We start from the raw sequence: 226,971 nt of genomic DNA on the forward strand, positions 1-226,971 counted from the left end.
TCGCCACCCAGGCCCACCCCGAGCTGCGCTCCCGTCCGACCCGCCCGCACCCGCTCTTCGCCGGCCTGGTGAAGGCCGCCGTCGAGCGCCAGCAGGGCGAGCGCAAGCCGGGCGGCAAGTCCGGAAAGTAACACCGGAGCGATACGGTTGCCGGGGTGTGCGTCTCACGGGACGCGCACCCCGGTTTGCCGTTTGCACGTGTGGGAGGACAGGGCATGACGATCAAGGACACCGCCGAGGAGTGGCAGGTCACGGCGACGAAGACCCCCTTCGTCGGCAACAAGACCTCCGTCCGCACCGACGACGTGGTCATGCCCGACGGATCCGTCGTCCACCGCGACTACCAGGTCCACCCGGGCTCGGTCGCCGTCCTCGCGCTCGACGACGAGGGCCGCGTCCTGGTCATCCGCCAGTACCGCCACCCCGTACGCCACAAGCTCTGGGAGATCCCCGCCGGCCTCCTCGACATCCCCGGCGAGAACCCCCTGCACGCCGCCCAGCGCGAGCTGTACGAGGAGGCGCACGTCAAGGCCGAGGACTGGCGGGTCCTCACCGACGTCTACACCACCCCCGGCGGCTGCGACGAGGCCGTGCGCGTCTTCCTCGCCCGTGACCTCTCCGAGGCCGAGGGAGAGCGGTTCGAGGTCGAGGAGGAGGAGTCCGACATGGAGCTCGCCCGGGTGCCCCTCGACGAGCTCGTCCGCGGTGTGCTCGCCGGCGAGCTGCACAACAACTGCCTCGTCGTCGGCGCCCTGTCGCTGCAGGCGGTCCTGAACGGCGAGGGCGTGGACGCGCTGCGCCCCGCCGAGGCCCCCTGGCCCGCCCGCCCCTTCGAGGCCTGAGGGACCTGGCAGACCCGGCGGGACCGAGAGCCCCTCGGACCGCCCGGTGTGACGATCTGCTGATCCGATCGGGCGACTTGTGCGCGCTGCGTGCCCGGGAGGGGCGCGGGGCCTGAACTAGGCTCTGAAAGCGTCCCGCCCGGAGCCCCGGCGGGTTCGTGCGCAGGCGGACGGGAGCGTGGCCCGTGACGGATCAGGCGGTCGACACGGACGGTGCGACGGCGGGTGGCGCGGTGCCCTCACCCGCACGCGCCTCGCTGGAGTCGACACGGGCTCAGTTCGTCGGCAGACGCCGGGAGTTGAAAGAGCTCCGCGCCGACGTCGACCGCGCGGGCCTCGACACCCTCTCCGGCCGCAAGGCGCCCCGCGCACGTGTCCTGCTCGTCGCGGGCCGCCCCGGCTCCGGCCGCACCGCACTCGCCGAGGAACTCGTCCGGCAGCTCGCGGACGGCTACCCCGACGGGGTGCTGCGCGCCCACCTCGCCGACCCCGACGGCACCCCGGTGCCCACCGAGCGCACCGCCCGCGACCTGCTGGCCGCGCTGGCCGTGCCCGCCCCGCCCGGAGCCGCCGAGGACGACCTCGCCGAGGCGCTCCGCGCGGCCCTCGCCGACCGCAGGGCGCTGCTGCTCCTCGACGACGCGGCCGACGCCGAGCAGGTCGACGCGCTGCTCCCGGAGGCACCCGACTGCCTGGTCGTCGCGGTCTCCGACGGCCCGCTCACCGGCATCCCCGACGTACGGCCCTGCACCCTCGGCGGCCTGGACAAGGAGGCCGCCGTCGAGCTCCTCGCGCGCGCCGCCGGTCCCGTCCGCATCACCGTCGACCCGGGCTCCGCGGAGTCGCTGGTCGAGGTGTGCGCGGCCCATCCGGCGGCGCTGGTGCTGGCCGGGGGCTGGCTCGCGGTCCGGCCCAAGGCCGCCGTCGCCGACCTCGCCAAGCGGCTGCGCGCGCTGCCCGACGAGGGCTCGGCCCTCGCGCGTGTCTTCGCCCACACCTACGCCTCGCTGCCCTCGCCCGCCGCGCGGATACTGCGCCTGCTCTGCCTCGCCCCGGCCGGTCACGTCGACCCGCACACCGCCTCCGCGCTCGCGGGCTGCTCGGTCTCCGGGGCCAAGACCACGCTGGACGACTTCGTCGAGCTCGGGCTGGTCCGCGCCGTCCCGTCCGCCCTTCCGCAGTACGAGGTGCCCGGCTGCCTGGTGCCGCTGCTGCGGGCCCGCACCGAGAGCCAGGACAGGCCGGGCGAGATCCAGCTGGCCAGGGCCCGGATGCTGGAGCGGACCGTGCGGCTGCTCCAGTCCTGCCGGGCCGTCACCGAGCCCGAGAGCTCCGCCGCCCGCGGAAAGATCGCCGGACTGCCGCGCGCCCTGCGCTTTCCGAGCCGCCAGGCCGCCGCCGAGTGGCTTGCGGTCCGGCAGCCCGCGCTGCTCGCCGCCGCCCGGCTCGCGGTCGCCGACGGCGAGCTCGACACGCTCGCGCGCCGGCTGATGGCGGCCCTGACCCGGGCACTCGTCGCACACCACGGCACCGAGGCCGCCGCTCCCGAGCTGTACGGCATCCACCAGCTGGTCCTGGGCGTCGCCGAGCGGCGCGAGCTGCCGCGCGAACAGGCCGCCGCGCTGCTGAACCTCGCGGACCTGGACGCGCAGACGGGCCGCACACGCGACGCGCTGGCCCGCTACCGCGCGGCGCTCGACGCGGGAAGGGCCGCGGACGATCCGTACGCCACCGGCCGCGCGATGGAATCCGTAGGCGGCGCCTACCAGGAGCTCGGGGACTGGTCGCGGGCATCCGACTGGTTCGGCCGTGCGCTGGCCCACCGGCTCGCCCGCGACGAGCGTGTGGACGCGGCCCGCCTGTACGGCCGGATCGGCACCGTGCACACGTATGCGGGGCGGTACGGGGAGGCGCTGCGGAACTGGAGTTCGGCGGTGACCGGGCACCGCAGGAACGGCGATGTCACCGCCCAGGCGCGGGCGTTGAGCGAGATGGCCCGGGTGCAGGAGTACGCGGGCCGGCCCGAGGAGTCGCTGCGCACCTGCCAGGAGGCGGTCGAGTGGGCGCGGCAGGCCGAGGACACCCGGCTGCAGGCGGCGCTGCAGCTCCGGCTCGCGGACACCCTGGACCGGCTCGGCGACCCGGCCGCGGCCCGGCTGCACCGGAGCGCCGCCGAGCGCATGCTGGGAGAGGAGCTCCCGCAGGTCGCGCGGCTGGAAAGGAACGGTGGAGTGGCGCCTTCCGCCTACGAAATCCGTAGTGCATCCGCAGAAGATTGAAGCATTGGAAGGCTAGACAGCGAGAAATCCTTCATTAGACTGGCTCCGCCGCGTACCTCCGCGGTGTCTCCCGCTGCGCCCCCACGTGCACCGGTATGCAGTGCATTGCCCGAGAAATCCCCTGAGCCAAGGACCGTGATCGACGATGAAGGTCGGCATCCCCCGCGAGGTCAAGAACAACGAGTTCCGGGTGGCCATCACCCCCGCCGGTGTGCACGAGCTGGTGCGCCACGGCCACCAGGTCGTCATCGAGCGGAACGCCGGCGTCGGCTCCTCGATCACGGACGCCGAGTACGTCTCGGCGGGCGCGCAGATCCTGGACACCGCCGACGAGGTCTGGGCCACCGCCGACCTGCTCCTGAAGGTCAAGGAGCCCATCGCGGAGGAGTACCACCGCCTCCGCAAGGACCAGACGCTCTTCACCTACCTGCACCTGGCCGCCTCCAAGGAGTGCACGGACGCGCTCCTGGAGTCGGGCACGACCGCCATCGCGTACGAAACGGTCGAGACCGCGGGCCGCGCGCTGCCGCTGCTCGCCCCGATGTCCGAGGTCGCGGGCCGGCTCGCCCCGCAGGTCGGCGCCTACCACCTGATGGCCGCCAACGGCGGCCGCGGCGTCCTGCCCGGCGGTGTCCCGGGCGTGGCCGCGGGCAAGGCCGTCGTCATCGGCGGCGGCGTCTCCGGCTGGAACGCCGCGCAGATCGCCATCGGCATGGGCTTCCACGTGACCCTGCTCGACAAGGACATCAACAAGCTCAAGGAAGCCGACAAGATCTTCGGCACGAAGATCCAGACCGTCGTCTCCAACGCCTTCGAGCTGGAGAAGGCCTGCCTGGAGGCCGACCTCGTCATCGGTGCCGTGCTCATCCCCGGCGCCAAGGCCCCGAAGCTGGTCACCAACGAGCTCGTCTCCCGGATGAAGCCGGGAAGTGTCCTTGTCGACATCGCGATCGACCAGGGCGGCTGCTTCGAGGACTCGCACCCGACCACGCACGCCGAGCCGACCTTCCCGGTCCACAACTCGGTCTTCTACTGCGTCGCCAACATGCCGGGCGCGGTGCCGAACACCTCCACGTACGCGCTGACCAACGCGACCATGCCGTACATCGTCGAGCTGGCGAACCGCGGCTGGGTCGAGGCCCTGCGCCGCGACCCGGCGCTCGCCCTGGGCCTCAACACCCATGACGGCAAGGTCGTTTACAAGGAGGTCGCGGAGTCCCACGGCCTCGAGCACGTCGAGCTGGAGACGCTCCTCGGCTGAACCGGATGACCGACTCCGGTCGGTCTTACGACACTTTCGTCAACGAAAGTCGTCAATCTCACGCCAGCGGCCGGACCTTGAGAGGGGTCCGGCCGTATGCGTATCAGTGCGGACACGCTCAACTGGCCTTGAACGTAACCCTTTAACCGTTTCGCCCACCCTCGAAACGCGGCGATGACGAGCCGTACACCCTTGACACAAGGGTGTTCCGTTGCCGACACATCGGGCCGGGTCCGGTGGATTGTGTTGCTGTGGAGCGGTGACACGCCATAGAGTCGCCAACCGTCGGCATGGTGCCACGCTGACCTATCGAGAAATTTCCTGGTCACCAAGGAGGTAAGACGACTTGTGAATGAGTCGACATTTGCTCCCGGGGGTGGTCAACCAGGAACGTCTGTGCGGGACCAGGGTCCCGTGGGGCTCGAGGCCGTCGGCTCGGTCGCTGTCCGCACCTTCGAAGCCCGGCAGGGCCCCCAGCCGACACAGTCAGCACCCCAGAGCATGGATGGCCATCACGTGAACGCCATGGCCGGCGACCGGAGTGGCGATAACACCCACACCCACCTCGCCGACTACGAGGAACTGCCCCAGGGGCACTTCTACGACCCCGACGCCGAGTACGAGCCCGATCCGGAGTACGCGGCCACGCTCGCGCCGGACGCGGCCCGTCAGCGCCGCGAGCGCATCGGCCCCACGGGGCGCCCGCTGCCGTACTTCCCGATCCCGGGCCCGCTGACCGACCACGGTCCGGCCAAGATCATCGCGATGTGCAACCAGAAGGGCGGCGTCGGCAAGACCACGTCGACCATCAACCTGGGCGCGGCCCTCGCGGAGTACGGACGCCGGGTCCTGCTCGTCGACTTCGACCCGCAGGGCGCCCTCTCGGTGGGCCTCGGGGTCAACCCGATGGAGCTGGACCTGACGGTCTACAACCTCCTCATGGAGCGCGGCATGTCCGCGGACGAGGTGCTCCTGAAGACGGCGGTCCCCAACATGGACCTGCTGCCCAGCAACATCGACCTGTCCGCCGCCGAGGTGCAGTTGGTGAGCGAGGTCGCGCGCGAGTCCACCCTGCAGCGCGCCCTGAAGCCGCTCATGCAGGACTACGACTACATCGTGATCGACTGTCAGCCCTCGCTCGGCCTGCTCACCGTGAACGCCCTGACGGCGGCCCACAAGGTGATCGTGCCGCTCGAGTGCGAGTTCTTCGCGCTGCGCGGCGTGGCCCTGCTGACCGAGACCATCGAGAAGGTCCAGGAGCGGCTCAACCCCGACCTGGAGCTCGACGGCATCCTCGCGACCATGTACGACTCCCGCACGGTGCACAGCCGTGAGGTGCTCGCGCGCGTGGTCGAGGCCTTCGACGACCACGTCTACCACACGGTCATCGGGCGCACGGTCCGCTTCCCGGAGACCACGGTCGCCGGTGAGCCGATCACGACGTACGCGTCGAACTCGGTCGGCGCGGCCGCCTATCGCCAGCTCGCCAGGGAGGTGCTCGCCCGGTGTCACGCCGAGTGAGTCTGCCGGGGGCCGACGAACTGTTCCGTACGACCGGGGGGATGGCGCTGCAGTCGTCCTCGCCGCGGCGAGGGGCGAACGGCGAGGCGAGGGTGCCCGCTCCGGCGGGCGAGAGCGACGAGGCGGCGGCGTCCGCCGAGGAGACCGCGGCGCAGGGCGACGGCGGTGAGCCCGCCGAACACGCGGCCGCGGACGCGGAGTCCGGGGCCGAGTCGCGCAGCAGGGCGGCCGCCGCCGAGGGCGAGAAGAGCGCCGCACGGCGCGCCCCGGAACCGGCGCAGGAAGGTTCGGCCACCCAGGGCGGCAAGTCCGGCGGCTCCTCCACCGCGCAGGCGCGGCGCCGGGCCCGGGCGGCCAACCGGCGGCCCAGCGGGCGCGAGCGGCACGACGAGAAGATCACCGTGTACGTCTCCGCCGAGGAGCTGATGGACCTCGAGCACGCGCGCCTGGTGCTGCGCGGCGAGCACGGCCTCGCGGTCGACCGCGGGCGCATCGTGCGCGAGGCGGTCGCCGTCGTCCTCGCCGATCTGGAGTCGCGCGGGGACGCGAGCATTCTCGTACGACGGCTTCGCGGGCGGTAGGGGTAGCGTTCACCGGCGATGCGCCTGAACGAAGAATCTGCCCCGCCCGCCCGTCGGCGTGCCCTGGGGCGTGGACCGGGGGCCGCTCCCGCGGAGCCGGAGCCGGAGCCGCAGCTCTCGGCGGCCGTTGAGCCGGAGCCGGAGCCGCCCGCCGAGCCGGAGCCCGCGGCCTCCGCCGAGCCCGACGACGGGCGGTTCAAGGTCAGGCTCGCCAACTTCGAGGGCCCCTTCGACCTGCTGCTCCAGCTGATCTCCAAGCACAAGCTGGACGTCACCGAGGTCGCCCTGTCCAAGGTGACCGACGAGTTCATGGCGCACATCCGGGCCATGGGAGCCGACTGGGACCTGGACCAGACGACGGAGTTCCTGGTCGTCGCCGCCACCCTGCTCGACCTCAAGGCGGCGCGGCTGCTGCCCGCCGCCGAGGTGGAGGACGAGGCCGACCTCGCGCTGCTCGAGGCGCGTGACCTGCTCTTCGCCCGGCTCCTGCAGTACCGCGCGTACAAGCACGTCGCGGACATCTTCAGCGGACGGCTCGACGAGGAGTCCCGGCGTTATCCGCGCACCGTGGGGCTCGAACCGCACCACGCCGAGCTGCTCCCGGACGTCGTCATCAGCATCGGGGCGGAAGGATTCGCCAAGCTCGCCGTGAAGGCCATGCAGCCGCGCGCGAAGCCGCAGGTGTACGTCGAGCACATCCACGCCCCGCTGGTCTCCGTGCGGGAGCAGGCCGGACTGGTCGTCGCCCGGCTGCGGGAGCACGGCGAGACAAGTTTCCGGGTGCTCGTGGCGGACGCGGGGGACACCCTCACGGTCGTGGCGCGCTTCCTGGCGCTGCTGGAGCTCTACCGCGAGAAGGCCGTCGCCCTGGACCAGGAGGACCCCCTGGGGGAGCTGATGGTGCGCTGGACGGGCGGCGACGGCGACGGGGAGCCGGCCGTGACCGACGAGTTCGACCGGGCCCCCGAGCCGATGGAGGAGAAGGCGTGAGCGAGTACCCGGCGGGCGCGGACACGGTCGCGGACCTGGCGCTGCGGCCCGCCCTCGAGGCCGTCCTGATGGTCGTCGACGAGCCGGCCACCGAGGACCACCTGGCGAAGATCCTGCAGCGGCCCCGGCGCGAGGTCGCGGACGCGCTGCGTGAACTGGCCGACGAGTACACCGTGCAGCGGCGCGGCTTCGAGCTGCGGCTCGTCGCGGGCGGCTGGCGGTTCTACACCCGGCCCGAGTACGCCGCCGCCGTGGAGGGCTTCGTCCTCGACGGGCAGCAGGCCCGGCTCACCCAGGCGGCTCTGGAGACCCTCGCGGTCGTCGCGTACCGCCAGCCGGTCAGCCGCTCGCGGGTCTCCGCGGTGCGCGGGGTGAACTGCGACGGCGTGATGCGCACCCTCCTCCAGCGGGGTCTGGTGGAGGAGGCGGGCGCGGAACCCGAAACAGGTGCGATCCTGTACAGGACGACGAACTACTTTCTGGAGCGGATGGGCCTGCGCGGCCTGGACGAGCTCCCCGAGCTCGCGCCCTTCCTCCCCGAGGCGGACGCGATCGAGGGGGAGAGCCAGGAGGGCGTTCCGTCGTTCGACCCGGACGCACCCGATGCGCCGGGGTACGAGTACGCCCAGGACACAGCCGATTAGACGGAACCTTTGATGCGAAGCAGCAGCGGCAGGAACAGCAGCGGAAACAACGGCGGGAGCCGTGGTGGCAACAGCGGCGGCCGCGGCGGGAACGGCGGCGGCCGCGGCAATGTCCGCGGGGCCGGCAACAACCGCGATGACAAGCAAAGCGGCAGCGGCCGTCCGAAGAAGCCGCGTCCGGAGGAGCGGCGCTACGACGTCGGCCCCGACGGCACCCGGGAAGGCCCGAAGTCGGGCCGCGGCGCCTCGGCGCGCGGCGGCGCCAAGGGCGGCCCCAAGCGCGGGCAGCCGTCCGGCGGCCGGACGGCCCCCTCGCGCTCGCGTGAGTACGAGACGCGGGCCGAGGAGCGCAACCGCGAGCGGTACGCGGGCAAGCCGAAGGTGAGCCCGCCCAAGACCTTCCCGGGCGCCGAGCAGGAGGGCGAGCGGCTGCAGAAGATCCTCGCCCGCGCGGGCTACGGCTCGCGCCGCGCCTGCGAGGAGCTCGTCGACGAGGCCCGGGTCGAGGTCAACGGCGAGATCGTCCTGGAGCAGGGGCTGCGCGTGGACCCCGAGAAGGACGAGATCAAGGTCGACGGCCTGACCGTGGCCACTCAGTCGTACCAGTTCTTCTCGCTGAACAAGCCCGCCGGCGTCGTCTCCACCATGGAGGACACCGAGGGCCGGCAGTGCCTCGGCGACTACGTGACCAACCGCGAGACGCGGCTGTTCCACGTGGGGCGGCTCGACACCGAGACCGAGGGCGTCATCCTGCTCACCAACCACGGCGAGCTGGCGCACCGGCTGACCCACCCCAAGTACGGCGTGAAGAAGGTCTACCTCGCGCACATCGTGGGCCCGATCCCGCGTGACCTGGGCAAGCAGCTCAAGGACGGCATCCAGCTCGAGGACGGGTACGCCCGCGCGGACCACTTCCGCGTCGTCGAGCAGACCGGCAAGAACTACCTGGTCGAGGTGACCCTCCACGAGGGCCGCAAGCACATCGTGCGGCGGATGCTCGCCGAGGCCGGGTTCCCGGTCGACAAGCTGGTGCGGGTCGCCTTCGGGCCGATCACGCTCGGCGACCAGAAGTCCGGCTGGCTGCGGCGCCTGTCCAACACCGAGGTCGGGATGCTGATGCAGGAGGTCGACCTGTAGGAAACGCTTGCCCGAACCACCCCCTCTCTTTATAGTCAAGTGGACTGTTAAGAGAGGGGGTGGTCGTGCGTGCAGGACTACGACAAGCACGCCTTCGAGCCGTTCGCCGTCACCGTGGACCTGGCGGTGTTCACCATCCGGGACGGCGCGCTGCACGTGCTGCTCGTCGAGCGCGGCCAGGAGCCGTACGCGGGGCGCTGGGCGCTGCCCGGCGGATTCGTGCTGCCCGACGAGTCGGCCGAGGAGGCCGCGGGGCGGGAGCTCGCCGAGGAGACCGGCATCGCGGACGTCGCACGGCTGCACCTGGAGCAGGTGCGCACCTACAGCGCGCCGGACCGCGACCCGCGCATGCGCGTCGTCTCCGTCGCCTTCGCGGCGCTCGTGCCCGACCCGCCGCGGGTGACCGGGGGAGGCGACGCGGCCCGCGCGGCCTGGCTGCCGTACACCCCGGCGACGTACCGGCCGCTCGCCTTCGACCACGACCGGATCCTCGCCGACGCGCACGACCGGGTCGGCGCCAAGCTGGAGTACACCGGCCTCGCCACCGCCTTCTGCGCGCCCGAGTTCACCCTGGGCGAGCTGCGCCAGGTCTACGAGGCCGTGTGGGGCGCCGAGCTCGACCCGGCCAATTTCCGCCGCAAGGTGGTCGGCACCGCGGGCCTCGTCGAAGCCGTCCCCGGCGCCGCCCGGCTGACCGGCGGCCGCGGCAAGCCCGCGGCCCTCTTCCGGGCCGGTACCGCCACCGCCCTGCACCCGCCCCTGCTCCGCCCCGCCCCGGAAGGACAGCCCTCATGAAACGTGCCGCCACCGGGTCCCTCATGGGGCTCGCCCTCGGTGACGCCCTCGGCTTCCCGACCGAGTTCAACGACGTCCCCTCGATCCTCGCCAAGTGCGGGCCCTGGCGCGAGATGGAGCTGCCGCGGCCCGCGATCGTCACCGACGACACCCAGATGACGCTCGCGCTCGCCCGCGGCCTGCGCACCGCCATGGACCGCGGCACCCTCGGCCCGAAGCGGCTGGAGCGGCCGCTGCGCGAGGAGTTCGTGGACTGGTACCAGTCGCCGGAGAACAACCGCGCCCCCGGCAACACCTGCCTGAAGGCCTGCCACCTCCTCAAGAGCGGCAAGCCCTGGGAGGAGGCGAGCCAGCCGCACTCCAAGGGCTGCGGCGCCAACATGCGCGTCGCGCCCCTCGGCCTCGCACCCGGCCTGAGCGAGGAGGAGCGGGCGGGCGCCGCCCAGTTGCAGTCCGCGCTCACCCACGGCCACCCCACGGCCCTCGCCGCCGCCGACCTCACCGCGCACGCGGTGCGGCTGCTCGCCGAGGGCGCCGAGCCGACCGGACTCGTCGGACTGCTGCGCTCCTACGCGTACGACAACCGCGAGACCTACCACGAGCGCTGGCTCGGCGAGCTGTGGACGCGGAGCGGGGCGCCCACGCCGCGCGCCTTCATCACGCTCGGCTGGGACGAGTGCCTCGCCGTGCTCGAACGCCTGGAGGCCGCGCTCAGGCACGCCAACCCGGAGACCGACCCGTGCCTGGCCACCGGCGCCGGCTGGATCGCCGAGGAGGCCCTCGCCACCGCCCTGCTGTGCTTCCTGAGTTGCGTCGACGAGCCGGTCACCGTCCTGCGCCGGGCCGCCTGCACCTCCGGCGACTCCGACTCGATCGCCTGCCTCGCCGGCGCCTTCGCGGGCGCCCACGTCGGCGCGGACGCCTGGCCCGCCGAGTGGACCGGACGGATCGAGTACCGGGCCGAGCTCCTCGCCTTCGGGGCGCTCTGGGACGCTTGAGGGATGACCGTGGACCTGGGCCCCGACCTGGACATCGACCTCGCCTCCGTCGTCGCGGAGCAGCGCGACCCGCTGCTCTTCGCGACGGTCTCCGGGGCGCACCTGTACGGCTTCCCGTCCCGCGACTCGGACGTGGACCTGCGCGGGGTGCACCTGCTGCCGGTGGCCGACCTGGTGGGGCTCAGGGAACCCGACGAGACCCGCACGAAGATGTGGGAGCGCGACGGCGTCGAGATGGACCTCGTCACGCACGACCTGCGCAAGTTCGTCCGCCTGATGCTGCGGAACAACGGCTACGTCCTGGAGCAGCTGCTCTCCCCGCTCGTCGTGCACACCACCGACGCGCACGCCGAGCTCGTCGCGCTCGCCCCGGCCGTCCTCACCAGCAACCACGCGCACCACTACCGCGGGTTCGCCGGCACCCAGTGGCGGCTCTTCGAGAAGAACGGCGAGCTCAAGCCGCTGCTCTACACCTTCCGCGTGCTCCTCACCGGCATCCATCTGATGCGCGGCGGGCAGCTCGTCGCCGACCTGCCCACGCTCTTCGACGAGGTGGCCGAGGCGCCCGCCTGTCTGCCGTATCTGCCGGAACTCATCGCGGCCAAGAGGGCGGCCGAGCACGGGGGCGCGGACGTGGACCACGCGCGCGTGGCGGCCGACGTGGAGCGGCTGCACGCCGTCCTCGACGCGGCGCAGACCGGCTCAGCGCTGCCCGGCGTCCACCGCGCGCACGACGCCCTGCACGACTTCGTCGTCCGGGTGCGGCTCCAGGGGTCGCAGGGCTGACGCCCGGCGGGTTCGCACCAGGAAGTTCTCGACCCGCTCCCGGTCGGGACCGGCCGGCAACGGGCTGCGCGGCGCCGCCTCCTCGGCCTCGGCCGCCAGCCGGTTCATCCAGGTCTCGACCTCGGACCAGGTGCGCTCCCCGCGCTTGACCGCGAGCAGCGGCTCGCGCTGTTCGCCGACGTCGATCGTCAGCTCGCCGGTGCGCAGCAGGTCGCGGCAGGTGCCCAGCAGCCGCAGCAGGTGCATGGCGTGCTTCCAGCGCGGGGCGCCGTGCGTGCGGACGTCCGCCTCCAGCTTCCTGCGCTGGCCCAGCGCGTAGCGGGCGAACGTCTCGTGGGCCTGCCGGGAGAGGAACGCGCCGCGCAGGGCCAGCAGCTCGCGGCCGGTGTCCGTGACGTGCTCCACGAGCGGTGAGTGCAGGCACTCCAGGACGTTCGGGTTGGCCCGCAGCGCGAGCTCGCAGAAGCGCTCCAGCTCCCAGCTGAACTGCTCGTCGGCCGGCCCCTCCAGATGCGTCGGAGGCTTCTCGAACCGCCAGAACAGCGGGGTGGGGGCCAGGAAGATCCCCCTGCGGTCGGTGTCGCTCCCCTCGGTGGCCAGACCGAACGCGCGCGAACCCATCACGCAGGAGTAGACGGTGTGGTCGCGGACGAGGTCGAGCATCCCGGGGTGCATGGGGTGAGGGTACGGGCCCGCCGCGCCGGTGACCGGGCGGCATCGTCCGTCTCGGCAGCCGGGCGCCCCGCGCCGTCGTACGGGACGCTGGATAGGCTGGAGACCCCAGCTGTGGGACCACAGCCATGGCGTACGCCACCGTCGCACCCGACCGGCCGCGCTCCGAGCCCGCCCCCGTGCGCCTCGGCGCCCCGGCCGCACTCCGCAAGGACACCGCCCAGTGAGAACCGCCCTCGTCATCGGCACCGGTCTGATCGGCACCTCGGCAGCCCTGGCGCTCGCCTCCCGCGGCGTCGCCGTGCACCTCGCCGACCACGACCCGGCGCAGGCCCGCACCGCCGCCGCGCTCGGCGCCGGCACCGACGAGGAGCCCACGGGGCCCGTCGACCTGTGTGTCGTCGCCGTGCCGCCCTCGTACGTCGCCGCCACGCTGGCCGACGTCATGCGGCGCGGGGCCGCGCGCGGCTACCTCGACGTGGCGAGCGTCAAGGGCGGCCCGCGCCGCGAGCTGGAGGAGCTCGGCCTCGACCTGACCGCGTACATCGGCACGCACCCCATGTCCGGGCGCGAGCGCAGCGGCCCGCTGGCCGCCACCGCCGACCTCTTCGAGGGCCGGCCCTGGGTGCTGACCCCGACCCGGGACACCGACACCGAGGTGCTCAACCTCGCCCTGGAGCTGGTGGCGCTCTGCCGCGCGGTGCCCGTCGTCATGGAGGCCGACGCCCACGACCGCGCGGTCGCCCTCGTCTCGCACATGCCGCACCTCGTCTCCAGCATGGTCGCAGCCCGCCTGGAGAACGCCGAGGAGAGCGCCGTACGGCTCTGCGGCCAGGGCATCCGGGACGTCACCCGGATCGCGGCGTCCGACCCGCGGATGTGGATCGACATCCTCGCCGCCAACCCCGGGCCCGTCGCCGACCTGCTCGCCGCGGTCGCCGCCGACCTGGACGAGACGGTGACGGCGCTGCGCTCGCTGCAGTCCGCCGACGCCGCGAAGCGCTCCGAGGGCGCGGCCGGGGTGGAGAACGTGCTGCGGCGCGGCAACGCGGGCCGGACCCGGGTGCCCGGCAAGCACGGGGCGGCTCCGGCGGCGTACGAGATCGTCGCGGTGCTCATCGACGACAAGGCGGGCCAGCTGGCCCGGATCTTCGCCGACGCGGACCAGGCGGGCGTCAACATCGAGGACGTGCGCATCGAGCACGCGACCGGGCAGCAGGCGGGTCTGGTGCAGCTCATGGTCGAGCCGAGCGCGGCGCCGGTGCTGAGCGCGGCGCTGCGGGAGCGGGGCTGGTCGATCCGGCAGTAGCGGTCCGCGCCGGGGCGCCCCGGGACGGCCCGGGCAGGGGCTGTCGGGGCAGGGTGTGCGAGCCAGTAACCTTGTGCGGGGCGTCTTCGCGCCCCGCCTCCCCGCCCCGAGTACTGCGAAAGGTGCCCGCCCCCCGTGGAAACCGCAGCAACCGCCTCCCCGGCAGCCGTGATCGTCGCCATCGACGGTCCCTCCGGCACGGGCAAGTCGAGCACCTCGAAGGCCGTCGCCGCCCAGCTCGGACTCAGCTACCTGGACACCGGTGCCCAGTACCGGGCGATCACCTGGTGGATGGTGCACAACGGCATCGACCTCACCGACCCCACGGCGATCGCCGCCGTCGCGGGCAAGCCCGAGATCGTCTCCGGCACCGACCCGCTCGCCCCGACCATCACGGTCGACGGCACCGACGTCGCGGGCCCGATCCGCACCACCGAGGTCACCTCCAAGGTCAGCGCCGTCAGCGCCGTCCCCGAGGTGCGCACCCGCATCACCGAGCTGCAGCGCACGATCGCCGCGTCGACCGAGAAGGGCATCGTCGTCGAGGGCCGCGACATCGGCACCACCGTGCTGCCCGACGCCGACCTGAAGATCTTCCTCACCGCCTCGCCCGAGGCCCGTGCCGCCCGCCGCTCCGGCGAGCTCAAGGGCGCCGACGTCAAGGCGACCCAGGAGGCCCTGATCAAGCGGGACGCGGCCGACTCCAGCCGCAAGACGTCGCCGCTGGCCAAGGCCGGCGACGCCGTCGAGGTCGACACCACCGAGCTCACGCTCCAGCAGGTCATCGAGTGCGTCGTCACCCTCGTCGAGGAGAAGCGGGCGGCGAAGTGAGCGAGGCTCCCTCCGGCCGGGGCGCCGCCGAGGCGGGCGCCTCCGAGCGGGGCGCCGAGGTCGGCCGCCGCATCGGTGTCGGCCTCATGTACGGCCTGTTCAAGCCGCGGGTGCTGGGCTCCTGGCGGGTGCCGGCCACCGGCCCCGTGATCCTCGCCGTCAACCACGCGCACAACGTCGACGGCCCGATGGTCATGGGCGTCGCGCCCCGGCCCACGCACTTCCTGATCAAGAAGGAAGCGTTCGTGGGGCCGCTCGGCCCCTTCCTGGACGCCATCGGCCAGGTGAAGGTCGACCGCTCCGGCGCCGACCGCACGGCCATCACCCGGGCGCTCGGCGTCCTGGACCAGGGCGGCGTCCTCGGGATCTTCCCCGAGGGCACCCGGGGCGAGGGCGACTTCGCGTCGCTGCGCGCCGGGCTCGCCTACTTCGCGGTGCGCTCGGGCGCCCCGATCGTCCCGGTGGCGGTGCTGGGAAGCACCGACCGGCGCGGACGGCTGATAAAGCAGCTGCCCCCGCTGCGCAGCCGGGTCGACGTGGTCTTCGGTGACCCCTTCGACGCGGGCGACGGCACCGGGCGGCGCACGCGCAAGGCGCTCGACGAGGCGACCGTGCGCATCCAGGGGCGGCTCGCCGCCCACCTGGAAAACGCCAGGCGCCTGACCGGGCGCTGAGCGAGACTTATCCAGTAGTGCCCCGGTCCGACGCACGGGCCGCTGCACCGATCACCACGATGAACGACGAGGTACGGACTTCATGAACGACCAGATCCAGCCCGAGGGCGACGGCATTGCCGACCACGACCACGGGGCGCTCGGCGACGCCGAGTACGCACAGTTCATGGAGCTCGCCGCCGAGGAGGGCTTCGACGTCGAGGACGTCGAGGGCGCCATCGAGGAGGCGGGCCACGGCCCGCTGCCCGTCCTCGCCGTCATCGGCCGCCCCAATGTCGGCAAGTCGACCCTGGTGAACCGCATCATCGGCCGCCGTGAGGCCGTCGTGGAGGACCGCCCCGGCGTGACCCGCGACCGTGTCACCTACGAGGCCGAGTGGTCCGGCCGCCGCTTCAAGCTCGTCGACACCGGCGGCTGGGAGCAGGACGTCCTCGGCATCGACGCCTCCGTCGCCGCCCAGGCGGAGTACGCCATCGAGGCCGCCGACGCCGTGGTCTTCGTCGTCGACGCCACGGTCGGCGCCACCGACACCGACGAGGCCGTCGTGCGCCTGCTCCGCAAGGCCGGCAAGCCCGTCGTGCTCTGCGCCAACAAGGTCGACGGTCCCTCCGGCGAGGCCGACGCCACCGCCCTGTGGGCCCTCGGTCTCGGTGAGCCGCACCCCGTCTCCGCGCTGCACGGCCGCGGCACCGGCGACATGCTGGACGCCGTCCTGGAGGCGCTGCCCGAGGCGCCCGCGCAGACCTTCGGCGCGGCCATCGGCGGCCCCCGCCGCATCGCCCTCATCGGCCGCCCGAACGTGGGCAAGTCCTCGCTGCTCAACAAGGTGGCCAACGAGGACCGCGTGGTCGTCAACGAGCTGGCGGGCACCACCCGCGACCCGGTCGACGAGCTCATCGAGCTCGGCGGCATCACCTGGAAGTTCGTGGACACGGCGGGCATCCGCAAGCGCGTCCACCTCCAGCAGGGCGCCGACTACTACGCCTCGCTGCGCACCGCCGCCGCCGTCGAGAAGGCGGAGGTCGCGGTGATCCTCATCGACGCCTCCGAGACCATCTCGGTCCAGGACCAGCGCATCGTGACGATGGCCGTCGAGGCGGGCCGCGCGATCGTCGTCGCGTACAACAAGTGGGACACCCTCGACGAGGAGCGCCGCTACTACCTGGAGCGGGAGATCGAGACCGAGCTCGCGCAGGTCGCGTGGGCGCCGCGGGTCAACGTCTCGGCGACCACCGGGCGCCACATGGAGAAGCTCGTCCCGGCGATCGAGACGGCGCTGGACGGCTGGGAGACGCGCGTGCCCACCGGCCGTCTGAACGCCTTCCTCGGCGAGATCGTCGCCTCCCACCCGCACCCGGTCCGCGGCGGCAAGCAGCCCCGCATCCTCTTCGGCACCCAGGCGGGCACCAAGCCGCCGCGGTTCGTCTTCTTCGCCTCCGGCTTCATCGAGGCGGGCTACCGCCGCTTCCTGGAGCGCAGGCTGCGCGAGGAGTTCGGCTTCGAGGGGACGCCGATCCACATCTCGGTGCGGGTGCGCGAGAAGCGCGGCCGCAAGAAGTAATGCGGGCAGGCCCCCGCGCGAATGCCCGGCCCCCCCTCGCGGGGAGGCCGGGCATTCGGCTGTACGGGGTGCGGGCTCAGTGCTCCCGGCGCGGGCCCGGAGGCAGGGCCGCGGGGAACTGGTGGTGGCCCGTGTGGTGGTCGTGCTGGCCGTAGCGGGCGACGTGGAACTGGCCGTACTGGCCGTACTGGCCGTACTGGCCGTACGCGCTGCGCTGGTCGTGCCGCCCGTAGCCGTACGGCCCCGTCCCGAAGCCGACGAACCCCAGGTCCTCCTCGCCCGTCCGGTCGCCCGGCAGGGCCCTGAACGCCCTGAGGTACTCCGAGTACAGCGTGTCGTAGATGGGTGTGGCCGAGTGGCTGCCCGTCGGCTCCTGCGCCGTACGCATGGAAGGGATGGGGCTCTGGTACGCCGGCCGGGGGCGGGAGGGGTCGTATGTGTGCACGTCTGTGCCAACGAAACCGTCGCCCTGCGGATGCGGGGGCCGCGCCGCTTTCCCGGTCCGGCAAAAGTGTGACCGGCGCGTTCGGGTGTCGGGCGCGGCCCCCGGCCGCCGTGGGCTCAGGTGCCGGCGAGCGGCATGGAGGCCGCGACGAGCCGCCCGTGCGTGGCGGCCTTGTCGAGCGCGTCCCGCAGCATGTCCTCGCGCGGCTGGCGGCCGATGGAGCCCGCGGGGGCGGCGAAGAGCAGCACGGTCTGCGTCTTGTTGGCCGCCGTCCGCCAGTCCTCGGTGACCTGCAGCGGGTGGTGCGCCTGCCACCAGGCGACGGGGGAGCCGCCGCCGGTGCCGGGCTGCAGGACGGCGTGCAGCTGGCCCATGGCGAGCAGCACCGACCAGCCGGGCAGCGCGGGCGGCACCGAGTCGAGCGAGGGGACCGGCAGGAAGCCCTGCTCGATCAGGAGCGGCAGGAAGTCGTCGCCGCCGCCGGGCGCGGCGCCGGGGCGGGCGATGGCGCCGGTGGGCTCGACGACGAGGGCCGGGCGCAGCTCGCCGTCGATGAGGACGAGGCCGCTGGTGACGCCGAGCACGGCCTGGTTGGGCGTGGCGTCGTCGGGCGCCTCGCCGTCGTCGCCGGTGATCGACCGTACGGCGCCCTGCAACTGCTCCTCGGAGACCGTGACGATCTGGGAGGGCAGGCAGGTGGCGTGGGCGAAGGCGAGCACGGCCGTCTCGTCGCCGACGAACAGGACGGTGCTGGTGCGCTCCTGTTCGGCGTCGCCCGGGGTGCGGCACGACGTGCAGTCGTAGCTGCCCGGGGTGTTCTCTCCGGCGAGCAGCCGGTCGGCTTCTTCGTCGCCGATCTCGGCGCGTACGTCGTCGCTGACGTCGAGCATGCGCGGCACGGGTGGCTCCTCGGGATCGTCATCTGGGGTGCATGGGGAGGGTGTGACGAGCCGGGCCGTGCCCGGCTCATAAGGAGACAACGGTGGATCAGTGGTGCAGGTCACGCGCGAAGGGGAACGGAATCGAACCATCCGCTGCGGAGGGTGAGACGCCGGGCGGAATCTGTCACTCCGCGCCAACAGGTGGTGCGGGCACGGAAGTTGCGTCGGTGAGCTGAGTCACAGGGGGGCGGGGGGCTTGCCGGGTAAATCCGGTTATCCGCCGACTCAGTGGGTGTCCGGAAGTCGGCGATACCCCCGGTAACTCCCAACTGGCCTGCCGCGACGGGGACTTGGTTGATGGCAGGGCGCGAGGACTCCTAGATTCCACCGCCGTGTGCAGCGAGCACCGCTCGGGTACGTCCGCCGGCCGCAGATCAGTTCCAGCACCGACCCCGGCGGGCGGGGCCGACCGGACCCCGGACGCCGGATGCGCGAGGGGCCCGTACGGCCGGGGGAAGCCCGGGTCCTTCGAGAGGGATCTTCATGTCCGCACGTCCCAAGAGCACGCGCACCACGGCAGTGATCGGAGGGGCCGCACTGCTGGCCCCCCTGGGGCTGCTGGCCGCGACCGGCCAGGCCGGCGCGGCGGACAGCGGAGTCTGGGACCGCATCGCACGGTGCGAGAGCGGCGGCAACTGGCAGATCAACACGGGCAACGGCTACTACGGCGGGCTGCAGTTCTCCGCCGGTACGTGGCGTGCCTACGGCGGCGGGGCCTACGCGCCGACCGCCGACCGGGCGTCGAAGGCACAGCAGATCGCCGTCGCCGCCAAGGTCCAGCGCGCCCAGGGGTGGGGCGCGTGGCCCACCTGCGCGGCCCGGGCCGGAGCGTACGGCGGCGCGCCGTCCGCCGCGGCGCCGGTGCCCAAGAGCGCCAAGCCGGCGCCCGCGACCGCCGGGCAGCGGCCCGGCAAGGCCGCGGTCCGCTCCGACCGCGGGACCTCGCGCGGCGCTCCCGGGAACTGCACCGTCCGCCGGGGCGACACCCTCAGCCGCATCGCGGCGCGGTACGGGACCGGTTGGCAGCGGCTGTACGCCGCCAACCGGCAGACCATCGGCGACGACCCGGACGTGATCGTTCCGGGGCAGCGGCTCTCGGTGTGACCTACCGATAGTCCGACCGGGTGGGGTCGGCTCCGCGGCGGCGCGGCACGTCCAGGGCCCGTCGCGGAGCTGCCTAGCGTGACCCGATGCACCCGAAGTTGACGATGCGCGTTCAGTCCGTGTCCCTGGTCGTCGGCGCGATCCTGGCGGCGACGGCGCTGCCCGCGGCCGCCGCGCCCGCGGCCCCGCCGCCGAAGCCGGGCGCCCCGTCCGCGCCGTACGGCTGCTCCGTGAAGAAGGGGCCGTGGGACTGCCTCGCCCAGTGCGAGAGCAACGGCCGGTGGGACACCAACACCGGCAATGGCTTCTACGGCGGGCTGCAGTTCTACCAGCCCACCTGGGAGCAGTACGGCGGGCTCAAGTACGCGCCGCGCGCCGATCTCGCCACCAGGAAGGAGCAGATCAAGGTGGCGGAGAAGGTGCTGCGGGCCCAGGGCTGGGGAGCCTGGCCGTCCTGCTCCAAGAAGGTGCGGATCGAACGGTTCGACGGCCGCGTCCACCGCGTGACGGCGGGGGAGACGCTCAGCTCGATCGCCCGCCTGTACCAGGTGAAGGGCGGCTGGCAGGCCCTGTACAAGGCCAACCGCTCCGTGATCGGGAGCCGCCCCGACCGGATCCCGGTGGGCCTGGTCCTGGTCGTCCCGGGGCGTCCGGCGGCAGGCCAGGACGGAGCTCGCCCGGCTCCCCGCTGAACACCACCGCGCCCCGGCGCAGTTCGTGCACGACCGCCGCCCGGCCCGCGCCCTCGCGCAGAGCGGGCGGCAGCCGCTGTTCGGCGAGGACCACGCAGGCGCCCGTACCGGCGAGGAGTTCGTACGTGCGGGCCGCGACGGAGGGCGCCATGCCCTGGGTCGGCTCGTCGGCGAGGATCACGCGGGTGTCCGGGAGCAGCGTCCGGGACAGGGCCAGCATGCGCTGTTCGCCGCCGGAGAGGGTGCCCGCGCGGCGGGCGAGGAGCGGGCGCAGCTCGGGGTAGGCGTCCAGGGCGCGGGTGCGGCCGCCCGCGACGCCCGGCAGTTCGAGGTTCTCGGCGACGGTCAGGGAGGCGAACACCGCCTGCCGGTCCGGGACGAAGCACACGCCCTCGGCGGCTCGTGCGTGGGCCGGACTGGGGGTGACGTCCCGGCCGTCCAGGACGACCGCGCCCGCGGTCAGGGCGACCGTGCCGGCGAGGGCGCGCAGGGTCGTGGTGCGGCCGCTGCCGTTGCGGCCGAGGAGCACGGTGAGCGCGGCGGCGGGTGCGGCCAGGGTGAGACCGTGCAGGGCCTCCAGCGGGCCGTAGTGGACGCGGGCGTCGCGCAGTTCGATGCCGCGCATTCAGGGTGCCTCCGCGAGGACCTGGCCGGCGGGGCCCGAGGTGACGATGCGGCCCGCCGTCATCACGTGCACGGTGTCGGCGAGTCCCGCCACGAGGCCGAGGTCGTGCTCGACCACCAGCAGGGCCGTGCCGTCCGCCGCGAGGGCCCGTAACAGCACCGCCAGATCCCGTACTTCGGCCTCGTCCAGACCGGCGGCGGGCTCGTCGAGGAGCAGGGTGTGCGGGTCACCCGCGAGGGCCCTGGCCAGCTCGGTGCGGCGCAGGGCCCCGGTGGAGAGGCCGGCCGCGGGGCGGTCCCGCAGTCCGGTGAGGCCGAGGAGGCGCAGGGCCCGCGCGGTCGACCCGGGGGCGGGGCGTGGCGTCTGCTCCGCGCCCACCCGGACGTTCTCGGCGACGGTGAGCGAGGGGAAGACGGCCAACTGCTGGAAGGTACGGGCCGTGCCGGCCCGGGTGCGGGCGTGCGCGGGGAGGGCGGTGATGTCGCGGGGGCCGAGGGTGATGCGGCCCGAGGCGGGGCGCAGGGTGCCGGCCAGACAGTGGAAGAGGGTGCTCTTGCCCGCGCCGTTGGGGCCGACGACGGCGGTGACGCGGCCGGGCGGAACGGCGAGGCTGACGCCGTCGAGGGCGGTGAACCCGGCGTAGACGACGGTGAGGCGGTGGGCGGTCAGGGTGTGGTCGGGTGCGCGCCGGGTGGGGTGGGCGCCTGGTGGGCGGAGGGCTTGCGCGGGCGCCGGGGGCCCGTCGCTCCTGCCGGGCGCCGCCCCTGCGTCCCCCGGGGCGGCCCGGTCGCCGTGCCGTTCCCGCGGCGGCCCCCACGTCCACGGTGGCCCCCACGTCCCCCACGCCCCCTCCCGTCGGTCCGTCCGCAGGCCGGCGTCGGCGAGGCGGGCGCGGGCCGCTTCGCCCGCGTGGGTGAGGCGCGGGGCGCGGCGGAAGCGGTCGGTCGCCGCGCGCAGCGCCTCGTACGGGCCACCGGGGAAGCGGCCGGTCAGGACCGCCAGGAGGCCGATCAGGGCCGCCGCGACCCCGCCGCGCGTCCCCGCGTCCAGGCCGACCAGGAGGGCCGCCGCGGCCGTCGCCCCGAGCACGCTGTCCGAGCCGAGGACCACGACGGCCGCGAACCAGAGGAGGCCCCGCACGGGGTCGTACGCCCCGGCGTCGAAGGCCCGTTGGCCGAGCGCGAGCATGCCGCCGCCGAGCCCGGCGAGCGCCGCCCCGGTGACGAACGCGGCGAGCTTGAGGACCGGCACCGGCACCCCCGCGGCCGCCGCCCCCGCCTCGTGGTCCCGCATCGCCGCGAGCGCGCGGCCCGTACGCCCCCGGCGCAACGCGCCGACCAGGAGCACCGCCCCGCCCAGGAGGGCGAGTTCGAGGAGGTAGTACGCCCGGTCGTCCGCGAAGCCCGCGGGGCGCCCGACGGTCAGGCCCGCCGTGGCGTACGGCTGGGTGAAGACGAAGCGGCTGACGCCCACGCCGACCGCGAAGGTCGCCAGGGCGAGCGCCAGGCCGTGGCGGCCGATGGCGGGCCATCCGGTCAGCAGGCCGAGCGGTGCCACCAGGAGGACCGCCACCAGCAGGGCCGGCAACTGCGGGAGTCCGGGCAGGCCGGGAAAGCGGCCCGCCGCGAGGAGGGCCGTGAAGAGGGCGCCCAGGCCCGCGTACGCCGCCTGCCCGAGGGAGATCTGGCCGCCGCGCCCGGTGACGACGACGAGCGAGAGCAGGATCACCGCGAGCGCCGGGACCTGGACCGCCGTCGTCAGGTCGGAGCCCGCGAAACCGAGCGGGATGAGGAAGAGCACCGCCGCCACGATCCCCGCGCCGGGCGGCGTCGGAAGCCGGCCCTTCGCGGTGCGCGCAAGCGCGTCCCTCGGGCCGACCCCCGGCAGGATCAGCGCCGCGACCAGCAGGGCGAGCACGAAGAGGTTCGCGCCCGCGGTCTGCAGCAGCTGCTCCGGCAGCCCTCCCGGGTGCAGCCGCGTCAGCTGGCTCTGCGCCACCCCGAGGCCGAGCGCCACCGCCACCGCGACGGGCAGGCTGCGCATACCGGCCGCCACCGCGACGGCCACCACCTCCATGACCAGCAGGGGCATGCCGTAGGGGTCGAGGCGGACCAAGGGGGCGAGCAGGACACCGGTGAGGCCCGCCGTGAAGGAGCCGAACGCCCAGCCCGCGGCGGCCACCCGGTCCGCGTCGATGCCGGAGAGGACGGCGAGTCCGCGGTTGTCCACGACCGCGCGCAGCCGGCCGCCGAACCGGGTCCAGCGCATCGTCGCCCCCACCGCCGCGGCGAGGGCGACGGCCGCGCCGAGCTGGGCCCAGGGGTCGGCGGCCACGAGGGTGGGGGCGTCGTCGCGCGCGCCCGGCCCCCAGACGAGGGCCGCACCGCCGACCAGCAGGACGAAGACGCCGATCGAGGCGACCAGGGTCTGCGCGGGATCGCCGCCGAGCACCGCGAGCGGGCGGAAGACCGCGCGGTCCAGGAGGAGGCCGAGGCCGGGGGCGACCAGCAGCAGCGTCACCGCCGCGGCCACCGGGAGCGGCCAGTGCCACGCGGCCGTCAACTGGCGCAGCACGTAGGCGCAGAGCATCGCGATCGCCCCGTGCGCGAAGTTGAGGACGCCGGTCGCGCGGTAGGTGATGATCAGTCCGATGCCGGTGAGGGCGGCGGCGCCGCCGACCGAGAGCCCGGCCAGCGTGAGGTCGTAGCTCAGGGACGCCACCGGGTCAGTGCTCCGGGTCCGGTACGGGGGCGTCCGGCGGGGAGCCCGGCTCCGGCGGGCGCGGGGGGTCGCAGATCGGGCAGGGGGCGAGGGCGCCGGCGCCGAGGACCGCGGCGTCCGCGGGGACCGCAGCCGGTTTGCCGGCGGCCAGCGGGCAGTCCGCGCGGTGCCAGAGCGTGCCGCCCGGCACCGTCAGGAGCGCGTCACTGGAGGCCACCGGCGACGCGGGCCGCTCCTCCGGGGCCGCCGGCTCCGTCGCCACCAGGAGCCCGTACAACTCCTCGACGCGCGCCGCCGCCAGCGTGTTCCTGCCGTGCGTGAGCAGCACCGCGCCCGCGACGATCAGCGCGGCGCCCGGGATGGTGCAGGAGGCGAGGTAGGGAACCTGCCGCTCGGCGAAGCGCTCACCGGAGACGCCGTACCAGCCGAGCACGCAGAGCACCGCGCCCGCGGCCAGCGTCGCGAGCGCCGCCCACAGCAGGGGAGCGGCGCCGCGTGAGCGGGCCGGGCCTGACGCACCGTCCGTCCGAGCTGTCTGCACCGCCCGCATCGAGGCCCCCTGGGACACGTCGTCGGTCACATCGGTCACGTCGGTGGGCTGTCCATGTCAGCCGATGGCTTGCACTATGCCCTCTGGAAGCCGACGCTGAAAGCTCCGGGCCGTGCCGGTCCGGACCGACACCCGGTGGTGGGCCAGATGGTTCTCGGGAGCAGCCCCAGGCAAGGGACGTACCGCGGGCGGGGCAGAGTGCGGAGCGCGGCGCTGGCGGCCGCCGCGGTCCTGCTGATCGCCCCGGCCGCCGTGGCCTGCGGCGACGACAGCGGGGGCGGGGACGGCGGCAAGCCCCCCGAGCCCTCGGTGCAGAAGTCGTCGGAGCCGGGCGGGGACGGGGCGTCCGCGCCCGCCGACGCGGCGGCCGCCGAGAAGGAGGTCCGCGCCAACTGGGAGAAGTTCTTCGATCCCGGGGTGTCCCTGAAGGACAAGGAGAGCGTCCTGGAGAACGGCCCCGAGATGCGCGCCGTCCTGAAGGGCTTCAGCGGCGACAAGCGGGGCGAGCAGGTCGCGGCGAAGGTCGGGAAGGTCACCTTCTCCGCGGCCGACGAGGCCGACGTGACGTACGCGCTGACGCTGAAGGGCGCCACCGCGCTGCCCGACGCCTCCGGGACGGCCGTCGACGACGACGGCACCTGGAAGGTGTCCGTCAAGACCCTCTGCGCCCTGGTGAAGCTGAGCGGGAATGCGTCGCCAGGGCCGGGCTGCTGAGGCGCTGCTGGCCGTCGTCCTGCTGGTGGTGGGCACGGCCTGCGGGAGCAGGCTGCCCGCGAGCGACTTCGAGCGGCGCGGCACGGCGCCCGCCCCCGCGCGGGGAGCGCCGGTCCGGGTCGGCGTGATCACCAGCGCGACCAGCCCGGTCGGCGGCTCCGCGTTCACCGGACCGCGGGACGGAGCCCGGGCCTACTTCGACCGGCTGAACGCGCGCGGCGGCATCGAAGGGCGCCAGGTCGAGGTGCGCACCTGCGACGACGGCGGCAGCGGCGTCGGCAACAACGACTGCGTGCACAAGCTCGTCGAGGAGGAGAAGGTCGTCGCGCTGGTGGCCACCTCCGCCCTGGACTACGCCGGCGCCGCGCGGGTCTCCCGGGCGGGCGTGCCCGACATCGGCGGACAGCCCATCGGATCGGCGTACGAGACGTATCCGCACCTGTACGGGATCTACGGCAGCCTCGCCCCGCGGAACGGCACTCCGGGGTGGGGCGGCAAGCTGTACGGCGGGACCGAGGTCTACCGCTACCTCAAGCGGAAGCAGGGCGCGCGGACCGCCGCCGTCGTCTCCTACAACCAGGCCGCCTCCGCCGCGTACGCCCGGCTCGTCACCCGGGGGCTGCGGGCCGAGGGGTACGAGGTCGTCACCGAACAGCTCGACTTCGCGCTGCCCAACTTCCGTGCCGCGGCGGCCGACCTGAAGGAGCAGGGCGCCGACCTCGTCTTCGACGCGATGGACACGCACGGCAACGCCCGGCTGTGCGCGGCGATGGACGACGTCGGCGCGAAGGTCACCGCCAAGGTCACCAACGTGCAGAACTGGACCTCGGCCGTCGGCGACGACTACAAGGACGCGCCCCGCTGCCGCAACGCCCTGTGGGCCACCGGTTCGAGCCGCAACTACGCGGACACCGGGCATCCGGCGGTGCGGGCGTTCCGCGCCGCGATGAAGGGCAAGGAGCTCTCCCAGTGGCAGCTGGAGGGGTGGGCGGCCGCCATGTGGTTCGATGACGCCGCGCGGTCCTGCCCGGGCGGTGACATCACCCGCGCGTGTGTCGACCGGTACATGGAGCGCGCCGAGCCGTACTCCGCGCGGGGGCTGCTCGTACCCGTCGCCTTCGAGCACCGTTCGGAGCCACCCACGTCGCGTCGGACGTGTATGTCGGTGGCCCGCTGGCAAGATGGGCGCGGCTGGGTCACCCAAGGCGGCGAAATGACCACGAACTGCTTTGACGTCCCCCAGCTCTCCTACCAGCCTTGATGCGTCGTTTCGCTAAAAGGTTCCCATTTCTGGCTACCGATCAGGCATCTGTTCGGGAACAGGATGGTGAGGAAACCCAACCTTTGGCCAGGAATCCCCGTCTAACCCTTCGGTAGGCGGACGAGGGGGACTGTCCGCATGGAAGCGCGGAATACGGGGACGCATGCACATCTCTTTCCTGATTCACAACGCGTACGGAATCGGAGGGACGATCCGGACGACGTACAACTTGGCGAACACGCTGGCCCAACAGCATGACGTCGAAGTTGTCTCCGTCTTCCGGCACCGGGACGAACCCGTTTTCGAGCCGGATGCGCGTGTCCGGCTCAGCCACCTCGTCGACATCCGCAAGGACACCGCCGGCTACGAGGGCGACGACCCGGAGCACCTGACCCCTGCCCGGACGTTCCCCACCGCCGAAGGCCGCTACGACCAGTACAGCGCGCTCACCGACCGGCGCATCGCCGACCACCTCGCGCGCCTCGACGCGGACGTCGTCGTCGGCACCCGGCCCGGCCTCAACGTGCACATCGCGCGGCAGACCGCGCGCGGGCCGCTGCGGGTGGGCCAGGAGCACCTCACGCTCGACAGCCACTCCAAGGAGCTCCGCCGCCAACTGCGCAGCGTGTACCCGCGCCTGGACGTCCTGACCACGACGACCGAGGCCGACGCCCGCGCGTACACCCGCAAGATGCGGCTGCCCGGCGTGCACGTCCAGGCCGTGCCGAACCCGGTGCCCGCCCCCGGCATCGAGCCCGCCGACGGCTCCCACAAGTGGGTCGTCGCGGCCGGCCGTCTCGCCCCGGTGAAACGGTACGACCTGCTGATCAGGGCCTTCGACAAGGTGCGCCGCGAGCGCCCGGACTGGCGGCTGCGGATCTACGGCGGCGGCAAGCAGAAGGAGAAGCTGCGCGCCCTGATCGACGAACTGGGCCTGTACAACCACGTCTTCCTGATGGGCCCCGCCCACCCCATAGAGCCGGAGTGGGCCAAGGGCTCCATCGCCGCCGTCACCTCCAGCCTTGAGTCGTTCGGCATGACCATCGTCGAGGCGATGCGCTGCGGCCTCCCGGTGGTCGCCACCGACTGCCCGCACGGGCCGGGCGAGATCATCGACAACGGCGTCGACGGACGGCTCGTCGAGACCGGCAACGCCGACGCCATCGCCGGCGGACTGCTCGAACTGATCAACGACGACTCGCTGCGGCAGCGGATGGCGGGCGCGGCGCTCCAGGACTCGGAGCGCTTCGACCCGCAGCGCATCGCCGAGCGCTACGACGCGATGTTCTCCGGGATGCTCGCCCGCGGGGGCTCGCTGGGGGGCCGCGTGCGCGGCACCCTGCACCGCACCCGCGGCGCGCTGCTCGGGGGCGCGTACGCGGTGCGGGATCTCGGCCGGGTACAGACGAAGGGATCGACGGCATGACGGCCTTGGCCACCTCGCAGACGGCAACGCACGCCGGAGACAGGGAGGACGCGGCCACGGCGCCGCGCGCCGACTGCATCGCCGACTCCGCCGGCGGGCTGACCTTCGACGTCACCGACCCCGGCGGGCCCGACGCGGGGGCGGTGCACCTGCTGCTCCGCCGGCGCGACGCCGAGTCCGCCGAGGACTACGTGCGGCTGCCGCTCTCCCCGTCGGCGGACGGCCGGCTGCGGGCCGCGCTGCCCAGCAGCGTCGAGCTCGCCGAGGGCCGCTGGAACGCCTACGTCGAGGTCCCCGGCGGCGAGCCGCGCCGCCTGATGCCCGGCGTCAACGACCTGCGCTCGCTGGTCGACCGCGCCCCCAGCGGCAGCCGCGGCCACGTCGCGGTGCGCATCCCCTACGCGACGAAGCAGGGCAACCTCTCGGTGCGCAGCTGGCTGCGCGCGCCGCACGCAGAGTCCGGCGAGATCGAGATCACCGGGACAGCCGTGACCGTGCACGGCCGGGTGTACGGCACCGAACTCACCGCCGCCGCGCACGTCGAGGCCGTCCGGCGCGCTGAGCCCGGCCGCGTCCACCGCGCCGACGTCACCGCCGAGGGCCCCCGGTTCACCGTCGACCTGGCGTACGGCCCGCTCGTCGAGGGCGGCACCGGACCCTGGGACCTGTGGCTGCGCCCGGCCGGCGAGAGCGGTCCCCGGGTGCGGCTGGCCCGGCTCCTGGACGACGTCGCGGACAAGAAGGCGATCTTCACGTACCCGGGAGCGGCCGTGGAGTCGACGGCGGGCGGCAAGGCCGAGGTCGGCCTGTACTACACCGTCGACAACGACCTGTCGCTGCGCGTCCGGGCCGAGGAGGGGGGCGGGGCCGGCGGCTGAGACCGCGGACCGTCGCTGTCCTCGGTCACCGGCACCATCACGTACATGTTGGAGACCTCGGCACGACTGCTCCGCCTGCTGTCCCTGTTGCAGGCCCACAGGGAATGGTCGGGTCCCGATCTCGCCGACCGGCTCGGCGTCACCCCGCGCACCGTCCGGCGGGACGTGGACCGGCTGCGGGAGCTCGGCTATCCCGTCCACGCCAGCCCGGGCACCGGCGGCGGCTACCGGCTCGGCGCGGGCGCCGAGCTGCCGCCGCTGCTCCTGGACGACGACGAGGCGGTCGCGGTCGCCGTCGGCCTGCGCACCGCAGCGGGCCAGGGCGTCGAGGGCATCGGGGAGAGCTCGGTCCGCGCGCTCTCCAAGCTGGAACAGGTGCTGCCGGGCAGGCTGCGCCGCCGGGTGGGCGCGCTGACCGCGTACACCGTGCCGATGCTGCGCGCCCCGCTGCCGCGGGGCGTCGACCCGGCCGTCCTCACCGAACTCGCCGACCTCTGCCGGGACGGGGAGCGGCTGCGGTTCGCCTACCGCGACCACGACGGCAGCGCGACCCGCAGGACCGTCGAGCCGCACCGCCTCGTCTGCACCGAGCGGCGCTGGTACCTGGTGGCCTGGGACCTCGACCGCGACGACTGGCGCACGTTCCGCGCCGACCGCATCGAACCCCGGCCGCCGCACGGCCCCCGGTTCGCGCCGCGCACCCCGCCGGCCGAGGACCTCGCGGCCTACGTCTCGCGGGGCATCTCCACCCGCGCCTACGCGGTGCGCGGCGTGGTCCGCCTCCTCGTCCCGCTGGCGGAGGCGGCCCAGCGGATCGGCCCGGCCGACGGCACGCTGGAGGCGGAGACCGAGGAGACCTGCCTGCTGCGCACCGGGGCGGCCGGCCTGGATCTGCTGGTCTTCCATGTGCTGTTCATGGGCATCGAGTTCGAGGTCGTCGAGCCCGTGGAGCTCGCCGACCGGATCAGGTCGTCGCGGGACCTCCTGAGCCGGGCCCTGGACCGGGGTGTTCCGTCTGCGGATCCGCCGAGCGCTGACCCAGGTCCCGCACCGCGGACGCCGCGTAGTCGGGATGGTGCAGATCGAACGCCGGGGACTCCGAGCGGATCCGGGGGAGGGTGACGAAGTTGTGCCGCGGCGGCGGGCAGGACGTCGCCCACTCCAGGGAGCGGCCGAACCCCCAGGGGTCGTCGACCTCGACCTTCGTGCCGTAGCGGGCCGTCTTCCAGACGTTGTGGAGGAACGGCAGCGTGGACATGCCGAGGAGGAACGCGCCGATGGACGACAGGGTGTTGAGCACCGTGAAGCCGTCCGCCGCCAGATAGTCGGCGTAGCGGCGCGGCATGCCCTCCGCGCCCAGCCAGTGCTGGACCAGGAACGTGGTGTGGAAGCCCACGAAGAGCGTCCAGAAGTGGATCTTCCCGAGCCGTTCGTCGAGCATCTTGCCGGTCAGCTTCGGCCACCAGAAGTAGAAGCCGCCGAAGGTCGCGAAGACGACGGTGCCGAACACCACGTAGTGGAAGTGGGCGACGACGAAGTAGCTGTCGGTGACGTGGAAGTCGAGCGGGGGTGAGGCGAGGATGACGCCGGTCAGGCCGCCGAAGAGGAAGCTCACCAGGAAGCCGACCGCCCAGAGCATGGGTGTCTCGAAGGACAGCGAGCCCCTGAGCATCGTGCCCGTCCAGTTGAAGAACTTCACGCCTGTCGGGACCGCGATGAGGAAGGACACGAAGGAGAAGAAGGGCAGCAGGACGGCTCCGGTGGCGAACATGTGGTGCGCCCACACGACGACCGAGAGGCCGGTGATGGCCATCGTCGCGCCGACCAGTGGCAGATAGCCGAAGATCGGCTTGCGGCTGAAGACCGGGATGATCTCCGTGATGATGCCGAAGAACGGCAGCGCGATGATGTAGACCTCGGGGTGCCCGAAGAACCAGAACAGGTGCTGCCACAGCAGCGCACCGCCGTTCTCCGGGGCGAAGACGAGCGAGTTCAGGCGCCGGTCCGCCTCCAGGACCAGCAGCGCGGCGGCGAGCACGGGGAACGCGATCAGCACCAGGATCGAGGTGAAGAGCACGTTCCAGGTGAAGACCGGCATGCGGAACATCGTCATGCCGGGCGCCCGCATCCCGATGATGGTGGTCAGGAAGTTGACCGAGCCGAGGATCGTGCCGAAGCCGGAGAGCGCGAGCCCCATGATCCACAGGTCGGCGCCGATGCCGGGCGAGCGCTCCATGCTGTTGAGCGGCGCGTACGCGAACCAGCCGAACCCGGCGGGCCCGCTCGGCACGAAGAGCGAGCCGATCACCATCAGGCCGCCGAAGAGGAACAGCCAGTACGAGAGCATGTTGAGCCGCGGGAAGGCGACGTCGGGCGAGCCGATCTGCAGCGGCATGATCTCGTTGGCGAACCCCGCGAAGGTGGGCGTCGCGAAGAGCAGCAGCATGATCGTGCCGTGCATGGTGAAGGCCTGGTTGAACTCCTCGTTGGTCATCAGCTGCAGCCCCGGGCGGGCCAGTTCGGCCCGCATCAGCAGGGCCAGCACGCCGGCGAGCAGGAAGAAGACGAACGAGGTGATGAGGTAGAGGTGGCCGATCTTCTTGTGGTCCGTGGTGGTCAGCCAGTCCACGACGATCCGGCCGGGCCCCCGGTCCCGCACCGGCCGTGTCCTCGCGCGCGCCGTCTCGGTCCCCATCGCCCGCCCCTTCGCCGTCGCGTACCGCGCCTGTTCGAAGCCTGATTCGAGCTCACGCCATGATGCTCGTGTCACCCCGGCTCCGACAGGGGGCGTATGCGTCGTTCCCGGGCGTCGCGGACCCGGCGACGACAGGCCGGAATGGAGAATTCCCCCATGCGTCGTCACATCCCGCGCGGGGGCCGGGATTCGGAATTGCGGAGAGCCCGTAAAGGTGTCGTGTCGTTATTCGGCGACATATTTTCCGCGGTTGTCGCGGGCCGGTCGGCGGTCTGTCGAAAGTGCCCGCCAATTAAGCCGTTACGGGCACGGAACCGCCCATACGTGTGACGGAGTTCGACCGAAACGCGCGTCGTGATCCTGTGACAGAAGCGTGACCGGAGAGGTACCGGTGACGCATGGTGTCCGGCCCCGGCCTTCCACGGGCGTGCCGCGCCGCCTAACGTGGCGGCCATGGCACCTATTCCGACCCCTCCCACAGAGCCCCAGGACAGCCCGGACGGCTACGTCGGCCTGCCGGCCGACGGCGCCGAGCACCAGGCGCGCGAGCGCGGCTGGTCCACCGTCAGGTCGCTGCCGCCGGGCACGGTCATCACCATGGAGTACCTCGCGGGACGCCTCAACTTCGAGGTGAAGGACGGCGTCGTGACGCGCTGCTGGAAGGGCTGAGCGCCACCGCTGCCCCGCTGTCCGTCCCCGCCCTGCCAACCACGAAGGCCCCGGATCCTGTACGGATCCGGGGCCTTCGGGGTGCGGGGGTGGGTTGTGCGTACCGGCCCCCGCGTCTTCGGGGTCAGCCGCCCGCCACCGGGCGCGGCGACGTGGTGCCGCGTGAGGTGCGGTCGGTGTGCGGTGGACGGCGGCTGCCCGCGGGGGTGACCGGGGTCCGCTCGGAGCGGGCGGTGTGCGGGCCGGGCGCGAGGTAGGCCGCCGGGCGTGCGGCGCGGGCGGCGCCGACCGGCTCACGCGCGGGCGCCGAGTCGTCGGCCGCGGGGCGCTGCGGGACCATCGCCGGGGCGCCGACCGGGGTGGGCTCGGGGCCGGGGACGGTGACGATGCCGGAGCGGCGGGCGCGCCAGGCCTCGCGGACGCGGAAGATGGCGGCCTCGACGCGGGCGATGAGGGGCTCGCACCAGGGCAGCGCGAGCAGGATGAGCAGCCCCGCGGCCCAGCCGAGGAGAACATCGCTCAGCCAGTGCGTACCGAGGTAGACGGTGGTGAGTCCGACGCTCAGGGAGACCACCGCGGAGAGGGCCGACAGATAGCGGCGGGTCCGCGGGGTGGAGGCGAGGTAGGCCAGGATTCCCCAGGTCACGACGGCGTTGGCGGTGTGGCCGGAGGGGAATATATCGCCGCCGAGCCACATCTCGTTCGAGCCGATCACGGTGGCGTAGTGCGGGCCGAGGCGGCCCATGCCGAGCTTGGCGGCGCCCACCGTGACGTTGAGCAGGAGCAGGGCGGCACCGAACATCAGGAGCGGGCGCAGCGAGTGCTGCCGCCAGGAGCGCCAGCCGAGCCAGGCCGCGACCATGACGGCGGTCGGGCCGCGCTGGCCGAGGACGACCCAGTAGTCGAGGAAGGCGTGGATCTCCGGCCACTGCTGGTAGGGCCGGAAGAACATGACCTGCCAGTCGAACCGCACCAGCCACGAGGTGGCGAGCACGGCGACGACGATGGCCAGGTAGAAGGCCAGAGTCGCGCTGAAGAGCACGACCCTGTGCCGGCTCATCCTCGGCACATCGAGGTGGGTCGGTCGTTCCGGCTCACGGTCCAGCCGGGCGAAGACCCGATCCAGACGGGTGAGGTTTCGTTCGGTACGCACTCAATCGACGTTACAGCGAGTGAGTCTGGCACTAGGCCGAATCAGTGGCTTTGTGATGACGATGTGATGTGGGATTGATCTCAGGGCGGGGTTTATTCCGGGGGATTCCTGAATGCGGACAGTCGCCCTTGCATAATTCGTTGATCGTTTGCTGGGCGGTTTTATGGCCCTTATGAATTCGTTCACCGGGACCTGGCGTGGAATTTCCCGTTCGATCACCGGGAGCCCGCAGAAACGATCATGACGTGATCGGGGCGCGTCCGTGCCATTCGGCCGGAACGCCCTGGACCGGAGCCGGGCGCGCCCCTTCGCGGGGCGGGGCCCGCGCGCCGCCACGGGGCATGACCGCGGGGCCGGGACGTGGCGCACGCCACACCGCTTCCGTGCAACCGTGAGAGGTCCACCACGCGCCCCCGGCGAGTACTCGCGTACGCTGACGGCTCACTCGCCCTAGTCTGCGCCGCCCGGAGCAGGGAGTTCGCATCCCGCCCGCCGCCGACGCGAGGGACCACTGGGAGGTACGCACATGTCCGGGACGACCACGGCCGCGCCACTGCAGAGCCGTCGGGGGTCCGGGGCCGGTGCCGGGGCCAACCGCTGGGTGGTGCTGGTCGTCCTCTGCGTGAGCCTGCTGCTCGTCGCCGTCGACGCCACCGTGCTGCACGTCGCGGTGCCCGCGGTCACCGAGGACCTGAAGCCCGGCGCGATAGAACTGCTGTGGATCGTCGACATCTACCCGCTGGTCTGCGCCGCGCTCCTCATCCTCTTCGGCACGCTCGGCGACCGGGTCGGCCGCAGACGCGTCCTCCTCCTCGGATACGCCCTCTTCGGTGTCGCCTCGGCCGTCGCGGCCCTCGCCGACAACGCGCAGATCCTCATCGGCGCCCGGGCCCTGCTCGGCGTCGGCGGAGCGATGATCATGCCCGCCACCCTGTCGATCCTGCGCCAGGTCTTCCCCGACCGGCGCGAGCGCGCCCTCGCCATCGGCATCTGGAGCGCGGTCGCCGCGGTGGGCGCCGCCGTCGGCCCGCTGCTCGGCGGTTTCCTCCTCGAACACTTCTGGTGGGGCTCGGTCTTCCTCATCAACATCCCGCTGATGCTGGTCAGCCTGCCCATCGGACGCTGGCTGCTGCCCGAGTCGACCGGCGCCCGGAACGGGCCGTGGGACGTCGTCGGCGCGCTGATGGCGGCGGCCGGGCTCTTCGGCGTCGTCCTCGGGGTGAAGCGGCTCGGCGGCGGGGAGTCGCCGCTCGGCCCGACCACCCTGACCGCGCTGGCCGTGGGCGCCGCGCTGCTCGCCGGCTTCGTGCGCCGCCAGCGCCGTCGCAGGTATCCGCTGGTCGACCTGTCGATGTTCGCGCGGCCCGCGTTCAGCACCTCGGTCGGCTGCATCGTCCTCGCCATGCTCGCCCTGGTGGGCCTGGAGCTGATCGCCGCGCAGTACCTCCAGCTGGTGCTGGGCCTCTCCCCGCTGGAGACCGGGCTGCGGCTGCTGCCCCTCACCGTCGCCGCGATGGCCGCGGGCCTCGCCGGATCGAAGCTGCTCGGCGGCCTCGGGCCGCGCACGATGGTCTGCTCCGGTTTCTGCCTCACCGCGCTCGCCGTGCTCGTCCTCACCGGCATGGGCGGCCACGCCAACGACGGGCTGCTGCTCGCGGGCTTCGTCCTGCTGGGCTTCGGCCTGGAGACCACGCTCTTCGGGGCGTACGAGTCGATGCTCAGCGAGGCGCCGGCGGCCCAAGCGGGCGGCGCCGCGGCGATCGGCGAGACGTCCTACCAGCTCGGCGCGGGCATCGGCATCGCGCTGCTCGGCAGCGTCATGAACGCGGCGTACGCGCCGGGGCTCTCCTCGGTACGGGGGGTTCCGGCGGCGGACAGTGCGGCGGCGAGTCACTCGCTGGGCGAGGCCTACGAGGTCGCCGCGCGGCTCGGCGGGGGGTCGGGGGCGGCCCTGCGGACCGCGGCGCGGGACTCCTTCGTGCACGGGCTGCATGTGACCTTGCTGGTCAGCGCCGGGCTGTTGCTGCTCGGCGCGGTGGCCGCGCTGCGGTTGCCTCGGGGGATGGAGTGCGGGGCGCCTGCGACGCGGCTTGAACCGGGGGTGCCCGGGCCCCGGGAGGCGGGGCGGGTCGGGGCCGGGGCTTCTGTGGACGTCTGACTTTCGGTGCGGGTTGTCCGTGGCTGGTCGCGCAGTTCCCCGCGCCCCTGAATGGGGCGCCGTCGCCCGTACGCCCAGGGGCTCTGGACGTGGGGGAGACTGCGTCGTAACGTCAGCGCGAACCATGGCTAACTAACAGCGCTAGTTTTGTGTCGCCGGAGGCCCGCATGTCCGCAAGTGCCCGCACCCCGCTGCCGCCCTTCGACCCCGCCGATCCGCTCGGCATCGACGACCTCCTCGACCCCGAGGACCTCGCCATCCGTGACACCGTCCGGACCTGGGCGGCCGACCGGGTCCTGCCGCACATCGCCGACTGGTACGAGAGGGGCGAGCTGCCCGACATCCGGGGGCTCGCCCGGGAGCTCGGGTCCATCGGCGCGCTCGGCATGTCCCTGGAGGGATACGGGTGTGCGGGCGCCAGTTCCGTGCAGTACGGCCTCGCCTGTCTGGAGCTGGAGGCGGCCGACTCCGGGATCCGCTCCCTCGTCTCCGTGCAGGGCTCCCTCGCCATGTACGCGATCCACCGCTTCGGCTCCGAGGAGCAGAAGCAGCGCTGGCTGCCGGGGATGGCCGCCGGCGAGATCATCGGCTGCTTCGGGCTGACCGAACCGGACCACGGCTCCGACCCGGCGTCCATGCGCACGCACGCCAAGAAGGACGGGCCGGACTGGATCCTCACCGGGCGCAAGATGTGGATCACCAACGGATCCGTGGCGGGCGTCGCCGTCGTCTGGGCCCAGACCGACGAGGGCGTCAGGGGATTCGTCGTACCCACCGACACGCCGGGCTTCTCGGCGCCCGAGATCCGGCACAAGTGGTCGCTGCGCGCCAGCGTCACCAGTGAGCTGGTCCTCGACGAGGTCCGGCTGCCCGCGGACGCCGTGCTGCCCGAGGTCGTCGGCCTGAAGGGACCGCTCAGCTGTCTCTCGCACGCGCGCTACGGCATCGTCTGGGGAGCCATGGGCGCGGCCCGCTCCTCCTTCGAGGCGGCCGTTCAGTACGCGAAGACCCGCGAGCAGTTCGGCCGGCCCATCGGCGGCTTCCAGCTCACCCAGGCCAAGCTCGCCGACATGGCCCTCGAACTGCACAAGGGCATCCTGCTCGCCCACCACCTGGGGCGGCGCCTGGACGCGGGCAGGCTCCGTCCCGAACAGATCAGCTTCGGCAAGCTCAACAACACACGGGAGGCGATCGAGATCTGCCGTACGGCCAGGACGATCCTGGGCGCCAACGGGATCTCCCTCGAGTACCCCGTGATGCGGCACGCGACGAACCTCGAATCGGTGCTCACCTACGAGGGCACCGTCGAGATGCACCAGCTGGTTCTGGGCAAGGCGCTCACCGGTCTCGACGCCTTCCGGTGAGCGGCCCTGCCCCTAGCTCTGGTTGAAGAAGCCGTCCGACGGGCGGCTGGTGGCCTCGCCGTTCACGATCTGTGTGTCGGCGGGGGTGAGCAGGAAGACCCGCGTCGCCACGCGCTCGATCGATCCGCGCAGGCCGAAGGTGAGGCCGGCCGCGAAGTCGACCACGCGCTTGGCGTCGGTGGGCTCCATGGACGTGAGATTCATGATGACCGGGACGCCGTCCCGGAAGAGCTCGCCGATGGCGCGGGCGTCCCGGAAGCTGTCCGGGGTCACGGTCCCGATCCGGCGCTCGTCGCCCTCGGCCTTCTCGGTCGCCACCCGCACACGCGGGTCGGTGACCCAGGCCTCCGGCTGTTCGGGCCCCTCGTCCCGGTCGTCTTCGTAGCCGTCGTCGTAGTAACGCTCGTTGTGGTCGTCGTCGACGAGTCCAAGCCAAGCACTCGCCTTGCGCACCGATCCCATGGACGCCTCCTCTCACAGCGGTTTCCCTGGATTCCGCATCCCTATCGTCGTCCATGATGCGGATGATGCGCCAAGTGGATAGTCGCCGCGCGGGGTTTTCGTGACGGTACTGGTGCACAGTCAACACGCCGACGCGCGGTGCGCTTCAAGGGTCGTACCGTGTATGGCTGCTGACTGTGAGTGAAATATGATTCTCCACGGCGTATGGGTGACGGCCGGTGCGTACGGGTGAACGAAGCGCTCGCTACGATGCGCGTCGTTGATCGCTTCGGGCCGCTCGGGGGAGTCGTCTTGTTCGGAATCGTCAGGCCGTGCAGCCATCGCCTCGGCGAAGGGCTCAAGACCCAGTGGATGGCGCACCTGTGCGGGCTCTGCCTCGCGCTGCGCGGCGACCACGGGCAGTTCGCCCGCGTCGTCACCAACTACGACGGCCTGATCATCTCGGTTCTGACGGAGGCTCAGGCCGAGCGTGCCACCGGGTGGCGGCGCACGGCGGGGCCCTGCCCGCTGCGGGGCATGCGGACCGCGTCCGTCGCCCAGGGGGAGGGCGCGCGGCTCGCCGCCGCCGTCTCGCTGGTGCTCGCGTCGGCGAAGATCCGCGACCATGTCGTCGACGGCGACGGGCTGCTGGCGCGCAGGCCGGTGGCGGTCGCCGCCCGGCGGGTGGCCAGGAGCTGGGACCGGGCGGGCGCGCGGACCGGCGCCGATGTGGGGTTCGACACGGCGGTTCTGGTCGACGCCGTCGAACGGCAGGCCGGGATCGAGGCCTTGGCGGGGCCCGGCACCTCCCTGCTCACGGTCACCGAACCCACCGAGACCGCGACCGCCGCGGCCTTCGCGCACACCGCCGTGCTCGCCGGGCGGCCCGGCAACGCGGAGCCGCTGGCCGAGGCGGGCCGGCTCTTCGGCAGGCTCGCCCATCTGCTCGACGCCGTGGAGGACCGGGAAGCTGACGCCGCGTCGGGCGCCTGGAACCCGCTCACCGCGACCGGCACCTCCCGGACCGAGGCGCGCCGCCTGGCCGACGACGCGCTGCGCGGCATCCGGCTCGCGCTGCGCGAGGTCGAGTTCACCGACGGCAAGCTGGCGCACGTGCTCCTCGCGCACGAGCTGACCAGGTCGGTCGACCGGGCCTTCGGGACCGACGGCTGCGGCCACGCCCACGGGCGGCCGGGCGAGGTGACGGCACATCAGGGTGGCTCCGGCGCCTTCGGCCCGCCGCAGCAGGGTGGTGCGTACGGGGCTCCGCAGCAGGGCGGACCGGCCGGCCACCCCTCCGGAGGGCCGTACGGCGGGCAGAACCCGTACGGGGGCGGCAACCCGTACGGAGGCGCGCCCGGTGGACCCGGTGGTCCCGGGCAGGGTGGCTCGGGCGGCTCGGGTGGTCCCGGCGGCCCGGGGTGGTTCGGTGACGGGCCCTCCTTCGACCCACAGCCGCCGAAGCCCGGCAAGCGCGGCTTCTGGACGGGGTGCGCCGTCGCCATCGGCCTCTGCTGCACCTGCAAGGTGTGCTGTGCCGACTCGTACGAGGGCCCCTGGTCCCGCAAGAAGCGCGAGGGCTGCTGCAACGACTGCGGCGACTGCGACTGCAGCGGGTGCGACGGCTGCTGTGACTGCTGCGAGTGCTGTGAGTGCTGCGACTGCGGGCTGTAGCCCGGGCGGATGCCAGGCCGATGACCGTCGGGTGACGGGCCGTCAGTCCTTGATCTCCGGAGGCGAGATCCGCGACCGCTCGATCGCGGAGCCCTGCGTTCCCCACTTCTTCAGGATGCGGTCGTACGTGCCGTCCTTGATCAGCTGGTCCACGGCGGCCCGGAACGCGGGCGCCAGCTTCGTGCCCTTCTTGAAGGCGAAGCCGACGTCGAGCCGGTGGTACTCGCCGAGGAACCTCAGCCCCTCCTGCTGCCGTACGGCGTAGCGCAGGCCGTTGATGGTGGACATCACCACGTCGGCGCGGCCCTGCTGGAGGGCGGGCCAGATCGCGCCCTGCTCGGCGTACGTCTTCACGTCGTACGGCTTCTTGCCCGCGTCGGCGCAGACGTGCTTGTTGTCCTCCAGGGTGACCTCGAACGTGGTGCCCGCCCCGGTCGCCACGTTCAGACCGCACAGCTGCTCGAAGTCGGTGACCTTCTTCAGCTTGCTGTCCTCGCGCACGGCGAAGCCCTGGCCGTCGTTGATGTAGGTGACGAAGTCGATGGTCCTGCGGCGCTCGTCGGTCACGCCGAAGTTGCCCGTGCCGAGGTCGTACTTCCCGCTGCCCAGCGCCGGCAGGATCGCCTCGAAGCTCGCGGGTTCCCGCTTCAGTTCGAGTCCGAGCACCTTGGCCGCCGCGTCCGCGAAGTCGATGTCCTGGCCGACGATCGTCCGGCCGTCCTTCAGGTAGAGCGCGCCGGGCGGGGTGCCGCCGACGGACGAGGCGACGGCGAGCGTGCCGCGGTCGCGGACCTCCGCGGGCAGCAGACGGGCCGCCGCCGCGTTCTTCCTGACCTGGGAGACCACGTCCCGGGTGGGGATCTCGTCGCTGCCGCCGGCGGGCGCGGCCCGGCCCGCGGTGTCGACGGCGTCGCCGGAGCCGCAGGAGGTCAGGGTCAGGGTGACGGCGGTGATCAGCGCGAAGGCCGCCGGGAGCCGGCGGGCGTGCGGGGGCGTGCTCATGACGTGAGGATCTCCAGCTCGGCAGGGCAGGGCAGGGCGAGGCAGGGCAGGGCGAGGGGGACGTGCGAGGGGAGGGGGCCGTCGCCCGCGGTGGGCGGGGCGGCGGAGTGCGCGTGTGAAGGCGGGGGCGGCGGCGTGCGGACGCACGGCCGCCTGCGGAAGAGCGCGGGCTGCCGACCGGGGTGAAAAGCGGCTCGGCGGACGCGGAGCAGCTCAGCCGTTCAGGGACACACGGAGAACGGGAGGCGCGGGATGCGCGGAACGCCCAGGGGGTCGGCTCAGGAGGACATCAACAAGATGCCGACCACACTCGACCGAAGTCGATGTGGGAGCGCGTGACCAGCCACTGCTGCGGATGCATGAGCTAAGTGGAACAGGCATCCGTTTCCGCGTCAACTGCCGTGAGACGTAAGGCTCATATCCTGGACAGCCTTGACAGCGCACGTGAGCGGACCCGTAATCTCGGGAACGGATCGTGCTGAGGGGCTCGGTCCGTGTGAAGGCGTCACCCGTGTTCGGTCTTCTGTCACCACGGAGCCTTCCGCATGTCTTCCGACACCCTCGCCGAAGTGGCGACCGCCCCTCCGCCCCCGGACCCCGCGAAGCCTCCCGCCGCGCCGCGCGTCGTGCCCCGGCGCCGCCTGGGGCAGTGGGGCGCGGCCGCCGCCGTCCTCACCCTCCTCGCGCTGGCCGCCGATTCCGTCGTACGCAATGAGGCGTTCCAGTGGGACGTCGTCGCCGACTACTTCACCTCGGCGTCCGTGCTGCGCGGTCTCGGGCTCACGCTCTGGCTGACGGCCCTCGTCATGGTGCTCGGCTTCGCGCTCGGCACCCTGCTCGCCCTGGCCAGGCTCTCCGCCAACCCCGTCCTGCGAGCCGTGAGTTGGGGGTACGTCTGGTTCTTCCGGTCGATGCCGATCCTGGTGCAGCTGCTCTTCTGGTTCAACATCGGGGCGCTGTACCCCCAGGTGTTCGGCGTGAAGACGGTGAACCTGCTCGGCCCCGTCACCATCGCGGTCATCGGGCTCACCTTGCACGAGGCCGCGTACGCCGCCGAGGTGGTGCGCGGCGGGATCCTCTCCGTCGACCGCGGGCAGACCGAGGCCGCGCAGTCGCTCGGGCTCGGGCCGTGGCGCCGATGGCGCCGGATCGTGCTGCCGCAGGCCATGCGGTCCATCGTGCCGCCGGCCGGGAACATGCTGATCGGCACCCTCAAGGGCACCTCGATCGTCTCCGTCATCGCCGTGCAGGACCTGCTCTACTCCGTCCAGCTCGTCTACCACCGCACCTACCAGGTCATCCCGCTGCTGATGGTCGCCACCCTCTGGTACGTGGCGGTCACCTCGGTGCTCGGCGTCGGCCAGTACTACGTCGAACGGCACTACGCGCGCGGGACGGAGCGTGCGCGATGAGTCCGGCCGGGGCGCCGCCCCGCCCTTCCCTGGTGATCGTCGGCGCCGGGCCGCGTGGCACCGGCATCCTGGAGCGCATCGCCGCCAACCTTCCCGGTATGTACGGGAGTTCGCAGGACGCGGGACGTTCGGAGAGTGGGCCCGGCTTCGGCGGTGCCGGGTTCGACGTGCACCTCGTCGACCCCTGGCCGCCGGGGCCCGGACGCGTCTGGCGGCACGACCAGTCGCCGCTGCTCTGGATGAACTCCCAGGCCCAGGACGTCACCATGTTCACCGACGACACGGTGGAGGTCACGGGCCCGGTCCGGCCGGGCCCCGCCCTGCACGAGTGGACCGGGCGCGACGGGCGGGAGTTCCTCGGCCGCCGTGACCAGAGCGCCTATCTGCGCTGGGTGTACGAACGGGCCGTGGCCGCCCTGCCCCCGGACGTCACCGTGCACCACCACCGGCGCAGGGCCCTGCGCGTCACCGGGGCCCGCGACGCCCGCCAGGAGGTGACTCTCGAAGGCGTCGACGCCCCGCTCGTCGCGGACCTCGTCATCCTCGCCCAGGGGCACCTGGACGCCGAACCGGACGGCGAGCAGGCGCGGTTGGCCGACCACGCCCGCCGGAACGGGCTCGTGTACCTGCCGCCCGACTTCACCGCCGACAGCGACCTCTCCGGGCTCGCGCCCGGCGCGCCCGTCCTCGTGCGCGGCTTCGGCCTCGCCTTCGTCGATCTGATGGTGCTGCTCACCGAGGGCCGCGGCGGACGCTTCGAGGGGGACACGTACCACCCCTCGGGCCGCGAACCCGTCCTCTACATCGGCTCGCGGCGCGGCGTGCCCTACCGGGCGAAGATCGGGTACGACTGGACCGGCGAACGGCCACCGCTCCCGCGCCACCTGGGACCGGCCCAGATCGACGAACTCCTCGCCAGACCCGGCGGGTTCGACTTCGAGCGGGACGTGTGGCCGCTCGTCGAGAAGGAACTCGGCTTCGCCCACTACCACCGCCTCTTCACCGCACACCCCGACCGCACCCGCACCGCCTGGACGGACTTCGACGAGAAGTACGCGGCCTGCGACCCCGGCAGCCCCGAACTCGACGCCCTCGTCGCCTCCGCCGTGCCCGACCCCGCCGACCGGCTCGACCTCACCGCGCTCGACCACCCGCTGGCCGGCGTCCGGCACACCTCCTACGAGGCCCTCCAGGACGGGCTGCGCGCCCACGTCGCCGCCGACCTCGCCCGCAGGCACGACCCCGGACACAGCCCCGACCTCGCCGTCTTCCTCGGACTGCTCTCGGTCTACGGGCAGGTGGTGCGGCTCGGCGACGTGGGGCCCTGGTGGCACGGCTTCTTCAGCTACCTCGCGTCCGGACCGCCGGGCCCCCGGCTGCGGCAGCTCCTCGCCCTCTCGCGGGCCGGCGTCGTGCGCTTCCTCGGCGCGGACGTCCGGGTGACCGCCGCGGACGGGGTGTTCCGCGCCGCGAGCCCCACCCTGCCCGGCCAGGCCACCGAGGCCCGCGCCCTCGTCGAGGCGCGGCTGCCGCAGCCCACCCTCGCCCGCACCCGCGACCCGCTGCTGCGCGCCCTGCACGACGAGGGGGCCGCCGCCACCGCGGCGGGGCTCCTCGCCGTCGACCCGGCCGACGGGCGCGTGCTCGACCGGGCGGGCGTGCCGCACCCGCGCCGCTTCGCGCTCGGACCGCACACCGACGCGCGCGGTGCCGGCGCGTTCACCCGGCCGCGCACCAACAGCCCCACCTTCCGGCAGAACGACGCCACCGCACGCGCCGTACTCGACTTCCTGCGCACCGCCTGAACCGTCCGCGCACCCCTGAACCAGAGGAACCCCCATGCCGTCCCTGACCGGCCACGCCCCGCCCCCGATGGTCGAACTCCGTTCCGTGCACAAGTCGTTCGGGTCCCTGCCCGTCCTGAAGGGGGTGGATCTGCGGGTCGCCAGGGGCGAGGTCACCGTGATCCTCGGCCCCTCCGGCTCCGGCAAGTCCACCCTCCTGCGCACCATCAACCACCTGGAGAAGGTCGACGCGGGCCTGATCACCGTCGACGGCGCGCTCATCGGCTACCGGCGCTCCGGGGACAAGCTGTACGAGCTGCGCGAGCGCGAGGTCCGGCGCCAGCGCACCCGCATCGGCTTCGTCTTCCAGGACTTCCACCTCTTCCCGCACCTGACCGTCCTGGAGAACGTCGTCGAGGCGCCGGTCTCCGCCCTCAAGCGGCCGCGTGCCGCCGTACACAAGGCAGCACACGAACTGCTCGCACGGGTCGGCCTCGCCGACAAGGCGGACGCCTACCCCGGGCAGCTCTCCGGCGGCCAGCAGCAGCGGGTCGCCATCGCCCGCGCGCTCGCCCTGGAGCCGGCGCTGCTGCTCTTCGACGAGCCGACCTCGGCGCTCGACCCCGAACTGGTCGGCGAGGTGCTCGACGTCATCAAGGACCTGGCCCGGCAGGGCACCACGATGATCGTCGTCACCCACGAGATCGGCTTCGCCCGCGAGGTCGCCGACACCGTCGTCTTCATGGACGACGGCCACGTCGTCGAGGCGGGCGCCCCCGCCGACGTACTCGACGCCCCCCGGCACGACCGCACCCGCGCCTTCCTCTCGAAGGTCCTCTGAGCCGAGGCCTCCGCCCCAAGGCCTCCGATCCGAGGCCGTCGACCGACACATAGCCCCACCGTAGAAAGGTCCAGCCGATGTCCCACCGAGGAACCGGCAGCTGCCCCCTCCATCTCGCCGCGGCCATCGACCTCCCCGGCGCCCACGAAGCCCGCCCCTACACCGACCTCGCGCTGCTCGCCGAGGGCGGGGCGCTGGACTTCGTGACGCTCGGGGACTCCTTCGCCAGGCCCGGCCTCGACGCCCTCGCCGTGGCCGCCCGGATCGCGCCCCGCACCGGACGCGTCGGGCTCGTGCCGACCGTCACGACCACCCACACCGAACCGTTCCACGTGCAGGCCGCCGTCGCGACCCTCGACTGGGTCAGCCACGGGCGGGCCGGGTGGGCCGTCGACGTGTCGGCCACCGAGGCCGAGGCCCGGCTCTTCGGGCGGCGGCCCGCCGCGCCCCGCGAGGAGCTGTGGCAGGAGGCCGGTGAGGTCGCCGACGTCGCCGCCCGGCTGTGGGACAGCTGGGAGGACGACGCGGAGATACGGTCCGTGGCGACCGGCCGCTTCATCGACCGGGACAAGCTCCACTACGTCGACTTCGAGGGCCGCGCCTTCTCCGTGCGGGGCCCGTCCATCGTGCCGCGCCCGCCCCAGGGCCACCCGGTGCGGGTCGTCGACGCGACCGAGCCACCGGCCCGCGAGACCGCCGCCCGGCACGCGGACGTCGCCCTGGTGCGCGCCTCGACCGCCGCCCGAGCGGATGCCGCACGCGCCGAACTCAGGGAACTCGCGGCGAGGTTCGGGCGCGATCCGCGGACCCTGCGGGTGTTCGCGGCCCTCGACGTCGACCTCGGCGGCGGCGAACACGCCGCCGAGCCGGGGCACGGCGGGGGGCCGCTGCCCACCGCCGCCGGATCCGTCTACCGGGGCGGGCCCGTGGACCTCGCCGACCTGATCGCCGACTGGCACCGCGCGGGCGCCGTCGACGGCTTCCACCTCACGCCCGTCGAACCCCGCCGTGACCTGGAGCGGCTCGTCAACGGCACCGTCGCGCTGCTCCAGCACCGCGGCCTGTTCCGCACCTTCTACCCGGGCAGCACGCTCCGGGAGCATCTGGGGCTCGCCCGCCCCGCCAACCGTCACGCCGTCCTCGCGGGGGAGCCCTCATGACCCGACGCCCCAAGCAGATCCACCTGGCCGCGCACTTCCCCGGCGTCAACAGCACCACCGTCTGGACCGATCCCGCGTCCGGCTCGCACATCGACTTCTCGTCCTTCGAGACGCTCGCCCGCACCGCCGAGCGCGGCCTCTTCGACTTCTTCTTCCTCGCCGAGGGGCTGCGGCTGCGCGAGCACAAGGGACGCATCCACGACCTGGACGTGGTCGGACGCCCCGAGTCGCTGACCGTCCTGACCGCGCTCGCCGCCGTCACCGAACGGCTCGGTCTGGCCGGCACCGTCAACGCCACCTTCAACGAACCCTTCGAACTGGCCCGCAGGTTCGCCTCCCTCGACCACCTGAGCGGGGGCCGCGCCGCCTGGAACGTGGTCACCACATCGGACGCCTTCACCGGCGAGAACTTCCGCCGCGGCGGCTACCTCGACCGGGCCGACCGCTACACCCGCGCCGCCGAGTTCCTGGCGACCGCGCGCGAACTCTGGGACTCCTGGACGCCGGAGGGCCGCCCCCGCCCCTTCGCGCACCGGGGACGGCACTTCACGATCGAGGGCGAGTTCACCGTGCCGCGCTCCCCGCAGGGTCACCCCGTCGTGATCCAGGCGGGGGACTCGCCCGAGGGCCGGGAGTTCGCCGCGTCGGCCGCCGACGTGATCTTCACACGGCACGGCACACCGGAGGCGGGCCGCGCCTTCTACGCCGACGTGAAGGGCCGGCTCGCCAAGTACGGGCGGTCCGAGGACGATCTGAAGATCATGCCCGGGGTCAGCTACGTCCTCGGGGACACCGCCGCCGAGGCGCAGGAGAGAGCCGCCGAGATCCGGCGCAGCCAGGTCACCCCGCAGAACGCCCTCCTCGCCCTGGAGCAGGTGTGGGGCGTGGACCTCTCCGCGTACGACCCGGACGGGCCGCTCCCCGAGATCGACCCGGACCCCGATTCCGAGCTGGTCCAGGGGCGGGTGAGGATCGCCGACCGGCTCGCCGTCGCCGCGAAGTGGCGTGCCCTGGCCGAGGCCAAGGGGCTCTCCATCCGGCAGACCGTCATCGAGACCACGGCCCGCCAGTCGTTCGTCGGCACCCCGGAGGCGGTCGCGGCCGAGCTGACGGAGTTCGTGCGCACCGACGCCGCCGACGGCTTCATCCTCGTGCCGCACCTCACCCCCGGCGGGCTCGACGACTTCGTCGACAAGGTGGTGCCACTGCTCCAGGAACGCGGCGCGTTTCGCACGGAATACCGGGGCGCGACGCTCCGCTCCCACCTCGGCCTGCGGGAGCCGGTGTGGAAGGGTTGACCAGCATGAGCACCGAGAACGAAGAGCTGTGGAAGCACTGGCACGCGCAGCGCACGGAGACGGTGTCGGCCCCCTACGGGCCGCTCTCCCTCACCGGCACGCACTGGCTCGCCGACCACGCGGACGGACATCTTCCGGGAATCCCCGGGCGCTGGGCCGAGGAGGCCGAAGCGGTCGTCCTCACGGCGAGTCCCGAGGACGGACTCACCGTCGACGGGCGGCCGTTCACCGGTGAGGTCCGGCTGGCCGCCGACACCGCGCCGATCCCCGACGCCCGCGTCGCGCACGGCGGCCGCCGCCTCGTCGTGATGCGGCGCGAGGGCCTGTGGGCGGTCCGCGACTTCGACCCGGACGCCACCGCCCGCACCGTCTTCCGGGGCATCGAGGTCACCGCGTACGACGCCCGCTGGGCGGTGCCCGGACGCTTCACCCCGTACGGCGAGGGCCGCACCGTCCTGGTCGGCAACGCGGACGGCAAGGAGCGCGGCCTCGGGCTCGACGGTGAACTCTCCTTCCGGCTCGGGGGAGTCGAGCACACCCTTCGGGTGGGCGTGGAGGGCGACGGCTCGCTGTGGGCCGTCTTCGCGGACGCCACCAGCGGCACGTCCAGCTACCGCTTCCGGTTCCTGCGGCCCGCCGCGCCCGATACCGACGGCCTCACCACGGTCGACTTCAACCGTGCGCTGCTGCCGCCGTGCGCCTTCACCGACCACTTCATCTGTCCCTTCCCGCCGCCCGGGAACACCCTGGTCACCGAGATCGCGGCGGGGGAGCGGAACCTTCGCGACCGCTGAGGCGTCCGAGTACCCGGGCGCGCACGAGCGCATCGACACGAGCGGCACCCCGGTGGCGTACCACGGGTACGGGACCACCGGGGTCGGCCGACATGTATCGGTCGGCGGCCGAAAGGCGCCCTTGTGCGGCCGGTGACCCGCCCCCAATACTCCCGAGCAGCGCTTGTCAGGAGCACGGCTATACCGGAATCCGGGCTTGCTCTTTGGCTGCGCCTCACGGGTCTTCAACCCACAAAGACCCACTGACTTCCCTCGGGAGGAACAAACGTGAGGATCAAGCGCACCATCCCCCACAGCCGTACGGCGAGATCTGCCGGTCTGCTCGCCGTGGCCACCGGACTCGTCGCCGCAGGAGCGCTCGCCGTCCCCTCGGCCAGCGCGCAGGACACCGCGACGACGTTCAGCGCGGCGCAGCTGGAACAGGCCAGTGACGCCGTGCTCGGCGCGGACGTCGCGGGCACCGCCTGGGGCGTCGACGCCCGGACGAAGCAGGTCGTCGTGACCGCCGACAGCACGGTCTCCACGTCCGAGATAGCCGAGATCAAGGCCGCGGCCGGCGCCAACGCCGACGCCCTGAAGATCCAGCGCACCTCCGGCACGTTCCAGAAGTACATATCCGGCGGCGACGCCATCTACGCGGACAGCTGGCGCTGTTCGCTCGGCTTCAACGTGCGCGACAGCGCGGGCGCCTACTACTTCCTGACCGCGGGTCACTGCACCGACGGCGCGGGCACCTGGTGGTCCAACTCCTCGAAGACCACGGTGCTCGGCACCACGTCGGGCTCCAGCTTCCCGACCAACGACTACGGCATCGTGCGCTACACCAACAACTCGGTCACCAAGTCCGGCACCGTGGGCAGCCAGGACATCACCCGGGCCGCCGACCCCACCGTCGGCCAGACGGTCACCCGGCGCGGCTCCACGACCGGCATCCACAGCGGCCGGGTCACCGCGCTGAACCAGACCGTCAACTACGGCGGCGGTGACGTCGTCTACGGCTTGATCAAGACCACGGTCTGCGCCGAACCGGGCGACAGCGGCGGCCCCCTGTACGCGGGCTCCACCGCGCTGGGTCTGACCTCCGGCGGCAGCGGCAACTGCTCCTCGGGCGGCACGACGTTCTTCCAGCCGGTCACCGAGGCGCTGCGCGCGTACAACGTCAGCGTCTTCTGAGCGGCGGTCCACCGCCGCACCGAACGGCCAGGGAGCCCCCGTCCGGACATCGGACGGGGGCTCACCCTTGTCCCGTAGCGCTCTCCCTTTGTGCCCGCCGCGGGGCTACCGTCGAAGGGAACACCCAACACGCCCAATTCGGACCCTGGGGGGCCGGCATGGTCGAGGAGCTGGTGGCGGCGGGAGCGGCCCTCGGGGCGGTCGGGGCGGTGTACGTGATGGCGGCGGCCCGCGTCGTCAAGCAGTACGAGCGGGGCGTGGTGCTGCGGCTCGGAAAGCTGCAACGGGCCGTGCGGGGACCGGGTTTGACGCTGGTCGTGCCGTTCGTGGACCGGCTCCGCAAGGTGAACATGCAGATCGTGACGATGCCGGTGCCCGCGCAGGACGGCATCACGCGCGACAACGTCACGGTCCGGGTGGACGCCGTCATCTACTTCAAGGTGGTCGACGCCTCCAGCGCGGTCGTGGAGGTGGAGGACTACCGGTTCGCGGTCTCGCAGATGGCGCAGACCTCGCTGCGCTCCATCATCGGCAAGAGCGACCTGGACGACCTGCTCTCCAACCGCGAAAAGCTCAACCAGGGACTGGAGTTGATGATCGACTCCCCGGCCATCGGCTGGGGCGTGCAGATCGACCGCGTCGAGATCAAGGACGTCTCGCTGCCCGAGACGATGAAGCGCTCCATGGCCCGCCAGGCCGAGGCCGACCGCGAACGCCGCGCCCGCGTCATCAACGCCGACGCCGAACTCCAGGCCTCCAAGAAACTCGCCGAGGCCGCCCACGAGATGGCCGAGGAACCGGCTGCGCTCCAACTCCGGCTTCTGCAGACCGTGGTGGCCGTCGCCGCCGAGAAGAACTCCACCCTCGTTCTGCCCTTCCCCGTCGAGCTCCTCCGCTTCCTGGAACGGGCCCAGCAGGCCCTGCCGCAGCAGCCACAGCAGCCGCAGGAGCCGCGGCCCGAGCCGTCGGCCGCCGCCGTGCGGCCGCCGGATTCCGGGACACCGGACGCGGAAGCCGGAGAACCGGGCCCCGCCGCAGGGGCGAGAACCGGACAGGACTAGTCCTCACAGGCTGACGACCGTTCCTCGCACGGGGTGTTTGCGACAGGAACTGACGTGGTGGGACCCGGGCCGGCGGACGTGCCGGGGGCGCACAGGTCTTTCGTACGCGCGTCCTGAAGTAGACCTTGTGTGCTACCGGACGGCGTCGGGATAGTAAGCGAGGCAATGGTCATGGACGCGTCGCTTCCGCTCGGGCGAATCCTTGTCCCGCAAGCACTTCCGGCTCGTCAGGCCCCCACGCCTGCCGGGTCGTTCCCCCCACAGGAGGTCGTGAGTCTTGAAGCACCGACGCATACCCAAGCGGCGTGCAGCCGTGGCGGGCGCGGGCATCGCCGCGCTGGTCGCCGCGGGAGTCACCTTCCAGAGTGCGAACGCGAGCGAGAACGACCCGGCCCCCACGCCGGACACCCTCTCGGTGGCGAAGGCCGGAAAGCTCGCCTCGTCCCTGACCAAGGACCTCGGCGCGGACACCGCGGGAACGTACTACGACGCCAAGGCCAAGGCCCTGGTCGTGAACGTGCTGGACAAGAGCGCCGCACAGGCCGTCGAATCGGCGGGCGGCAAGGCGAGAATCGTCGAGAACTCCCTGGCCGAACTGAAGAGCGCCCGTGCGACGCTCGACGCCGAGGCCGCCGTGCCCGGCACCTCGTGGGCGATGGACCCGGCCACCAACAAGGTCGTCGTCACGGCGGACCGCACGGTCAAGGGCGCCAAGCTCGACAAGGTCGGCTCGATCGTGAAGAGCCTGGGCGGCAAGGCGGAGCTCAAGCGGAGCAAGGGCGAGTACAAGGCCCTCATCGCCGGCGGCGACGCGATCTGGGGGAGCGGCTCGCGCTGCTCGCTCGGCTTCAACGTGGTCAAGGGCGGGCAGCCCTACTTCCTGACGGCGGGCCACTGCGGCAACGCGGTCAAGAGCTGGTCCGACTCGCAGGGCGGCTCGGAGATCGCCGCCACGGAGGAGTCGAGCTTCCCGGGCAACGACTACGCCCTCGTGAAGTACACGGCGGACACCCCGCACCCGAGCGAGGTGAACCTCTACGGCGGCACCCAGGCGATCAGCAAGGCCGGGGACGCCACGGTCGGCCAGAAGGTGACGCGCAGCGGCAGCACCACCCAGGTCCACGACGGCGAGGTCACCGCGCTCAACGCCACGGTGAACTACCAGGAGGGCCAGGTCGACGGCCTGATCCAGACCACCGTGTGCGCCGAGCCCGGCGACAGCGGCGGCGCGCTCTTCGCCGGCGACACCGCGCTGGGTCTCACCTCGGGCGGCAGCGGCGACTGCTCCTCGGGCGGCGAGACGTTCTTCCAGCCGGTCCCGGAGGCGCTTTCGGCCTACGGAGCGGAAATCGGCTGACCTCACGGAACGCCGGGAGCCCCGCCCCCGCGACCGTGGGGGCGGGGCTTTTCCGTATTTCTTGTGAAAGTTTTCACAAGTGCGCACAGGTCTGAAGTCCCCTGACAGGTCTGCAGGTCAAGGGGCATTTCTGAGGCGCTTTCCATTCTCCTGAAGGACCTTCTGCCCTGCGTTCGGGGTCCTTTTCGGCGCCTCGCGTAAGGCGTACGGGTGTGGAATCGAGGTGCAGCGGAAAAGTCCCGACGAAGGAGTGCCGCCATGCAGGCCAACGAGATGGTGGACGGACTGGTGGCGAGGGCGCTCACCGCGCTCGGCCGGTTCGAGGGTTACGACCAGGAGCAGGTCGACCACATCGTCAAGAGGGCTTCCCTCGCCGCGCTCGGCCGGCACGGGGAGCTCGCCCGGCAGGCGGTCGAGGAGACCGGGCGCGGCCTCTTCGAGGACAAGGCGGTCAAGAACCTCTTCGCCTGCGAGCACGTCGTCAACTCGATGCGCGGCCTGAGGACCGCGGGCGTGATCGCCCGCGACGAGCTGAACGGCGTCACCGAGATCGCCGAACCCGTCGGCGTCGTCTGCGCGATGACCCCGGTCACCAACCCGACCTCGACCACGGTCTTCAAGGCGCTCATCGCCCTGAAGACCCGCAACCCGATCATCTTCGCCTTCCACCCGGGCGCCCAGCGCTGCTCCGCGGAGGCGGCCCGCATCGTGCGGGACGCCGCGGTCGAGGCAGGCGCCCCCGAGGACTGCGTGCAGTGGATCGAGGAGCCCTCGATGGAGGCCACCGGCCTGCTCATGCACCACGAGGGCGTCTCCACGATCCTCGCCACCGGCGGCAACGCGATGGTCCGGGCCGCCTACTCGTGCGGCAAGCTCGCGCTCGGCGTCGGCGCCGGGAACGTGCCCGCGTACGTCACCCGAACCGGCAGGCTGCGCAGGGCCGTGCACGACATCGTGCTCTCCAAGGCCTTCGACCACGGCATGATCTGCGCCTCCGAGCAGGCGGTCATCCTGGACGCGGAGGTCTACGACGCGGGGATCGCGGAGTTCGAACGGCTCGGCGCGTACGTCGTCACGGCGGCCGAGAAGACCAAGCTGGAGGAGTTCGTCTTCGGCACCACCGCCTTCGCCCACAACTGCTCGGGCGCCGAGCTGAACGCGGCGGTGGTCGGCAGGTCCCCGCGGTGGATCGCCGAACAGGCCGGGTTCACCGTGCCCGAGGGCACCTCGGTCCTGCTCGCCGAGTGCGCCGAGGTCGGCCAGGGCGAGCCGCTGACCCGCGAGAAGCTCTCCCCGGTGCTGGCCGTCCTGAAGGCCGACACCACCGAGCACGGGCTCCAACTGGCGGCCCGGATGGTCGAGTTCGACGGCCTCGGGCACAGCGCCGCCGTCCACACCGAGGACGAGGAGCTCGCCGAGGAGTTCGGCCGGCGGGTCAAGGCGGTCCGCGTCATCGTCAACGCGCCCTCCACCTTCGGCGGCATCGGCGACGTCTACAACGCCTTCCTGCCCTCACTCACCCTCGGCTGCGGCTCGTACGGGCACAACTCGGTGTCGGACAACGTCTCCGCGGTCAACCTGATCAACGTCAAGCGGATCGGACGGCGCAACAACAACATGCAGTGGTTCAAGGTCCCCCCGAAGATCTACTTCGAGCGCAACGCACTGCGCTACCTCGGTGAGATGGACGGCATCCGGCGCGTCTCGCTCGTCACGGACAGGACCATGTCGGCGCTCGGGTTCGTGCGGCGGGTGACGGACATCCTCGCGGCCCGCCCCGAGCCGGTCACCGTCCAGGTCATCGACGACGTCGAGCCCAACCCGGAGCTCGCGACCGTGCGGGCCGGTGCCGCGCGGATGCGGGACTTCGGACCGGACACGATCATCGCGCTCGGCGGCGGCTCGCCGATGGACGCGGCCAAGATCATGTGGCTGATGTACGAGCACCCGGAGGTCGAGTTCGCGGACACCAAGGAGAAGTTCTTCGACATCCGCAAGCGGGCCTTCACCTTCCCCGGCCTCGGCGACAAGGCGAAGCTGGTGGCGGTCCCGACCACCTCGGGCACGGGCAGCGAGGTCACCCCCTTCGCCGTCATCTCCGACCCGGAGGCCGCGCAGAAGTACCCCCTCGCCGACTACGCGCTCACCCCGGACGTCGCCATCGTCGACCCGGTCCTGCCGATGGAGCTCCCGGCCACCGTCACCGCCGACTCCGGCTTCGACGCGCTGACCCACGCCACCGAGGCGTACGTCTCCGTGTACGCGAACGACTACACCGACGGGCTCTGCCTCCAGGCGATCAAGCTCATCTTCGGGAACCTGGAGCGGTGCGTGGTGGACGGGGCGAAGGACCCCGAGGCGCGCGAGAAGATGCACAACGCCTCGACGGTCGCGGGCATGGCCTTCGCCAACGCCTTCCTCGGCCTGGTGCACGCCATGGCGCACACCCTCGGCAACACCTTCCACGTCGCCCACGGCCGTACCAACGCGCTGCTCCTGCCGCACGTCATCCGGCACAACGGCACGGTCTCCGGCAAGGCGACGCCGTGGCCGAAGGCCGAGGTCTACCGCGCCCCGGAGCGGTTCCAGGAGATCGCCCGGATGCTGGGCCTGCCGGCGGCCACCCCCGAGGAAGGTGTCGAGTCCTATGCCCGTGCGGTCGAGGAACTGCGTGCCAGGTGCGGTATTCCGGCGTCCTTCCAGGAGGAGGGTGTGGACGAGGCGGCCTTCCTGGCGGCTCTGCCGCAGCAGGCGATGAACGCGTACGCCGATCAGTGCGCGCCGGCCAATCCGCGGATGCCGATGCTCTCCGAGATGGAGGGGCTCATGCGGCAGGCGTACTACGGCGCGCCCTGAAGGGGCGCGGGGAACGGCGCGACCAGCCACCGATAAGCCGCAGATACGGACTCACCGCTTCGGCCAGTACCACAGGGGTTCGTCCAGAAAGCCTTCCCTGCCCGCCACCGTCGTTCGGCCCGACTCCTTGAGCAGTTCCACGGAGTTGACGTCGACCCGGTGGCGGGCCGCTCCCTTGGCCACCGCTTCGGCAAGAGGGCGGGCATGGGTCACCAGGACGATCTGGGTGTCCTTCGTCGCGGCGGCGATCAGGTCGGCGAGCGGGCGCAGCAGGTCGGGGTGGAGGCTGGTCTCCGGTTCGTTCAGGACCAGCAGGGCCGGCGGGCGCGGGGTGAGCAGCGCGGCGGCCCACAGCAGATAGCGCAGGGTGCCGTCGGACAGCTCGGCGGGGCCCAGCGGGCGCAGCAGTCCGTGCTGGTGCAGCTGGAGCTCGAAACGCCCGGCGTGGTCGACGACGCGGACCCGGCTGCCGGGGAAGGCGTCGTCCACCGCCTCGTCGAGCGCCCGGTCGTCGCCGGTCTCGCGGATGGTCTGCAGGGCGGCGGCCAGGTCCGCGCCGTCGTGGGCGAGGACGGGGGTGCGGGTGCCGATGCGGGCGGCGCGGGCGGGCGCGTCGGCGTCGGTGCGCACATGGTCGTAGAACCGCCAGGAGCGGATCAGCTCGCGCAGCCGCAGCAGGTCGGGCGCCAGCTGCGGGTCGGCGAACTCGCTCAGCATGCTGTCGTACGGCCGGATGCCCTGGGAGCGGTGCCAGCCGCCGTCGGCCGTGCGGGTGCGCACGGCGGGGCCCGCGCGGTCGCAGAGCAGCGCGGCGGGGCGCAGGACGGGGCCCGCCCAGGTGGACTCGCGCTTGATCTCGGGGTCGAGGGCGAACAGGGAGGGGGCGCCGCCGGGGCCCGCGCCGCTGGACTGGGGGAGGCCGAAGTCGACCGCGTACCCGAACTCGTCGCCCGCGAAGCCCAGCTTCAGGCCCGCGGGCTCCGCCGTGCGCTCGCCCGCCCAGAGCGCGGAGGGCAGGCCGCCCTCCCGGGCCAGGGCGGCGACCGCGCCGCCGGTGGCCGAGTCGGCGAGGAGCCGGAGGGCGCGGTAGAGGCTGGACTTGCCCGTGCCGTTCGCGCCCGTGATCACGTTCAACCGGTCCAGCGGGACGATCAGCTTGCGCAGGGAGCGGTAGTTCTCGACGGCGAGTGTGCGGATCATGCGTCCCAGCCTCGCACCGGGGTCTGACAACGCGGCCCGGCCGCGGGGCCACCGCCGCTCACGTCAGGCGCGGGCGGCGCTCACGTCGTGCGAGGGTCACGCGATGCCCCGGTAGCGGGTGGCGCTGAGGTCGATCGAGCTGCTGTGCGGGCTCCTGCGGCGGGCGGAGAGGGCGAGGGTGACGACGACGCCGAGGACCGCCCAGGCGGAGAGGACGAGGAGGGCCCGGGTGACCGAGTTGCCCTCGAAGTACGCGATGGAACGGGCCACCCAGGTGCCCGCGCCCGGCGGCAGCCAGGGGCCGATCGCCCGCCAGAAGGGCGGCAGCATCGGCAGCGGGAAGGCGCCGCCCGCGCTCGGGTTGCCCCCGATGACGATGAGGAGGACGGCCAGGCCGATGCCGACGATGCCGGTGAGCGCCTGCAGGGCGAGCGTGATCGCGCCGACTCCGAAGATCACCAGGGCGCCGAGGCCCCACAGGCCGAGGACGCTGCCGGGCAGCGCGCCGAGGATCGGCCCGATGATGACGGCGCCGCCGAGGCCGCCGACGATCGAGTAGAGCGCCATGGTGGCGAGCCTGATGACCGCGCGCGAGAGGTTGGCGGCGCGGGAGCCCGCGCTGATCGCGAGGATCGACGCGCACAGATAGCCGCCGACGCACCAGCCGACGACCAGGTAGAAGGACGACAGGCCGTTGAAGTCGTGGGCCGAGGCCGGGACCACGTCGTCCGTCCTGACCGTGCGCTTCTGCTCCGCGTCGACCTTGCCGACGAGGTCGGTGAGGGTCCTGGAGAGCGCGGTGCCGCCGCCGGACGCGACCAGGAGGGTGTCGGTCGTGCCGCGCGGGTCGACGAGCAGGGCGCCGTCGATGTCGCGGTTCATGAGCTGGCGGCGGGCCGTGGCCTCGTCCTTGAGGACGCGGGGGTCGAGCGGTTCGCCGGGGAGCTTCTCCAGACGGTCGGCGGTCTGTTGGGCCGCGGGCCCCGGGGCGACCACCCCGAAGGCGACGTCCTTGGGTTTCGGGTCGTGCAGCGCTCCTACGTAGGAGGCGATGAACAACAGCTGCAGGGCGAGGACGCCGATGACGAGCAGGGCTGCTCGCGGGGTGACGGCGCTCTTGAATTCATCGGCGAAGCTCATGCGTCCACGCTCGGGGGCCGCGGGCGTTCGCGCAGGTGGGATGGGCCGAACGGACGAGGGGGCAGGGGGAGACAGGGGGACGGCCGCCCCGCACTCCTTAATCGAACATACGTGTCGTACGTAAGTTCGAAACTGGTCTATGGTGGAGAGCAGGGGGATGTGAGATCGGATCGGTTCAGGGTTCCAGGAGGTGCGTGTGCCAGGGTTCACGCATCTGCACACCGTCTCCGGGTTCTCCTTGCGGTACGGCGCCTCGCATCCGGAGCGGCTGGCCGAGCGCGCCGCCGAGCGGGGCATGGACGCCCTCGCCCTCACCGATCGGGACACCGTCGCGGGCGCCGTCCGGTTCGCCAAGGCCTGCGCCAAGGCGGGCCTCCGGCCGCTCTTCGGGGCCGAACTGGCGGTCGGGGAGGCCGCCCCGGCCGCGGGCGAGCGGCGCCGGGCCCCGGTGCGCGGAGGTGCCTTCATCGATGAGTCGACCCCGCGCGTGACCTACCTCGCCCGGGACGGCGCCACCGGCTGGGCCGCGCTCTGCCGGCTGATCACCGCCGCGCACCGCGCCGGCACCGCCGAGGGGCCGCCCGTCCTGCCCTGGCCGGAGAACCACGGGGACGGACTGACCGTGCTGCTCGGCCCGGCCTCCGACGTGGGCCGCGCGCTCGCCGCGGGCCGCCCCGACCGCGCCGCCCGCCTCCTCGTCCCCTGGCGCGAGCGCTACGGCGACGCGCTGCGGCTGGAGTCCGTCTGGCACGGCCGCGAGGGCACCGGACCCGGCTCGCTGCGGCTGGCCGCACGCACCGTCGGATTCGCCGCCGAACAGGGCGTGCGCCCCGTCCTGAGCAATGCCGTGCGCTACGCCGACCCCGGCCAGGGCCCCGTCGCCGACGTCCTCGACGCCGCGCGCCGCCTCGTCCCCGTCGACCCGGCCAAGGGACTCGACAGCGGCGAACGGTGGCTCAAGGGCGCGGACGACATGCTGCGCGTCGCCGAGCGCGTCGTCGAGGCCGCGGGATTCCGCCGCGACACCGCCCACCGCCTGCTCGAACAGACCCGGGCGGCCGCCGCCGAGTGCCTCGTCGACCCCGAGGACGACCTCGGCATGGGCTCCGTGCACTTCCCCGAGCCGCGCCTGGTCGGCGCCGGGCGGCGCACCGCGCAACGCGTCCTCGCCTCACGGGCGGCGGCCGGCATGATCCGGCGCGGCTATGACACCCGGCGCGCGTACTGGGAGCGGATGCACCACGAGCTGGACATCATCGACCACCACGGCTACGCCTCGTACTTCCTGACCGTGGCCCAAGTCGTCGACGACGTACGCGGCATGGGCATCCGGGTCGCGGCGCGCGGCTCCGGCGCGGGCTCCCTGGTCAACCACCTCATCGGTATCGCGCACGCCGACCCCGTCGAACACGGGCTGCTCATGGAGCGGTTCCTGTCCAAGCGGCGGCACGTCCTGCCGGACATCGACATCGACGTCGAGTCGGCCCGCCGCCTGGAGGTCTACCGCGCGATCATCGGACGCTTCGGCACCGAGCGGGTCGCGACCGTCGCGATGCCCGAGACCTACCGCGTCCGGCACGCCGTGCGCGACGTGGGCGCCGCCCTGTCCATGGACCCCGCCGAGATCGACAGGATCGCCAAGGCCTTCCCGCACATCCGCGCCCGCGACGCCCGCGCCGCGCTGGAGGAGCTGCCGGAGCTGCGGGAGGTGGCCCGGGAGCGGGGCGGCGACAAGCGGCTGTGGGAGCTGGTCGAGGGTCTTGACGCGCTGCCGCGCGGCGTCGCCATGCACCCGTGCGGGGTGCTGCTCTCCGATGCCTCGCTGCTCGCCCGTACGCCCGTGGTGCCGACCAGCGGCGAGGGCCTGCCCATGTCGCAGTTCGACAAGGAGGACGTGGAGGACCTCGGGCTGCTCAAACTGGACGTGCTCGGGGTGCGGATGCAGTCGGCGATGGCACACGCGGTGGCGGAGGTCGAGCGGGCCACCGGCGACGTGGTGGACCTCGACGACCCGCGCCGGGTCGCGCCGGGCGACCCGGCGACGTACCGGCTCATCAAGTCCACCGAGACGCTCGGCTGTTTCCAGATCGAGTCGCCCGGCCAGCGCGATCTGGTCGGCCGGCTGCAACCCGAGACTTTCCACGACCTGGTGGTCGACATCTCGCTGTTCCGGCCGGGGCCGGTCGCCGCCGACATGGTGCGGCCCTTCATCGAGTCCCGGCATGGCCGCGCGCCCGTCCGCTACCCGCATCCCGACCTGACACCCGCACTGAAGGAGACCTACGGCGTCGTCGTCTTCCACGAGCAGGTCATCGAGATCGTGAACGTCATGACCGGCTGCGGGCGCGACGAGGCGGACCGGGTGCGGCGCGGACTCTCCGACCCCGAGTCGCAGGGCCGGATCCGCTTCTGGTTCGCGCAGCAGGCGGCCGCCAAGGGGTACGACGCGGAGACGATCGGCCGCACCTGGGAGATCGTCGAGGCCTTCGGGTCGTACGGCTTCTGCAAGGCGCACGCGGTGGCCTTCGCCGTGCCGACGTACCAGTCGGCGTGGCTGAAGGCTCATCACCCGGCCGCCTTCTACGCGGGGTTGCTCACCCACGACCCCGGCATGTACCCGAAGCGGCTGCTGCTCGCGGACGCGCGGCGGCGGGGGGTGCCGATCCTTCCGCTGGACGTGAACCGGTCCGCGGTCGCTCACCGTATCGAACTGGTGTCCGATGAAGCGGGATCCCGGGAGGTTTGGGGGCTGCGGCTCGCCCTCTCCGACGTGCACGGCATCAGCGAGGCGGAGGCCGCGCGGATCGCCGACGGGCAGCCCTACGCCTCGCTCGTCGACTTCTGGGAGCGGGCCCGGCCCGCCAAGCCGGTCGCGCAACGGCTCGCGCAGGTCGGCGCGCTCGACGCGTTCGGCGCCAACCGCCGCGACCTGCAACTGCACCTGGCCGAGCTGCGCCGGGGCGCGCGGCCCGGGCGGGGCGGACGGGGCGGGGCCGGGGCCCAACTCCCGCTGGCCGACGGCCGGAAGACGGCCCCCGCGGGCCTGCCCGACCTGGACGACGCGGAGCGGCTCAGCGCCGAACTGGGCGTCCTCGGCATGGACTCCTCGCGCCACCTCATGGGCGACCACCGGGGCTTCCTGGAGGAGCTCGGCGTATTCAGCGCGCGGCGGCTGCGCGAGGCCGAACACGGCGCGACCGTGCTGGTCGCGGGCGCCAAGGCGGCCACCCAGACCCCGCCGATCCGCTCCGGCAAGCGCGTCATCTTCACCACCCTGGACGACGGCACGGGCCTGGTCGACCTGGCCTTCTTCGACGACGCCCACGAGCGGTGCGCGCACACCGTCTTCCACTCCTGGCTGCTGCTGGTCCGCGGCGTGGTGCAGCGCCGCGGCCCGCGCAGCCTCAGCGTGGTGGGCGCGGCGGCGTGGAATCTGGCGGACCTGGTGGAGGTGCGCAAGGAGGGCGGCCTTGACGCGGTGGCGGCGCGCCTGGCGGAACCGGAGCCGGGGGCGGCCCCCGAGGAGGTGCGGGACCCGGCAGGCGGCCGCCGCATCCGCATGGCCAACGGATACGAGATGCACCCCTGGGCGGATCTGCGCCCGGCGGGCGAGGGATCGGCGGGCACGAACAGGAAGCTGTGGCACCAGAGTCCGGGGAGCGCGGGATGAACGACGGGATCGCCGGGGGCGGCGGGGCGAGCACGGGTGACGGGAGCGGGGTGAGGGTGGACGGCGGGGCCACCACTCTCTACGTACGGTTCCTGCTGCCGCCCCTGTACGAAGCCGTGCTGCCCCAACTGATCGCCCTGCTGGGGGAGTTCACCCCGCAGGTCGAGGCGCTGCCGCCGGACGCCGCGCTCGTGGACGTGCGCGGGGCGCGGCGGTACTTCCGGCGGGACGCCGCCGAGCTGGCCGCGCTGATCCGGGTGCGGGCGCTCGCGCTGTACGGGGTGGAGTGCGCGGTCGGCGCCGGGCCCGGGCCGATGCTGGCGCGGATGGCCGCGCGCGGCGCCGCCCCCGGGGTGACGTGTGCGGTGCCCGAAGGGCCGGACGGCGTACGGGAGTTCCTCGCCGGACGGCCGGTCGGTGAGCTGCCGGGCATCGGCCGCGCCACCGCCCGTACGCTCTGCGAGTACGGCCTCGACACCCTGGAGAAGGTCGGCGCGGCACCGCTGTCCACCCTGCAGCGGCTCCTCGGTGCCCGCGCGGGCCGCGAGCTGGGCGAGAAGGCGCGGGGCGTCGACCGCACCCGGGTTACACCGAACGCCGCCGCCCGCTCGCTCGCCGTCGAACGCCCCTTCCCGCGCGACGAGCTCGACCCCTTCCGGCACCGCCGCGCGCTGCTCTCCGGCGCCGAGGAGCTGGGCGTCAGGATGCGCGGCGAGGACCAGGTGTGCCGCTCGCTCGCCCTCACCGTGCGGTACGCGGACCGCACCGGATACGCGACGATCACCCGGAGCCGTACCCTGCCCGAGCCGACCGCCCACTCCGCCGCGCTCACCACGGCCGCCTACCGCATGTACGAGTCGCTCGGCCTGCAGCGGGCCCGGGTGCGAGCCGTGTCGCTGCGCGCGGAGGGTCTCGGACCCGCCGAACACGCCACCCACCAGCTGACGTTCGACCCGGCGGACGAGAAGGCCCGCCGGATCGAGGAGGTGGCGGACCGGGCGCGGGAGAAGTTCGGGCCCGGGGCGATCGTGCCGGGGACGCTGGCGGCGTGAGGCGGGGTGTGATGCTCGCGCGGGGTCCGCTCCGATGCGACGGGCGACTGCCGTGCGGCGTCCCTCGTGCAGTGTCTGCCGTGCGGTGACGACCACGCCAGTGAACACTGGAACTTTTTGCCGACGCGCCGCTTCACTCTTCATCTACTCGCGCGTAATTTGACGTGAGCACGGCATCCTGTCGATCCGGGTCACAGGGCACCCCCACGCACCCCACGCACCCCATCGCACCTTCCTCGCCACTCCCTTGAGCCGCAAGGAGATCACACGATGCTGCCCTGGAGACGCGCGCTGCGCGCCCTCGCCGCCGTCCTGCTCGTCACGGGCGCGGCCACCCTCGCCCCCGCGGCCACGGCGGCCGCGTCACCCGAGACGTCCGCCTCGTCGAGCGGCTGGAACGACTACGGCTGCAAGCCGTCCGCCGCGCACCCCCGCCCCGTCGTCCTCGTGCACGGCACGTTCGGCAACTCCGTCGACAACTGGCTCGTCCTCGCGCCCTACCTCGTCAAGCGCGGCTACTGCGTCTTCTCCCTGGACTACGGGCAGTTGCCGGGCGTGCCCCTCTTCAACGGGCTCGGCCCCATCGACAAGTCGGCCGGACAGCTCGACGCCTTCGTCGACAAGGTGCTCGCCGCGACGGGCGCGCGGAAGGCCGACCTCGTCGGCCACTCGCAGGGCGGCATGATGCCCCGCTACTACCTGAAGTTCCTCGGCGGCGCCGACAAGGTGAACGCGCTGATCGGCCTCGCCCCGGACAATCACGGCACGACGCTCCTCGGCTTCACCGAGCTGCTGCCGTACTTCCCGGGCATCGAGGACCTGTTGACGACCAACACCCCGGGTCTCGCCGACCAGGTGGCCGGATCGCCGTTCCTGACCAAGCTCAACGCGGGCGGCGACACGGTGCCCGGCGTGCGCTACACCGTCATCGCCACCAAGTACGACGAGGTGGTCACCCCGTACCGCACGCAGTTCCTCGACGGACCCGGCGTGCACAACGTGACGCTGCAGGACCTGTGCCCCGTCGACGCCTCGGAGCACGTGGCGATCGGCATCCTGGACCGCGTCGCCCACCACGAGGTGGCGAACGCGCTGGACCCGGCGCACGCGACACCGAGCACCTGTCTGTCGTAGTCGCGGACGACGCGCAGGGCCGTGCCCCCCAGGCGGGGGAGCACGGCCCTGCACTCATGCACGGTCACTCATGCACCGTCATTCATGCGCCACCTGCTCAGCGGCCGTGGCGTCCGCTCGCCGCACGGCGACGGGTCGTGGCGAACATCGCCGCGGCGCCGACGGCGAGAACGGCGGCACCGCCGACCGCGATGTACGGGGTGGTGCTGTCGCCGCCGGTCTCGGCGAGGCTGTCGTCGGCGGTGGTGACCGGCTTCTCGGCGCCGCCGTTCACCTCGGGCCGGTTGTCGCCGACCGCGGGCTCGTCGGCCGCGGGCCCGTCGGCGGCCGGCGCGGCGGCGGTGGCCTCGGCGCCGGTGTGGGCCTGGGCGTCCCCGTGGCCGTGGTGCTCGACGGTCGACTTGTCGGCACCGGCCGCGATCTCCTGCTCGGAGGGGGCGGAGGCGGCCGGGGCGGGGGCGGATCCGGTGCCGCCGGTGTCCTTGCCGAAGACGACGTCGGAGCAGGTGTAGAAGGCCTCGGGGGAGTCCGAGCGCTGCCAGACCGAGTAGATCAGGTGGCGGCCCTGGCGGGCGGGGATCTTGCCGTCGAAGACGTAGTCGCCGTTCTCCATCTTCGGGTCGGCGACGTCGACGAAGGGCTTCTCCTCCAGGTCCGACCACTTCAGCGGCTTCGACGGGTCGTACGACTCCTTGGTGATGTACAGCTCGAAGGAGCCCTTGTGCGGGGCGGTGCCCTTGTAGCGGAAGGTGTGGTCGCCGGCCGTCAGCTTGCTGGACGGCCAGTCGGCGCGCGGCAGGTCGAGCCCCTTGTACTTGTCGTTGCCGGCGCTGCACAGCTTGCCGTCGGGGATGATCTGCTTCGACTTGCCGGCGGCGTTGGCGATGTTCACCGCGTTCCAGTCGTAGAACGCCTGCACGCCACTGGCCTGCACGGCGGCCTTGCAGGCGGCCGACTTCGGCGACTCCGGGCCCTCCTGGAAGCAGGCGGAGACCCGGCTGACCGGGTCCGTCATCGAGCCGTGCGCGGCGGCGGGCGAGACCGAGAGAGCGGTCAGGGCGAGCGGGGCCACACCGACGGCGGCGATCGCGGCGGCCTTGCGACGAGCGGACATACGGGTTCTCCTCAAACGGCGGTTCAGGGGGGACACGGGGCGACGGCGAACGGGCGGCACAGCCCCCCGATCACCAGCGGCACCGACGGTTCGTCATCGCCCCGGCGAGTCAGAAAACTAGCCCCTGAAAACCGTGAAATCCCCTGCTGAGCGCCGGTGATGGCGATCTTTATGGTGCGGTTAAGGGAGGGCTAATCAGGAGCTCAGACAACGCCCCGTACGAGGCGCACGAGGGGCCCCTGACGTCCGCCGCTCACCCCACCCACCGGTACCGCCGCTCCGGCCGCCCCGTGCCGCCGTACCGGAGTGTCACCTCCGCGCGACCGGTGTCCGCGAAGAACTCCAGGTAGCGGCGTGCGCTCACCCGGGACAGGGCGCCGGCCTGCGCGCACTCCGTTGCCGAGAGGCCGCCCGGGTGGCCGCGCAGGGTCCGTTCCACCAGTTCCGCCGTGTGCGCGGCCAGGCCCTTCGGCAGCTCCCGGGAGCCGGGCGGCCGCGTGCCGAAGAGCTGGTCGACGTCCTCCTGGCGGGCCTCCCGCAGGCCGTCGAGGCGGGAGCGCAACGCCGCCACATGCCTCAACTGCTCGTGCAGCGCGGCCTGGTCGAACGGTTTGATCAGATAGTGCAGGGCGCCCGCCCGCAGCGCCGCGCGGACGACCGCCGCGTCCCGTGCCGCCGTGATGAACAGGGCGTCGACCGGCCGGCGCCCCGGCTCGCGCTCCTCGACCGCCCGCAGCTCGCGCAGTACGGCGATGCCGTCCATGTCGGGCAGGTACACGTCGAGCAGGACCAGATCGGGACGCAGCCGCCGGACCGCGTCGACCGCGTCCACGCCGCTGTGCGCGGCCCCGACCACGGTGAACCCCTCCACCGCCGCGACGTACCGACTGTGCAGCTTGGCGACCATGAAGTCGTCGTCCACGACCAGCACCCTTGTCATCGCCGCAGGCTATGGGCGCGACCACAACGACCACAACGTCCGTTGATTCCGGAAGAGAGACAGGTTGTTAACGCCCGGGCAACATGTGGGCCACCTCACACCCCCCCTACGTACCGACAGGTGGTGGCACACGTGCGCCTGCGCACACCCTTCGCCCTGCTCGGGGCCGCTCTCCTCGTGCTCGTGGCGCCGCCGCTGCTCACCACGGGCGGCGACGACGACACCGGCACCCGGATCCCCGGGCTGCGCCTCATGGTCCCCAACACCCCCGGCGGCGGCTACGACATCACCGCGCGCACCGCGGCGAAGAACGCCGAGGACGCCGGACTCGCCCACAACATCGAGGTGTTCAACCTGCCCGGCGCCGGCGGCACCGTCGGCTTGGCCCGGCTCGTCGGCGAGCACGGCAACGGCAAGCTCGCCATGTCCATGGGCCTCGGCGTCGTGGGCGCCGCCCGCTCCAACCACTCCCCGAAGACCCTCGGCGACACCACCCCCATCGCCCGGCTCACCGAGGAGCAGGACGTCGTCGTGGTCGCCAAGAACTCCCCGTACAAGACCATCGGCCAGCTCGTCGACGCCTGGAAGAAGAACCCGGGCAAGGTCACCGTGGGCGGCGGGTCGTCGCCCGGCGGGCCCGACCACCTCGCTCCGATGCTGATGGCGCGCGCCGCCGGCATCGAGCCCGAGAAGGTCAACTACGTGCCCTTCGACGGCGGCGGCGAGCTGCTCGCCTCGATCCTCGGCTCCAAGGTCGCCTTCGGGGTCTCCGGCGTCGGCGAGTACCTCGACCAGATCACGTCGGGCGAGCTGCGGCTGCTCGCCGTCACCGGGCCGCGCCGGGTCAAGGGCCTGGACGGGCCCACCCTCAAGGAGTCCGGCTACGACGTGAACTTCACCAACTGGCGCGGCATCGTCGCCCCGCCCGGACTCAGCGACGCCGAACGCGACAAGCTCACCGGACTCATCAGGAAGCTGCACGCCTCGCCCGAGTGGCGCGCGTCCCTCAAGACCAACGGCTGGGACGACGCCTTCCTCACCGGGGACGACTTCGGCGACTTCCTGGACGCCCAGGACCGGCGCGTCGTCTCCGTACTGAAGGAGCTGGGACTGTGACCACCACCGAACCGCCCGGACGCGAGGCGCCGGACCACCGCCGCACCTGGCTGCGCGAACACTCCGAACTCGGCGTCTGCGTCCTGCTGCTCGCCCTCGGCGCCCTCGTCCTCACCGACGCGCTCACCATGGATGTCGACCTCACCCAGCGCGGCCCCATCGGCCCGAAGACCGTGCCGGTCGCGGTCGGCACCGGACTGCTCGTCGTCGCCGTCCTGCTCGCCGTCGACGTGCTGCGCGGCGGACGCGGCGAGGCCGAGGGCGGCGAGGACATCGACCTCTCCGAACCCGCCGACTGGCGCACCGTGCTGCTCCTGGCCGGCGTCTTCCTCATGACCGCCGTCCTCATCGAACCGGCCGGCTTCCCGGTCGCCGGCGCGCTGCTCTTCTGGGGCGCCGCCTACGCGCTCGGCAGCCGCCACTACGACCGCGACCCGCTGATCGCCGCCACGCTCTCCGTCGTCACCTACGAGGTCTTCGACAACCTGCTCGGCGTGCCCCTGCCGGGCGGCCCCCTGATGGGAGTGCTGTGACATGAACGCCTTCAACTCCCTGATGGACGGCTTCGGTACGGCCCTCACCCCGGTCAACCTCCTCTGGGCCGCCGTCGGCGTCCTCCTCGGCACCGCCATCGGCGTACTGCCCGGCATCGGCCCCGCGATGGCGGTGGCCCTGCTGCTCCCGGTGACCTACGGACTCGAACCGACCGGCGCCTTCATCATGTTCGCCGGCATCTACTACGGTGCGATGTTCGGCGGCTCGACCACCTCGATCCTGCTCAACACGCCGGGCGAGAGCGCGGCCGTCGTCGCGGCCATGGAAGGCCATCCGATGGCCAGGTCCGGGCGCGGGGCGCAGGCCCTCGCGGCGGCCGCCGTCGGCCACTTCGCGGGCGGCATGATCGGCACGACGCTCCTGGTGGTCCTCGCGCCGACGGTCGCCGACCTCGCCGTCGACATCGGCGCGCCCGACTACTTCGCCATCATGGTGCTCGCGTTCATCGCGGTGACCTCCGTGCTCGGCGCGTCCCGCGTCCGCGGCCTCGCCTCGCTCCTCATCGGCCTGACCATCGGCCTCGTGGGCCTGGACCAGATGACCGGCCAGCAGCGGCTGACCTTCGGCTCCCTGCAACTCGCCGACGGCGTCGACGTGGTGATCGTCGCGGTGGGCCTCTTCGCGATCGGCGAGGCCCTGTGGGTCGCCGCCCATCTGCGCCGCACCAGCGGCACGGCGATCCCCGTCGGCCGCCCCTGGCTGGGCAAGGCGGACGTCAAGCGCACCTGGAAGTCCTGGCTGCGCGGCCCGCTCATCGGCTTCCCGTTCGGCGCGATCCCGGCGGGCGGCGCCGAGATCCCCACCTTCCTCTCCTACGTCACCGAGAAGCGGCTGTCCAAGCACAAGGAGGAGTGGGGCAAGGGCGCCATCGAGGGCGTCGCGGGCCCCGAGTCGGCCTCGTCCGCGTCGGCCGCCGGAACCCTCGTCTCCATGCTGACGCTGGGCCTGCCCACGACCGCCGTGGCCGCCGTGATGCTCGCCGCCTTCCAGCAGTACGGCATCCAGCCCGGACCGCTCCTCTTCGAACGCGAGGCGGACCTGGTCTGGGGCCTGATCGCCTCGCTGTTCGTCGGCATGGTGCTCCTGCTCGCCCTCAACCTGCCCCTCGCGCCGGTCTGGGCGAAGCTCCTGCGCATCCCGCGGCCCTACCTCTACGCGGGCATCCTCTTCTTCGCGGCCGTCGGCGCCTACGCGGTCGGCGGCGAGTCGCTCGACCTCGTCATCCTGCTCGTCATCGGCCTGCTGGGGTTCGGGATGCGGCGGTACGGGCTGCCGGTCCTGCCCGCCGTCATCGGCGTCATCCTCGGCCCCAACGCCGAACAGCAGCTGCGCCGCGCCCTGCAGATCAGCGACGGCAGCGTCTCCGGCCTCGTCGACACGCCGTTCTCCGTGACCGTCTATGGCCTCATCGTCCTGATCGTGGTGTGGCCGTTGTTGCGCAAGGCGGTGGTGCGGACGCGGCGGCGTGGCGTAGACGTAGAGGCATGACCACGCCCGACGCATCCGCGGACATCCGCCCCGCCACCGCCGCCGACGTGCCCGCCGTGCGGGCGGTCACGGACGCGGCGTACCACCGCTACATCGAACGCATCGGGCAGGTCCCCGCCCCGATGGAGGCCGACCACGCGGCCGATGTGGCGGCGGGGTTCGTGTACGTCACCGGGGACCCCGTGGTGGGTCTCCTCGTCCTCGTCCCGCGGCCGTACGAGGGACGGCTCCTGCTGGAGTCGATCGCGGTCCACCCCGACGCCGCGGGGCAGGGGGTGGGCCGGCGGCTGCTCGCCTTCGCGGAGTCACACGCGCGTGCGCTGGGGCTCGTCGAGATCCGCCTCTACACCCATGCGCTGATGTGGGAGAACCAGAAGATCTACCCGCGGTACGGCTACGAGGTCGTCGAGCGGCGCATGGACGGCCCCTACGACCGCGTCCACTACCGCAAGCGGCTCGCGTCCAGCTGACAGGGCATCCCCGCGGGGGCTCAGCCGTCCGGCCACCAGGTCCGCTGGATGTCCTTGCGGACCTCGGGCCTCTCGCGCGGCCGGACCTCCGCCTCCTGACGCTCCCGCACGCGGCGGCTGACGGACTTGCCCACGGGCTTGTGCGTGGTCACTCGACGCATGGCGGCCTCCCGGCTTTCCCGACTCCCTGCCTTACCGATGTCCATTCCAGGCGCTCGGTAGACCTGTTGGGGCCCGCTTTCTGATCGAGGGCGGATTGTCAGTGGCGGCTGCGACGATCGGAACATGACGACGAACAGGGTCAACGAGCCGGTCGGGCAGGCCGATCCGGTCGACTGGGACGCCGTGGCGGCCACCTTCGACGAGGAGCCCGACCACGGTCTGCGGGACGAGGCGGTGCGCCGCGCCTGGGCGGACCGGCTGCGGGACTGGCTGCCGGACACCCCCGGTGACGTCCTCGACCTCGGCTGCGGCACAGGAAGCCTCGCCCTGCTCGCCGCCGAGCGCGGCCACCGCGTCACGGGGATCGACCTGTCCCCGAACATGGTGGAGCGGGCCCGCGAGAAGCTGGCGCATCACGACGCGGAGTTCCTGCTCGGCGACGTCCGCGAACCCCCGCTCCCAGGCCGGAAGTTCGACGCGGTCCTGGCTCGCCACGTCCTGTGGATGATGCCGGACCCGGAGGCGACGCTGCGGGACTGGTGCGCCTTGCTGCGCCCCGGCGGACGGCTGATCCTGGTCGAAGGAGTATGGGGCACGGAGTCCCCCGCGGGCCTCCCGATGTCCCGCCTGGTCGCGGCCCTGACCCCACTGTCCTCGCACCTCCACACCGAACGCCTGTCGGGCGAGGCGGAGTTGTGGGGGCGACGGGTCGAGGACGAGCGGTTCGCGGTGGTGGGCACGCTGCATCTTCCTGCGGCCACGTGGAGCCCGGCGAGGACGGCCGCGGGGCCCTGACGGCCTACCGTTCGGGCACCCGCTTCGCGGTGCTCGCAGTCGGTCGGACGGGGAGAGGGTCACGTACGACGAGGGCTGCACGGCGGCAGCGGAGGCGCGGGGCCGAGTTGTGGTCCGGTCCCCGTGGCGTCAGGGGAGGGGATGGCCGTTGGTGCGGGAGCGGGATTCCAGGAGGTTCAGGGACTCCGTCGCCGATCTGGCCGCCTCGGGGTCCGTCTCCGGCAGGCCACCGGCTTCGAACTCGTCCTCGTCCAGGCGCAGTACCGTGGCACCGTCCGCCGAGCACCACAGGTCCAGGTTCAGGTCCTCCACCGTGAGGACCGTGTCGTCGCGCACCGCGGGGCGGGTCACGTCGCAGTACCAGCCTTTGAGCGCGCCGTCCGACCCGTAGACCTCCTTGACCGCGTACCAGCGGTCGCGCCAGTAGTGCTCGATGAAGACGTCGCCCGGTTCGAAGCGCACGAAGCCGAAGTCGCGGACGTCGGGCGCCGCCCACGGGGCGCGGACGGTCAGACGGGTGCCGTCGTCGAAGAGGAGACGTGCGGGGTAGCGGATCTTGGTGCGGCCCGCCTTGGTGAGGACGACCTCCAGCGTGGTCGTGCCCTCGGTCGTGTCAGCCGAGTGTGCGGACATGACGGACCTCCGTTCCGCAGATCTCGTAACCGAACCATGCGTTGATCGCCAGCATCGGCTCGTTCCCGGCGTCGTTGCCGGTGAACGCCTCGGTGCAGCCGGCCGCGCGGGCCCGGTGCAGGGAGTCGTTCTTCGCGAGCTTGGCCAGGCCGCGGCCGCGGTGGCCGCGCGCGGTGCCCGTCATGCCGGAGGCGTAGCGCCCCGCGCCGTCCGTGCGGGCCAGGCTGAACGCCGCCGGACGCCCGTCCACCAGGGCCACCGTGGTGAGCTCCCGGCTGGTCAGTGGGTGGTCCCAGGTCTCGGCGAGCCAGTGCTCGTAGTCCGTGAACTCGGCCGCCACATCCCCCGGTTCGTCGGCCACCGTCTCCGCGTCCAGCGCGAACAAGGGCCGCGCGTCCCGTGCGTACACCGATCCGCTGACCAGCTCGACCCCGGCCGGCGGCTCACAGCGGGGCGGCAGCGTGCCGTGGGCCAGGTCCAGGCGGAGGAAGTGCGCCCTGCGGCGCGCGGCATAGCCGTGGCGGGCGGCGAAGGCGAGGTGCGCGGGCTCGTCGAGCACCCACGCGTAGACGGCCCGTGCGCCCGCGTCCGCCAGGTGCTCCTCTGCGGTGCGCAGCAGGAGCGTTCCGGCGCCCCTGCCGAGCCGCTCCGGGTGGACGTAGATGTTGGCGTAGCCCTGCCCCGGCTCGGGGCTGTCGTGGGCGACGCCCACCTGCGCCGTTCCGATGACCTCGCCGTCCGCCTCGGCGACCAACTGCCGGTAGGCGGCGTCCGGATGGGCGTGCGCCCGGTCGAAGGCGACCGCGGCGGGCGAGGTGAGCATGGACGGCACGCAGGCGCGGCGCACGGCGGCGAAACCCGCGTCCCCCGCGCAGCCCGCGTTACCCGCGTCCCCCGTGCCGCCCGCCGGGGCGTCGGAGTCGAGGGCTCGGACGATCACAGTCATGGGGCCGCACGGTACGCGCGGCGCGGGCCGGGGTGCCTCCCATTTTCCGCGGGGCGCGGGCGGCCCGCTTTCGCCCCGGGCGTGCGGGACAATCACTCCGTGACGTTGAAGATCGACATCCAAGAGGGCGCGGGCGACGCGCCGTACGAGCAGGTGCGGGCCCGGATCGCCGAGCAGGCGAGGTCGGGCGCGCTGCCGGTCGGCTACAAGCTGCCCACGGTGCGCGGGCTCGCCGAGTCGCTCGGCCTCGCGGCCAACACCGTCGCCAAGGCCTACCGGGCGCTGGAGGCGGACGGGGTCATCGAGACGCGCGGGCGCAACGGGACGTTCGTCGCGGCGGCGGGCGATGCGGCCGCGCGGGCCGCCGCGACGGAGGCGCAGGCCTTCGCCGAGCGCGCCCGGCGCCTCGGACTCTCCGAGAAGGACGCGCTCGCCGCGGTACGGGATGCCCTGCGGGCGGCGTACGGGACCTCCGGCTGAGCGGCGCGCCGGGCGACCCCGCCGGGTGGCGGGCCGGGCGGCTCATCGGGCGGTGGGTGAAGTGACGGGCTGGGCGCCCCGCCAGTCGACGCGCCGGGTGGTGGGCTGGGTAACGCCCTGGGTGATCCGTCGGGTGGTGGGCTGGACAACGCCCTGGGTGACCCGCCGGGCGACGCGCGGAGCGACCTGCCAGGCAACGCGCTGGGCGGCTCACCGGACGACGGGCTGGGTGACGGACTGAGCACCCCGGCAGCCGACGCGCCCGGGGACGGGTTGGGGTGGCGTGCTGGGCGACCCGCCAGGCAACGCGCTGGGCGACCCGCCAGGCAACGCCCTGGGCACCCCGCCCGGCAACGCCAAGGGTGCCCCGCCGGAAAGAGCTGAGCGCCCGCCTACAGATACAACCCCGCATCCGCCCCCTCCCGCTGGTCCGGCACCGATGTCGGTGTCGTGCCGCGGCGCAGGGCGAAGAGTTCCGCGAGGGTCGCGCCCTCGCGGCCCACGCCCTCCTCCGTGCCCAGCCACTCCACCGACTCGGGGCGGGTCAGCGGGCCGACCTCGATGCGGGCCAGACAGCGGCCGGGGCGGACCACCGCCGGGTGCAGGCGCTCCAGGTCCTCGTTGGTGGTGACGCCCACCAGCACGTTCCGCCCCTGGCCGAGCAGGCCGTCCGTAAGATTGAGCAGGCGCGAGAGCGCCTGACCCGCCGTGTGCTTCGCCTCGCCGCGGATCAGCTCGTCGCAGTCCTCCAGGAGCAGCAGCCGCCACCGTCCCTTCGCTGTGCCGTCGTCCTCGCCGATCGCGATGTCCATCAGATAGCCGACGTCGCTGAAGAGCCGTTCCGGGTCGAGGACGCAGTCCACCTGGCACCAGTCCCGCCACGAGCGCGCCAGCGTCCGCAGCGCCGACGTCTTGCCCGTGCCCGGCGGGCCGTGCAGGAGGAGCAGCCGCCCCGAGATGTCCTCGGGCGTGGTCTTCATCAGCGAGTCCATGGCGTCGGCGACCGGCGCCGTGTAGTTGGACCGCACCTCCTCCCACGTACCGGCCGAGATCTGCCGGGTGGTGCGGTGCGGGCCGCGCCGTGGGGAGACGTACCAGAAGCCCATGGTCACGTTCTCCGGGACGGGTTCGGGCTCGTCCTGCGCGCCGTCCGTGGCCTGGTCGAGGACCTTCTCGGCGAGCTCCGCGGTGGTCGCCGTCACCGTGACGTCCGCGCCGCGGTTCCAGCGCGAGACCAGCAGCGTCCACCCCTCGCCCTCGGCGAGCGTCGCGCTGCGGTCGTCGTCGCGGGCCGTGCGCAGCACCTTCGCCCCGGAGGGCAGCAGCGTGCAGCCCGACTTCACGCGGTCGATGTTCGCGCTGTGCGAGAACGGCTGCTCGCCGGTGGCGAAGCGGCCGAGGAAGAGCGCGTCCACGACATCCGCCGGGGAGTCGCTGTCGTCGACGTTGAGCCGGATCGGCAGGGCGTCCTGTGGGTTCGCAGACATGCCGACATGATCCGGCACGCACACGCCGTCGTGCACCAGGTTTCCCCAGTACGCCGCCCCCAGATCCTGCCCCGCACCCGGCCCGCGGCTGTCCCGCACCCTGTCCCGACAGCGACGGGCGCGGATACGCTTGTCCCTGATGGCACGTCATGGGTGGAATGCGAACGTACGGCGGTGGCGTCTCGCCGCCCTCCTCGGTGTCGGTCTGGTCCTGCTGGCCCTGGTGCTCACCTTCGTCGACACGGGGCCCGGGGACGGGGGAGGGGACAGTCGCGGGGGCAGGAAGGGCATCGCCGGCACCAGCCCCGACGGCGACAAGGTGCACGGCGACCCCGTCGTCCCGCCCGGCGCCGCCCGCCCGCAGGCCGGCTGGGGCTTCACCCACACCCAGTACAGCGCCGACGACGGCGAGGACGCGGCCGTCGAACGCGTCCGCGCCGAGCTCGCCGGCCAGGGCAGGCCCGTCCCGCAGATCCAGCACCTCATGGGCTGGGGCGCCGGCAACCCGGAACCGGTGCGCGGCCGTTACGCCTTCGACGCGATGGACGACAGGATCGACTTCATCCGGGCGAGCAAGGGCACCGCCGTCGTCACGCTGTGCTGCGCCCCCGACTGGATGAAGGGCGGCAAACCCGGCGCCGACAACACCGACTGGAGCAAGGCATCCCTGGAGAAGGCCCCGGAGCGCGCGCACTACGCGGACTTCGCGAGGCTCGCCGCGACCGTCGCCAAGCGCTACCCCGACGTACGGCACTTCCTCGTCTGGAACGAGTTCAAGGGCTTCTGGAACGACGCGGAGGCCCGCTGGGACTACGAGGGGTACACGGAGCTGTACAACCTCGTCTACAAGGAGCTCAAGAAGGTCGACGAGGACATCATGGTCGGCGGCCCCTATCTGCCGATGAGCAGCTTCGGCCCGCACCGGACCGACGGGGCGTCGAAGGAGCTGAAGGGCCCGTGGGGCAGCCTGGACCAGCGTGTCCTCGACGCCTTCGGGTACTGGAACGAGCACAAGGCGGGCGCCGACTTCGTCGTCGTCGACGGCGCCAGTTACACCGAGGACGACGAGATGCGCCCCGACGCGTTCCGGGCCACGGACAAGTTCACGGCCGTCGGCCGGTGGCTGCGCGCGCGGACCGGCGACCTGCCGCTGTGGTGGGCCGAGTACTACGTGGAGCCGGGCGACAGCGAGGACGACCGCGACGGCTGGACCGAGCCGCACCGCGTCGCCGTCCACGCCGCCGGACTGATGGCCATGGCCGAGGGCGGCGCCACCAGCGGCTTTTACTGGAACCCGCAGAAGAAGGACGGCGACGCCTGCGCGGGCTGCCTGTGGACCTCCACGCGGCGCCCCGACGGCGGCGCCGCGCTGCCGATGCTGCGGCTCGTCGAGCGCTTCGGCAAGGAGTTCGGCCCCGGCACCCGGTACGAGACGGTGCCGGTGGACGCCGGCTCCCGGGACGACGTCCGGGTGCTCGCCGACGACGAGGCGGTCCTCGTGGTCAACACCCGTGACCGGCGCGTCGACACCGAGGTCGACGGACGCCGGGTCGGCCTCCCGGGGTACGGCGTGAAGTGGCTGGAGCGCTGAGCCGACCACCCACCGTCGCCCCCACCGCGACCAGCCCCCCCTTCACGCCAACGTCACGAACCGCTGGATCAGCGAGGCGAGGAACACCGCGAGCAACGGCAGCGCGAACCAGAAGCTGTCCTGCAGCCACCGCTGTCGACGCACGCCCGGCGCCGCGCCGACCCGTACCACCTCGCGCGCCCCGAGCACCAGGACGAGCGTGCCGGCGGCGAGACCACCCACCACCGACCAGGGCGTCCAGGTCACCTTCGGCCCGACGGGCCCCGGATCGGCCCCGGCGACGGGGCCGGCCGGCTGCTCGCGCAGCGCGTAGAGCGTCGCGTCGTCGTTGCCGAGCACCTTCTTCAGGTCCCCGCGCCCGTCGAGGCGGCCGAGGAGCCGCGACTCCCACCCCGGCGGATAACCCGCGTCCAGCCGCAGATAGGTCGACTGGCCGCGGTCGACCATCAGATACGAGCGGGGACCCGCGTCCTTGAGCGCCTTCACCAGGCCCGACACCAGGGCGGGGTCGGCGGGCGCGGGCGTGGGCACGTACTGCACCTTCTCCATGTCGCGGGCGCCCCACGGCATCGCGGGCGTCACGTCGTCGACCGTGTCGGCGGTCAGCCAGAGCAGCCGCACCGTCGGATCGTCGTGCGCGTACACGTACTCCATGGCCGCGACCTCACCGGGACGGATCCGCTCGAAGGGCTCGTTGCCCCAACGGGCCACCAGGAAGCCGCCCATCAGGACGAGCCCGGCGAGCAGCGCGGCCACCGGCGCGAGCCCCGCGCGGTCGCGGGCGCCCTCCCGCTGCGTGCCGCCCACGCGTGGGAACAGCGCGAGGCCCGCGAGCAGCGCCGCGCCCGGCAGCGCGAACATGAAGACGCGCAACGCCATCTCGCCGCCGTACGACTGCATGCCGAAGCCGAGGAACGGCACGAAGGTGAGGACGAGCAGCGAGCGTTCGCCGTACCCCTCGCGGCGCCTGCGCCACCAGCCCCAGCAGGCCGCCGCCATGACGGTGCCGGCCATTATCACCCGTGCGTACAGCACGAGCCGGTGGGACGAACTGCCGCCCGCCATGCGGCCGGTGACCGACGACGACACATTGCCGCCCACGCCGCCGACCCCGCCGAACAGCTCGTCGAAATGGCCCGACCAGTACGGCTCGGCGAAGAAACCGAGCCACACGACGACCAGCAGGCCGCACAGGAGCGGCAGGCCGCGCAGCTCGCACCGGCCGGCCAGGACCAGGACCGTGAGGACGCCGAGCATCACGAACGGCGTCAGCTGGTGCGCGGGAACCGTCGCCGCGAACAGCCCGGTCAGGACGAGGAGGAGCACCACGCGCTCCCGGCGGCCCGTCGGTTCGACCTCCGCCTCGCCGGGGCGCCGGCCGGACCACAGCACGCCCGGGGCCCGGAACCACACCAGCAGGATCGCGACGAAGGCGAGGTGGAGGAGGTACGTGAAGCCCTGCGGGGAGAAGTAGTCCTGGCCGACCCAGCCGCTCAGGGCGAAGACCCACATGCCCGTCCACTTGGCCCGCCAGGACGCCCTCATGGAGCGCACCAGCAGCAACATCGGTGCCAGGTAGAGGACTTGGACGGCCGTCGGCCACCAGCGGATCACCTCGGTCATGTCCGTGACGCCGCACGCCCGCGCGGCGAAGGTGGCCAGGGCGAAGAACCCCGGCCAGCTCCAGCGCGCGTCCAGGTCGGGCACCGCGGAGCCGGTCCGGTCGATGTACTCCATGAAGCCCAGGTGCTGCCAGGCCGTGGCGAACCGCGGCTCGGGCTCGACGACCGCGGGCAGGGCGTGCAGCGAGACCACGGTGGCGAGCAGCGTCAGGAGAAGGAGGCCTCTGACCGGCCGGTCCATCCGCAGGAGCGCCGCGAACACGATGACCAGGAGGGCCGCGCCGAGCAGCGTGGGCGGCGGCAGGACGGAGACCAGGCCGAGCCCGCCCATGCCGTTGAGGTCCCGCTCGCCGAGGCCGAGGACGGGCAGCCAGTACAGGGCGAGGGCGGTGGCCAGGAGCAGCGCCAGGACCAGGACGGGGCGGCGGCGGGCGCGGCAGGCCGCGCCGGGTCGCGCGCCCACGGATTTCCCGCCCGGCGGCACGCCCGGGTCCGCCGGATCCGCCTCCGGCGCCGCGCCCGCCGCCGGGTGCGCGGGGGCCGCCCGCACCGCGCCGTACAGTTTCGGCGCCGCGACCGCCACGATCACCGCGAGGCTGCAGACCTCCGCGACGCCCGCGCCGGCCAGCCCCATCCGGGGCAGCAGGAGCAGCGTCAGGCCGAGCACCAGGACGCACAACAGTCCCTGCAGCCAGGCGATCTGCGACGTCCTGTTCTGTGCGCGCCGCACCGCGAAGTACGTCTCCATGACGACCCGCAGCAGCGCCCCCACCGCGAACCAGCGCAGCAACGGAGTGGCGGCGTCCGCGTAACCCCGGCCGAACAGGCGCAGGATCAGCGGGGCCGCGAAGAAGAGCACCCCGCACACCGGCAGCATGAGCAGCGCCATCCGGCGCAGCGCCGAGCGGGTGTTGGCGGCGAGCAGCGCCGGGTCGTGCGCGCCCTCGACGGTGAGCGAGGCGCCCATGTTGATGGCGAGCAGATTGACGGTGCCGCCGATGGTGGTGGCGATGTAGAAGTACGCGTTGTCGACCGCGCCGACCTGCGCGGCGACGAGCACCGGGACCAGGTAGACCACGGCCAGCGAGAAGAGGGAGCCGGTGTAGTCGCCGGCCAGGAAGCGGCCGATCTCGCGCGCCGTCGGGGGTGGCGCCGCGGCGTCGGCGGCCATGACGTGCCGGGGCACCAGGCGCCGGAAGACCAGCCAGCCGAGCGGGATCACCGACGCGAGGATGGCGGCGACCCAGGAGACGAAGACGCCGGCGGTGGGGACCGCCGCGGCCAGCGCGATGAGCAGCCCGAGCTTGGCGACCGAGAACACGGTGTTGCCGACCGGCACCCAGAGCGCGTTGCGCAGCCCCGTCAGCACACCGTCCTGAAGGGTCAGCACCGACCAGGCGACGACGGCGAGGACGAACCCGACGCCGTGCACCGGCCCGTGCAGGAAGCGGTACGAGGGCCCCCAGGAGCCGAGCGTGAACAGGAACGCGCACGCGGCGAGCGCCACCGCCACCGAACTGGCCGCGTACGTACGGAAGATGAGCCTGCCCGCCGCGCGCCCCGCGACGGGGACGAACCGGGCGAGCGCGCCGGTCAGCGTCACCGCGGTGAGCCCGGCGAGCAGCTTCATGGCGGCGATCGCCGCGGAACCCCGGCCGACGGCGGACTCCGGGTAGTACCGGGCCGCGGCCAGCCAGTAGCCCACGCCGAGGACGCCGGAGATGCCGGTGTTGAGCATGAGCGCGTAGGCGTTGCGGAACAGCGGGTTCGGGCCGCGGCCCCGGCCGGGCTGCGGTGTTCCGGGCCCGGTGAGGTGGGCCTCGGCCGTGGTCGTGTCAGACACGTGAGGGGATGGCCTTCCGACGGACCTGTCGTGCTCTGCGGACCACGGCGTACCCCTTGGTCAGGGCGCGGTCCCCGGCGAAGGTGCGGACGATCGAGCGGCCCGTCACGAGCCGTTCGAACTCCTCGGGCCCGGTGGCGCGGCGCACGGTCACGCGCCGGAGCGCGTACGGGCCCTGGGCGCGCCGGGCCAGGTCGTTGCCGACGGCGAGCGCCTGGTCGAAGCCCGTCTCGCGCACGCGGGTGCGCACCCGGCGGCTGGAGTAGCCGTACGGATACGCGAACGACACCGGCCGGGTGCCGACCTGGTCGGTGACGATGTCGCGGCAGCGTCGCAGCTCCAACGCGAGGGCGTCGTCGCCCAGTTGGTCGAGCTCGGGGTGGGTGTGGCTGTGGCCCCCGATCTCCGCGCCCGCGGCGGCGAGTTCGCGCACCTGGTCCCAGTCGAGCATGCGGTCCGGGGCGCCCCCGGTGTCGTACGCGCCGCGCAGCCAGCCGGTGGAGACGAACACGGTGGAGGCGAAACCGAGCCGGGCGAGGACGGGCAGCGCGTAGCGGTGCACGCCCTCGTAGCCGTCGTCGAAGGTGATCAGGATCGGCCTTTCGGGCAGGGGCTTGCCGGGTGAGCGCCAGGCGGCGGCCAGTCGGGCGGTGGTGAGCGGGGTGAACCCGCGCTCGCCGAGCACCTCCATCTGGCGCGCGAAGGCGTCCGGCGAGACGGACAGGTCGTGCGTCGCCGCGTTCGGCGCCGGGGCCACGGAGTGGTACATCAGTATCGGCACCGCTTCCGTGCTCATGCCGCGGCTCCTTCGCCGCCCGCGCCCTCCCCGATCTCCACGACGGAGAAGCCGGCGCCACCGCCGCGCGCACGGAGGCTCCCGAGCGCGTACCCGCCGGCCGCGCTGAGCACCCCCGCCACGATGGCCCCGGCGCGGCCCGCGCCGCCGGGTCTGCCGAGGACCGCGTCGCGCAGGCCGCGGCCGATGCCGGCGGGCAGCACCCGGGTGGTGTAGCGCCGCTCCGACGCGAGGCCCCTGCCGGCGCCGACGCTCCGGGCCACCAGCGCCTTGGAGAGCCCTTCCGCGTAGGTCCTGGTACGGAAGTAGCGGAACCGCTCCCGTGCGGCCGGCACCCGGTGGTGGATCACCGCGCGGTCGTCGATGAGCAGGACGCCGTCGGGTCTCGCACGGGTGAGGCGGATGCAGAACTCCGTCTCCTCGCCGCCCAGTGGCCGCTTGCCGCCGTCCCGTCCGATGCCCGTGGCGAAGCCGCCCGCCGCGTCGAAGGCGGTGCGCCTGAACGCGGCGTTGCCGCCGAGGACGTTGCGCACCGGCACCCGCCCCGGCGGCAGCCCGCGATAGGTGCAGCCGACGACCCAGTCGAACTCCTCGGGGAACCAGCCGGGCCGCCGCCCGGAGTCCCAGGCCGGCAGGGTGCGGCCGCCGACGGCGAGGACCCGTGGGTCCTCGAACCCCTCGGCGAGGTGCCGCAGCCAGTCCCGCTCGGCGACGGCGTCGTCGTCCAGGAAGGCGACGAACTCGCCGCGGGAGGCGGCGATCCCGGTGTTGCGGCCGGCCGAGAGGCCGCGGGGGCCCGCGTTCGCGAGCACCCGCACCCCCTCGGTCCCCCGGTACTCCCGGGCCAGCCGGTCCAGGAGGGCGGCGTTGTGGTCCACCACGAGGAGGGTCTCCAGGGCCGTCAGTGCCTGGGCGCGCACCGAGGCGACGGCGGCGAGGATGTCCGCCCAGCGCTCCTCGGTGTACACGCAGACGACGACGGAGATCCGGGTGGTCACGACACCTCTCCCTGTCTCGGGCCGTAGGGGAGCACCCGGGCGCTCTTGCGGGCCCGCCGGGCGCGGTTGGAGCGTTCGCCGAGGATCACCTTCAGGACGCGGAGGCCGTCCCGGACGGCCCTGAGGTTGCTGACACCGTGGATCCGCAGATACTCGTGGCTCGGGATCTCCTGCACCTTGAGCCCCGCCTTGACGACCCGGATGTTCATCAGGGTCTCGACCTCGAAGCCGGTGCAGTCGAGCTCGATCTTGTCCAGGCAGTGCCGCCAGAAGGCGTTGTAGCCGTAGCAGAGGTCCGTGTAGCGGGCGCCGAACTTGGTGTTCACGACCGAGCACAGGACGTGGTTGCCGAGCTTGCGGATGGGCGTCATGTCGTCCGTGCCGCCGCCGTTGGCGAACCGCGAGCCCTTGGCGAAGTCCGCGCCCGAGACGAGGGCGGAGACGTAGGAGACGATCTCGTGGCCGTCGGCCGAGCCGTCGGCGTCGATCATCACGATGATGTCGCCGGTGCACGCGGCGAAGCCGGCGATCAGCGCGTCGCCCTTGCCCTTGCCGCGCTGGCGGACAACCTTCACGCCGGGCCACAGCCCACGCGCGACGGCCACCGTGTCGTCGGTGGAATTGCCGTCCACGAGAACGACCTCGTGGATCCATTCGGGAAGTGTCTTGAACACGTACGGCAGATTCTCCGCTTCGTTCATGGCGGGTATGACGACGCTGACCGGAGGTGCGATCGCCAGGTGGGTGGAGACCGGGCGGTAATTCCTGGAGATCTGGTCCAACGGGTCCTGGCCGGCGTCGGCCGGGCGTACGGAAGAAGACATTGAGTCCGGTGATCCCTCTCGTCCGGTGGGCGGCCCGCCCTGGGCCATCCGGTAATGGATCCTGCGCGAAAGGGGGATCCTCGTCCGGGCATGACGAAGGAGAACTCCGTGCACGCCCCATGGGCCGAGAACGCGCGGGACGTGACCAGGCCGTCCAGCCGAGGCCGGTCACGTCACCCCCCTGCCGCGCCTATTGCATCGCCTTCGGATTGCTCTCCCGGCGTCTTCCGGACCGCATGCTGCCCACGTTCTTGAGCAGCCTGTCGGCCGGTTCGAACAGTTCCGGTCTGGACTGCACGGTGTTCCGTATCGCCCTGACCGGAGCACGCCGCGCCCGGTGACCGAACGCGACCGGATGGCGCAGTGCCACCCACCCCTCGGACACGGTGAGTTCGCGTGTCTTGAGGGAATCCTTGTAGTCCTTACGGCCGCGACCGAGATCGAGGTACGCGATCCCGTCGGCGGCGGCCGCCTCGGCCATGCGCAGATGCAGCACGAGGCCGGGCGAGTACTTCGCGTACGCCGGGTCGTACGCGGGGAACCAGCAGGCGAGGATCCGCTGCGAACGCAGCCCGAAGTGCGCGGCGACCGGCACGTCCGCCACGTACAGGACCGACAGGATCCCGGCGCACGAGGCGGAGCGGGTGTGGAAGAGCCGGCGCACCAGACCGGTGATCCACGGGCGGGCGAACCGGTCGCCGCGCCCCGTCCTGCGGTACTGCGCGGACTTCCACGCCATCAGCCGGGTCAGGACCGCGGGGTCACGCTCGTCGTGCACGTAGCGCACCGCGCCGTGGTCGCGGCCGAGCCTGCGCTCCTTGGCCAGCGTCGTCCGGGTGAACTTCGGTGAGCGCTCCCGGAGCATGCCGAGGAAGTCGGCACAGCCCCCGCCGACATCGATGACCGGGGAGGCGAAGGTGCCGGAGGCGTGCGCCGCGAACGACGGCTGGCCGCCCACGAGGTGATCGAACTCCCACACCGCGAGCCCGCAGCCGCGCACCAGCTCCCGGGCGTCCCAGGTGAAGCCCGGCCGGTGCACGAGCCCCTGGCAGTCCGAGACGCCGAGGCCGACGGCCCGGCCGACGCCCGCGACGGAGCGCTGGAACGGCAGGAACGCCGCGAGGCCGCCCTCTTCGCGTACGACGGCGATCCGCACCCCGCGCCGCTCGTGCCCGGTCGCGACCGCGAACTCGGGGGAGAGGAAGGGGTTGGCGAGCTCGGGCGCGCCGTCGAGATGGGCCGTGGACTGCCAAGCGGTCCACGCCGCCCGGTCGGCGGAGGTGAGGTCGCCGGGGCGGTGCACGGTGATGTTCACGTCAGGAGGTCCACCTTCGTACGGTGCGAGGGCGCGGCCGCCGTACCACGGCCGGCAGCAGGATGAGCGAGCTGCACGCGGCGACCGCGGCGACACCGCCGCGCACCGACCACAGGTGCAGCGCCAACATCCCCTGCGCCACGAGCATGTCGACCGCGAAGGCCCCGGCGACGGAGGCGACGGCTCGCCCCCACGGCGTCAGCGCCCGCAGCGCCGTGCCGATCGCGGCCGCCGGAGCGGCGAGCAGGAAGAAGAGGGTGAGGGGGCCGCGCAGCGGCGACTCCAGATCGGCGAGCGCGAGCGCCGCACCCACCCCGGCCGTGGCGACGCCCGCTCCGGTGAGCAGCGGCGACAGATCCGTCGTCGGAAGTTTGTTCCCAATGGACTGCATTGGCGACTTTGCCCCCCAGCGCGCCGGATGCCGGGCTTCAATGTCGCGCAGCCGAGATCGGCACGTCAAGGTGCGGAGAGGGCGTGCAGATGTTCCCCGTCATCACCCGTGAGTGTTGGTGAACTCCCCGTGTGGGCAAGTCAGTTGATGAGTGACTCGTCAAGGAACTTATTGACATGGACACTATCGGCGACCCGTGCCGCGTGCTACCACGGTCGAGGCAGAAACCCTGCTAAGGGAGGTTCCATGAAATTGTCCCGCATCACGGCATACATGTCCTCGCTCCTCCTCGCGATCGCCTTCGCCCTCACCGGAGCGACGGCGGCCCACGCGGACCAGTCGGCCGGTCAACGGGCCGCGGCAGGCGGCTATGTGGCCCTCGGTGACTCCTACTCCTCGGGCGTCGGGGCCGGCAACTACGACAGCGGCAGCGGCAACTGCAAGCGCAGCACCCGCGCCTACCCCGCCCTGTGGGCGGCGGCCCATTCACCCGCAAGCTTCAATTTCGTCGCCTGCTCGGGCGCTCGAACGGGTGATGTTCTGGCGAACCAGCTCGGCCCGCTGGGCTCCGGCACCGGACTCGTCTCGATCTCCATCGGCGGCAACGACGCGGGATTCGCCGACGTCATGACGACCTGTGTGCTGCAGTCCGAGAGCAACTGCCTGGCGCGCATCGACACGGCCCGCAAGTACGTCGACTCCACCCTCCCCGGCAACCTCGACCGGGTCTACGACGCGATCAGCGCCAAGGCCCCCTCCGCCCACGTCGTCGTCCTCGGCTACCCCCGCTTCTACAAGCTGAGCGGCAGCTGTCTCGCGGGCCTCTCCGAGCGGGAGCGCGCCGCCATCAACAACGCCTCCGACTACCTCAACGCCGCCACCGAGAAGCGCGCGGCCGACCACGGCTTCACGTTCGGCGACGTCACGTCCGCCTTCACCGGCCACGAGATCTGCTCCAGCAACTCCTGGCTGCACAGCGTCAACTGGCTGGACATCAGCGAGTCCTACCACCCCACCGCCGCCGGGCAGTCCGGTGGCTACCTCCCCGTCTTCACCTCGGCCGCCTGACCCCCGCCTCACGGCGAGTAGGAGGCTCCGTCCGTCGGGGTCTCCTGCTCGCAGGCCACCGCGTACGCGACCGAGTCCGAGGTGGTCCGCACCGGGCGGCGCACCTCGACGCCGATCGCGTTCTCGTACGTGCCGCCGTCCGCGTCGTACGCCGTCTCGACGTGGTTGACCTGTCGCGCCCTGGCGCCGCCCGAGGGGAACGAGAGCGTCTTCCAGCCGGGATCGGCCGGCTCGCCGGACCGCGTGACCCAGCGGTACTCGACCGTGGCGGGGACGCGCCCCACGGTGAACGTGGCGGTGAACGAGGGCGCCTGACCGGGGACCGGCGGACACACCCCCGTGTAGCGCGTGTGGGCGCCGGAGACGTACGCCTTCACCGTCTGCGCGGGCTGTGCGGTGGCGCCGCCGTGCCCTCCACCGGTTCCGCCGCCGTTGTCCGTGGAGCCGCCGTTCCCGTCCGTGTCGCCGGTCGTGCCGCCCCCGCCCGAGCCGCCGCCCGGCTTCTTCGACGCGCTGCTCTCCGCGCCCTGACCGCCCGCGGTCTTGTCGCTGCCGCTGCCCTGCGAACCGCTGTTGTCCTGTCCGCCGTTGCCGTCGTCCCGGTTCACCAGCGCGTACGTGATACCGCCGAGGGCGAGCGCCAGGGCGACGACCCCCGCGATCAGGGCCGCCCTCGTGCGCGTGGACCGGCGGGGTTCGGCGGCCCCGGTGACGGTGGTGGGCGGGTGCGGGGGAGGGGTGACGGGCAGGGGCGCGGGCGGGGTCGGTTCGTACGGGTGCTGCCCGGCGGTGGCCGTCGGCAGAGAGGGGACCGGGGTCCGCCCGCGCGGCGTGCCTCCCGCGGCGACGGTCCGCAGATCGCGCTCGGCGTCGGCGGCGGACATCCGCTCGTCCGGGTCCTTGCGCAGCAGCCCCTCGATGACGGGGGCGAGCGGCCCCGCGGCGCGGGCGGGCGGCAGCGGTTCGTCCACGACCGCGCGCAGTGTGCTCAGCGGGGTGTCCTGGCGGAACGGTGAGCTGCCCTCCACGGCCGCGTACAGCAGGACGCCGAGCGACCACAGGTCCGAAGCGGGGCCGGGACGGTGCCCGAGCGCCCGCTCCGGCGCGAGGAATTCGGGCGATCCGACGACCTCGCCGGTCATCGTCAGCGCCGAGCTGCCCTCGACCAGGGCGATGCCGAAGTCGCTGAGGACGACGCGGCCGTCGTTGGCGATCAGTACGTTGCCGGGCTTGACGTCGCGGTGCAGGACCCCGGCGCCGTGGGCGGCGCGCAGGGCGGCGAGGACCTCGGCACCGATGTGGGCGGCCCGCTGCGGGGGCAGCGTGCCCTCGGCGTCCAGCACGTCGGAGAGTGAGAGGCCGCGCACCATCTCCATGACGATCCACGGGCGGCCGCCCTCGTTGGCGACGTCGTAGACCGTGACCACGTTGCGGTGCGGGATGCGGGCGGCGGCCCAGGCCTCGCGCTCCAGCCGGGCGTACAGCCGCTCGACGTCCCCGGCCGGCAGGCCCGCCGGGGCGCGCACCTCCTTGACGGCCACCTCGCGGCCGAGCACCTCGTCACGGGCCCGCCACACGGTGCCCATGCCGCCCTCGCCCAGCGGGGACAGCAGGCGGTAGCGCCCGGCGATCACGCGCTCTGACTGGCTCACGGGCGCCCCCATCCGCAGCAGTGCGATTCTCCACAAAAGTAGCTCAACCGAGCGCTGTTGCGGCCCCTCGCACACCAATCCGCCCGCGTCGGGGGGCGAGGTCCCGCCGGGAGGGGAGGCCGGTTCTCCGCGAGGGCCTCGACCGCGGCGCGGGCGACGCGGGAGGTGCGCTCCTCGGTCCAGCGGCACGGCACGGACGAGCCCGACCGCCGGTGCGGATCAGCCTCCCGGTGATACGTGAGATACCCCACGTCACGGGCGTACCCGTGGCCCCCGGCCGGGGTCGACCACGGCCGCCGCGGGGCCCGGCAGCGGCGCGAGCGCCCCACTGTCGGGCCGTATGTCCAACTCGCCCTGGAATCACTCGTATTCGGAGAGTAATCGTCAACCTCCTTGTGAGGAAGGTGAATCCTGCGACCGGGATACACGTGTGTCACCGCGGGGCGATAGGGTTAACCTGCCCTGGGCCGGGTGCCCTCGTACGGGTGGGGAGTGACATGGAACAGATAACGGTGCGCAGCAGGGCGCGTGTCCCTGCGATCACTTGTGGCAGCAGCGCGAGCAGTTCGCGTCTCGACCGTCATCTCTCGGTGCTGGGCGGCCCCGCCGTCCCGCAGCGCGAGTCGCACGAGGCGACCCTGCTGATGCGTGAGCTGACCTCACGTGACACCGCGCACGCCCGCAGCAGCAGGGGTGCCCGAGTGAGGCGAGTCTCGCTCTTCGCGCCGCTGCGCAGGCTGCGGCGCTCGCTGTTCGGCGGACGCTGACCGCGGGTGGTCCCCGGGACTGAACCGCCGCTCCGCGGCGGATCTTTCCCACCCACCCCGCTCCACCCCGTCACCTGTCACCACCGGTCCCACAACTCCCCTGCCGCAAAGCTCCGTTGAAACCATCGGGTTTCAGCCACGCCGTGACCGACCGCGGGCCTCTCGGCCCACACTCCCCCGGGAGGCCCGCGGTCGGGTCCGGCACGTCGGACGTCGGCCCGCTAGAAGACCGACCAGCCCGTCACTGTCGTGAAGTGGTCGAGCGCCGCCACGCCCGCCACGGAGTTGCCGTACGAGTCCAGACTCGGGCTCCACACGCACAGGGTGCAGCGGCCCGGGATCACCGCGACGATCCCGCCGCCGACGCCGCTCTTTCCGGGCAGGCCGACCCGGTAGGCGAAGCTGCCCGCCGCGTCGTACGTCCCGCAGGTGAGCATCACCGCGTTGACCTGCTTCGCCTCGCGCGGCGGCAGCAGACGCGTGCCGTCACCGCGCAGCCCGTGCCGGGCCAGGAAGGCGCCCGCGAGGGCGAGGTCGCGGCAGCTCATCCGGATCGCACACTGCCGGAAATAGTGTTCGAGCACCGTGGCCACGGGGTTGTCGAGGTTGCCGTAGCTCGCCATGAAGTGCGCGAGGGCGGCGTTGCGGTCGCCGTGCTCGGCCTCGGAGGCCGCCACCACCGGATCGAAGGCGAGGTCCGGGTTGCCGCTCTCGGCGCGCAGGAACTGAAGCATCGTGGCGCCGGCGTCCCCGGTGAGCGTCTGCAGCCGGTCCGTGACGACCAGCGCTCCGGCGTTGATGAACGGATTGCGCGGGATGCCGTTCTCGTACTCGAGCTGGACGAGCGAGTTGAACGGGTTGCCGGACGGTTCCGTGCCGACCCGGTCCCAGATCCGGTCGCCGCCCTCCGCGAGGACGAGCGCGAGGCTGAAGGCCTTGGAGATGGACTGCACGGAGAACGGCTCCTGCCAGTCCCCGACGCCGTACACCGAGCCGTCGACGTCGGCTACCGCGATGCCGAAGTGCTCCGCGTCCACGTCCGCGAGCGCCGGGATGTACTGGGCCACCTGGCCGCGGCCCACCAGCGGCCGGGCGAAGGCGGCGACTTCTTCGAGTACGGCCTGGTAGTCCACAACCTGAGCTTTCCGTTCGGTCCGACGCGGCCGTTGCGTCCCGAAAAGACGCTGGTCAGGGGATATGTCGTCGGCCGCGGCCACAGAATAACGTCCGGCCCGCGCCACGGTCGCACGGCCCGGGCCGGGGCTCACCCGTCCCACCTCACCGCTTCCCTCAGAGCAGGGCGAACTGCCCGTCCGGCCCCTCCTCGCGGTGGTCCAGGACCGACGCGGGCCGGCGGGCGGCCTCGGGGACGGGCAGGACGCCCGCCCGGCGCAGCTCGTCCCCGGTGAGCGGCGCGCCGAGGGCCGAGCGCAGCTCCTCCTGGCGCGGCGCGAGCTCCGCCACCAGCGCCAGCACCGTGATGAGTTCGAGCAGTTCGGACGTCCACGGCTGGGGCCAGACCGCCGGCCGGATCGCCTCCAGGGTGCCGGCCTCGACGGCCTCGGTGCGCAGGGCGAACCACCGCTCGATGATCCGTACACCGCTCACCTCGTACTCCCAGGCCTCGCTCGGCACCGGCGAGATGACGCCCTCGCCGCCGACCAGAAGGACCTCCTCGTCGGCGTCGTACGTCAGGGTGCGCGGCCGGGCGGGGAGCGGCGAGCGGACGTACGGCCTGCGCCCGCCCGGCAGCTTCGGCCGGTCGCCGTTGCCGCGCAGCTGCAGCCGGAGCAGCCGCCGCCCGAGCTCCACGCCCCGCGCCCAGGCACCGGCGTCGCGGGTGAGCGGCACCCGGCAGCCGGCCGGTGACCCGGTCCCGGCCGCCAGCGCCCAGGCGAGCAGCGCGGGTGCGGTCACGTCCTGCCCGAGCGTTTCCGAGAGGTGCACGAGCAGCCCGGGCGTCACATTCGGTTCGAGCCCGCCGGGGCGGCGGAACAGCGGCCTGATGCGGCCCGGCCGCCCGGCCGGTGAGCGGCCGTCCGGCAGCACGGCGGAGGCGAGGACGGCGGGCCCCGCGGCGCCCGGCACGTGCCCTTGCTCGACGGCGAAGAGCTGACCCTCGCCTGCGACCCGCCACAGCTCGGGACGGGCGACGTCGAGGAGCCGGTGGTCGGGGATCAGCCACTGCTCGTCGTACGGGCCGTGCAGGACGCGTACGGGCTCGGGGCAGGGGCCGCTCTCGCGGGCCAGCCGGCCGGTGCCGCCGGGGTGTCCGGGGAGCTGGGCGACCGCGGTGTGCAGGGTGCGGGCGCGGGTGGGGCGGAAGAGGGTCTCGCGATCCGGGCCCGCGGCGCGCACGAGCGCGTTCCAACGGGCCTTCAGGGATGCGGAGTCCGGTCCCATCGGCCACCCGCGGCCCGGCCGGAGCGGTGCGACGGACCACGGCATGAGATCCGCGAGCAGCGGCGCTTCGTCCTGCGTCACGCCCGGCATCGTACGACGGGAGCGCCCGGCCCCGTCACGTCGCGTCGAGCGTGACCGAGAAGGAGAAGCGGTCGCCGCGGTAGTGGATGCGTGCCACGTCCAGGGTCCTGCCGTGCTCGTCGTAGGTCACGCCCGTGTAGTGCAGGATCGGGCTGAGCAGCGGCACTTCGAGCAGCCGGGCGGTCTCCGGGTCGGCGAGGGTGGCCTCGACGGTGTCGGTGATCCGGCTGATGCGAACGCCCACCACGTCGCGCAGGACCTTGGTCATCGGCCAGCGCACCAGGTCCTCGCCCTCGATGCGGTCGGCCAGTTCGGGGCGGATGTAGTTGCGCGCGTGATTGGTCGGCTCGCCCGTCTTCTCGTCGTGGCGCAGCCGGTGGTACGTCGCCACCTCCGCCGAGTCCGGGAAGTGCTCGGCGAGTTCGGCGGGGAGCGGGACCGTGCCGTGCTCCAGGAGCCGGGTGGTCATGCCCGACTGCTGGGCCACGATCGCGTCGACCGAGCCCAGCAGCCGGACCGGGGTGCCGCGCCGGGCGCTCGGCTCGATGAAGGTGCCGCGCCGCCGGTGCCGGGTGATCAGCCCCTCGTCCTCCAGCTCCTTGAGCGCCTGCCGCATGGTCAGCACGCTCACCCCGTAGTGCCCCGCCAACTGCTCCTCGGTGGGCAGCCGGAGCGGGGCCTCGGGGGAGCGCCCCAGTATCGAGGCGCGCAGCGACTGCGACACCTGGTACCAGAGCGGCAGCTTCCGATTCAGGACGATCGAGTCCGGGGCGAATGCGGTCACGGTCTCTCCGAATCAGTTACGGAAGTGGCGCTCCAGACCCTGCCACACGTCGTCATAACCGCGCTGCAGGTGGGACGCGGTCGCCGCCTGCTCGGTCGCCGTCACCGGCCAGCGCGTCTCGAACATGAAGGCGAGGCCGTCGTCGATCTTCTGCGGCTTCAGCTCGGCCGCGGAGGCCTTGTCGAAGGTCTCGCGGTCGGGGCCGTGCGCGGACATCATGTTGTGCAGCGAGCCGCCGCCGGGCACGAAGCCCTCGGCCTTCGCGTCGTACGCGCCCTCGATCAGGCCCATGTACTCGCTCATCACGTTCCGGTGGAAGTACGGCGGCCGGAAGGTGTCCTCGCCGACCAGCCAGCGCGGCGCGAAGACGACGAAGTCGACGCCGGCGAGACCCGGGGTGTCGGACGGCGAGGTGAGCACCGTGAAGATCGACGGATCCGGGTGGTCGTAGCTGATCGAGCCGATGACGTTGAAGCGGTGCAGGTCGTAGACGTACGGGAGGTGGTTGCCGTGCCAGGCGACCACGTCGAGCGGCGAGTGGTCGTACGTCGCCCGCCACAGGTTGCCGCAGAACTTGCTCACCACCTCCACCGGCCCCTCGACGTCCTCGTACGCCGCGACGGGCGCCCGGAAGTCGCGCGCGTTGGCGAGCCCGTTGGCCCCGATCGGGCCGAGGTCGGGGAGCCGGAACGGCGCGCCGTAGTTCTCGCACACGTATCCGCGGGCGCTCGCGTCCAGCAGCTCCACCCGGAAGCGCACGCCGCGCGGGATCAGCGCCACCTCGCCGGGCGCGGCGTGCAGCAGGCCGAATTCGGTGCGCAGGAGCAGCCCGCCGTGTTCGGGCACGACGAGTAGTTCGCCGTCCGCGTCGCTGAACACCCGGTCCTTCATCGAGGAGTTGGCGTGGTAGAGGTGGATGCCCATGCCGGTGCGCTGGCTCGCGTCGCCATTGCCGCCGAGCGTCCACAGGCCCGCGAGGAAGTCCGTGCCGGGCGCGGGCGCGGGGAGCGGGTTCCAGCGCAGCCGGTTGGGGTCGGGCACCGACTCGGCGAAGGGGGCGGTGCGCAGCGCGCCGTTGTCGACGCGCGTGAACCGCGGGTGCGCGGCCGAGGGGCGGATGCGGTAGAGCCACGAGCGCCGGTTGTGCGCGCGGGGCTCGGTGAACGCCGAGCCGCTCAGCTGCTCGGCGTAGAGCCCGAGGGGGGCGCGCTGGGGGGAGTTGCGGCCGTGCGGCAGGGCGCCGGGCACGGCTTCGGAGCTGTGTTCGTTGCCGAAGCCGGAGAGGTAGGCCAGCCCCTCGGCACTCTTGCGTGCGTCGTCCGCGTTCGCATCCGCTCGCCGCGCGTCGTCTGCGTGGTCCCCGATCATCACCGCTCCCTCGTCCACGATTCCTATGGAACACCGTAGGATTCGGGTCCCCCTTCCGCAAGGGGAAGCGGGAAGGTGAGGGGCGCTCTCCTCCCGGCCCCGCTCGCCCGCCGCTCTCCCGCGTTACTCTCCGGGCATGCCCAGCCCGAACCAGCCCGCGGACCCCCCGGACCGCCCCGCCGACGGCCCCACCGGGCCGGCGGACCGCCCGGACCCGTCCGGGGACACACGCCCCCCGGCCTCCCTGCGCCGCGTCCCCGTGCAGGAGCGCAGCGCCGAACGGCTGACCCGGATCCTCGACGCCTGCGCCGCCGTCCTGGACGAGGTCGGCTACGAGGGCCTCACCACCCGCGCCGTAGCCCAGCGCGCCCGCGTCCCGATCGGCTCGGTCTACCGCTTCTTCGGCAACAAACGCGCCCTCGTCGACGCCCTCGCCCACCGCAACCTCGACGCGTACGCGCAGCGCGTGACCGAGCGCGTCGCCGCCGTCGGGCGCGGCGACTGGCGCGGCGCCGTCGACGCGGCCTTCGACGAGTACCTGACGATGATGCGCACCGTCCCCGGATTCGGCCTCGTCGACTTCGGCGTCCCCTGCGCGCCCGAGGCGATGCCCGACGCCAACGTCCAGGTCGCCGAACGGGTGGCGGCCCTGCTCGCCGTCCATCTCGACCGCCCGCTCGACGCGGAGCTGCGCCGCACGATGCTGGTCGGCGTCGAGGCGGTCGACGCGGTCCTCCAGCTGGCCTTCCGCGCCGCCCCGTCGGGCGACGCGGCCCTCGTCGACGAGGCACGGAAGCTGCTGCACGCGTACTTGGGGCGGTCGCTGGACTGAACCGGGGTGACGGCCGTGACCAGGAGTTTTGCGCTTATTGCTCGCGCGTCAACATCTTGTTAACGCCGGAGAGCGGGTCCTAACGTCGTCCGGACCGCCAGACCTGGTGGGAGTTCGATGGTGAACGTGAGGTAGCCCCCATGCTGACAATCCTCGGATTCGTCATGATCGCCACCTTCCTGGTGCTGATCATGATGAAGAAGATGTCGCCGATCGCGGCCCTGGTGCTGATCCCGGCACTCTTCTGCGTGTTCGTCGGGAAGGGGGCCCACCTCGGGGACTACGTCCTCGACGGCGTCGGCAATCTGGCGCCCACCGCGGCCATGCTCATGTTCGCCATCGTGTACTTCGGCGTCATGATCGACGTCGGCCTGTTCGACCCGATCGTCCGGGGCATCCTGCGCTTCTGCAAGGCCGACCCCCTGCGCATCGTGATCGGCACCGCCGTGCTCGCCGCGATCGTCTCGCTCGACGGCGACGGCTCGACCACCTTCATGATCACGGTGTCGGCGATGTATCCGCTCTACCGGCGCCTGAAGATGAGCCTCGTCGTGATGACCGGCGTCGCCGCGACCGCCAACGGCGTCATGAACACGCTGCCCTGGGGCGGCCCGACGGCCCGCGCCGCGACCGCGCTCAAGGTCGACGCGACCGACATCTTCGTCCCCATGATCCCGGCGCTCGCCATGGGTCTCGTCGCCGTCTTCCTCCTCGCGTACGCCTTGGGCCTGCGCGAGCGCAAGCGCCTCGGCGTCCTCTCGCTCGACGAGGTCCTGGAGAAGGAGACCGCCGACGAGACGGTGCTGGTCGGCGCGGGGGCCGGTGGCGAGGGGCGTACGTCGCTCATCAAGAAGACCGACGGCGCCACGGCGAAGCCCGCCGGCGGCCCGGGCTCCGGCACCGACGCGGACACCCCCGGGAGCGAGGCGGGCGCCGAGGACGGCGACGACGGGTTCCAGGGCCTCGACCCCCACCGCGCCACGCTGCGCCCGGGGCTCTACTGGTTCAACGCCGCCCTCACCGTGCTGCTGCTCACCGCCATGATCATGGAGTGGCTGCCGATCCCGGTCCTCTTCCTGCTCGGCGCCGCCCTCGCCCTCACCGTCAACTTCCCGCACATGCCCGACCAGAAGGCCCGCGTCGCGGCCCACGCGGAGAACGTCCTCAACGTCACCGGCATGGTCTTCGCCGCCGCCGTCTTCACCGGGGTGCTCACCGGTACCGGCATGGTCGACCACATGGCCGACTGGCTCGTCGGCGCCATCCCCGAGGGCATGGGCCCGCAGATGGGCCTGGTGACCGGCCTCCTCTCCATCCCGCTCACCTACTTCATGTCCAACGACGGCTTCTACTTCGGCGTCCTGCCGGTCCTCGCCGAGGCGGGCCAGGCCCACGGCGTCTCCACCCTGGAGATCGCCCGCGCCTCCATCGCCGGACAGGCCCTGCACATGTCGAGCCCGCTGGTGCCCGCCGTGTACGTCCTCGTCGGCATGGCCAAGGTCGAGTTCGGCGACCACACCAAGTTCACCGTCAAATGGGCCGTGCTCACCTCGCTGGTGGTCCTCGGCGCCGGAATCCTCTTCGGCATCATCTGATGCCGACGGTTTCATCCGGGCCCCGGCCCGCACGCGGGTCCGGGCCGGGGCCCGGGAACAGGGGCTGGCTGCTGCGCCTCGTCATCGCCTTCGGCTTCGCGCAGGGGGCGGTGTCGATGGCGCGGCCCGCCGTCTCCTACCGGGCCCTCGCGCTGGGCGCCGACGAGCGGGCCGTCGGCGTCATCGCGGGTGTGTACGCCCTGCTGCCGCTCTTCGCCGCCGTACCGCTCGGCCGCCGGACGGACCACGGGCGGTGCGCGCCGCTGCTGCCGCTCGGTGTCGTCCTGATCGCGGGCGGCTGCGCCCTGAGCGGTACGGCGGACTCGCTCGCCGCGATGGCCGCCTGGAGCGGGGTGATGGGCCTCGGCCACCTCTGTTTCGTGATCGGCGCCCAGTCGATCGTGGCCCGGCAGTCCGCACCCGCCGAACAGGACCGCAACTTCGGCCACTTCACCATCGGCGCCTCCCTCGGCCAGCTGATCGGGCCGATCGCGGCGGGCGCCCTGATCGGCGCGGACACCGGCCGCACGAGCGCCCTCGCGCTGGTCGTGGCGGCGGGGGGCGCGGCCGTCTCGCTCACCTCGCTGTGGCGCATCGAGCGGCGGCGGACGGGGCCCGCGCCGGAACGCGCGGGGCGGGTCCCGGTCCTGGGCATCCTGCGCACTCGGGGCGTGCCCGCGGGCGTCTTCATCAGCCTCGCCGTGCTCTCCGCCACGGACATCCTCACCGCCTACCTCCCGGTGGTCGGCGAGCACCGCGGCATCGCCCCCGCCACGGTGGGCCTGCTGCTCTCGCTGCGGGCCGCGGCCACGATCGCCTGCCGGCTGGTGATGACGCCGATGATCCGCCGCCTCGGCCGGAGCGCACTCCTCGCCGGCACCTGTCTGCTCGGCGGGCTGCTCTGCGCGGCCATGGCGCTGCCCGTGCCGGTGTGGGGCCTCGCCCTGATGCTGGCCGCGCTCGGCTTCTGCCTCGGGGTGGGCCAGCCGCTCTCCATGACGACCGTCGTCCAGGCGGCACCCGACGGCGCCCGCTCGACGGCCCTGGCCCTGCGCCTCACCGGCAACCGCCTCGGCCAGGTCGCGGCCCCTGCGTCGGCGGGCCTGGTGGCGGGGGTCGCCGGAGTGGCGGCGCCGTTCGTGATGCTGGGCGGGCTGCTGCTCGTGGGGGCGGGGCTGGGGCTGCGCGGGCTTCCCGGGGGCGGGGGCGGTCCGCCGGGGGCCGGGGAGGGCGGAGGTGAGGGCGGCCGAACAGGCCGCACGGGCAAGCGAGTTGCCGAGCATTCCTGAGTCCTCAGGGGCCGGTACGGGGCCGGTATCGACCCGGTGCGGACCCGGTACCGACTGACCGGGGCGCGGCGTCAGCCCCGCCCGGTCGCCGCACCCGCCAGCGCCCGGGTGCCCGCCGCGCAGCCCTCCCGCACATCTGCCAGTTCCGCGGCCGTCAGCTGCCTGCCCGCCGAGCCGCGGCGACTGCCGTCGAGACGGGCGCAGGCCCCGTCCAGCCACGAGGTGACCGGCTCGACCCCGACGAACTCCGCGAGGCGGGTCAGCTCCTCGCGCGGGGCGTCGAGCAGATCCTCGTAGGCGAGCGGCATGCCCTGCCCCGCGGGCAGGCCGTCGAGGAACCGGACGCCGTCCCCGACCAGTTCGGACCAGAGGTCGGCGAAGCGGCGCAGGGGCAGATCACGGTCGTGTACGAGGGCTGCGTCGAACCGCTCGCCGAGCAGCGGGGCCAGATCCGGCGGCAGGGACCGCACCTGCTCGGCCGTCAGCTCGGCGACGTCCGCCACCCCCGTCCGCTCCGTGATCTCCCGCAGCAGCGTGATCACGCGGTACCCGGGGTGCCGGCTCATGGACAGGGCGCAGTCCGGCCCGTCCCGGTGCAGGTGCACGAACCGCGCGTACGGGAAGGCGGCGCGCAGCCCCGGTGCCCAGCCCGTCGAGTATCCGGAGCGCTCCACCGCCGCCGTGCGGCCGAACCGCTCGCCGAGCAGCGCGAAGAGCGCCTCGTGATGGCGCGGGGCCGCGCGCTCGGGCCACTCGACGACCGCCGCACGGAGCTCGTCCAGGAGGGTGTCGGGGTCGTCGGTGAGGTGGGGCAGCACCATCAGGGACAGCGCGGGGATCCCGGTGGTCCCGGCCGCGTACCGCCCGGGCCTGCGGGTGTAGAGGAACTCCGGCATCAGCACCCCGCTGCGGAGCATGCCCGCGAAGTACGGGGTGGGCCTGAAGAGGGCCTCCCAGAACTCCGCGCCGGACAGCCGCCCCTCGGGGAAGGCCGCGCCGCCGACCGAGGCCATGTACTCGTTGAGGCTCAGCACGTCGGGGTGGGTGCTGAGGATGCGGGACAGGGCGGTGGAGCCGCTGCGGCCGGTACCGATGACGAAGGTCAAGCTGCGCACGTATCAGCCTCCGGGGCGGTGTCACGGGACTCGCGGGACGCTGTGCACCTCAGCACACCGGAGCGGGGGCGCACCAGAGGGCACCGGCTCGGCGCGGACCCCCCTGGTATCCGAAAACTATCAGCGCTAGTTTGGGGGCGCCGACGACAACCTGGAGGAACGCGATGAAGGCCCACGACGGGATGTACATCGACGGTGCCTGGCGCCCGGCCGCGGGCACCGACACCATCACGGTCCTGAACCCGGCCGACGAAGAGCCCGTCGGCCGGGTCCCCGCGGGCACCGCGGAGGACGTCGACGCCGCGGTGTGCGCCGCCCGTGCCGCCCTGCCCGGCTGGGCCGCCACGCCGCCCGCCGAGCGCGCCGCCCTGATCGGGGCTCTCCGGGACCGCCTGGTCGCCCGCAAGGACGAGATCGCCGAGACCGTCACCGCCGAGCTGGGCGCCCCCCTGGCGTTCTCGGAGGCGGTGCACGCCGGTGTGCCGATCCTGGTCTCCGGCTCGTACGCCGAGCTCGCCGCGACCCACCCCTTCCAGGAGCGGGTGGGCAACTCCACGGTCTATCTGGAGCCGGTCGGCGTGGTCGGGGCGATCACGCCCTGGAACTACCCGCTGCACCAGATCGTCAACAAGGTGGCGCCCGCCCTCGCCGCGGGCTGCACGGTGGTGCTCAAGCCCGCCGAGGACACCCCGCTCACCGCCCAGCTCTTCGCCGAGGCGGTGCACGAGGCGGGCGTGCCCGCGGGCGTCTTCAACCTGGTCACCGGACTCGGGCCGGTCGCGGGGCAGGCGCTCGCCGAGCACGAGGGCGTCGACCTCGTCTCGTTCACCGGCTCCACCGCCGTCGGCAAGCAGATCGGCGCCACCGCCGGCGCGGCCGTCAAGCGTGTCGCGCTGGAGCTCGGCGGCAAGTCCGCCAACGTCATCCTGCCGAGCGCGGATCTCGCCAAGGCCGTGGCCGTCGGCGTCGCCAACGTCATGTCCAACTCCGGCCAGACGTGCAGCGCCTGGACCCGCATGCTCGTCCACACCGACCACTACGACGAGGCCGTCGGGCTCGCCGCCGCCGCGGCCGCCAAGTACGGCCCGCGCATCGGCCCCGTCGTCAACGCCAAGCAGCAGGCACGCGTGCGCGGATACATCGAGAAGGGCGTCGAGGAGGGCGCCCGGATCGTGGCGGGCGGCCCCGAATCCCCGCAGGACAAGGGCTATTTCGTCCAGCCGACCGTCTTCGCCGACGTCACACCCGAGATGACCATCGCCCAGGAGGAGATCTTCGGCCCGGTCGTCTCGATCATCCGGTACGAGGACGAGGACGACGCCCTGCGCATCGCCAACGGCACCGTGTACGGGCTGGCGGGCGCGGTGTGGGCGGCCGACGACGCGGAGGCCGTGGCCTTCGCGCGCCGCATGGACACCGGCCAGGTCGACATCAACGGCGGCAGCTTCAACCCCCTCGCGCCCTTCGGCGGTTACAAGCAGTCGGGCGTCGGCCGCGAACTGGGCGCGCACGGCCTGACGGAGTACCTGCAGACCAAGTCCCTGCAGTTCTGACCCGCACGATCGCAACCTGGCCCTGAGCCCCGCCCCCAGCCCGCCAACTTCCCCAAGGAGTACGCCAACGTGGTCCGCGCCGCCATCCTCCCCGCCGTCGGCTCCCCGCTGGAGATCGCCGAGATCGACCTTCCGGAGCCGGGTCCCGGCCAGGTCCGGGTGCGCCTCGCCGCAGCCGGGGTCTGCCACTCCGACCTGTCCCTGACCAACGGCACCATGCGGGTCCCTGTGCCCGCCGTCCTCGGGCACGAGGGCGCGGGCACCGTGGTCTCCGTCGGGGAGGGCGTCACCCACGTCGCACCCGGCGACGGAGTCGTCCTGAATTGGGCGCCGTCCTGCGGCAGTTGCCACGCCTGCACGCTCGGCGAGGTGTGGCTGTGCGGCAACGCGCTCGCGGGTGCGGCGGACGTCTACGCCCGGCGCTCCGACGGCACCGGCCTGCACCCCGGCCTGAACGTCGCCGCGTTCGCCGAGGAGACGGTGGTCGCGGCGGGCTGCGTCCTGCCGGTGCCGGACGGCGTCCCGCTGACCGACGCGGCCCTGCTCGGCTGCGCCGTCCTGACCGGCTACGGCGCCGTGCACCACGCGGCGCGGGTCCGGGCGGGCGAGAGCGTGGCGGTCTTCGGCGTCGGCGGGGTGGGCCTCGCCACGCTGCAGGCGGCCAGGATCGCGGGGGCGGGACCGGTCGTCGCGGTCGACGTCTCGCCGGAGAAGGAGGAGCTGGCCCGCGCGGCCGGCGCCACGGAGTACGTGGTGGCCTCGGAGGCGACGGCCAAGGACATCCGCCGCCTCACCGGCGGCCACGGCGTCGACGTGGCCGTGGAGTGCGTGGGCCGCGCGGTGACGATCCGCACGGCCTGGGAGTCGACCCGGCGCGGCGGCCGCACCACGGTGGTCGGCATCGGCGGCAAGGACCAGCAGGTCACCTTCAACGCCCTGGAGCTCTTCCACTGGGGCAGGACGCTCTCCGGCTGCGTGTACGGCAACTGCGACCCGGCGGTCGACCTGCCGGTCCTCGCCGAACACGTCCGGGCGGGCCGGCTCGACCTCGGTGCCCTGGTGACCGACCGGATCGCCCTCGACGGCATTCCGGCCGCCTTCGACAACATGGTCGCGGGCAAGGGCGGCCGGGCGCTGGTCGTGTTCTGACCGGACCCCGCCGGCGGCGGTCAGCCCTCCGCCGCCGGCGCGGTGAGCCGGGGGAAGGACGTGGCCGCCGAAAGGAACACGAGGGTCGTCAGCACGAACGGCCACGTGAAGGCGTGCCCGCCGGACGGCGCGGCGAGCGCCGCCACCGCGGGGCCGAGCGCCGTCGCGGCGGCGGCGCCCACGAGCGCGTACGCGAGCGTCGCCGCCCGCGCGGGCAGGAAGACCCCGCACAGGGCGAGGGCGACGAGGACGGCGTTGTATCCGGTCGTGCCGTCGGCGATCCGCGCCGCGGGCGCGCCCAGCGCCCAGCCCGTGGCGATGCCGACGGCGCTGCCCAGGCTCGCCACGGCGGCCACGCGCGGTCCGGCGACGAGGAAGCCGAGCAGCAGCAGGGCGCCCACGTACCACTGGGACATGAAGAAGATCTGGCCGAAACCGGCGAGGAACCCCCGGGCGAGGTCCTCCGGTTGGAGGGAGGCCGGCCCCGACGCGGGCGCCGCGAGCGCCGCCAGGCCCTCGCCGTGGTGCCACACCCGCCGGAAGCCGGGCGCCGCGACCGTCGTCGCGGAGGCGACCAGGCAGAACGGCAGGGTGAGCGAGGGCAGCCCCCAGACGCCGAACAGCCGCACCACGGCCGCCGTGACGACGGTGACGACCACGCAGCCCGCGACCGCGAGCAGCGCCGTCGAGAGGTGCTCCGCGCCGAGGAAGACCGCGCAACCGAGCGCTGTCAGACAGGCGTTGAAGCCTTCGAGGCCGACCGCGACACGGCCGCGGTCCACGCCGAGGAGCCGTGCCGCCGCCGTCCCGACGGTGGCGCCTCCCAGGCCGTAGAGCCCGTACTCCCAGCCCGCCGCGAAGAGCGCGAGGCAGAAGAGGGCGCCCGGTGCGGCGCCCGGCAGAAAGGTGACCTGCGCGTGCCCGCGCAGCACCTGCGCGGCGAAGGCGCGGGCGCGCGGCATACCGGCCGCCCGTTCCGTGCCACCGGTCGTGCCTCCGGCGTCCAGCGCATCCGTCGCGTGCCCCACGGCCACCCCCGCGTTCTGTACTTGTGTTCCCTGCGTCCGGCGTCCGGTATTAACGCACGCGGCTCCGGCCGCCGGCACCGGGCGAGACGGATGCAGAGTACATCTACCTGTCGGCGCCGGGGGCCTCCGGAACGTCGGCGAGCCGGGCACGGGGGCGGGATCGCGCCACCGCGACCCCCGCGAGGCAGAGCGCGCCGCCCCCGAGGGTGACCGCCCCCGGCACCTCGTCGAGCGCCAGCCAGGACATCAGGACGACCAGGGCCGGCACGGCGTACGTCGTCGCGCCCATCCGGCTCGCGGTCGTCCTGGCCAGCGCGTACGCCCACGTGGTGAAGGCGAGCGCGGTCGGGAAGACGCCCAGATAGACCATGTTGAGGGTCGCGGAGGCCGGCGCGTGGCGCAGATCGGTCGCCAACTGCCCCGCGAACGGCAGACACAGGACCGCGCCCGCCAGGCAGCCGAAAGTCGTCACCTGGAGCGCGCTCGCGCTGCCCAGCGCGGGCTTCTGCGCGACGACGCCGGCGGCGTACCCCACGGCCGCCGTCAGGCAGAGCGCCACGCCGAGGAGCGAGGCGCGCCCCTCGCCGGACATCGAGAAGCCGACGGCGGCCGCGCCCGCGAACGAGACCGCCATGCCCGCGAGCAGGCGCGGCGGCAGCGGGTCGCCGAGCAGCCGCGAGCCGAGCAGCGCGACGAGGATCGGTCCGATGTTCACGAGCAGCGCGGCGGTGCCCGCGTCGACCTGCTGCTCGCCCCAGTTGAGGACGACCATGTACACCCCGAACCACAGGAGTCCGGAGACGGCGATCCCCGGCCAGGCGGCCCGCGGCGGCAGTCCTTCCCCGCGCACCGCCCAGACGGCGACCAGCGTCACCGCCCCGGCGAGGAGCCGCCCGAGGGCCAGCGCGCCGGGGGAGTAGGCGGAGCCCGCGCTGCGGATCGACACGAAGGCGGAGGCCCACATGACGACGGTGACCGCGGCGGCGGCAGCGGCGAGGAGCTGGGGGCGCGGGGGCAGTCGACGGGGGCGGAAGCCGGGTGTCGCGCGGGCGAAGGCCGAGGGGCGGGCGGCGGGGGCCGGGCGGGAGGAAGACATGCGCAGAGGCTAGAGCGCGAACGCTTCGGCGCTCACCGCACGGTCGGCGTCGGGCGTCGGCCGGCATTCCCGTCCGCCGCTCACCGCAGGGTTCCGATCCGCTGCCGCGCACCGCGGGGTCGGCCCGCACCCCTGCTCACCGGACCGCTGCGAACCACGTCACCAGCACACCGCTCGGGAACTCCTCGCGCGCGGTCACGCGGAACCGTGTGGGGTCGAACTCGCCGTCGAACACGGGGACTCCGGCGCCCGCGACGACGGGGTAGCTCTTGACGATCAGCTCGTCGAGCTCGGGGAGCAGTGCCGCCGCCACCCGTCCGCCGCCGCACAGCCAGATGTCCTTGCCCTGCGGTCCCTCCTGCCGCTTGAGCTCGCGGGCCAGCGCGAGGGGATCGCCGCCCGCCACCGTCACCGCCGGGTCGGGCGCCGCGTCGAGGGTGCGTGACAGCACGTACTGCCGCAGGTGCGCGTACGGGCTCGGGGTGCCGTGGGCCAGCGCCTGGCGGTACGTGCCGTGGCCCATCAGGACCGTGTCGAAGCGGAGGTTCGGGGCGTCCGTGAGGCCGGCGAGCGGGCGGACGGCCGCGGGGACCGTCTCGGGGTAGCGGGAGTTGATCGACGCGGCGTAGGCGGCGGCCTGCTCCTCGTCGCCCACCGGGTAGAAGTCCACCTCGCCCGCGGGACCCGCGATGCGGCCGTCGAGGGAGGCGCCGATGTAGTACACGAGCTTGCGCATCCGGTAACTCCTCCTGTAGTACTGCTCCTGTAGTGGTCGGAACGTAGTACTGCGAATGGAGTGGTGTCAATGGTGCGCAGGAACGACGGCCGGCGGGCCGCCCTGGTCGACGCCGCCATCGAGGTGCTGGCCAGGGAGGGGGCCCGGGGGCTGACCTTCCGCGCGGTGGACGCCGAGGCCGCCGTGCCCACCGGTACCGCGTCCAACTACTTCGGCAACCGGGACGACCTGCTGACCCAGGCGGGCGCCCGGGTGTACGAGCGGCTCACGCCGGGCGCCGCGGAGATCGAACGGCAGCGCACCGCCACGCCCGACAAGGAGACCTATGTCGAGCTGATGCGCGAGGTCGTCGGCCGGGTCAGCGGCTTCCGTACGGGATATCTGGCCCTGCTCGAACTGCGCCTGGAGGCGACCCGGCGCCCCGAACTGCGCGCCGTCCTCACCGAGCGCGTCCGCGCGGACCTCGACGCCAACCTCGCGTACCACGAGGCCTCGGGGCTGCCGGGCGACGCGATGGCGGTCAAGTTGCTGTACCTGGCGTTCAATTGGCTGATCGTCGAGCAGCTCACCCTGCCGGACGTGCTCTCGGAGGACGAGCGCGACGCGATCGTCGCGGCAGCGGTGGACCGCGTCATCACGGGCTGAGCGGTGTGCTCCACGCGACGGACCCCCTGCCCTACAGGCCCTCGATCCCGAGGTGCGCGGCGAAGGCCCGCTTCCCGGCCGGCGTGACCCGTACGGCGCGCTCCGAGCCGATCCGCTCGCACCAGCCCTCGGCCAGCGCGTGCCGGCACAGTGCGGCTCCGGCGACCCCGGCCAGGTGCGGCCTGCGCTCCGTCCAGTCCAGGCAGGCCCTGGCCAGTGGCCGCCGCCCACCGGACGCGAGCGCGATGCCCAGCTCCCCGAACCAGGCCACGCCCCGGTCGGTCAGGGCGAACCCGGTGTCCTGCCGCAGCAGCCCGCGGTCCGTCATGGCGCCGGTGACCGTGATGCCGAGGCGCCCCGCCAGGTGGTCGTAGCAGGTGCGGCCCCGCGCCATCGCGCCGGCGGCGCCCGCCTCGCGCAGCGTGCGGGGCGCGGTCCGCGCGCCCGGCGCCGCATGGGCGGCGAGGTCCTCGACGAGCTGGGCGGCCCGCGCGTCGGCCAGCCGCACATAGCGGTGCCGCCCCTGCCGCTCCTCGGCGAGCAGACCCCCGGCGACCAGCCGGCCCAGGTGCTCGCTGGCCGTCGACGGGGCGACGCCCGCGTGCCGGGCCAGCTCACCGGCCGTCCAGGCCCGCCCGTCGAGCAGCGCGAGCAGACAGGCGGCCCGCGTCTCGTCCGCGAACAGCGCGGCGAGGGAGGCGAGGGCGGGGGCGACGGCGTTCTTCGCGGGGCCGGGTCTCATGCGTCCAGGATGGCGCAGGAACACTTCGGCCCGCACCGAACGGTGACCCTCGGACGGGGCCGGGTCAGGCCCGCACCCGCACCTGCTCGTACTGGAGCGCGAGGCCGTCGAGGAGCGCCCGCAGGCCCGTCTCGAAGGCCCGCTCGTCGATGACCTGCTGGCGGTCGGCGAGGAGGTGGGCCTGGCCCAGGTGCGGGTAGTCGGCGGGGTCGTACGCCGCCTCGTCGTCCACGAAGCCCCCGGCGAACGAGCCGAGCGCGGAGCCCATGATGAAGTACCGCATCAGCGCGCCGATGGACGTGGCCTGCGCGGCGGGCCAGCCCGCGTCCACCATCGCCCCGAACACCGCGTCGGCGAGCCGCAGTCCGGCGGGCCGCCGCCCCGGCCCGCTCGCCAGCACCGGAACGATGTTCGGGTGCAGCGTGAGCGCGGCCCGGTAGGAGACCGCCCAGTCGTGCAGCGCCGTGCGCCAGTCACGTCCGTCGGACGGCTCGAACATCGACAGGTCGACCTGCGCGCTCACCGAGTCGGCGACCGCCTCCAGGATCTGGTCCTTGGTGCGGAAGTGGTTGTAGAGCGAGGGCCCGCTGACGCCGAGCTCGGCGGCGAGGCGGCGGGTGGAGACGGCCGCGAGTCCCTCGGAGTCCACGAGCGCGCGGGCCGTGTCGACGATGCGTTCTCGGCTGAGGAGGGGCTTGCGCGGTCGGGCCATGCGGCACATAGTAGGGCTGCCGCAACAAACTAGCAGTGCTAATTTAAAACTCGACGTCATTCGAGTAACTCGCCGTAACTCGACGTGAGAGGTGTCCGCGATGAACCTGGAGCTCAGTGACGAGCAGGCCGCCGTCCGCCGGCTTGCCGAGGATTTCGTGGCCCGCGAGATCGCTCCGCACGTCGTGGAGTGGGACCGCGCCGAGAGCGTCGACCGGTCCCTGGTGAAGAAGCTCGGCGAGGTCGGCTTCCTGGGGCTCACCATCGACGAGGAGTACGGCGGCTCGGGCGGCGACCACCTCGCGTACTGCCTGGTCACCGAGGAGCTGGGGCGCGGCGACTCCTCGGTGCGCGGCATCGTCTCGGTCTCGCTCGGCCTCGTCGCCAAGACCATCGCGCACTGGGGCAGCGAGGAACAGAAGCGGCAGTGGCTGCCGGGGCTCACCTCCGGTGCGTACGTGGGGTGCTTCGGGCTCACCGAGCCGGGCACCGGCTCCGACGCGGGCAGCCTGACGACGAAGGCCGTGCGCGACGGCGACTCCTACGTCGTCAACGGCACCAAGATGTTCATCACCAACGGCACGTGGGCCGACGTCGTCCTCCTCTTCGCCCGCACCGGAGACGCCCCGGGCCACCAGGGCGTCTCCGCCTTCCTCGTCCCCACCGACACGCCCGGCCTGACCCGCCGCACCCTGCACGGCAAGCTCGGCCTGCGCGGCCAGGCCACCGCCGAACTCGTCCTGGAGGACGTCCGCGTGCCGGCCTCGGCGATGCTGGCACCCGAGGGCAAGGGCTTCTCCGTCGCCATGTCGGCCCTCGCCAAGGGGCGCATGTCCGTGGCGGCGGGCTGCGTCGGCATCGCGCAGGCCGCGCTCGACGCCGCGGTCCGCTACGCCGGTGAGCGCGAGCAGTTCGGCAAGAGCATCGCCCACCACCAGCTGGTGCAGGAGCTGCTCAGCGACATCGCGGTGGACGTGGACGCCGCGCGCCTGCTGACCTGGCGGGTCGCCGACCTCATCGACCGGGGGCAGCCCTTCGCCACGGAGTCCTCCAAGGCCAAGCTGTTCGCCTCGGAGGCCGCCGTGCGCGCCGCCAACAACGCCCTTCAGGTCTTCGGCGGCTACGGCTACATCGACGAGTACCCGGCGGGCAAGCTGCTGCGCGACGCGCGCGTGATGACCCTCTACGAAGGCACCAGCCAGATCCAGAAGCTCGTCATCGGCCGCGCGCTCACGGGGGTCTCGGCCTTCTGACGGCCGCCCGGCGCAGGGGAGTTGCCCGCGTGAGGTGCGTACGACACCTGAGTACGTGAGGTGAGTACGGGGACGGATGCGGCGCCGCCGCTGCCCGGCGAAGCTGTGCCCATGAGCGAAACTCCGGTCAAGCAGCAGAACACCGCCGCCTACTACGGCCAGGCGATCGCGTCGTTCGCCTTCGCGCTCGCCGCGACGGCGATCGGCATCTACAGCCTCGACGTCAGCGGCTGGATCCGCGCCTTCCTCGCCGTCTCCGTCCTGTATCTGACGACGTCCGCGTTCACCCTGGCCAAGGTGGTCAGGGACCGGCAGGAGGCCGACCAGATCGTGAGCCGGGTCGACCAGGCCCGCCTGGAGAAGATCCTCGCCGACCACGACCCCTTCAAGCCCGTCGCCTGACCCGCTCCCTAAGCGCTTGCTCACCCCCCGGGGTAAGGTGTTCCTCCCGGCAGGCCGGGGTCCAGGCACGAAGGAGTGGGCGATGAGCGCGGCGGAGGAGACCGGCGGCGAGGAGCAGCCGTGGGGCGAGGTGAGCCCCGACGCGGCCAGGCGGCTGCTGGTCGCCGCCGTCGAGGCCTTCGCCGAGCGCGGCTATCACGCGACGACCACGCGGGACATCGCGGGCCGCGCCGGCATGAGCCCCGCCGCGCTCTACATCCACTACAAGACGAAGGAAGAGCTGCTCCACCGCATCAGCCGGATCGGCCACGACAAGGCGCTGGCCATCCTGCGCACCGCGGCGGACGGCGAGGGCGACGCCGCGGTGCGGCTCGCGGCGGCCGTGCGCTCCTTCGTCGGCTGGCACGCCGCGCACCACATGACCGCGCGGGTCGTGCAGTACGAGCTGGACGCGCTCGGCGAGGAGCACCGCACGGAGATCGTCGCGCTGCGCCGCGAGTCGGACGCGGCCGTGCGCGGGATCATCAACGACGGCGTGCGGGCAGGGGAGTTCGACGTCCCCGACGTGCCCGGCACCACGCTCGCGGTGCTCTCGCTCTGCATCGACGTCGCCCGCTGGTTCAACGTGGCGGGCCACCGCACGCCCGACGAGGTCGGCGCGCTCTACGCCGACCTCGTCCTGCGGATGGTGGGCGCCCGGCCCGCCGGCCCTCAGAAGTAGTAGCGCGACACCGACTCGGCCACGCAGGCCGGCTTGTCGGAGCCCTCGCGCTCCACGGTGACCTTGGCCGTCACCTGGACCCCGCCGTCCTTGGTCGGGGTGACGTCGGTGAGCTCCGCGGTCGCGCGCAGCCGCGAGCCGACCGGCACCGGGGAGGGGAAGCGGACCTTGCCGGTGCCGTAGTTGATGCCCATCCTCATGTTCTCGACGCGCATGATCTGCGGCACCAGGCTGGGCAGCAGCGACAGCGTCAGATAGCCGTGCGCGATGGTCGTCCCGAAGGGGCCCTGCGCCGCCTTCTCCGCGTCCACGTGGATCCACTGGTGGTCGCCGGTGGCCTCGGCGAAGAGGTCGATCCGCTTCTGGTCGATCTCCAGCCAGTCGCTGTACCCGAGCTGCGTGCCGACCCCCGCGCGCAGTGCGTCGGCCGACGTGAAGATCTTCGGCTCCGCCATGTCCCTGGCCTCCTAGACGTATGCAGATGCTCATGCGGTGACGCATGCGGAAACGTACGCAGAGCCTACGCAGACTAAGCGCTTGCTCAGCATGCGGTGCGGGTCGACGCGTGTCAACGGACCAGCCAGTAGGTTTGAGGGGTGCCCCAGATCCCCGAGAAGGTCCACGAACTCACCGTCGGGCAGCTGGCCGACCGCAGCGGAGTCGCCGTCTCCGCCCTGCACTTCTACGAGTCCAAGGGCCTCATCACCAGCCGCCGCACCTCCGGCAACCAGCGCCGCTACCACCGGGACACGCTGCGCCGCGTCGCCTTCGTCCGCGCCTCCCAGCGCGTGGGCATCCCGCTGTCCACGATCCGCGCGGCCCTCGACTCGCTGCCCGAGGAGCGCACGCCCACCCGCGAGGACTGGGCGCGCCTCTCGGAGGGCTGGCGCTCGGAGCTCGACGAGCGCATCAAACAGCTGGGCCGGCTGCGCGACCACCTCACCGACTGCATCGGCTGCGGCTGCCTCTCCCTGGACACCTGTGTGCTCTCCAACCCCGACGACGTCTTCGGTGAGCGGCACAGCGGCTCCCGGCTGATGGTGGAGCGCCGCCCCCGGCGCGGCTGACGCCGGCCGGGGGCCGCCACGAGCGGATCACTCGTACTCCGTGCCGCCCTTGCGGGTCAGATAGGCCGGGCTGACCGCCTTGGCGATGGCCCGGCCACCGGTCACCGGGCTGTACCGCTCCACGGCGGGCCGGATCACCACGCCCTCACGCAGGTGCAGCTCCTGCCCGGAGACGGTCTCGCGGCCCGACGCGAGCTCCAGGACGCGCGCGGCGTCGTAGGGGCCCTCGTACAGCCGCGGCACCAGGGGAAGTTCACCGTCGAGCAGCTCGTGGGCGTCGAGCCAGCGGACCTGGCCGTCGATCTCCGCGCTGACGTCGAACACCGCGTACCCGAGCGTGTCGCGCCGGCCGTCCGCGCCGTACGTCAGGTCCTGCACCCCCGCGCCGTACACCTCGCCGAAGACGCCGACCCGGCGCGCGCCGATCCGCTCCGCGAGCTTCGCCGCCACGGCCGCGACGCCGTGAGCGTGCACCGCCCGCCAGTACAGGTTGCGCGGGTCCTCCCGCAGGGCGAGCGACTTGGCGCCGTGGCCCTTCGAGGAGACGTGCACGCTCATCGTCCCGGCGACGTAGGTGACCAGACAGGCCGAGCCGTGCAGCTTCTCGGTCAGGACGACCGGCTCGCCGGGCTCGAAGACGTCCGGGTAGCGCTGGATGTTCTCGATGTCGACCCACGGCAGCAGCTCGGGGGCCGCCGTCACCTCGCCGTTCATCGTCGGCGGCACCGGCGGCACCCACTTGGTGACGCCCAGCAGCTCCGCGAAGTCCGTGCCGTCGGCCGCCGCCCGCGCCAGGTCCACACCGGCCAGCGCCGCCGGACGGCACACGATGCCCTGCGACAGCTCACCGCGCAGCCGCACCGCCTTGACCCGGTCGTGGTTGCCGCCCGCCAGCCGCCCCGCGAGTCCCAGCTCCTCGATGAGCGCGGCCGGAAGCACCGACTGCTCGGGGATGTAGACCGCGCTCTCACCGGTGCGGTACGCCCCCTTGGCGACGACCGCGCGGTACAGGCCCACCTGGGCCAGTTCGAGGGCGTCGGCGCCCGGATGCTCGTGGATCGTCAGTACCTCGGCGGTGACGCGCAGCGTCGACATGGACCGTTCTCCTCAGGGTTTCGCGGTGTCCGTCATCGCCGCACACTCTCGCGTGCGACGAAATGACATGACCACCGGAATTTCCCTGTGCTACGTCTAGCCGAGCCCGTGATCCGGGTATCAACGTGTCCTGTAGGCAAGGGAGTTCACCGAGCACGCCGACGCCGATCGGGGGAGAAGCCGATGTCCGTTGTCATCTGCTCGCTGCTGTGGGACGCCGCACGGCACGGCCGGCAGGCCGTCACGTACGACAGCGACGGCTACCACCTGGTGCGCTTTCCCTACGGCGCGGGAGACGAGTCCTACGACCCGTGGCACATGCACGACCCGTCCCAGGGCGGCACCGCGCCGGGCACCACCACGCCCTCGAAGTTCCCCGACGCCCCCTCGGGGCTGATCTGGCCCAGCCACGAGGGCTGGGGGCTGCTCTCCGCGATGGTCTTCTGGGAGCCGGACGCCCGGGCGACCGAGTTCCGCGCGCGCTACGTCAGGGACCCGCTGAACCTGTCCACCGGGTACGACTCGACCGCCACGACCGACGCGACGCCGACCAGGGGAGGGCAGTACCGCACCTACCTCTGGCAGATGTTCGTGCACCCGGGCACGCCGCTGGGCCTGAAGATCTCGGCACGCGGCGCGGGAGACGTGAAGCGTCCCACGCCGCTGATACACGCCCAGTTCAAGCTGTCGATCCACACGGACGTGAAGACCCCCTGACCTCGATCGGTGCCGCGCCCCGCGTCACGCCGACACCAGCGGCCGCACCCGCCTCGCCCGGGCCTGCGCCACCGCGTCCGAGGTGAGGACGGGGGCCGGCACGACGATGCCGCAGCCCGTGCAGACCGCGCCCGAGGACGGCTCGTGCGCCAGGCCGTGCCGCCAGACGAGGTCGGTGTCCGCGCAGACCGGGCAGGCCTCGCCCGGCGCCCGCTCCAGCGCCGCGATGAGCCGCCGCAGCACCTCGGCGAGGGGCTGCTGCGGGTGGACGTCGGGGTCGTCGCACCAGGCGATGCCGAACCCGCCCCAGGTGCAGCGGTGCCAGTCGTCGACACTGCCCGGGCGCCTGAGCCCGTCGTGCTTCTCCTTGCGGCGGCGCTCCGCGAAGCCCGCCTCGTACGCGAGCCAGACCGCCCGCGCCGCCTCCAGCTCGGTCAGCGCCGCCACAAGCCGCGCCGGGTCGGGCGACCTGTCCTGCGGCCCGAACCCCGCCCGGGTGCACAAATGGTCCCAGGTGGCCCGGTGGCCATAGGGGGCGAACCTCTCCAGGCACTTGCGCAGCGAGTAGCGCCGCAGCGCCAGATCGCTCTGCGGATCACGCACCTGTCTCGCGAGACTCCGGAATCCGGCCATCGCCCTGCACCTCCGTCACACGTACTTCCGTACTGGTACCCGTGTTCCGCATTCGCCGGCGTCGATGTCGATCGATTCGAAACGACGTCGCCGAGTAGACGTATCGACACGCGATTCGGCTCCCTCATCGCGCGACTCTTTTCCGCCTGCCCTGGTGGGCTGGCGTGATGCCCACACAACGGGGGCGCGTTGTGGTGATTCGGAAAAGGCGACGCATGTTCATCTTTCGGCGTCGCCGACTCGCCAGTAGCCTCCGCCGCATCGGTCTTCCGCTGGATCCGTCAGGAGCACCCATGCGACGAGGCAACGTCAGGCTCAGAACTCTCACGGCGGGGGCGGTGCTCGCGCTCGGCGCCGCGCTCCTCGCGCCGCTGCCGGGAGCCGCGGCGGCCCCGCGGGAGGAGGCCCCGCGCGAGGAGGTCACCGACTACTGCGGCGGCCGGTGCGCGGACATCCTGCCGCCCGGCGCCAACGGCAACGCGACGCTCGCCGAGATCCTCGCCCACCGGCTCCTCGGCACCCAACCCGCGCACGCCGACGACCAGTTGGGCCCCTACGACGCGCTCTCCTCCGCCTATCCGTCGCTCACCGACGACAAGCTCGCCGAGTTCTTCGACGACGCGTCCTTCGGGGTCGGCGAGGGCCAGGCCGCCTCCGTGACCAGACCGCGCGACGACGTGACGATCACCCGGGACAAGAAACACGGCATCCCGCACATCAAGGGCACCACGCGTTACGGCACCGAGTTCGGCGCGGGCTTCGCCGCGGGGCAGGACCGGCTCTGGCTCATCGACCTGTTCCGGCACATCGGCCGCGGGCAGCTCACCTCGTTCGCGGGCGGCGCCCTCGCCAACCAGGGCCTGGAACAGCAGTTCTGGCCGCAGGCCCCGTACACCGAGGAGGACCTGGAGAAGCAGGTCGAGTACATCAGGACGACCCAGGGCGAGCGCGGCAAGCAGGCCATGGACGACGCGCAGGCCTATATCGACGGGCTCAACGCCTACCGGGTGAAGTCCAAGAACGGCCGGTACTTCCCCGGCGAGTACGTCCTCACCGGCAAGATCGACGCCGTCACCAACGCCGGCGAGATCGAGCCCTTCAAGGTCACCGACATGATCGCGCTCGCCTCCGTGGTCGGCGGGCTCTTCGGCAACGGCGGCGGCGGAGAGGTCGAGTCCGCGCTCTCCCTGCTGAAGTCCCAGCAGAAGTACGGCGTCGAGCAGGGCACGAAGGTCTGGGAGTCCTTCCGCGCCCGCAACGACCCCGAGGCCGTGCAGACCATCCACGACGGCACGAGCTTCCCGTACGCGGGCAAGCCCGAGAAGGCGCGCGGCACCGCCCTGCCCGACCCGGGCTCGGTCGAGCGCGAGCAGCTCGTGTACGACCGGGAGGGCGGCGCGAAGAGCGGCGCCAAGGACCCGGTCACCGCGCCGAAGAAGCTCAAGCCGCTGCAGGGCATGTACGACAAGGGCGTCCTGCCCCCCGACCTGTTCCGGGCCGACGGCCACAAGAAGGGCATGTCGAACGCCCTGCTGGTCTCCGGCAAGCACACCGCGAGCGGCAACCCCGTGGCCGTCTTCGGACCGCAGACCGGGTACTTCGCGCCGCAGCTCCTGATGCAGCAGGAACTCCAGGGCCCCGGCATCAGCGCGCGCGGCGTCTCCTTCGCGGGTGTCGGCATGTACGTCCAGCTGGGCCGCGGCCAGGACTACGCCTGGTCGGCCACCTCCGCGGGACAGGACATCACCGACACCTACGCCGTCGAGCTGTGCGAGCCCGGCGGGGGCACCCCCACCAAGCAGTCGGCCGGCTACCTCTACCGCGGCACCTGCACCCCCATGGAGAAGCTGGAGCGCAAGAACGCCTGGAAGCCGACGCTCGCCGACTCCACGGCCGCCGGCTCCTACCGCATGCAGGTCTTCCGCACGAAGTACGGCGTCGTCACGCACCGCGCGAACGTCGACGGCAAGCCCGTCGCCTACGTCTCGCTGCGCTCCACCTACCGCCACGAGGCCGACTCGATCATCGGCTTCCAGATGCTGAACGACCCGACGTACGTCAAGGACGCCGACACCTTCATGAAGGCGGCCCAGCACATCAGCTACGCCTTCAACTGGTTCTACGCCGACTCGCGCGACATCGCGTACTACAACAGCGGCGCCAACCCCGAGCGCGCGGACGGCGTCGACCCCGCCCTGCCGGTCAAAGCCGGGCAGGAGTACGAGTGGCGGGACTTCGACCCGGCCGACAACACCTCCGCGCGGACGCCGCCCGCCGAACACCCGCACTCCGTCGACCAGGACTACTACATCTCCTGGAACAACAAGCAGGCCAAGGACTTCAGCACGGCCGGCTTCGGGGTGAGCGCCGTGCACCGCGGCGACCTGCTCGACGGCCGGGTCAAGAAGCTCACCGAGGAGGGCGGTGTCACCCGCGCCTCCCTCACCCGGGCCATGTCGGAGGCGGCCGTCACCGATCTGCGCGGCGAACAGGTGCTGCCGGAACTCCTGCAGGTGCTCCGCAGCCAGCCGGTCACCGACCCCCAACTGGCCAAGGCGATCGAGCAGTTGGACGCCTGGCGGAAGGCGGGCGCCCAGCGCAACCAGACGGCGGCGGGCTCCAAGGTCTACGCCCACCCCGACGCCGTGCGCATCATGGACGCCTGGTGGCCGCGGCTCGTCGAGGCCGAGTTCAAGCCGGGCCTCGGCACGGACCTGTACGAGGCGCTCACCTCCCAGCTGGCGACCGACGAGGCGCCGTCCGCGGGCCACGGCCCGACCGGGGCGCACGCCGGATCGGCCTTCCAGTACGGCTGGTGGGGGTACGCGGACAAGGATCTGCGCACGGTCCTCGGGCAGCCGGTGAAGGGGCCGCTCGCACAGACGTACTGCGGCGGCGGCAAGCTCGACGCCTGCCGCGACAGCCTGCTCGCCACCCTGGGGCAGGCCGTCGCGAAGCCCGCCACCGAGGTCTATCCCGGTGACGAGGCGTGCAAGGCGGGCGACCAGTGGTGCGCGGACTCGGTGATCCACCGCGCGCTGGGCGGCATCACGCACAAGCCGATCCAGTGGCAGAACCGGCCCACGTACCAGCAGGTCGTCGAATTCCCCCGGCACCGCCCCTAGTCCCGGGGAATCCGCGGCCCGGGGGAATCCGGCCCGCGGGTGTCAGGCGAGGGCGATCCGTCCCGCGGCGAACACGACACGCGCCAGCTCCTCGTGGCAGATGTCGCTGTGCGCGCCGGCGGGCGGGCCGCCCCGCCGCACCACCGAGGACACGTCGATGCTCACGCACCCCTCGGCGGGCACCTCCTGGCCGAGCTCGATGCTCCGGGTGCCCTCCACGGCCCGGACGCCGTTGTAGCCGACGGCGCCCCACCGCTCCCACAGGTTCAAGAAGCCCGACGAGTCGCCGGCCAGCTTCGACGCGAGCGGATACAGCCGGCCCAGCGCGTCGTCGAAGCGCGAGTGGCAGGCGACCAGCGGCCCGTCGACGCGGTGCTGCATGCCGTGCAGGGCGCCGCCGCGGAACTTGTCGTGCGGCAGCCGCTCGGCGAACGTGTAGTGCGAGAAGGCGCCTTGGAGCAGCGTCACCGACTTCACCGCCCGCACGTCCGCCGGCATGCCGCGCAGCGCGTACGCGACGAGACGGCCGCCGAAGCTGTGCCCGATGAGATGCACCCTGATGCCCGGCACGTCCGCGGCGAGCAGCCCGATGGCGGGGCCGAGCCCCAACTGGCCCACGGCGCCGGCCCGTCGCTTCATCGCGTAGTACGTGCCCTGCCGCAGCAGTTCGTGGGCCCCGTCCCACAGCCGCTCCCGCAGCTCGCCGAGGAGCGCGGGCTCCCCGGTGTCCAGGCGGGCGGCGGCGAACACCTCGCAGACCTGCACCGCGTCGTCGGTGAGCATGGCGGGCTCGCCGGCGCCGGTGTCCTGGCCGAAGTGCCGGGCCGGATGCGTCTCGCGCAGCGAGACCAGCTCGCGCACGAGCCGGCCGAACTCGTAGACACGGGACGGGACCCGGGAGCGCTCCGCGAGCAGCTCGGCGATCCGGTCCAGCGTCGCGCCGTGGTCGGGGAAGGCGCGGTCCAGCGCCCGCCGGGTCGCCGGGTCGAGGACCGGCTCGCCCGGCGGGGTGGCCGCGGCGGCGGTGGCCGACGGGTCGAAGTCGGGGATCGGTTCGTCGGGGAAGCGGATGGCGGGCCAGAGCACCCCGACGTACCCGAGGCGCACCCCGGGTCCGCACAGGTCCCGGCACGGCGTCAGGAAGCGCTGGTACAGCTTGCGCGCGTCCTGCTGCTGGTTGTTCCAGCCGTGCGCGAAGACCAGCAGGTCGGTGACGCGTTCACGGTCCGCGCCGGCCAGCAGCCGCGCGCGCTGCGCGGTGTCGACGTCGCCGTCGGCGTCGAAGGTCAATTCCCAGTAGGGCTCCACGCCCGGAGTGTCCTGCGCCCCGGGCCACCTGGCCAGATGCCGTGCACGACCTGCCGGGGCCGGTTCCCACCCCCGCGGGAAACCGGCCTCGGCGCGGCCGGGCACGAGGGGGAGTGATCCGACCCTTCCATGGGCACCGACAACACATCCAGTATTTTCTGGAAGAAATCCGCAGATAATCTGTGCTGAACTCCGGATCAGTTTCCTCGCTGTGGTTATGCTGCATGGCCGCAAATGCAGAGGGATTCGGAGAGCGAGAGCGCGCACATGGAGTTATCAGGTCCGCTGCGATACCCCACGGATCTCCTCGACACCACGATGGACCAGCTGCGCACGCTGCTCGCGGTGCACGAGAGCGGCACGGCCCTCGCCGCGGCCCGCTTGCTCGGCCGGGAGCAGTCGAGCGTGCAGAAGCAACTGGACACCATGAACCGCACGTTCGGGGCGCTGTGCGGCGAAGCGCTGGTCCTCAAGCGCGGACGCGGCAAGGACGTCCTGTTCACGGCCACCGGGCAGGCCCTGGTCGACCTCGCGCGGCGCACCCTCGACCAGTGGACGGAAGGCATCCACGACGCCGGACGCCGGCTCGGCAGAACCCTCTCGGTGGGCTCGACCCGCTACACGCTGGGCTTCCTCCTCGACGCCGTGGAGCGCGTCGGCGAGGTGTACGAACGGCGGGGCGTGGACCTGAAGGTGACCCACGTCCGCACCGGCGACCTCTTCGCCAAGCTGCAGGCCAAGGAGTTGGACCTGGTCTGCGGCAGCATCGTGGTCACCGAGGGCCAGGAGGCGGAGCTCGATCCGTACGAGATCATCGAGTGGCGCCGCAGCGGTCTCGCGCTGCTCACCAATCTGTCCGAGGACCGGCTGCCGGGCCCGTCCGTCACCGCGGGCCGGCTCCCCGGCCTGCCGCTGGTGATCTCCACGGGCGGCCTCATCGGCCGCTGCCTCACCGCCTGGTACGGCGCCGACTACCGCCAACAGCTGTCCGTGGCCGCCGAGATAGAGGCCGCGCACTACGGCTTCGAGCTGCTGCGCTCCGGTGTGGTCAGCGGGGCGATGCTGGTCACCCGGGGCATCGGGGACGCCGCCGAGAACGGCGGGCTCCCCGAGGCGGCCGGGCTGCGCCGGCTCGACGTCATCGGCGACGTCGGGCCGCGGACCGACGTGCTGGTGGGGGTGTTCGTCCGGCGCGGCGTCCGGGCCGCGTACGGGCCCGGACATCCGTTGAATCTCCTGTGGGACGCGTTGTCCGACGAGAATCAGCGCTGGTGGCTCAGCCGCTGAATTTCCCCGCCCGGAAATTCGGCGGGGGAATTCGAGAACGCTCCGCTCAGGCCAGCTCCCGCTCCCGGGTCTCCGGCAGCGCGAGGACGCAGAGGAGTGACACCACCGCCATCGCGCTGACGTACCAGCCCACCGACGAGGAGCCGAACGCCGACTGCAGCCGCGTCGCCACCAGCGGCGAGACCGCGCCGCCGAGCACCCCGCCCAGGTTGTAGGCGAGCGAGGCCCCGGAGTAGCGCACGGTGGTGCTGAACAGCTCGGGCAGATACGCGCCCATCGGGCCGTAGATCACGCCCATGCAGAACAGCGCCCCGCCGATCCCGAGGGCGATGAGCACGGGCTGCCCGGTGTCGAGGAGCGGGAAGAGCACGAGCCCCCACACCACCGCGAGCCCCGAACCGGCGAGGACCAGCCGGCGCCGCCCCGCCCCGTCGGAGCGTGTCGCGGCGAGCCAGGTGCCGGCCGCGAGGAAGAGGCAGGCCACCAGGGAGAGGCCGAGCATGGTGTCGCGGGAGATGTGCAGGGTGCCCGTGGCGTAGGAGAGGCAGTAGGTCGTGGCGGTGTAGAAGAGGCCGTACGCGACGATCATCGCGCCCGCGCCGAGCAGCAGTTCGCGCGGGTGGCGGCGGAGCACGTCGAGCGCGGGCGCCTTGCTCGCCTCGTGTGCCGCCATGGCCTTGGCGAAGACCGGCGTCTCGCTGATCCGCAGCCGCACGAACAGGCCGACGCCGACCAGCAGGAAGGAGAGCAGGAACGGCACCCGCCAGCCCCACGAGCGGAAGGCCTCGTCGGAGAGGGCGGCCGAGAGCAGCCAGAACACGCCGGTGGCCGCGAAGAAGCCGACGGACGGGCCGAGTTGGGGGAAGGCGGCGTACAGTCCGCGCTTCCTTCGCGGTGCGTGTTCCACCGCGAGCAGCGCCGCGCCGCCCCACTCGCCGCCGAGTCCGATGCCCTGGAGGAAGCGGAGCAGGATCAGCAGCAGCGGCGCCCAGATGCCCCACGTGCCGTAGCCCGGCAGCAGGCCGACCAGCGCGGTGGAGAGCCCCATCAGGAGCAGCGAGGCCACCAGGACGGACTTGCGCCCCACCCGGTCCCCGAAGTGCCCGAAGATCACCGAGCCGACGGGCCGCGCCGCGAACGCCACCGCGTACGTGGAGAAGGACGCGAGCGTGGCGTTGACCGGGTCGAGGGTCGGGAAGAACGCCTCGTTCAGGACGAGGGCGGCGGCGGTGCCGTAGATGTAGAAGTCGTAGAACTCGATGGCCGTCCCGATGAAGGAGGCCACGGCCACCCGGCGCAGCCGCTCGGGGCGCTCGTCGGCGCCCTGGACCTGGGGGTTCTCTGTTGCTGTCGCTTCGCTGTGCACGAGCGGCACTCTCTTGGTGGATGTAGGGGGCAGTCAATACCCGGGACGCGGCGTCTCGGAGCGTGAGACCGGGCGCGCGCCGGGTCGTCCGGCGGGCCGGCAGCCCGGTCGCGAGGTCGCCGCGCGCCCCGTCGACCCCCTTCCGTCACGACATACCGACTGGTTAGTCTGCCGGGAAGGCCGAGCCGCGGGCGAAGGAGAACCATCGTGGAGACCCTGCAGGACAAGGGCGTCGTCGTCACCGGCGGAGGAGGCGGCATCGGTGCCGCGCTGGCCCGCCGGTTCGCCGCCGCGGGAGCACGCGTCGCCGTCAACGACCTGGACGCCGCCAAGGCGGAGGCCGTCGCCGACGAGGTCGGCGGCGTCGCCGTGCCGGGCGACGCGTCCACGATCGTGGAACAGGCCCGCGAGGCGCTCGGCGGCACGATCGACGTGTACTGCGCCAACGCCGGACTCGGCTCCGGCGGCAGCGAGGCCGCGCCCGAGGAGGTCTGGGCCGCGGCCTGGGACGTCAACGTGATGGCGCACGTACGGGCCGCGAACGCGCTGCTGCCCCAGTGGCTGGAGCGCGGCGAGGGCCGCTTCGTCTCGACGGTCTCCGCGGCCGGCCTGCTCACCATGATCGGCGCCGCGCCCTACAGCGTCACCAAGCACGGGGCGTACGCCTTCGCCGAGTGGCTCTCGCTCACCTACCGCCACCGCGGCGTCAAGGTCCACGCGATCTGTCCGCAGGGCGTGCGCACCGACATGCTCGCCGCCACCGGCACCGCGGGCGACCTCGTGCTCACCCCCACCGCCATCGAGCCCGCCGACGTCGCCGACGCGCTCTTCGCGGGCATGGCCGACGACCGCTTCCTGATCCTGCCGCACCCCGAGGTCGACGCGTACTACCGGGCCCGCGCCGCCACCCCCGACACGTGGCTGACCGGCATGAACCACCTGCAGCAGAAGTGGGAGGCGACACAGCGGTGAACGACCTTCCCACCGGCTCCCCGTACGCGGCCAAGCCCTGGCTGGCCCGGCTCAACGACGCCCAGCGCGGCCCCGTGCACCCCGCAGCCTCCGTGCCGCACGCCTTCCGGGCGGCCGCCGCGCGGGCCCCCGGGCACACCGCGCTCGCCTACTTCGACGGGCGCCTGACCTACCGCGAGGCGGACGCGCTCTCCGACTCCCTCGCCGGACACCTGGCCGCCCGCGGCGTCGCCCGGGGCGACCGCGTCGCGATCCTCCTGCAGAACACCCCGCACTTCGTCCTCGCACTGCTCGGCGCCTGGAAGGCGGGCGCGACCGTCGTCCCGGTCAACCCCATGTACAAGGCCGCGGAGGTCGGGCACGTCCTCGCGGACGCCGGGGTGAGCGCGCTGGTCTGCGCCGACCACGCCTGGGAGACGTATCTGCGCGACACGGCCGCCGGCTCGTCGGTACGCGTCGTCCTGACCGCCTGCCAGCTCGACCTGCAGAGCCGGAACGACACCCGCGTCCTCGACCTCGAACGGCTGCCCGTCCCCGGCGACACCGACGACCTCGTCGCCGTCGCCCGGCAGGGGCTCCCCGCCCCCGCCGGCCGCGAGCTCGGCCCCGCCGACGTGGCACTGATCAGCTACACCTCGGGCACCAGCGGCACCCCCAAGGGCGCCATGAACACCCACGGCAACATCACCTACAACGCCGAGCGCCAGCGCGTCGGCGCCGGGATCCCGGAGGGCGGCTGCTACTTCGCGATGGCGCCGCTCTTCCACATCACCGGCATGGTCGCCCAGGTCGCCGCGTGCATCGCCAACGCAGGCACCCTCGCGCTCGCCTACCGCTTCGAGGCCGGCGTCGTCCTCGACGCCTTCGCCGAGCACCGCCCCGCCTACACGGTCGGCCCCTCCACCGCGTTCATGGCGCTGGCCGCCCACCCGTCGGCGACCCGCGCGCACTTCGAGTCGTTCGTGATGATCTCCTCGGGCGGCGCGCCGCTGCCGCCCGCCCTGGTGGAGAAGTTCTGCGCCGACTTCGGCCCCTACCTGCACAACGGGTACGGCCTCACCGAGTGCACCGCGCCCTGCGCCTCCGTGCCGCCGGGGCAGCGGGCGCCCGTCGACCCGGTGTCCGGCACCCTCGCGGTCGGCGTCCCGGGACCCGAGGCGCTCGTACGCATCCTCGACGACGCGGGCCAGGAGGTGCCGTACGGGGAGCACGGCGAGATCGTCGTGCGCGGACCCCAGGTGGTGCCGGGCTACTGGCGGCGCCCGGAGGCCACCGCCGAGGCCTTCCCCGACGGCGAACTGCGCACCGGCGACATCGGGTTCATGGACCCGGCGGGCTGGCTCTACGTCGTGGACCGCAAGAAGGACATGATCAACGCGTCCGGCTTCAAGGTCTGGCCGCGCGAGGTCGAGGACGTCCTCTACGGCCACCCCGCGGTGCGTGAGGCCGCCGTCGTCGGGATACCCGACAGCTACCGGGGCGAGAGCGTCAAGGCGTACGTCAGCCTGCGTCCGGGCAGCGACACGGGCCCCGACGAGCTCACCGCGTACTGCAAGGAGCGGCTCGCCGCGTACAAATACCCGCGCGACGTGGAGATCCTGACGGAGCTGCCGAAGACGACAAGTGGGAAGATCCTCCGGCGGGAACTGCGTTCCCGCGCATCGAACGACACGTGACGCGAAAGGCAGGTGGCGGCAGTGGCCAGAACGACGGACGGTGACGGCACGCCCGTCCCGCGGCGCCTGCTGGCCGCCGCCACCAGGCTCTTCGCCGACCGCGGCTACGACCGCACGTCGGTGCAGGAGATCGTGGAGGCGGCCGGCGTCACCAAGGGCGCGCTCTACCACTACTTCGGCTCCAAGGACGACCTGCTGCACGAGGTCTACGCCCGTATGCTCCGCGTCCAGCAGGAGCGGCTCGACGCCATCGCCGACGCGGACGCCCCCGTGGAGCGGCGGGTGCGCGACGCCGCCGCGGACGTCGTGGTCACCACCATCGACAACCTCGACGACGCGTCGATCTTCTTCCGCTCCATGCACCATCTGAGCCCGGAGAAGAACAAGCAGGTCCGCGCCGAGCGGCGGCGGTACCACGAGCGCTTCCGCGCCCTGATCGAGGAGGGGCAGGAAGCCGGTGTCTTCTCCACCGCGACCCCCGCGGACCTGGTGGTCGACTACCACTTCGGCTCCGTCCACCACCTGTCCACCTGGTACCGCCCGGAGGGCCCGCTCACCCCGCAACAGGTCGCGGACCACCTGGCGGACCTGCTCCTGAGGGCGCTACGGGCCCCGTAGGGCCCTACGGGGCGACCTGTAGGCGGCGCCTCAGAGATACCGCTTCAACTCGCGCCGTGCCAGCGACCGCTGATGCACCTCGTCCGGCCCGTCGGCCAGCCGCAGCGTCCGCGCCGCCGCCCAGAGTTCGGCCAGCGGGAAGTCCTGGCTGACGCCGCCCGCGCCGTGCAGCTGCACCGCACGGTCGAGGATGTCGACCACCGCGCGCGGCGTCGCGATCTTGATGGACTGGATCTCCGTGTGCGCGCCCTTGTTGCCGACGGTGTCCATCAGCCAGGCCGTCTTGAGGACGAGCAGCCGCAGCTGCTCCACGGCGACCCGCGCGTCGGCGATCCACTCCTGCACGACGCCCTGCTGGGCGAGCGGCTTGCCGAACGCGGTACGGGCCACCGCCCGCTCGCACATCAGCTGGATGGCCCGCTCCGCCATGCCGATCAGCCGCATGCAGTGGTGGATCCGGCCGGGACCGAGCCGCGCCTGCGCGATGGCGAAGCCGCCGCCCTCCTCACCGACGAGGTTCGACACCGGGACCCGGACCCGGTCGAAGACGACCTCCGCGTGACCGCCGTGGTAGTGGTCCTCGTACCCGTACACCCGCATGGCGCGGCGCACTTCGAGGCCCGGGGTGTCGCGCGGGACCAGGACCATGGACTGCTGGCGGCGGATGTCGGCGCCGTCCGGGTCGGTCTTGCCCATCACGATGAAGATCTCGCAACCGGGGTTCATCGCCCCGGAGATGTACCACTTGCGGCCCGTGATGACGTAGTCGTCGCCGTCCCGCTCGATGCGGGTGGTGATGTTGGTGGCGTCGGAGGAGGCCACCTCGGGCTCGGTCATCGCGAACGCCGAGCGGATCTCACCGGCGAGCAGCGGCTCCAGCCAGCGCTTTCGCTGCTCCTCGGAGCCGAACTGCGCGAGCACCTCCATGTTCCCGGTGTCGGGCGCCGCGCAGTTCAGCGCGGTGGGCGCCAACTGCGGGGAGCGGCCGGTGATCTCGGCGAGCGGCGCGTACTGCAGGTTGGTCAGCCCGGCGCCGTGCCCGGCGTCCGGCAGGCTGTGCTCATCCACGAAGAACAGGTTCCACAGGCCCTGCCTGCGGGCCTCGGCCTTCAGCTCCTCGACCACGGCCGGGGTGTCCCACGGCGAGGCCAGCCCGGCGCGCTGCTTGTCGGCGACGGCCTCGGCGGGGTACACGTGCTCGTCCATGAAGGTGAGCAGCTTGGCGCGCAGCTCTTCGGTGCGGGCGTCGAATGCGAAGTCCATGGCGCTGTCTCAGCCTTCCTGTCGTCCCTGGAGGGTGGCGCGGCCGTGCTCGATGAACACGGGCACCAGCTCGCCGATCCGGTCGAATCCCGCCCCGACCGTCCGGCCGAGCGTGTAGCGGTAGTGGATGCCCTCCAGGATCACGGCGAGCTTGAACCAGGCGAACGCCGTGTACCAGGAGACGGCCGACACGTCGCGCCCCGAGCGCGCGGCGTACCGCTCGATCAGCTCGGCCGGGTCGGGGTGGCCGGGCGCGCCCGCCGTGGTGCTGACGGGCGAGTCCGGCACCTCCAGCTTCGCGCTGTACATCACCAGCAGGCCCAGGTCGGTGAGCGGATCGCCGAGCGTGGACATCTCCCAGTCGAGGATGGCCCGGATCCGGTCGTCGTCGCCGATCAGGACGTTGTCCAGGCGGTAGTCGCCGTGCACGACGGTCGGCGCGGGGGAGTCGGGCAGGGCGCGGCCGAGCGCGGCGTGCAGCTCGTCGATGCCGGCGAGCTCGCGGTTGCGGGAGGCGTCCAGCTGCTTGCCCCAGCGGCGCAGCTGCCGGTCGAGGAAGCCCTCGGGGCGCCCGAAGTCGCCGAGCCCGACCGCCGCCGGGTCCACGGCGTGCAGGTCGACCAGGGTGTCGACGAGGCCGAGTACCGCGTCCCTGGTGCGCCCGGGGCCGAGCGGCGCGAGCTCGTCGGCGGTGCGGTAGGGGGTGCCGTCGACGAACTCCATGACGTAGAACGGCGATCCGATGACGGACTCGTCCTCGCAGAGCAGCACCGGCGCGGGCACCGGCACGTCCGTCGGGTGCAGCGCCGCGATGACCCGGTGCTCGCGCTTCATGTCGTGCGCGGTGGCCAGGACGTGTCCCAGCGGCGGGCGGCGCACCACCCAGCGCGCGGCGCCGTCCGTCACCGCGTACGTGAGGTTCGACCGGCCGCCCTCGATCAGCCGGGCGGCGAGCGGGCCGCCGACCAGGCCGGGCCGCTCGCGGTCGAGGTGGCCGCGCAACTGGTCGAGGTCGAGGCCCGGCGGGTGGTCTGCGCTCATCGTCTGCTCCTGATCGGACGGGAGGTGGCGGTGTTCCCCCTCATGATGCCGACCAGTCGGTATGTCGTCCAGAGGCTGCCGGGCGCGGAGCCCCGGGAAAAGAGCGATCCCCCGGACCGGGCCGCGAGCCGGCACCGGTACGGGGGAGGCACGGGACGCGTGCGGGGGAGGGGTCAGTGATCGTCCCAGTGCCCCTCGTGCGCCGCGTGCCGGTGCCCGTCGTGGAGGTAGTCGACGTGGTCCCCGTGCGTCACCGCGTCGTGGCCGCAGCCGTCCCCGTGCTGGTGGTCGTGGCCCTGGTGGGCGGTGTGACCGGTCGGCTCGCACTCGTCGTAGTGGTCGGAGTGCAGACGGTGCATGTGTCCGTCGTGGGCGTAGTCGACGTGGTCGCCGTGCGGCACCTCGGGGTGGCCGCAGGCCGGGCCGTGGACGTGGTCGTGCACCGGGTGTTCGTGGTGGAGCGTGGTCATGACGCGCACCTTCTGTGACTGCCGGGGAGGGGTTGACCCTCTCAGGCTAGCCCCTGATGCCCCATTAATTCCGTTATGGAACCCTTGGCGATGTTCCCATTCCCGCGTTACCCCGACCCCTGCGAAGGCGACCCGATGAAGGCGATCAGCTACCGCGGCTACGGCGGACCCGACGTCCTGGAGTACGGGGAGGTGCGCGACCCCAAGGTCGGCCCCGACTCCGTCCTCGTGAAGGTGCGCGCCGCGGCCGTGAACCCCGTCGACTGGAAGTGCCGCGAGGGGCACCTCGACGGGCTCATCGACCCCGTCTTCCCCGTGGTCCCCGGCTGGGACGTCTGCGGTGTCGTGGTCCAACCGGGCGCCTCCGTACCGGAGTACGCGGTCGGGGACGAGGTCATCGGCTATGTGCGCGAGGACTTCCTCTCGCGCGGCACCTTCGCCGAGTACGTCGCCGCCCCGGTGCGCACCCTCGCCCGCAAGCCGCGCAACCTCACCTTCGCGGAGGCCGCGGGGCTGCCGCTGGCCGGGCTCACCGCCTACCAGGTCGTCGGCGACGCGCTGCGGGTGACCGAGGGCGACGTCGTCCTCGTGCACGCGGCGGCGGGCGGCGTCGGCTCGATCGCGGTGCAGCTCGCCCGGCACGCGGGCGCCCGGGTCATCGGCACCGCGAGCGAGCGCAACCACGACTTCCTGCGCGAGCTCGGCGCCGAGCCGGTCACTTACGGGGACGGTCTGGTCGACCGGGTCCGCGCGCTCGTCCCGGACGGCGTCGACGCGGCCTTCGACACGGTCGGCGGCGCCACCCTCAAGGCCTCCGCCGAACTCCTCGCGCCCGGCGGCCGGCTGGCGTCCATCGCGGACGGCGGGGTGGTCGACCTGGGCGGACGCTACTGCTTCGTACGCCCCGACGCCGCGGACCTCGGACGGCTCACCGAGCTGGTGGAGCAGGACGTGGTGACCGTCCACGTCGACGCGACGTTCCCGCTGGAGCGCGCGGCCGAGGCGCACCGGCTGAGCGAGGAGGGCCGCACCCGCGGCAAGATCGTCGTCACGGTGGACTGGGAGGACTGAGCCACGGCGACCTGAGGGAGCGGGGTGCGCCGGGAGCCGCCACAGAGGCGCCGTCAGACCACCAGCGCCGCCGCGCACACCGCCGGCGCGAGCGCGCACAGCGCCGCCGCCCGCGCGACCCGCAGCGTCATCGTCCGGGGCTCGCGCGTGGTCAGGGCCACCATCCTGCGGTGCGCGACCGCGAGGAAACCCAGCCACAGGAGCAGACAGACCGCGCAGGCCGTCACGCCCGGCGCGGTGGCTCCGGAGTGCAGCACCGCGCGGGCGGCGAGCACCGCGGCGACCGTGGCCGACAGCGTGGTGCGCCGCCAGGCGAGACGGGTGCGCTCCGGCTGCAGCCCCGGGTCGCGGACGTGCGCCGGTGTCACCCCGCCCACCCGAAGAGCACGACGATCACCATGGCGAGCGCCACCACGGCCACCGCCAGGCTCAGCACGGTCGGGAAGCGCCCGGCCGGCAGGTCCTCGCCGCGCCGCATGGCGCGCTCGCACCGCACCCAGTGGTCGACGGCGCGCAACGAGCAGAGCACGCCCGCGGCGAGCAGCGCGAGGGCGAGCCCGATCCGCCAGCCCCAGCGCAGGTCCGGCAGGAACTGGTCCACGGCGAAGCCGCCGCCGATCAGCGCGAGGGCGGTGCGCAGCCAGGCCAGGAAGGTGCGTTCGTTCGCGAGCGAGAAGCGGTAGTCGGGGGTGTCGCCCTCCTCGCGGACGCGCTCGGGGGCGAACCACAGCCGCAGGCTCTGTACGAAATTGCTCACGGCCGCACCCTAAGCCGTGCCGGCCGGCCGGCCAGGAAGGGGCCTCACGGCACCTCGCGCGCCGGGCGTGCGGCCGTCAGCCGCCCGCGCGGAACGCCTGGAGGCGGCGGTGGGCGGCCAGCCCGTCCGGCACCCACTCCCAGTCGGCCAGCCGCTGCTCCAGCTCCTCGTCGGTGAGGAACGTGTGCCAGGCGACCTCCTCGGCCTGCGGCTCCACCGGCAGGTCGCAGCGGACCTCGTAGAGGTACGACCACCAGCTGTGCCCCGCGCCGTCGTCGTACAGGAACGTGAACAGCGGGGTGGGGCGCGGCAGTCCGTGGACCCCGAGCTCCTCCTCGGCCTCACGCAGGGCCGCGTCGTCGCACGACTCGCCGGCGCCGACCACGCCGCCGACGAACATGTCGTACAGCGAGGGGTAGACCATCTTGGTCGCGGTGCGGCGGTGCACGAACAGGCGGCCCCGCGCGTCACGGACCTGGATGAACACGCAGCGGTGGCGCAGCCCGCGGGTGTACGCCTCCCCGCGCGGGGCCTCGCCGATCACCTGGTCGTTCTCGTCGACGATGGTCAGCATCTCTTCGCGGGGGTCGGGCGCGGGCCCGCTGTGCGGCGTCATGGGGTCATCCAACCTCACTGCCCCATGACGTACTTCACCGTGGGCCCGGCCGTCCAGCCGCCGTCGACGGCGAGCTCCGCGCCGGTCACGTAGGACGCGGCGTCGGAGAGCAGGAAGACCACGGCGCCCGCGATCTCCTGCGCCTCACCGACCCGGCCCATCGGGGTGTTGGGGTACTTGCCCTCGCCCTTCTCGATGCCGACCTGGGCGGTCATCGGGGTGTACGTCATGCCGGGGTGGACGGAGTTGACGCGGACGCGGGCCGTGCCGAGCTCCACGGCGCCGATCTTGGTGAGGCCGCGGACGCCCCACTTCGACGCGCCGTAACCGGCGGTGAGCGCGAGGCCCATCAGGCCCGCGGCGGAGGAGATGTTGACGATCGAGCCGCCGCCGGCCTCCTTCATGGCGGGCACGACGGTCTTCATGCCGATGAACACGCCGGTGAGGTTGATGTCGAGCACCTTGCGGAAGTGCTCGACGGACTCCGACTCCAGGAACTGGCCGGTGGATATCCCGGCGTTGTTCACCAGGCCGTGCAGGTCGCCGAACTCGCGGACCGCGAAGTCGACGACGTGCTGCCAGTCCTCCTCGGAGGTCACGTCGTGGCGGACGAACCGGGCGCGCTCGCCGAGCTCCGCCGCGGTGGCGTGCCCTTCGTTGTCGAGCACGTCGGTGAGGACGACGTTCGCCCCCGCGGCGACGGCGAGGCGCGCCGCCTCGGCACCGAGCCCGCGCGCGGCGCCGGTGATGACGACGGTCCGACCGGTGAGGTCGTGCGAGGTGGTCTCCTGCTGGGTCATGAGGTGTCTCCTGGGGTGGGGTGCGGGGCTCGCAACAGCGCCGCGGTCGTCTCGACGAGGTCGGCGAGGAAGACGTCCTCGCCGGTCAGGGGGGTGGTGCCGGCCAGGTACTGGCGGGCGCGGTCGGCCAGGGCGGCGCCGATCAGGGTGAGGGCGAGGTCGAGCCGTTCGAGCCGCAGCGGCTCCGGGAGGCCGGGCGCGAGCCGGGCGACCCGGTCCTCGATCCGTCCGATCAGCGTCCAGTAGACGGTGCCGTCGAGGGTGGGGTGCGGGGTGCGGGTGCGGACCCCGCTCTCGTGGCTGAGCTGGGCGGAGATGCGCAGGCAGCGGCGGCCGCGTGCGGTGCGCAATTCGCCGGCTTCGGCGTTCACGAGGGCGGTGAGCAGCCCCCGCAGCTCGGCCGCGGTGCCGCCGGCCCGCTCCAGCTCGACGCCGAGCACCTGCTCCGTACGGCGCTGGCGCTCCGCCATGACGGCGTCGAGCAGCCCGGCCCGTGAGCCGAAGTGATACTGCACGGCGGAGGGATTGCTCTGCCCGGCGAGCCGAACGATGTCCCGCAACTGGGCCCCATCCACCCCCTGAGCGGCAAACACCTCCTCACCGGCACGCAGCAGTTTCTCGCGGGTCGCGGAACCGGATGTAGGGGCCATGGGTATGAGTGTAATGCTGGCCATTATTAAAAACGAGGCCTGGCGATGGATGGTGATGAGGACCGAGGCAAGAGCCCGTGCGACGCTTGAGGACGAGCCGGGCGAGGGACATCAGAAGCCCGTCCGGGGCTGAGGGCGAGCCAGGCCGGTGACGGAGATAAAAGCCTGTCCGGCGTTTGAGGACGAGCCAGGCGCAGCCGGCGACGGAGGTAAGAGCCCGTCCGGCGCTTGCGGACGAACTCGGCGGAGCCGGTGACGGAGATAGAAGCCCGTCCGGCGTTTGAGGACGAACGCGGCGGAGCCGGTGACGGAGGTAAGAGCCTGTCCGGCGTTTGAGGACGAGCCAGGCGCAGCCGGCGACCGACCCCGCCAACGCAGAGCGCCACCGCAGGGCCGAGCCCTCACCGCCGGTGAAGCACCCCCACAGGCCCCCGGCCATGCCCCGGCATGGCCGGATGCATCCCCAGCAGCACCACCCCCGCCACCACCGCCGCGAGCCCCGCCGCCTCCCAGGCCAGCGCCCCCGTGTCGGTCCGCAACCGGTCGCCGAGGAACCCGACGCCGCAGGCGATCCCGGCCAGCGGCTGCGCGGCCGTCAGCGCGGGCAGCGACATCCGCAGCGGCGCCGTCTCGAAGGCGCTCTGCACCAGGACGAGCCCCACGACGCCGAGGACGAGCACCCCGTACGGCTGCCAGCCGGTCAGCACCTCCACGATCCCGCCCTCGGCGAACCGGTCGCCCGTCACCCGGGTCAGCGAGTCCTGCACGCCGTAGAGCAGTCCCGCCGCGACCGCCAGCAGGGTGGGCGCCGCGCCGAGCCGGGACTTCTTCGCGTACGCCGTCAGGACCAGCGCCGCGCCCACCATCACCCCGACGATGAGCCAGTGCCGCAGCGGACTGGTCACCGCGTCGCCGCCGCGCGGCTCGCCCGCCACGATGAACGCGGTGACGCCGCCCGCGAGCAGCACGAGCCCGGCCCACCCCTGCCGGCCGAGCGGCTGGCCGGTCTGGTGCCGGGAGAGCGCGAGCGCGAACAGCAGCTGGGTGGCGAGGAGCGGCTCGACGAAGGAGATCTCCCCGCGGCCGAGCGCGAGCGCGCCGAGCACCATCCCGCACACCATCAGCCCGATCCCGGCCAGCCAGCGCGGCACCCGCACCAGGTCCAGGAGGAGCCGCAGCGAGAGGAAGTCGCTCAGCGGCGCCCGGCGGGCCACGTTCTGCTGGAGCACGAAGCCGAGGCCGAGGCAGCAGGCCGCACCGACGGCGAGGGCGAGGACCAGGACCGACACGTCACATACCTGAGGAGTGGGGGCGGAGGGGATCGAACCGGGACGGAAGGGGGTGAGGGGGACGACAGGGGTCAAGCCGGGGTGGAAGAGGGAGACTTGGCCCGACGATAGCGGCGATCCGGGCGGGCCGCTCCCCGGATCTTGACGCGTTCCCCCTCTCTGTCGGTTGACGTGCGTCACTCGGCTGCCCAGGATTCGACCTGTCCGGGATCTGACCGGTCGGTAACCTGGCAAGGCCCTGTCGAGGAGGACGAGCGCCATGGCGTACGACGCAGATGTGATCGTGATCGGAGCGGGGCTCGCCGGACTGGCGGCGACCGCGGAGCTCGTGGACGCGGGGCGCCGGGTCATCCTCGTCGACCAGGAGCCCGAGCAGTCGCTCGGCGGGCAGGCGCACTGGTCCTTCGGCGGCCTCTTCTTCGTCGACTCGCCGGAGCAGCGGCGGCTGCGGATCAAGGACTCGCACGCGCTCGCCCTGCAGGACTGGATGGGGACGGCCGGGTTCGACCGTCCGGAGGACCACTGGCCGCGCAAGTGGGCCGAGGCGTACGTCGACTTCGCCGCGGGCGAGAAGCGGTCCTGGCTGCACGGACAGGGCGTGCGCTTCTTCCCGGTGGTCGGCTGGGCCGAGCGCGGCGGCTACGACGCGCAGGGCCACGGCAACTCCGTGCCGCGCTTCCACATCACCTGGGGGACCGGGCCGGGGCTGCTCGCGCCGTTCGTGCGGCGGGTGCGCGCCGGGGCCGCCCGCGGGCTCGTCCAGTTCCGGTTCCGGCACCGCGTCACGGGGCTCGGGCGCAGCGCGGGCGACGTCGACACGGTCAGCGGCGAGATCCTGGAGCCGTCGTCCGTCGAGCGGGGCAGGGCCAGCAGCCGTGAGGTGACCGGGAGCTTCGCGTTCCGGGCACAGGCCGTGATCGTCACCTCGGGCGGCATCGGCGGCAACCACGACCTGGTCCGCGCGCACTGGCCCGAGCGGCTCGGCACCCCGCCGGAGAAGATGATCTCCGGGGTGCCCGCGCACGTCGACGGCAAGATGCTCGGCATCGCCGAGGAGGCCGGCGGCCGGCTCATCAACCGCGACCGGATGTGGCACTACACCGAGGGCATCGAGAACTGGAACCCCATCTGGGAGCGGCACGGCATCCGCATCCTGCCGGGCCCCTCGTCCCTGTGGCTGGACGCCCGCGGCGACCGGCTGCCCGTGCCGCTCTTCCCCGGCTTCGACACGCTCGGCACCCTCGACCACATCATGAGCACCGGGTACGACCACACGTGGTTCGTGCTCAACCAGCGCATCATCGGCAAGGAGTTCACCCTCAGCGGCTCCGAGCAGAACCCCGACCTGACGGGCAAGTCCGTGCGCGGCGTCATCGACCGGGCGCGCGCCGACGTGCCGGGGCCGGTCAAGGCGTTCATGGACCACGGCGTCGACTTCGTCGTCGAGAAGGACCTCGGCGCGCTGGCGCGCGGCATGAACGCGCTCACCAAGGAGCCGCTCATCGACGAGGCCGCGCTGCGCCGCACCCTCGCCGCCCGCGACCGCGAGATCGCCAACCCCTTCACCAAGGACCTCCAGGTCACGGCCATCCGCGGCGCCCGCAAGTTCCTCGGCGACCGGCTCATCCGCGCCGTCGCCCCGCACCGGATCCTCGACCCCGCGGCGGGCCCGCTGATCGCCGTGCGCCTGAACATCCTCACCCGCAAGACCCTCGGCGGCCTGGAGACGGACCTCTCCTCGCGCGTCCTGACCGAGGGCGGCGAGCCGTTGCGCGGGGTGTACGCGGCAGGCGAGGCCGCCGGGTTCGGCGGCGGCGGAGTGCACGGCTACCGCTCGCTGGAGGGCACCTTCCTCGGCGGCTGCCTCTTCTCCGGGCGCACGGCGGGCCGCGCCGCGGCCCGTGCGGTGAGCTGACCGGGAGGCGGCCGGGCGGGGCGAAGTCGGCGGATTGTGGGACGAGTTGGTGAAGGGGGTTGACGTGGGCCCGCCTTGACGTGGAGCAGTGACTACCGCTTTGCTGTGCGTGATCATCCGTACGCAAGCCGCGCCGGGGAGGACGTCCCGCGGTGTCACCACCCCCGCCCCCACTGGGGCGTTCCCGCAGAAAGGCCGCGGGGCACGCCTTCGACGCCGCACTCGACGACGTCGAACTCACCACCGCCCGCACGGCGTTGGCGCAGGGCCGCTGGACCGAGGTCCGCGCGCTGCTCGCCGCGACCGGCGACGACTGGGACCGCAGGGGCCACCGCTTCGACGTCCTCGCACAGGAGCCCACCACCACCGCGTGGGCCCGCGACTGGCGGCTCGCCGAACCCGAGAGCCACGACGCCGAGGTGCTGCTCGCCTTCGCCGCGGTGCACCGGGCGCTGCGCGGCAAGGAGCGTTCCGACCGGGCGCGGGAGCGGTGCCGGGCCGCCGCGACCCGTACGCCCGCCGATCCGACGCCCTGGCTCGCGCTGCTCGTCCTGGAGCGCTCGCTCGGCCGTGAGGAGGACGTCGTACGCCTCTTCGACGAGGTGCGGCACCGCCACCCCGAGCACCACCACGCCCACCATCTGATGGTGGCCAGGCTCGCCGAGCGGCGCCCCGGCGCGGGCCAGGACCCGCTGCACGAGGTGTACGACTTCGCCGCCTGGGCCGCCGAACAGGCCGCCGCCGACTCGCCGCTCGCGGTCCTGCCGGTCGTCGCGCACGCCGAGCGCTACCGCGTCCTGGCCGCCGCAGGCCTGGAGGCCGCCGACCCCGTCGCGTCCGGGCACTGGGCCGGCCGGCGCGCCCGCGGCGTCATGAAGGGTGCCTTCGACTGGTGGCTGGAGCGGCGGACGCCCGAAGCTCCAAGTCACCCCCGCTGCCTCGTCGACCTCAACTTCCTCGCGCACGCCAAGTCCGCCGAGGGCAGGGCCGCCGAGGCCGCCGCGCTCTTCCACCGCATCGGACGGCACGCGACCCCGGCCCCCTGGTCGTATCCGGACCGGGACCCCTACGCGGCGTTCCGCGCCGCCCGGGCCACCGCGTTCGGCGCCGCCTGACCCTCCGCCCCCGACCCCCGATCAGCACCCCGAAAGGACGACCGCGCCATGGCGACGGGAAGTTCGAGCCCGAGCGGCACCAGAACATCCGGCGAACCGACGGGTGACACCGGGATCAGCACGTACAAGGGACAGGAGCGGGCGCTGCGCGCGGGCCGGCTCGGCACGGCGGGCCTGCTGCTCTCCGTGCTCGCCGCGACCGGCCCGCTGATGGTCGTCGCCGGCGTCATGCCCACCACCTTCGGCGTGATGGGCGTCGTCGGACAGCCCCTGCTCTTCCTCATCCTCGGCGTCGTCCTCGCGCTCTTCAGCTTCGGGTACGCCGAGATGAGCCGGCACGTGCACAACGCCGGCGCCTTCTACGCGTACATATCGCGCGGCCTCGGCGGCACCGCGGGCGCGGGCGCCGCCGTGGTCGCGCTCGTGGCCTACAGCGTCCTGCAGGCCGGCCTGTACGGCATGCTCGGCTTCGAGGTCTCCGGGCTCCTGCGGACGTACGCCGACGTCGAGGTCGCCTGGTGGCTCCCGGCCCTGTGCGCCGTCGCCGTCGTCGCGGTCCTCGCCTGGCTGAAGATCGACCTCAACGCGCGCGTGCTCGGCGTGCTGCTCCTGATCGAGGTGGCGCTCGTCGTCGTCTTCGACATCGCGGCCGTCGTCGACCCGGCCAAGGAGGGCCTGTCGCTGCACGCGTTCAACCCGGACACGCTCACCGGCGCGGGCGTCGCCACCTCGCTGTGCTTCTGCATCGCCGCCTTCACCGGCTTCGAGCAGGCCCCCGTGTACGCGGAGGAGACCAGCCGCCCGCAGGTCGTGGTCGCCCGCGTGATGTTCTTCGCGGTGGGCTTCGTCGCCGTCTTCTTCGCGCTCAGCTCCTGGGCGCTCACGGTCGCGGCGGGCCCCTCCGGCATCGTCCCCGCGGCGCGCGAACAGAGCGCGGGGCTGCTCTTCGGGCTCACCGAGTCACGGCTCGGCGGGACCTTCACCGACGTGCTGCACGTCCTCTTCGTGACCGGCATGTTCGCGGCGATCCTCAGCTTCCACAACGTGGTCGCGCGGTACGCGTTCGCGATGGGGCGCGAGAGGCTGCTGCCCGCCGCGTTCGGCCGCACCAACACCTCCACCGGCGCGCCCGGCACCGGCTCGCTGCTCCAGACCGTCGTCTCGGTGGTCGTCGTCGTGGCCTTCGCGGTCACCGACGACGGCGCGGCGGGTGACCCGACGGCGCCCGTCCTGCACCTGTTCACCTGGGGCGGCAACATCGGGGCGCTCGGCGTGATCCTGCTGATGGCCACCGCGTCGGTCGCCGTGATCGTCTTCTTCGCCCGGCGCGGTGCCGCGCGTGCCCAGGTCTGGCGGATCACCGCCTCCGCGCTCGCCACGGCCGGTCTGCTGGTCATCGCGGGCTACACGGTCAAGGACTTCGACGTCCTCGTCGGCGCGGGGGAGGGCTCCACGCTCAGCTGGGTGCTGCCCGGCGTGATCTTCGCCGCCGCGGTCGTGGGTGTGGTGTACGGGCGGGTGCTGCGCTCCCGGGACCCCGAGGCGCATGCGCGGATCGGTCTGGGCAACGAGGCGTTCCAGCTGGAGAAGGCGTCGTCGTCGCCGGGGGCGTGACCGTCGCCGGGGGCGTGACCGTGTACGGGGCTCGGTCCGTCACCGGCTTCGCCGAGTTCGTCCTCGAGCGCCGGACGGGCTGAATCGTTCGCCGTGGCCGGGTGGGTGACATGCCGCTGCCGTGGCCGCACTGGCTCACCAGTGCGGCCACGGCAGGCTCGTCGACAGCTAGACGATCAATGACAGCAGCAGCACCAGCGCTCCCGCCACCACCGAGATGATCGTCTCCATCACCGACCAGGTCTTGATCGTCTGGCCGACGTCCAGGCCGAAGTACTCCTTCACCAGCCAGAAGCCCGCGTCGTTGACGTGGGAGAAGAAGAGCGAACCTGCACCGATCGCGAGCACGAGCAGCGCCGTGTGCGCGGTCGACATGTCGGCGGCGAGCGGGGCCACCAGACCGGCCGCGGAGATCGTCGCGACCGTCGCCGAACCCGTCGCGAGCCGGATGGCCACCGCGATCAGCCAGGCCAGGAGCAGCGCCGGGATCGACCAGTCCTTGGAGACGTCCAGGATCATCTGGCCCACGCCGATGTCGATGAGCGTCTGCTTGAAGCCGCCGCCCGCGCCCACGATCATCAGCACGCCCGCGATCGGGGCGAGCGACTTCTCGACGGTGGTGGAGAGGCGGCCCTTGGTGAAGCCGGCCGCCCGGCCCAGCGTGAACATGGCCACGAGCACCGCCGCGAGCAGGGCGATCAGCGGTGAGCCGATGACGTCGAAGACCCGCTGCACGGTGGTCCCGGGGTCGTCGACCACGATGTCCACCAGCGCCTTGGCCAGCATCAGGACCACGGGGAGGAGCACGGTGGCCACCGTCGCGCCGAAGCCGGGGCGCTTCTCCAGGTCCTCGGACGGGCGCTGCGGGATCATCTTCTCGGGGGCCGGGACGTCCACCCAGCGCGCCGCGACCTTGGAGAACAACGGCCCGGCGACGATCACCGTGGGGATGGCGACGAGCACGCCGAAGGCGAGCGTCACACCGAGGTTGGCCTTGACCGCGTCGATGGCGACGAGCGGGCCGGGGTGCGGCGGGATGAGCCCGTGCATCACGGAGAGACCGGCGAGCGCCGGGATGCCGATCCGCATCAGCGAGTAGTTGCCGCGCCGCGCGACCATCAGGACGACCGGGATCAGCAGCACGATGCCGACCTCGAAGAAGAGCGGCAGGCCGATCACCGAGGCGATCAGCACCATCGCCCAGGGCATCGCACGCCCGCCCGCCTTGGCGAGGATCGTGTCGACGATCTGGTCGGCGCCGCCGGAGTCCGCGAGCAGCTTGCCGAGGATCGCGCCGAGCGCGATGAGCACGCCGACGCCCGCGACGGTGTCGCCGAGCCCGCCGGTGAAGCTGGTGATGGTCTTGTCGAGCGGCGCGCCCGCGAAGGCCCCGAGCGCCAGCGACCCGACGGTCAGCGCGAGGAACGCGTGCATCTTGAACTTGGTGATGAGCAGGACGATGACGGCGATGCCCGCGAGGACGGCGATCCCCAGCTGGGCGTGGCCCGCGGAGGTGATCGGCTCGACGGGGTCCGCCGCCAGCATCTCGACGCTGAGATGGGTCACGGTGCTTTCCTTGGACGTGGGCCCCGACAGGGGCGCGGGGAACTGCGCGACCAGCCACAGACGGCCCGCAGGTAACTGGTTACTGGCGCGAGCGCTCAGCCAAGACGACCGAGCGCCTCGACGGCCCGGTCGGCGATCTCCTCGGGGGACCCGGCGACATCGACGCCGACGCCTGCCTCGTCCGCCCCGAGAGGCTCCAACGTGGCGAACTGGGAGTCGAGCAGCGCCGCAGGCATGAAGTGCCCCTGCCGGTGCGACATCCGGTCCTCGATGAGAGCCCGGTCACCGGTGAGGTGGACGAAGACGACGCCGGGCGCGGCCGCCCGCAGCCGGTCGCGGTAGGCGCGCTTGAGCGCGGAGCTGCTGACCACGCCGCCGAGCCCGGCCCGGCCGTGCGCCCAGGCGCCGATCGCGTCGAGCCAGGGCCACCGGTCGTCGTCGGTGAGCGGTGTACCGGACGACATCTTCCGGATGTTCTCCGGCGGGTGGAAGTCGTCGCCCTCGGCGTAGGGCACGCCGAGCCGGTCCGCGAGCAGGGGGCCGATCGTGGTCTTGCCGGTTCCTGCCACGCCCATGACTACGACGACGTGGGGGGTGCGCCGTTCCTGCATCGCGTCCTGCCTCGCTGTCTTCATCGACATCGGTCGGTTGTTCACGTCACTGAAACTCATTAGGTCCGACAAATTCAAGAGGCTGTGACGTAAAAGTCTGACTTATTGTTCGGGTCTCGGGCCTCGTAGGCTTTCGCCATGACCGAACCGGCCCGGGGGCTGCACTCCCGCGTACTGGAAAGCCTCGGGCCCGCCATCACGGCCGGCGAGTACCCGCCGGGCAGTGTGCTGCGCACCGACGAGCTGGCCCAGCGCCTGGAGGTGTCCCGCTCCGTGATGCGCGAGGCGGTGCGGGTCCTGGAGTCCATGCACCTGGTCGCCTCCCGCCGCCGGGTGGGCGTCACCGTGCGGCCCGCCGAGGAGTGGAACGTCTACGACCCGCAGGTCATCCGCTGGCGCCTGGCCGGTGCCGACCGGCCCCGGCAACTGCGCTCGCTGACCGTGCTGCGCTCCGCCGTCGAACCGGTGGCCGCGGGGCTCGCCGCCCGCCACGCCACCGCCGCCCAGTGCGCGGAGCTCACCGAGTGCGCCCTTGGCATGGTCGCCCACTCGCGCGGCCACCAGCTGGAGGGCTATCTGAAGCACGACGTCGCCTTCCACCGGGTGATCCTCAACGCCTCCGGCAACGAGATGTTCGCCCGGCTCGGGGACGTGGTCGCCGAGGTCCTGACCGGCCGTACCGCCCACCAGGTCATGTTCGAGGACCCCGACCCGCCCGCCGTCACCCTGCACGTCAAGGTCGCGGAGGCGGTCAGGGAGGGCGACGCCGTCCGCGCGGAGGCGCTGACCCGCCAGATCGCGCTGGGCGCCCTGGAGGAGCTGGACATCCTGGCCCCCTGAGGGGCCCGCGCGGACTCCGCCGCGGCGCTCCGGCGCGGGGCCCCGGCACCCGGCCCCGCGCACGCCGCCGTCCGCCGGTCGGCGACAATGGCGCCATGTCCCGACGCGCCACCCGCCCCGCCGCCACGCCCTGCCCCTGCGGGCACCCCCTGCCGTACGAGAAGTGCTGCGGCCGGCTGCACCGGGGCGAGGCCGCCGCGACCACCCCCGAGGAGCTGATGCGCTCCCGCTACAGCGCCTTCGCCGTACAGGACGAGGGCTACCTGCTGCGCACCTGGCACCCCCGGACCCGGCCGCCCCGCGTCGAGTTCGACCCGGCGATGCGCTGGACCGGCCTGGAGATCCGGGCGACCTCCGAGGGCACCGCCTTCCACACCACCGGCACGGTCACCTTCCGGGCCCGCTACACCGACGGCGGCCGCCCCGACGCCCTGCACGAGAAGAGCCGCTTCGAACGGCTCGACGGCGCATGGGTGTACGTCGACGGCGCCTTCATCGAGTAGGCGTTCGGCGCCCCCTGCGCCCCGGACCGGCACGTCCGCGGCCCGCGCGGCGCCCACCCGTCGGGACCCGGCCACCGCGCGCCCCGCTCGCGTGGGGCTGCTGGGGAGAGTGCTCGCACACGGGGTGTGAACCGCCCGCCGCACGACGGCCCCCGTACACCCTTGACCGCCGCCCACGGGCCCAAACTCCCTGCCCCGCCCGCCTGTTCGAAGCCCGGCACCTGCCGCGCACATAGGCGGGAACCGTCGCTGTGGGCCGCCGGTGCCGCCAGTAGCGTCTGCCTGCCCCCCTGTCCCGTACGCACTCCCGCAAGCAGCCGTGCGAAGGAAGAGGCGCCCGATGGCCGACACCGGACAGCACCAGCAGAGTTACGAGCGCTACCTGGGCGGCAGTCCGGAAGTGGAGCGCCGGCTGTTCCAGCGCCTGGCCGTGGAACTGATGAAGGTGCAGGAGAAGAACCGCCGGGCGGCCAAGGGGGCCGGGATCGAACGCGCCCTGCACGCCAAGGCCGCCCTCGGCGTGGAGAACGCCCGCCTGCGCTTCCACGACGACCTCCCCGAGGCCCTGCGCTGCGGCTTCGCCCGGCCCGGCGCGGCCTACCCGGCGACCGTGCGGCTCTCCGGCGCGAGCGGCATCCGGCAGGCCGACGGCGCCCCCGACCTGCGCGGCATCGCCGTGCGCGTGGCGGTCACCGCAGACGAGAGCCACGACCTGCTGGCCACCAACTTCCCGGTCTCGCACGCCCGCGACGCACGCGAGTTCGTCGCCTTCGCCCGCGCCATGGCGGGCGCCACCACCCGGCGGCAGAAGGCCGTCGGCCTCTTCGTCAGACTCCCGCTCGCCGTCGGCCCCAGCACGGCCACCCGGATGCGGCGCAACGTCCGGGCCGCCACCCGGCACACCGTCGACAGCCTCGCGGCCGAGACCTACTGGTCCCGCAGCGCCATCCTGTGGGGTCCCGCGGGGCCGGTGCGCTATCTGCTGCGCCCCGCGGCCGGCACCGGCGGCGCGCGCACCACCGGCGGCCACCGCGACCCCCAGTACCTGCGCAGGGAACTGGAGACGCGGCTCGCCCGGCGCGACATCGTCTTCGACCTGTGCGTCCAGCGGTACGTCGACGAACGCCGCACCCCCGTCGAGGACGGCGCGGCGGCCTGGCCGGAGAACGTCGCGCCCGCCGTGCCCGTCGCCACCCTCACCGTCCCCGGCCAGGACCTCGACACCGCACAGGCGCGCGCCGCCGCGGGCCGCGTCGAGGCCACCGGCTTCAACCCCTGGTACACCACCGACGACTTCCGCCCGCTCGGCAACCTCAACCGGGCCCGCAAGTCGGCCTACGAGGCCAGCGCCGCACACCGCCACGGACTGCGCTTCGTCACCCGGGAACCACTGCGCAACAAGGCGCTCGGCGCGCCCGTCGCCGCCGCGTTCCGGCTCCTCAACCGCCAGGTGCCCTGGCACAAGCTGCCGTTGGACGCGAGCCTGCTCAACCTCGTCCTCCTGCGCAGGGCGCTGCGCCGCTCCAACCTCATCGACACCGACGTGCACGAGGCGCCCCCACGGGTCACGCCCGCGCCGGCCCCGGTCGACGAACGGCTGCGCACCGTCCGCTCCTACGACGGCACGTACAACGACCTCTCCGAGCCCACCATGGGCGCCGCCGGCGCGCCCTTCGGGCGCAACCTCGCCCCGGTCTACCGCCCCGACCTCTTCGACGTGCCGAACCCGGTCACGGTCAGCCGCCAACTGCTGCAGCGGGACACCTTCCTGCCCGCGACCTCGCTCAACGTACTGGCCGCCGCCTGGATCCAGTTCCAGGTCCACGACTGGGTCAACCACCGGCGCCACCAGCCGGGCGGCAAGTCCGTCGAGGTGCCGCTGCCACCCGGCACCGTCTGGCGCAACACCCCCGGAGGGCCCGCCGAGAAGGTGATGCGCTTCGCGGAGAACGAGGGCATCGACCTGCCCGGCGACCGGCCGCCGATCCTCTTCGCCAACACCGCGTCCCACTGGTGGGACGGCTCCGAGGTGTACGGCGAGAACGAGCAGACCGCCAAGTACCTGCGCGAGCCCGGCGGGGGAGCCGAACTCCGCCTGGACGAGGGGCACTTGCCCAGGGGTGCGGGCGGCATCCCGCTGACCGGCTTCGCGGAGAGCTGGTGGATGGGGCTCAGCGCCATGCACACCCTCTTCGCCCGCGAGCACAACGCGGTCTGCGACGCGCTGCGGCACGCCTACCCCTCGATGGGCGAGGAGAGCGTGTACCACACGGCGCGCCTCGTCGTCTCGGCCCTCATCGCCAAGATCCACACGGTGGAGTGGACCCCGGCGATCCTCGCCACCGAGGCCATCGGCCTGGGCCTGCACACCAACTGGGACGGCCCGCCCGACAAGTGGCTGCAGAAGCTCGGCCTGTGGCTGCTCGAATCCCACTCGCTGACCGGCATCCCGAAAACGCTGCCCGACCACCACGGCGCCCCGTACTCCCTGACGGAGGACTTCGTCACCGTCTACCGCATGCATCCGCTGATCCCCGACGACTTCGAGCTGCGCGAGCACCACTTCGGGCAGCGCCTGGAGACGCTCGGCTTCCGCGACATCCAGGGCGCCGCCGCCGAGGCGGCCATCCGTAAGACGGGCCTCGCCGACACGCTCTACTCCTTCGGCATCTCCCACCCCGGCGCGATCACCCTGCACAACTTCCCGCGCGCACTCCAGCAGTTCGAGCGCGACGGCGAGATCATCGACCTTTCCGTCGTCGACCTGGTCCGCACCCGCAGGCGCGGTGTGCCCCGCTACAACGACTTCCGCGCGGGCCTGCACAAGCAGCGCATCCGCCGCTTCGAGGACCTGTCCGAGGACCCCGCGACCCTCGCCCGGCTCAAGGACGTCTACCGGTCCGTCGACGAGATCGACACCGTGGTCGGCCTGTTCGCCGAGAACCCGCCGCACGGCTTCGGCTTCAGCGACACCGCGTTCCGCGTCTTCATCCTGATGGCCACCCGGCGGCTGCAGAGCGACCGCTTCCTGACCGTCGACTTCCGCCCCGAGATCTACACCCCGCTCGGCATCGACTGGGTCCAGAAGGGCGGCATGAACTCCGTCCTGCTGCGGCACTGCCCGGAGCTCGCGGGTCTCCTCCCGCGCGGCGCCAGCGCCTTCGCGCCGTGGCGGCAGGTGCGGCCGGTGCGCGACGGGGGCGCACGTGCCGACGGCTGAGGGGGATGGCCACGCCGATGGCGATGGCGATGGCGATGGCGATGGCGATGGCGATGGCGATGTCGGCGTCGGCGGCCGAGCGGGCTCTACGGGTGCTACGGGCTCTACGGGGCCCACCGGTCCCACCGGCTCAGGCACCTCTGGCCTCACCGACCCCGGCCACCCGGGCCTCGCGGACCTCTTCGCCCGGCCCCTCCTGGAGACGGTCTGGCGCCGCCGCACCCACCGGGTGAGCCGTGGCGCCACCGTCCCCGCGGGCTCGATGAGTTACAGCTCGCCGCACCAGCCGCTCCCGTTGAGCGAGCTGGAGGAGGCGGTCCTGATCGCGTTGACCGGGTGCACCGGCCTCACCATGCCGGACCGGCCCTTCGACGACCCGCGCGACGGCAAGCCGATCATGGCCAAGCCCAACATGACCATGGCGGGCCGTACGGCGGGCAGCCCCGACAACGCGCAGGGCACCCACTTCTTCCTGATCAACGACTCGGGGACGTACTTCCTGCGCAGGCTGCCCCCGGCCCCCACCACCCCGCTCGACGCGACGAGCCTCGTCGAGCGGGCGCGACAGGCGAAGGTCCGCGTCCTGGACCACCGTCTGGACGTCGCCGAGGGGCTGCGCGACTTCCCGGCCTATCTGGACTCCAACCGCTTCCTGTCCAACCTGCCGGGCACCACGGTCCTCTTCCCGGTGGTCGACCTCTCCCACCAGTACATCAACGCCCTGATGTATCTGCTCACCCAGCCCGACGCGGCCCGCCCCACCCTGGTCGACGACCGGAACTTCTTCCGCCTGGCCGGCGTGAGGAAGTGGGTCGCGAACGGTTTCCTCAACGGCGGCCTGAAACTGCCGCTGGGCGCGCTCGGCCCGCTCCGCACCCAGATCGAGGCGGACCTGCTCCTGCAGAACCTGATGCTCAGCGCCGAGGCGATGGGCCTCGGCGCGTGGATCCACGCCTCCGTCAACCCCCAGATCGCCCTGGGCGACCCGAAGTTCTCCCGCACCTACGGCAGAATGCTCGGCTTCTCCTTCGTCACCCCGCGCTGGCGGCTGCCGGACGTGTGGCGCTGGCACGTCCCGCTGCCGGGGTACGCGGCCCTGCGCTCCCACCCCGTCGGCCTGACCTCGCCGGAGGGCGAACCGCTCATTGAGGCGGCGTGCCCGCCCGCGCACCGCACCATGGGGGCGGCGGTCGACGCGGTGGTCCGCGCCAAGTTCGGCCCCGGCGGCGTCTACGCCGACCAGGACGTCTTCGCCCGCATCTACCAAGAGGGCTACGGGCAGCGGTACTTGGCGGAGGCAAGCGAATACGAGGAGCGGGTCGTCGCCTGTACGCGGGACATCTGCACGTACATCCACGACACGCACCGCAGGTTCCCCGCGCACACGGACGCGATCCATGTGCCCGGCGTGTGGCTCCAGGTCCACCACGTGGAGGAGGAGTACTACGAGAAGTTCTTCCGGGACGGGCTGACGGACGTCCACCGGGGTCATGCAGATCTATGGGACGGCTGACGACTGGGCCCCGGCCCGATCCTGACGGAGTGTTCGCCCCCGCCACGGGGCTCTGCCCCGGACCCCGCTCCTCAAACGCCGGAGGGGCTGAACTCCAGCCGGGCGCGGCCCCGGCCCCTGGCCCTGCTCTGCCCCGGCCCCCGCTCCTCGAACGCCGGAGGGGCTGGTCCTCAGCCGCGGCTCCGGTCCGTGCTCCGGGCTGTCGTGGCCCGCGCGCGCAGCGCTCCGCCCTTACGCCAGCGGCGGCACCACGCACTCGATCAGGAACGGTCCCGGCTCCGCCAGCCCCCGTTTAAGTGCCGCCGCGAACTCCTCCGCCGTCGCCGTCCGTTCCCCCGGCACCCCCATCCCGCGCGCCAGCGCCACGAAGTCCAGCGGCGGGCCCGACAGGTCGAGGAGGCGCCGCGCCCGCTCGCCGCCCGCGCCCACCGCCCCGAGCTCCAGGTTGAGGATCGCGTACGAACGGTTGGCGAAGACGACCGTCGTGACGTCGAGGCCCTCCCTGGCCTGCGTCCACAGCGCCTGCAGCGTGTACATCGAGGCCCCGTCCCCGACCAGCGCCAGGACCGGGCGGCCGGGGCAGGCCACCCCCGCCCCCACCGCGAGCGGCAGTCCCTGCCCCATCGCGCCGCCGGTGAGCGTCAGCCAGTCGTGCGGCGGCGCGCCCGCGGTCGCGCCGGGCAGCCACAGCCCGGCGGTGTTGGCCTCGTCCACCACCACCGCGCCCTCCGGCAGCAGCGCCCCGATCACGGCCGCCGCCGACTCGGCCGTCAGCTCGCCGAGCGGCAGCGCGGGCCGGTCCGCCTCCTGCCGCACCGGCTTCGTGCCACCCGGCCCGACCACCTCGGCGAGCCCTTCGAGGGCCGCCGTCACGTCCTCCGCGCCGGCCGCCAGCGTGTGCACCGTGCACCCCTCGGGGACCAGGGCCCCGCTGCGCCCGGGGTGGGCGAAGAACGCGACCGGCGACGCCGCGCCGGCCAGCACGAGGTGCCGTACGCCCGCGAGTTGGCCCGCCGCACCCGGCGCGAGATAGGCGAGCCGCTCCACGGCGGGCCGCCCCGCGCCCCGCTCGAGTCGGGCGGGGAAGGTCTCGCACAGCAGCTTCGCGCCGGTCGCCCCGGCGATCCGCCCCGCCGCCACGAGCCCGGCCCCGCGGACCGCCTCCCCGCCGAGCAGCAGGGCGACGTCCGCGCCCGAGCGCAGCGCGGCGGCCGCCCCGGTGACGGCGTCCACGGATACCAGACCGCGGCGCGCGGGCCCGGGCGGCGCGGCGGGCGGCGGCTCGCCCGTCTCGGACCACGACACGTCGGCGGGCACCACCAGCGTCGCGACGGCGCCGGGCGGCCCGGTCGCGGCGGCGACGGCGGCCGAGACGTCCCCGGCGAGCTCGGTGGCGTAGTACGTACGCCGCGTCCAGGCCGACACGGTGCGGGCGAGCGCCCCGATGTCGGACTCCAGGGGCGCGTCGAGCCGCTTGTGGTCCAGGGCGTGGTCGCCGACGACGTTGATGAGGGGCGTCGCGGCCCGCCGCGCGTTGTGCAGGTTCGGCAGGCCGCCCGCGAGGCCGGGTCCGAGGTGCAGCAGGGTGCACGCGGGGCGCCCCGTCATCCGCCCGTACCCGTCCGCGGCCCCCGTGGCGACCCCCTCGAAGAGGCAGAGCACGGGCCGCAGTCCGGGCGTCTCGTCGAGCGCGGCCACGAAGTGCATCTCGGAGGTGCCGGGGTTGGCGAAGCAGGCCCGGACACCCCCGTCCACGAGGCCGTCGATCAGGATCTGCGCTCCGTTCGGCATGGCGGTCCGCCTCTGCTCGGTGACGCGGGCGCACGGTGGGCGGCGGCGCCCGCCGCGTGGGGGAGGCCAGTCTTCACGGGGTGCGGGGCGCGGCGGCAGCCGGGAACCGGCCAGCCGCCACCGGCCCTCCGGGGCCGAACCGCCGCCGGTAGCCGGACGGGCTGAGCCCCGTCTCGCGGCGCAGCCGGGCCCGCAGATTGGCCGCGGTGCCCAGGCCGCTGCGGCGCGCGACCACGTCGAGGCGTTCCTCGCCGCGCTCGATGAGTCGGCAGGCCAGCGCCACGCGTTCACCGGTCAGCCAGGCCAGTGGGGTCGTGCCGAGCTGGGCGCGGAAGCGGCGGTGCAGGGTCGCGGGGCTGACCCCGGCGCGGGCCGCGAGGCCGGCCACCGTGAGGGATGCGGCGAGCTGCCCCTGCGCCCAGGCGAGAACCGGCGCGAGGGAGTCGTCCGGCACCGCGGGCACGGGCCGCTCGATGAACTGCCGCTGCCCGCCGTCCCGGTGGGCGGCGAACACGAGCCGCCTGCTCACGGAGTTGGCGACCTCGGCCCCGAAGTCCTTGCGCACGAGGTGCAGCCCCAGGTCGAGTGCGGCCGAACTGCCCGCCGCGGTGAGGATGTCGCCGTCGTCCACGAACAGTACGTCGGGTTCGAGCTGCACGGCCGGAAACCGCTCCCGGAAGGAGCGGGCCCACTGCCAGTGCGTGGAGGCACGCCGGCCGTCGAGCACACCGGACTCGGCGAGCGCGAAGGCGCCGGTGCAGAAGCTCACGATCCGGGCCCCGCGCGCGTGCGCCCGCCTGACGGCGGCCAGGACGTCCGGGGCGCGCGGCACGGTGTGGTCGGGCCGCCCCGGCATGATCAGCGTGTCCGCGGTGTCCGCGGCCTCGAGCCCCGGCACGCCGGTGAGGGTGAAGAAGCCGTGGTTCATGCGGACCTCGGGCCGCGTGGTGCACAGCACGACCTCGTACAGGGCGCCCGGCAGGCCGAGTTCGGGCCGCGGGAGGCCGAAGACCTCGGTGGCGACGCCGACTTCGAAGGGGTTGGTGCCCTCGTCGACGACGACCACGACGCGATGCGCACGCCGTCCGGCGGGGGGTTGCGAGGATTCTTGCGCCATGTGCGATTTCTAGCACTCGTACCGGGTGCGGGCACAGCCGAGGATCGACCCATGACCAGCGAACCGATCAGTGAACCGATCCCCCTCGACCAGGCCCTTGCCTCCTTCGACGCCCTGTGGAGCCCCCGCATCGTCACCGCCGTCAACGACTACGACGTCCGCGTCGCCAAGGTCGAGGGCGAGCACGTCTGGCACGTCCACGACGACACCGACGAGTTCTTCCTCGTCCTCGACGGCCGGCTCCACATCGACCTGCGCGAGCCGTCCGGGGAGCGCCGGGTGATCCTGCCGCGGGGCTCGGTCTTCACGGTGCCGCGCGGCACCGAACACCGCCCCTCCGCCCCCGAGGGCGCCCACATCCTGCTCTTCGAACCCACCGGCACCTCCACCGTGGGTGACCGCCACGAGGCCGTCCCGGCTCACGTGGACGTGACGACGGGCCACCCGCTCGGGTAGGCCCGCCCCGGGCTCGCCGCGTCAGAAGTGCGTGAAGAACGGGCCGTTCGGCGCGAAGAACGCGCAAGGAGCGGCCCGGCCGTGCGGAACGGGGCCGAACCTGGGCGGACCCGCCGAGCGCGCCGGCCCCGTCCACCCGGCGCGCCCGGCACCCGCACGCCCGCGGCGCCCGGCTCCTCCCTCGACCAGAGGCGGGCCCGCGCCGCCGGGCCCGTGCCCCGGTCCGGGGCCCAGAAGGAGCACGCGCATGGCCGTCCTGACCACCGAACCGGGGGCCGGTCCCCGCGACGCGGAGCCGCCCGACGCCGGTGAACGCCACCGGCTCACCGCCGTCACCGGCCTGGCCGCGCTCTCCCTGGACGCGATGGCCTCCGTCGCCTACGGCCCCGAGGCGATCGTGCTCGTGCTGGCCGCGGCCGGCGGCCACGGACTCGGCTTCACGCTGCCCGTCACCCTCGCCATCGCCGCGCTCCTCGCCGTCCTCGTCGCCTCCTACCGCCAGGTGATCGCCGCCTTCCCCGACGGCGGCGGCTCCTACGCCGTGGCCAAGACCCACCTCGGCCGCCGCACCAGCCTGGTCGCCGCCGCATCCCTGATCCTCGACTACGTCCTGAACGTCGCGGTCGCCGTCACCGCCGGCGTCGCCGCCCTCACCTCGGCCTTCCCCGCGCTGTACGGCGACCGGCCGTGGATCTGCCTGGCCGTGCTCGCCCTGATCACCGGCCTCAACCTGCGCGGCATCGTCGACTCCGCGCGCGCGTTCGTGGTCCCCACCGCCGTCTTCGTCCTCGCGATCCTCACGCTCGTCGCCGTCGGCCTCTTCCGCTCCGCGCCGGTCAGCACCGCGGCCGCCGCCGGCCACGCCTCCGTCGTCGCGGACAACGCCACGACCGTCGGTGCCCTGCTCCTGCTGAAGGCCTTCGCCGCCGGCTGCTCCGCGCTCACCGGCGTCGAGGCCATCGCCAACGCCGTGCCGTCCTTCCGCGCCCCGCGGGCCCGGCGCGCCCAGCACGCGGAGGCGGCGCTCGGCGCGGTCCTCGGCGTCATGCTGATCGGCCTCGCCGTCCTGATCTCGCGCTTCCACCTGCAGCCGGTCGAGGGCGTCACCGTCCTCGCCCAGCTCGCCGACGCCTCCCTCGGCCACAACGGGGCCTTCTACGTCATCCAGTTCGCCACCATGACGCTGCTCGCCCTCTCCGCGAACACCTCCTTCGGCGGCCTCCCGGTCCTGCTGAAGCTGCTCGCCCGCGACAACTACCTGCCGCACGTCTTCGCCCTGCGCGCCGACCGCCAGGTCCACCGGTACGGCGTCCTCACGCTCGCCGCGCTCTCGGCCGTCCTGCTCGTCCTCTCCGGCGGGGACACCAACACCCTCGTCCCGCTCTTCGCGATCGGCGTCTTCGTCGGCTTCACCGTCGCCCAGGCCGGCATGGTCGTCCACTGGCGCGGCGAGCGCGGCCCCGGATGGCGCGGCAGGGCCGTCCTCAACGGGCTCGGCGCGCTCCTCACCGGTGTCTGCGCGGTGGTCGTCACCGCCACCAAGTTCCACGACGGCGCCTGGCTGATCGTGCTCGCGCTGCCGCTGCTGGTCGCCGCCTTCGAGACGGTCCACCGCGCCTACGCCCGTATCGGCGAGCGCCTGGGCCTCGGCCGGATTCCCGAAGGACCGCGCCGCCGGCGCTCGGTCGTCGTGGTCCCCGTCTCCTCCCTGACCAAGCTGACCAGCGAGGCTCTCACCACCGCCGTGTCGCTGGGCGACGAGGTGCGCGCGGTGACCGTCTGCCACCCCGACCCCGAGGACCGCGCCCAGGCCGAGGCCCTCGAACGGGACTGGGCGCTGTGGAACCCCGGCGTCGACCTGATCCGCCTGCCCAGCGAACGCCGCACCCTGGGCCGTCCCGTCGCCGCGTACGTCCACGCCCTGGAGAGCGCCGCACCGGACACCCGCGTGACCGTCCTCATCCCCGAGGTGGAGCCGGCCCGCGCCTGGCAGCGGATCCTGCAGAACCAGCGGGGCGCGGTCGTCGCCCACGCCGTGCGACGCGGCACCAACGCCGCCGTCTGCCGCCTGCGCCTGCGCGTTTGCGCTGGTAGGAGCTAATTTCCCGGCCTCGGGCGAGGGATCTGCGGCCCGGCCGTAAGAGAGCCGTCAAGACCGCTCGGGGCGCCGTATGGAGGTCGTCAACGACGGCTGCGGAGGGCCGAAACGGCGGTTTCCTCTAAGCGTCCGAGCAAGTAATTCACTCATCCACTTCCTTCAGGAGCTCACGATGGCCGACCTGGCCTTCGTCGTCACCACGATCGCGGTCTTCGCGCTGGTGGCACTCGTCGCCAAGGGGGTGACGAAGCTGTGACCGCCGAGAACATCGTCGGCCTCGTCGTGGCCGTCGCCCTGCTGGGCTATCTCGTCCTCGCCCTCGTCTTCCCGGAGAGGTTCTGAGCACGACATGAGCCCCGTCCTCGCTGGCGTGCTCCAGCTCCTCGCCCTGACCGCGGCGCTCGCCCTGGTCCATCGCCCGCTGGGCGACTACATGGCCCGCGTCTACTCCTCGAAGAAGCACCTCCGCGTCGAGAAGTGGATCTACAAGGCCATCGGCGCCGACCCCGACACACAGATGCGCTGGCCCGCCTACCTGCGCGGGGTCCTCGCCTTCTCCGCGGCGGGCGTCCTCTTCCTCTATCTGCTCCAGCGGCTCCAGGGCTCGCTGCCGGGCTCGCTCGGCTTCCGGTCCATCGATCCGGACCAGGCGTTCAACACCGCCGCGTCCTTCGTGGCCAACACCAACTGGCAGTCGTACTCCGGCGAACAGGCCATGGGCCACGTCGTGCAGACCGGCGGCCTCGCCGTGCAGAACTTCGTCTCGGCGGCCGTGGGGATCGCCGTGGCGGTCGCTCTCGTACGGGGATTCGGGGCCGTCCGCGCCGGAGGGAGCCCCGCCCGCGCCGGTGAACTCGGCAACTTCTGGGCCGACCTGGTGCGCGGCACCGTCCGCGTCCTGCTGCCCATCGCGCTCGTCGGCGCCCTCGTCCTGGTCGCCTGCGGCGCCATCCAGAACTTCGCCGGCATCCACGAGGTCGGCCAGTTCATGGGCGGTACCCAGCAGTGGAACGGCGGGGCGGTCGCCTCCCAGGAGGTCATCAAGGAGCTGGGCACCAACGGCGGCGGCTACTTCAACGCCAACTCCGCCCACCCCTTCGAGAACCCCAACCCCATATCGAACCTCTTCGAGATCTTCCTGATCCTCGTCATCCCCTTCGCGCTGACCCGCACCTTCGGCCGGATGGTCGGCTCGCTGCGGCAGGGCTACGCGATCCTCGCGACGATGGCGACCATCTGGCTCGGCTTCACCGTGCTGATGATGTGGACCGAGTTCCACCACGGCGGCCCGGCGTTCGACCTGGCCGGCGGGGCGATGGAGGGCAAGGAGACCCGGTTCGGGATCGGCGGGTCGTCGATCTTCGCGGTGGCCACCACGCTCACCTCCACCGGCGCCGTGAACTCCTTCCACTCCTCCTACACCGGCTTCGGCGGCGGCATCGAGATGCTCGGCATGCAGCTCGGCGAGATCGCGCCCGGCGGCACCGGATCCGGCCTCTACGGCATGCTGATCATGGCGATCATCGCGGTGTTCATCGCGGGCCTGATGGTCGGGCGCACCCCGGAGTACCTGGGCAAGAAGATCGGCACCCGCGAGATCAAGCTGGCGGCCTGCTACCTCCTGGTCACCCCGGCGCTGGTCCTCGGCTTCACGGCCGTCGCGATGGCGCTGCCCACCCCGGGCGACTCGATGACCAACTCCGGAGCGCACGGCTTCTCCGAGATCCTGTACGCCTACACGTCCGGCGCCAACAACAACGGCTCGGCCTTCGCGGGCCTGAACGCCGACACGCAGTGGTTCAACACCACCCTCGGCCTCGCGATGCTGCTCGGCCGCTTCCTGCCGATGGTGTTCGTCCTCGCGCTCGCCGGATCGTTCGCCGAACAGAAGCCGATCCCGGTCACCGCGGGCACCCTGCGTACCGAAAAACCGCTGTTCACCGGGTTGTTGGTCGGCACCATCATGATCATCACCGGTCTCACCTACTTCCCCGCGCTCGCGCTGGGACCGCTTGCCGAGGGGCTGGCGTCATGAGCACTCACACCACGAAGCACGAGCGGGACGACCGGCCCACCGGCGCGGTCGCCACCCAGGAACCCGCCCCCCACCGGGCGGCCCCCGCCGACCGCGCGAGCGCCGACGCCGGCAAGGTCGGCGCGGGCCTCTTCGACCCGGCCCAGCTCCTGAAGTCGCTGCCGGACGCCGTCCGCAAACTGGACCCGCGCGTGATGGTCAAGTCGCCCGTCATGTTCGTCGTCCTGATCGGCTCGGTGGTCACCACCCTCCTCGCCGTCAAGGACCCGGGGGACTGGTTCGGCTGGGCGATCACCGTCTGGCTCTGGCTGACCACCCTCTTCGCCAACCTCGCGGAGGCGGTCGCCGAGGGCCGCGGCAAGGCCCAGGCCGACACCCTGCGCAAGGCCAAGACCGACACCGTCGCCCGCCGCCTCACCGGCACCACCGAGGAGTCGGTGCCCGGCACCGACCTGCGCATCGGCGACCTCGTCGTCTGCGAGGCGGGCGACATCATCCCCGGCGACGGGGACGTCGTCGAGGGCGTGGCCTCCGTCGACGAGTCCGCGATCACCGGCGAATCGGCCCCCGTCATCCGCGAGTCCGGCGGCGACCGCTCGGCCGTCACCGGCGGTACGAGGGTGCTCTCCGACCGCGTCGTCATCAAGATCACGACGAAGCCCGGCGAGACGTTCATCGACCGCATGATCAACCTGGTCGAGGGCGCCGCCCGGCAGAAGACGCCCAACGAGGTCGCGCTGAACATCCTCCTCGCCTCCCTCACCATCGTCTTCCTGCTCGCCGTCGTCACCCTCAAGCCCTTCGCCATCTACGCGGGCGCCGACGACCAGACCTCGATGATCGTGCTGACCGCGCTCCTGGTCTGCCTGATCCCGACGACCATCGGCGCCCTGCTCTCCGCGATCGGCATCGCCGGCATGGACCGCCTGGTCCAGCGCAACGTCCTCGCCATGTCCGGCAGGGCGGTCGAGGCCGCGGGCGACGTCTCGACCCTGCTGCTCGACAAGACCGGCACCATCACCCTCGGCAACCGCCGGGCGGCGGAGTTCGTGCCGGTGCGCGGCACCACCGCGGCCGAACTCGCCGACGCCGCCCAGCTCTCCTCGCTGGCCGACGAGACGCCCGAGGGCCGCTCCGTCGTCGTACTCGCCAAGGAGAAGTACGGGCTGCGCGAGCGGCACCAGGGGGAGCTGACCGGTGCCGAGTGGGTGCCGTTCACGGCGCAGACCCGGATGTCCGGCGTCGACGTGGACGGCCGCAAGGTGCGCAAGGGCGCGACCGGTTCGGTCATCGCCTGGGTCGAGGAACGCGGGGGAGCCGTCGCCGACGACGCCCGGGAACTCAACGACACGATCTCCCAGGCCGGCGGCACGCCGCTGCTGGTGGCCCTGGAAGACGCCGACGGCGCCCGGGTCCTCGGGGTGATCCACCTCAAGGACGTCGTCAAGGAGGGCATGCGCGAACGCTTCGACGAGCTGCGCCGCATGGGCATCAAGACCATCATGATCACCGGAGACAACCCGCTCACCGCCAAGGCCATCGCGGACGAGGCGGGCGTGGACGACTTCCTCGCCGAGGCCACGCCCGAGGACAAGATGGCGCTCATCAAGCGCGAGCAGGCCGGCGGCAAGCTGGTCGCGATGACCGGCGACGGCACCAACGACGCCCCTGCGCTCGCCCAGGCCGACGTCGGCGTCGCGATGAACACGGGCACGTCGGCCGCCAAGGAGGCCGGCAACATGGTCGACCTCGACTCCAACCCGACCAAGCTCATCGAGATCGTCGAGATCGGCAAGCAGCTCCTCATCACCCGGGGCGCGCTCACGACCTTCTCGATCGCCAACGACGTCGCGAAGTACTTCGCGATCATCCCGGCCATGTTCGCCGTCGCCTACCCGAGCCTCGACAAGCTCAACATCATGAACCTGTCGTCGCCGGAGTCCGCGATCCTCTCCGCGGTCATCTTCAACGCGCTGATCATCGTCGCGCTCGTACCGCTCGCCCTGAAGGGCGTCCGCTACCGGCCGATGAGCGCGGACCGGATGCTCCGCCGCAACCTCGGCGTCTACGGCCTCGGCGGCCTCGTCGCCCCGTTCATCGGCATCAAGGTCATCGACGTACTCCTCTCCCTCCTCCCCGGCATTGGGTGACGTGGTCATGAACAACTCCGTACGAAGCTCCGCCCGGCTGCTCGGCGCGGGACTGCGCGCCCTGCTCGTCCTGACCGTCCTCTGCGGCGTCCTCTACCCGCTCGCGGTGACCGGCGCCGCTCAGGCCCTCTTCCACGACAAGGCCAACGGCTCCGAGGTGCGTGCCGACGGCCGGGTCGTCGGCTCCGAGCTCATCGGCCAGCGCTACGACCTGCCGCTGAAGAAGGGCCAGGAGACGGCCGCGCCGGACCTGAAGTGGTTCCAGCCCCGACCCTCCAACGGCCTCGGCGAGAACAGCGTGAACACCCGGTACAAGCTGCTCCTGTCCGGCGCCACCAACCTCTCGGGTGACAACAAGGAGCTGATCGAGCAGATCAAGGACGCCAAGGCGGCCGTGATCAAGGACAACTCCACCGCCGGCCACCGCGTCGGCCCCGCCGACGTGCCCGCCGACGCGGTCACCTCCTCGGGCTCCGGCCTCGACCCGCACATCTCCCCGGCCTACGCCGACCTCCAGGTCCACCGCGTGGCCGCCAGGAACCACCTGCCGGTGGCGCGGGTGCAGAAGCTGGTCGACGACCACACCGACGACCGCGTCCTCGGCTTCGTGGGCGACCCCCGGGTCAACGTCCTGCAGCTCAACGTCGCCCTGAAGGAACTGACCGGAAAGGGATGACACAGACAAGGCCCCAGTCGCTCGACTGGGGCCTTGTCTGTGTCCGAGGGGACTCGAACTCTCCACTCGTCAGCGTGCACCCGCTGGCCGTCGAAGATCGTGATCGCCGGCGCCCGGCACCACTCGCCGGGCTGCACCACGGCGCGCTACGGCTACTCACGTAAGAACGGAGCCCGGAAGCTCGCCACCCGGAGCCACCGGGCTCGGTCTCGCCACGCCCGAGAAACGCAGAAGACCCCACGTCAAGTGGGGTCTCAGCTGGTGTCCGAGGGGGGACTTGAACCCCCACGCCCGATAAAGGGCACTAGCACCTCAAGCTAGCGCGTCTGCCATTCCGCCACCCGGACCAGGTGTCTGTCCTCGCGGGGTGTTCCCCGCGGCGACACAGAGAACATTACCAGGCTTCCAGGGGTACTCGATCACCCCCTGAGTCCGCTGTGAACTGCTGATGACGACCCCCGCCCGCCCTTGGGCGCACAGCCGCGGAGAGAGAGGATGAGGGGGACCACCAGCAGCGAATGCGGGAGGAACCAGCGTGAGCGGGTCCAGCACGGGCAAGGCCGTCACCGGTGAGGACGAGGTCGTCGACCTCTGTCGCGAACTGATCCAGATCGATACGAGCAACTACGGCGACCACTCGGGCCCGGGGGAGCGCAAGGCCGCCGAGTACGTGGCCGAGAAGCTCGCCGAGGTCGGGCTCGAACCGAAGATCTTCGAGTCCCACCCCGGCAGGGCCTCCACGGTCGCGAGGATCGAGGGCGAGGACCCGTCGCGGCCCGCGCTCCTCATCCACGGCCACACGGACGTCGTCCCCGCCAACGCCGCCGACTGGAAGCACCACCCCTTCTCCGGGGAGATCGCGGAGGACTGCGTGTGGGGCCGGGGCGCCGTCGACATGAAGGACATGGACGCGATGACCCTCGCGGTCATCCGTGAGCGGATGCGCAGCGGCCGCAAGCCGCCGCGGGACATCGTCCTCGCCTTCCTCGCCGACGAGGAGGCCGGCGGCACGTACGGCGCCCGCTACCTCGTCGACAACCACCCCGAGCTCTTCGAGGGGTGCACGGAGGCGATCAGCGAGGTCGGCGGCTTCTCCTTCACGGTCAACGAGAACCTGCGGCTCTACCTCGTCGAGACCGCCCAGAAGGGCATGCACTGGATGAAGCTGACCGTGGACGGCACCGCAGGCCACGGTTCGATGATCCACAGGGACAACGCGATCACCGAGCTCTCCGAGGCCGTCGGACGCCTCGGCCGGCACAAGTTCCCGGTACGGGTCACCAAGACGCTGCGGCACTTCCTCGACGAGCTCGGCGACGCCCTCGGCACCGAGCTCGACCCGGAGAACATGGACGAGACGCTCGCGAAGCTCGGCGGCATCGCCAAGCTCATCGGCGCCTCCCTGCAGAACACCGCCAACCCGACGCAGCTCGGCGCCGGCTACAAGGTCAACGTGATCCCCGGCCAGGCCACCGCGCACGTCGACGGCCGGTACCTGCCGGGATACGAGGAGGAGTTCCTCGCCGACCTGGACCGGCTGCTCGGCCCGCACGTCCGGCGCGAGGACGTGCACGCCGACAAGGCGCTGGAGACCACCTTCGACGGCGCGCTCGTCGACGCCATGCAGACGGCGCTGCGCGCCGAGGACCCGATCGCCCGCGCCGTGCCCTACATGCTGTCGGCCGGTACGGACGCCAAGTCCTTCGACGACCTCGGCATCCGCGGCTTCGGCTTCGCTCCGCTGAAGCTGCCCCCGGAGCTGGACTTCGCGGGCATGTTCCACGGGGTCGACGAGCGGGTGCCGGTCGACGGCCTGAAGTTCGGCGTCCGGGTCCTCGACCGGTTCATCGACGCCTCTTGACGTGACGCGGCCGGGGCCGATCGGAATCGGCCGCTTTGCGTGCTGAAACGACACTCCAACAATCGCCAGCGCGTACGTACTTGACTGAAAAGAGTGAAAGCAACCAGAGGCTCGTAGCCCTCTCACTTCCCCCTCGTTACAGGTGTGCAGTCCGCGGCTGGGACTGCATTGCCAACAAGGAGGAATAATGATCAAGAAGATCGTCGCCGCTGTGGCTGCCACGGGTGGTCTCGTGCTCGCGGGCGCGGGTATCGCCGCCGCCGACGCCGGTGCCCAGGGTGCCGCCGTGAAGTCTCCCGGTGTCATCTCGGGCAATGTTGTCCAGGTTCCCGTCCACGTGCCGGTGAACGCCTGCGGCAACACGGTCTCCGTGATCGGCCTGCTGAACCCCGCCTTCGGCAATGCCTGCGTCAACAAGTGACGTTGTAGTGCCTCACCCCTCGAGGGTCTGAGTCCATCGGCCCCGGAGTGCGCGCCACGCACTCCGGGGCCGACGGGCATTCCACGTCCGGGCACCCAGGTCCGGCGTCTTCGTCAAGGCAAAGGCAGGAATCAGCTATGCGACAGGTCACGCGCAAAGGCCTGATCACCGTGGCGGCCGCGACCGGCGTTCTCGCCGCGACCGGGGGCTACGCACACGCGGACTCGGGTGCCCGCGGCGGCAGTTCGGACTCGCCCGGCGTGCTGTCGGGCAATGCCGTCCAGCTTCCCGTGGACGCGCCGGTCAACGTGTGCGGCAACACCGTCAACGTGGTCGGCGTCCTCAATCCGGCCATGGGCAACCGTTGTGTCAACGGCTCCCACGGCGGCGGCCACAAGGGAGGCGGTCACCACAAGAGCGGCGGCGGAGCCCAGGCAGGCGGCCACACCAGCGACTCGCCCGGTGTCGGCTCGGGCAACAACATCCAGCTGCCGATCGACGCCCCGGTCAACGTCTGCGGCAACAGCGTCACCATCGGCGGCCTCGGCAACCCGGTCATGGGCAACGACTGCGCCAACGAGTCCGGCCCGTCGACCGAGCCCCACCACCCGGGCAAGCCGCACCACCCGGGTAAGCCGCACCACCCGGGTAAGCCGCATCACCCCGGAAAGCCGCACCACCCGGGCGGCCCGGACCGTCCGGTCACGCCGGGCAGCTCGCAGGACCGGGCCATCCCGAACCACCCGGGCGGGCAGCACGCCACGGAGCCCGAGGGGACGTCGCAGCTCGTGGCGCCGGAGGTGCCCACCCGGGTCGTGGAGCCGGCGGCGACGGCGCAGCTGGCCTCGACGGGCAGTGAGCTGCCGCTGGGCCTCGCCCTTCCGGCGGGCGCGGGCGCGCTGCTCGCGGGCGCCGTGCTCTACCGCAAGGCCCGGGCGAACGCCTGAGCCGGCGCCTCATCGCGAGGACACTGAACGGAGTGGGTCCGCCGGTCGCGGGACCCGCTCCGTTCCGCTCCGCGTCCTTTCCAGGTCCGCTCCGCCGCGGGCCGTCACGGCGTCACGGGGCGCGGCGGAGCGCCGTGACGCCCCCATTGGGCGGCTCCCACCGGTCGGCCCTCACCAGGTGGCTCTCACCGGTCGGCCCTCACCAGGTGGCTCTCACCTGGCGGATGATCCGTCGCTTCAGCCGCACCCGGCGGCTGCCGTCGGGATGCAGACTCAGGCGGTCCAACTCCCAGTGTCCGTACTCGGCGTGGTCGGTCAGCAGACGTGTGGCTTCCTTGCGGGTGACCCCGCGCGGCACATACACGTCGACAAATTCGTATTCCGGCATCGCATCTATTGTGCGGGCACGGGCCCGGTACGGATAGCGTCTGCACTATGTCTGATGCTGCGCAGCCCACCGCTGCCGAGGTACGCGCCGCCGCCGAGGCGGTCAAGACCGCGCTCGACCGCCACCTGGCCGCGGTCGAACGCAGGTCGGGCGAGGACGATCCGGCCGTCTACGAAGCGTTCAACGAACTCGCCGCCGCGGCCGAGGAGTACGACGAACTCCTCTACGACCGCTACGACGAGGTCACACCCTTCGAGATCCCCGGCACGGACGACGCGCTGCCGCCGTACCAGGGCCCGGAGGAGGCGAACGCGCTGAGCGTGCTGATCCGCCGCGACTACACCGTGGTGGAGTCGCAGCGGCTGCTCGCCCAGGCCCAGCGGGTCGCCGACCTCGACGCGGGCGGCAGGGGCTCGGGCGGCTCGGCCGACACCGTGCACAGCGCGCTCGGCGTCCTCTTCGGAGAGTTCGAACCGGACGAGATCTCCTCCCGGCACAAGGAGTTCGGCCTGGAGGAGGGCGATTCCACGCTCTGGGTCACCGCGGTGGACGGCCCCGCCGAGCCGGGGGAGTGGCTCGACGCCCCCTTCGACCAGGCGGATCCGCACCGGGTGGTGTGCCGCTTCGACGTCAGCGTGGTCTTCGACGACGAACTGGACGACGAGGGCCTCGAGGGACTCGACGGACTCGACGCGGACGTCGACATCGATCCGGACGTGGCGGTGCCCCTCGACGACATCGACGTCGAACCCGACGGCGACACGGAGTCCGACACGGAGTCCGACGCGGACGCCCGGCCGGCCTCCGACTCCGACTCCGACGTCCGGGGCGTGGGGAGAGCCGGTCGCTGACCGTCGCGCCCGCCCGCCGCTCCTCGGGGCGGCGGGCGCGCACTGCGGGCGGGGGCACGGCGGGTGAGCGGGCGGCTCAGGTCGTCGCGGCGGACACCTGCGGGCGCAGCAGCGTCTGCAGCCGCGTCGTACGGTCCTTCCAGAGGCGCTCCGCCACCGCGCGCGGCAGCGCCTGCTCCACGCCCTGCACGACCGACAGGTGGCGCTCACCGCGGCTGAACGCGGTGTAGACCCACGGCCGGGTCAGCAGCTGCGCCGCGTCGCCCGGCAGCACCACGACCACCGCGGGCCAGCGCAGGCCCGCCGCCTGGTGCGCGGTGAGCGCCCACGCGTGCCGCACCTCACGCTCCACCCGGTCCTTCGGTACGACGACGGGGGAGCCGTCGCACTCCAGGTGCAGGCCCTCCGCGTCGGCGCTCACCACCCGGCCGAGCGTCGTCCGGCCGGCCGCCGGGACGTGCGCGATCCGGTCGGCGGGGTCGAAGCCGCCGAACCGGCCGGGGCCGGGATTCAGCCTTTCCTTCAACGCGGCGTTGAGCGCGCGGGTGCCGGCGGCGCCGCCGTGGCCGGGCGTGATGACCTGCGTCTGCTCGGCGGGCACCCCGATCGCCCGCGGCACCGAGTCCGCGACGAGCTGCACGGTGCGGTGGATCGCCTCGGGGGCGTCGCGCACCGGGACGAGGACGACCTCCTTGCCGGGGGCCTCGACCTGGTTCAGCTCGCCGATCGCGATGCCGGACGTCAGCTCCCCGACGGGGCCCGGGTCCGGGGTGCGCGAGACGACCTGCGGGCAGCAGCGCGCGGCGACGAGGTCGGCGAAGACCCGGCCCGGGCCCGCGGACCACAGCACCCCCGGGTCGCCGCTCAGCACCAGGCGGGCGCCGTCCGGCAGCGACTCGACGAGCATCGCCGCGCTCTCCACGTCCAGCTGCGGCGCGTCCAGGACGACCAGGAGGTCGAGGGCGAACGCGCCGTCCGTGTCGCGGCCCGGCCCCTGCTCGCCGGAGAGCAGCCCCGCCACCGTCACCGCGGTCTCCTCCGAGCCGGTCGCCCGGGCGAGCCGACGGCGGCCGTCGGCGCTGTGGGCCGCGACGCACACCCGCAGGCCCAGTGACCCGGCGGCGGCCACCAGCGCGGCGGGCTCGGCGCGGGCCTCCTCGCCGCCGGAGTGCAGCACCAGGCCGTGCCCGGCGACCGCGCGGATCAGCTCGGCGGTGGACCCCGACGCCTGAGCGGCGGCGGCCTCCCAGGCGTCGGCAGCGGGGTCGGAACCGCTCTGTCCGGGGCGGGAGTTGACGATGCGGGCGAGGGCGTCGGCGAGGCTCTCCTCCGCCAGCGCGTACCGCTCGAGGCCGATCAGGACGCGGACGGGGCGCTCCGGCTCCTGGCCCTCCTCGGCTCCCTCGCCCGCCTCGTCACCCGCGGGTCCGCCGCGCGCGTCCTCTTCCGAGCGCTGGACCGGCACGTCGGCGCCTTCGACGGCGTCCTGGAAGACCAACGCGTCGCCCTCGGCGAGGGCGCTCTGCACGGCCGCGTCCGGATCCGGCACCGCGCGCTGCCCCAGGGCGGCCGTCAGCGCGGCGGAGTCGAGCGCGGTGTGCCCCGCGACGGCGGCCTGCTCCAGGAGCCACACCGTGACCGCGCGGCCCCTGCGCTCGTCGTCCGGCCCGCACTCCGCGCCGAGCAGGGCACGGGCGAACCCGTCGGCCTGCTCGGGCCGGACACCGGGGACCCGGAGCAACTGCCAGGGATCGGCGCGCAGGTCTTCCTCGGCACCCTCGCCGAGCGCGGCGGCCGTCGGCCCGGCGAGCGCGGGCGGCGCGCCCCCTTCGGCGAGCACGCCGCGGACCGCCTCGACGGTCTCCGTCGCGGGCGCCTGCGACGCCGCGGGCTGCTGCGGACGCACCTGCTCGGGCGCGTGGACCGGCGCGGGCCTGCGGGGCGCGGGACCCGACTCCGGGAACGCGCTCGCGACGGGCTTCTCGCCGCTCTCCACGGCGCGCACGGCGGCCAGCAGGTCGGCGGCGGTGCCGCTCAGCTTTGTGCCGGCCGCGATCGGTGCCTGCTTCGACGCCTTCCGCTGCTCGATGCGCTCCCGCAGCTCGCGCTGCGCGGCGATCTCGGCCTCGGCCTCGGACAACTGCTCGGAGCTCTCCCCCTCGGCCGCGCCCTTGCCGTCGACATCGGCGTCAGAGTCGGAGTCGGTTTCGGTCTCCGTGTCTGCTTCGGTTTCGGCGTCGGCGGAGACATCCGTGTCGTTGGCGTCCTCGACGGACGCACCGTCTTGCGCGGTCTCGACGTCCTGCACGGCCTCGACGTCCGACACCGTCTCGACGTCCGACGTGGCCTCGGTGACCGGTGCGGTCTCGTCCGGAGTGGGCTCGGAGTCCTCTGCGGCCCCGCCCTCCGGCGTCCCCGGCGTGGCGTCCTCCGTGGCGGCGGGTTCCGTACTCACAGCGTGCTCCAGTCGTGATCGGGATAGCGGTGCACGGGCGCCGACACATCGTCGAGCGCCTGGCAGATCTCGTCAGGAAGACTAAGGGTCTCCACTGACAATGCGGCCGTGAGCTGCTGCGCGTTGCGCGCGCCGACGATCGGGGCCGTCACTCCGGGGCGGTCGCGCACCCAGGCGAGGGCGACCTGGAGCGGGGTGGCCGAGAGCCCGTCGGCGGCCGTCGCGACCGCGTCGACGATGCGGCTCGCCGTGTCGTCGAGGTACGGCGCCACGAACGGCGCCATCTGGTCGGAGCCGCCCCGCGAGTCGGCCGGGGTGGCGTGCCGGTACTTGCCGGTGAGCACGCCCCGGCCGAGCGGCGATGAGGGCAGCAGGCCCACGCCCAGGTCGACGGCGGCGGGCAGCACCTCGCGCTCGACGCCGCGCTGGAGCAGGGAGTACTCCATCTGCGTACCGGCCAGGCGGGTGCGGGTGCCCGGCAGGGCGAGCTGCCACGTGGCGGCCTTGGCGAGCTGCCAGCCGCTGAAGTTGGCGACGCCCGCATAGCGGGCCCGCCCGCTGGTCACCGCTATGTCGAGGGCCTGCAGGGTCTCTTCCAGCGGAGTGCCGGGATCGAAGGCGTGCACCTGCCACAGGTCCACGTGGTCCGTGCCGAGGCGGGTCAGCGAGGCGTCGAGCGCGGCGAGCAGATGACCGCGCGAGCCGTCGAAGCGCCGCTCGGGGTCCGGCACGCTGCCCGCCTTGGTCGCGATCACCAGGTCGCGCCGCGGCACGAGCCGCTCCATCAGGCGTCCGAGCAGGTACTCGGCCTCCCCGTCGCCGTACACATCGGCCGTGTCGACGAGTGTGCCGCCCGCCTCCCAGAACACCTTCAACAAGTCGGCGGCGTCGTTCTCCTCGGTGTGCCCCCAGGTGAGGGTCCCGAGTCCGATGCGGGACACGCGCAGGCCGGTGCGGCCGAGATGCCTCTGCTCCATGGGCGCTGAGATTACTGGCCGGGCCCCCGTGGCGGGCGGGGCTGTGGACAAACCCGTGCCTGTGGAGAACCCGGTCACCCTCGACCTTCGCCTCCCCTTCGCATCCCCATCGCCTCCCCTCCGCCACTGACGGATCCGGCACCGCGCGCTACAGTCCCCGGCACAGGGACGTTACTCATGAGTACAGCGGTAAGGGGATCGGTCATGCAGCTCGGGATCAACCTCGGCTACTGGGGCGCCGGGATGGACGCGGACAATCTCGCCGTCGCCAAGGAGGCCGACAAGCTGGGGTACGCGGTCTGCTGGGCCGCCGAGGCGTACGGCTCGGACGCCGCGACGGTGCTGTCCTGGGTGGCGGCGCAGACCGAACGCATCGACATCGGCTCCGCGATCTTCCAGATCCCGGCGCGGCAGCCCGCGATGACGGCGATGACGGCCGCCACCCTCGACTCGCTCTCCGGCGGCCGGTTCCGGCTCGGCCTCGGCGTCTCGGGCCCGCAGGTCTCCGAGGGCTGGTACGGCGTGAAGTTCGACAAGCCGCTGGCCCGCACCCGGGAGTACGTGGAGATCGTCCGCAAGGCGATGACCCGCGAGCGCCTCAGCTACGAGGGCGAGCACTGGACGCTGCCGCTGCCGGGCGGCCCCGGCAAGCCCATCAAGCTGACCGTCCACCCGCAGCGCGAGCACATTCCGCTGTACGTCGCCGCGATCGGCCCGAAGAACCTGGAGCAGACCGGCGAGATCGCCGACGGCGCCCTGCTCATCTTCCCGGCCGCCGAGCACCTGGAGGACACCGCGATCCGCCATCTGCGCGCGGGGCGCGAGAAGGCCGGGAAGACGATGGACGGCTTCGACGTCGTCCCGACGCTGCCGCTGGCCGTGGGCGAGGACTCCCAGGTGGACGCGCTCGCCGACATGTTCCGGCCGTACACCGCGCTCTACGTGGGCGGCATGGGCAGCCGCAAGCAGAACTTCTACAACCAGCTGGCGCAGCGCATGGGGTACGAGAAGGAGGCCACCGAGATCCAGGACAAGTACCTGGGCGGCGACAAGGACGGGGCGGCCGCGGCCGTGCCGCGTCAGCTGATCGACTCCACCACCCTGCTCGGTTCCGTCGACCGCATCGCCGACCGGATGCGGGCCTACGCGGCGGCCGGGGTCACCACGCTGACGCTGGCCCCGGCGGGCTTCACGCTGGAGGAGCGGCTCACCGCGCTGCGCGCCGGCACCGAGGCCCTGGAGCGCGCCGGTCTCGCCTGACGCGCGGACGGGCCGTGAGGCCCCGCGCGCGAGGCGGAGGGGTGGGGGAGAGGTCTGCGGCCGTGGTGGGGGCTCGGGGGGTCTTCCCCGCCACGGCCGTCACGGGGAACAACGCGCCACGGGGCCCGTGGTTACGGCCTCGTGGCGGCGGCCGTGTCCTTCGTTCGGCGCAGCCGACCACTACAGCTGTTGCCCGACGGGGCACCTCGGACTTGAGTGATCTCTGCGAGGTTCTCGCACAGGGTATGGAGGTGCCAGTGATGCTGTCGGCCAAGAGTGTCTTCGGGGAGATCCTCGACGACGACGAGTCGTTCCGGCTCTTCTGCTCCATCGCCGCCAGCGGCGAATCGCAGGGCGGCTGGGAGAACGGCCGTATCGCCGCCCTCGTGCCGCCGGGCGAGCGCGCGCTCGCCCCGAAGATCGCCCGGCACGGCGCCGACGAGGACAAGCACGGCAGGATCTTCCAGGCGCTCATGAAGAAGCGCGGGCTGCGACCGGTCGACGTCCCGCACGACACCGACTACACGATGCTCCTGGAGAAGCACGGCATCGGCCTCGCGCACGAGCGCCTCAAGGCCGACGAGCCGCTCTCCGTGCGGGACATCGTCACCTACCTCGCCCACAGCCGGGTCACCGAGCAGCGCGCCTCCGAGCAGATGCGGCTGCTGCTCAAGTACTTCGCCGACCACCCGGACATCGGCCGCGCGGTGCGGATGATCTCCCACGACGAGGACAACCACCTGGCGTACTGCCACGAGGAGTTGCTCCGGTTCGCGTACGCCGGACACGGCCGCGCCATCCAGCGCACCCTGCACGCCTGCGCCCTCGCCGAGATCCGCATCTACCGCGACGTGAGCCTCGCCGTGATGGACCGCATGGGGCGCATCCTCCACTGGCCGCACGCCAAACGGCAGCTGCTCACCGCGGGCATCCACACCCTGTACGGCTACGAGCGGGCCGGCGGCTGGCGGCGGATGGTCTCCCTGAAGATGCCGGCCCGACGCGACGCCCTGGGCGGGCCCGCCGCACCGGCGCCCGAGTTCGCCTGACGTCCCCCGGCGAAGGCGCTACAGCCAGCCGCGGCGCTTGAACATCCGGTACAGGACGACCTCCAGGGCGGCCATCAGCAGGATCACCGCCGGATACGTCCACCACCAGTGCAGCTCGGGCATGTGGTCGAAGTTCATGCCGTAGACGCCCGCGATCATCGTGGGGACCGCCGCCATCGCCGCCCACGCCGAGATCTTCCGCATGTCGTCGTTCTGCCGCACGCTCATCTGCGCCAGATGCGCGGACAGGATGTCGGACACCAGCCGGTCCAGGCCCTCCACCGACTCGTTGACGCGCGTCAGGTGGTCGTTGACGTCCCGGAAGAAGGGTTGCGCCGACTCGTCCACGAAGGGCACGGACGGGGTGTAGGGGCCCGTTCCGGAGAGGCGGGCCACGGGCAGCGCCAGTGGCCCGGTCGCCCGGCGGAACTCCAGGATCTGCCGCTTGAAGGTGTAGATCCGCGATGCCGTGTTCCGCGACGAACTGCCGCCGTCCGGTGAGAAGACCTCCGCCTCCAAGAGCTCCAGGTCGGCCTGCAGCTCGTCGGCGACCTCCAGGTAGTGGTCCACGGAGGCGTCGGCGATCGAGTACAGGACAGCCGTCGGGCCGTGCTTGAGGACGTCGGGGTCGGCCTCCAGGCGGTGCCGTACGACACCGAGCGGCGCGCCCTCGCCGTGCCGGACGGTCACCACGAACGAGTCGCCCATGAAGATCATGACCTCGCCGGAGGAGACCGTGTCGCTGTCCTGCTCGTACACGACCGGCTTGAGGACCATGAACACCGAGTCGTCGTAGATCTCCAGCTTCGGCCGCTGATGGGCCTTGAGGGCGTCCTCGACGGCCAGCGGATGCAGCCCGAACTCCTGGCTGACCTCGGCGAACTCCTTCTCGGTCGGTTCGTGCAGCCCGATCCACACGAACGCGTTCTTCGCAGCCCGTGCCTCGTCCAAGGCATCGGAGAAGTCCTCGGGGCCCTCGGTCCGGCGGCCCTCCCGGTAGATGGCGCAGTCGACGATCACACGCGCATTCTTCCCAACCCGTCCGGGCGCCGCACCCCCCGGGCCGCTTAGGCTGAACCGCATGCCCACGCTGATCCTCGTCCGGCACGGACGCTCAACGGCCAACACCGCCGGCCTGCTCGCCGGGTGGACCCCCGGAGTGGCCCTCGACGAGCGCGGCACCGCGCAGGCCGCCGCGCTCCCCGAGCGGCTGGCCCCGCTGCCCGTCGCCGAGGTCGTCACGAGCCCGCTGCAGCGCTGCCGGGAGACCGTCGCGCCGCTGCTCGCCGCCCGGCCCGGGCTCCAGGCGCACCAGGAGGACCGCATCGGCGAGTGCGACTACGGCGACTGGTCCGGCCGCAAGCTCGCCGAGCTCGCCGACGAGCCGCTGATGGAGGTCGTCCAGCGGCACCCGTCGGCCGCCGCGTTCCCCGGCGGCGAGTCCATGCGCGCCATGCAGACCCGGGCGGCCGAGGCGGTCCGCGAGTGGAACGCGCGCGTGGAGCGCGAGCACGGCGAGGACGCCGCCTATCTGATGTGCTCGCACGGCGACATCATCAAGTCCCTCGTCGCGGACGCCCTCGGGCTCCACCTCGACCTCTTCCAGCGCATCTCCGTGGAGCCCTGTTCCGTCACCGTGATCCGCTACACGCGGCTGCGCCCCTTCCTCGTACGCCTGGGGGACACCGGTGACTTCGCCTCGCTCGCGCCGCGCGAGGAGCCGCCCGGCGACGACGCGACGGTGGGGGGCGGTGCGGGCGCACCGTGATCGTCACGCGCAGTAGGGTGAGGCGGGCCGCGGCAGCCCCCGCACCGTGCCGGTAGCCGTACCGCCGTCGCGAGGGAACTGTCGCGACCCCCGTACTTTGCAGTCGATCAATGGAGACAGGACGTGTCCCGTCAGGTGTTCCTCTACGACCCGCCGGAGCGTTTCGTCGCGGGAACGGTCGGGCTGCCCGGACGGCGTACCTTCTTCCTCCAGGCCTCCGCGGGGATGCGGGTGACCAGCGTCGCCCTGGAGAAGACCCAGGTGGCCGCGCTCGCCGAGCGCATGGAGGAGCTCCTCGACGAGGTCGTGCGCCGCAGCGGGGGCAGCGCCGCGGTGCCGGCCGTCACCCCCTCCGAGGTCACCGACAGCGCGCCGCTCGACTCGCCCGTCGAGGAGGAGTTCCGCGTCGGCACGATGGCGCTCGCCTGGGACGGCGAGGAGGAGCGGATGATCGTCGAGGCGCAGGCCCTCGTGGAGCTGGACGCGGACTCCGAGGACGACCTCGCCGAGGCGGAGGAAAGGCTCCTGCAGGACGAGGAGAACGGTCCGCCGATGCTCCGGGTCCGGCTCACCGGTGCGCAGGCCCGCGCCTTCGCCAAGCGCGCCCTCGACGTCGTCAACGCCGGCCGCCCGCCGTGCCCGCTGTGCAGCCTGCCGCTCGACCCGGAAGGACACGTATGCCCGCGCCAGAACGGATACCGGCGGGGAGCGTGAACGCCGACGCCGTCCCGCTCCTCGCCCACGGGGAGCTGACCGTGCGCGGGCGCATCCGGGAGGCCTCGAACGCGGTGCTCTACTGCACGGTCGCGTACGAGGGCCGGGAGGCCGCCTGCGTCTACAAGCCGGTCGCCGGGGAGCGCCCGCTGTGGGACTTCCCCGACGGCACGCTCGCGCAGCGCGAGGTCGCCGCGTACGAGGTGTCGCAGGCCACCGGCTGGGAGCTGGTGCCGCCGACCGTGCTGCGGGAGGGGCCGCACGGCCAGGGCATGTGCCAGCTGTGGATCGAGGGCTCCGACGACGTGGAGCTGCTCGCCCTGGTCGACGGCGAGGAGCCGGGCGAGGGCTGGAAGGCGGTCGGACTCGCGCAGGTCGACGAGGAGCGGACGGCGCTCCTGGTGCACGCGGACGACGCGCGGCTGCGCCGGCTCGCCGTCCTCGACGCCGTGATCAACAACAGCGACCGCAAGGGCGGCCACCTGCTGGCCTCCGGCGGCCACCTCTGGGGCATCGACCACGGGGTCACCTTCCACGCCGAGAACAAGCTGCGGACGCTGCTGTGGGGGTGGGCGGGGGAGCCCCTGACGGACGAGGCCGTCGAGGTCCTCCAGGGCCTGCGGGACGGCCTCAAGGAGGGCGCCGCGCTCGCCGAGCGGCTGGCCGTGCTGATCACCGGGGCGGAGACCGAGGCCCTGCGCGCCCGGGTGGCGGAGCTGCTGCGGTCGGGACGTCACCCGGAGCCGACCGGGGACTGGCCGCCGATTCCCTGGCCACCGGTGTAGCCCGCGGGGCACCGCACGCCGGCCCGGCGGGGCCCCGCACAACCGGCGCGCTCGCGCAAGAGTGACCGGCCGGCCACCGATTCGTTGATCCCCACTCGTATGCGGACGCCCCGTCCGGTTAGGCTCATGGCATGCATGCCTGGCCCGCTTCTGAGGTCCCCGCCCTTCCTGGCAAGGGCCGCGACCTCCGGATCCACGACACCGCGACCGGTGAGCTCGTCACCCTCGACCCCGGTCCCGTCGCCCGTATCTACGTCTGCGGCATCACCCCGTACGACGCGACCCATATGGGTCACGCGGCGACCTACAACGCGTTCGACCTCGTGCAGCGCGTGTGGCTCGACACCAAGCGGCAGGTTCACTACGTCCAGAACGTGACCGACGTGGACGACCCGCTCCTGGAACGCGCCACCCGCGACGGCAAGGACTGGGTCGAGCTCGCCGAGGGCGAGACCGCGCTCTTCCGCGAGGACATGACCGCACTGCGGCTCCTGCCGCCGCAGCACTACATCGGAGCCGTCGAGGCGATACCCGGCATCGTGCCGCTCGTCGAACGGCTCCGCGACATGGGCGCCGCCTACGAGCTCGACGGCGACGTCTACTTCTCCGTCGAGTCCGACAGCCACTTCGGGGAGGTGTCCGGGCTCGACACGGCCGCGATGAAGCTGCTCTCCGCCGAGCGCGGCGGCGACCCCGAGCGGCCCGGCAAGAAGAACCCGCTCGACCCGATGCTCTGGATGGCCGCCCGCGAGGGCGAGCCGAGCTGGGACGGCGCCAGCCTGGGCCGTGGCCGGCCCGGCTGGCACATCGAGTGTGTGGCCATCGCCCTCGAACACCTCGGGATGGGCTTCGACGTGCAGGGCGGGGGGTCGGATCTCGCCTTCCCGCACCACGAGATGGGCGCGTCCCACGCCCAGGCGCTGACCGGGGAGTACCCCTTCGCCAAGGCGTACGTGCACGCGGGCATGGTCGCCCTGGACGGCGCGAAGATGTCGAAGTCCAAGGGCAACCTCGTCTTCGTCTCGCGGCTGCGGCGCGACGGGGTCGACCCGGCGGCGATCCGGCTCGCCCTGCTCGCGCACCACTACCGTGCGGACTGGGAGTGGACGGACGCGGTTCTCGACGAGGCCGTCGAGCGGCTCGGGCGCTGGCGTGCGGCCGTGTCCCGTCCCGACGGACCCGCCGCCGAGGGGCTCGTCGAGGAGATCCGCGAGGCCCTCGCCAACGACCTGGACGCGCCGGCCGCGCTCGCCGCGGTCGACCGCTGGGCCGCGGAGCAGGCTGCCGCCGGCGGGACGGACGAGGGCGCGCCCGGGGTCGTGTCCCGCGCCGTCGACGCGTTGCTTGGCGTGGCCTTGTAGCGGTTGTCCTGTGCGGTTGTCCTGTGCGGTTGTCCTGTGCTGGGGTCGATCGCCCTTCGGGCTCGTCCTCAAACGCCGGACGGGCTTGAGGATTCGCTGCGTCGGGCTGGAGGGGCTGTCGTCCTGTGCTGAGGTCGGTCGCCCTTCGGGCTCGTCCTCAAGCGCCGGACGGGCTTGAAGGGCCCCGCTGCGGTGGGCTGGAACCGCAGGCAGGCCTCGGACAGGCTGAAAGTCCCCCCTCCGCCATGGGCCGCTCCAGGAAATCCACGAGCGGCCCAGCAAAGTCCATGGCCCCGGGGCCCGTTCAGGCGCTAGACCTCCGCCATGAGATCTTCCACGCGCTTCAGATCGGTGGCCGCCGCCGCTTTCCTGGGCCTGCTCGCCGTGTTCGCCGGGCCCGGTGGGGCGGCGGAGGCTGCCGATGAGTCCGCGACCACGGTCGGTGACGTCACCGGGTTCGATGCCGACGGGTCCGTCTACCACTTGACCGCGGGCCGGGCCGAGGCCCGCGTCAGCTTCGTGTCCGCGGAGACGTTCCGGCTCGAGCTCGCCCCGGACGGGAAGTTCACCGACCCCGCGGGCAAGGACATCGTCCTGCCGCAGGGCGACCCGCCCCGCACCCAGTGGAAGGACAAGGGCGACCGTTACGAGCTGAGCACCTCCGCGGTGACCCTGCGCGCCTACAAGTCGCCGCTCCGGTTCGCGCTGTACCGCGCCGACGGGAGCCGCGTCTGGGCCGAGTCCAAGGGGCTCTCCTGGACCGACGACGCCACCACGCAGAGCCTCGCGCGCGGCGCCGACGAGCAGTTCTACGGCGCCGGCATGCAGAACGGCCGCGGCAACACCTCGCACCGCGGCAAGAAGGTCGAGGTCGGCGTCGACTACAACTGGGACGACGGCGGGCACCCCAACTCCGTGCCCTTCTACCTGTCTTCGGCCGGGTACGGCGTCTTCCGGAACACCTACGCGCCCAACACCTACGACTTCGCCGAGCCGGTGACCGCCACCGCGAAGGAACAGCGTTTTGACGCCTACTACTTCGCCGGGCGCGGCGGCGACGCGGCCAAGGACGTCATCGGGCAGTACACGAAACTCACCGGCAAGCCCTTCATGCCGCCCGTCTACGGCATGGAGATCGGTGACGCCGACTGCTATCTGCACAACGCCAACCGCGGGGAACGCCACACCCTGGACGCCCTCGACGTCGCCGACGGCTACGTGAAGAACGACATGCCCAACGGGTGGATGCTCGTCAACGACGGCTACGGCTGCGGCTACGAGAACCTCTCCGAGGTCTCCAAGGGCCTCGCCGAGCGCAAGATGAAGACGGGGCTGTGGACCGAGGACGGCCTCGACAAGATCGCCGAACAGGTCAAGGCGGGCCAGCGCGTCGCCAAGCTCGACGTCGCCTGGGTCGGCGACGGTTACCAGAAGGCCCTCGACGGCTGCAAGGACGCCTACCGGGGCATCGAGGACAACAGCGACGCCCGCGGCTTCACCTGGGCCCCGGAGAGCTGGTCGGGCGCGCAGCGCTGCGGTGTGCAGTGGTCCGGCGACCAGAGCGGCAGCTGGGAGTACATCCGCTGGCAGATCCCGACGTACGCCGGGTCGACCATGTCCGGCATGGCGTACACGACCGGTGACGTCGACGGCATCTTCGGCGGCAGCCCCAAGACGTACGTACGCGATCTGCAGTGGAAGATGTTCCTGCCCGTCACGATGACGATGGACGGGTGGGCCGCCAGCGACAAGCAGCCCTTCCGCCAGGGCGAGCCCTACACCTCCATCAACCGCACGTACCTGAAGCTGCACGAGTCGCTGCTGCCCTACCTCTACTCCTACGCCCATGAGGCGACCAAGACCGGAGTGGGCGCGGTGCGGCCGCTGGCCCTGGAGTACCCGGACGATCCGAAGGCCGCGACCGACGCCGCCAAGTACGAGTTCCTGACCGGTGAGGACTTCCTCGTCGCGCCCGTCTACAAGGACACCACCACGCGGGACGGCATCTATCTGCCCAAGGGCACCTGGACCGACTACTGGACCGGGCGGACCTACCAGGGGCCGACCACCGTCGACGGCTACAGCGCGCCCCTTGACACCCTGCCGCTGTTCGTGAAGGGCGGCGCGAGCGTGCCGATGTGGCCGGGCGGCATCCGCTCCTACCAGGACCGGAAGGCCGGCTCGCCGCTCGCCTGGGACATCTACCCGCAGGGCCGGTCCTCCTTCGAGCTGTACGAGGACGACGGCGTGACCCGGCAGCACCGCGACGGGAAGTACGCCACGCAGCGCGCGGACGTGCGGGCACCCCGCTCGGGCGCGGGTGACGTGCGCGTGCGGATCGGCGCGAGCAAGGGCGGGTTCGCGGGGAAGCAGTCCGGCCGGCCGTACGCGTTCACGCTGCACACCGGGGACGCGCCGAGCCGGGTCGGGCTCGACGGGCACCGGCTGCCGCGGCTCGCGTCGCGGGGCGCGTACGACAAGGCCGCGCAGGGCTGGTTCTACGACCGGGACGACCGGGGCGGGGTCGTGAAGGTGAAGACGGCCTCCCGCCGCACCGACCGCTCCTTCGAGCTGACCCTCGACGACACCAGCGCCGTCGGCGGGGCAGTGCCCGGCGCCACCGCCGCGGTGAGCGTCCCGGCGGGCCAGGAGCTCGGCGCGGGCACGCCCGGCAAGGTCACCGTCGACGTCACGGCGGGCACGAAGGACGCCACCGGCGTCGAGGTCACCCTCGACGCCCCGAAGGGGTGGACCGTACAGGCCGCCGAGGTCGACCGTGTCCGCGCGGGCGCCACCCGCCGCGTGGAGCTCGCCGTCACTCCGGCCAAGGACGCAGGCCCGGGCGACCTGCCGCTCACCGCGCGCGCCCGCTACCGCTCGGCGGGCCAGGAACGCACCGCTACCGGACGGTTCGCGCTCGGCGTGATGCCCGAGGCGCCCGGCAAGGACACCTGGGCGAGCGACATGGTGTGGCTGAAGTCCACCAACGGCTACGGTCCCGCCGAACACGACCGCAGCAACGGCGAGTCGGGCGCTGGCGACGGCAAGACGCTGGCGCTGGCCGGAAAGACGTACGAGAAGGGGATCGGCACGCACGCCGACTCCGAGATCGAGGTCTACGCGGGCGGTCGCTGCTCGCAGTTCACCGCGGACGCCGGCATCGACGACGAGATCAACGGCTACGGGGAGGTGGCCTTCTCGGTCGAGGCCGACGGCAAGGTGCTGTGGACCTCACCGAAGGTGACGGGCGCGTCGGCGACCGTGCCGGTCGACGTCGACGTGCGCGGGGCCCGGCACGTGCGGCTGAAGGTGAGCGACACCAACGGCTCCAAGAGCGGGGACCACGCGGACTGGGCCGCGGCCCGGTTCACCTGCGCGTAGCGAGCCGCGCACGTGAGGTGCGCGCACAGGGAGCGGCGCCGGGCGGGAAGGTCTCCGCCCGGCGCCGCCGTGTGCTCACGCGAGGTGCGTGCGTCTCACACGGTCACTTGGTGACCACGATGGCCAGCAGGTAACCGGGGTTGCCGGTGTCGTAGTAGCCGAGCACCTGCTGCCCGAAGGCGAACGCCTCCTGGACCTCGTCGTGGGTCTGCGGGCTGGGATTGACGAACGCGCGCCAGGCGTTGTCGACGTGCAGGTAGAGGATCGACGCCTGACCGGGCAGCGGCTGGACGACGTCCCAGAACGCCGTCGCGACGTTGGACGCGAGCGCCTGGGTGGAGATCTCCGGCGCGTGCGCCTGCGGGATCTGCTGCTCCTGTTCCTGGCCGAACTGCTGGAGCAGGTGCTGGAAGGGCTCCTGCCGGCCGAGGTGCTGGAGCTGCTGGCGCAGCTGAGGCGGGACCTGCTGCATGCCTTGCTGGCCCTGGTTGTCCTGCTGGCCCTGGAAGCCGCCTTGCTGGCCCGGGACGCCTTGCTGGGGCCCGAACTGCTGCTGGCCGGGCTGCTGTTGGCCGTACTGCTGCTGTCCGTACTGCTGGTGGTCCTGCCGGCCCTGTCGGCCTTGCTGCGGCGGAGCCGTGCTGGGGCTCTGCTGTTGGCCGTACTGCTGCTGGCCGGGCTGCTGTTGGCCGTACTGGCCTTCCTGTTGCTGGCCCAACTGACTCATCTGCGGGGTGGTGCTCATGCGGGTGCCACCTTCCCTCAATGGTTGTGGTCCTTCAGGAGTGCTGGAGCAGGCGTACCGGTGCCCTGCTGCGTGCGGTGCTGCTCAGCCCGCGACGACCAGGCCGACGACCTCGTCGTCCGAGAACCAGACGCGTACGTCCGGCCGGCCCCCGGCGAAGGCGGTGTGCACCGCCTGCCGCGTCTCGGGCGACGGGTTGTCGAGGTTGCGCCACTGGCCGGCCACGAACAGCCGGATACGGGGCGGGAGTTCCGGTGGATAGGGGAGCAGCTCGTCCCAGTAGCGCTCGGCCTGCCCGGAACCCACCGCCGACGGCAGCAGCTTCGCCACCGCCGCCTTGATGTCGGGGCGGTTGCCGATCCGCTGCGAGGCGGGCCTGCCCGGCGCGTCCTGCTGCGGCGAACCCGTGGCGCGCAGCACCTCGCGGGCCCGGTCCGGCGTCATCGGGGGCCTGCCCGCCGCCTTCAGGATGCCCTGCAGCGCGGCCAGCGCGCCGACCACGATCGGCGAGGCGGAGGACGTGCCGGAGAACGTGTCCGTGTACCAGGCGAGCTCCTCGGCGCCGCCCTGCAGATCGCCGGGCCCGTCCCAGGAGCCGCCGGTCGACGTGGTCTCCCGGCCCCAGCCCTGCGCGTCCACGCGGGCGCCGTAGTTGGAGAAGGCGAGCCGTGAGCGGTCGGGGCCGTGGTCGCGGCCGTGGGTGCCGGGCGGCGGGGCGCCCGCGCCGACCAGGACCGCGCCGGAGGAGCGGTTGGCGGGGTTGAAGGGGTTGCGCCACCAGGACGGGAAGCCGTCGGGGCGGCGCTCGTAGACGGCGTCGTCCAGCGACTGGGCGCCGTTGCCCGCCGCGCCCACCACGAGCACGCCCTTGGCGGTGGCGTACCGCACCGCGGCGTAGTCGTCGGGCCACCACTCGATGGCGATGTAGCCCTGCTGGTCGTCGCGGTCCTCGAAGTCGAACTTCGGCCCCGGGCGGTGCAGTTCGAGCAGGATGACGTCGCCGGGGCTCAGCCGCTCGGCCGCGGCGTGGAGGGTGGCCGCGGTGCCGAGGGGCTGGAAGGAGGCGGCCGCCGTCACGGCCTCCGGCGCGATGCCGGTGATGCCGAGGGTGTTGCGGTCGCCGCCGATGACGCCGATCACGGCGGTGCCGTGGTTGCGCCAGGCCACGTCTTCGATCGGGGTGCCGATGACGACCCCCGCGAGCTTCGCGGCGAGGTCCTCGTGGCGCAGCTGCCAGGCGCCCTCGATGTCCACGACGGTGACGCCCTCGCCGGAGCCGCCGAGGCGCTGCCAGGCCCAGGGGGCGTCGACGCCCTCGGGCGCCGGCTTCAAGTACCCCTGGCGGCTGGTGAAGTCGGGCGTGACGGGCATGCCCTCCTTGCGGCGCCGGGCCGTGTCGCCGACGTCGTGCGGCCGGGTCGACGAGGAGTCGACGGCGGCGGGTACGGCGCCGGGCTTCACGTACGCCGTGTCGATGCCCGGCAGCGCCGCCATCCGCGAGCGCAGTTCCTCGGGCCGGTCCGCGCCACCGCGCACGCGGTAGAAGAGGGCCAGGTCGGGGAGGTCCTCCTCGTCGGCGGACGAGGGAGCGGCGGCCCGCAGCCGGTCCTCGTTGCCGAACAGGGGCTCCAGGGTGAGCTGTTCGTCGGACAGGAACATGTTGAGGGCCGACACGTCGGCACCGGAGGCCGAGCGGACGTCCCGCTCGCCGGTGCGCAGCCGGGCCTCGGGCCGGGCGACGACGATCAGCTCCGGCTCGGTGCCGCGGTAGGTGAATCCTGTCCCGTCGGGGCCCGGACCTCGCGCTCCGGGGTCCCGTGCCGGGTCTGCCTGTTCGGTCATCGCTTCACCGCTCCCTTCCGTCCGTCGGGTGCCGTGCTGTGCGCTGCGTCAGGTCTACGGGGCACACCCTGCTACGGCAGGACGGAACCGTCCACCCCTGTTTTGAGCAATGGAGTTTGAGGGTTAGTTGAAGCGGGAAGCCCGTGCAATTCGGCCATGAACGGCAGATCAGTCATGAACAGCACAAGCGCGAACAGTGCAAGGGGGCGGCACCGGTACGGGTGCCGCCCCCTTGCGGGATGCCTGACCTCAGTCGTCCGAGGAATCCGCCGGACCGGACGACGGCCCGGAGGGACCGGACGACGGGCCGGAGTCGTCGCCGTCGTTCTCGCCCTCGCCGGCCTGCCCCGGCCGCTGGGTCGGCTTCGGCTTCGGGGGCCGGGTGCGGTCGCTGGGGGCGTCCCGCAGATACGCCGCTCCGTCGCCGCCGTCCCGGCGCCGCAGATAACGCTCGAACTCGCGGGCGATGGCCTCGCCCGACGCCTCGGGGAGCTCCGCGGTGTCCCGCGCCTCCTCCAGCGACTGCACGTACTCCGCGACCTCGCTGTCCTCGGCCGCCAGCTGGTCCACGCCCACCTGCCAGGCGCGCGCGTCCTCGGCCAGCTCACCCAGCGGGATGCGCAGGTCGATGAGGTCTTCCAGGCGGTTCAGCAGCGCGAGCGTGGCCTTGGGATTGGGCGGCTGCGACACGTAGTGCGGGACGGCGGCCCAGAGGCTGACGGCGGGGACGCCCGCGTGCGTGCACGCTTCCTGGAGGATGCCGACGATGCCCGTCGGGCCCTCGTACTTCGTCTCCTCCAGGTCCATGGTGCGCGCCAGATCCGGGTCGGAGGTCACACCGCTGACCGGGACCGGGCGGGTGTGCGGGGTGTCGCCGAGCAGCGCACCCATGATGACCACCAGCTCGACGCCCAGTTCGTGCGCGAAGCCGAGGATCTCGTTGCAGAACGACCGCCAGCGCATGGACGGCTCGATGCCCCGCACCAGGACCAGGTCGCGCGGCTTGTCGCCGCCGACGCGGACCACCGAGAGCCGGGTCGTCGGCCAGGTGATCTTGCGCACCCCGCCGTCCAGCCAGACCGTCGGGCGGTTGACCTGGAAGTCGTAGTAGTCCTCGGCGTCGAGCGCCGCGAACACCTCGCCCTTCCACTCCTTGTCGAGATGCGCGACCGCGGCGGAGGCGGCGTCGCCGGCGTCGTTCCAGCCCTCGAACGCGGCCACCATGACCGGGTCGACCAGCTCGGGAACCCCCTCGAGCTCGATCACCCAGGCCTCCTTCCGACGTTCCCTTGCGTACGCCCCAACCTTACGGCGTCGGCGGGGTCCGTCCGCAGCCCCCTTGCGTGGGGGAGTGCGTGATCACTGCCCACGTCCGGGCCCGGGAAACGGCGGCTTCGGGCCGGGTGGCGCCCGGTCCGGGCGCGCGGGCGCCGGGCCCTCACGCAGGGGAGCGGACCGGTGTCAGAGCGTCGAACGCAGCCACTGTTCGACGCTCGCGATGTGCACCGTCGCCCACGACCTGGCCGCCTCGGCGTCCCGGTCCCGCAGGGCGGCGAGGATCGCCCGGTGCTCGCGCAGCGTGCGGCTGACGGCATCCTCCTGGGTCAGGCCGCGCCAGACGCGGGCCCGGGTGGTGGGGCCGGAGAGGCCGTCGAGCAGCGAGCACAGGACGGAGTTGCCGGACGACTGCACGATGCCGCGGTGGAACTCCAGGTCACAGCCGACCAGCTCCTCCACGGACGGCGCCTCGCCCAGGGCGTCCAACTGCTCGCTCAGCGCGTCCAGTTCGGCGTCGGAGATGTGGGCGCAGGCCATCGCCGTGGCGGCCGGTTCCAGGATGCGGCGCACCGCGAGGAACTCCAGGACCGTGTCGTCGCGGTGGAAGTCGACGACGAAGCTCAGCGCTTCCAGAAGGAGTTGGGGATCCAGACTGGTGACGTACGTGCCGTCGCCCTGGCGTACGTCGAGGATGCGGATCAGCGCGAGCGCGCGTACCGCCTCGCGCAGCGAGTTGCGCGAAAGGCCCAGCTCGGCGGCGAGTTCGCTCTCCTTGGGCAGCCGGTCGCCGGGGCGCAGGGCGCCCGAGACGATCATGCCCTTGATCTTCTCGATGGCCTCGTCGGTGACAGCCATGGGGACCTCGCCTCGCCCGTCAAAAGTGCCGAATAGACATCCGATGTATCTGGCGATTATGGCCCGCCGCGCACCCACCCCGCACGGGAGTAAGGGGAATGCCCCTTTTCCTGGACGGCGGGTCAGCCGAAGCGCTCGATCCTGATCCGGTCCACCGGCTGACCGCCCTCCACCAGCAGCCGCGACGCGTGCTCCGCGAATCCGTTGGAGCCGCAGATGTACGCCTCCCAGCCGCCCTCGGGCCGCCCGTCCGCATCCAGCAGGCCCGCCAAGTGGCCCGCGTTCAGACGGCCTTCGGAGCGGGTGAGGACCACGGTGGTCTCCTCGCCGTACTCGTCCGCGTAGATCAGGTCCTGTGGCGTGCGCGCCGAGACGATCAGCCGCAGCGGGACGTCGAGCCCCGCGAGACGGCGGTGGCGGACCATCGACATCAGCGGCACCACGCCCGATCCTGCCCCGAGCAGCAGGGCGGGACGGTCGCCCGGCCAGGCGAAGAACCCGGCCAGCGGCCCGCGCACCTCGACCGTGTCGCCGACGCGCGCCACGGTGTGCAGATGCCCCGACACCTCGCCGTCCCGCACCTGGTCGAGGGTCAGCTCGATCTCGCCGCCGCCGTCCGGGGCCGAGGCGATCGAGTAGTGCCGCTGGGCGATATAGCCGTCCTCGGCGGTGAGGCGCAGCATCAGGTGCTGACCCGGGACGTGCCCCTCCCACTCGGGGACCTTCAGCCGGAAGGTGGCGGCGCGCGGCGTCTCACGGCGGACCCCCACGATCATCGCGCGCTGCCACACGGCGGCCGAACGGCTCTCCACATCGATGCGGCCGGGCACGGCGAACGCCGTCGGCGGCACGAACGGCGCCGCCGCGGAGCCGTCACCGTATGAGAAATCAGTCACCGGAGTAGCGCTCCTCGGCCCAGGGGTCGCCCCGGTGGTGGTAGCCGTTCTGCTCCCAGAAGCCGGGCTCCTCGCGGTCGGTGACGCGCAGCCCCGCGACCCACTTGGCGCTCTTCCAGAAGTACAGGTGGGGGACGATCAGCCGGGCCGGGCCGCCGTGCTCGGCGGGCAGCGGCTCGTCGCCGTACTCCCACACGATCCACGCCCGGCCGCCCGTCACGTCGGCCAGCGGAAGGTTGGTCGTGTAGCCGGTGTGCGCGTACGCGATGACGTGCGTCGCCCCGGCGAGCGGGCGGGCCTCGGCGAGGAAGGTGTCCAGGCTCACCCCGCCGAACCGCACCCCGAACTTGGACCAGCTCGTGACGCAGTGGATGTCGCCCCGGTACTCGGCGGCGGGCAGCGCGTGCGCCTCGTCCCAGCTCCAGGTGCGCGGGGCCGCGACCATGCCGTCGACGCGGAACGTCCAGTCGGCGGCGGCCAGGTGCGGGGTCACCTCGGCGGACAGGACGGGCCAGGTGTCGCCCGCGTCGTACTGCCCGGGCGGCAGCCGCGGGTCGCGGTCGGCGGCGCGGGAGCGGCCGGTGAAGCCGCGGGTGGGCTCGAAACCGGTGCCGGGGGTCATCCGGCCCCCGCCTCGGTGCGGTCCGCCTCGTCCGTGTCGCCCGCGCGGTCCCCGGTCCCGGCCGCCGCTGCGGTCAGGTCCCGCAGGACGGCCGCCTCGTCGAGGGTGAGCAGGACCCGGTCGCGCATCAGGACGCGCCCGTCCACCACGGTGTCCCGGACGTCGGCGGCCGCGGCCGCGTACGCCAGCGTCGACCACGGGTCGTGCCGGGGCGCGAGGTGCGGCCGCCGCAGGTCGAGCACGATCAGGTCGGCGCGCTTGCCGGCCTCCAGCGACCCCAGCTGGTCGTCGAGGCCGAGGGCCCGCGCCGACTCGGCGGTCGCCATCCGCACCGCCTGCTCGGCGCCGACCGCGGTGGGGTCGCCGCCCGCCTTGTGCACGAGCGCGGCCACGTTCACCGCGCCCAGCAGGTCCAGCGTGTTGGAGCTCACGGCGCCGTCCGTGCCGAGGCCCACCGTGACGCCCGCGTCGAGCAGCTCGGGCACCCGCGCGATGCCGCAGCCCAGCTTCAGGTTGGACACCGGGCAGTGCGCGACGCCCGTACCCGTGCGGGCCAGCGTCGCGATCTCCGCGTCGGCGAGGTCGACGGCGTGCGCGAGCAGCGTGTCCGGGCCGAGCACCCCGAGCGAGTCGAGGAGTTCCACCGGCCGCATGCCGTGCTGCTCGGTGACGACGCCCACCTCGCCCGCGTTCTCCGCGGCGTGCAGGTGCAGCAGCGCGCCGTGCTCGCGGGCCAGCGCGGCGATCGCCGTCAGCTGCTCGGGTGCCAGGGTGTACGCGGAGTGCGCGAAGAGGACCGGGCGGGTGCCCGGCGCCGGCGTGCGGGCGGCCAGGTCGGCGGTGGCCCAGCCGAGCCGCTCCGCGTAGGGGCGCCCGTCGGGCGGGCCCGGCACGTCCATGAAGGTGGGGCCGGTGAGCAGCCGCCACCCCGCCTCGCGGGCCGCGGCCTCGGCCGCCTCGTGGAACCAGTACATGTCCAGCGCGGTCGTGACGCCGCCGCGCACGGACTCCGCGATCGCGCCGCGGATGCCCGCCGTCACCGTCGCCGGGGAGAGCAGCCCGGCCTCGCGCGGGATCACCCGGGCGAGGAACCCCTGGAGCGTGACGTCGTCGGCGATGCCGCGCAGCAGCGTCATCGCCAGATGGGTGTGCGTGTTGATCAGGCCCGGCAGCACGAGGCAGCCGCGCGCGTCGATCTCCTCGGCCGCCTCGTACGTCGTGCGCAGCCGCTCGGCGGGGCCCACCTCGACGACGCGGCCCGCGCGGACGGCGACCGCGCCGTCCGTCACGACGGTGCCCGCGGCGTCGACGGTCAGTACGTCGCCGCCGTGCACCAGCAGGTCGATGGAGCCGCCGCGGTCCTGGGCCGGCAGGTCGGTGGGGTGCATCGCTTCCGTTCTTTCGCGCGGGTCGTCCGGGGGCGCGGGTCGTTCGTACGGCGGGTCGTTCAGTGGGTGGTGGAGGCCAGCAGGCGCAGTGCGTCCAAGGTTATCCGGGCGCCGCGGTCGACCCCGGCGGCGACCACGTCGCGGTGCGGGTCGTAGCCGCCCGTCCCGACGGACGCCTCGTCGTCGACCAGCTCGTCGGCGTTGGCACCGTCCACGACGAGCGCGCCGCCCGCGGTCAGACCGTGCGTGGCGGCGAAGACGAGCAGCGCGGAGAGCTCCATCTCGATCGCCGCGATCCCGGCCCGCGCGTACGCCTCGCCGGGCAGCGGCAGGAAGCCCGGCTGGAACGCGGCCCGCGTCCACACCACGCCTCGGTGGTGCGGGGCGCCGGCCGCCCGCGCCGCGCGCTGCAGCGCGAGGACCGCCTCCGGCGCCGAGAACGCCGGGTACTCGGCGGGGATCAACTGCTGGGTGACGCCGTCGTCGCGCACCGCGGCGTCCGCGATGACCAGGTCGCCGTCGCGGATCCCGGGCCGGATCGCGCCCGCCGTGCCGAGCCGCAGGATGGTCCTGACGCCGGCCTCGGCGAGCTCCTGGAAGAGCAGCAGCGCGCCGGGCGCGCCGACGCCGTGCGAGGCGACGACGACCTGCGTGCCCTGCCAGCCGCCCGTGAAGGTGCGGTACTCGCGGTGGTACGACACCTCCTTGGCGTCGTCGAGGAGGTCCGCGACGGCGACCGCCCGGCCCGGGTCGCCGACGACCACCGCGTGCGCGGGCAGGCCGGTGCGCGGGACACGGGTGACGGGCAGCGCGTCGGAGGGCGACGTCATCGGAGAGCTCACGTCGGCGATCGTACGCAGCGCCGGACACGCGGAAGGGACGGCCCCCCGTCGGGGAGCCGTCCCGTGCGCGACCGCGCTGTGCGAGCCGGCGCTCAGGCCTTCTTGCCCAGCAGGTCCTCGACCTTGCTCCGCACGTCGTCCGTGGCCAGGCCGCGGATCGTCAGCGTCGTACGGCGGCGCAGCACGTCGTCCGCCGTCTCGGCCCACTCGTTGTCCCGGGCGTAGACGACCTGGGCCCAGATCTCCGGGGCGTCCGGGTGGACGCGCTCGGCCAGCTCCGGGTTCTCGTTCGCGAGCCGGGCGATGTCGAAGGAGAGCGAGCCGTAGTGCGTCGCCAGGTGCTTGGCGGTGTCGGCGGCCATCCGCGGGCCGGGCGCCGGACCGTCGACCAGGAGGCGGTGGGCGACGGCACGCGGGTTGGCGATGCCGGGCAGCGGCAGCTTCTTCGGCAGCTCGGAGATCGGCTCGTAGTCGTCGCCGAGCGGGTGCCCCGGCAGCGCCTCCAGCTTCTTCATCACCGTACGGCCGATGTGCCGGAACGTCGTCCACTTGCCGCCGGCCACCGACAGCATGCCGCCGGTGCCCTCGGTGACGACCGTCTCGCGCTTGGCCTTGGAGGTGTCGCCGGGGCCGCCGGGCAGCACCCGCAGACCCGCGAAGGAGTACGTGATCAGGTCGCGCGACAGCTGCTGGTCGCGGATGGAGAAGGCGGCCTCGTCCAGGATCTGGGCGGTGTCCTGCTCCGTGACGCGCACGTCCGCCGGGTCGCCCTCGAACTCCTCGTCCGTGGTGCCGAGCAGCAGCATGTCCTCCCAGGGGAGGGCGAAGGTGATGCGGTACTTGTCGATCGGGGTCGCCAGCGCGGCCTTCCAGGGGGCGGTGCGCTTGAGGACCAGGTGCGCGCCCTTGGAGAGGCGGATGGAGGGGGCCGCGCCGGGGTTCTCCATCTTGCGCAGGTGGTCGACCCACGGCCCGGTGGCGTTGAGGACCAGACGGGCGTTGACGCCGAACTCGTCGCCGCTCATGCGGTCCTTGAGCTCCGCGCCGGTGACCCGGCCCTTGGTGAAGCGCAGGCCGGTGACCTCGGCGTGGTTGAGGACCGAGGCGCCCGCCTCGACGGCCGCGCGGACCGTCATCAGCGCCATGCGGGCGTCGTTCATCTGGTCGTCGCCGTAGACCGCGACGGCCTTCAGGTTGTCGGTGCGCAGCTCCGGCACGTCCTGGGCGGCCTTGGCCGGGGAGAGCAGGTGGCCGACGCCGTCACCGAAGGCGGAGAGCGCCGAGTAGGCGAAGACGCCCGCGCCCAGCTTGGCCGCGCCGTGCGGGCCGCCCTTGTAGACCGGCAGGTAGAAGGTGAGCGGGTTCGCCAGGTGGGGGGCCACCTGACGGGAGACCGCGCGGCGCTCGAAGTGGTTCTCCGCCACCAGCTTCACGGCGCCGGTCTGCAGGTAGCGCAGACCGCCGTGCAGGAGCTTGGAGGAGGCGGAGGAGGTGGCGCCGGCGAAGTCGCCGGCGTCCACCAGGGCCACCCGCAGTCCCGACTGCGCGGCATGCCAGGCGGTGGAGATGCCCAGGATCCCGCCGCCGATCACCAGGAGGTCGTACGTCGCCTTGGAAAGCTGCTCCCGGGTCTCGGCGCGGCTCTGGTGCGAACCGGCGGCCGGATGCGTCCCGAGGGCAGGGACGCTCTGCAGGGTGGTCATGTGTCTTACTCCTCGCCACTCTCGTCGAGCCAGCCCATGGACCGTTCCACGGCCTTGAGCCAGCTCTTGTACTCACGGTCGCGGGTGTCCGCGTCCATGTGGGGGGTCCATTCGGCGGCCCGGCGCCAGTTGGCGCGCAGCTCGTCGGTCGAGGACCAGAAGCCGACGGCGAGACCGGCGGCGTAGGCGGCGCCGAGGCAGGTGGTCTCGGCGACCATCGGACGCACCACGGGCGCGTCGAGGAAGTCCGAGATGGTCTGCATCAGCAGGTTGTTGGAGGTCATGCCGCCGTCGACCTTGAGGGCCGCGAGCTCGACGCCGGAGTCCTTCGTCATGGCGTCGGTGATCTCACGGGTCTGCCAGGCCGTGGCCTCCAGGACGGCGCGCGCGATGTGCGCCTTGGTGACGTACCGGGTGAGACCGGCGATCACACCGCGAGCGTCGGAGCGCCAGTACGGGGCGAAAAGACCGGAGAAGGCCGGCACGAAGTAGGCGCCGCCGTTGTCCTCGACCGAGGACGCGAGCGTCTCGATCTCGGCGGCGGAGTTGATCAGGCCCATCTGGTCGCGCATCCACTGCACCAGCGAACCGGTGACGGCGATGGAGCCCTCCAGGGCGTAGACCGGCTTCTGGTCGCCGATCTGGTAGCCGACCGTGGTCAGCAGGCCCGAGTAGGAGTTGATGGCCTTGTCACCGGTGTTCAGGAGCATGAACGTGCCGGTGCCGTAGGTGGACTTGGCCTCGCCCTCGTCGAAACAGGTCTGGCCGAAGAGGGCCGCCTGCTGGTCGCCGAGCGCCGAGGCGACGGGGATGCCGCCGAGCACGTCGCCGAGCGTGCCGCCGGTGACCTCGCCGTAGACCTCGGCGGAGGAGCGGATCTCGGGGAGCATCGCCGTGGGCACGCCGATGGACTCGCAGATCTTCTCGTCCCACTGCATCTTGTGCAGGTTCATCAGCATGGTGCGCGAGGCGTTGGTGACGTCGGTGACGTGCTTGCCGCCGTTGACGCCGCCGGTCAGGTTCCAGATGACCCAGGAGTCCATGGTGCCGAAGAGGATGTCGCCGGCCTCGGCGCGCTCGCGCAGACCCTCCACGTGGTCGAGCAGCCAGCGGGCCTTGGGGCCCGCGAAGTAGGAGGCCAGCGGCAGGCCGGTCTCGCGGCGGAAGCGGTCCTGGCCGACGTTGCGGCCGAGCTCCCTGCAGAGCGCGTCGGTGCGGGTGTCCTGCCAGACGATGGCGTTGTGCACCGGCTCACCGGTGTTCTTGTCCCACAACAGCGTCGTCTCGCGCTGGTTGGTGATGCCGATGGCCTTGATGTCGTCGCGGGTGATGCCGGCCTTGGACACGGCTCCGGCGACGACCTCCTGGACGTTGGTCCAGATCTCGGCGGCATCGTGCTCGACCCAGCCCGGCTTCGGGAAGATCTGCTCGTGCTCCTTCTGGTCGACGGAGACGATCCGGCCGTCCTTGTCGAAGACGATGCAGCGGCTCGAGGTGGTGCCCTGGTCGATGGCCGCGATGAAGGGGCCTGCGGTGTGTGCGTCGGTCACGGTGTGCTCCAGAAATTCTTGGCTGTCGGTCTCAGGCGTCTGTGGCGGTCATCGGTCGCTGTCGCGGGTCTACTTGAACGCGACGTTGTAGAGACCGCCGGCGATGGCGCCGCCGATCAGTGGGCCGACGACCGGCACCCAGGCGTACGACCAGTCCGAGCTGCCCTTGTTCGGCAGCGGGAGCACGGAGTGGATGATGCGCGGACCGAGGTCACGGACGGGGTTGATCGCGTAGCCCGTGGGGCCACCGAGAGAGAGGCCGATGCCGACCACGACGAGCGCGGTGATCAGGGCGCCGAGGGTGCCGAGGCCGTTGCCGCCGTCGTTCAGCCCCTGGGTCAGGATGGCGAGGACCAGGACGACCGTGGCGATGATCTCCGTGAGCACGTTCTGGACGTAGTTCCGGATCTCCGGACCGGTCGAGAAGACGCCGAGCACCGGACCGGCCGACGGCGCGGCCTTCTGGTCGACCATGCCCTCCTCGACCGGCTGCGCCGCGAGGATCTCGGGGTCGGTCAGGTGGGCCTTGAACTGGCCCAGGTAGGTGACCCACACCAGCACGGCGCCGATCATCGCGCCCAGCAGCTGCGAGGCCAGGTACAGCGGTACGTCGCTCCACTTGGTGCCGCCCTCGATGGCGAGACCGAGCGTGACCGCCGGGTTGAGGTGGGCGCCGGAGACGCCTCCCGCGAGATAGGCGCCGGTCAGGACCGCGAAGCCCCACCCGAAGGTGATCGCGAGCCAGCCGGCGTCCTTGGCCTTTGAGCGCTTGAGCGTGACGGCGGCGCACACGCCACCGCCGAGCAGGATGAGCACGGCGGTACCGATGGTCTCGCCGATGAAGATGTCGGAGCTGGACACCCGCGACTCCTTTGTCCTTCGTCCAGGGGAAGGCGAACCCCGGGTCCCTCCGGTGGTCCGCGACCTCAGGTGAGGTCGTTGCCGGCCCTTGGCCTTGTCACACTCTAGCGCGTAATGCCGGTAGGTGTTCGACAATGCCGACCGATGGACGCGAGTCTCACCCCGGGGTTACTGGATCGTCAAGGGTTCTGTTATTGAAAACACGATCGTTATTGATCGTTCTGTCTTATGGGTCTACGTCACCACGGAACCGGCCCGCCCGCAGGCGGGGGAGGGTGTCAGGGGGCGCCCGGCGGCCGCCGGCGTCAGAAGCGCCCGGCGCCCAGGTCCCGGGAGACGGCGCGCGCGCAGTCCCGCACGGCGGCGATCAGGTCGGGCCGCAGCTCCCCGTCCCGGCAGACCCGCTCGACGGCGCCGGTGACGCCGACCGCGCCGACCGGCATGCGGCGCCGGTCGTGGATCGGGGCGGCGACGGAGGCGATGCCCTCCCAGGTCTCCTCGACGTCGGCCGCGTACCCGCGCGCGCGGGTCAGGTCGAGGATGGACTCGAAGCCCTCGGGGTCGGTCACGGTGTGCGCCGTGAAGGAGTTGCGCTCGACCTCGACGGCCTCGTTGTGCGCGACCGGGTCGTACGCGGAGAGCACCTTGCCGAGCGCCGTGGAGTGCAGCGGCTGCATGGCCCCCACCTCGAGGACCTGGCGGCTGTCGTCCGGCCGGAAGACGTGGTGGACGATGAGCACGCCCTGCTGGTGGAGCACGCCCAGATGGACGCTCTCGCCGCTGGAGCGGGCCAGGTCGTCGGTCCACACCAGGGCCCGGGCCCGCAGCTCGTGCACGTCCAGATAGCTGTTGCCGAGGCGCAGCAGCTCGGCGCCCAGCTGGTAGCGGCCCGACGCGGAGTCCTGCTCGACGAAGCCCTCCGCCTGCAGGGTGCGCAGGATGCCGTGCGCCGTACCCTTGGCGAGGTCGAGGGAGGAGGCGATCTCCGAGAGACCGAGCCGTCGCTCGCCGCCCGCGAGCAGCCGCAGCATCGCCGCGGCCCGTTCGAGCGACTGGATGTTGCGTGCCATCGCAGCCCCGACCTCCGTCCCCTCGCTCCATGTCGCCGCACCAGTGTCGGCGTTCGGCAATGCTGAACACTATCGGTCGTTGTCGACCTCTCGCTAATGCGCGGACGACCCGTGTTGCCCCGATCCCGGGTCACGCACGGGGACGAACCGGCGGCGCCGCGCCGGGGCGCCGCCCTAGTCCGTCTCGTGGACGCCTCCACCGCAGGACCTTGGTCCCGGCTACCCTGGCCGAGTGCGCCCTCCAACCAGAAGGCGCAAAGCCGACAGCCGTCGCACTCCAGGGAGCTCTTTCATGGCCTCGTCGCCAACCCCGTCGTCGCAGCCCACGCCCGTTTCGTCCGAGAGCAGGGCCCGGGCCGACGCCCTCCGCGAGGCCCTGGCCACCCGAGTGGTGGTGGCCGACGGGGCGATGGGCACCATGCTCCAGGCGCAGGACCCCACGATGGAGGACTTCCAGCAGCTCGAAGGCTGCAACGAGGTCCTGAACGTCACCCGCCCCGACATCGTGCGCTCCGTCCACCAGGAGTACTTCGCGGTGGGCGTGGACTGCGTGGAGACCAACACCTTCGGCGCGAACTTCGCGGCCCTGAGCGAGTACGACATCCCCGAGCGCAACTTCGAGCTCTCCGAGTCCGGCGCGCGCATCGCCCGCGAGGTCGCCGACGAGTTCACCCGGGAGACCGGGCAGCAGCGCTGGGTGCTGGGCTCGATGGGCCCGGGCACCAAGCTGCCGACCCTCGGCCACGCCCCGTACGCCACCCTGCGCGACGCCTACCAGACGAACGCGGAAGGCATGATCGCCGGCGGCGCCGACGCGCTCCTCGTCGAGACCACACAGGACCTCCTGCAGACCAAGGCCGCGATCCTCGGCGCCCGCCGCGCCCTGGACGCCACCGGCGCGAACCTCCCGGTGATCTGCTCGGTCACCGTCGAGACGACCGGCACCATGCTCCTCGGCTCCGAGATCGGCGCCGCGCTCACCGCCCTGGAGCCGCTGGGCATCGACATGATCGGCCTGAACTGCGCCACGGGCCCCGCCGAGATGAGCGAGCACCTGCGCTATCTCGCCCGCCACTCGCGCGTCCCGATCTCCTGCATGCCCAACGCCGGCCTGCCCGTCCTCGGCAAGGACGGCGCCCACTACCCCCTGACGGCCGCCGAACTGGCCGACGCCCAGGAGAACTTCGTCCGCGACTACGGCCTGTCCCTGGTGGGCGGCTGCTGCGGTACGACCCCCGAGCACCTGCGCCAGGTCGTCGAGCGGGTACGGGGCGCGCAGACCACGGCCCGTGAGCCGCGCCCCGAGCCGGGCGCCGCGTCGCTGTACCAGACGGTGCCGTTCCGTCAGGACACCGCGTACATGGCGATCGGTGAGCGCACGAACGCCAACGGGTCGAAGAAGTTCCGGGAGGCCATGCTGGAGGGCCGCTGGGACGACTGTGTGGAGATGGCGCGCGACCAGATCCGTGAGGGCGCGCACATGCTGGACCTGTGCGTGGACTACGTGGGCCGGGACGGGGTCGCGGACATGGCCGAGCTCGCGGGCCGCTTCGCGACCGCCTCGACGCTGCCGATCGTGCTGGACTCCACTGAACTGCCCGTCCTTCAGGCCGGGTTGGAGAAGCTGGGCGGACGTGCGGTCATCAACTCCGTCAACTACGAGGACGGTGACGGGCCCGAGTCGCGGTTCGTGAAGGTGACGGCCCTCGCCAAGGAGCACGGGGCCGCGCTGATCGCGCTGACCATCGACGAGGAGGGCCAGGCCCGTACCCCCGAGCACAAGGTCGCCATCGCCGAGCGCCTGATCGAGGATCTGACCGGCAACTGGGGCATCCACGAGTCGGACCTCCTCATCGACACCCTGACCTTCACCATCTGCACCGGCCAGGAGGAGTCCCGCAAGGACGGCATCGCCACCATCGAGGCGATCCGCGAGCTCAAGAAGCGCCACCCGGACGTGCAGACCACGCTGGGTCTGTCGAACATCTCCTTCGGCCTGAACCCGGCCGCCCGTGTCCTGCTCAACTCCGTCTTCCTCGACGAGTGCGTCAAGGCGGGCCTGGACTCGGCGATCGTGCACGCCTCGAAGATCCTGCCGATCGCGCGGTTCGACGAGGAACAGGTCACCACCGCCCTGGACCTGATCTACGACCGGCGCGCGGAGGGCTACGACCCGCTGCAGAAGCTGATGGAGCTCTTCGAGGGCGTCTCGACGAAGTCGATGAAGGCCGGCAAGGCCGAGGAACTCCTCGCGCTGCCGCTGGACGAGCGGTTGCAGCGGCGCATCATCGACGGCGAGAAGAACGGTCTGGAGGCCGACCTCGACGAGGCGCTCCAGGACACCCCGGCCCTGGACATCGTCAACAACACCCTCCTGGAGGGCATGAAGGTGGTCGGTGAGCTGTTCGGCTCCGGCCAGATGCAGCTGCCCTTCGTGCTCCAGTCCGCCGAGGTGATGAAGACCGCGGTCGCCCACCTCGAACCGCACATGGAGAAGACCGACGACGAGGGCAAGGGCACCATCGTGCTGGCCACCGTCCGTGGCGATGTCCACGACATCGGCAAGAACCTGGTCGACATCATCCTGTCCAACAACGGCTACAACGTCGTCAACCTCGGCATCAAGCAGCCCGTCGCGGCGATCCTGGACGCGGCCGCGGAGCACAAGGCCGATGTGATCGGCATGTCGGGGCTGCTGGTCAAGTCCACGGTGATCATGAAGGAGAACCTGGAGGAGCTCAACCAGCGCAAGATGGCCGCCGACTTCCCCGTGATCCTGGGCGGCGCCGCCCTGACCCGCGCCTACGTCGAGCAGGATCTGCACGAGATCTACGAGGGCGAGGTCCGCTACGCCCGCGACGCCTTCGAGGGCCTGCGCCTGATGGACGCCCTCATCGCCGTCAAGCGGGGCGTGCCGGGGGCCACGCTGCCGGAGCTCAAGCAGCGCCGGGTGCCGAGCAAGGCCACCGCCGCCGTCCTCGAGGTCAATGAGGAGGAGCTGCCGGCGCGCTCCGACGTGTCGGTGGACAACCCGGTTCCCGAGCCGCCGTTCTGGGGCACGCGGGTGGTCAAGGGCATCCAGCTCAAGGAGTACGCGTCCTGGCTGGACGAAGGTGCGCTGTTCAAGGGCCAGTGGGGCCTGAAGCAGGCGCGGACCGGCGACGGACCCTCGTACGAGGAGCTGGTGGAGAGCGAGGGGCGGCCGCGGCTGCGCGGCTGGCTGGACCGGCTCCAGACCGACAACCTCCTGGAGGCCGCCGTCGTGCACGGCTACTTCCCGTGCGTCTCCAAGGGTGACGACCTGATCATCCTCGGTGAGGACGGCGCCGAGCGCACCCGCTTCACCTTCCCGCGCCAGCGCCGCGGGCGCAGGCTCTGCCTGGCCGACTTCTTCCGCCCCGAGGAGTCCGGCGAGACGGACGTTGTGGGCCTCCAGGTCGTCACCGTCGGCTCGAAGATCGGCGAGGCCACCGCCGAGCTCTTCGCCGCCGACTCCTACCGCGACTACCTCGAACTGCACGGCCTGTCCGTGCAGTTGGCCGAGGCGCTCGCCGAGTACTGGCACGCGCGGGTGCGCGCCGAGCTCGGCTTCGGGGGAGAGGACCCCGCGGACGTCGAGGACATGTTCGCGCTGAAGTACCGCGGCGCGCGCTTCTCGCTCGGCTACGGCGCCTGCCCCGACCTGGAGGACCGGGCGAAGATCGCCGAGCTGCTCCAGCCGGAGCGGATCGGCGTCCAGCTCTCCGAGGAGTTCCAGCTCCACCCCGAGCAGTCCACCGACGCGATCGTCATCCACCACCCCGAGGCGAAATATTTCAACGCGCGCTGATCCGGCGCAGTCGTACACTGGTCGGTCCAGTGCAGGCCGGTTGCCTTCCCGTCAGAAGGAGGCAGCCGGCCTTCTCGTCCCTCAAGGAAGGTGTGGTCGCATGACCAGTACGGTTCCCGGCACCCCTCCCCAAGCTCTCGAACCCACTCGAGCAGGGGATACCCGAAAGGCCGAAGGCTCCGCCCTGCAGGGTGTGCTGCTCGACATGGACGGAACCCTCGTGGACACCGAGGGCTTCTGGTGGGACGCCGAGGTCGCGGTCTTCGCCTCCCTCGGGCACGCGCTCGACGAGGCCTGGCGCGACGTCGTCGTCGGCGGCCCCATGACGCGCAGCGCGGGCTTCCTCATCGAGGCCACCGGCGCCGACATCACCGTCCCCGAGCTCACCGTGCTGCTCAACGACGGCTTCGAGGAGCGCATCGGCCGCTCCCTGCCGCTGATGCCGGGCGCCGCCAGGCTGCTCACCGAACTCGGCGCGCACGGCGTTCCGATGGCCCTGGTCTCCGCCTCGCACCGCCGCATCATCGACCGCGTCCTCGGCTCGATCGGCGCCCACCACTTCGAACTCACCGTTGCCGGCGACGAGGTGGCCCGCACCAAGCCCCACCCCGACCCCTACCTCCTGGCCGCCCGGGGACTCGCCGCGGACCCCGCCCGGTGCGCCGTCATCGAGGACACCGCGACCGGTGTCGCCGCCGCCGAGGCCGCGGGCTGCCGCGTCGTGGCCGTACCGTCGGTCGCGCCCATCCCCGCAGCCGCCGGCCGCACCGTCGTCCCCTCCCTCGAAAGCGTCAACCTGCCTTTCCTGCAAGGGTTGATGACTCTCTGACAGTTCCGTCGGCAACCCCTTGAAGCAGTGTGACGTTTCCCATCCTCAAGGGGGTCGACAAGGGTGCCCGCGTGTGCAGCGCGCCACGGCCGGGTGGGGAGCGGCGTGTCGTTGTGTCCCGATTGGTGGGAGCGTGCACGAAACCTTCCGGTGTCGGGTTATCGGTGTGTCCACGCCCGGTTTCGCAGCGTGATGAATGAGCGGTTCAGGCCCCCTCCGGCGCTCGTCTGGTGCGGACTAATCTCGTCGCGAGAACATCGCCCCACCCCCCGTGCCCCACCAACCCTCACCCCGCGTTGCCGGATCCACGGGATTCAAGAGCTCTGGAGAACGTCGAGCATGAACCGCAAGACTTTGGTGCTGCCGGCTGTCATAGGTCTGCTCGCCCCCGCGCTCGCCGCGTGCGGAGGCTCGGACGGGTCGGACGGCGACAAGCCGATCGCCGTCGGCACCACGGACGCGTTCGCCATCTCCAAGGAGGTCCCGGCGCCCTTCGACCCGGCGTACGCCTACGACGCCGGTTCCTGGAACCTCCTGCGCCAGACCGTCCAGACGCTGATGGCGATGCCGCGCGGCGGTGGTGACCCACAGCCCGAGGCGGCCGAGCGGTGCGGCTTCACCGACACGGGCAACGAGCGCTACACCTGCACCCTCCGCAAGGGCCTCGAGTTCTCCGACGGCAAGCCGCTGACCGCCGCCGACGTGAAGTTCTCCATCGAGCGCGTCCGCGACATGAAGATCAAGAACGCGAGCGGTTCGGACGCCCTGGTGTCGAACGTCGACGAGATCGAGGTCCAGGGCGACCGCGACGTCGTGTTCCACCTCAAGAAGCCGGACGCCACGTTCCCGTTCAAGCTGGCCACGCCCACCGCGGGCATCGTCAGCAAGGACCAGTACGCCAAGAACGAGCTGCGGGACGGCTTCGAGGTGTCCGGCTCGGGACCGTACACCGCGAAGCAGGAAGTGAAGGACAACCGTCTGGTCAAGACGGTGTTCACCAAGAACCCCAGCTACAAGGGCGGGTTCAAGGTGCAGAGCGACAAGGTCGAGCTGCGCAACTACCCGGACGCCGACGCCATGGGCAAGGCGCTCGAGGACGGCGACATCGACCTGATGACGCGCACCATGTCGCCCAAGCAGGTCAGGGAGCTCGACGCCGGTTCGAGCAAGAAGATCGACCTGGTCGACATGCAGGGCCTGGAGATCCGCTACCTCGCCTTCAACACCGACGCCCCGACGGCCAAGAACAAGGCCGTCCGCCAGGCCATGGCGCAGCTCGTCGACCGCGGCGCGCTGGCCTCCTCGGTGTACGGCTCGACGGCCGACCCGCTGTACTCCCTCGTGCCCTCCACCATCACCGGTCACGCCAACTCGTTCTTCAACAAGTACGGCAACCCGAGCACGGCCAAGGCCCGCGCCCTGCTCGACCGGGCGAACGTCACCACCCCGGTGAAGCTGACGCTGCACTACACCACGGACCACTACGGCCCGGGCACCAAGAAGGAGTTCGAGCTGCTGCAGAAGCAGCTGAACAGGTCCGGCCTGTTCGACGTGGACGTCAAGGGCGTGCCGTGGAGCACCTTCCGCTCCGCCGAGCGCGACGGCAAGTACGCGGCCTACGGCATGGGCTGGTTCCCCGACTTCCCCGACGCCGACAACTTCCTCGCGCCCTTCCTCGACAAGGACAACTTCCTCGGCTCGCCGTACGTGAACGACACCATCAACGACCAGTTGATCCCGACGTCCCGTCGCGAGGCCGACCGGCTGGCCGCCTCCAAGAGCATCCGCAGGATCCAGGACATCGTCGCCGACGACGTGCCGGTGCTCCCGCTGTGGCAGGGCAAGCAGTACATCGCGGCGCGCGACGACATCACGGGCATCGAGTGGGCGCTCAACTCCTCGTCCAACCTCCAGCTGTGGGAGCTCGGCCGCGGTGTGAGCGGCTGACCCGCGCGCACCGAGGGCGCCCCGGCGTCCTCACGTCCAGCGAACGACCTCAACACCAAAGGCACGTACGTGAAATGTCGTAACCAGTGGCTGGCCCTTCCCCTCACGGGAGGGCTGGCCGCCGCCCTGCTGACCGGCTGCGGCACGGAATCGGGCGGTGCGGGGGACACGGGCGACGCGGTCGTGATGGGGATGTCCGACGACGTCCTCGCCACCGACCCCGCGTCCGGCTACGACCCCGGATCCTGGCTCCTGTTCAACAACGTCTTCCAGTCGCTCCTGAGCTTCCCCAAGGGCGCCACCGAGCCGGAGCCGGAGGCCGCGAAGCGGTGCGGCTTCACGGACTCGGAGGCGAAGGTCTTCAAGTGCGAGCTGCGCGACGGCCTGAAGTTCAGCAACGGCGACGCGCTGACCGCCAAGGACGTCAAGTTCTCCTTCGACCGCATGCGGCACATCAAGGACGACGCCGGCCCGGCGATCATGTTCCCGATGCTCGACCGGGTGGAGACGCCGAACGGCAAGACCGTGGTCTTCAAGCTGAAGTACTCCGACGCGACCTTCCCCAGCAAGATCGCCTCGGGCGCGGGCTCCATCGTGGACCACCGCGAGTACGACATGAACAAGCTGCGCACGGACGGCAAGGCGGTCGGCTCGGGACCGTACAAGCTGGACTCGTTCGGCAAGGAGCAGGCGGTCTTCTCCGTCAACTCCGACTACGAGGGCACCGCCAAGGTCAAGAACGACGGCGTGGCCATCACCTTCTTCCACGGCGACCAGAAGGGCCTGAAGAAGGCGCTCCTGAGCGACGAGATCGACCTGGCCTACCGAGGCCTCGCCGCCGCGGACATCGCGGACATCGAGCGGGACACCTCCAAGGAGGGCCAGGACGTCGACATCGTGGAGGGCACCAGCGCCGAGGTGCAGCACCTGGTCTTCAACATGAAGGACCCGGTCGCGGGCAAGCTCGGTGTGCGCAAGGCCATCGCCTACCTCCTGGACCGGGACGCCCTCGTCCAGCAGGTCTACAAGGACACCGCGACGCCCCTGTACTCGATCGTCCCGGCGGGCATCGGTGGCCACAACACGGCGTTCTTCGACACCTACGGCGCCCGCCCGCAGCGCGCGAAGGCCGCGTCCGCGCTGCGCGGCGCCGGCATCGACGGCAAGGCCAAGCTCACGCTCTGGTCGACGCCCTCGCGCTACGGCCCGGCCACGGACCAGGAGCTGAAGGCCATCGCCCAGCAGCTCAACGCCTCCGGCCTGTTCGACGCCGACGTGAAGTCCGTCGAGTTCGAGCAGTACGAGAAGGACATCGCGGCCGGCAAGTACGGCGTCTACGTCAAGGGCTGGGTGCCGGACTACCCGGACGCGGACAACTTCACCCAGCCGTTCTTCGGCAAGGGCAACGTCCTCGGCAACCACTTCGAGAACAGCGCCATCACCGGGAAGATCATCCCGGGCACCGCCACCGAGAGCGACCGCACCAAGACCGACAAGCAGTACGGCGAGCTGCAGGACATCGTGGCCGACCAGCTGCCCGTCCTGCCGGTGTGGCAGGCCAAGCAGTACGCCGTCGTCCGCGACAGCGTCTACGGCCTGGAGTCGTGCCTCGACGCGTCGACGGTCTTCCGCTTCTGGGAGATCAGCAAGGGCTGACCGAGCCCACCGGTGTACGAGAAAGGTGGCCGTCCCCTGTGGAGGGGGCGGCCACCTTCGTCGTTCCGGGCCCGGCGGGGCGGACGGTCACTGCGCGCCGGGGCGCACCAGCCCGCTCTCGTACGCGTACACCGCGGCCTGCACCCGGTCGCGCAGCCCGAGCTTGGTGAGCACATGGCCCACGTGCGTCTTCACGGTCGTCTCGCTGACGAAGAGGTCCGCGGCGATCTCGGCGTTCGACAGGCCGCGGGCGACCAGCTTCAGGACCTCGACCTCGCGGTCGGTCAGCGTGTGCAGGGTGTCGGGCACCGGCTCGTCGCCGGACGGCAGGTGCGCGGAGTACTTGTCGAGGAGGCGGCGGGTGATGCTCGGCGCGAGCATCGCCTCACCGGCGGCGACCACCCGGATCGCCTGCACCAGCTCGTTGGCCGGGGCGTCCTTGAGGAGGAAGCCGCTGGCGCCCGCGCGCAGCGCCTCCACCACGTACTCGTCGAGGTCGAAGGTGGTCAGGACCAGTACCTTCGCCGGGCCGTCCCGGCCGGGGCCGGTGATCTGGCGGGTCGCCTCCACCCCGTCCATCCGCGGCATGCGGATGTCCATCAGGACGACGTCGGGCTGCAGCGCCCGCACCTGGTCGAGAGCCTGCAGGCCGTCTCCGGCCTCGCCGACGACCGCGATGTCCTGCTCGGCCTCCAGAATCATCCGGAAGCCGGTGCGCAACAGCGGCTGGTCATCGACCAGTAGGACGCGGATGGCCACGGTGTCTCTCCTTAGCTAGCCCGGGCCCATTCTGCCCTGCTCGCCCTCCGCCGACTCGGGCGCCCTCACAGGAAGCGGATACGGCGGGGGAGTCCCGCCGAATTCCGGGCATACCGCCCGATGGTCGCACCAGCCGCACAGTTTGGTCGGCCGCGGCCGCCAGTTGCCGGTCTCGGTCGCCAGCTCGATCGCCTCCCACAGCGCGAGCAGCTTGCGCTCGACCCGCTCCAGATCGGCGACCACCGGGTCGTACGTGATGACGTCGCCGCTGCCCAGATAGACGAGCTGGAGGCGGCGCGGCACGACACCCTTCAGCCGCCACACCACCAGGGCGTAGAACTTCATCTGGAACAGGGCGCCCTCCGCGTACTCCGGACGCGGGGCCTTGCCCGTCTTGTAGTCGACGATGCGGACCTCGCCCGAAGGGGCCACGTCCACGCGGTCGATGATGCCGCGCAGCTTCAGGCCCGACTCCAGCTCGGCCTGGACGAAGAGCTCCCGCTCGGCGGGCTCGAGCCGCGTCGGGTCCTCCAGCGTGAACCAGCGCTCCACCAGCCGCTCCGCGTCGGAGAGCCAGCTCGCCATCCGCTCGCCCTCCGGATCGTCCGCGAAGAGCTCCGTCAGCTCGGGCTTGGCCTCCCGCAGCCGGTCCCACTGCCCCGGGATGAGCGACTTGGCGCGCGGCGCGGTGCGCTCACCCGCCGGCGCGTCGAAGAGCCGCTCCAGGACGGCGTGCACCAGCGTGCCCCGGGTCGCCGCCTCACTCGGCTTCTCGGGCAGCTTGTCGATCACCCGGAACCGGTAGAGCAGGGGGCACTGCATGAAGTCGCCCGCGCGCGAGGGCGACAGGGACGCCGGGCGCACGGCCGCCACGACGCCGTCGGTGCTGGTTTCCATAGGGACAGACCCTACGACCCGCCACCGACAACAGCCGCATACCATCGACGGCAGACCCTCTCGCCCTGCATGATCGTGCGGGTAACCACGCCATACCGGGGCGAGGGACGCTTCGATCGAGGGGACATCGTGGACGAAAGCGGCGGGAGCGGCAGGCCGCGGTCCGACGGCGCCGAGGGCCTGCGGCCGGACGGTGCGCACGGCTCCCCGGAGCCGGCACGTCCGGTCGACACGGCCGAGGAACCGGCGGGACGGGCCGAAGCGGGCCGGGACCCCGAGCGGCCGACGGACGCCTCCGGCGCGCCAGAGGCGCCGAGGCACCCGGCCGGCGAACCGGCACGGCCACGGGACGACGGCACGGACACCTCCGCGGCCGAGCCGCGCCATGAGCGGAGCCCCGGCGAGCAGACCCCCGAGGCGCCGAGCCCCGGCGAGCAGAGCTCTGACGCGTCGAACCCCGGCGAACACGGTTCCGACGACCGGCGCCCCCAGCCCCCCACCTCCCTCACCAAGGCGTCACCAGGGGAGCAGCCCGCGGGCAAGGGCACCCCCGCGCCGCCCGGCAACCGGAAGGGGCCCGGCGGCGGACTGCTCATGGGCAGGCCGTTCGGCGTGCCCGTCTACGTCGCGCCCAGCTGGTTCCTCGTCGCCGCCCTCATCACATGGGTCTTCGGCGACCAGCTCGACCGCGTCCTGCCCGAACTCGGCGGCGCCCGCTACCTCGTCTCCCTCTTCTTCGCGGTGGCCTTCTACGCCTCCGTCCTCGTCCACGAACTCGCCCACACCGTCGCGGCCCTCCGCTTCAAGCTGCCGGTGCGCCGCATCCAGCTGCAGTTCTTCGGCGGCGTCTCCGAGATCGAGAAGGAGTCCGAGACCCCCGGACGCGAGTTCGTCCTCGCCTTCGTCGGCCCGCTCCTCTCCCTCGTCCTCGCCGGGGTGTTCTACGCGGGGATGCAGGCCGTCGACCCGGGCACCGTGCCCGGCGTCCTGCTCGCGGGACTGATGATCTCCAACCTCATCGTCGCCGCCTTCAACCTCCTGCCCGGCCTGCCGCTGGACGGCGGGCGCATGCTCCGCGCCGTCGTCTGGAAGATCACCGGCAGGCCCATGAGCGGCACCGTGGCCGCCGCCTGGGTCGGCCGCGCCCTCGCCATCACCGTCCTGATCGGCCTGCCGCTGCTCAACCAGTCCGGCGCGCTCGGCGGCGACACCCAGGACATCGGCGGCATGGACACCGTCATGGACGCCCTGCTCGCCGCGATCCTCGCCGCGATCATCTGGACCGGCGCGGGGAACAGCCTCCGCATGGCCCGGCTGCGCGAGCACCTGCCCGAGCTGCGGGCCCGCACCCTGACCCGCCGCGCCGTCCCCGTCGAGGGCGACACCCCGCTCTCCGAGGCGCTGCGCCGGGCCAACGACGCGGGCGCCCGTGCCCTCGTCGTCGTCGACGCCGATGGCGACCCGATGGCCGTGGTCCGCGAGGCCGCCATCGTCTCCGTGCCCCAGCACCGCCGCCCCTGGGTCGGCGTCGGCGGCCTCGCCCAGGACATCACCGAGGGCATGCGGGTCTCCGTCGAACTGGCCGGCGAGGAGCTCCTCGACACCCTCCGCACCACACCCGCCACCGAGTACCTCGTCGTCGAGGAGTCCGGCGAGATCTACGGAGTGCTGTCCGCCGCGGACGTGGAGCGCGCCTTCGTCAAGGCCATGGCCCGCCCCTCCTGACCGGGCCGGGGCCGCCGGCACCGTGGTCGGCGGCCCGCGCGGGGGCCGGTAGGCTGGTCACATGTCCGAACCGACCGGTGCCGCCCGCCGTCGCGGGCCCTTCAAGGTCGGGGACCAGGTCCAGCTCACCGACCCCAAGGGACGCCACTACACGTTCACGCTCGAGGCCGGGAAGAATTTCCACACCCACAAGGGTTCCTTCCCGCACGACGAGCTGATCGGCGCTCCCGAGGGCAGTGTTGTCCGTACCACGGGAAACGTCGCCTACCTGGCGTTGCGACCCCTGCTCCCCGACTACGTCCTGTCCATGCCCCGCGGCGCCGCCGTGGTCTACCCCAAGGACGCGGGGCAGATCCTGGCCTTCGCCGACATCTTCCCCGGCGCGCGCGTCGTGGAGGCGGGCGTGGGCTCCGGCTCGCTCAGCAGCTTCCTGCTGCGGGCCATCGGCGACCAGGGAATGCTGCACTCCTACGAGCGCCGCGAGGACTTCGCCGAGATCGCCCAGCAGAACGTGGAGCGCTACTTCGGCGGCCCGCACCCGGCCTGGCAGCTGACCGTCGGTGACCTCCAGGACAACCTCAGCGACACCGAGGTCGACCGCGTCATCCTGGACATGCTCGCCCCCTGGGAGTGCCTGGAGGGCGTCTCCAAGGCGCTCGTCCCCGGCGGCATCCTGTGCTGCTACGTGGCCACCACCACCCAGCTCGCGCGGACCGTCGAGTCCATCCGCGAGATCGGCGGCTTCAACGAGCCGACGGCCTGGGAGTCGATGATCCGCAACTGGCACATCGAGGGCCTGGCCGTGCGCCCGGACCACCGTATGATCGGCCACACCGGATTCCTGCTCACCGCCCGCCGCCTCGCGGACGGCGTGGAGCCCCCGATGCGCCGCCGCCGCCCCGCCAAGGGCGCGTACGGCGAGGACTACTCCGGCCCGAACGCCGACGGCGGAACGCCGCGCTGACCCGCGCGACGGCCACCGCCCAATGAGCAGGCGCCGCCGCCGAGTTCCCTGACCGACCAGGGAACTCGGCGGCGGCGCCGTTTCGTTGACGGGACGCCGGCCGCGTACCGCGCGCACCGCGAAGACCATCGGACCCCGGTGTTCCACCGCACTGTGACGTATGGCACGATGCTGGCCACCTCCCCACCGGCACGCCCTCACAGGAGACACTTCCTCGTGCAGCACCCCGCGGTCCCGGAACTGGCACACACCCTCACCCGCCCCATCCACTGGCTGGCCACCGCGGCCGCGCTCGCCGCCGTCGTCGCGGGCTCCGCCGTCCTCCAGCCCGACGCCGCGACCGCCGCCCAGACGGCCCCGAAGACGCACTCCAGAGCCGTCGCCGGCGGACCGGCCCCCGCGCCCGACGCCGCCGCCGTCGACTTCCCGCTCGACTGCGGCCCCGTGGAGCCCGTGGTGAAGAAGAAGGCCACCGGCGACCTCGACGGCGACGGCAAGCCGGAGACCGTGGCCGTGGTGCACTGCCGGGCCGGCTCGGGCACCCCGCCCGACGGGATCTATGTGATCACCGGATCGGGGGGCAAGCCGCGCGTCGTCGCCACCCTCGTCGACCCGAAGGACCGGCAGAACGTCAGCGCCTTCGCCGTGCGTGACGGCGCGGTCACCGCGACCCTGCTCGGCTACTCCTCGCCCGACGTGCCCCGCTGCTGCCCGGACGAGCAGGACAAGGCCAAGTGGCAGTGGAAGGACGGCGCGTTCGAGCGCCTGACCCCCGCGGGGGCCCGTAGCGTCTGATGCCCCGAGGGGCGCACGGTCATGCCGCGTCGGGACCGTAGACCTCGACCCTGTCCGAAACCCGACGTACGTGAATGCAGTCGCCCGGGCACTCCTTGGCGGAGTCCACCACGTCGGTGAGGAGCGGCAGCGGCACGGGCGTTGTCGCCCCCGGCGCCTGCAGCAGCTCGTCGTCGCCGCTCTTCACATAGGCCAGGCCGTCGATGTCCAGCTCGAAGACCTCGGGCGCGTACTGCGCACAGATGCCGTCTCCCGTACAGAGGTCCTGGTCGATCCAGACCTCCAGATCATGGCCCTCACTGCCGGTCTCGGCCTCGTGCCGCACGGTCATCTCTCCTGCCGGTCGCTGCGCCGGGAGGCCCGCTCTTGCAGCAAGTCGGGCCAGCCCTGACGGGTGTTGAACGCTTCGACGATACAACCGCCCGCTTTCCGATGTTGTTGGGTGGGTATTCCCCTGGCGTGAGGGAGAGCGCAAGGGTGAAGATCGGACACACCCCCATCGTCTTTGTGATCTAGGGGTTTCAATCGACACCCACCCAGGTAGGGTCTGGAAGCGTCCAGCTCCCCTTGGAGGAGGTGAGGACCGTGGCAGCCCACGACGACGACATCAACCGCGGCATCCGGCCGGGACGAGGGTCCGAGGACCCCGCCGGTCAGGTTGCCTATCTCGAGCAGGAAATCGCCGTCCTGCGACGCAAGCTCGCCGACTCTCCGCGTCATACGAGGATTCTCGAAGAGCGGATCGTCGAGCTGCAGACCAACCTGGCCGGCGTGTCCGCGCAGAACGAGCGGCTCGCCAACACGCTCCGTGAGGCCCGCGACCAGATCGTGGCCCTCAAGGAGGAAGTCGACCGGCTCGCGCAGCCGCCGGCCGGCTTCGGAGTCTTCCTCGTGGCGAACGAGGACGGCACGGCGGACATCTTCACCGGGGGCCGCAAGCTCCGGGTGAACGTCAGCCCGAGCGTGGAGCTCGAAGAGCTCAGGCGCGGCCAGGAAGTAATGCTCAACGAAGCGCTCAACGTGGTCGAGGCCATGGAGTACGAGAGCGTGGGGGACATCGTCACCCTCAAGGAGATCCTCGAGGACGGCGAGCGCGCCCTGGTGGTCGGGCACACCGACGAGGAACGGGTGGTACGGCTCGCCGAGCCGCTGCTGGACGTCACCATCCGTCCCGGCGACGCCCTGCTGCTCGAACCCCGCTCCGGCTACGTCTACGAGGTCGTTCCCAAGAGCGAGGTCGAGGAGCTCGTCCTCGAAGAAGTCCCCGACATCAGCTACGAGAAGATCGGCGGTCTCGGCGGCCAGATCGAGATGATCCGGGACGCCGTCGAGCTTCCGTACCTCTATCCCGACCTCTTCAAGGAGCACGAACTGCGGCCGCCGAAGGGCGTGCTGCTGTACGGGCCCCCCGGCTGCGGCAAGACGCTGATCGCGAAGGCCGTCGCCAACTCGCTCGCCAAGAAGGTCGCGGAGGTCACCGGACAGCCCGCGGGGAAGAGCTACTTCCTCAACATCAAGGGCCCCGAACTCCTCAACAAGTACGTCGGTGAGACCGAGCGTCACATCCGCCTGGTCTTCCAGCGCGCGCGGGAGAAGGCGAGCGAGGGCACCCCTGTCATCGTCTTCTTCGACGAGATGGAGTCCCTCTTCCGCACCCGTGGGTCCGGTGTCAGCTCGGACGTGGAGAACACCATCGTCCCGCAGCTGCTCGCCGAGATCGACGGCGTGGAAGGCCTGGAGAACGTCATCGTGATCGGCGCCTCCAACCGCGAGGACATGATCGACCCCGCGATCCTGCGGCCCGGCCGGCTCGACGTGAAGATCAAGATCGAGCGCCCGGACGCCGAGGCGGCGAAGGACATCTTCGCCAAGTACCTCACCGAGCGGCTCCCGCTGCACTCGGACGATCTCGCCGAGCACAGCGCCGACCGGCACGCCACGGTGCACGGCATGATCCAGTCCGTCGTCGAGCAGATGTACGCCGAATCCGAGGAGAACCGCTTCCTCGAGGTGACGTACGCCAACGGCGACAAGGAAGTCCTGTACTTCAAGGACTTCAATTCCGGCGCCATGATCGAGAACATCGTGGGCCGCGCCAAGAAGATGGCCATCAAGGCCTTCCTCGAGGCGAACCAGAAGGGCCTTCGGGTCGCTCACCTCCTCCAGGCTTGCGTCGACGAGTTCAAGGAGAACGAGGACCTGCCGAACACGACCAACCCGGACGACTGGGCCAGGATCTCCGGAAAGAAGGGCGAGCGGATCGTGTACATCCGCACCCTTGTCACCGGAAAGCAGGGCGCGGACACCGGACGCTCCATCGACACGGTGGCCAACACCGGTCAATACCTGTAGAACACAGGGCGGCTGCGGGTGTCCTTCACGGGTACCCGCAGCCGTCTGTTTTTCAATGAAGGCAATGATCTCCCCACCAGCGCAAAGGCGTTCTAGGCTCTTCGGTACCGCCGAGTCGCGCAGTGCGGGGACGGGCACCGCACACGCACCGGAGAACCAGCGGTACTTGAGCGCCGTTCCCGAACGGGAGCGCCGCCGGGCAAGGAGGGCCGCATGACCGTACGGCGAGTAATGGGCATCGAGACGGAGTACGGCATCTCCGTCCCCGGCCATCCCAACGCCAATGCCATGCTCACCTCGTCCCAGATCGTCAACGCCTATGCCGCGGCGATGCACCGGGCGCGACGCGCCCGCTGGGACTTCGAGGAGGAGAACCCGCTGCGGGACGCGCGGGGTTTCGACCTCGCCCGCGAGGCCGCCGACTCCAGCCAGCTGACCGACGAGGACATCGGCCTGGCCAACGTGATCCTCACCAACGGCGCACGCCTGTACGTCGACCACGCACACCCCGAGTACAGCTCGCCGGAGATCACCAACCCGCTGGACGCCGTCCTGTGGGACAAGGCCGGCGAACGCATCATGGCCGAGGCCGCCGACCGCGCGGCCCAACTCCCCGGCGCCCAGCCGATCCACCTGTACAAGAACAACACCGACAACAAGGGCGCCTCGTACGGCACGCACGAGAACTACCTGATGAAGCGGGAGACCCCCTTCTCGGACATCGTGCGGCACCTGACGCCGTTCTTCGTCTCCCGCCAGGTCGTCACCGGCGCGGGACGCGTCGGCATCGGCCAGGACGGCCACGAGCACGGCTTCCAGCTCAGCCAGCGCGCGGACTACTTCGAGGTCGAGGTGGGCCTGGAGACGACCCTCAAGCGGCCCATCATCAACACCAGGGACGAGCCGCACTCCGACGCCGAGAAGTACCGCAGGCTGCACGTCATCATCGGCGACGCGAACCTCTCGGAGATCTCGACCTATCTGAAGCTGGGCACCACCTCGCTCGTCCTCGCGATGATCGAGGAGGGCTTCATCGCGGTCGACCTCGCCGTGGACCAGCCGGTGCGCACCCTGCACCAGGTCTCGCACGACCCGACCCTCAAGCACCTCGTCACGCTCCGCAGCGGCCGCTCACTCACCGCGGTACAGCTCCAGATGGAGTACTTCGAGCTGGCCCGCAAGTTCGTCGAGGAGCGCTACGGCTCGGACGCGGACGAACAGACCAAGGACGTGCTGGCCCGCTGGGAGGACGTCCTCGGCCGGCTGGAGAGCGATCCGATGAGCCTCTCCGGAGAGCTCGACTGGGTCGCCAAGCGGGAGCTCATGGAGGGCTACCGCCGCCGTGACAGCCTCGACTGGGACGCGGCGCGGCTGCACCTGGTCGACCTCCAGTACGCGGACGTACGGGCCGAGAAGGGCCTGTACAACCGTCTGGTGGCCCGGGGCAAGATGAAGCGGCTCCTGGACGAGTCGGACGTCGAGCGGGCCATCGGCAAGCCGCCCGAGGACACGCGCGCGTACTTCCGCGGCCGCTGCCTGGAGCAGTACGCGGACGACGTGGCCGCCGCGTCCTGGGACTCGGTCATCTTCGACCTCCCGGGCCGTGACTCTCTGCAACGGGTCCCCACGCTGGAGCCCCTGCGCGGCACGCGGAACCACGTCAAGGAACTGCTGGACCGCTGCCGCACGGCAGAGGATCTGGTTCGGGTGCTCTCCGGCGGCTGAAAGGTCAACGCCCGGGGAATCACAGAGGTGGGTCCCGCACGTTGCACCAACTGCGGGGCCGATGTCGGACCCGGAGCGTAGGGTCTGATCAAGAACGTCTAACCGAGCGAGCGGGGTGAGGTAGATGGCGACCAAGGACACCGGCGGCGGGCAGCAGAAGGCGACGCGTCCCACCGAGGAGGCCGAGGAGCAGACGCAGGACGCGCAGGCTTCGGAGGACCTCAAGGAGCGTCAGGAGAAGCTGAGCGACGACGTCGACTCTGTTCTTGACGAAATCGACGACGTGCTGGAGGAGAACGCAGAGGACTTCGTGCGCTCCTTCGTGCAAAAGGGTGGGCAGTAGACTCCTTTGGCCTTCGAATCCATGGTGGAACGGAAGGTTCGAAGAGTGCCCGAAGGTCGCGAGGTGATGTGCTGCCCGCGGTGCCGGCAAGCCGGACCGCGGGCAGTCCTGGCCCGTGACCGGGCACGTCGGATCCATGTGGATCACCGCCGCGAGGCGGGTAAGGTCCCTGGCGTAACGTGCTTCAACTGCAATTCGGCCATCGGCAAGTTGGGAGACGATCCCGACGCAGTTCGTCGGGCTGCCGCCTACCTGGAAGGAACCTCGTGGAAGCCAATAATCGTGGCACAGGGCGTCTGCCGGCTGCCTTCCTGACGCCCGGCTCGTCGTCCTTCATGGACTTCCTGTCCGAGCATCAGCCCGAGATCCTGCCCGGCAACCGCCAACTGCCGCCCACGCAGGGTGTGATCGAGGCACCGCACGGCACGACCATCGTGGCCGTGACGTTCCCCGGCGGAGTGGTCCTCGCCGGCGACCGCCGGGCGACGATGGGCAACGTGATCGCCCAGCGCGACATCGAGAAGGTCTTCCCGGCCGACGAGTACTCGGCGGTGGGCATCGCCGGCACCGCCGGTCTGGCCGTGGAGATGGTGAAGCTCTTCCAGTTGGAGCTGGAGCACTTCGAGAAGGTGGAGGGCGCCACGCTCTCCCTGGAGGGCAAGGCGAACCGTCTCTCCACGATGATCCGCGGCAACCTCGGCATGGCCATGCAGGGCCTCGCGGTGGTGCCCCTCTTCGCGGGGTACGACGTGGACCGCGAGAAGGGCCGCATCTTCTCGTACGACGTCACGGGCGGGCGCTCCGAGGAGCACGGCTTCGCGGCGACCGGTTCGGGTTCGGTCTTCGCGCGCGGCGCCATGAAGAAGCTCTACCACGCCGATCTGACGGAGGAGCAGGCGACGACCCTCGTCATCCAGGCCCTCTACGACGCCGCCGACGACGACTCGGCGACCGGTGGTCCGGACGTGGCCCGCCGGATCTACCCCATCGTCACCGTCATCTCCGACGAGGGCTTCCGGCGCCTGACGGACGACGAGTCCTCCGCCATCGCGCGCTCGATCCTGGAGAAGCGGCTCGAGCAGCCGGACGGCCCGCGCGCCGCGCTGCTCTGATCGCTCCGAATTCGCCACTGACTGAAGTTTTTTGACAGAAAGGGACGGATCCGGTGTCGACGCCGTTCTATGTTTCACCCCAGCAGGCCATGGCCGACCGGGCGGAGTACGCCCGCAAGGGCATCGCCCGTGGTCGCAGCCTTGTCGTGATGCAGTATGCCGACGGCATCGTGTTCGTCGGCGAGAACCCGTCCCGTGCGCTGCACAAGTTCAGCGAGATCTACGACCGGATCGGCTTTGCGGCCGCCGGCAAGTACAACGAGTACGAGAACCTCCGCATCGGCGGCGTCCGCTACGCCGATCTGCGTGGATACACCTACGACCGGGACGACGTGACGGCCCGTGGCCTCGCCAACGTCTACGCGCAGACCCTCGGCACGATCTTCTCCAGCAACGCCGAGAAGCCGTACGAGGTCGAGCTGGTCGTCGCCGAGGTCGGCACCACGCCGGACGGCGACCAGATCTACCGCCTCCCGCACGACGGTTCGATCGTGGACGAGCACGGCTCGGTCGCGGTCGGCGGCAACGCCGAACAGATCAGCAGCTATCTGGACCAGCGCCACCAGGACGGGATGACGCTGGCCGAGGCGCTCAAGCTCGCGGTGCAGGCGCTGTCCCGCGACACCAACGGCAGTGAGCGGGAGATCCCCGCGGAGCGGCTCGAGGTGGCGGTCCTCGACCGTACGCGCCCGCAGCAGCGCAAGTTCAAGCGGATCGTGGGACGCCAGCTGTCCCGCCTCCTCGACGAGGGCGGCGCGACGGACGCGGCCTCGGACGCGGAGACCCCGCCCGCGGCGCCGACGTCCGGCGGCGACGTGGAGTAGTCCGCCCGGGACGTGCGCGCCCCGTGTCCCGGCCCGACGGCCGGGGCGCGGGGCGCCGCCGTGTGCGGGGGCGCCGGGGCCAGGTCAGCGGGCAGGGCCGGTGGAGCCGCGGACGACCAGCCGGACGGGGAGCGGCGCGGCGTCCGGGGCGCGGCCCTCCAGGACGGCGACCAGGGACTCCATGGCGCGCTCACCGAAGCGTTCGGCGGGCAGCCGGACGGTGGTCAGCTCCGGCTCCACGGCGGTCGCCAGGGTCAGGTCGTCGAAGCCGGTGACGGAGACGTCCTCGGGGACGCGCAGGCCGAGCCGTCGCGCGGCCTTGCAGGCGCCGGCGGAGAGGAAGTCGTCGTCGCAGACGACCGCGGTCGGCCGGGGGCCGGGGCCGGACAGGGCGGCCTCCGCGACGACGCGGGCGCCCTCGACGTTCAGCGGCGCGGCGACGCGGCGTACGGCGGTGTCCGTGCCGCGCAGCGTCCGGGCGAGCGCTTCGGCGCGCACGTCGAAGGTCCAGGAGTCCACGTCCGCGGCGAGGTGCAGGAAGTCGCGGTGGCCGAGGGCGAGCAGATGCTCCGTCACCTGGCGCATGCCGTCGGCGAGGTCGAGGTTGACGGTGGCGGCGCCCAGGCTGCCCGCCGGGTCGCTGTCGAGCATCACCAGGGGCAGGTCGTCGCCGCGGATGGTGGCCAGCGCGTCGGAGGCCATGGAGGAGGCGAGCACGCCGTCCAGGGACGCGCGGGCCGAGGCGAAGGGGTCGCGGGCGGGGCCGACGCCGTCGGGGGAGGGGTAGAGGACGACCCCGAAGGCGTGCCGGGCGGCGATGCGGGCGACGCCGGTGTAGACGTGCGCGAAGAACTCATTGGTGAGCTCGGGGACGACGAGGAGCGCCGTCCGGGTCCTGCCCAGGCGCAGGTTGCGGGCGGCCAGATTGGGGCGGTAGCCCAGCTCCCGGGCGGCGGCGCGGACCCGCTCGGCGGTCGGTTCGGCGACCCGGCCGCGCCATTTGTCGCCGAGTACCAGGGAGACGGTGGCCTGGGAGACCCCGGCGGCGCGCGCGACGTCGCGGCTCGTGGGGCGGGGCCCCAAGGATTCTTGCTGTGGCCCGGCCACGGTCACCTCCCGGTTCGGGTCCGCGGCGGGAACGGCGGACGACTCGGTGGACCCGCGGACAGCGCTCATGGTACGTATGACGTTCGAAGTTATACGTAAAACCTCGGGCGTGACGGCGCCGCGGGGGAGGGGCAGGCGGGCGTGGCCACCGGATACGCGGAGATCCTCCGAGCGAAGTACGCGATGCGGCTCCTTGCCGGGACGCTGGTGGGCAGGCTCCCCAACGCCACGGCCGCCATCGCCATCGTGCTGTTCATCCGCGCCGAGGGCGGGACCTACAGCCTGGCCGGCGGGCTCGCCGCGGTGTACGGTGTCGCCAACGCCGTCGGGCAGCCGCTCCTCGGGCGCCTCGTCGACCTGCACGGTCAGCCGCGCGTCCAGCTGCCCGCGGCCCTGCTGTCCGCCCTCGGCATGGCCGCCTTCGCCTTCACGGGCCCCGACCGGCTGGCCCTCGCCTATGGGGCGGTCGCTGTCGCGGGGCTCTTCACGCCGCCCCTGGAGGGCGGTCTGCGGGCCCTGTGGCCCAGCGTCCTGGGCAAGGACGAACAGGTGCACACCGCGTACGCGATGGACGCCATCGCCCAGGAAGTGATGTTCACCGTCGGGCCGCTGCTCGTCACGGGCTGCGTGGCGCTCTGGTCGGAACGGGCGGCGCTGCTCGTGGTCAACGCCGTCGGTGTGTTGGGCGCCCTCTCCGTAGTGATGTCGCAGCCCTCGCGCGCGTGGCGCTCGGCTCCCCGGGAGGCGCACTGGCTCGGGGCCCTGCGCTCGCCGGGACTTCTCGCGCTCCTCGGCGCGTTCCTCTTCGTCGGCGTGGCGCTCGGCTCCATCACGGTCGCCGGGGTGTCGTACGCGGACGACCACGGCGGCGACGCGGTCTACGGCTGGATGATGGCCGCCCTCGGCCTCGGCGCCCTCGTCGGCGGTTCGGTGTACGGGGCGCGGCAGTGGAGCGGCGTGCCGGAGCGGCGCCTTACGGTGCTCGTGGCGCTGCTCGCCGTCTGCTACCTGCCGTTGATGCTGACGCCCGGCGCGCCCGCCATGACGGGGCTCGCCGCACTCGCCGGCGTCTTCCTCGCCCCGGCGCTCGCGTGCGCCTTCATCATCGTCGACCGGCACGCCCCGCGTGGCACCGTCACGGAGGCCTTCTCCTGGCTCGTGACCACGTTCACGGTGGGCGCCTCGCTGGGGACGGCGGCGGCCGGTCCGGTCGTCGAGTGGGGCGGCACCGTGGGGGGTTTCGCGGTGCCCGGGCTCGCGGGCGCGGGCGCGTTGCTGGTTTTGCTGGCCACCGTGCGGGTACTGGTTGCGGTCGAGGATTCCGGGGTCGTTGCGGGTTCATCGGAAAATGATCGAAACGGTGCCGTCGAACCCGGTTTCAGTGCCGGGCATCAGGCGTAATGTTCAGTCATGGACCGCCGCATTTTCGGGCTGGAGAACGAGTACGGCGTCACGTGCACGTTCAGGGGACAGCGCCGCCTGTCGCCTGACGAGGTGGCGCGCTACCTCTTCCGCCGTGTCGTGTCATGGGGCCGCAGCAGCAACGTCTTTCTGCGGAACGGCGCCCGCCTCTATCTTGACGTGGGATCACATCCGGAATACGCGACACCCGAATGTGACAACGTGACCGAGCTGGTCACCCACGACAAAGCCGGCGAGCGCATTCTGGAAGGCCTGCTCGTCGACGCAGAACGCCGCCTGCACGAGGAGGGAATCGCGGGCGACGTCTATCTCTTCAAGAACAACACCGACTCGGCGGGAAACTCCTACGGTTGCCATGAGAACTATCTGGTGGCCCGTCATGGAGAGTTCTCCCGACTCGCGGACATTCTCATCCCGTTCCTCGTCACCCGTCAGCTGCTGTGTGGCGCGGGCAAGGTGCTGCAGACTCCGCGCGGCGCCGTGTACTGCGTCAGCCAGCGTGCCGAGCACATCTGGGAGGGCGTGTCCTCCGCGACCACCCGCTCCCGGCCGATCATCAACACCCGCGACGAGCCGCACGCCGACGCCGAGCGCTACCGCAGGCTCCACGTCATCGTCGGCGACTCGAACATGTCCGAGACGACCATGCTCCTCAAGGTCGGCGCCACCGACCTCGTGCTGCGCATGATCGAGGCGGGCACCGTGATGCGTGACCTCACCCTGGAGAACCCGATCCGGGCCATCCGCGAGGTCAGCCACGACATCACGGGCCGCCGCAAGGTGCGCCTGGCCAGCGGCCGTGAGGCCTCGGCCCTGGAGGTGCAGCGCGAGTACTACGAGAAGGCGGTGGACTTCGTCGACCGCCGCGGCATCCGCACCGGCACCGTCGAACAGGTCCTGGAGCTCTGGGGCCGCACGCTGGACGCGATCGAGACCGAGGACCTCGACCGCATCGGCACCGAGATCGACTGGGTCATGAAGTACAAGCTCATCGAGCGGTACCGCGCCAAGAACAACATGACCATGTCGCACCCCCGGGTCGCGCAGATAGACCTCGCCTACCACGACATCCACCGTCGGCGAGGGCTCTACTACCTCCTGGAGAAGAAGGGGCAAGCCGCCCGTATCTGCAACGACTTGAAGATCTTCGAGGGCAAGTCGGTGCCCCCGCAGACCACCCGGGCGCGGCTGCGCGGCGACTTCATCCGGCGGGCCCAGGAGCAGCGCCGTGACTTCACGGTCGACTGGGTCCACCTCAAGCTCAACGACCAGGCACAGCGCACCGTGTTGTGCAAGGACCCCTTCCGTTCGGTCGACGACCGGGTGGAGAAGCTCATCGCCGGCATGTGACCGAAGAGAAGCCGGTGGCGTTGTGGGAACGCAACGCGGGCGTCGCACGTTCCTCGTGCGGCGCCCTTCTCACGCCGTAGAGTTGCGCGCACGCCAACCCACAAGATCGACCGATACGAGGCCCCCACCGTGCGCCGACGCTCCCTCCTCCTTGCCGTCCCGGCCGGCCTGCTCACGCTGGCAGGCTGTGGTGACGACAAGGCCGACAAGGCCAAGTCCAAGCCCAGCGACAGCCCGACCAACTCCGCGTCGGCCCCGCCGACCGCGAAGATCGTGGACGGCCCGCTGCCCGAGATCACCAAGGGCACGAAGTTCGGTCAGAAGCCGACCGTCGCCAAGGGCAAGGGCAAGCCGTCCTCCGACCTCGCGGTCAAGACCCTCGTCGAGGGCAAGGGCAAGGAGGTCGTCAAGGGGGACTACCTGCAGGCCAATTACCTCGGCCAGATCTGGGCGACGGGCAAGGTCTTCGACAACTCCTACGACCGGGGCAACCCCACGGTCTTCCCGATCGGCGTCGGCCAGGTCATCCCCGGCTGGGACCAGGCCCTGGTCGGCAAGAAGCTCGACAGCCGCGTGGAGCTCGCCATCCCCCCGAAGATGGGATACGGCGAGCAGGGCAACAAGCAGGCAGGCATCAAGGGCGACGACACCCTCGTGTTCGTCGTCGACCTCGTGGGCACCTTCACCGCCAAGAGCTCGGCCAAGGGCAAGGAGGTGGCGCAGTCCAACAAGGACCTGCCCAAGGTCGGCACCAACACCGACGGCAAGGCCCCCTCCATCGACGTCCCGAAGACGAAGGCGCCGAAGGAGCTCGTCGCGTCGTACATCCTGGAGGGTGACGGCGACGAGGTGAAGAAGACCGACAGCCTCCTCTGCCAGTACGAGGGCGTGCTCTGGGCGGACGGCAAGGAGTTCGACTCCTCGTACAAGCGCAAGCAGCTCGCGTCGTTCCAGCTGGCGCAGGTCGTCAAGGGCTGGGCGCAGGGTCTGACCGGCAAGAAGGTCGGCAGCCGCGTCCTCATCGTCATCCCGCCGGAGCTGGGCTACGGCGACCAGCCCCCGCAGGGCAGCTCCATCAAGAAGGACTCCACGCTGGTCTTCTCCGTGGACATCCTCGCGAAGATGTGACCCCCGCGGGGATGCAAGACTGTCCGAGCTGACCTTTCGTATCAAAGCAGGAGCATTTTCGTGAGCATTGACAAGCCCGAGGTCGACTTCCCCGTCGGCGAGCCGCCGGCCGACCTGCAGATCAAGGACATCTGGGAGGGCGACGGCGCCGTCGCCAAGGCGGGCGACTTCGTCAAGGTCCACTACGTGGGCGTCTCCTTCAGCACCGGCGAGGAGTTCGACGCGAGCTGGAACCGCGGCAACCCGCTGGAGTTCCAGCTCGGTGCCGGCCAGGTCATCTCCGGCTGGGACCAGGGCGTGCAGGGCATGAAGGTCGGCGGCCGGCGCGAGCTGACCATCCCGGCCCACCTCGCCTACGGGGACCGCGGCGCCGGTGGCGGCCGCATCGCGCCGGGCGAGACGCTGATCTTCGTCTGCGACCTGGTCTCCGTCTGAGGACGTACCTGACCTGATCTGTTCGTCGAGGGCTCATGCTTGTCCGGCATGGGCCCTCGGCTTTTGCCCGCACACCCCGGGGCGGTACGGTCATCGGTCGGAAGCATTGTGTGTTGTAAGGCCGAGAAAGGGCGTCGATGGCCATTGCCAAGGCCGAGCGGCTGATGAATCTGGCGCTGTGTCTGCTCGGGACCCGGCGGCCGCTCAGCAAGCGTGAGCTGCGCGACTCGATCGAGGCTTACGTCGAGGCCTTCGGGCCGGGGGGAGGCGCGGCCAGAGGGCCGGGGGGAGGCGCGGCCGGAGGGTCCGGAGGACGGTCGGCGGGGTCCGACGACTCCTTCAACCGCATGTTCGAGCGCGACAAGGACGATCTGCGCGAGCTCGGCCTGGTCATCGAGACCGTGGAGAACCTCGACGGCGACGTCGGCTACCTCGCCCGCCGCGACAGCAACCGGCTGCCGCCCATCACCATCGACGCCGAGGAGGCCGCCGCCCTCGGCCTGGCCGCCAAGGTCTGGCAGCAGGCCCGGCTCGCCGGGGCCGCCAGCGGCGCCCTGCAGAAGCTCCGCGCCGCGGGACTGCCCGAGGACGCCGACCCCTACGGCGCCCACAGCGCCCTGGAGCCGCGGATCCCCGCGCACGAGGCGTCCTTCGAACCGCTGATGCTCGCCTGCCGCGACCGCCGCCCCATCGTCTTCGAGTACCGCAAGGCCACGGCGGCCCGCCCCGAGCAGCGCCACGTCGAGCCCTGGGCCCTGGAGTGCTGGCGCGGCCACTGGTACCTCGCGGGCTTCGACCGGGACCGGGGCGCCGAGCGCGTCTTCCGGCTCTCCCGGATCACCGGCAAGGTGCGCGCCCGCGCCGGGAAGTACACCGCCGACGTGCCGGACGTCGTCACGGTCCGTGAGACCGTCGCGGGCTGGGCCGGCGAGATCGCCGACCGCACCGCCCTGATCCGGCTGCGCACGGGCGCCGGCTACCCGCTGCGGGCCAAGGCCGTCGCGATGCGGGAAGGCGGCGACGGATGGGACGAGTTGGAGATTCCGTACGGCCACGGGCTCGACGCCTGGCTGGTGGAGTTCGGGCCCGACGTGGTGGTCCTGGAGCCCGCGGAGCTGCGGGCCGACGTCATGGACCGGCTGCGCGCCGTGGCCAAGGGCTGAGGGGGAGCGGAAGAGCAATGGCCTCGAACGCCATCGACCAGACGCGACGGATGCTGTCGCTGGTGACCTATCTGCGGGAGCGCCCCGGCGCCCACGTAGAGGACGTCGCCCGCGCCTTCGGCATCACCCCCGACGAGCTGATCTCCGACCTGGACGTCCTGCCGATGTGCGGCACCAGCTTCCGCGGCGGCGACCTCCTCGACATCGACACCGACGGCGACCGCATCTGGTGGCACAACCCCGACGACGTGGCGGCGCCGCTGCGGCTCGCCGCCGACGAGGCCACCGCGCTCCTCGTGGCCGCCCGCGCCGTGTCCACCCTGCCCGGCCTGCGCGAGAGCGACCGGCTCGCGCTGCTGCGCGCGACCGCGAAGCTGGAGACCGCGGCCGGTGAGGCGGCGGGCGCCAGCTCCCGCCTCTCGGTGACCTTCGAGTCCGAGGGCGGCGTCTTCGCCGACGTCGACCGCGCCATCTCCGAGCGCCGAAGACTCTGGATCCGTTACTACTCGCCCGCGCGCGACGAGGTCACCGAGCGGGAGATCGACCCCATCCGCCTGGTGAGCGTCGGTCATACCTATGTCGAGGCGTGGTGCCGGCGCTCCGAGGCGCGGCGCACCTTCCGGCTCGACCGGGTCGCCGAGATCAAGATCCTGGACGAGCCGTCCGCGCCGCCCGAGGTCGAACTGCGCGACCTCTCGGAAGGCCTCGTGCAGCCCGCGGCCGAGGACCCCGAGGTCGTCGTCGAGGTCGGCCCCGGCGGCCGCTGGGTCGCCGAGTACTACCCGCACGACAGCGCGGAGGAGCTGCCCGACGGCGGGCTGCGGATCACGCTGCGCACCCCCGACCCCGCCTCGTTGCGCCGGCTCGCGCTGCGGCTCGGCGGGGACGGGCGGATCGTCTCCCCGGTCGAGCTGGCCGACAGCGCGCGGCAGGCGGCGGCCGAGGCCCTGGAGGCGTACGAGAGGGACTTCGAGCGTCAGGAGCAAGGGCGTTGAGCACACCGACCACGGCCGGACTTCCGGGGGTGCCCGCGCAGACGCGGCGTACCCCCGTCCTCTTCACCGCCGCCTGCCCCGACTGCCGTGCCCGCTTCGAGCTCTCCGCCGGGGCGCTGCGGCTCGCGATCGGCGCCGGCCCCCGCACCACCTTCTACTCCTTCACCTGCCCCGAGTGCGGGGCGGCGGTGCGCAAGCCCGCGGGCGAGCGCATCGTCGAACTCCTCACCGGCGGCGGGGTGCGGACGCTGCGTCTGCACTCGACCGTCTAGGCTCGGCGCATGTTCTGGGCGATGCTCGCGATCGCGGCGGGCTTCTTGGGCCTCGCCGTCCTCGGCGTACTGGCGATCAAGGTCTTCGTGGAGGCGCAGCGGCTCGCGCGTCAAGTGACCGAGACCACACGGCGGATCAACAGCGCCGCGGAGGACCTGGAGCGGGCCGCGGCCGGTGCGGCCCGTGCGGGGCGAGGGGCTCTTTAGCGTCCGCGGCCTGTCAACTCCCCGACGGTGGCGGGTACGCTGCGAAATGCGGCCCGGGATCGAGGCGGGGGCCGTACTCGGAGTATGCGCGGGGATTGCCGAGCGTTTACCCCGGGGGGTTACGATCGCTGCACGCGTGGGGAGATCGGATGAATGTCCGGTCTGCCGAGCGAACCAGACTCCTGACGCCTCGGTGAAGAAGGTATACAGCTATGGGTAGGCTCGGAGCCCCCGAGATCATTCTCATCCTCGTCGTGATCGTCCTGCTGTTCGGAGCCAAGAAGCTGCCCGACATGGCGCGCTCCCTCGGCAAGTCGGCCCGCATCCTCAAGAGCGAGGCCAAGGCCATGAAGTCCGACAGCAAGGACGACGCCGCCGCTCCGGCCGACCCGCCGAGCGACCCGGCCGTCCAGAAGCGCACGATCCAGGCCGCCCCCGGCGATGTGACCAGCTCGCGCCCGGTCGCCGAGCCGACCGACCGTACGACGCAGCGCTGATCCAAGGCCGGCGCCGGCCGGCCTGCCGCACGAGATGAGGACGTGGGTTGCTCAAGTCTGCCCGCAAGAAGGAGAAGGACCCCGAGGGGCGGATGCCCCTCGCGGAGCACCTTCGCGAGCTCCGCAACCGGCTCGCCAAGGGGCTCCTCGCGATCACGATCGTCTCGATCGTGGCCGCTTTCTACAGCCAACAGCTCATGGAGTTCCTGGCTGATCCCGTGCCGCGCTGCAAGCCCGGCATGGACCCGACCGGCGGCCATTGCGCGAAGGTGACCTTCAACGACCTGCTGTCGCCCTTCACCACCACGGTGAAGGTCAGCCTCATGGTCGGCATCATCGTCTCCAGCCCGGTCTGGCTGTACCAGCTGTGGGCGTTCGTCGCCCCTGGTCTGCACAAGCACGAGCGCAAGTACACGTACTGGTTCGTCGGAGCCGCGGTGCCGCTCTTCTTCGGCGGCGCCTGGCTGGCCTACACGATCCTCCCGGTCTCCATGCGCGTGCTGCTCGGCATCACGCCCGACGGGGCCGAGAACCTCCTTCCGATGGACACGATCCTCGACTTCACCGTCAGGATGGTCCTCGTCTTCGGCGCCTCGTTCGAGCTGCCGCTGCTCCTGGTCATGCTCAACATGACCGGCATGGTCACCGGCCGCCGGATGGCGACGTGGTGGCGCGGCGTGGTCATGGGCGTCTTCGTCTTCGGCGCCGTCGCGACCCCGACCACCGACCCGGTCGGCATGATCGCCCTGGCGGGCCCGATCGTCGTCCTGTACTTCATGGCCGTCGGTTTCTCGCTCCTGAACGACAAGCGCCGCCGTCGCAACGACCCCGACGCCGAGCTCGACGACGACGAGGCCTCCGAACTCGACCTCACGCCCGAGCCGGTCGACGGGATCGAATCGGTGCGGCCGCCCCGGGCGCTGCCCGAGCAGGCGGGCACCGGACGGGCCGATCATCGGGTGAACGGTTTCGACGACATCACGTGAGCTTGTAGGGTCCTCCCGCACACATCTTCGGGGGGACCCCAGTGACCAGCGAGATCACCCTCTTCGTCAATCCCACCGCGGGCCGCGGCCGGGGCGCCCACGCGGCGCAGCCGGCCGCTTCCGCATTGCGGGCGCGCGGCTTCTCCGTACGGACGGTCATCGGCGAGGACGCCCCGGACGCGCTGCGGCGGGCCCGTGCGGCCGTCGAGGGCGGTACGGGGGCCCTGATCGCCGTCGGCGGCGACGGCATGGCGAGCCTCGCGCTGCAGGCCGTGGCCGGGACCCGTACTCCGCTCGGAGTGATCGCGGTGGGCACCGGCAACGACTTCGCCCGCGCCCTCGGCCTGCCGGTGCGGGAGCCGGCCGCCGCGGGGGAGATCGTGGCGGAGGCGCTCAAGGGCGCGTACACCCGCGACGTCGACCTGGGCAGGGTCGGCGACACCTGGTTCGGGACCGTGCTCGCGTCCGGTTTCGACTCCCGGGTGAACGACCGGGGCAACCGGATGCGCTGGCCCACCGGCCGGTTCAAGTACGACCTGGCGATGGTCGCGGAGCTGGCGGCGTTCCGGCCGATCCCGTACCGCATCACGCTGGACGGCGGCGACGTCCACGAGGTGGAGGCGACGCTGGTGGCGGTCGGCAACGGCACCTCGTACGGCGGCGGCATGCGGATCTGCGCCGGGGCCGACCTGGGCGACGGGCTCTTCGATGTCACCGTGGTGGGGGACTGCAGCCGTACCACGCTGCTCAAGGTCTTTCCCCGCGTCTATAAGGGCACGCACCTCGACCATCCCAAGGTCACCGTGTACCGCGCCGCCGAGGTCGAGCTGGCCGCGCCCGGCATCACCGGCTACGCCGACGGGGAGCCGCTCGGCGCGCTGCCGCTGACCGCCCGGTGCGTGCCGGGGGCGGTGCGGGTGCTCGCGCCCTGAGCGGGCCGCCCGGTGCGGACCGCTGAGCTGCCGCGTTCCGTCCCCTTCGGATAATGATCGTCCGTTGTCAGTGGTGGCCGGTAGTCTCGAAAGCACGATGACAGAGGACCTCTCTCCGGCCGAGCGGTATGCGGCGGCGCGCAAGCGCGCTGTCGAGCAGGCCACCGCACTCGCGTCCTTCCGCGAGATGTACGAATTCGGCCTCGACCCCTTCCAGATCGAGGCCTGCCAGGCGCTGGAGGCGGGCAAGGGCGTGCTCGTCGCCGCCCCCACCGGCTCGGGCAAGACGATCGTCGGCGAGTTCGCCGTGCACCTCGCCCTGGAGCAGGGCAAGAAGTGCTTCTACACCACGCCCATCAAGGCGCTCTCCAACCAGAAGTACGCCGACCTCGCCAAGCGGTACGGCGCGGACAAGGTCGGCCTCCTCACCGGCGACAACAGCGTCAACAGCGAGGCTCCGGTGGTCGTCATGACCACCGAGGTCCTGCGGAACATGCTGTATGCGGGCTCGCAGTCGCTGCTGAACCTCGGCTATGTGGTCATGGACGAGGTGCACTACCTCTCCGACCGCTTCCGCGGCGCCGTCTGGGAGGAGGTGATCATCCATCTTCAGGAGTCGGTCACGCTGGTCTCCCTGTCGGCCACGGTGTCGAACGCCGAGGAGTTCGGCGACTGGCTCGACACCGTCCGAGGCCACACCGAGGTGATCGTCTCCGAGCACCGGCCCGTGCCGCTCTTCCAGCACGTGCTCGCCGGCCGGCGGATGTACGACCTCTTCGAGGAGGGCGAGGGCCACAAGAAGGCGGTCAACCCCGACCTCACGCGCATGGCCCGGATGGAGGCCAGCCGTTCGTACAACCCGCGGGACCGCCGCAGGGGCAAGATGGTCCGGGAGGCCGACCGCGAGCGGGAGCGCCGCCAGCGGTCGCGGATCTGGACGCCGGGCCGCCCCGAGGTCATCGAGCGGCTCGACGCCGAGGGGCTGCTGCCCGCCATCACGTTCATCTTCAGCCGCGCGGGCTGCGAGTCCGCCGTACAGCAGTGTCTGTACGCGGGGCTGCGGCTGAACGACGACGAGGCGCGCATGACGGTCCGCCAGATCGTCGAGGAGCGCACCGCGTCGATCCCGGACGAGGACCTCCACGTCCTCGGCTACTACGAGTGGCTGGAGGGGCTGGAGCGCGGCATCGCGGCGCACCACGCGGGCATGCTGCCCACCTTCAAGGAGGTCGTCGAGGAGCTGTTCGTGCGCGGCCTCGTCAAGGCCGTCTTCGCCACCGAGACCCTCGCCCTCGGCATCAACATGCCCGCGCGCAGCGTGGTGCTGGAGAAGCTCGTCAAGTGGAACGGCGAGCAGCACGCGGACATCACCCCGGGCGAGTACACCCAGCTCACCGGTCGCGCGGGGCGCCGCGGCATCGACGTGGAGGGCCACGCGGTGGTGCTCTGGCAGCGCGCCATGAGCCCCGAGCACCTGGCCGGCCTCGCCGGTACGCGCACGTACCCGCTCCGCTCCAGCTTCAAGCCGTCGTACAACATGGCGGTGAACCTGGTCGAGCAGTTCGGGCGGCACCGCTCGCGTGAGCTCCTGGAGACCTCCTTCGCGCAGTTCCAGGCCGACAAGTCGGTCGTCGGGATCTCCCGGCAGGTGCAGAAGAACGAGGAGGGCCTGGCCGGTTACCAGGCCTCCATGACCTGCCACCTCGGCGACTTCGAGGAGTACGCGCGGCTGCGCCGCGAGCTCAAGGACCGGGAGAACGAACTGGCCAAGCAGGGCGCGGCCCAGCGCAGGGTCGCCGCCGCGGCCGCCCTGGAGAAGCTGAAGCCGGGCGACGTCATCCACGTCCCCACCGGGAAGTACGCGGGCCTCGCGCTCGTCCTCGACCCGGGGATCGCGGCCGGCCGGGCCAACGGCCACCGGGGCTTCGACCACGTGGAGGGCCCCCGGCCGCTCGTCCTCACCGCCGAGCGCCAGGTCAAGCGGCTCGCGTCGATGGATTTCCCGGTGCCCGTCGAGGCCGTGGAGCGGATGCGCATCCCGAAGTCGTTCAACGCCCGCTCGCCGCAGTCCCGCCGCGACCTGGCCTCCGCGCTGCGCACCAAGGCCGGGCACATCGTGCCCGACCGGCACCGCAAGGGGCGCGCGGAGGCCGCCGACGACCAGGAGATCGCCCGGCTGCGCGCGGAGCTGCGCGCGCACCCCTGTCACGGCTGCGACGAGCGCGAGGACCACGCGCGCTGGGCCGAGCGGTACCACCGCCTCAAGCGCGACACCTCGCAGCTGGAGCGTCGCATCGAGGGGCGGACGAACACCATCGCCCGCACCTTCGACCGGATCGTCGCCCTCCTCACCGAGCTCGACTATCTGCGCGGCGACGAGGTCACCGAGCACGGCAAGCGGCTCGCCCGGCTCTACGGCGAGCTGGACCTGCTGGCCAGCGAGTGCCTGCGCGCCCGCGTGTGGGAGGGGCTGAGCCCGGCCGAACTGGCCGCGTGCGTCTCGGCGTTGGTGTACGAGGCGCGGAGCGGTGACGACGCCATCGCGCCGAAGCTGCCGTCCGGCGCGGTGAAGGCGGCCCTCGGCGAGACGGTCCGGATCTGGGGCCGGCTCGACGGCCTCGAGGAAGAGTTCAAGATCAATCAGGCGGAGGGGGTCGGGCAGCGCGAACCCGACCTGGGCTTCGCCTGGGCGGCGTACATGTGGGCCTCCGACAAGGGGCTCGACGAGGTGCTGCGCGAGGCGGAGATGCCGGCCGGTGACTTCGTGCGCTGGTGCAAGCAGGTCATCGACGTCCTCGGCCAGATCTCCGCGGCGGCCCCGCGGGAGAACAGCACGGTGGCGAAGAACGCCCGCAAGGCCGTGGACCAGTTGCTCCGCGGCGTGGTGGCGTACAGCTCGGTGGGCTGACGCCCCGAGGCGCGGAGACCGCCCCCGAGGACCGGAGAGCTTCCGGACCTCGGGGGCGGTGTCGTGACCGCGGGCCGGTGTCGTTCGACGCGTTACTCCACGTGTTCGAATGATCGCCGCGTGTACAAAAGAGCAGAGTGTATGCCTCTCGGTGCGGCCTCTGCAGGGGGTTGGCGAATATGACACGGCGGCGATTTCGGCGGACTAAGCTCGCCCGGAGCGCGGCAAGTTGAACGAGTTGCGACAGATTCGCGCGCTTGTTCCCAAATCTTTCGATCGTTCGCTTTGTCGTCCCGGCAAAACCCTGCATATGTACCTTCACCCCCCAAAGACGTCATTCCCCCCAAGACGAGTGTTCAGAGGGCATACATGGTGAGTGTTCAATCGCCTCCCGGTGGCCGAGAAGTCCCTTACGCGCGTGTGCTGTTGCTGCCCGCCATGCTGATGGCCGCGGCCACCGGAGCCGCCGTCGCATCGGTGACGGAACCGGCCCGCCCCGCCGTCGGCTGGTGCGGCGCCGTCGCGACCCTCATGGTCATCGTGGTCGGCGCCGAAGCCGTGCGGCGCGGCCGGACCATCCGGGGGCAGCGCGCACAGTACGGACAGCGGCTGGCCTTCCTGGAGCGGCGCATCGCCTCCCACGACGAGGAGACCGTACGCCTGGGCCGGGAGATCCTGCCCGAGGCGCTCTGGCGGCTGCGGCAGGGCGAATCGCCCGCCGACGTGGTCCGCAAGGTCGTGGACGCCGACGAGTCCTACCGCGAACTGCCCGACGCCCAACGCGACTTGCTGCGCTCGGTCCTGGAGACGCTGGACCGCGAGGAAGCGATGCGCGAGTCCGCGCAGCGCGCCTTCGTCAACATCGCCCGGCGCGTCCAGTCGATCGTCCACCAACAGGCCGCGGAACTGCGCGACATGGAGGAGTTCCACGGGCGCAACCCCGAGGTCTTCGACGACCTGCTGCGCATCGACCACGGCACCGCGCTGATCGGCCGCCTCGCCGACTCCATCGCGGTGCTCGGCGGCGCCCGCCCCGGCCGCCAGTGGCCCAAGCCCGTACCGCTGTTCAGCGTGTTGCGCGGCGCGATGTCCCGGATCCTCGACTACCCGCGCGTCGAACTGCACTCGATCGCCAACGTCGCGATCCACGGCACCTCCGTCGAGCCGCTCATCCACGCCTGTGCCGAACTCCTCGACAACGCCACCCGGTACTCTCCGCCGCAGACCAAGGTGCACGTCACCGCCGTCGAGGTGCAGACCGGCATCGCCGTCGAGATCGAGGACGGCGGCGTCAGCCTCAGCGAGGAGGCCCGCGCCCGCGCCGAGCGGATGCTGGAGCAGGCGCAGGCCGGCATCGACCTCAACGACCTCGGTGAGACGCCCCGCCTCGGCATGGCCGTGGTCGGCCGCCTCTCGCAGATGTACAACCTGCAGGTCTCCCTACGGCAGTCCGCCTACGGCGGGGTCCGCGCCGTCCTCATCGTGCCGCGCGAGATGATCACCACGGGCCCGGCGCCCGGTCTCGCGCACGGCATCGGCGCCTCCGCCGTACCGCGCGTGGACAACGCGGGACGGACCATCGAGGAGCCCGCCCGCAACATCCGCCGCAAGAAGCCCCGCGTCGTCACCGCGGGCCCGCCGCTGCGCTCCCCGGCCACCGCGACCATGGAGGACGACGTCCCCGAGGTCACCGAATGGACCCCGAACGGGCTGCCGCAGCGCCGCAGCCGCGTCAAGATCTCACTCAGCGAGCGGTACGCCCAGGAGGCCGAGGCCCAGCGGATCGCCGAGGCCCACGCCGCCGCGACCGCCCCGCCACCGGTCCCCGCGCCGAAGCGCGAGGAGCCCGAACCGGGCCTGTGGATCGAGGCGTTCATGAAGGGCGTCAAGGGCGAGGACGAGGGTGACCCCGATCCGGTGCCGCCGCCCGGAACCGCCGCGGACGGGTCCACGGCCGAGGGATCCTTTCCCCCGCAGGGAACCAACCGCAACCACCACGGCAGCGCCGACGAGAGGGACTGGCAGTGATCCAGCAACGCGCCAATTTCGACTGGATGCTGAAGGAGCTCGCCGACGGGGTGCCACAGACCCGGCAGATCGTGGTGCTCTCGGCCGACGGCCTGCGTATCGCGCGCTACGGCGGTGACCCGGACGCGGCCGACCGCATCGCCGCGGCCTGCGCGGGACTGCAGAGCCTGGCCGCCGCCGTGGCCACCGAGATCCCGCACAGCGACGGCGGCATGAAGATGGTCATCATCGAGATCAACGGCGGCTACTTCTACCTGATGGCCGCGGGTGCCGGCGCCTACCTCGCCGTCCTCGCCGACGAGACCGTCGACGCGGGCCTCATCGGCACCCGCATGCGCGACCTGGTGGTACGCATCGGGGCCCATCTGACCAGCCCGCCGCGGCGTGACGGGCAGGCCGTATGACTCCTCCGCCGGACTCCGCCCGAGGTGCGGAGCAGGGCGACGGCCCGCCGCAGGCCGGCGCGCCTCCCCAACGGGAGCGCCGCAGCCCCGAGAACCCGGAGCGGCTGTACATCCTCACCGGCGAGGGCTCCGAGCGGGCGCCGCTCGACCTCGTCACCCTGGTCGTCGCGCAGGGCGAGGCCTCGCCCACCGCCCAGCCCGAGCACTCCGCGGTGCTGCGGCTGTGCACGACGCCGCTCTCCGTCGCCGAGCTCTCGGCGTACATGGCGCTGCCGTTCAGTGTGGTGACGGTCGTGCTGACGGAGTTACTCGGATCCGAGCTCATCCAGGCGCGCGCCCCCATCGTCCGCTCCGCGCTCCCCGACCGATCCCTCCTCGAAGCGGTGATGCATGGACTTCAAAAGCTCTGACACGATCACCGGACCCCGCAGCGAGGACGTCCTGCCGCACACGGCCACGGCCGCCGTGAAGGTCGTGATCGTGGGCGGGTTCGGGGTCGGCAAGACCACGATGGTCGGCTCGGTGAGCGAGATCCGCCCGCTGACGACCGAAGAGACCATGACCCAGGCGGGCATCGGGGTCGACGACAACTACGGCTCCGAGTCCAAGACCGCCACCACCGTGGCGATGGACTTCGGCCGGATCAGCATCTCCGACGAGCTCGTCCTCTACCTCTTCGGCACCCCCGGCCAGGAACGCTTCTGGTTTCTGTGGAACGGCCTCTTCGAGGGCGCGCTCGGCGCGGTCGTCCTGATCGACACCCGCCGCCTGGAGGTCAGCTTCGACGTGATCGGCCGCCTGGAGGAGCGCGGGGTGCCGTTCGTCGTCGCCGTCAACGACTTCCCCGACGCGCCGCACCACCCGATCGAGACCCTGCGCCGGGCCCTCGACCTGGAACCCGAAGTGCCGATCATGGCCTGCGACGCGCGCCGCCGGGAGTCAAGCCGGGACGTCCTGATGACCCTGATGCGCTATCTGCACTCCCTGACGGTGACGCGCGTCTGAACCGTGCCGCGCCCGCACCGCCCTGCCGCGAACCGCCACGTCCCACCCCTTTCGTGTCCCGCATCGTGTCCCGCACCTTCATGTCCCGGACCGCCGTGTCCCGGACCCCGTGCCCAGCAACCAAGAAACCCGGAACCCCTCAGCGAATCCCGGAGCGACGACCGTGACGACCTCCTCTTCCTGGCCCGGAACCGACGGCCCCGCCGCCGCGCCGCCCGGCTGCCCCGCCCACGGCCTCGGCCCCGGCGGCCTGCGCCGCCTCTACGGTCCCGAGGCCGACGCCGACCTCGCGGGGCTGTACGAGAAGCTGCGCGCCGAGCACGGCCCGGTCGCGCCCGTACTGATCCACAACGACGTGCCGATCTGGGCGGTCCTCGGCCACAGCGAGAACCTCCACATGGTCCGCACCCCCTCGCAGTACACCCGCGACTCGCGCCGCTGGCGCGCCGTGCAGGACGGCACCGCGGGACCCGGCCACCCGCTCGCGCCCGTCTTCACCTGGCAGCCGATGTGCAGCTTCGTCGAGGGCGACGAGCACCAGCGGCTGCGCGGCGCGGTCACCGGCGCCATGTCCGGCATCGACCACCGCGGCATCCGCCGCTACATCAACCGCTACACGAACCACCTGCTCAACGACTTCTGCCAGGACGGCCGCGCCGACCTGGTCAGCCAGTTCGCCGAGCACCTGCCGATGATGGTGATGTGCCACGTCCTCGGCATGCCGGAGGAGTACAACGAGCGCATGGTGCAGTCCGCCCGCGACATGATCAAGGGCACCGAGACCGCCATCGCCAGCAACGCGTACGTGATGGAAGTCCTGATGGGACTGGTCGCGCGGCGCCGGGCCAACCCGGAGGAGGACTTCACCAGCAACCTCCTCGCCCACCCCGCGCGCCTCTCCGACGACGAGGTGGGCGCCCATCTGCGCCTGGTCCTCATCGCCGCGTACGAGGCCACCGCCAACCTCATCGCCAACGTCCTGCGGATGGTCCTCACCGACCCGCGCTTCCGCGCCCAGCTCAGCGGCGGGCAGATGACGGTCCCCGAGGCGGTCGAGCAGTCCCTGTGGGACGAACCGCCGTTCAGCGCGATGGTCGGCTACTTCGCCAAGCAGGACACCCAGCTCGGCGGTCAGCAGATCCGGGCGGGCGACGGTCTGATCCTGGGCATCGCGCCGGGCAATGTCGACCCGGTGGTGCGGCCCGACCTTGCCGCCAACATGCAGGGCAACCGCTCGCACCTCGCGTTCAGCGGCGGCCCGCACGAGTGTCCCGGCCAGGACATCGGCCGTGCCATCGCGGACACCGGTGTCGACGCGCTCCTGATGCGACTGCCGGACGTCGAACTCTCCGTGGACGAAAGCGAGTTGCGCTGGACGTCGTCGATCCTGTCGCGGCACCTGGTGGAGCTGCCGGTCAAGTTCGCGCCGCGGCCGCCGCAGGACGTCATGGCGCGTCCGTCGGCGCAACTGCCGACGCCGCGCAGGGACTGGCAGGTGTCCTCGCCGGCGCCGCGCCGGCCGGAGCCGGTCGCCTCGGCCGCCGGCCCCGCTCACGCGGTGCAGACTCCCGCCGCGCCCGCCGGGGCGCCCGAGGCGGATGCGCGGCCCAAGGGGGCGTGGCAGCGCTTCCTCGTCTGGTGGCGCGGTTACTGATACCGGCCGCCGGCCACCGGTGGTCCTGCGCTAGCGCGCCCAGTCGTCGTACGAGGACCAGGCGGTCAGCGTCCGGCCGCTGACGAAGCGGTGGGCGACGCCCGTGACCGGATCCGTGAACTCCAGGACCTTTGCCAGGAGTTGCAGCGGCCGCCGGAAGTCGTCCGCCGCGGTCGGCTCGGCCACCACCGGGTAGACCGGGTCGCCGAGGATCGGCAGCCCCAACGCGGCCATGTGGACCCGGAGTTGGTGGGTGCGGCCGGTGTGCGGGGTGAGGCGGTAGCGGCCGAGGCGGTGGTCTCCGTCGAGGAGGCAGTGGTCTCCGTCGAGGTGGCTGGGGCCGAGAACGGCGCGGTGCTCGACGAGTTCGATGCGGCTCTCGCTGTTCGGCTCCGCGCCCTCCACCTCGTACGCGGCGATGATCCCGCGCTCCTTCACGATGTGGCTGCGCACGGTGCTCGGGAGCGGGACGTCCGGGTCGTACGGTGCGACGGCCTCGTACTCCTTGCGCACGCTGCGGTCGCGGAACAGCGTCTGGTACGCGCCGCGTTCCTCGGGTCGTACGGTGCACAGGAGCAGGCCCGCGGTCAGCCGGTCGAGGCGGTGGGCGACGCCCAGCGTCGGGATGCCGAGCTCCGTGCGCAGGCGGGCGAGGGCGGTCTGCGTGACGTGGCTGCCGCGTGGCATCGTCGCGAGGAAGTGCGGCTTGTCCACGACGACGATGTGTTCGTCGCGGTGGACGACGTCGAGGGGGAACGGGACGGGGACCTCCGCGGGGTGGTCCCGGTGGAACCAGACGGAGGCGCCCGGCCGGTAGGGGGTTGCCGGGGTCACCGGTGCGCCGTCCGCGCCGACGAACCGGCCGTCCCGCACCATCGCGTCGACGGCGTCGGTGCCGATCGGGAGCCGCTCCGCCAGGAAGGCGCGCACGGTCGACCACGTTCCGTCGGGCGGCAGGGCGACCCGGACGGGGTCGATGCCGTCGCGCTGGGGGAGCGGGGAGGGCGGTGGGCGGCGCTTGCGTCTCATCAGGGGGTCAGCGTACGGGGCTTCGCGGGGCGGGGATGTGCGGGTGGGCGCGGCAGGGAGGGGCAGTTGGGAGGGGCAGCGTACGGGGCTTCGCAGGTCAGGGGTGTGCGGGGTGGGCGCGGCAGGGTGTGTGGGGATCTGCTGGGGCGGGTTCACGGATCCCCTGGGGCGGACGGGTGTGCGGGGCGCGCGGTCGTGGCGCCCGTGGGCTCATGTGCGCCCCGGAAAACCACTGCCCTGGCCCGCGTGCGCGCTGGCACGATGCGCCCATGCCTTTCAAGATCTCCGACATCGTCGCGGCCGGTGCGCTCGCCCGCCGTGCGCAGCCCACGCTTCCCGTCCCCGGCGGCCTGGTGCTGCGCCCCTGGTCGTCCGCCGACGCGCCCGCCGTCTACGAGGCGTTCCAGGACCCCGTGATACAGCGCTGGCACGCGCGCGTGGCCGACTCCGAGAGTGAGGTGCGGGGCTGGATAGAGGGCTGGCGCAAGGCGTGGGCGGACGAGCGCGACGCGTTCTGGGCGGTTGCCGATGCCGGGTCCGACGGGGTGGTGGGGCGGGTCGCGTTGCGCTGCATCGCGCTCTCCGAGGGGCAGGCGGAGGTGGCGTACTGGACGATGCCGGCGGCTCGTGGCCGGGGCGTCGCGTCCCGCGCGGTCACCGCGCTCACCCGCTGGGCCTTCGAGGAGGTGGGCCTGCACCGACTCGAACTGACTCACTCGATGGAGAACGAGGCGTCGTGCGGGGTCGCCCTGAAGACGGGGTTCGTGGTGGAGGGGACGAAGCGGAGTGCGTTGCTGCATGAGGACGGGTGGCACGACATGCACTTGCATGCGCGGATCGCGGCGGTGTGAGAGGGGGCTGGGGGTGCGGGCGTGGGTGCGGGTGCGGGTGCGGGTGTGTGTGGGCTGGGGTCTGCGCCTAGTGCCCGTCTGTGGGTGCGGGGCCGCGGGGGTATGTACGTACTCGCTGTCCACTGTTCGCCACGCCTCGCGTATGGTGTTGCTAGAGCGGGCTCGGTGCTCCGTGCGCACATACCCCCACGTCCCCTCCCGTCTCGTACGCGGGTGCCGGTCGGTGGGGCGCACGCCCCGATGCCTCCGTGTCCACCGCACGCCGGGTTCTCGTGGAAGGCGGCGCGCGTGGTCCGTCACCCGCCCTTGCCCCCACGGCACGTAGCGGGGCAAACGGGGGGGGTGGGATGCGTCCGCCGCGGAGCGGTGGGCCCTCGGTTGTTGGGGGTGCTGAGGGGGGGGCGGGGAGTTGACCCCCGTACCCCCCGCAACCGAACCGTCAAAGGCAGCGGGCCGCGCCTACGCCGGGACTTCCTGCTCCGCCTCCACCTGCGCGTTCCACTCCCGCTTCGACGCCTGCCAGCCGTCCTCGTTGTGGCCGACGCGCCAGTAGCCGGAGATGGAGAGCTGCTCGCGCGGGATCTCCCGCTCCACACGGAGGTAGCGGCGAAGCTCCTTCACGAAGCCCGCCTCGCCGTGGACGAAGGCGTGCACCTCGCCCTCGGGGAACTCCAGGGCGCGTACCGCCTCGACCAAAAGCTCGCCCACCGGGCGGTCCCCGCGGTGCAGCCAGACGATCTCCGCGTCGGTCGCGATCTTCTGCTCCTCCTGCGCGCCCTCGACCTCGACGAAGACACGGGCGACGGCGCCCTCGGGGAGCGCCTCGGCGGCCGCCGCGATGGCCGGCAGCGCGCTCTCGTCACCGGCCAGCAGGTGCCAGTCGGCGTCGGCCGACGGGGCGTACGCGCCTCCGGGGCCCAGGAAGCGCACCGTGGCCCCCGCCTCGACGGTGCGTGCCCAGGGGCCCGCGAGACCCTCGTCGCCGTGGATCACGAAGTCGAGGGCCAGTTCACGGGCCTCGGGGTCCCAGGAGCGGACCGTGTAGGTGCGGGTCACCGGCCACTGCTCGCGCGGGAACTCCTCGCGGATCCGCTGGATGTCGAACGGCTCGGGGTACGTGACGCCCTCGGCGGGGAAGAGCAGCTTCACGTAGTGGTCGGTGCACTCGCCCGCGGTGAACTCGGCGAGGCCCGCGCCGCCGAGGACCACCCGCTGCATGTGCGGGGTCAGCCGCTCCGTGCGCACCACGCGCGCGGTCTGGGTCTTCGGTGCTTTTCGTGCCGGACGTTCTGCCATGGCGACGGCCTCCCCTGATCCACAATTACTTAGGTTTACCTAAGCTAGCACCTCAGGGGTGCAGGACGGAGAGCAGTCGTTGCAGCGATCCGCCCAGGCCCCAGCGGGCCGCCAGCTCGTCCAGGGCGGCCGGATCGCGCGGCCCACGGGGCAGGGTGACGTCGACGTCCGGCAGCGGGACGTCGCCCGCCACCCGTACGACCTTCGGCGCCACCGCCACATACGCGCGCGACTCGTCCAGCCTCCTGCGCTGGGAAGGGGTGAGCTTCGACTTCGGGTCGTCGACAGCCGCCATGATCCCGGCCAGGTCGCCGTAGGCGTCCAGGAGCTTGGCGGCCGTCTTCTCGCCGATGCCGGGGACGCCCGGCAGGCCGTCGCTCGGGTCGCCGCGCAGCAGGGCCAGATCCACATAGCCGGGGCCGTCCACGCCGTACTTCTCGCGCAGCCACGCCTCGTCCGTCATCTGGAGGGTGCCGACGCCCTTGAGGGGATAGAGGACGCGGATGCCGCGCTCGTCGTCCACCAGCTGGTAGAGGTCGCGGTCGCCGGTGACGATGTCGACCGGGCCGGTGGCGCGGGCGGCGTAGGTGCCGATCACGTCGTCCGCCTCGTACGCCTCGACGCCCACCCGGGCGATGCCGAGGGCGTCGAGGACGGCCTCGATGACCGGCACCTGCGGCGAGAGGGTGTCCGGGATCTCCTCGGCGTCCGGGCCCTTCGGGGTCTCCTCGGCGACGCGGTGCGCCTTGTACGAGGGGATGAGCTCGACGCGCCAGTGCGGGCGCCAGTCCGCGTCCATGCAGGCCACCAGCTCGTCCGGGCGGTGGTCGAGGACGAGGCGGGTGATGAAGTCGAGCAGTCCGCGCACCGCGTTGACCGGGGTGCCGTCCGGGGCCTTCATCGACTCCGGGACGCCGAAGTACGCCCGGAAGTAGAGGGACGCCGTGTCGAGGAGCATGAGCCGTCGTGTTCGCTGAGTCACATCGCGCATCATGCCGCACGCCACCGACAGCGCGAACGCGCTGCGCACGGGGCCACGCCCGCCGGGCTCCGGGCGGGGGTCCGTTGCGCATCGTGATCATCGCGCGCCGAGCACGCAACGGATGTGAGCTGGGCCACTCCTGGGTTTGGTTCGGATAAGTGCGGGCAGGGGCGCACCCGGAGCCAACCCGGTCGAGGATTCAACATTTCGATTTGGTAAACGGGCAGATTCCGTGCCGCTCCACGGCCCGCCGGCGGGGGAGGCGGGCCGTCTTGGTTCGACCCGAGAGGTGTATGTGTCCAGGCTGCAGGCCGAGCACTTGTACAAAGTGTTCGGCAGACGACCCGATGACGCGGTGGAGAAACTCCGCCACGGAGCCGACCGAGAGGAACTGCGCGACGAGGGCACCACCGCTGCCGTCATCGACGCCTCCTTCGAGGTCGAGCCGGGCCAGATCTTCGTCGTCATGGGTCTCTCCGGATCCGGCAAGTCCACGTTGCTGCGCATGCTCAACGGGTTGTCGGAGCCGACGGCCGGTCACGTGCTCTTCGACGGTCAGGACCTGACCGAGCTGAGCGCCAAGGAGATGCGGGAGGTGCGCTCCAAGAAGATCAGCATGGTCTTCCAGCACTTCGCGCTCTTCCCGCACCGCAGCGTCCTCGAGAACGCCGGTTACGGCCTCGAGGTGCAGGGCGTGCCGCGCGCCGAGCGCGAGAAGCGCGCCACCGAGGCGCTGGAGCTCGCGGGCCTCAAGGGCTGGGAGAAGTCCTGGCCCGACGAGCTGTCCGGCGGCATGCAGCAGCGCGTGGGCCTGGCCCGCGCGCTCGCCACCGACGCCGACCTGCTCCTCATGGACGAGTCGTTCAGCGCGCTCGACCCGCTGATCCGCCGTGACATGCAGGACCAGCTCCTGGTGCTGCAGAAGCGGCTGAAGAAGACCATCGTCTTCATCACCCACGACCTGAACGAGGCCATGCGCCTGGGCGACCAGATCGCCGTCATGCGCGACGGCCGCATCGTCCAGATCGGCACCTCGCAGGACATCCTGGTGACCCCGGCCAACGACTACGTCGCCGCGTTCACGCAGGACGTCGACCGCTCCCGGGTGCTCACCGCCGGCGCGATCATGGCCGAGCCGGAGAAGGGCTTCGTGGCGGCCGACGCCGCCGCGACGGTCACCGAGGACACCCCGATCATCGAGCTGTTCACCCCCTGCTCCACGAGTGACGTGCCGGTCGCCGTGACCGACGAGCAGGGCAAGCTCGTCGGCGTCGTGCCGCGGGCCAGGCTGCTCGCCGTGCTCGGCGAGCCGATGCAGTCGGAGACGGCCGCGGAGCCGCAGGGCGCGCCGACCGGCTCCATACCCGTGCAGGACGCGTCCGCACAGGACGACGGCGGCAAGAACGTGGGCAAGGTGAGCAGCGGTGCCTAGGATTCCCTTCGGCGACTGGGTCAACGACTCGGTCGAATGGCTCAGAACCCACATGGACTGGCTGTTCGACTTCATCAAGACGATCTTCCAGAACATGTGGGACGGCGTCTACGACGTCCTCTCCGCCCCCGAGCCGCTGCTGATGGCGGGCATCCTCGCCGTCATCGCCTTCTGGCTGCGCGGTCTGGTCGGCGGTGTCCTCGCCTTCGCGGGCTTCGCGTTCATCGTGTCCCTGGAGTTGTGGGACAACGCGATGATGACGCTGGCCCTGGTGCTTGTGTCGACCTTCGTCGCGCTGGTGATCGCGGTGCCCTTCGGCATCTGGGCGGCGCGCTCCAAGACGGTCAGCGGCATCGTGCGGCCGGTCCTGGACTTCATGCAGACGCTCCCGGCGATGATCTACCTCATCCCGGCCATCCTCTTCTTCCGGATGGGCGCCCCCGCGGGCATCGTCGCCACGATCGTCTTCGCGCTCGCCCCGGGCGTGCGCATGACCGAGCTCGGCATCCGGCAGGTCGACAAGGAGCTGGTCGAGGCGGCCGACGCGTTCGGCACCACGCCCCGCAACACGCTCTTCCGCGTCCAGTTGCCGCTCGCGCTGCCGACGATCATGGCCGGTGTCAACCAGGTCATCATGCTCGGCCTCTCCATGGCGGCGCTGACCGGCATGGTCGGCACCCCCGGCCTCGGCGCCGACGTCAACCAGGCCATCGGCCAGCTCGACGTGGGCCTCGGCGCGGAGGCGGGCGTCTCCATCGTCATCCTCGCCATCTACCTGGACCGCGTCACCAGCGGCCTGGGCAGCCAGGTCTCGCCGCTGGGCCGCCGCGCGCTCGCCAAGCTGCAGGCCGCGCAGGGCCTGAAGATCTGGAACTACCGCCCCAAGCCCGTCGTCGCCATGGTCGGCGTCGTCGTCCTCGCGCTCGTCGCGGGCGGCATGGGCATCTTCGGCGGCACCTCGTCCGAGTCCGTCGCCGACAGCAAGAACGTCGGCCAGGGCAAGCAGCTCAAGATGGGCTACATCCCCTGGGACGAGGGCGTCGCCTCCACCTTCCTCTGGAAGGAGGTCCTGGAGCAGCGCGGGTTCAAGGTCGAGACCAGCCAGCTGGACGCGGGCCCGCTCTACACCTCGCTCTCGCAGGGTGACGTCGACTTCCAGACCGACTCGTGGCTGCCGACGACGCACGCCACGTACTGGAAGAAGTACGGCAAGGACCTGGAGGACCTCGGCGCCTGGTACGGCCCGACATCGCTGGAGCTGACCGTCCCCTCGTACATGAAGGGCATCGACTCGCTCGACGACCTCAAGGGCAAGGGCGGCAGGTTCAAGGGCAAGATCACCGGCATCGAGGCGAGCGCCGGTGAGATGCAGCTGCTCAAGAGCAAGGTGCTCAAGGAGTACGGCCTCGACAAGGAGTACAAGGTCGTCGACGGCTCGACGCCGGCGATGCTGGCCGAGCTGAAGGCCGCGTACGCCAAGAAGGAGCCGATCGTCGTCCCGCTGTGGTCGCCGCACTGGGCCTACAACGACTTCGACCTGAAGAAGCTCAAGGACCCGAAGGGCGCCTGGGGCAAGGGCGACGGCGTGCACACGCTGGCGCGCAAGGGCTTCTCCGACGAGAACCCGCAGGTCGGCAAGTGGCTCAAGAACTTCAAGATGGACGAGAAGCAGCTCACCGGCCTCGAGGCGGAGATCAACAAGGCGGGTAAGGGCAAGCAGCAGGACGCGGTGCGCGCCTGGCTGAAGAAGAACCCGGGTGTCGTCGACAAGCTCGCCCCGCTGCCGAAGAACTCCGGCGGCGACGAGAAGAAGCGTGAGCTGAACGTCGCGTACTTCTCCTGGGACGAGAACATCGCCGTGACCAACCTCTGGAAGCGGGTCCTGGAGAAGCGCGGCTACAAGATGAAGCTGACGCCGTCGGATGTCGGCCCGGTCTACACCGGTCTGGCCCAGGGCGACCTCGACCTGGACCTGGACGCCTGGCTGCCCACCGCGCAGAAGACGTACTGGGACAAGAACAAGGCGAACCTCAAGGACATCGGGTCCTGGTACAGCCCGACCTCCCTGGAGGTCTCCGTGCCCAGTTACGTCAAGGACGTCAAGTCCCTGGCCGACCTCAAGGGCAAGGGCGACGAGTTCAAGGGCAAGATCGTCGGCATCGAGCCGGGCACCGGTGTGATGACGGCGCTCAAGGACAAGGTCCTGCCGCAGTACGGCCTCGAGGGTGAGTACGACATCGTCTCCGGCTCCACCCCGGCGATGCTGGCCGAGCTGAAGGCCGCGTACGCCAAGAAGGAGCCGATCGCCGTCCTGCTCTGGTCGCCGCACTGGGCGTAC

At 72.2% G+C, this 226,971-nt stretch carries 197 protein-coding genes, 1 tRNA gene and 2 pseudogenes (1 of these 200 only partly in view); 123 read left to right on the top strand and 77 right to left on the bottom strand.

Annotated elements, in window-relative coordinates; translation table 11 throughout:
• Positions 1-215 precede the first annotated feature (215 nt).
• The 11 genes from ACZ6B8_RS26695 (at position 216) to ACZ6B8_RS26745 (ending at position 11,834) form a co-directional block, all read left to right on the top strand.
• Entirely contained in the window at positions 216-842 is a 627-nt protein-coding gene (locus ACZ6B8_RS26695) for an NUDIX domain-containing protein (protein WP_471080058.1), read from the top strand.
• Positions 843-1,027: 185 nt separating this feature from the next.
• Complete coding sequence (locus tag ACZ6B8_RS26700) at positions 1,028-3,121, top strand: tetratricopeptide repeat protein (RefSeq protein WP_471608935.1); 2,094 nt, start codon at positions 1,028-1,030, stop codon at positions 3,119-3,121.
• Between the two features lie 145 nt (positions 3,122-3,266).
• Positions 3,267-4,382 (top strand): alanine dehydrogenase, encoded by a 1,116-nt coding sequence (gene ald / locus ACZ6B8_RS26705; RefSeq protein ID WP_471080064.1) that lies wholly within the window; start codon positions 3,267-3,269, stop codon positions 4,380-4,382.
• A gap of 348 nt (positions 4,383-4,730) precedes the next feature.
• Complete coding sequence (locus ACZ6B8_RS26710) at positions 4,731-5,903, top strand: ParA family protein (RefSeq protein WP_467680485.1); 1,173 nt, start codon at positions 4,731-4,733, stop codon at positions 5,901-5,903.
• A complete protein-coding gene (locus ACZ6B8_RS26715; RefSeq protein ID WP_471080067.1) occupies positions 5,888-6,484 on the top strand; it encodes a hypothetical protein in 597 nt (198 codons plus the stop codon). The genes ACZ6B8_RS26710 and ACZ6B8_RS26715 overlap by 16 nt, the downstream gene beginning before the upstream one ends.
• Before the next feature lie 18 nt (positions 6,485-6,502).
• Positions 6,503-7,474, top strand: a complete 972-nt coding sequence (locus ACZ6B8_RS26720; RefSeq protein WP_471608936.1) for a segregation and condensation protein A — start codon at positions 6,503-6,505, stop codon at positions 7,472-7,474.
• Entirely contained in the window at positions 7,471-8,118 is a 648-nt protein-coding gene (gene scpB / locus ACZ6B8_RS26725; RefSeq protein ID WP_471080073.1) for an SMC-Scp complex subunit ScpB, read from the top strand. The genes ACZ6B8_RS26720 and scpB overlap by 4 nt, the downstream gene beginning before the upstream one ends.
• A gap of 12 nt (positions 8,119-8,130) precedes the next feature.
• Positions 8,131-9,255: a pseudouridine synthase gene (locus ACZ6B8_RS26730; RefSeq protein WP_471080076.1), complete on the top strand. Its 1,125-nt coding sequence runs from the start codon at positions 8,131-8,133 to the stop codon at positions 9,253-9,255.
• Positions 9,256-9,324: 69 nt separating this feature from the next.
• The gene (locus tag ACZ6B8_RS26735; protein WP_471608937.1) at positions 9,325-10,050 is read left to right on the top strand and encodes an NUDIX hydrolase; all 726 of its coding nucleotides are present in this window, start codon (positions 9,325-9,327) and stop codon (positions 10,048-10,050) included.
• Entirely contained in the window at positions 10,047-11,048 is a 1,002-nt protein-coding gene (locus ACZ6B8_RS26740; protein WP_471080082.1) for an ADP-ribosylglycohydrolase family protein, read from the top strand. The genes ACZ6B8_RS26735 and ACZ6B8_RS26740 overlap by 4 nt, the downstream gene beginning before the upstream one ends.
• A 3-nt stretch (positions 11,049-11,051) precedes the next feature.
• A complete protein-coding gene (locus ACZ6B8_RS26745; RefSeq protein WP_471608938.1) occupies positions 11,052-11,834 on the top strand; it encodes a nucleotidyltransferase domain-containing protein in 783 nt (260 codons plus the stop codon).
• Here ACZ6B8_RS26745 and ACZ6B8_RS26750 read toward each other — a convergent pair.
• Entirely contained in the window at positions 11,751-12,509 is a 759-nt protein-coding gene (locus ACZ6B8_RS26750) for a nucleotidyltransferase domain-containing protein (RefSeq protein WP_471608939.1), read from the bottom strand. The two genes, ACZ6B8_RS26745 and ACZ6B8_RS26750, sit on opposite strands and share 84 nt — an antisense overlap.
• Positions 12,510-12,729: 220 nt before the next feature.
• Here ACZ6B8_RS26750 and ACZ6B8_RS26755 point away from each other — a divergent pair, with 220 nt between their 5' ends.
• From ACZ6B8_RS26755 to der, 4 genes are all read left to right on the top strand, one after another.
• Positions 12,730-13,815: a prephenate dehydrogenase gene (locus ACZ6B8_RS26755; protein WP_471080091.1), complete on the top strand. Its 1,086-nt coding sequence runs from the start codon at positions 12,730-12,732 to the stop codon at positions 13,813-13,815.
• 135 nt (positions 13,816-13,950) lie between these two features.
• Positions 13,951-14,646, top strand: a complete 696-nt coding sequence (gene cmk / locus ACZ6B8_RS26760) for a (d)CMP kinase (RefSeq protein ID WP_471080094.1) — start codon at positions 13,951-13,953, stop codon at positions 14,644-14,646.
• Positions 14,604-15,320: a lysophospholipid acyltransferase family protein gene (locus ACZ6B8_RS26765; protein ID WP_471080097.1), complete on the top strand. Its 717-nt coding sequence runs from the start codon at positions 14,604-14,606 to the stop codon at positions 15,318-15,320. The genes cmk and ACZ6B8_RS26765 overlap by 43 nt, the downstream gene beginning before the upstream one ends.
• A gap of 82 nt (positions 15,321-15,402) precedes the next feature.
• Entirely contained in the window at positions 15,403-16,881 is a 1,479-nt protein-coding gene (gene der, locus ACZ6B8_RS26770; protein WP_471080100.1) for a ribosome biogenesis GTPase Der, read from the top strand.
• A gap of 76 nt (positions 16,882-16,957) precedes the next feature.
• Here the strand turns inward: der and ACZ6B8_RS26775 are convergent, their stop codons facing one another.
• Both ACZ6B8_RS26775 and ACZ6B8_RS26780 read right to left on the bottom strand, forming a co-directional pair.
• Entirely contained in the window at positions 16,958-17,269 is a 312-nt protein-coding gene (locus tag ACZ6B8_RS26775; protein ID WP_471608940.1) for a hypothetical protein, read from the bottom strand.
• A gap of 173 nt (positions 17,270-17,442) precedes the next feature.
• Positions 17,443-18,225: a hypothetical protein gene (locus tag ACZ6B8_RS26780; RefSeq protein WP_471080106.1), complete on the bottom strand. Its 783-nt coding sequence runs from the start codon at positions 18,223-18,225 to the stop codon at positions 17,443-17,445.
• Positions 18,226-18,750: 525 nt separating this feature from the next.
• Here ACZ6B8_RS26780 and ACZ6B8_RS26785 point away from each other — a divergent pair.
• Positions 18,751-19,371: a LysM peptidoglycan-binding domain-containing protein gene (locus ACZ6B8_RS26785; protein ID WP_471080109.1), complete on the top strand. Its 621-nt coding sequence runs from the start codon at positions 18,751-18,753 to the stop codon at positions 19,369-19,371.
• Between the two features lie 86 nt (positions 19,372-19,457).
• Positions 19,458-20,063, top strand: coding sequence for a transglycosylase family protein (locus ACZ6B8_RS26790; RefSeq protein ID WP_471608941.1), 606 nt, complete (start codon positions 19,458-19,460; stop codon positions 20,061-20,063).
• On the opposite strand, the pseudogene ACZ6B8_RS26795 reads toward ACZ6B8_RS26790, so the two are convergent.
• The 3 genes and pseudogenes from ACZ6B8_RS26795 to ACZ6B8_RS26805 all read right to left on the bottom strand — a co-directional run.
• Positions 20,041-20,688 (bottom strand): annotated as a pseudogene (locus ACZ6B8_RS26795) (ATP-binding cassette domain-containing protein); the annotation flags it as partial. The gene ACZ6B8_RS26790 and the pseudogene ACZ6B8_RS26795 overlap by 23 nt on opposite strands.
• Entirely contained in the window at positions 20,689-23,409 is a 2,721-nt protein-coding gene (locus ACZ6B8_RS26800) for an ABC transporter permease subunit (RefSeq protein WP_471608942.1), read from the bottom strand.
• 4 nt (positions 23,410-23,413) lie between these two features.
• Entirely contained in the window at positions 23,414-23,959 is a 546-nt protein-coding gene (locus ACZ6B8_RS26805) for a hypothetical protein (protein ID WP_471609163.1), read from the bottom strand.
• Between the two features lie 147 nt (positions 23,960-24,106).
• Between ACZ6B8_RS26805 and ACZ6B8_RS26810 the strand changes: the two genes are divergently transcribed.
• From ACZ6B8_RS26810 to ACZ6B8_RS26830, 5 genes are all read left to right on the top strand, one after another.
• Positions 24,107-24,673, top strand: a complete 567-nt coding sequence (locus tag ACZ6B8_RS26810; RefSeq protein WP_471608943.1) for an MTB12 C-terminal domain-containing protein — start codon at positions 24,107-24,109, stop codon at positions 24,671-24,673.
• A complete protein-coding gene (locus tag ACZ6B8_RS26815; protein ID WP_471608944.1) occupies positions 24,648-25,934 on the top strand; it encodes an ABC transporter substrate-binding protein in 1,287 nt (428 codons plus the stop codon). The genes ACZ6B8_RS26810 and ACZ6B8_RS26815 overlap by 26 nt, the downstream gene beginning before the upstream one ends.
• A gap of 163 nt (positions 25,935-26,097) precedes the next feature.
• Positions 26,098-27,360, top strand: coding sequence for a glycosyltransferase family 4 protein (locus tag ACZ6B8_RS26820; protein WP_471608945.1), 1,263 nt, complete (start codon positions 26,098-26,100; stop codon positions 27,358-27,360).
• Positions 27,357-28,238, top strand: coding sequence for a hypothetical protein (locus ACZ6B8_RS26825; protein WP_471080127.1), 882 nt, complete (start codon positions 27,357-27,359; stop codon positions 28,236-28,238). Before ACZ6B8_RS26820 ends, ACZ6B8_RS26825 begins: the two co-directional genes overlap by 4 nt.
• Positions 28,239-28,283: 45 nt before the next feature.
• Positions 28,284-29,360 carry a helix-turn-helix transcriptional regulator gene (locus ACZ6B8_RS26830; protein WP_471608946.1) on the top strand — a complete coding sequence of 359 codons (1,077 nt, stop codon included), beginning with the start codon at positions 28,284-28,286 and terminating at the stop codon, positions 29,358-29,360.
• Between the two features lies 1 nt (position 29,361).
• On the opposite strand, the pseudogene ctaD reads toward ACZ6B8_RS26830, so the two are convergent.
• Positions 29,362-30,933, bottom strand: a pseudogene (ctaD, locus tag ACZ6B8_RS26835) (aa3-type cytochrome oxidase subunit I); the annotation flags it as partial.
• A 453-nt stretch (positions 30,934-31,386) separates the two neighbouring features.
• On the opposite strand from ctaD, the gene ACZ6B8_RS26840 reads away from it, so the two are divergent.
• The gene (locus ACZ6B8_RS26840) at positions 31,387-31,602 is read left to right on the top strand and encodes an I78 family peptidase inhibitor (RefSeq protein ID WP_471080132.1); all 216 of its coding nucleotides are present in this window, start codon (positions 31,387-31,389) and stop codon (positions 31,600-31,602) included.
• 124 nt (positions 31,603-31,726) lie between these two features.
• Here ACZ6B8_RS26840 and ACZ6B8_RS26845 read toward each other — a convergent pair whose 3' ends face one another.
• Entirely contained in the window at positions 31,727-32,755 is a 1,029-nt protein-coding gene (locus ACZ6B8_RS26845; RefSeq protein ID WP_471608947.1) for a phosphatase PAP2 family protein, read from the bottom strand.
• Between the two features lie 526 nt (positions 32,756-33,281).
• Here ACZ6B8_RS26845 and ACZ6B8_RS26850 point away from each other — a divergent pair.
• Together ACZ6B8_RS26850 and ACZ6B8_RS26855 are read left to right on the top strand one after the other, a co-directional pair.
• Positions 33,282-34,913, top strand: a complete 1,632-nt coding sequence (locus ACZ6B8_RS26850; protein ID WP_471608948.1) for an MFS transporter — start codon at positions 33,282-33,284, stop codon at positions 34,911-34,913.
• A gap of 167 nt (positions 34,914-35,080) precedes the next feature.
• Positions 35,081-36,277, top strand: a complete 1,197-nt coding sequence (locus ACZ6B8_RS26855; protein WP_471608949.1) for an acyl-CoA dehydrogenase family protein — start codon at positions 35,081-35,083, stop codon at positions 36,275-36,277.
• A 12-nt stretch (positions 36,278-36,289) separates the two neighbouring features.
• Here ACZ6B8_RS26855 and ACZ6B8_RS26860 read toward each other — a convergent pair whose 3' ends face one another.
• A complete protein-coding gene (locus tag ACZ6B8_RS26860) occupies positions 36,290-36,739 on the bottom strand; it encodes a cell division protein SepF (RefSeq protein ID WP_471080144.1) in 450 nt (149 codons plus the stop codon).
• Between the two features lie 291 nt (positions 36,740-37,030).
• On the opposite strand from ACZ6B8_RS26860, the gene ACZ6B8_RS26865 reads away from it, so the two are divergent.
• A complete protein-coding gene (locus ACZ6B8_RS26865; protein WP_471608950.1) occupies positions 37,031-38,392 on the top strand; it encodes a DUF5685 family protein in 1,362 nt (453 codons plus the stop codon).
• A gap of 42 nt (positions 38,393-38,434) precedes the next feature.
• On the opposite strand, the gene ACZ6B8_RS26870 is transcribed toward ACZ6B8_RS26865, so the two are convergent.
• Complete coding sequence (locus tag ACZ6B8_RS26870; RefSeq protein WP_471080150.1) at positions 38,435-39,394, bottom strand: ABC transporter substrate-binding protein; 960 nt, start codon at positions 39,392-39,394, stop codon at positions 38,435-38,437.
• Positions 39,395-39,939: 545 nt separating this feature from the next.
• Between ACZ6B8_RS26870 and ACZ6B8_RS26875 the strand changes: the two genes are divergently transcribed.
• The 10 genes from ACZ6B8_RS26875 (at position 39,940) to adhE (ending at position 53,130) form a co-directional block, all read left to right on the top strand.
• Entirely contained in the window at positions 39,940-40,806 is an 867-nt protein-coding gene (locus tag ACZ6B8_RS26875; RefSeq protein WP_471080153.1) for an amino acid ABC transporter permease, read from the top strand.
• Positions 40,803-42,611, top strand: a complete 1,809-nt coding sequence (locus ACZ6B8_RS26880) for an FAD/NAD(P)-binding protein (protein ID WP_471608951.1) — start codon at positions 40,803-40,805, stop codon at positions 42,609-42,611. The genes ACZ6B8_RS26875 and ACZ6B8_RS26880 overlap by 4 nt, the downstream gene beginning before the upstream one ends.
• Positions 42,612-42,645: 34 nt before the next feature.
• Positions 42,646-43,431 (top strand): amino acid ABC transporter ATP-binding protein, encoded by a 786-nt coding sequence (locus ACZ6B8_RS26885; protein ID WP_471608952.1) that lies wholly within the window; start codon positions 42,646-42,648, stop codon positions 43,429-43,431.
• 77 nt (positions 43,432-43,508) lie between these two features.
• Positions 43,509-44,591 (top strand): LLM class flavin-dependent oxidoreductase, encoded by a 1,083-nt coding sequence (locus ACZ6B8_RS26890; protein WP_471080162.1) that lies wholly within the window; start codon positions 43,509-43,511, stop codon positions 44,589-44,591.
• The gene (locus ACZ6B8_RS26895; protein ID WP_471608953.1) at positions 44,588-45,889 is read left to right on the top strand and encodes an NtaA/DmoA family FMN-dependent monooxygenase; all 1,302 of its coding nucleotides are present in this window, start codon (positions 44,588-44,590) and stop codon (positions 45,887-45,889) included. Before ACZ6B8_RS26890 ends, ACZ6B8_RS26895 begins: the two co-directional genes overlap by 4 nt.
• Before the next feature lie 5 nt (positions 45,890-45,894).
• The gene (locus ACZ6B8_RS26900) at positions 45,895-46,683 is read left to right on the top strand and encodes a DUF1684 domain-containing protein (RefSeq protein ID WP_471608954.1); all 789 of its coding nucleotides are present in this window, start codon (positions 45,895-45,897) and stop codon (positions 46,681-46,683) included.
• A 267-nt stretch (positions 46,684-46,950) separates the two neighbouring features.
• Entirely contained in the window at positions 46,951-47,856 is a 906-nt protein-coding gene (locus ACZ6B8_RS26905) for a S1 family peptidase (RefSeq protein WP_471608955.1), read from the top strand.
• 158 nt (positions 47,857-48,014) lie between these two features.
• Positions 48,015-48,917, top strand: a complete 903-nt coding sequence (locus ACZ6B8_RS26910) for a slipin family protein (protein WP_471608956.1) — start codon at positions 48,015-48,017, stop codon at positions 48,915-48,917.
• A 277-nt stretch (positions 48,918-49,194) separates the two neighbouring features.
• Entirely contained in the window at positions 49,195-50,274 is a 1,080-nt protein-coding gene (locus ACZ6B8_RS26915; protein ID WP_471608957.1) for a S1 family peptidase, read from the top strand.
• A gap of 258 nt (positions 50,275-50,532) precedes the next feature.
• Positions 50,533-53,130, top strand: a complete 2,598-nt coding sequence (gene adhE, locus ACZ6B8_RS26920) for a bifunctional acetaldehyde-CoA/alcohol dehydrogenase (protein WP_471608958.1) — start codon at positions 50,533-50,535, stop codon at positions 53,128-53,130.
• Positions 53,131-53,181: 51 nt separating this feature from the next.
• Here adhE and ACZ6B8_RS26925 read toward each other — a convergent pair whose 3' ends face one another.
• Entirely contained in the window at positions 53,182-54,330 is a 1,149-nt protein-coding gene (locus tag ACZ6B8_RS26925; protein WP_471608959.1) for an AAA family ATPase, read from the bottom strand.
• A 96-nt stretch (positions 54,331-54,426) separates the two neighbouring features.
• Positions 54,427-55,470 carry an ABC-2 transporter permease gene (locus tag ACZ6B8_RS26930; protein ID WP_471080186.1) on the bottom strand — a complete coding sequence of 348 codons (1,044 nt, stop codon included), beginning with the start codon at positions 55,468-55,470 and terminating at the stop codon, positions 54,427-54,429.
• Positions 55,471-55,666: 196 nt separating this feature from the next.
• On the opposite strand from ACZ6B8_RS26930, the gene ACZ6B8_RS26935 reads away from it, so the two are divergent.
• From ACZ6B8_RS26935 to ACZ6B8_RS26945, 3 genes are all read left to right on the top strand, one after another.
• Positions 55,667-59,140 carry a DNA polymerase III subunit alpha gene (locus ACZ6B8_RS26935; RefSeq protein WP_471608960.1) on the top strand — a complete coding sequence of 1,158 codons (3,474 nt, stop codon included), beginning with the start codon at positions 55,667-55,669 and terminating at the stop codon, positions 59,138-59,140.
• Positions 59,137-60,192: a DNA polymerase Y family protein gene (locus ACZ6B8_RS26940; protein WP_471608961.1), complete on the top strand. Its 1,056-nt coding sequence runs from the start codon at positions 59,137-59,139 to the stop codon at positions 60,190-60,192. The genes ACZ6B8_RS26935 and ACZ6B8_RS26940 overlap by 4 nt, the downstream gene beginning before the upstream one ends.
• Positions 60,193-60,462: 270 nt before the next feature.
• Entirely contained in the window at positions 60,463-61,326 is an 864-nt protein-coding gene (locus tag ACZ6B8_RS26945; RefSeq protein ID WP_471080194.1) for an esterase/lipase family protein, read from the top strand.
• A gap of 97 nt (positions 61,327-61,423) precedes the next feature.
• Here ACZ6B8_RS26945 and ACZ6B8_RS26950 read toward each other — a convergent pair whose 3' ends face one another.
• Together ACZ6B8_RS26950 and ACZ6B8_RS26955 are read right to left on the bottom strand one after the other, a co-directional pair.
• A complete protein-coding gene (locus ACZ6B8_RS26950; protein WP_471608962.1) occupies positions 61,424-62,440 on the bottom strand; it encodes a lytic polysaccharide monooxygenase auxiliary activity family 9 protein in 1,017 nt (338 codons plus the stop codon).
• Between the two features lie 253 nt (positions 62,441-62,693).
• Positions 62,694-63,380, bottom strand: coding sequence for a response regulator (locus ACZ6B8_RS26955; RefSeq protein WP_471608963.1), 687 nt, complete (start codon positions 63,378-63,380; stop codon positions 62,694-62,696).
• A gap of 132 nt (positions 63,381-63,512) precedes the next feature.
• Between ACZ6B8_RS26955 and ACZ6B8_RS26960 the strand changes: the two genes are divergently transcribed.
• Genes ACZ6B8_RS26960 through ACZ6B8_RS26975 form a run of 4 tightly spaced genes read left to right on the top strand, consistent with a single transcriptional unit; the run spans position 63,513 to position 67,009 of the window.
• Positions 63,513-64,496 carry a Bug family tripartite tricarboxylate transporter substrate binding protein gene (locus ACZ6B8_RS26960; RefSeq protein WP_471609164.1) on the top strand — a complete coding sequence of 328 codons (984 nt, stop codon included), beginning with the start codon at positions 63,513-63,515 and terminating at the stop codon, positions 64,494-64,496.
• Positions 64,493-65,029, top strand: coding sequence for a tripartite tricarboxylate transporter TctB family protein (locus ACZ6B8_RS26965; RefSeq protein WP_471608964.1), 537 nt, complete (start codon positions 64,493-64,495; stop codon positions 65,027-65,029). Before ACZ6B8_RS26960 ends, ACZ6B8_RS26965 begins: the two co-directional genes overlap by 4 nt.
• Before the next feature lies 1 nt (position 65,030).
• Positions 65,031-66,539 (top strand): tripartite tricarboxylate transporter permease, encoded by a 1,509-nt coding sequence (locus ACZ6B8_RS26970; protein ID WP_471080205.1) that lies wholly within the window; start codon positions 65,031-65,033, stop codon positions 66,537-66,539.
• On the top strand, positions 66,536-67,009 hold the full coding sequence (locus tag ACZ6B8_RS26975; protein WP_471080209.1) for a GNAT family N-acetyltransferase: 474 nt from the start codon (positions 66,536-66,538) through the stop codon (positions 67,007-67,009). The genes ACZ6B8_RS26970 and ACZ6B8_RS26975 overlap by 4 nt, the downstream gene beginning before the upstream one ends.
• 20 nt (positions 67,010-67,029) lie before the next feature.
• Here the strand turns inward: ACZ6B8_RS26975 and ACZ6B8_RS26980 are convergent, their stop codons facing one another.
• Complete coding sequence (locus ACZ6B8_RS26980) at positions 67,030-67,170, bottom strand: hypothetical protein (RefSeq protein WP_355810029.1); 141 nt, start codon at positions 67,168-67,170, stop codon at positions 67,030-67,032.
• Between the two features lie 124 nt (positions 67,171-67,294).
• Here ACZ6B8_RS26980 and ACZ6B8_RS26985 point away from each other — a divergent pair, with 124 nt between their 5' ends.
• A complete protein-coding gene (locus ACZ6B8_RS26985) occupies positions 67,295-67,966 on the top strand; it encodes a class I SAM-dependent methyltransferase (protein ID WP_471608965.1) in 672 nt (223 codons plus the stop codon).
• 129 nt (positions 67,967-68,095) lie between these two features.
• On the opposite strand, the gene ACZ6B8_RS26990 is transcribed toward ACZ6B8_RS26985, so the two are convergent.
• The gene (locus ACZ6B8_RS26990; protein ID WP_471608966.1) at positions 68,096-68,599 is read right to left on the bottom strand and encodes a ribonuclease FAU-1 family protein; all 504 of its coding nucleotides are present in this window, start codon (positions 68,597-68,599) and stop codon (positions 68,096-68,098) included.
• Positions 68,580-69,545, bottom strand: coding sequence for a GNAT family N-acetyltransferase (locus ACZ6B8_RS26995; RefSeq protein WP_471608967.1), 966 nt, complete (start codon positions 69,543-69,545; stop codon positions 68,580-68,582). Before ACZ6B8_RS26995 ends, ACZ6B8_RS26990 begins: the two co-directional genes overlap by 20 nt.
• A gap of 99 nt (positions 69,546-69,644) precedes the next feature.
• Between ACZ6B8_RS26995 and ACZ6B8_RS27000 the strand changes: the two genes are divergently transcribed.
• The gene (locus tag ACZ6B8_RS27000; protein ID WP_471080224.1) at positions 69,645-70,025 is read left to right on the top strand and encodes a GntR family transcriptional regulator; all 381 of its coding nucleotides are present in this window, start codon (positions 69,645-69,647) and stop codon (positions 70,023-70,025) included.
• A gap of 392 nt (positions 70,026-70,417) precedes the next feature.
• On the opposite strand, the gene ACZ6B8_RS27005 is transcribed toward ACZ6B8_RS27000, so the two are convergent.
• Entirely contained in the window at positions 70,418-71,512 is a 1,095-nt protein-coding gene (locus tag ACZ6B8_RS27005) for a DUF5925 domain-containing protein (RefSeq protein ID WP_471608968.1), read from the bottom strand.
• Positions 71,513-71,651: 139 nt separating this feature from the next.
• On the opposite strand from ACZ6B8_RS27005, the gene ACZ6B8_RS27010 reads away from it, so the two are divergent.
• A complete protein-coding gene (locus ACZ6B8_RS27010; protein WP_471608969.1) occupies positions 71,652-73,103 on the top strand; it encodes a xylan 1,4-beta-xylosidase in 1,452 nt (483 codons plus the stop codon).
• Between the two features lie 42 nt (positions 73,104-73,145).
• Here the strand turns inward: ACZ6B8_RS27010 and ACZ6B8_RS27015 are convergent, their stop codons facing one another.
• From ACZ6B8_RS27015 to ACZ6B8_RS27040, 6 genes are all read right to left on the bottom strand, one after another.
• Positions 73,146-76,568, bottom strand: a complete 3,423-nt coding sequence (locus ACZ6B8_RS27015) for a lipopolysaccharide biosynthesis protein (protein ID WP_471608970.1) — start codon at positions 76,566-76,568, stop codon at positions 73,146-73,148.
• The gene (locus tag ACZ6B8_RS27020) at positions 76,561-77,364 is read right to left on the bottom strand and encodes a polysaccharide deacetylase family protein (RefSeq protein WP_471608971.1); all 804 of its coding nucleotides are present in this window, start codon (positions 77,362-77,364) and stop codon (positions 76,561-76,563) included. Before ACZ6B8_RS27020 ends, ACZ6B8_RS27015 begins: the two co-directional genes overlap by 8 nt.
• Entirely contained in the window at positions 77,361-78,362 is a 1,002-nt protein-coding gene (locus ACZ6B8_RS27025) for a glycosyltransferase family 2 protein (protein ID WP_471608972.1), read from the bottom strand. Before ACZ6B8_RS27025 ends, ACZ6B8_RS27020 begins: the two co-directional genes overlap by 4 nt.
• The gene (locus ACZ6B8_RS27030) at positions 78,359-79,186 is read right to left on the bottom strand and encodes a glycosyltransferase family 2 protein (protein WP_471080242.1); all 828 of its coding nucleotides are present in this window, start codon (positions 79,184-79,186) and stop codon (positions 78,359-78,361) included. The genes ACZ6B8_RS27025 and ACZ6B8_RS27030 overlap by 4 nt, the downstream gene beginning before the upstream one ends.
• 190 nt (positions 79,187-79,376) lie before the next feature.
• Complete coding sequence (locus ACZ6B8_RS27035; RefSeq protein WP_471608973.1) at positions 79,377-80,501, bottom strand: GNAT family N-acetyltransferase; 1,125 nt, start codon at positions 80,499-80,501, stop codon at positions 79,377-79,379.
• Position 80,502: 1 nt separating this feature from the next.
• Complete coding sequence (locus ACZ6B8_RS27040; protein WP_471080248.1) at positions 80,503-80,892, bottom strand: hypothetical protein; 390 nt, start codon at positions 80,890-80,892, stop codon at positions 80,503-80,505.
• A 246-nt stretch (positions 80,893-81,138) separates the two neighbouring features.
• On the opposite strand from ACZ6B8_RS27040, the gene ACZ6B8_RS27045 reads away from it, so the two are divergent.
• The gene (locus ACZ6B8_RS27045) at positions 81,139-81,960 is read left to right on the top strand and encodes an SGNH/GDSL hydrolase family protein (protein ID WP_471080251.1); all 822 of its coding nucleotides are present in this window, start codon (positions 81,139-81,141) and stop codon (positions 81,958-81,960) included.
• Positions 81,961-81,968: 8 nt separating this feature from the next.
• On the opposite strand, the gene ACZ6B8_RS27050 is transcribed toward ACZ6B8_RS27045, so the two are convergent.
• Positions 81,969-83,624: a serine/threonine-protein kinase gene (locus ACZ6B8_RS27050; RefSeq protein ID WP_471608974.1), complete on the bottom strand. Its 1,656-nt coding sequence runs from the start codon at positions 83,622-83,624 to the stop codon at positions 81,969-81,971.
• Positions 83,625-84,109: 485 nt separating this feature from the next.
• Here ACZ6B8_RS27050 and ACZ6B8_RS27055 point away from each other — a divergent pair, with 485 nt between their 5' ends.
• A complete protein-coding gene (locus tag ACZ6B8_RS27055; RefSeq protein ID WP_358590355.1) occupies positions 84,110-84,379 on the top strand; it encodes a hypothetical protein in 270 nt (89 codons plus the stop codon).
• A 221-nt stretch (positions 84,380-84,600) separates the two neighbouring features.
• Here ACZ6B8_RS27055 and ACZ6B8_RS27060 read toward each other — a convergent pair whose 3' ends face one another.
• The 4 genes from ACZ6B8_RS27060 to hmgA form a co-directional block, all read right to left on the bottom strand.
• Positions 84,601-85,512: a glutaminase gene (locus ACZ6B8_RS27060; protein WP_471608975.1), complete on the bottom strand. Its 912-nt coding sequence runs from the start codon at positions 85,510-85,512 to the stop codon at positions 84,601-84,603.
• A 157-nt stretch (positions 85,513-85,669) separates the two neighbouring features.
• Positions 85,670-86,872, bottom strand: coding sequence for a type ISP restriction/modification enzyme (locus tag ACZ6B8_RS27065; RefSeq protein ID WP_471608976.1), 1,203 nt, complete (start codon positions 86,870-86,872; stop codon positions 85,670-85,672).
• Positions 86,873-86,897: 25 nt separating this feature from the next.
• On the bottom strand, positions 86,898-87,647 hold the full coding sequence (locus tag ACZ6B8_RS27070; protein WP_471080263.1) for a GntR family transcriptional regulator: 750 nt from the start codon (positions 87,645-87,647) through the stop codon (positions 86,898-86,900).
• A gap of 12 nt (positions 87,648-87,659) precedes the next feature.
• The gene (gene hmgA, locus ACZ6B8_RS27075) at positions 87,660-89,015 is read right to left on the bottom strand and encodes a homogentisate 1,2-dioxygenase (RefSeq protein WP_471609165.1); all 1,356 of its coding nucleotides are present in this window, start codon (positions 89,013-89,015) and stop codon (positions 87,660-87,662) included.
• A gap of 136 nt (positions 89,016-89,151) precedes the next feature.
• Here hmgA and ACZ6B8_RS27080 point away from each other — a divergent pair, with 136 nt between their 5' ends.
• The 3 genes from ACZ6B8_RS27080 to ACZ6B8_RS27090 all read left to right on the top strand — a co-directional run bounded on the left by ACZ6B8_RS27080 (position 89,152) and on the right by ACZ6B8_RS27090 (position 92,731).
• The gene (locus ACZ6B8_RS27080; RefSeq protein WP_471608977.1) at positions 89,152-89,847 is read left to right on the top strand and encodes a TetR/AcrR family transcriptional regulator; all 696 of its coding nucleotides are present in this window, start codon (positions 89,152-89,154) and stop codon (positions 89,845-89,847) included.
• Positions 89,848-89,987: 140 nt separating this feature from the next.
• A complete protein-coding gene (locus ACZ6B8_RS27085; RefSeq protein ID WP_471080269.1) occupies positions 89,988-91,442 on the top strand; it encodes a CitMHS family transporter in 1,455 nt (484 codons plus the stop codon).
• Positions 91,442-92,731 carry an MFS transporter gene (locus ACZ6B8_RS27090; protein ID WP_471608978.1) on the top strand — a complete coding sequence of 430 codons (1,290 nt, stop codon included), beginning with the start codon at positions 91,442-91,444 and terminating at the stop codon, positions 92,729-92,731. Before ACZ6B8_RS27085 ends, ACZ6B8_RS27090 begins: the two co-directional genes overlap by 1 nt.
• Positions 92,732-92,802: 71 nt before the next feature.
• On the opposite strand, the gene ACZ6B8_RS27095 is transcribed toward ACZ6B8_RS27090, so the two are convergent.
• Positions 92,803-93,846, bottom strand: a complete 1,044-nt coding sequence (locus ACZ6B8_RS27095) for a sulfotransferase family protein (protein ID WP_471080275.1) — start codon at positions 93,844-93,846, stop codon at positions 92,803-92,805.
• Between the two features lie 164 nt (positions 93,847-94,010).
• On the opposite strand from ACZ6B8_RS27095, the gene ACZ6B8_RS27100 reads away from it, so the two are divergent.
• Both ACZ6B8_RS27100 and ACZ6B8_RS27105 read left to right on the top strand, forming a co-directional pair.
• Complete coding sequence (locus ACZ6B8_RS27100) at positions 94,011-95,399, top strand: aldehyde dehydrogenase family protein (RefSeq protein ID WP_471608979.1); 1,389 nt, start codon at positions 94,011-94,013, stop codon at positions 95,397-95,399.
• A 69-nt stretch (positions 95,400-95,468) separates the two neighbouring features.
• Positions 95,469-96,548, top strand: coding sequence for a Zn-dependent alcohol dehydrogenase (locus ACZ6B8_RS27105; protein ID WP_471608980.1), 1,080 nt, complete (start codon positions 95,469-95,471; stop codon positions 96,546-96,548).
• Positions 96,549-96,568: 20 nt separating this feature from the next.
• On the opposite strand, the gene ACZ6B8_RS27110 is transcribed toward ACZ6B8_RS27105, so the two are convergent.
• The 3 genes from ACZ6B8_RS27110 to ACZ6B8_RS27120 form a co-directional block, all read right to left on the bottom strand.
• A complete protein-coding gene (locus ACZ6B8_RS27110) occupies positions 96,569-97,582 on the bottom strand; it encodes an urea transporter (RefSeq protein ID WP_471608981.1) in 1,014 nt (337 codons plus the stop codon).
• 97 nt (positions 97,583-97,679) lie between these two features.
• Entirely contained in the window at positions 97,680-98,540 is an 861-nt protein-coding gene (locus ACZ6B8_RS27115; protein ID WP_471081332.1) for a DMT family transporter, read from the bottom strand.
• Positions 98,541-98,808: 268 nt separating this feature from the next.
• Positions 98,809-99,408: a dihydrofolate reductase family protein gene (locus tag ACZ6B8_RS27120; RefSeq protein WP_471608982.1), complete on the bottom strand. Its 600-nt coding sequence runs from the start codon at positions 99,406-99,408 to the stop codon at positions 98,809-98,811.
• 69 nt (positions 99,409-99,477) lie between these two features.
• On the opposite strand from ACZ6B8_RS27120, the gene ACZ6B8_RS27125 reads away from it, so the two are divergent.
• Positions 99,478-100,053, top strand: a complete 576-nt coding sequence (locus ACZ6B8_RS27125; RefSeq protein ID WP_471080289.1) for a TetR/AcrR family transcriptional regulator — start codon at positions 99,478-99,480, stop codon at positions 100,051-100,053.
• A 31-nt stretch (positions 100,054-100,084) separates the two neighbouring features.
• Here ACZ6B8_RS27125 and ACZ6B8_RS27130 read toward each other — a convergent pair whose 3' ends face one another.
• The gene (locus tag ACZ6B8_RS27130; RefSeq protein WP_471608983.1) at positions 100,085-100,795 is read right to left on the bottom strand and encodes an ArsR/SmtB family transcription factor; all 711 of its coding nucleotides are present in this window, start codon (positions 100,793-100,795) and stop codon (positions 100,085-100,087) included.
• A 64-nt stretch (positions 100,796-100,859) separates the two neighbouring features.
• Positions 100,860-101,507 carry a TetR/AcrR family transcriptional regulator gene (locus tag ACZ6B8_RS27135; RefSeq protein ID WP_471080295.1) on the bottom strand — a complete coding sequence of 216 codons (648 nt, stop codon included), beginning with the start codon at positions 101,505-101,507 and terminating at the stop codon, positions 100,860-100,862.
• A gap of 100 nt (positions 101,508-101,607) precedes the next feature.
• Here ACZ6B8_RS27135 and ACZ6B8_RS27140 point away from each other — a divergent pair, with 100 nt between their 5' ends.
• From ACZ6B8_RS27140 to ACZ6B8_RS27150, 3 genes are all read left to right on the top strand, one after another.
• Positions 101,608-102,759, top strand: coding sequence for an acyl-CoA dehydrogenase family protein (locus ACZ6B8_RS27140; RefSeq protein WP_471608984.1), 1,152 nt, complete (start codon positions 101,608-101,610; stop codon positions 102,757-102,759).
• A 111-nt stretch (positions 102,760-102,870) separates the two neighbouring features.
• On the top strand, positions 102,871-103,161 hold the full coding sequence (locus tag ACZ6B8_RS27145) for a YiaA/YiaB family inner membrane protein (RefSeq protein WP_355810114.1): 291 nt from the start codon (positions 102,871-102,873) through the stop codon (positions 103,159-103,161).
• An 82-nt stretch (positions 103,162-103,243) separates the two neighbouring features.
• Complete coding sequence (locus ACZ6B8_RS27150) at positions 103,244-103,882, top strand: TetR/AcrR family transcriptional regulator (protein ID WP_471608985.1); 639 nt, start codon at positions 103,244-103,246, stop codon at positions 103,880-103,882.
• Here the strand turns inward: ACZ6B8_RS27150 and ACZ6B8_RS27155 are convergent.
• On the bottom strand, positions 103,873-104,337 hold the full coding sequence (locus ACZ6B8_RS27155; protein WP_471080305.1) for a MaoC family dehydratase: 465 nt from the start codon (positions 104,335-104,337) through the stop codon (positions 103,873-103,875). The genes ACZ6B8_RS27150 and ACZ6B8_RS27155 overlap by 10 nt on opposite strands.
• Positions 104,338-104,478: 141 nt before the next feature.
• Between ACZ6B8_RS27155 and soxR the strand changes: the two genes are divergently transcribed.
• Positions 104,479-104,949 (top strand): redox-sensitive transcriptional activator SoxR, encoded by a 471-nt coding sequence (gene soxR, locus ACZ6B8_RS27160; protein ID WP_471608986.1) that lies wholly within the window; start codon positions 104,479-104,481, stop codon positions 104,947-104,949.
• A gap of 27 nt (positions 104,950-104,976) precedes the next feature.
• Here soxR and ACZ6B8_RS27165 read toward each other — a convergent pair whose 3' ends face one another.
• Positions 104,977-106,044, bottom strand: coding sequence for an RNA ligase (ATP) (locus tag ACZ6B8_RS27165; RefSeq protein ID WP_471080311.1), 1,068 nt, complete (start codon positions 106,042-106,044; stop codon positions 104,977-104,979).
• A 183-nt stretch (positions 106,045-106,227) separates the two neighbouring features.
• Here ACZ6B8_RS27165 and ACZ6B8_RS27170 point away from each other — a divergent pair, with 183 nt between their 5' ends.
• Positions 106,228-106,761, top strand: coding sequence for a hypothetical protein (locus ACZ6B8_RS27170; RefSeq protein ID WP_471080314.1), 534 nt, complete (start codon positions 106,228-106,230; stop codon positions 106,759-106,761).
• A gap of 24 nt (positions 106,762-106,785) precedes the next feature.
• On the opposite strand, the gene ACZ6B8_RS27175 is transcribed toward ACZ6B8_RS27170, so the two are convergent.
• Positions 106,786-107,394 (bottom strand): hypothetical protein, encoded by a 609-nt coding sequence (locus ACZ6B8_RS27175; protein ID WP_471080317.1) that lies wholly within the window; start codon positions 107,392-107,394, stop codon positions 106,786-106,788.
• A 293-nt stretch (positions 107,395-107,687) separates the two neighbouring features.
• On the opposite strand from ACZ6B8_RS27175, the gene ACZ6B8_RS27180 reads away from it, so the two are divergent.
• On the top strand, positions 107,688-110,519 hold the full coding sequence (locus ACZ6B8_RS27180; RefSeq protein ID WP_471608987.1) for a penicillin acylase family protein: 2,832 nt from the start codon (positions 107,688-107,690) through the stop codon (positions 110,517-110,519).
• A 42-nt stretch (positions 110,520-110,561) separates the two neighbouring features.
• Here the strand turns inward: ACZ6B8_RS27180 and ACZ6B8_RS27185 are convergent, their stop codons facing one another.
• Positions 110,562-111,827, bottom strand: a complete 1,266-nt coding sequence (locus tag ACZ6B8_RS27185) for a serine-threonine protein kinase (RefSeq protein ID WP_471080323.1) — start codon at positions 111,825-111,827, stop codon at positions 110,562-110,564.
• Positions 111,828-112,094: 267 nt separating this feature from the next.
• On the opposite strand from ACZ6B8_RS27185, the gene ACZ6B8_RS27190 reads away from it, so the two are divergent.
• Positions 112,095-113,114: a LysR family transcriptional regulator gene (locus tag ACZ6B8_RS27190; protein ID WP_471608988.1), complete on the top strand. Its 1,020-nt coding sequence runs from the start codon at positions 112,095-112,097 to the stop codon at positions 113,112-113,114.
• Positions 113,115-113,160: 46 nt separating this feature from the next.
• On the opposite strand, the gene ACZ6B8_RS27195 is transcribed toward ACZ6B8_RS27190, so the two are convergent.
• The gene (locus tag ACZ6B8_RS27195) at positions 113,161-114,480 is read right to left on the bottom strand and encodes an MFS transporter (protein ID WP_471608989.1); all 1,320 of its coding nucleotides are present in this window, start codon (positions 114,478-114,480) and stop codon (positions 113,161-113,163) included.
• A 204-nt stretch (positions 114,481-114,684) separates the two neighbouring features.
• Here ACZ6B8_RS27195 and ACZ6B8_RS27200 point away from each other — a divergent pair, with 204 nt between their 5' ends.
• The 3 genes from ACZ6B8_RS27200 to ACZ6B8_RS27210 are packed head-to-tail and all read left to right on the top strand — an operon-like array spanning position 114,685 to position 117,746.
• The gene (locus tag ACZ6B8_RS27200; protein WP_471081335.1) at positions 114,685-115,452 is read left to right on the top strand and encodes an SDR family oxidoreductase; all 768 of its coding nucleotides are present in this window, start codon (positions 114,685-114,687) and stop codon (positions 115,450-115,452) included.
• Positions 115,449-117,128, top strand: a complete 1,680-nt coding sequence (locus ACZ6B8_RS27205) for a class I adenylate-forming enzyme family protein (RefSeq protein WP_471608990.1) — start codon at positions 115,449-115,451, stop codon at positions 117,126-117,128. The genes ACZ6B8_RS27200 and ACZ6B8_RS27205 overlap by 4 nt, the downstream gene beginning before the upstream one ends.
• A gap of 21 nt (positions 117,129-117,149) precedes the next feature.
• Positions 117,150-117,746, top strand: coding sequence for a TetR/AcrR family transcriptional regulator (locus ACZ6B8_RS27210; protein ID WP_471080335.1), 597 nt, complete (start codon positions 117,150-117,152; stop codon positions 117,744-117,746).
• Between the two features lie 30 nt (positions 117,747-117,776).
• Here the strand turns inward: ACZ6B8_RS27210 and ACZ6B8_RS27215 are convergent, their stop codons facing one another.
• The 3 genes from ACZ6B8_RS27215 to ACZ6B8_RS27225 all read right to left on the bottom strand — a co-directional run bounded on the left by ACZ6B8_RS27215 (position 117,777) and on the right by ACZ6B8_RS27225 (position 120,520).
• A complete protein-coding gene (locus tag ACZ6B8_RS27215) occupies positions 117,777-119,009 on the bottom strand; it encodes an acyl-CoA dehydrogenase family protein (RefSeq protein ID WP_471080338.1) in 1,233 nt (410 codons plus the stop codon).
• A 9-nt stretch (positions 119,010-119,018) separates the two neighbouring features.
• Positions 119,019-120,050 carry a phosphotransferase family protein gene (locus ACZ6B8_RS27220; protein ID WP_471608991.1) on the bottom strand — a complete coding sequence of 344 codons (1,032 nt, stop codon included), beginning with the start codon at positions 120,048-120,050 and terminating at the stop codon, positions 119,019-119,021.
• A gap of 173 nt (positions 120,051-120,223) precedes the next feature.
• Positions 120,224-120,520: a hypothetical protein gene (locus ACZ6B8_RS27225; protein WP_471080344.1), complete on the bottom strand. Its 297-nt coding sequence runs from the start codon at positions 120,518-120,520 to the stop codon at positions 120,224-120,226.
• 135 nt (positions 120,521-120,655) lie between these two features.
• On the opposite strand from ACZ6B8_RS27225, the gene ACZ6B8_RS27230 reads away from it, so the two are divergent.
• Entirely contained in the window at positions 120,656-121,591 is a 936-nt protein-coding gene (locus ACZ6B8_RS27230) for an NADP-dependent oxidoreductase (RefSeq protein WP_471609166.1), read from the top strand.
• A gap of 53 nt (positions 121,592-121,644) precedes the next feature.
• Here ACZ6B8_RS27230 and ACZ6B8_RS27235 read toward each other — a convergent pair whose 3' ends face one another.
• The 6 genes from ACZ6B8_RS27235 to ACZ6B8_RS27260 form a co-directional block, all read right to left on the bottom strand.
• Positions 121,645-121,959, bottom strand: a complete 315-nt coding sequence (locus ACZ6B8_RS27235) for a DUF202 domain-containing protein (protein WP_471608992.1) — start codon at positions 121,957-121,959, stop codon at positions 121,645-121,647.
• Positions 121,956-122,348 carry a YidH family protein gene (locus tag ACZ6B8_RS27240; protein WP_471080350.1) on the bottom strand — a complete coding sequence of 131 codons (393 nt, stop codon included), beginning with the start codon at positions 122,346-122,348 and terminating at the stop codon, positions 121,956-121,958. Before ACZ6B8_RS27240 ends, ACZ6B8_RS27235 begins: the two co-directional genes overlap by 4 nt.
• Positions 122,349-122,424: 76 nt before the next feature.
• On the bottom strand, positions 122,425-122,964 hold the full coding sequence (locus ACZ6B8_RS27245) for an NUDIX hydrolase (protein ID WP_471608993.1): 540 nt from the start codon (positions 122,962-122,964) through the stop codon (positions 122,425-122,427).
• 14 nt (positions 122,965-122,978) lie between these two features.
• A complete protein-coding gene (locus ACZ6B8_RS27250; RefSeq protein WP_471608994.1) occupies positions 122,979-123,764 on the bottom strand; it encodes a glucose 1-dehydrogenase in 786 nt (261 codons plus the stop codon).
• Entirely contained in the window at positions 123,761-124,414 is a 654-nt protein-coding gene (locus ACZ6B8_RS27255; RefSeq protein ID WP_471608995.1) for a TetR/AcrR family transcriptional regulator, read from the bottom strand. The genes ACZ6B8_RS27250 and ACZ6B8_RS27255 overlap by 4 nt, the downstream gene beginning before the upstream one ends.
• Positions 124,415-124,815: 401 nt before the next feature.
• Entirely contained in the window at positions 124,816-125,703 is an 888-nt protein-coding gene (locus ACZ6B8_RS27260; protein ID WP_471080362.1) for a DMT family transporter, read from the bottom strand.
• Between the two features lie 259 nt (positions 125,704-125,962).
• Here ACZ6B8_RS27260 and ACZ6B8_RS27265 point away from each other — a divergent pair, with 259 nt between their 5' ends.
• The 3 genes from ACZ6B8_RS27265 to ACZ6B8_RS27275 all read left to right on the top strand — a co-directional run bounded on the left by ACZ6B8_RS27265 (position 125,963) and on the right by ACZ6B8_RS27275 (position 130,347).
• Positions 125,963-127,618: an FAD-binding dehydrogenase gene (locus tag ACZ6B8_RS27265; protein ID WP_471080365.1), complete on the top strand. Its 1,656-nt coding sequence runs from the start codon at positions 125,963-125,965 to the stop codon at positions 127,616-127,618.
• 152 nt (positions 127,619-127,770) lie between these two features.
• Positions 127,771-128,733 carry a hypothetical protein gene (locus ACZ6B8_RS27270; protein WP_471608996.1) on the top strand — a complete coding sequence of 321 codons (963 nt, stop codon included), beginning with the start codon at positions 127,771-127,773 and terminating at the stop codon, positions 128,731-128,733.
• Between the two features lie 48 nt (positions 128,734-128,781).
• The gene (locus tag ACZ6B8_RS27275; protein WP_471080371.1) at positions 128,782-130,347 is read left to right on the top strand and encodes an APC family permease; all 1,566 of its coding nucleotides are present in this window, start codon (positions 128,782-128,784) and stop codon (positions 130,345-130,347) included.
• A 168-nt stretch (positions 130,348-130,515) separates the two neighbouring features.
• Here the strand turns inward: ACZ6B8_RS27275 and ACZ6B8_RS27280 are convergent, their stop codons facing one another.
• Both ACZ6B8_RS27280 and ACZ6B8_RS27285 read right to left on the bottom strand, forming a co-directional pair.
• Positions 130,516-131,913: a GntT/GntP/DsdX family permease gene (locus ACZ6B8_RS27280; protein ID WP_471608997.1), complete on the bottom strand. Its 1,398-nt coding sequence runs from the start codon at positions 131,911-131,913 to the stop codon at positions 130,516-130,518.
• Positions 131,914-132,008: 95 nt separating this feature from the next.
• Positions 132,009-132,524, bottom strand: a complete 516-nt coding sequence (locus tag ACZ6B8_RS27285; protein ID WP_471609167.1) for a gluconokinase — start codon at positions 132,522-132,524, stop codon at positions 132,009-132,011.
• A 138-nt stretch (positions 132,525-132,662) separates the two neighbouring features.
• Between ACZ6B8_RS27285 and ACZ6B8_RS27290 the strand changes: the two genes are divergently transcribed.
• The 4 genes from ACZ6B8_RS27290 (at position 132,663) to ACZ6B8_RS27305 (ending at position 138,600) form a co-directional block, all read left to right on the top strand.
• Complete coding sequence (locus ACZ6B8_RS27290) at positions 132,663-133,364, top strand: FadR/GntR family transcriptional regulator (protein ID WP_471080377.1); 702 nt, start codon at positions 132,663-132,665, stop codon at positions 133,362-133,364.
• Positions 133,365-133,459: 95 nt separating this feature from the next.
• On the top strand, positions 133,460-133,867 hold the full coding sequence (locus ACZ6B8_RS27295) for a YchJ family protein (RefSeq protein ID WP_471080380.1): 408 nt from the start codon (positions 133,460-133,462) through the stop codon (positions 133,865-133,867).
• A 340-nt stretch (positions 133,868-134,207) separates the two neighbouring features.
• Positions 134,208-137,087 (top strand): peroxidase family protein, encoded by a 2,880-nt coding sequence (locus ACZ6B8_RS27300; protein ID WP_471608998.1) that lies wholly within the window; start codon positions 134,208-134,210, stop codon positions 137,085-137,087.
• A gap of 262 nt (positions 137,088-137,349) precedes the next feature.
• Positions 137,350-138,600: a hypothetical protein gene (locus ACZ6B8_RS27305; RefSeq protein ID WP_471608999.1), complete on the top strand. Its 1,251-nt coding sequence runs from the start codon at positions 137,350-137,352 to the stop codon at positions 138,598-138,600.
• A 231-nt stretch (positions 138,601-138,831) separates the two neighbouring features.
• Here ACZ6B8_RS27305 and ACZ6B8_RS27310 read toward each other — a convergent pair whose 3' ends face one another.
• Together ACZ6B8_RS27310 and ACZ6B8_RS27315 are read right to left on the bottom strand one after the other, a co-directional pair.
• Positions 138,832-140,391 carry an acetolactate synthase large subunit gene (locus ACZ6B8_RS27310; RefSeq protein ID WP_471609000.1) on the bottom strand — a complete coding sequence of 520 codons (1,560 nt, stop codon included), beginning with the start codon at positions 140,389-140,391 and terminating at the stop codon, positions 138,832-138,834.
• A 73-nt stretch (positions 140,392-140,464) separates the two neighbouring features.
• Positions 140,465-141,508 (bottom strand): GlxA family transcriptional regulator, encoded by a 1,044-nt coding sequence (locus ACZ6B8_RS27315; RefSeq protein WP_471609001.1) that lies wholly within the window; start codon positions 141,506-141,508, stop codon positions 140,465-140,467.
• Between the two features lie 51 nt (positions 141,509-141,559).
• Between ACZ6B8_RS27315 and ACZ6B8_RS27320 the strand changes: the two genes are divergently transcribed.
• From ACZ6B8_RS27320 to ACZ6B8_RS27350, 7 genes are all read left to right on the top strand, one after another.
• Complete coding sequence (locus tag ACZ6B8_RS27320) at positions 141,560-141,964, top strand: cupin domain-containing protein (RefSeq protein ID WP_471609002.1); 405 nt, start codon at positions 141,560-141,562, stop codon at positions 141,962-141,964.
• Between the two features lie 247 nt (positions 141,965-142,211).
• Complete coding sequence (locus tag ACZ6B8_RS27325) at positions 142,212-144,065, top strand: APC family permease (protein WP_471609003.1); 1,854 nt, start codon at positions 142,212-142,214, stop codon at positions 144,063-144,065.
• A gap of 70 nt (positions 144,066-144,135) precedes the next feature.
• On the top strand, positions 144,136-144,318 hold the full coding sequence (locus tag ACZ6B8_RS27330) for a hypothetical protein (protein WP_471609004.1): 183 nt from the start codon (positions 144,136-144,138) through the stop codon (positions 144,316-144,318).
• Positions 144,315-144,404, top strand: a complete 90-nt coding sequence (kdpF, locus tag ACZ6B8_RS27335) for a K(+)-transporting ATPase subunit F (RefSeq protein WP_033264828.1) — start codon at positions 144,315-144,317, stop codon at positions 144,402-144,404. Before ACZ6B8_RS27330 ends, kdpF begins: the two co-directional genes overlap by 4 nt.
• Positions 144,405-144,411: 7 nt before the next feature.
• The gene (gene kdpA, locus ACZ6B8_RS27340) at positions 144,412-146,097 is read left to right on the top strand and encodes a potassium-transporting ATPase subunit KdpA (protein WP_471609005.1); all 1,686 of its coding nucleotides are present in this window, start codon (positions 144,412-144,414) and stop codon (positions 146,095-146,097) included.
• Positions 146,094-148,247 carry a potassium-transporting ATPase subunit KdpB gene (gene kdpB / locus ACZ6B8_RS27345; protein ID WP_471609006.1) on the top strand — a complete coding sequence of 718 codons (2,154 nt, stop codon included), beginning with the start codon at positions 146,094-146,096 and terminating at the stop codon, positions 148,245-148,247. Before kdpA ends, kdpB begins: the two co-directional genes overlap by 4 nt.
• Positions 148,248-148,254: 7 nt before the next feature.
• Positions 148,255-148,923, top strand: a complete 669-nt coding sequence (locus tag ACZ6B8_RS27350) for a potassium-transporting ATPase subunit C (protein ID WP_471609007.1) — start codon at positions 148,255-148,257, stop codon at positions 148,921-148,923.
• Between the two features lie 259 nt (positions 148,924-149,182).
• Here ACZ6B8_RS27350 and ACZ6B8_RS27355 read toward each other — a convergent pair.
• Positions 149,183-149,270 (bottom strand) — tRNA-Leu (locus ACZ6B8_RS27355).
• A 188-nt stretch (positions 149,271-149,458) separates the two neighbouring features.
• Here ACZ6B8_RS27355 and ACZ6B8_RS27360 point away from each other — a divergent pair.
• The 3 genes from ACZ6B8_RS27360 to ACZ6B8_RS27370 all read left to right on the top strand — a co-directional run bounded on the left by ACZ6B8_RS27360 (position 149,459) and on the right by ACZ6B8_RS27370 (position 152,152).
• A complete protein-coding gene (locus ACZ6B8_RS27360; RefSeq protein WP_471080430.1) occupies positions 149,459-150,784 on the top strand; it encodes a M20/M25/M40 family metallo-hydrolase in 1,326 nt (441 codons plus the stop codon).
• 187 nt (positions 150,785-150,971) lie between these two features.
• Positions 150,972-151,205, top strand: coding sequence for a chaplin (locus ACZ6B8_RS27365; RefSeq protein WP_355810214.1), 234 nt, complete (start codon positions 150,972-150,974; stop codon positions 151,203-151,205).
• Positions 151,206-151,342: 137 nt separating this feature from the next.
• Positions 151,343-152,152 carry a chaplin gene (locus ACZ6B8_RS27370; RefSeq protein WP_471609008.1) on the top strand — a complete coding sequence of 270 codons (810 nt, stop codon included), beginning with the start codon at positions 151,343-151,345 and terminating at the stop codon, positions 152,150-152,152.
• Between the two features lie 199 nt (positions 152,153-152,351).
• On the opposite strand, the gene ACZ6B8_RS27375 is transcribed toward ACZ6B8_RS27370, so the two are convergent.
• Positions 152,352-152,540 (bottom strand): DUF5703 family protein, encoded by a 189-nt coding sequence (locus ACZ6B8_RS27375; protein WP_127911640.1) that lies wholly within the window; start codon positions 152,538-152,540, stop codon positions 152,352-152,354.
• Positions 152,541-152,587: 47 nt separating this feature from the next.
• Between ACZ6B8_RS27375 and ACZ6B8_RS27380 the strand changes: the two genes are divergently transcribed.
• Entirely contained in the window at positions 152,588-153,391 is an 804-nt protein-coding gene (locus ACZ6B8_RS27380; RefSeq protein ID WP_471609009.1) for a hypothetical protein, read from the top strand.
• Positions 153,392-153,467: 76 nt separating this feature from the next.
• Here ACZ6B8_RS27380 and ACZ6B8_RS27385 read toward each other — a convergent pair whose 3' ends face one another.
• Positions 153,468-155,846, bottom strand: a complete 2,379-nt coding sequence (locus ACZ6B8_RS27385) for a helix-hairpin-helix domain-containing protein (RefSeq protein WP_471609010.1) — start codon at positions 155,844-155,846, stop codon at positions 153,468-153,470.
• Positions 155,843-156,823, bottom strand: coding sequence for an aldo/keto reductase (locus ACZ6B8_RS27390; protein WP_471080439.1), 981 nt, complete (start codon positions 156,821-156,823; stop codon positions 155,843-155,845). Before ACZ6B8_RS27390 ends, ACZ6B8_RS27385 begins: the two co-directional genes overlap by 4 nt.
• A 204-nt stretch (positions 156,824-157,027) precedes the next feature.
• Here ACZ6B8_RS27390 and ACZ6B8_RS27395 point away from each other — a divergent pair, with 204 nt between their 5' ends.
• Both ACZ6B8_RS27395 and ACZ6B8_RS27400 read left to right on the top strand, forming a co-directional pair.
• Entirely contained in the window at positions 157,028-158,083 is a 1,056-nt protein-coding gene (locus tag ACZ6B8_RS27395) for an LLM class F420-dependent oxidoreductase (protein ID WP_471609011.1), read from the top strand.
• Between the two features lie 260 nt (positions 158,084-158,343).
• Positions 158,344-159,132 carry a ferritin-like domain-containing protein gene (locus ACZ6B8_RS27400; protein ID WP_471080445.1) on the top strand — a complete coding sequence of 263 codons (789 nt, stop codon included), beginning with the start codon at positions 158,344-158,346 and terminating at the stop codon, positions 159,130-159,132.
• Between the two features lie 18 nt (positions 159,133-159,150).
• Here ACZ6B8_RS27400 and corA read toward each other — a convergent pair whose 3' ends face one another.
• Positions 159,151-160,152: a magnesium/cobalt transporter CorA gene (gene corA, locus ACZ6B8_RS27405; RefSeq protein WP_471609012.1), complete on the bottom strand. Its 1,002-nt coding sequence runs from the start codon at positions 160,150-160,152 to the stop codon at positions 159,151-159,153.
• A gap of 61 nt (positions 160,153-160,213) precedes the next feature.
• Between corA and ACZ6B8_RS27410 the strand changes: the two genes are divergently transcribed.
• From ACZ6B8_RS27410 to ACZ6B8_RS27430, 5 genes are all read left to right on the top strand, one after another.
• Positions 160,214-160,900: a histidine phosphatase family protein gene (locus tag ACZ6B8_RS27410; protein WP_471609013.1), complete on the top strand. Its 687-nt coding sequence runs from the start codon at positions 160,214-160,216 to the stop codon at positions 160,898-160,900.
• Between the two features lie 123 nt (positions 160,901-161,023).
• Positions 161,024-161,614, top strand: coding sequence for a DUF3090 domain-containing protein (locus tag ACZ6B8_RS27415; RefSeq protein ID WP_471080454.1), 591 nt, complete (start codon positions 161,024-161,026; stop codon positions 161,612-161,614).
• Positions 161,578-162,399 (top strand): SCO1664 family protein, encoded by an 822-nt coding sequence (locus tag ACZ6B8_RS27420; protein WP_471609014.1) that lies wholly within the window; start codon positions 161,578-161,580, stop codon positions 162,397-162,399. Before ACZ6B8_RS27415 ends, ACZ6B8_RS27420 begins: the two co-directional genes overlap by 37 nt.
• Before the next feature lie 131 nt (positions 162,400-162,530).
• Positions 162,531-163,760, top strand: a complete 1,230-nt coding sequence (gene mshC / locus ACZ6B8_RS27425) for a cysteine--1-D-myo-inosityl 2-amino-2-deoxy-alpha-D-glucopyranoside ligase (protein WP_471080460.1) — start codon at positions 162,531-162,533, stop codon at positions 163,758-163,760.
• Between the two features lie 324 nt (positions 163,761-164,084).
• Complete coding sequence (locus ACZ6B8_RS27430; protein WP_471609015.1) at positions 164,085-167,141, top strand: NPCBM/NEW2 domain-containing protein; 3,057 nt, start codon at positions 164,085-164,087, stop codon at positions 167,139-167,141.
• Between the two features lie 103 nt (positions 167,142-167,244).
• Here ACZ6B8_RS27430 and ACZ6B8_RS27435 read toward each other — a convergent pair whose 3' ends face one another.
• The 12 genes from ACZ6B8_RS27435 to ACZ6B8_RS27490 form a co-directional block, all read right to left on the bottom strand.
• On the bottom strand, positions 167,245-167,886 hold the full coding sequence (locus ACZ6B8_RS27435) for a hypothetical protein (protein WP_471080467.1): 642 nt from the start codon (positions 167,884-167,886) through the stop codon (positions 167,245-167,247).
• An 84-nt stretch (positions 167,887-167,970) separates the two neighbouring features.
• Positions 167,971-169,728: a S8 family peptidase gene (locus ACZ6B8_RS27440; RefSeq protein ID WP_471609016.1), complete on the bottom strand. Its 1,758-nt coding sequence runs from the start codon at positions 169,726-169,728 to the stop codon at positions 167,971-167,973.
• 249 nt (positions 169,729-169,977) lie between these two features.
• Positions 169,978-170,994 carry a PAC2 family protein gene (locus tag ACZ6B8_RS27445; RefSeq protein ID WP_471080473.1) on the bottom strand — a complete coding sequence of 339 codons (1,017 nt, stop codon included), beginning with the start codon at positions 170,992-170,994 and terminating at the stop codon, positions 169,978-169,980.
• Positions 170,995-171,189: 195 nt separating this feature from the next.
• Positions 171,190-171,861, bottom strand: coding sequence for a FadR/GntR family transcriptional regulator (locus tag ACZ6B8_RS27450; protein ID WP_471080476.1), 672 nt, complete (start codon positions 171,859-171,861; stop codon positions 171,190-171,192).
• Positions 171,862-171,983: 122 nt separating this feature from the next.
• Positions 171,984-172,757 (bottom strand): ferredoxin reductase, encoded by a 774-nt coding sequence (locus tag ACZ6B8_RS27455; RefSeq protein ID WP_471609017.1) that lies wholly within the window; start codon positions 172,755-172,757, stop codon positions 171,984-171,986.
• Entirely contained in the window at positions 172,750-173,379 is a 630-nt protein-coding gene (locus ACZ6B8_RS27460; protein ID WP_471080482.1) for a sulfite oxidase-like oxidoreductase, read from the bottom strand. The genes ACZ6B8_RS27455 and ACZ6B8_RS27460 overlap by 8 nt, the downstream gene beginning before the upstream one ends.
• Positions 173,376-174,767, bottom strand: a complete 1,392-nt coding sequence (locus tag ACZ6B8_RS27465) for an amidohydrolase (RefSeq protein WP_471609018.1) — start codon at positions 174,765-174,767, stop codon at positions 173,376-173,378. Before ACZ6B8_RS27465 ends, ACZ6B8_RS27460 begins: the two co-directional genes overlap by 4 nt.
• 59 nt (positions 174,768-174,826) lie before the next feature.
• Complete coding sequence (locus ACZ6B8_RS27470; RefSeq protein ID WP_471081348.1) at positions 174,827-175,597, bottom strand: phosphorylase family protein; 771 nt, start codon at positions 175,595-175,597, stop codon at positions 174,827-174,829.
• 104 nt (positions 175,598-175,701) lie between these two features.
• Positions 175,702-177,312, bottom strand: coding sequence for a glycerol-3-phosphate dehydrogenase/oxidase (locus ACZ6B8_RS27475; protein WP_471609019.1), 1,611 nt, complete (start codon positions 177,310-177,312; stop codon positions 175,702-175,704).
• 5 nt (positions 177,313-177,317) lie between these two features.
• Positions 177,318-178,862: a glycerol kinase GlpK gene (gene glpK / locus ACZ6B8_RS27480; protein ID WP_471609020.1), complete on the bottom strand. Its 1,545-nt coding sequence runs from the start codon at positions 178,860-178,862 to the stop codon at positions 177,318-177,320.
• Between the two features lie 69 nt (positions 178,863-178,931).
• A complete protein-coding gene (locus ACZ6B8_RS27485) occupies positions 178,932-179,723 on the bottom strand; it encodes an MIP/aquaporin family protein (protein WP_471080494.1) in 792 nt (263 codons plus the stop codon).
• A 305-nt stretch (positions 179,724-180,028) separates the two neighbouring features.
• Complete coding sequence (locus tag ACZ6B8_RS27490) at positions 180,029-180,793, bottom strand: IclR family transcriptional regulator (protein ID WP_471080497.1); 765 nt, start codon at positions 180,791-180,793, stop codon at positions 180,029-180,031.
• Between the two features lie 292 nt (positions 180,794-181,085).
• Here ACZ6B8_RS27490 and metH point away from each other — a divergent pair, with 292 nt between their 5' ends.
• From metH to ACZ6B8_RS27510, 4 genes are all read left to right on the top strand, one after another.
• The gene (gene metH, locus ACZ6B8_RS27495) at positions 181,086-184,622 is read left to right on the top strand and encodes a methionine synthase (RefSeq protein ID WP_471080500.1); all 3,537 of its coding nucleotides are present in this window, start codon (positions 181,086-181,088) and stop codon (positions 184,620-184,622) included.
• A gap of 100 nt (positions 184,623-184,722) precedes the next feature.
• Complete coding sequence (locus tag ACZ6B8_RS27500) at positions 184,723-185,451, top strand: HAD family hydrolase (RefSeq protein WP_471080503.1); 729 nt, start codon at positions 184,723-184,725, stop codon at positions 185,449-185,451.
• A 339-nt stretch (positions 185,452-185,790) separates the two neighbouring features.
• The gene (locus ACZ6B8_RS27505; RefSeq protein WP_471609021.1) at positions 185,791-187,398 is read left to right on the top strand and encodes an ABC transporter substrate-binding protein; all 1,608 of its coding nucleotides are present in this window, start codon (positions 185,791-185,793) and stop codon (positions 187,396-187,398) included.
• Positions 187,399-187,467: 69 nt separating this feature from the next.
• On the top strand, positions 187,468-189,054 hold the full coding sequence (locus ACZ6B8_RS27510) for an ABC transporter substrate-binding protein (RefSeq protein ID WP_471609022.1): 1,587 nt from the start codon (positions 187,468-187,470) through the stop codon (positions 189,052-189,054).
• Positions 189,055-189,141: 87 nt separating this feature from the next.
• On the opposite strand, the gene ACZ6B8_RS27515 is transcribed toward ACZ6B8_RS27510, so the two are convergent.
• Together ACZ6B8_RS27515 and ACZ6B8_RS27520 are read right to left on the bottom strand one after the other, a co-directional pair.
• Positions 189,142-189,813, bottom strand: a complete 672-nt coding sequence (locus ACZ6B8_RS27515; RefSeq protein ID WP_030782872.1) for a response regulator — start codon at positions 189,811-189,813, stop codon at positions 189,142-189,144.
• Between the two features lie 15 nt (positions 189,814-189,828).
• Positions 189,829-190,710 (bottom strand): RecB family exonuclease, encoded by an 882-nt coding sequence (locus ACZ6B8_RS27520; protein ID WP_471080513.1) that lies wholly within the window; start codon positions 190,708-190,710, stop codon positions 189,829-189,831.
• 129 nt (positions 190,711-190,839) lie between these two features.
• On the opposite strand from ACZ6B8_RS27520, the gene ACZ6B8_RS27525 reads away from it, so the two are divergent.
• From ACZ6B8_RS27525 to ACZ6B8_RS27535, 3 genes are all read left to right on the top strand, one after another.
• Positions 190,840-192,435, top strand: coding sequence for a site-2 protease family protein (locus tag ACZ6B8_RS27525; RefSeq protein ID WP_471080516.1), 1,596 nt, complete (start codon positions 190,840-190,842; stop codon positions 192,433-192,435).
• A gap of 61 nt (positions 192,436-192,496) precedes the next feature.
• On the top strand, positions 192,497-193,399 hold the full coding sequence (locus ACZ6B8_RS27530; protein ID WP_358709697.1) for a tRNA (adenine-N1)-methyltransferase: 903 nt from the start codon (positions 192,497-192,499) through the stop codon (positions 193,397-193,399).
• A gap of 216 nt (positions 193,400-193,615) precedes the next feature.
• Positions 193,616-194,194 carry a hypothetical protein gene (locus ACZ6B8_RS27535; RefSeq protein ID WP_471080520.1) on the top strand — a complete coding sequence of 193 codons (579 nt, stop codon included), beginning with the start codon at positions 193,616-193,618 and terminating at the stop codon, positions 194,192-194,194.
• Positions 194,195-194,213: 19 nt separating this feature from the next.
• Here ACZ6B8_RS27535 and ACZ6B8_RS27540 read toward each other — a convergent pair whose 3' ends face one another.
• Positions 194,214-194,525, bottom strand: coding sequence for a ferredoxin (locus tag ACZ6B8_RS27540; RefSeq protein ID WP_355810294.1), 312 nt, complete (start codon positions 194,523-194,525; stop codon positions 194,214-194,216).
• Between the two features lie 254 nt (positions 194,526-194,779).
• On the opposite strand from ACZ6B8_RS27540, the gene arc reads away from it, so the two are divergent.
• The 6 genes from arc to prcA all read left to right on the top strand — a co-directional run bounded on the left by arc (position 194,780) and on the right by prcA (position 200,550).
• Positions 194,780-196,546: a proteasome ATPase gene (arc, locus tag ACZ6B8_RS27545; protein ID WP_471080524.1), complete on the top strand. Its 1,767-nt coding sequence runs from the start codon at positions 194,780-194,782 to the stop codon at positions 196,544-196,546.
• A 213-nt stretch (positions 196,547-196,759) separates the two neighbouring features.
• Positions 196,760-198,271, top strand: a complete 1,512-nt coding sequence (gene dop / locus ACZ6B8_RS27550) for a depupylase/deamidase Dop (RefSeq protein WP_471080527.1) — start codon at positions 196,760-196,762, stop codon at positions 198,269-198,271.
• Positions 198,272-198,395: 124 nt separating this feature from the next.
• Complete coding sequence (locus ACZ6B8_RS27555) at positions 198,396-198,614, top strand: ubiquitin-like protein Pup (protein WP_471609023.1); 219 nt, start codon at positions 198,396-198,398, stop codon at positions 198,612-198,614.
• 66 nt (positions 198,615-198,680) lie between these two features.
• Positions 198,681-198,929, top strand: coding sequence for an endonuclease domain-containing protein (locus tag ACZ6B8_RS27560; protein ID WP_471081351.1), 249 nt, complete (start codon positions 198,681-198,683; stop codon positions 198,927-198,929).
• Positions 198,881-199,726: a proteasome subunit beta gene (prcB, locus tag ACZ6B8_RS27565; RefSeq protein WP_471080530.1), complete on the top strand. Its 846-nt coding sequence runs from the start codon at positions 198,881-198,883 to the stop codon at positions 199,724-199,726. Before ACZ6B8_RS27560 ends, prcB begins: the two co-directional genes overlap by 49 nt.
• A gap of 53 nt (positions 199,727-199,779) precedes the next feature.
• Positions 199,780-200,550, top strand: a complete 771-nt coding sequence (gene prcA / locus ACZ6B8_RS27570; protein ID WP_471080533.1) for a proteasome subunit alpha — start codon at positions 199,780-199,782, stop codon at positions 200,548-200,550.
• Positions 200,551-200,634: 84 nt separating this feature from the next.
• Here prcA and ACZ6B8_RS27575 read toward each other — a convergent pair whose 3' ends face one another.
• The gene (locus ACZ6B8_RS27575) at positions 200,635-201,726 is read right to left on the bottom strand and encodes a LacI family DNA-binding transcriptional regulator (RefSeq protein WP_471609024.1); all 1,092 of its coding nucleotides are present in this window, start codon (positions 201,724-201,726) and stop codon (positions 200,635-200,637) included.
• A 72-nt stretch (positions 201,727-201,798) separates the two neighbouring features.
• Between ACZ6B8_RS27575 and ACZ6B8_RS27580 the strand changes: the two genes are divergently transcribed.
• From ACZ6B8_RS27580 to ACZ6B8_RS27660, 17 genes are all read left to right on the top strand, one after another.
• Positions 201,799-203,058 (top strand): MFS transporter, encoded by a 1,260-nt coding sequence (locus tag ACZ6B8_RS27580; protein ID WP_471080540.1) that lies wholly within the window; start codon positions 201,799-201,801, stop codon positions 203,056-203,058.
• Between the two features lie 9 nt (positions 203,059-203,067).
• Positions 203,068-204,429, top strand: a complete 1,362-nt coding sequence (gene pafA / locus ACZ6B8_RS27585) for a Pup--protein ligase (RefSeq protein WP_355810318.1) — start codon at positions 203,068-203,070, stop codon at positions 204,427-204,429.
• Positions 204,430-204,558: 129 nt separating this feature from the next.
• A complete protein-coding gene (locus ACZ6B8_RS27590) occupies positions 204,559-205,557 on the top strand; it encodes an FKBP-type peptidyl-prolyl cis-trans isomerase (RefSeq protein WP_471080543.1) in 999 nt (332 codons plus the stop codon).
• Positions 205,558-205,617: 60 nt separating this feature from the next.
• Entirely contained in the window at positions 205,618-205,992 is a 375-nt protein-coding gene (locus tag ACZ6B8_RS27595; RefSeq protein ID WP_471080546.1) for an FKBP-type peptidyl-prolyl cis-trans isomerase, read from the top strand.
• A gap of 137 nt (positions 205,993-206,129) precedes the next feature.
• Positions 206,130-207,155 (top strand): helix-turn-helix transcriptional regulator, encoded by a 1,026-nt coding sequence (locus ACZ6B8_RS27600; protein ID WP_471080549.1) that lies wholly within the window; start codon positions 206,130-206,132, stop codon positions 207,153-207,155.
• A 17-nt stretch (positions 207,156-207,172) separates the two neighbouring features.
• A complete protein-coding gene (locus tag ACZ6B8_RS27605; protein WP_471609025.1) occupies positions 207,173-208,150 on the top strand; it encodes a helix-turn-helix transcriptional regulator in 978 nt (325 codons plus the stop codon).
• Positions 208,147-208,422, top strand: a complete 276-nt coding sequence (locus ACZ6B8_RS27610; protein WP_471080555.1) for a hypothetical protein — start codon at positions 208,147-208,149, stop codon at positions 208,420-208,422. Before ACZ6B8_RS27605 ends, ACZ6B8_RS27610 begins: the two co-directional genes overlap by 4 nt.
• Positions 208,423-208,431: 9 nt before the next feature.
• Positions 208,432-208,629, top strand: a complete 198-nt coding sequence (locus tag ACZ6B8_RS27615) for a hypothetical protein (protein ID WP_471080558.1) — start codon at positions 208,432-208,434, stop codon at positions 208,627-208,629.
• A gap of 212 nt (positions 208,630-208,841) precedes the next feature.
• Complete coding sequence (gene tatA / locus ACZ6B8_RS27620) at positions 208,842-209,126, top strand: Sec-independent protein translocase subunit TatA (protein ID WP_471080561.1); 285 nt, start codon at positions 208,842-208,844, stop codon at positions 209,124-209,126.
• Between the two features lie 92 nt (positions 209,127-209,218).
• Complete coding sequence (tatC, locus tag ACZ6B8_RS27625; protein WP_471081354.1) at positions 209,219-210,112, top strand: twin-arginine translocase subunit TatC; 894 nt, start codon at positions 209,219-209,221, stop codon at positions 210,110-210,112.
• A gap of 41 nt (positions 210,113-210,153) precedes the next feature.
• On the top strand, positions 210,154-211,044 hold the full coding sequence (locus ACZ6B8_RS27630; protein WP_471609026.1) for a diacylglycerol kinase: 891 nt from the start codon (positions 210,154-210,156) through the stop codon (positions 211,042-211,044).
• A 97-nt stretch (positions 211,045-211,141) separates the two neighbouring features.
• Positions 211,142-213,952, top strand: a complete 2,811-nt coding sequence (locus tag ACZ6B8_RS27635) for a DEAD/DEAH box helicase (protein WP_471609027.1) — start codon at positions 211,142-211,144, stop codon at positions 213,950-213,952.
• A gap of 369 nt (positions 213,953-214,321) precedes the next feature.
• Complete coding sequence (locus ACZ6B8_RS27640) at positions 214,322-215,980, top strand: ATP-binding protein (protein ID WP_471609028.1); 1,659 nt, start codon at positions 214,322-214,324, stop codon at positions 215,978-215,980.
• Positions 215,977-216,384, top strand: coding sequence for a roadblock/LC7 domain-containing protein (locus ACZ6B8_RS27645; protein ID WP_055556816.1), 408 nt, complete (start codon positions 215,977-215,979; stop codon positions 216,382-216,384). Before ACZ6B8_RS27640 ends, ACZ6B8_RS27645 begins: the two co-directional genes overlap by 4 nt.
• Positions 216,381-216,794: a DUF742 domain-containing protein gene (locus ACZ6B8_RS27650; protein ID WP_471609029.1), complete on the top strand. Its 414-nt coding sequence runs from the start codon at positions 216,381-216,383 to the stop codon at positions 216,792-216,794. The genes ACZ6B8_RS27645 and ACZ6B8_RS27650 overlap by 4 nt, the downstream gene beginning before the upstream one ends.
• Positions 216,775-217,389: a GTP-binding protein gene (locus tag ACZ6B8_RS27655; protein ID WP_471080574.1), complete on the top strand. Its 615-nt coding sequence runs from the start codon at positions 216,775-216,777 to the stop codon at positions 217,387-217,389. The genes ACZ6B8_RS27650 and ACZ6B8_RS27655 overlap by 20 nt, the downstream gene beginning before the upstream one ends.
• Positions 217,390-217,552: 163 nt before the next feature.
• Positions 217,553-219,043 (top strand): cytochrome P450, encoded by a 1,491-nt coding sequence (locus ACZ6B8_RS27660; RefSeq protein ID WP_471609030.1) that lies wholly within the window; start codon positions 217,553-217,555, stop codon positions 219,041-219,043.
• 30 nt (positions 219,044-219,073) lie between these two features.
• On the opposite strand, the gene ACZ6B8_RS27665 is transcribed toward ACZ6B8_RS27660, so the two are convergent.
• Entirely contained in the window at positions 219,074-220,072 is a 999-nt protein-coding gene (locus ACZ6B8_RS27665) for an RluA family pseudouridine synthase (RefSeq protein WP_471609031.1), read from the bottom strand.
• Positions 220,073-220,341: 269 nt separating this feature from the next.
• Here ACZ6B8_RS27665 and ACZ6B8_RS27670 point away from each other — a divergent pair, with 269 nt between their 5' ends.
• Positions 220,342-220,923: a GNAT family N-acetyltransferase gene (locus tag ACZ6B8_RS27670; protein ID WP_471080583.1), complete on the top strand. Its 582-nt coding sequence runs from the start codon at positions 220,342-220,344 to the stop codon at positions 220,921-220,923.
• A 459-nt stretch (positions 220,924-221,382) separates the two neighbouring features.
• On the opposite strand, the gene ACZ6B8_RS27675 is transcribed toward ACZ6B8_RS27670, so the two are convergent.
• Positions 221,383-222,219 carry a siderophore-interacting protein gene (locus ACZ6B8_RS27675; protein ID WP_471609032.1) on the bottom strand — a complete coding sequence of 279 codons (837 nt, stop codon included), beginning with the start codon at positions 222,217-222,219 and terminating at the stop codon, positions 221,383-221,385.
• Between the two features lie 52 nt (positions 222,220-222,271).
• Positions 222,272-223,177 carry a 5'-3' exonuclease gene (locus ACZ6B8_RS27680; protein WP_471081357.1) on the bottom strand — a complete coding sequence of 302 codons (906 nt, stop codon included), beginning with the start codon at positions 223,175-223,177 and terminating at the stop codon, positions 222,272-222,274.
• Between the two features lie 319 nt (positions 223,178-223,496).
• On the opposite strand from ACZ6B8_RS27680, the gene ACZ6B8_RS27685 reads away from it, so the two are divergent.
• Both ACZ6B8_RS27685 and ACZ6B8_RS27690 read left to right on the top strand, forming a co-directional pair.
• Positions 223,497-224,633: a quaternary amine ABC transporter ATP-binding protein gene (locus ACZ6B8_RS27685; RefSeq protein WP_471080589.1), complete on the top strand. Its 1,137-nt coding sequence runs from the start codon at positions 223,497-223,499 to the stop codon at positions 224,631-224,633.
• Positions 224,626-226,971, top strand: partial view of an ABC transporter permease/substrate binding protein gene (locus ACZ6B8_RS27690; RefSeq protein ID WP_471609033.1) — the 5' portion only. Its footprint extends 264 nt past the window's final position; 2,346 of the gene's 2,610 nt are visible here — the first part of the coding sequence; it begins with the start codon at positions 224,626-224,628; its stop codon lies beyond the right edge, outside the window. The genes ACZ6B8_RS27685 and ACZ6B8_RS27690 overlap by 8 nt, the downstream gene beginning before the upstream one ends.

This window comes from Streptomyces sp. NPDC041122, assembly GCF_055592445.1.

Excerpts from the sequence above, each read along its gene's own strand:
- ACZ6B8_RS26695 (WP_471080058.1), top strand. The coding sequence starts at position 216 with ATGACGATCAAGGACACCGCCGAGGAGTGGCAGGTCACGGCGACGAAG.
- ald (WP_471080064.1), top strand. The coding sequence starts at position 3,267 with ATGAAGGTCGGCATCCCCCGCGAGGTCAAGAACAACGAGTTCCGGGTG.
- ACZ6B8_RS26720 (WP_471608936.1), top strand. The coding sequence starts at position 6,503 with ATGCGCCTGAACGAAGAATCTGCCCCGCCCGCCCGTCGGCGTGCCCTG.
- ACZ6B8_RS26730 (WP_471080076.1), top strand. The coding sequence starts at position 8,131 with ATGCGAAGCAGCAGCGGCAGGAACAGCAGCGGAAACAACGGCGGGAGC.
- ACZ6B8_RS26740 (WP_471080082.1), top strand. The coding sequence starts at position 10,047 with ATGAAACGTGCCGCCACCGGGTCCCTCATGGGGCTCGCCCTCGGTGAC.
- ACZ6B8_RS26745 (WP_471608938.1), top strand. The coding sequence starts at position 11,052 with ATGACCGTGGACCTGGGCCCCGACCTGGACATCGACCTCGCCTCCGTC.
- ACZ6B8_RS26750 (WP_471608939.1), bottom strand. The coding sequence starts at position 12,509 with ATGCACCCCGGGATGCTCGACCTCGTCCGCGACCACACCGTCTACTCC.
- der (WP_471080100.1), top strand. The coding sequence starts at position 15,403 with ATGAACGACCAGATCCAGCCCGAGGGCGACGGCATTGCCGACCACGAC.
- ACZ6B8_RS26775 (WP_471608940.1), bottom strand. The coding sequence starts at position 17,269 with ATGCGTACGGCGCAGGAGCCGACGGGCAGCCACTCGGCCACACCCATC.
- ACZ6B8_RS26785 (WP_471080109.1), top strand. The coding sequence starts at position 18,751 with ATGTCCGCACGTCCCAAGAGCACGCGCACCACGGCAGTGATCGGAGGG.
- ACZ6B8_RS26790 (WP_471608941.1), top strand. The coding sequence starts at position 19,458 with ATGCACCCGAAGTTGACGATGCGCGTTCAGTCCGTGTCCCTGGTCGTC.
- ACZ6B8_RS26805 (WP_471609163.1), bottom strand. The coding sequence starts at position 23,959 with ATGCGGGCGGTGCAGACAGCTCGGACGGACGGTGCGTCAGGCCCGGCC.
- ACZ6B8_RS26810 (WP_471608943.1), top strand. The coding sequence starts at position 24,107 with ATGGTTCTCGGGAGCAGCCCCAGGCAAGGGACGTACCGCGGGCGGGGC.
- ACZ6B8_RS26815 (WP_471608944.1), top strand. The coding sequence starts at position 24,648 with ATGCGTCGCCAGGGCCGGGCTGCTGAGGCGCTGCTGGCCGTCGTCCTG.
- ACZ6B8_RS26820 (WP_471608945.1), top strand. The coding sequence starts at position 26,098 with ATGCACATCTCTTTCCTGATTCACAACGCGTACGGAATCGGAGGGACG.
- ACZ6B8_RS26825 (WP_471080127.1), top strand. The coding sequence starts at position 27,357 with ATGACGGCCTTGGCCACCTCGCAGACGGCAACGCACGCCGGAGACAGG.
- ACZ6B8_RS26830 (WP_471608946.1), top strand. The coding sequence starts at position 28,284 with ATGTTGGAGACCTCGGCACGACTGCTCCGCCTGCTGTCCCTGTTGCAG.
- ACZ6B8_RS26840 (WP_471080132.1), top strand. The coding sequence starts at position 31,387 with ATGGCACCTATTCCGACCCCTCCCACAGAGCCCCAGGACAGCCCGGAC.
- ACZ6B8_RS26850 (WP_471608948.1), top strand. The coding sequence starts at position 33,282 with ATGTCCGGGACGACCACGGCCGCGCCACTGCAGAGCCGTCGGGGGTCC.
- ACZ6B8_RS26855 (WP_471608949.1), top strand. The coding sequence starts at position 35,081 with ATGTCCGCAAGTGCCCGCACCCCGCTGCCGCCCTTCGACCCCGCCGAT.
- ACZ6B8_RS26860 (WP_471080144.1), bottom strand. The coding sequence starts at position 36,739 with ATGGGATCGGTGCGCAAGGCGAGTGCTTGGCTTGGACTCGTCGACGAC.
- ACZ6B8_RS26870 (WP_471080150.1), bottom strand. The coding sequence starts at position 39,394 with ATGAGCACGCCCCCGCACGCCCGCCGGCTCCCGGCGGCCTTCGCGCTG.
- ACZ6B8_RS26875 (WP_471080153.1), top strand. The coding sequence starts at position 39,940 with ATGTCTTCCGACACCCTCGCCGAAGTGGCGACCGCCCCTCCGCCCCCG.
- ACZ6B8_RS26880 (WP_471608951.1), top strand. The coding sequence starts at position 40,803 with ATGAGTCCGGCCGGGGCGCCGCCCCGCCCTTCCCTGGTGATCGTCGGC.
- ACZ6B8_RS26885 (WP_471608952.1), top strand. The coding sequence starts at position 42,646 with ATGCCGTCCCTGACCGGCCACGCCCCGCCCCCGATGGTCGAACTCCGT.
- ACZ6B8_RS26890 (WP_471080162.1), top strand. The coding sequence starts at position 43,509 with ATGTCCCACCGAGGAACCGGCAGCTGCCCCCTCCATCTCGCCGCGGCC.
- ACZ6B8_RS26895 (WP_471608953.1), top strand. The coding sequence starts at position 44,588 with ATGACCCGACGCCCCAAGCAGATCCACCTGGCCGCGCACTTCCCCGGC.
- ACZ6B8_RS26900 (WP_471608954.1), top strand. The coding sequence starts at position 45,895 with ATGAGCACCGAGAACGAAGAGCTGTGGAAGCACTGGCACGCGCAGCGC.
- ACZ6B8_RS26910 (WP_471608956.1), top strand. The coding sequence starts at position 48,015 with ATGGTCGAGGAGCTGGTGGCGGCGGGAGCGGCCCTCGGGGCGGTCGGG.
- adhE (WP_471608958.1), top strand. The coding sequence starts at position 50,533 with ATGCAGGCCAACGAGATGGTGGACGGACTGGTGGCGAGGGCGCTCACC.
- ACZ6B8_RS26925 (WP_471608959.1), bottom strand. The coding sequence starts at position 54,330 with ATGATCCGCACACTCGCCGTCGAGAACTACCGCTCCCTGCGCAAGCTG.
- ACZ6B8_RS26930 (WP_471080186.1), bottom strand. The coding sequence starts at position 55,470 with ATGAGCTTCGCCGATGAATTCAAGAGCGCCGTCACCCCGCGAGCAGCC.
- ACZ6B8_RS26940 (WP_471608961.1), top strand. The coding sequence starts at position 59,137 with ATGAACGACGGGATCGCCGGGGGCGGCGGGGCGAGCACGGGTGACGGG.
- ACZ6B8_RS26945 (WP_471080194.1), top strand. The coding sequence starts at position 60,463 with ATGCTGCCCTGGAGACGCGCGCTGCGCGCCCTCGCCGCCGTCCTGCTC.
- ACZ6B8_RS26950 (WP_471608962.1), bottom strand. The coding sequence starts at position 62,440 with ATGTCCGCTCGTCGCAAGGCCGCCGCGATCGCCGCCGTCGGTGTGGCC.
- ACZ6B8_RS26955 (WP_471608963.1), bottom strand. The coding sequence starts at position 63,380 with ATGACAAGGGTGCTGGTCGTGGACGACGACTTCATGGTCGCCAAGCTG.
- ACZ6B8_RS26970 (WP_471080205.1), top strand. The coding sequence starts at position 65,031 with ATGAACGCCTTCAACTCCCTGATGGACGGCTTCGGTACGGCCCTCACC.
- ACZ6B8_RS26975 (WP_471080209.1), top strand. The coding sequence starts at position 66,536 with ATGACCACGCCCGACGCATCCGCGGACATCCGCCCCGCCACCGCCGCC.
- ACZ6B8_RS26980 (WP_355810029.1), bottom strand. The coding sequence starts at position 67,170 with ATGCGTCGAGTGACCACGCACAAGCCCGTGGGCAAGTCCGTCAGCCGC.
- ACZ6B8_RS26985 (WP_471608965.1), top strand. The coding sequence starts at position 67,295 with ATGACGACGAACAGGGTCAACGAGCCGGTCGGGCAGGCCGATCCGGTC.
- ACZ6B8_RS26990 (WP_471608966.1), bottom strand. The coding sequence starts at position 68,599 with ATGTCCGCACACTCGGCTGACACGACCGAGGGCACGACCACGCTGGAG.
- ACZ6B8_RS26995 (WP_471608967.1), bottom strand. The coding sequence starts at position 69,545 with ATGACTGTGATCGTCCGAGCCCTCGACTCCGACGCCCCGGCGGGCGGC.
- ACZ6B8_RS27005 (WP_471608968.1), bottom strand. The coding sequence starts at position 71,512 with ATGTCTGCGAACCCACAGGACGCCCTGCCGATCCGGCTCAACGTCGAC.
- ACZ6B8_RS27010 (WP_471608969.1), top strand. The coding sequence starts at position 71,652 with ATGGCACGTCATGGGTGGAATGCGAACGTACGGCGGTGGCGTCTCGCC.
- ACZ6B8_RS27020 (WP_471608971.1), bottom strand. The coding sequence starts at position 77,364 with ATGAGCACGGAAGCGGTGCCGATACTGATGTACCACTCCGTGGCCCCG.
- ACZ6B8_RS27030 (WP_471080242.1), bottom strand. The coding sequence starts at position 79,186 with ATGTCTTCTTCCGTACGCCCGGCCGACGCCGGCCAGGACCCGTTGGAC.
- ACZ6B8_RS27040 (WP_471080248.1), bottom strand. The coding sequence starts at position 80,892 with ATGCAGTCCATTGGGAACAAACTTCCGACGACGGATCTGTCGCCGCTG.
- ACZ6B8_RS27045 (WP_471080251.1), top strand. The coding sequence starts at position 81,139 with ATGAAATTGTCCCGCATCACGGCATACATGTCCTCGCTCCTCCTCGCG.
- ACZ6B8_RS27050 (WP_471608974.1), bottom strand. The coding sequence starts at position 83,624 with ATGGGGGCGCCCGTGAGCCAGTCAGAGCGCGTGATCGCCGGGCGCTAC.
- ACZ6B8_RS27055 (WP_358590355.1), top strand. The coding sequence starts at position 84,110 with ATGGAACAGATAACGGTGCGCAGCAGGGCGCGTGTCCCTGCGATCACT.
- ACZ6B8_RS27065 (WP_471608976.1), bottom strand. The coding sequence starts at position 86,872 with ATGCCGGGCGTGACGCAGGACGAAGCGCCGCTGCTCGCGGATCTCATG.
- hmgA (WP_471609165.1), bottom strand. The coding sequence starts at position 89,015 with ATGATCGGGGACCACGCAGACGACGCGCGGCGAGCGGATGCGAACGCG.
- ACZ6B8_RS27080 (WP_471608977.1), top strand. The coding sequence starts at position 89,152 with ATGCCCAGCCCGAACCAGCCCGCGGACCCCCCGGACCGCCCCGCCGAC.
- ACZ6B8_RS27085 (WP_471080269.1), top strand. The coding sequence starts at position 89,988 with ATGCTGACAATCCTCGGATTCGTCATGATCGCCACCTTCCTGGTGCTG.
- ACZ6B8_RS27090 (WP_471608978.1), top strand. The coding sequence starts at position 91,442 with ATGCCGACGGTTTCATCCGGGCCCCGGCCCGCACGCGGGTCCGGGCCG.
- ACZ6B8_RS27100 (WP_471608979.1), top strand. The coding sequence starts at position 94,011 with ATGAAGGCCCACGACGGGATGTACATCGACGGTGCCTGGCGCCCGGCC.
- ACZ6B8_RS27115 (WP_471081332.1), bottom strand. The coding sequence starts at position 98,540 with ATGTGGGCCTCCGCCTTCGTGTCGATCCGCAGCGCGGGCTCCGCCTAC.
- ACZ6B8_RS27120 (WP_471608982.1), bottom strand. The coding sequence starts at position 99,408 with ATGCGCAAGCTCGTGTACTACATCGGCGCCTCCCTCGACGGCCGCATC.
- ACZ6B8_RS27125 (WP_471080289.1), top strand. The coding sequence starts at position 99,478 with ATGGTGCGCAGGAACGACGGCCGGCGGGCCGCCCTGGTCGACGCCGCC.
- ACZ6B8_RS27130 (WP_471608983.1), bottom strand. The coding sequence starts at position 100,795 with ATGAGACCCGGCCCCGCGAAGAACGCCGTCGCCCCCGCCCTCGCCTCC.
- ACZ6B8_RS27135 (WP_471080295.1), bottom strand. The coding sequence starts at position 101,507 with ATGGCCCGACCGCGCAAGCCCCTCCTCAGCCGAGAACGCATCGTCGAC.
- ACZ6B8_RS27140 (WP_471608984.1), top strand. The coding sequence starts at position 101,608 with ATGAACCTGGAGCTCAGTGACGAGCAGGCCGCCGTCCGCCGGCTTGCC.
- ACZ6B8_RS27145 (WP_355810114.1), top strand. The coding sequence starts at position 102,871 with ATGAGCGAAACTCCGGTCAAGCAGCAGAACACCGCCGCCTACTACGGC.
- ACZ6B8_RS27150 (WP_471608985.1), top strand. The coding sequence starts at position 103,244 with ATGAGCGCGGCGGAGGAGACCGGCGGCGAGGAGCAGCCGTGGGGCGAG.
- ACZ6B8_RS27155 (WP_471080305.1), bottom strand. The coding sequence starts at position 104,337 with ATGGCGGAGCCGAAGATCTTCACGTCGGCCGACGCACTGCGCGCGGGG.
- ACZ6B8_RS27165 (WP_471080311.1), bottom strand. The coding sequence starts at position 106,044 with ATGTCGACGCTGCGCGTCACCGCCGAGGTACTGACGATCCACGAGCAT.
- ACZ6B8_RS27170 (WP_471080314.1), top strand. The coding sequence starts at position 106,228 with ATGTCCGTTGTCATCTGCTCGCTGCTGTGGGACGCCGCACGGCACGGC.
- ACZ6B8_RS27175 (WP_471080317.1), bottom strand. The coding sequence starts at position 107,394 with ATGGCCGGATTCCGGAGTCTCGCGAGACAGGTGCGTGATCCGCAGAGC.
- ACZ6B8_RS27180 (WP_471608987.1), top strand. The coding sequence starts at position 107,688 with ATGCGACGAGGCAACGTCAGGCTCAGAACTCTCACGGCGGGGGCGGTG.
- ACZ6B8_RS27190 (WP_471608988.1), top strand. The coding sequence starts at position 112,095 with ATGGAGTTATCAGGTCCGCTGCGATACCCCACGGATCTCCTCGACACC.
- ACZ6B8_RS27215 (WP_471080338.1), bottom strand. The coding sequence starts at position 119,009 with ATGGACTTCGCATTCGACGCCCGCACCGAAGAGCTGCGCGCCAAGCTG.
- ACZ6B8_RS27220 (WP_471608991.1), bottom strand. The coding sequence starts at position 120,050 with ATGAGCGCAGACCACCCGCCGGGCCTCGACCTCGACCAGTTGCGCGGC.
- ACZ6B8_RS27225 (WP_471080344.1), bottom strand. The coding sequence starts at position 120,520 with ATGACCACGCTCCACCACGAACACCCGGTGCACGACCACGTCCACGGC.
- ACZ6B8_RS27230 (WP_471609166.1), top strand. The coding sequence starts at position 120,656 with ATGAAGGCGATCAGCTACCGCGGCTACGGCGGACCCGACGTCCTGGAG.
- ACZ6B8_RS27245 (WP_471608993.1), bottom strand. The coding sequence starts at position 122,964 with ATGACGCCGCACAGCGGGCCCGCGCCCGACCCCCGCGAAGAGATGCTG.
- ACZ6B8_RS27250 (WP_471608994.1), bottom strand. The coding sequence starts at position 123,764 with ATGACCCAGCAGGAGACCACCTCGCACGACCTCACCGGTCGGACCGTC.
- ACZ6B8_RS27255 (WP_471608995.1), bottom strand. The coding sequence starts at position 124,414 with ATGGCCCCTACATCCGGTTCCGCGACCCGCGAGAAACTGCTGCGTGCC.
- ACZ6B8_RS27265 (WP_471080365.1), top strand. The coding sequence starts at position 125,963 with ATGGCGTACGACGCAGATGTGATCGTGATCGGAGCGGGGCTCGCCGGA.
- ACZ6B8_RS27275 (WP_471080371.1), top strand. The coding sequence starts at position 128,782 with ATGGCGACGGGAAGTTCGAGCCCGAGCGGCACCAGAACATCCGGCGAA.
- ACZ6B8_RS27285 (WP_471609167.1), bottom strand. The coding sequence starts at position 132,524 with ATGCAGGAACGGCGCACCCCCCACGTCGTCGTAGTCATGGGCGTGGCA.
- ACZ6B8_RS27290 (WP_471080377.1), top strand. The coding sequence starts at position 132,663 with ATGACCGAACCGGCCCGGGGGCTGCACTCCCGCGTACTGGAAAGCCTC.
- ACZ6B8_RS27295 (WP_471080380.1), top strand. The coding sequence starts at position 133,460 with ATGTCCCGACGCGCCACCCGCCCCGCCGCCACGCCCTGCCCCTGCGGG.
- ACZ6B8_RS27300 (WP_471608998.1), top strand. The coding sequence starts at position 134,208 with ATGGCCGACACCGGACAGCACCAGCAGAGTTACGAGCGCTACCTGGGC.
- ACZ6B8_RS27305 (WP_471608999.1), top strand. The coding sequence starts at position 137,350 with ATGAGTTACAGCTCGCCGCACCAGCCGCTCCCGTTGAGCGAGCTGGAG.
- ACZ6B8_RS27310 (WP_471609000.1), bottom strand. The coding sequence starts at position 140,391 with ATGCCGAACGGAGCGCAGATCCTGATCGACGGCCTCGTGGACGGGGGT.
- ACZ6B8_RS27315 (WP_471609001.1), bottom strand. The coding sequence starts at position 141,508 with ATGGCGCAAGAATCCTCGCAACCCCCCGCCGGACGGCGTGCGCATCGC.
- ACZ6B8_RS27320 (WP_471609002.1), top strand. The coding sequence starts at position 141,560 with ATGACCAGCGAACCGATCAGTGAACCGATCCCCCTCGACCAGGCCCTT.
- ACZ6B8_RS27325 (WP_471609003.1), top strand. The coding sequence starts at position 142,212 with ATGGCCGTCCTGACCACCGAACCGGGGGCCGGTCCCCGCGACGCGGAG.
- ACZ6B8_RS27330 (WP_471609004.1), top strand. The coding sequence starts at position 144,136 with ATGGAGGTCGTCAACGACGGCTGCGGAGGGCCGAAACGGCGGTTTCCT.
- kdpA (WP_471609005.1), top strand. The coding sequence starts at position 144,412 with ATGAGCCCCGTCCTCGCTGGCGTGCTCCAGCTCCTCGCCCTGACCGCG.
- kdpB (WP_471609006.1), top strand. The coding sequence starts at position 146,094 with ATGAGCACTCACACCACGAAGCACGAGCGGGACGACCGGCCCACCGGC.
- ACZ6B8_RS27350 (WP_471609007.1), top strand. The coding sequence starts at position 148,255 with ATGAACAACTCCGTACGAAGCTCCGCCCGGCTGCTCGGCGCGGGACTG.
- ACZ6B8_RS27365 (WP_355810214.1), top strand. The coding sequence starts at position 150,972 with ATGATCAAGAAGATCGTCGCCGCTGTGGCTGCCACGGGTGGTCTCGTG.
- ACZ6B8_RS27370 (WP_471609008.1), top strand. The coding sequence starts at position 151,343 with ATGCGACAGGTCACGCGCAAAGGCCTGATCACCGTGGCGGCCGCGACC.
- ACZ6B8_RS27375 (WP_127911640.1), bottom strand. The coding sequence starts at position 152,540 with ATGCCGGAATACGAATTTGTCGACGTGTATGTGCCGCGCGGGGTCACC.
- ACZ6B8_RS27380 (WP_471609009.1), top strand. The coding sequence starts at position 152,588 with ATGTCTGATGCTGCGCAGCCCACCGCTGCCGAGGTACGCGCCGCCGCC.
- ACZ6B8_RS27390 (WP_471080439.1), bottom strand. The coding sequence starts at position 156,823 with ATGGAGCAGAGGCATCTCGGCCGCACCGGCCTGCGCGTGTCCCGCATC.
- ACZ6B8_RS27395 (WP_471609011.1), top strand. The coding sequence starts at position 157,028 with ATGCAGCTCGGGATCAACCTCGGCTACTGGGGCGCCGGGATGGACGCG.
- ACZ6B8_RS27400 (WP_471080445.1), top strand. The coding sequence starts at position 158,344 with ATGCTGTCGGCCAAGAGTGTCTTCGGGGAGATCCTCGACGACGACGAG.
- ACZ6B8_RS27410 (WP_471609013.1), top strand. The coding sequence starts at position 160,214 with ATGCCCACGCTGATCCTCGTCCGGCACGGACGCTCAACGGCCAACACC.
- ACZ6B8_RS27420 (WP_471609014.1), top strand. The coding sequence starts at position 161,578 with ATGCCCGCGCCAGAACGGATACCGGCGGGGAGCGTGAACGCCGACGCC.
- mshC (WP_471080460.1), top strand. The coding sequence starts at position 162,531 with ATGCATGCCTGGCCCGCTTCTGAGGTCCCCGCCCTTCCTGGCAAGGGC.
- ACZ6B8_RS27430 (WP_471609015.1), top strand. The coding sequence starts at position 164,085 with ATGAGATCTTCCACGCGCTTCAGATCGGTGGCCGCCGCCGCTTTCCTG.
- ACZ6B8_RS27435 (WP_471080467.1), bottom strand. The coding sequence starts at position 167,886 with ATGAGCACCACCCCGCAGATGAGTCAGTTGGGCCAGCAACAGGAAGGC.
- ACZ6B8_RS27440 (WP_471609016.1), bottom strand. The coding sequence starts at position 169,728 with ATGACCGAACAGGCAGACCCGGCACGGGACCCCGGAGCGCGAGGTCCG.
- ACZ6B8_RS27450 (WP_471080476.1), bottom strand. The coding sequence starts at position 171,861 with ATGGCTGTCACCGACGAGGCCATCGAGAAGATCAAGGGCATGATCGTC.
- ACZ6B8_RS27460 (WP_471080482.1), bottom strand. The coding sequence starts at position 173,379 with ATGACCCCCGGCACCGGTTTCGAGCCCACCCGCGGCTTCACCGGCCGC.
- ACZ6B8_RS27465 (WP_471609018.1), bottom strand. The coding sequence starts at position 174,767 with ATGCACCCCACCGACCTGCCGGCCCAGGACCGCGGCGGCTCCATCGAC.
- ACZ6B8_RS27470 (WP_471081348.1), bottom strand. The coding sequence starts at position 175,597 with ATGACGTCGCCCTCCGACGCGCTGCCCGTCACCCGTGTCCCGCGCACC.
- ACZ6B8_RS27475 (WP_471609019.1), bottom strand. The coding sequence starts at position 177,312 with ATGACCACCCTGCAGAGCGTCCCTGCCCTCGGGACGCATCCGGCCGCC.
- ACZ6B8_RS27490 (WP_471080497.1), bottom strand. The coding sequence starts at position 180,793 with ATGGCACGCAACATCCAGTCGCTCGAACGGGCCGCGGCGATGCTGCGG.
- metH (WP_471080500.1), top strand. The coding sequence starts at position 181,086 with ATGGCCTCGTCGCCAACCCCGTCGTCGCAGCCCACGCCCGTTTCGTCC.
- ACZ6B8_RS27500 (WP_471080503.1), top strand. The coding sequence starts at position 184,723 with ATGACCAGTACGGTTCCCGGCACCCCTCCCCAAGCTCTCGAACCCACT.
- ACZ6B8_RS27505 (WP_471609021.1), top strand. The coding sequence starts at position 185,791 with ATGAACCGCAAGACTTTGGTGCTGCCGGCTGTCATAGGTCTGCTCGCC.
- ACZ6B8_RS27520 (WP_471080513.1), bottom strand. The coding sequence starts at position 190,710 with ATGGAAACCAGCACCGACGGCGTCGTGGCGGCCGTGCGCCCGGCGTCC.
- ACZ6B8_RS27530 (WP_358709697.1), top strand. The coding sequence starts at position 192,497 with ATGTCCGAACCGACCGGTGCCGCCCGCCGTCGCGGGCCCTTCAAGGTC.
- ACZ6B8_RS27540 (WP_355810294.1), bottom strand. The coding sequence starts at position 194,525 with ATGACCGTGCGGCACGAGGCCGAGACCGGCAGTGAGGGCCATGATCTG.
- dop (WP_471080527.1), top strand. The coding sequence starts at position 196,760 with ATGACCGTACGGCGAGTAATGGGCATCGAGACGGAGTACGGCATCTCC.
- ACZ6B8_RS27555 (WP_471609023.1), top strand. The coding sequence starts at position 198,396 with ATGGCGACCAAGGACACCGGCGGCGGGCAGCAGAAGGCGACGCGTCCC.
- ACZ6B8_RS27560 (WP_471081351.1), top strand. The coding sequence starts at position 198,681 with ATGTGCTGCCCGCGGTGCCGGCAAGCCGGACCGCGGGCAGTCCTGGCC.
- ACZ6B8_RS27575 (WP_471609024.1), bottom strand. The coding sequence starts at position 201,726 with ATGAGCGCTGTCCGCGGGTCCACCGAGTCGTCCGCCGTTCCCGCCGCG.
- pafA (WP_355810318.1), top strand. The coding sequence starts at position 203,068 with ATGGACCGCCGCATTTTCGGGCTGGAGAACGAGTACGGCGTCACGTGC.
- ACZ6B8_RS27600 (WP_471080549.1), top strand. The coding sequence starts at position 206,130 with ATGGCCATTGCCAAGGCCGAGCGGCTGATGAATCTGGCGCTGTGTCTG.
- ACZ6B8_RS27605 (WP_471609025.1), top strand. The coding sequence starts at position 207,173 with ATGGCCTCGAACGCCATCGACCAGACGCGACGGATGCTGTCGCTGGTG.
- ACZ6B8_RS27615 (WP_471080558.1), top strand. The coding sequence starts at position 208,432 with ATGTTCTGGGCGATGCTCGCGATCGCGGCGGGCTTCTTGGGCCTCGCC.
- tatA (WP_471080561.1), top strand. The coding sequence starts at position 208,842 with ATGGGTAGGCTCGGAGCCCCCGAGATCATTCTCATCCTCGTCGTGATC.
- tatC (WP_471081354.1), top strand. The coding sequence starts at position 209,219 with ATGCCCCTCGCGGAGCACCTTCGCGAGCTCCGCAACCGGCTCGCCAAG.
- ACZ6B8_RS27635 (WP_471609027.1), top strand. The coding sequence starts at position 211,142 with ATGACAGAGGACCTCTCTCCGGCCGAGCGGTATGCGGCGGCGCGCAAG.
- ACZ6B8_RS27640 (WP_471609028.1), top strand. The coding sequence starts at position 214,322 with ATGGTGAGTGTTCAATCGCCTCCCGGTGGCCGAGAAGTCCCTTACGCG.
- ACZ6B8_RS27650 (WP_471609029.1), top strand. The coding sequence starts at position 216,381 with ATGACTCCTCCGCCGGACTCCGCCCGAGGTGCGGAGCAGGGCGACGGC.
- ACZ6B8_RS27655 (WP_471080574.1), top strand. The coding sequence starts at position 216,775 with ATGGACTTCAAAAGCTCTGACACGATCACCGGACCCCGCAGCGAGGAC.
- ACZ6B8_RS27665 (WP_471609031.1), bottom strand. The coding sequence starts at position 220,072 with ATGAGACGCAAGCGCCGCCCACCGCCCTCCCCGCTCCCCCAGCGCGAC.
- ACZ6B8_RS27670 (WP_471080583.1), top strand. The coding sequence starts at position 220,342 with ATGCCTTTCAAGATCTCCGACATCGTCGCGGCCGGTGCGCTCGCCCGC.
- ACZ6B8_RS27675 (WP_471609032.1), bottom strand. The coding sequence starts at position 222,219 with ATGGCAGAACGTCCGGCACGAAAAGCACCGAAGACCCAGACCGCGCGC.
- ACZ6B8_RS27680 (WP_471081357.1), bottom strand. The coding sequence starts at position 223,177 with ATGCTCCTCGACACGGCGTCCCTCTACTTCCGGGCGTACTTCGGCGTC.